185 protein-coding genes, 3 tRNA genes, 5 pseudogenes and 1 riboswitch are annotated in these 206512 nt (G+C 72.1%); of the genes and pseudogenes, 83 read left to right on the top strand and 110 right to left on the bottom strand.

Annotated features, from left to right (window positions below):
- A partial coding sequence (locus tag ACZ60X_RS31010; protein ID WP_469605461.1) for an adenosylhomocysteinase occupies positions 1-1016 on the bottom strand: 1016 nt, incomplete at its 3' end.
- A 468-nt stretch (positions 1017-1484) separates the two neighbouring features.
- Here ACZ60X_RS31010 and ACZ60X_RS31015 point away from each other — a divergent pair.
- Together ACZ60X_RS31015 and lepB are read left to right on the top strand one after the other, a co-directional pair.
- Positions 1485-3650 (top strand): fructose-specific PTS transporter subunit EIIC, encoded by a 2166-nt coding sequence (locus ACZ60X_RS31015; protein WP_469605463.1) that lies wholly within the window; start codon positions 1485-1487, stop codon positions 3648-3650.
- Positions 3651-3724: 74 nt separating this feature from the next.
- A complete protein-coding gene (gene lepB / locus ACZ60X_RS31020) occupies positions 3725-4435 on the top strand; it encodes a signal peptidase I (protein WP_469605466.1) in 711 nt (236 codons plus the stop codon).
- Between the two features lie 18 nt (positions 4436-4453).
- Here the strand turns inward: lepB and ACZ60X_RS31025 are convergent, their stop codons facing one another.
- The 6 genes from ACZ60X_RS31025 to ACZ60X_RS31050 all read right to left on the bottom strand — a co-directional run bounded on the left by ACZ60X_RS31025 (position 4454) and on the right by ACZ60X_RS31050 (position 10391).
- On the bottom strand, positions 4454-5434 hold the full coding sequence (locus tag ACZ60X_RS31025) for a cation diffusion facilitator family transporter (protein ID WP_469605469.1): 981 nt from the start codon (positions 5432-5434) through the stop codon (positions 4454-4456).
- A gap of 150 nt (positions 5435-5584) precedes the next feature.
- On the bottom strand, positions 5585-6736 hold the full coding sequence (gene manA / locus ACZ60X_RS31030; protein ID WP_469605471.1) for a mannose-6-phosphate isomerase, class I: 1152 nt from the start codon (positions 6734-6736) through the stop codon (positions 5585-5587).
- 94 nt (positions 6737-6830) lie between these two features.
- Positions 6831-7958 (bottom strand): SIS domain-containing protein, encoded by a 1128-nt coding sequence (locus tag ACZ60X_RS31035; protein ID WP_469605476.1) that lies wholly within the window; start codon positions 7956-7958, stop codon positions 6831-6833.
- A gap of 131 nt (positions 7959-8089) precedes the next feature.
- Positions 8090-8260, bottom strand: coding sequence for a Trm112 family protein (locus tag ACZ60X_RS31040; RefSeq protein WP_469605479.1), 171 nt, complete (start codon positions 8258-8260; stop codon positions 8090-8092).
- 228 nt (positions 8261-8488) lie between these two features.
- Complete coding sequence (locus tag ACZ60X_RS31045; RefSeq protein WP_469605481.1) at positions 8489-9853, bottom strand: phosphomannomutase/phosphoglucomutase; 1365 nt, start codon at positions 9851-9853, stop codon at positions 8489-8491.
- A 112-nt stretch (positions 9854-9965) separates the two neighbouring features.
- On the bottom strand, positions 9966-10391 hold the full coding sequence (locus ACZ60X_RS31050) for a DUF3499 domain-containing protein (protein ID WP_469605484.1): 426 nt from the start codon (positions 10389-10391) through the stop codon (positions 9966-9968).
- Between the two features lie 385 nt (positions 10392-10776).
- On the opposite strand from ACZ60X_RS31050, the gene ACZ60X_RS31055 reads away from it, so the two are divergent.
- Positions 10777-11160 (top strand): metallopeptidase family protein, encoded by a 384-nt coding sequence (locus ACZ60X_RS31055; protein ID WP_469605486.1) that lies wholly within the window; start codon positions 10777-10779, stop codon positions 11158-11160.
- A gap of 82 nt (positions 11161-11242) precedes the next feature.
- Here ACZ60X_RS31055 and ACZ60X_RS31060 read toward each other — a convergent pair whose 3' ends face one another.
- The 3 genes from ACZ60X_RS31060 to ACZ60X_RS31070 all read right to left on the bottom strand — a co-directional run bounded on the left by ACZ60X_RS31060 (position 11243) and on the right by ACZ60X_RS31070 (position 16939).
- Complete coding sequence (locus tag ACZ60X_RS31060; RefSeq protein WP_469605488.1) at positions 11243-12808, bottom strand: DUF5719 family protein; 1566 nt, start codon at positions 12806-12808, stop codon at positions 11243-11245.
- Positions 12805-16494 (bottom strand): glycosyltransferase, encoded by a 3690-nt coding sequence (locus ACZ60X_RS31065; RefSeq protein WP_469605904.1) that lies wholly within the window; start codon positions 16492-16494, stop codon positions 12805-12807. The genes ACZ60X_RS31060 and ACZ60X_RS31065 overlap by 4 nt, the downstream gene beginning before the upstream one ends.
- Positions 16495-16675: 181 nt before the next feature.
- The gene (locus ACZ60X_RS31070; protein WP_010986447.1) at positions 16676-16939 is read right to left on the bottom strand and encodes a WhiB family transcriptional regulator; all 264 of its coding nucleotides are present in this window, start codon (positions 16937-16939) and stop codon (positions 16676-16678) included.
- Between the two features lie 620 nt (positions 16940-17559).
- On the opposite strand from ACZ60X_RS31070, the gene ACZ60X_RS31075 reads away from it, so the two are divergent.
- From ACZ60X_RS31075 to ACZ60X_RS31090, 4 genes are all read left to right on the top strand, one after another.
- The gene (locus ACZ60X_RS31075) at positions 17560-18066 is read left to right on the top strand and encodes a cysteine dioxygenase (protein ID WP_469605491.1); all 507 of its coding nucleotides are present in this window, start codon (positions 17560-17562) and stop codon (positions 18064-18066) included.
- 150 nt (positions 18067-18216) lie between these two features.
- A complete protein-coding gene (gene cofD / locus ACZ60X_RS31080) occupies positions 18217-19197 on the top strand; it encodes a 2-phospho-L-lactate transferase (protein WP_469605493.1) in 981 nt (326 codons plus the stop codon).
- Positions 19194-20507 (top strand): coenzyme F420-0:L-glutamate ligase, encoded by a 1314-nt coding sequence (locus ACZ60X_RS31085; protein ID WP_469605496.1) that lies wholly within the window; start codon positions 19194-19196, stop codon positions 20505-20507. Before cofD ends, ACZ60X_RS31085 begins: the two co-directional genes overlap by 4 nt.
- A 136-nt stretch (positions 20508-20643) precedes the next feature.
- Positions 20644-21666, top strand: coding sequence for a DNA-3-methyladenine glycosylase family protein (locus tag ACZ60X_RS31090; protein ID WP_469605499.1), 1023 nt, complete (start codon positions 20644-20646; stop codon positions 21664-21666).
- Positions 21667-21846: 180 nt separating this feature from the next.
- Here the strand turns inward: ACZ60X_RS31090 and manB are convergent, their stop codons facing one another.
- Positions 21847-22929 (bottom strand): mannose-1-phosphate guanylyltransferase, encoded by a 1083-nt coding sequence (manB, locus tag ACZ60X_RS31095; protein ID WP_469605501.1) that lies wholly within the window; start codon positions 22927-22929, stop codon positions 21847-21849.
- 247 nt (positions 22930-23176) lie between these two features.
- Positions 23177-23360: pseudogene (locus ACZ60X_RS31100) on the bottom strand (hypothetical protein); the annotation flags it as partial.
- Between the two features lie 382 nt (positions 23361-23742).
- Between ACZ60X_RS31100 and ACZ60X_RS31105 the strand changes: the two are divergent.
- The 4 genes from ACZ60X_RS31105 to ACZ60X_RS31120 all read left to right on the top strand — a co-directional run bounded on the left by ACZ60X_RS31105 (position 23743) and on the right by ACZ60X_RS31120 (position 29577).
- On the top strand, positions 23743-24498 hold the full coding sequence (locus ACZ60X_RS31105; protein ID WP_469605503.1) for a TIGR03089 family protein: 756 nt from the start codon (positions 23743-23745) through the stop codon (positions 24496-24498).
- Positions 24499-24657: 159 nt separating this feature from the next.
- A complete protein-coding gene (locus ACZ60X_RS31110) occupies positions 24658-25842 on the top strand; it encodes an LCP family protein (RefSeq protein ID WP_469605506.1) in 1185 nt (394 codons plus the stop codon).
- 229 nt (positions 25843-26071) lie between these two features.
- On the top strand, positions 26072-27835 hold the full coding sequence (locus tag ACZ60X_RS31115) for an LCP family protein (protein WP_469605508.1): 1764 nt from the start codon (positions 26072-26074) through the stop codon (positions 27833-27835).
- A 143-nt stretch (positions 27836-27978) separates the two neighbouring features.
- Positions 27979-29577, top strand: a complete 1599-nt coding sequence (locus tag ACZ60X_RS31120; RefSeq protein WP_469605511.1) for an LCP family protein — start codon at positions 27979-27981, stop codon at positions 29575-29577.
- Between the two features lie 48 nt (positions 29578-29625).
- On the opposite strand, the gene ACZ60X_RS31125 is transcribed toward ACZ60X_RS31120, so the two are convergent.
- Entirely contained in the window at positions 29626-30651 is a 1026-nt protein-coding gene (locus tag ACZ60X_RS31125; RefSeq protein WP_469605515.1) for a glycosyltransferase family 2 protein, read from the bottom strand.
- 128 nt (positions 30652-30779) lie between these two features.
- Here ACZ60X_RS31125 and ACZ60X_RS31130 point away from each other — a divergent pair, with 128 nt between their 5' ends.
- Positions 30780-32288, top strand: a complete 1509-nt coding sequence (locus ACZ60X_RS31130; RefSeq protein ID WP_469605517.1) for an LCP family protein — start codon at positions 30780-30782, stop codon at positions 32286-32288.
- A 111-nt stretch (positions 32289-32399) separates the two neighbouring features.
- On the opposite strand, the gene ACZ60X_RS31135 is transcribed toward ACZ60X_RS31130, so the two are convergent.
- Positions 32400-32960 (bottom strand): acyl-CoA thioesterase, encoded by a 561-nt coding sequence (locus ACZ60X_RS31135; RefSeq protein WP_469605519.1) that lies wholly within the window; start codon positions 32958-32960, stop codon positions 32400-32402.
- Between the two features lie 119 nt (positions 32961-33079).
- Between ACZ60X_RS31135 and ACZ60X_RS31140 the strand changes: the two genes are divergently transcribed.
- A complete protein-coding gene (locus ACZ60X_RS31140) occupies positions 33080-34408 on the top strand; it encodes an LCP family protein (RefSeq protein WP_469605522.1) in 1329 nt (442 codons plus the stop codon).
- A 67-nt stretch (positions 34409-34475) separates the two neighbouring features.
- Here ACZ60X_RS31140 and ACZ60X_RS31145 read toward each other — a convergent pair whose 3' ends face one another.
- A complete protein-coding gene (locus ACZ60X_RS31145; protein ID WP_469605525.1) occupies positions 34476-34835 on the bottom strand; it encodes a four-helix bundle copper-binding protein in 360 nt (119 codons plus the stop codon).
- Between the two features lie 38 nt (positions 34836-34873).
- Here ACZ60X_RS31145 and ACZ60X_RS31150 point away from each other — a divergent pair.
- Positions 34874-35152, top strand: a pseudogene (locus ACZ60X_RS31150) (hypothetical protein); the annotation flags it as partial.
- Here the strand turns inward: ACZ60X_RS31150 and ACZ60X_RS31155 are convergent.
- From ACZ60X_RS31155 to ACZ60X_RS31165, 3 genes are all read right to left on the bottom strand, one after another.
- On the bottom strand, positions 35037-35690 hold the full coding sequence (locus tag ACZ60X_RS31155) for a hypothetical protein (protein ID WP_469605931.1): 654 nt from the start codon (positions 35688-35690) through the stop codon (positions 35037-35039). The pseudogene ACZ60X_RS31150 and the gene ACZ60X_RS31155 overlap by 116 nt on opposite strands.
- A gap of 20 nt (positions 35691-35710) precedes the next feature.
- Positions 35711-35887, bottom strand: a complete 177-nt coding sequence (locus ACZ60X_RS31160) for a helix-turn-helix domain-containing protein (RefSeq protein WP_469605527.1) — start codon at positions 35885-35887, stop codon at positions 35711-35713.
- Positions 35888-35957: 70 nt separating this feature from the next.
- Entirely contained in the window at positions 35958-36509 is a 552-nt protein-coding gene (locus tag ACZ60X_RS31165; protein WP_469605529.1) for a hypothetical protein, read from the bottom strand.
- A 319-nt stretch (positions 36510-36828) separates the two neighbouring features.
- Between ACZ60X_RS31165 and ACZ60X_RS31170 the strand changes: the two genes are divergently transcribed.
- Positions 36829-37830, top strand: coding sequence for a tyrosine-type recombinase/integrase (locus ACZ60X_RS31170; RefSeq protein WP_469605532.1), 1002 nt, complete (start codon positions 36829-36831; stop codon positions 37828-37830).
- Positions 37831-38029: 199 nt separating this feature from the next.
- Here ACZ60X_RS31170 and ACZ60X_RS31175 read toward each other — a convergent pair whose 3' ends face one another.
- Positions 38030-39187 (bottom strand): acyl-CoA dehydrogenase, encoded by a 1158-nt coding sequence (locus ACZ60X_RS31175; RefSeq protein ID WP_469605534.1) that lies wholly within the window; start codon positions 39185-39187, stop codon positions 38030-38032.
- A 188-nt stretch (positions 39188-39375) separates the two neighbouring features.
- Here ACZ60X_RS31175 and ACZ60X_RS31180 point away from each other — a divergent pair, with 188 nt between their 5' ends.
- On the top strand, positions 39376-40719 hold the full coding sequence (locus ACZ60X_RS31180) for a UDP-glucose dehydrogenase family protein (RefSeq protein ID WP_469605536.1): 1344 nt from the start codon (positions 39376-39378) through the stop codon (positions 40717-40719).
- A 91-nt stretch (positions 40720-40810) separates the two neighbouring features.
- Here ACZ60X_RS31180 and ACZ60X_RS31185 read toward each other — a convergent pair whose 3' ends face one another.
- The gene (locus ACZ60X_RS31185; protein ID WP_469605538.1) at positions 40811-41317 is read right to left on the bottom strand and encodes a CGNR zinc finger domain-containing protein; all 507 of its coding nucleotides are present in this window, start codon (positions 41315-41317) and stop codon (positions 40811-40813) included.
- Positions 41318-41400: 83 nt separating this feature from the next.
- On the opposite strand from ACZ60X_RS31185, the gene ACZ60X_RS31190 reads away from it, so the two are divergent.
- Both ACZ60X_RS31190 and ACZ60X_RS31195 read left to right on the top strand, forming a co-directional pair.
- A complete protein-coding gene (locus tag ACZ60X_RS31190; RefSeq protein ID WP_469605541.1) occupies positions 41401-41775 on the top strand; it encodes a VOC family protein in 375 nt (124 codons plus the stop codon).
- A gap of 30 nt (positions 41776-41805) precedes the next feature.
- Positions 41806-42198 carry a VOC family protein gene (locus ACZ60X_RS31195; protein ID WP_469605544.1) on the top strand — a complete coding sequence of 131 codons (393 nt, stop codon included), beginning with the start codon at positions 41806-41808 and terminating at the stop codon, positions 42196-42198.
- 35 nt (positions 42199-42233) lie between these two features.
- On the opposite strand, the gene ACZ60X_RS31200 is transcribed toward ACZ60X_RS31195, so the two are convergent.
- Positions 42234-43334: a dipeptidase gene (locus tag ACZ60X_RS31200; protein ID WP_469605547.1), complete on the bottom strand. Its 1101-nt coding sequence runs from the start codon at positions 43332-43334 to the stop codon at positions 42234-42236.
- 126 nt (positions 43335-43460) lie between these two features.
- On the bottom strand, positions 43461-43820 hold the full coding sequence (locus ACZ60X_RS31205) for a MerR family transcriptional regulator (RefSeq protein WP_469605549.1): 360 nt from the start codon (positions 43818-43820) through the stop codon (positions 43461-43463).
- 61 nt (positions 43821-43881) lie between these two features.
- On the opposite strand from ACZ60X_RS31205, the gene ACZ60X_RS31210 reads away from it, so the two are divergent.
- Positions 43882-45030, top strand: coding sequence for an alkene reductase (locus tag ACZ60X_RS31210; RefSeq protein ID WP_469605552.1), 1149 nt, complete (start codon positions 43882-43884; stop codon positions 45028-45030).
- Here the strand turns inward: ACZ60X_RS31210 and ACZ60X_RS31215 are convergent.
- Genes ACZ60X_RS31215 through ACZ60X_RS31225 form a run of 3 tightly spaced genes read right to left on the bottom strand, consistent with a single transcriptional unit; the run spans position 44952 to position 47821 of the window.
- Positions 44952-46157 (bottom strand): dipeptidase, encoded by a 1206-nt coding sequence (locus tag ACZ60X_RS31215; RefSeq protein ID WP_469605555.1) that lies wholly within the window; start codon positions 46155-46157, stop codon positions 44952-44954. The two genes, ACZ60X_RS31210 and ACZ60X_RS31215, sit on opposite strands and share 79 nt — an antisense overlap.
- A 6-nt stretch (positions 46158-46163) precedes the next feature.
- On the bottom strand, positions 46164-46685 hold the full coding sequence (purE, locus tag ACZ60X_RS31220) for a 5-(carboxyamino)imidazole ribonucleotide mutase (RefSeq protein ID WP_469605558.1): 522 nt from the start codon (positions 46683-46685) through the stop codon (positions 46164-46166).
- A complete protein-coding gene (locus ACZ60X_RS31225; RefSeq protein WP_469605560.1) occupies positions 46682-47821 on the bottom strand; it encodes a 5-(carboxyamino)imidazole ribonucleotide synthase in 1140 nt (379 codons plus the stop codon). Before ACZ60X_RS31225 ends, purE begins: the two co-directional genes overlap by 4 nt.
- A gap of 182 nt (positions 47822-48003) precedes the next feature.
- On the opposite strand from ACZ60X_RS31225, the gene ACZ60X_RS31230 reads away from it, so the two are divergent.
- Positions 48004-48513: a GtrA family protein gene (locus tag ACZ60X_RS31230; RefSeq protein WP_469605562.1), complete on the top strand. Its 510-nt coding sequence runs from the start codon at positions 48004-48006 to the stop codon at positions 48511-48513.
- A 64-nt stretch (positions 48514-48577) separates the two neighbouring features.
- Here ACZ60X_RS31230 and ACZ60X_RS31235 read toward each other — a convergent pair whose 3' ends face one another.
- Positions 48578-49852: an ATP-binding protein gene (locus ACZ60X_RS31235; RefSeq protein WP_469605565.1), complete on the bottom strand. Its 1275-nt coding sequence runs from the start codon at positions 49850-49852 to the stop codon at positions 48578-48580.
- Positions 49853-49894: 42 nt separating this feature from the next.
- Complete coding sequence (locus ACZ60X_RS31240) at positions 49895-50572, bottom strand: response regulator transcription factor (protein WP_020940464.1); 678 nt, start codon at positions 50570-50572, stop codon at positions 49895-49897.
- 531 nt (positions 50573-51103) lie between these two features.
- On the opposite strand from ACZ60X_RS31240, the gene ACZ60X_RS31245 reads away from it, so the two are divergent.
- Positions 51104-52609: a peptide MFS transporter gene (locus ACZ60X_RS31245; RefSeq protein ID WP_469605569.1), complete on the top strand. Its 1506-nt coding sequence runs from the start codon at positions 51104-51106 to the stop codon at positions 52607-52609.
- A 67-nt stretch (positions 52610-52676) separates the two neighbouring features.
- On the opposite strand, the gene ACZ60X_RS31250 is transcribed toward ACZ60X_RS31245, so the two are convergent.
- From ACZ60X_RS31250 to ACZ60X_RS31275, 6 genes are all read right to left on the bottom strand, one after another.
- On the bottom strand, positions 52677-53969 hold the full coding sequence (locus ACZ60X_RS31250; RefSeq protein ID WP_469605571.1) for a hypothetical protein: 1293 nt from the start codon (positions 53967-53969) through the stop codon (positions 52677-52679).
- Positions 53966-55063 carry a hypothetical protein gene (locus ACZ60X_RS31255; protein ID WP_469605574.1) on the bottom strand — a complete coding sequence of 366 codons (1098 nt, stop codon included), beginning with the start codon at positions 55061-55063 and terminating at the stop codon, positions 53966-53968. The genes ACZ60X_RS31250 and ACZ60X_RS31255 overlap by 4 nt, the downstream gene beginning before the upstream one ends.
- Entirely contained in the window at positions 55060-56034 is a 975-nt protein-coding gene (locus tag ACZ60X_RS31260; RefSeq protein WP_469605577.1) for a COG1470 family protein, read from the bottom strand. The genes ACZ60X_RS31255 and ACZ60X_RS31260 overlap by 4 nt, the downstream gene beginning before the upstream one ends.
- Positions 55998-56723: an LPXTG cell wall anchor domain-containing protein gene (locus tag ACZ60X_RS31265; RefSeq protein ID WP_469605579.1), complete on the bottom strand. Its 726-nt coding sequence runs from the start codon at positions 56721-56723 to the stop codon at positions 55998-56000. The genes ACZ60X_RS31260 and ACZ60X_RS31265 overlap by 37 nt, the downstream gene beginning before the upstream one ends.
- A gap of 145 nt (positions 56724-56868) precedes the next feature.
- The gene (locus tag ACZ60X_RS31270; protein ID WP_469605581.1) at positions 56869-57486 is read right to left on the bottom strand and encodes an ATP-binding protein; all 618 of its coding nucleotides are present in this window, start codon (positions 57484-57486) and stop codon (positions 56869-56871) included.
- 263 nt (positions 57487-57749) lie between these two features.
- Positions 57750-58127 (bottom strand): STAS domain-containing protein, encoded by a 378-nt coding sequence (locus tag ACZ60X_RS31275; protein WP_469605906.1) that lies wholly within the window; start codon positions 58125-58127, stop codon positions 57750-57752.
- Positions 58128-58389: 262 nt separating this feature from the next.
- Between ACZ60X_RS31275 and ACZ60X_RS31280 the strand changes: the two genes are divergently transcribed.
- Complete coding sequence (locus ACZ60X_RS31280) at positions 58390-59286, top strand: RNA polymerase sigma factor SigF (protein WP_469605910.1); 897 nt, start codon at positions 58390-58392, stop codon at positions 59284-59286.
- A gap of 97 nt (positions 59287-59383) precedes the next feature.
- Here the strand turns inward: ACZ60X_RS31280 and hutI are convergent, their stop codons facing one another.
- The 4 genes from hutI to hutU all read right to left on the bottom strand — a co-directional run bounded on the left by hutI (position 59384) and on the right by hutU (position 64867).
- Positions 59384-60556, bottom strand: a complete 1173-nt coding sequence (gene hutI / locus ACZ60X_RS31285; protein WP_469605582.1) for an imidazolonepropionase — start codon at positions 60554-60556, stop codon at positions 59384-59386.
- A 20-nt stretch (positions 60557-60576) separates the two neighbouring features.
- On the bottom strand, positions 60577-61914 hold the full coding sequence (locus ACZ60X_RS31290; protein ID WP_469605584.1) for a formimidoylglutamate deiminase: 1338 nt from the start codon (positions 61912-61914) through the stop codon (positions 60577-60579).
- On the bottom strand, positions 61911-63113 hold the full coding sequence (locus ACZ60X_RS31295) for an allantoate amidohydrolase (RefSeq protein WP_469605912.1): 1203 nt from the start codon (positions 63111-63113) through the stop codon (positions 61911-61913). The genes ACZ60X_RS31290 and ACZ60X_RS31295 overlap by 4 nt, the downstream gene beginning before the upstream one ends.
- A gap of 89 nt (positions 63114-63202) precedes the next feature.
- A complete protein-coding gene (gene hutU / locus ACZ60X_RS31300; protein ID WP_469605588.1) occupies positions 63203-64867 on the bottom strand; it encodes a urocanate hydratase in 1665 nt (554 codons plus the stop codon).
- Positions 64868-65006: 139 nt separating this feature from the next.
- On the opposite strand from hutU, the gene ACZ60X_RS31305 reads away from it, so the two are divergent.
- The 5 genes from ACZ60X_RS31305 to ACZ60X_RS31325 all read left to right on the top strand — a co-directional run bounded on the left by ACZ60X_RS31305 (position 65007) and on the right by ACZ60X_RS31325 (position 68750).
- A complete protein-coding gene (locus ACZ60X_RS31305) occupies positions 65007-66401 on the top strand; it encodes a type III PLP-dependent enzyme domain-containing protein (RefSeq protein WP_469605591.1) in 1395 nt (464 codons plus the stop codon).
- A 178-nt stretch (positions 66402-66579) separates the two neighbouring features.
- Positions 66580-66966, top strand: coding sequence for a hypothetical protein (locus tag ACZ60X_RS31310; RefSeq protein WP_469605594.1), 387 nt, complete (start codon positions 66580-66582; stop codon positions 66964-66966).
- Positions 66963-67772 carry a transcriptional regulator gene (locus ACZ60X_RS31315; RefSeq protein ID WP_469605595.1) on the top strand — a complete coding sequence of 270 codons (810 nt, stop codon included), beginning with the start codon at positions 66963-66965 and terminating at the stop codon, positions 67770-67772. The genes ACZ60X_RS31310 and ACZ60X_RS31315 overlap by 4 nt, the downstream gene beginning before the upstream one ends.
- Positions 67773-67848: 76 nt before the next feature.
- A complete protein-coding gene (locus tag ACZ60X_RS31320; protein WP_469605598.1) occupies positions 67849-68355 on the top strand; it encodes a roadblock/LC7 domain-containing protein in 507 nt (168 codons plus the stop codon).
- 20 nt (positions 68356-68375) lie between these two features.
- Positions 68376-68750, top strand: coding sequence for a roadblock/LC7 domain-containing protein (locus ACZ60X_RS31325; RefSeq protein ID WP_469605601.1), 375 nt, complete (start codon positions 68376-68378; stop codon positions 68748-68750).
- 4 nt (positions 68751-68754) lie between these two features.
- On the opposite strand, the gene ACZ60X_RS31330 is transcribed toward ACZ60X_RS31325, so the two are convergent.
- From ACZ60X_RS31330 to ACZ60X_RS31340, 3 genes are all read right to left on the bottom strand, one after another.
- Positions 68755-69339, bottom strand: coding sequence for a hypothetical protein (locus ACZ60X_RS31330; protein ID WP_469605604.1), 585 nt, complete (start codon positions 69337-69339; stop codon positions 68755-68757).
- A gap of 118 nt (positions 69340-69457) precedes the next feature.
- A complete protein-coding gene (locus ACZ60X_RS31335; RefSeq protein WP_469605607.1) occupies positions 69458-70342 on the bottom strand; it encodes a MurR/RpiR family transcriptional regulator in 885 nt (294 codons plus the stop codon).
- Positions 70339-71859 carry an aromatic amino acid ammonia-lyase gene (locus ACZ60X_RS31340; RefSeq protein WP_469605611.1) on the bottom strand — a complete coding sequence of 507 codons (1521 nt, stop codon included), beginning with the start codon at positions 71857-71859 and terminating at the stop codon, positions 70339-70341. Before ACZ60X_RS31340 ends, ACZ60X_RS31335 begins: the two co-directional genes overlap by 4 nt.
- A gap of 181 nt (positions 71860-72040) precedes the next feature.
- On the opposite strand from ACZ60X_RS31340, the gene ACZ60X_RS31345 reads away from it, so the two are divergent.
- On the top strand, positions 72041-72469 hold the full coding sequence (locus ACZ60X_RS31345; RefSeq protein WP_469605614.1) for a hypothetical protein: 429 nt from the start codon (positions 72041-72043) through the stop codon (positions 72467-72469).
- A gap of 14 nt (positions 72470-72483) precedes the next feature.
- Here ACZ60X_RS31345 and ACZ60X_RS31350 read toward each other — a convergent pair whose 3' ends face one another.
- On the bottom strand, positions 72484-73245 hold the full coding sequence (locus ACZ60X_RS31350; protein ID WP_469605616.1) for an SDR family oxidoreductase: 762 nt from the start codon (positions 73243-73245) through the stop codon (positions 72484-72486).
- A 144-nt stretch (positions 73246-73389) separates the two neighbouring features.
- Between ACZ60X_RS31350 and ACZ60X_RS31355 the strand changes: the two genes are divergently transcribed.
- Positions 73390-74247, top strand: a complete 858-nt coding sequence (locus tag ACZ60X_RS31355) for a helix-turn-helix transcriptional regulator (protein WP_469605618.1) — start codon at positions 73390-73392, stop codon at positions 74245-74247.
- Positions 74248-74610: 363 nt separating this feature from the next.
- Here the strand turns inward: ACZ60X_RS31355 and ACZ60X_RS31360 are convergent, their stop codons facing one another.
- Entirely contained in the window at positions 74611-76002 is a 1392-nt protein-coding gene (locus ACZ60X_RS31360) for a cystathionine beta-synthase (protein WP_469605621.1), read from the bottom strand.
- 160 nt (positions 76003-76162) lie between these two features.
- On the opposite strand from ACZ60X_RS31360, the gene ACZ60X_RS31365 reads away from it, so the two are divergent.
- The 3 genes from ACZ60X_RS31365 (at position 76163) to ACZ60X_RS31375 (ending at position 79607) form a co-directional block, all read left to right on the top strand.
- Positions 76163-77182 (top strand): SGNH/GDSL hydrolase family protein, encoded by a 1020-nt coding sequence (locus ACZ60X_RS31365; protein WP_469605624.1) that lies wholly within the window; start codon positions 76163-76165, stop codon positions 77180-77182.
- Between the two features lie 132 nt (positions 77183-77314).
- Positions 77315-78535 carry an acetyl-CoA C-acetyltransferase gene (locus ACZ60X_RS31370; protein WP_469605627.1) on the top strand — a complete coding sequence of 407 codons (1221 nt, stop codon included), beginning with the start codon at positions 77315-77317 and terminating at the stop codon, positions 78533-78535.
- A 292-nt stretch (positions 78536-78827) separates the two neighbouring features.
- Entirely contained in the window at positions 78828-79607 is a 780-nt protein-coding gene (locus ACZ60X_RS31375; protein WP_469605630.1) for a hypothetical protein, read from the top strand.
- Positions 79608-79613: 6 nt separating this feature from the next.
- Here ACZ60X_RS31375 and ACZ60X_RS31380 read toward each other — a convergent pair whose 3' ends face one another.
- Positions 79614-79925, bottom strand: coding sequence for a hypothetical protein (locus tag ACZ60X_RS31380; protein WP_469605633.1), 312 nt, complete (start codon positions 79923-79925; stop codon positions 79614-79616).
- 99 nt (positions 79926-80024) lie between these two features.
- Between ACZ60X_RS31380 and ACZ60X_RS31385 the strand changes: the two genes are divergently transcribed.
- Positions 80025-80255, top strand: coding sequence for a DUF4287 domain-containing protein (locus tag ACZ60X_RS31385; RefSeq protein ID WP_020940491.1), 231 nt, complete (start codon positions 80025-80027; stop codon positions 80253-80255).
- A 59-nt stretch (positions 80256-80314) separates the two neighbouring features.
- Here ACZ60X_RS31385 and ACZ60X_RS31390 read toward each other — a convergent pair whose 3' ends face one another.
- The 3 genes from ACZ60X_RS31390 to ACZ60X_RS31400 all read right to left on the bottom strand — a co-directional run bounded on the left by ACZ60X_RS31390 (position 80315) and on the right by ACZ60X_RS31400 (position 82739).
- Positions 80315-81175, bottom strand: a complete 861-nt coding sequence (locus ACZ60X_RS31390) for a Bax inhibitor-1/YccA family protein (protein ID WP_469605634.1) — start codon at positions 81173-81175, stop codon at positions 80315-80317.
- 170 nt (positions 81176-81345) lie between these two features.
- Complete coding sequence (locus ACZ60X_RS31395; protein WP_469605637.1) at positions 81346-82521, bottom strand: 4-hydroxybenzoate 3-monooxygenase; 1176 nt, start codon at positions 82519-82521, stop codon at positions 81346-81348.
- Between the two features lie 131 nt (positions 82522-82652).
- Positions 82653-82739 (bottom strand) — tRNA-Leu (locus ACZ60X_RS31400).
- A 426-nt stretch (positions 82740-83165) separates the two neighbouring features.
- Here ACZ60X_RS31400 and ACZ60X_RS31405 point away from each other — a divergent pair.
- Positions 83166-83936: an ABC transporter ATP-binding protein gene (locus ACZ60X_RS31405; RefSeq protein ID WP_469605639.1), complete on the top strand. Its 771-nt coding sequence runs from the start codon at positions 83166-83168 to the stop codon at positions 83934-83936.
- Positions 83936-86464 carry an ABC transporter permease gene (locus tag ACZ60X_RS31410; protein ID WP_469605641.1) on the top strand — a complete coding sequence of 843 codons (2529 nt, stop codon included), beginning with the start codon at positions 83936-83938 and terminating at the stop codon, positions 86462-86464. Before ACZ60X_RS31405 ends, ACZ60X_RS31410 begins: the two co-directional genes overlap by 1 nt.
- A gap of 67 nt (positions 86465-86531) precedes the next feature.
- Here ACZ60X_RS31410 and ACZ60X_RS31415 read toward each other — a convergent pair whose 3' ends face one another.
- From ACZ60X_RS31415 to ACZ60X_RS31485, 15 genes and pseudogenes are all read right to left on the bottom strand, one after another.
- Positions 86532-87827, bottom strand: a complete 1296-nt coding sequence (locus ACZ60X_RS31415; RefSeq protein WP_469605642.1) for a class I SAM-dependent methyltransferase — start codon at positions 87825-87827, stop codon at positions 86532-86534.
- 213 nt (positions 87828-88040) lie between these two features.
- The gene (locus ACZ60X_RS31420; protein ID WP_469605645.1) at positions 88041-89420 is read right to left on the bottom strand and encodes an NAD(P)/FAD-dependent oxidoreductase; all 1380 of its coding nucleotides are present in this window, start codon (positions 89418-89420) and stop codon (positions 88041-88043) included.
- A 444-nt stretch (positions 89421-89864) separates the two neighbouring features.
- A complete protein-coding gene (locus ACZ60X_RS31425) occupies positions 89865-90806 on the bottom strand; it encodes a Ppx/GppA phosphatase family protein (protein ID WP_469605647.1) in 942 nt (313 codons plus the stop codon).
- Positions 90803-91363, bottom strand: a complete 561-nt coding sequence (locus ACZ60X_RS31430; protein ID WP_469605649.1) for a DUF501 domain-containing protein — start codon at positions 91361-91363, stop codon at positions 90803-90805. Before ACZ60X_RS31430 ends, ACZ60X_RS31425 begins: the two co-directional genes overlap by 4 nt.
- 46 nt (positions 91364-91409) lie before the next feature.
- Complete coding sequence (locus ACZ60X_RS31435) at positions 91410-91886, bottom strand: FtsB family cell division protein (RefSeq protein WP_469605652.1); 477 nt, start codon at positions 91884-91886, stop codon at positions 91410-91412.
- Positions 91887-92008: 122 nt separating this feature from the next.
- Positions 92009-93316: a phosphopyruvate hydratase gene (eno, locus tag ACZ60X_RS31440; protein WP_469605654.1), complete on the bottom strand. Its 1308-nt coding sequence runs from the start codon at positions 93314-93316 to the stop codon at positions 92009-92011.
- A 520-nt stretch (positions 93317-93836) separates the two neighbouring features.
- A complete protein-coding gene (locus ACZ60X_RS31445; protein ID WP_469605657.1) occupies positions 93837-94547 on the bottom strand; it encodes a transglycosylase family protein in 711 nt (236 codons plus the stop codon).
- 4 nt (positions 94548-94551) lie between these two features.
- A riboswitch (cyclic di-AMP (ydaO/yuaA leader) is annotated at positions 94552-94726 on the bottom strand.
- A gap of 182 nt (positions 94727-94908) precedes the next feature.
- Positions 94909-96033, bottom strand: a complete 1125-nt coding sequence (locus ACZ60X_RS31450) for a transglycosylase family protein (RefSeq protein ID WP_469605660.1) — start codon at positions 96031-96033, stop codon at positions 94909-94911.
- 168 nt (positions 96034-96201) lie between these two features.
- Positions 96202-97458, bottom strand: a complete 1257-nt coding sequence (locus ACZ60X_RS31455) for a cytochrome P450 family protein (RefSeq protein WP_469605914.1) — start codon at positions 97456-97458, stop codon at positions 96202-96204.
- A gap of 173 nt (positions 97459-97631) precedes the next feature.
- A complete protein-coding gene (locus ACZ60X_RS31460; protein WP_469605662.1) occupies positions 97632-98690 on the bottom strand; it encodes a nucleoside triphosphate pyrophosphohydrolase in 1059 nt (352 codons plus the stop codon).
- 128 nt (positions 98691-98818) lie between these two features.
- Complete coding sequence (locus tag ACZ60X_RS31465) at positions 98819-99475, bottom strand: SurA N-terminal domain-containing protein (protein WP_469605917.1); 657 nt, start codon at positions 99473-99475, stop codon at positions 98819-98821.
- Positions 99476-99622: 147 nt separating this feature from the next.
- A complete protein-coding gene (locus tag ACZ60X_RS31470) occupies positions 99623-100450 on the bottom strand; it encodes a glycoside hydrolase domain-containing protein (RefSeq protein WP_469605665.1) in 828 nt (275 codons plus the stop codon).
- Positions 100451-100545: 95 nt separating this feature from the next.
- A complete protein-coding gene (locus ACZ60X_RS31475) occupies positions 100546-102039 on the bottom strand; it encodes a protein kinase domain-containing protein (RefSeq protein ID WP_469605920.1) in 1494 nt (497 codons plus the stop codon).
- A 38-nt stretch (positions 102040-102077) separates the two neighbouring features.
- Positions 102078-102722 carry a hypothetical protein gene (locus tag ACZ60X_RS31480; RefSeq protein ID WP_469605667.1) on the bottom strand — a complete coding sequence of 215 codons (645 nt, stop codon included), beginning with the start codon at positions 102720-102722 and terminating at the stop codon, positions 102078-102080.
- Positions 102723-102844: 122 nt separating this feature from the next.
- Positions 102845-104176, bottom strand: a pseudogene (locus ACZ60X_RS31485) (N-6 DNA methylase); the annotation flags it as partial.
- Between the two features lie 114 nt (positions 104177-104290).
- On the opposite strand from ACZ60X_RS31485, the gene ACZ60X_RS31490 reads away from it, so the two are divergent.
- On the top strand, positions 104291-105016 hold the full coding sequence (locus ACZ60X_RS31490) for a hypothetical protein (RefSeq protein WP_469605669.1): 726 nt from the start codon (positions 104291-104293) through the stop codon (positions 105014-105016).
- Positions 105017-105169: 153 nt separating this feature from the next.
- Here the strand turns inward: ACZ60X_RS31490 and ACZ60X_RS31495 are convergent, their stop codons facing one another.
- The 5 genes from ACZ60X_RS31495 to ACZ60X_RS31515 form a co-directional block, all read right to left on the bottom strand.
- Positions 105170-105913 (bottom strand): N-acetyltransferase, encoded by a 744-nt coding sequence (locus ACZ60X_RS31495; protein WP_469605672.1) that lies wholly within the window; start codon positions 105911-105913, stop codon positions 105170-105172.
- Between the two features lie 89 nt (positions 105914-106002).
- Positions 106003-106722: an HNH endonuclease family protein gene (locus ACZ60X_RS31500; protein WP_469605675.1), complete on the bottom strand. Its 720-nt coding sequence runs from the start codon at positions 106720-106722 to the stop codon at positions 106003-106005.
- A 313-nt stretch (positions 106723-107035) separates the two neighbouring features.
- Complete coding sequence (mfd, locus tag ACZ60X_RS31505) at positions 107036-110569, bottom strand: transcription-repair coupling factor (RefSeq protein ID WP_469605679.1); 3534 nt, start codon at positions 110567-110569, stop codon at positions 107036-107038.
- A gap of 267 nt (positions 110570-110836) precedes the next feature.
- On the bottom strand, positions 110837-113419 hold the full coding sequence (locus ACZ60X_RS31510; RefSeq protein ID WP_469605682.1) for an ABC transporter permease: 2583 nt from the start codon (positions 113417-113419) through the stop codon (positions 110837-110839).
- Positions 113416-114204 (bottom strand): ABC transporter ATP-binding protein, encoded by a 789-nt coding sequence (locus ACZ60X_RS31515; RefSeq protein ID WP_469605684.1) that lies wholly within the window; start codon positions 114202-114204, stop codon positions 113416-113418. The genes ACZ60X_RS31510 and ACZ60X_RS31515 overlap by 4 nt, the downstream gene beginning before the upstream one ends.
- A gap of 460 nt (positions 114205-114664) precedes the next feature.
- Between ACZ60X_RS31515 and ACZ60X_RS31520 the strand changes: the two genes are divergently transcribed.
- The 10 genes from ACZ60X_RS31520 to ACZ60X_RS31565 all read left to right on the top strand — a co-directional run bounded on the left by ACZ60X_RS31520 (position 114665) and on the right by ACZ60X_RS31565 (position 124926).
- A complete protein-coding gene (locus ACZ60X_RS31520; RefSeq protein ID WP_469605687.1) occupies positions 114665-116179 on the top strand; it encodes an MFS transporter in 1515 nt (504 codons plus the stop codon).
- A gap of 207 nt (positions 116180-116386) precedes the next feature.
- Positions 116387-116899, top strand: coding sequence for a DUF485 domain-containing protein (locus ACZ60X_RS31525; protein WP_469605690.1), 513 nt, complete (start codon positions 116387-116389; stop codon positions 116897-116899).
- Complete coding sequence (locus ACZ60X_RS31530) at positions 116896-118545, top strand: sodium/solute symporter (RefSeq protein ID WP_469605693.1); 1650 nt, start codon at positions 116896-116898, stop codon at positions 118543-118545. The genes ACZ60X_RS31525 and ACZ60X_RS31530 overlap by 4 nt, the downstream gene beginning before the upstream one ends.
- Positions 118546-118746: 201 nt before the next feature.
- On the top strand, positions 118747-119949 hold the full coding sequence (locus tag ACZ60X_RS31535) for an ATP-binding protein (protein WP_469605697.1): 1203 nt from the start codon (positions 118747-118749) through the stop codon (positions 119947-119949).
- The gene (locus ACZ60X_RS31540) at positions 119946-120347 is read left to right on the top strand and encodes a roadblock/LC7 domain-containing protein (RefSeq protein ID WP_469605700.1); all 402 of its coding nucleotides are present in this window, start codon (positions 119946-119948) and stop codon (positions 120345-120347) included. Before ACZ60X_RS31535 ends, ACZ60X_RS31540 begins: the two co-directional genes overlap by 4 nt.
- Positions 120344-120715, top strand: coding sequence for a DUF742 domain-containing protein (locus tag ACZ60X_RS31545; protein ID WP_469605703.1), 372 nt, complete (start codon positions 120344-120346; stop codon positions 120713-120715). Before ACZ60X_RS31540 ends, ACZ60X_RS31545 begins: the two co-directional genes overlap by 4 nt.
- On the top strand, positions 120690-121304 hold the full coding sequence (locus ACZ60X_RS31550; protein WP_469605706.1) for a GTP-binding protein: 615 nt from the start codon (positions 120690-120692) through the stop codon (positions 121302-121304). Before ACZ60X_RS31545 ends, ACZ60X_RS31550 begins: the two co-directional genes overlap by 26 nt.
- A 100-nt stretch (positions 121305-121404) precedes the next feature.
- Positions 121405-122715 (top strand): cytochrome P450 family protein, encoded by a 1311-nt coding sequence (locus ACZ60X_RS31555; RefSeq protein WP_469605922.1) that lies wholly within the window; start codon positions 121405-121407, stop codon positions 122713-122715.
- Between the two features lie 157 nt (positions 122716-122872).
- Positions 122873-124135, top strand: coding sequence for a cytochrome P450 (locus ACZ60X_RS31560; protein ID WP_469605708.1), 1263 nt, complete (start codon positions 122873-122875; stop codon positions 124133-124135).
- Positions 124132-124926, top strand: a complete 795-nt coding sequence (locus tag ACZ60X_RS31565; protein ID WP_469605711.1) for an enoyl-CoA hydratase/isomerase family protein — start codon at positions 124132-124134, stop codon at positions 124924-124926. The genes ACZ60X_RS31560 and ACZ60X_RS31565 overlap by 4 nt, the downstream gene beginning before the upstream one ends.
- A gap of 62 nt (positions 124927-124988) precedes the next feature.
- Here the strand turns inward: ACZ60X_RS31565 and ACZ60X_RS31570 are convergent, their stop codons facing one another.
- The 3 genes from ACZ60X_RS31570 to ACZ60X_RS31580 all read right to left on the bottom strand — a co-directional run bounded on the left by ACZ60X_RS31570 (position 124989) and on the right by ACZ60X_RS31580 (position 129966).
- Positions 124989-125873: a DivIVA domain-containing protein gene (locus tag ACZ60X_RS31570; RefSeq protein WP_469605713.1), complete on the bottom strand. Its 885-nt coding sequence runs from the start codon at positions 125871-125873 to the stop codon at positions 124989-124991.
- 210 nt (positions 125874-126083) lie between these two features.
- Positions 126084-128945, bottom strand: coding sequence for an SUKH-4 family immunity protein (locus ACZ60X_RS31575; RefSeq protein ID WP_469605715.1), 2862 nt, complete (start codon positions 128943-128945; stop codon positions 126084-126086).
- Positions 128946-128955: 10 nt separating this feature from the next.
- Positions 128956-129966, bottom strand: a complete 1011-nt coding sequence (locus ACZ60X_RS31580; RefSeq protein WP_469605717.1) for an SMI1/KNR4 family protein — start codon at positions 129964-129966, stop codon at positions 128956-128958.
- Positions 129967-130243: 277 nt separating this feature from the next.
- On the opposite strand from ACZ60X_RS31580, the gene ACZ60X_RS31585 reads away from it, so the two are divergent.
- The gene (locus ACZ60X_RS31585) at positions 130244-130759 is read left to right on the top strand and encodes a YwqJ-related putative deaminase (protein ID WP_469605720.1); all 516 of its coding nucleotides are present in this window, start codon (positions 130244-130246) and stop codon (positions 130757-130759) included.
- A 52-nt stretch (positions 130760-130811) separates the two neighbouring features.
- Positions 130812-131339 carry an SUKH-3 domain-containing protein gene (locus ACZ60X_RS31590; RefSeq protein WP_469605722.1) on the top strand — a complete coding sequence of 176 codons (528 nt, stop codon included), beginning with the start codon at positions 130812-130814 and terminating at the stop codon, positions 131337-131339.
- Positions 131340-131358: 19 nt separating this feature from the next.
- Here ACZ60X_RS31590 and ACZ60X_RS31595 read toward each other — a convergent pair whose 3' ends face one another.
- Complete coding sequence (locus ACZ60X_RS31595) at positions 131359-132672, bottom strand: sensor histidine kinase (protein ID WP_469605724.1); 1314 nt, start codon at positions 132670-132672, stop codon at positions 131359-131361.
- A 173-nt stretch (positions 132673-132845) separates the two neighbouring features.
- Here ACZ60X_RS31595 and ACZ60X_RS31600 point away from each other — a divergent pair.
- From ACZ60X_RS31600 to ACZ60X_RS31630, 7 genes and pseudogenes are all read left to right on the top strand, one after another.
- Positions 132846-133713 (top strand): annotated as a pseudogene (locus ACZ60X_RS31600) (hypothetical protein).
- Positions 133714-133784: transfer RNA gene (locus ACZ60X_RS31605), tRNA-Gln, on the top strand.
- Positions 133785-133909: 125 nt separating this feature from the next.
- Positions 133910-135358, top strand: coding sequence for a bifunctional UDP-N-acetylglucosamine diphosphorylase/glucosamine-1-phosphate N-acetyltransferase GlmU (gene glmU, locus ACZ60X_RS31610; protein WP_469605727.1), 1449 nt, complete (start codon positions 133910-133912; stop codon positions 135356-135358).
- A 153-nt stretch (positions 135359-135511) separates the two neighbouring features.
- Positions 135512-136492 carry a ribose-phosphate diphosphokinase gene (locus ACZ60X_RS31615; RefSeq protein WP_469605729.1) on the top strand — a complete coding sequence of 327 codons (981 nt, stop codon included), beginning with the start codon at positions 135512-135514 and terminating at the stop codon, positions 136490-136492.
- Between the two features lie 216 nt (positions 136493-136708).
- Positions 136709-137302: a 50S ribosomal protein L25/general stress protein Ctc gene (locus ACZ60X_RS31620; RefSeq protein ID WP_469605732.1), complete on the top strand. Its 594-nt coding sequence runs from the start codon at positions 136709-136711 to the stop codon at positions 137300-137302.
- Positions 137303-137381: 79 nt separating this feature from the next.
- The gene (gene pth, locus ACZ60X_RS31625) at positions 137382-137987 is read left to right on the top strand and encodes an aminoacyl-tRNA hydrolase (protein ID WP_469605735.1); all 606 of its coding nucleotides are present in this window, start codon (positions 137382-137384) and stop codon (positions 137985-137987) included.
- Positions 137988-138093: 106 nt separating this feature from the next.
- Positions 138094-138588: a hypothetical protein gene (locus ACZ60X_RS31630; RefSeq protein WP_469605738.1), complete on the top strand. Its 495-nt coding sequence runs from the start codon at positions 138094-138096 to the stop codon at positions 138586-138588.
- A 62-nt stretch (positions 138589-138650) separates the two neighbouring features.
- Here ACZ60X_RS31630 and ppc read toward each other — a convergent pair whose 3' ends face one another.
- Positions 138651-141383 carry a phosphoenolpyruvate carboxylase gene (gene ppc / locus ACZ60X_RS31635; RefSeq protein ID WP_469605740.1) on the bottom strand — a complete coding sequence of 911 codons (2733 nt, stop codon included), beginning with the start codon at positions 141381-141383 and terminating at the stop codon, positions 138651-138653.
- Positions 141384-141685: 302 nt separating this feature from the next.
- Here ppc and ACZ60X_RS31640 point away from each other — a divergent pair, with 302 nt between their 5' ends.
- Positions 141686-142693, top strand: a complete 1008-nt coding sequence (locus ACZ60X_RS31640) for an acyl-CoA desaturase (RefSeq protein WP_469605742.1) — start codon at positions 141686-141688, stop codon at positions 142691-142693.
- Entirely contained in the window at positions 142690-143367 is a 678-nt protein-coding gene (locus tag ACZ60X_RS31645; protein WP_469605746.1) for a TetR family transcriptional regulator, read from the top strand. The genes ACZ60X_RS31640 and ACZ60X_RS31645 overlap by 4 nt, the downstream gene beginning before the upstream one ends.
- A gap of 10 nt (positions 143368-143377) precedes the next feature.
- Here the strand turns inward: ACZ60X_RS31645 and ACZ60X_RS31650 are convergent, their stop codons facing one another.
- Both ACZ60X_RS31650 and ACZ60X_RS31655 read right to left on the bottom strand, forming a co-directional pair.
- Positions 143378-143737, bottom strand: a complete 360-nt coding sequence (locus ACZ60X_RS31650) for a VOC family protein (RefSeq protein ID WP_469605749.1) — start codon at positions 143735-143737, stop codon at positions 143378-143380.
- 1 nt (position 143738) lies between these two features.
- Positions 143739-144575 carry a trans-aconitate 2-methyltransferase gene (locus ACZ60X_RS31655; protein ID WP_469605751.1) on the bottom strand — a complete coding sequence of 279 codons (837 nt, stop codon included), beginning with the start codon at positions 144573-144575 and terminating at the stop codon, positions 143739-143741.
- A gap of 89 nt (positions 144576-144664) precedes the next feature.
- On the opposite strand from ACZ60X_RS31655, the gene tamR reads away from it, so the two are divergent.
- Positions 144665-145162, top strand: coding sequence for a MarR family transcriptional regulator TamR (tamR, locus tag ACZ60X_RS31660; protein WP_469605754.1), 498 nt, complete (start codon positions 144665-144667; stop codon positions 145160-145162).
- Here the strand turns inward: tamR and ACZ60X_RS31665 are convergent.
- Complete coding sequence (locus ACZ60X_RS31665) at positions 145121-145888, bottom strand: LuxR C-terminal-related transcriptional regulator (protein ID WP_469605757.1); 768 nt, start codon at positions 145886-145888, stop codon at positions 145121-145123. The two genes, tamR and ACZ60X_RS31665, sit on opposite strands and share 42 nt — an antisense overlap.
- Before the next feature lie 256 nt (positions 145889-146144).
- On the opposite strand from ACZ60X_RS31665, the gene ACZ60X_RS31670 reads away from it, so the two are divergent.
- Positions 146145-146600, top strand: a complete 456-nt coding sequence (locus ACZ60X_RS31670) for a GNAT family N-acetyltransferase (RefSeq protein ID WP_469605759.1) — start codon at positions 146145-146147, stop codon at positions 146598-146600.
- A 954-nt stretch (positions 146601-147554) separates the two neighbouring features.
- Here the strand turns inward: ACZ60X_RS31670 and galK are convergent.
- The 3 genes from galK to galT are packed head-to-tail and all read right to left on the bottom strand — an operon-like array spanning position 147555 to position 150738.
- Entirely contained in the window at positions 147555-148709 is a 1155-nt protein-coding gene (gene galK / locus ACZ60X_RS31675; RefSeq protein WP_469605761.1) for a galactokinase, read from the bottom strand.
- Positions 148709-149680 carry a UDP-glucose 4-epimerase GalE gene (galE, locus tag ACZ60X_RS31680; protein ID WP_469605763.1) on the bottom strand — a complete coding sequence of 324 codons (972 nt, stop codon included), beginning with the start codon at positions 149678-149680 and terminating at the stop codon, positions 148709-148711. Before galE ends, galK begins: the two co-directional genes overlap by 1 nt.
- Complete coding sequence (gene galT / locus ACZ60X_RS31685; protein WP_469605765.1) at positions 149677-150738, bottom strand: galactose-1-phosphate uridylyltransferase; 1062 nt, start codon at positions 150736-150738, stop codon at positions 149677-149679. The genes galE and galT overlap by 4 nt, the downstream gene beginning before the upstream one ends.
- Positions 150739-150926: 188 nt before the next feature.
- Between galT and ACZ60X_RS31690 the strand changes: the two genes are divergently transcribed.
- Together ACZ60X_RS31690 and ACZ60X_RS31695 are read left to right on the top strand one after the other, a co-directional pair.
- Positions 150927-152618, top strand: coding sequence for a sodium:solute symporter family protein (locus ACZ60X_RS31690; protein ID WP_469605767.1), 1692 nt, complete (start codon positions 150927-150929; stop codon positions 152616-152618).
- Between the two features lie 22 nt (positions 152619-152640).
- Complete coding sequence (locus ACZ60X_RS31695) at positions 152641-153003, top strand: hypothetical protein (RefSeq protein WP_469605769.1); 363 nt, start codon at positions 152641-152643, stop codon at positions 153001-153003.
- A gap of 81 nt (positions 153004-153084) precedes the next feature.
- Here ACZ60X_RS31695 and ACZ60X_RS31700 read toward each other — a convergent pair whose 3' ends face one another.
- From ACZ60X_RS31700 to ACZ60X_RS31715, 4 genes are all read right to left on the bottom strand, one after another.
- On the bottom strand, positions 153085-153768 hold the full coding sequence (locus ACZ60X_RS31700) for a helix-turn-helix transcriptional regulator (RefSeq protein ID WP_469605772.1): 684 nt from the start codon (positions 153766-153768) through the stop codon (positions 153085-153087).
- Between the two features lie 213 nt (positions 153769-153981).
- A complete protein-coding gene (locus ACZ60X_RS31705) occupies positions 153982-155859 on the bottom strand; it encodes an outer membrane protein assembly factor BamB family protein (RefSeq protein WP_469605773.1) in 1878 nt (625 codons plus the stop codon).
- Between the two features lie 84 nt (positions 155860-155943).
- Complete coding sequence (locus tag ACZ60X_RS31710) at positions 155944-157824, bottom strand: outer membrane protein assembly factor BamB family protein (RefSeq protein ID WP_469605774.1); 1881 nt, start codon at positions 157822-157824, stop codon at positions 155944-155946.
- 314 nt (positions 157825-158138) lie between these two features.
- Entirely contained in the window at positions 158139-159947 is a 1809-nt protein-coding gene (locus tag ACZ60X_RS31715; protein ID WP_469605776.1) for an ABC-F family ATP-binding cassette domain-containing protein, read from the bottom strand.
- Positions 159948-160103: 156 nt separating this feature from the next.
- On the opposite strand from ACZ60X_RS31715, the gene ACZ60X_RS31720 reads away from it, so the two are divergent.
- Positions 160104-160700: a Uma2 family endonuclease gene (locus tag ACZ60X_RS31720; protein ID WP_469605780.1), complete on the top strand. Its 597-nt coding sequence runs from the start codon at positions 160104-160106 to the stop codon at positions 160698-160700.
- Positions 160701-160705: 5 nt separating this feature from the next.
- Here the strand turns inward: ACZ60X_RS31720 and ACZ60X_RS31725 are convergent, their stop codons facing one another.
- The 6 genes from ACZ60X_RS31725 to rsmI all read right to left on the bottom strand — a co-directional run bounded on the left by ACZ60X_RS31725 (position 160706) and on the right by rsmI (position 166619).
- Positions 160706-161599 carry a 4-(cytidine 5'-diphospho)-2-C-methyl-D-erythritol kinase gene (locus tag ACZ60X_RS31725; protein WP_469605782.1) on the bottom strand — a complete coding sequence of 298 codons (894 nt, stop codon included), beginning with the start codon at positions 161597-161599 and terminating at the stop codon, positions 160706-160708.
- Positions 161596-162489: a 16S rRNA (adenine(1518)-N(6)/adenine(1519)-N(6))-dimethyltransferase RsmA gene (rsmA, locus tag ACZ60X_RS31730; RefSeq protein ID WP_469605785.1), complete on the bottom strand. Its 894-nt coding sequence runs from the start codon at positions 162487-162489 to the stop codon at positions 161596-161598. The genes ACZ60X_RS31725 and rsmA overlap by 4 nt, the downstream gene beginning before the upstream one ends.
- 50 nt (positions 162490-162539) lie before the next feature.
- Entirely contained in the window at positions 162540-164024 is a 1485-nt protein-coding gene (locus ACZ60X_RS31735; protein WP_469605788.1) for a ubiquitin-like domain-containing protein, read from the bottom strand.
- A 117-nt stretch (positions 164025-164141) separates the two neighbouring features.
- Entirely contained in the window at positions 164142-165047 is a 906-nt protein-coding gene (locus ACZ60X_RS31740) for a TatD family hydrolase (protein ID WP_469605791.1), read from the bottom strand.
- Positions 165048-165094: 47 nt separating this feature from the next.
- Positions 165095-165514, bottom strand: a complete 420-nt coding sequence (locus ACZ60X_RS31745) for a hypothetical protein (RefSeq protein ID WP_469605793.1) — start codon at positions 165512-165514, stop codon at positions 165095-165097.
- 256 nt (positions 165515-165770) lie between these two features.
- Complete coding sequence (rsmI, locus tag ACZ60X_RS31750) at positions 165771-166619, bottom strand: 16S rRNA (cytidine(1402)-2'-O)-methyltransferase (RefSeq protein ID WP_469605797.1); 849 nt, start codon at positions 166617-166619, stop codon at positions 165771-165773.
- A 101-nt stretch (positions 166620-166720) separates the two neighbouring features.
- Between rsmI and ACZ60X_RS31755 the strand changes: the two genes are divergently transcribed.
- Positions 166721-168469: a dolichyl-phosphate-mannose--protein mannosyltransferase gene (locus tag ACZ60X_RS31755; protein WP_469605799.1), complete on the top strand. Its 1749-nt coding sequence runs from the start codon at positions 166721-166723 to the stop codon at positions 168467-168469.
- A 912-nt stretch (positions 168470-169381) separates the two neighbouring features.
- On the opposite strand, the gene ACZ60X_RS31760 is transcribed toward ACZ60X_RS31755, so the two are convergent.
- Positions 169382-169828, bottom strand: coding sequence for a hypothetical protein (locus ACZ60X_RS31760; protein ID WP_469605802.1), 447 nt, complete (start codon positions 169826-169828; stop codon positions 169382-169384).
- 537 nt (positions 169829-170365) lie between these two features.
- Here ACZ60X_RS31760 and ACZ60X_RS31765 point away from each other — a divergent pair.
- Positions 170366-170950, top strand: coding sequence for a hypothetical protein (locus ACZ60X_RS31765; RefSeq protein WP_469605805.1), 585 nt, complete (start codon positions 170366-170368; stop codon positions 170948-170950).
- A 381-nt stretch (positions 170951-171331) separates the two neighbouring features.
- Complete coding sequence (locus ACZ60X_RS31770) at positions 171332-173002, top strand: penicillin-binding transpeptidase domain-containing protein (protein ID WP_469605808.1); 1671 nt, start codon at positions 171332-171334, stop codon at positions 173000-173002.
- Positions 173003-173023: 21 nt separating this feature from the next.
- On the opposite strand, the gene ACZ60X_RS31775 is transcribed toward ACZ60X_RS31770, so the two are convergent.
- Positions 173024-173362, bottom strand: a complete 339-nt coding sequence (locus ACZ60X_RS31775) for an SsgA family sporulation/cell division regulator (RefSeq protein WP_469605811.1) — start codon at positions 173360-173362, stop codon at positions 173024-173026.
- A gap of 193 nt (positions 173363-173555) precedes the next feature.
- Here ACZ60X_RS31775 and ACZ60X_RS31780 point away from each other — a divergent pair, with 193 nt between their 5' ends.
- The 3 genes from ACZ60X_RS31780 to ACZ60X_RS31790 all read left to right on the top strand — a co-directional run bounded on the left by ACZ60X_RS31780 (position 173556) and on the right by ACZ60X_RS31790 (position 175820).
- Complete coding sequence (locus tag ACZ60X_RS31780) at positions 173556-174032, top strand: MarR family winged helix-turn-helix transcriptional regulator (protein WP_469605813.1); 477 nt, start codon at positions 173556-173558, stop codon at positions 174030-174032.
- 107 nt (positions 174033-174139) lie between these two features.
- The gene (locus ACZ60X_RS31785; RefSeq protein ID WP_469605816.1) at positions 174140-174586 is read left to right on the top strand and encodes an organic hydroperoxide resistance protein; all 447 of its coding nucleotides are present in this window, start codon (positions 174140-174142) and stop codon (positions 174584-174586) included.
- A gap of 73 nt (positions 174587-174659) precedes the next feature.
- Positions 174660-175820 carry a serine hydrolase domain-containing protein gene (locus ACZ60X_RS31790; RefSeq protein WP_469605818.1) on the top strand — a complete coding sequence of 387 codons (1161 nt, stop codon included), beginning with the start codon at positions 174660-174662 and terminating at the stop codon, positions 175818-175820.
- Between the two features lie 36 nt (positions 175821-175856).
- Here the strand turns inward: ACZ60X_RS31790 and ACZ60X_RS31795 are convergent, their stop codons facing one another.
- From ACZ60X_RS31795 to ACZ60X_RS31820, 6 genes are all read right to left on the bottom strand, one after another.
- Positions 175857-176132: a DUF1876 domain-containing protein gene (locus ACZ60X_RS31795; protein WP_469605820.1), complete on the bottom strand. Its 276-nt coding sequence runs from the start codon at positions 176130-176132 to the stop codon at positions 175857-175859.
- A gap of 81 nt (positions 176133-176213) precedes the next feature.
- Entirely contained in the window at positions 176214-177107 is an 894-nt protein-coding gene (locus tag ACZ60X_RS31800) for an NAD(P)-dependent oxidoreductase (RefSeq protein ID WP_469605823.1), read from the bottom strand.
- Positions 177108-177206: 99 nt separating this feature from the next.
- Positions 177207-178067 carry an EamA family transporter gene (locus ACZ60X_RS31805; protein ID WP_469605826.1) on the bottom strand — a complete coding sequence of 287 codons (861 nt, stop codon included), beginning with the start codon at positions 178065-178067 and terminating at the stop codon, positions 177207-177209.
- Entirely contained in the window at positions 178064-178576 is a 513-nt protein-coding gene (locus ACZ60X_RS31810) for a YbaK/EbsC family protein (protein WP_469605829.1), read from the bottom strand. The genes ACZ60X_RS31805 and ACZ60X_RS31810 overlap by 4 nt, the downstream gene beginning before the upstream one ends.
- 127 nt (positions 178577-178703) lie before the next feature.
- A complete protein-coding gene (locus ACZ60X_RS31815; protein WP_469605832.1) occupies positions 178704-180929 on the bottom strand; it encodes an MMPL family transporter in 2226 nt (741 codons plus the stop codon).
- A gap of 103 nt (positions 180930-181032) precedes the next feature.
- The gene (locus ACZ60X_RS31820) at positions 181033-181641 is read right to left on the bottom strand and encodes a TetR/AcrR family transcriptional regulator (RefSeq protein WP_469605834.1); all 609 of its coding nucleotides are present in this window, start codon (positions 181639-181641) and stop codon (positions 181033-181035) included.
- A gap of 180 nt (positions 181642-181821) precedes the next feature.
- On the opposite strand from ACZ60X_RS31820, the gene ACZ60X_RS31825 reads away from it, so the two are divergent.
- Entirely contained in the window at positions 181822-185118 is a 3297-nt protein-coding gene (locus tag ACZ60X_RS31825) for a S41 family peptidase (RefSeq protein ID WP_469605837.1), read from the top strand.
- 92 nt (positions 185119-185210) lie between these two features.
- On the opposite strand, the gene ACZ60X_RS31830 is transcribed toward ACZ60X_RS31825, so the two are convergent.
- The 4 genes from ACZ60X_RS31830 to ACZ60X_RS31845 form a co-directional block, all read right to left on the bottom strand.
- Complete coding sequence (locus tag ACZ60X_RS31830; RefSeq protein WP_469605840.1) at positions 185211-185462, bottom strand: hypothetical protein; 252 nt, start codon at positions 185460-185462, stop codon at positions 185211-185213.
- Between the two features lie 103 nt (positions 185463-185565).
- On the bottom strand, positions 185566-186450 hold the full coding sequence (locus tag ACZ60X_RS31835; RefSeq protein WP_469605843.1) for an SDR family oxidoreductase: 885 nt from the start codon (positions 186448-186450) through the stop codon (positions 185566-185568).
- A complete protein-coding gene (locus ACZ60X_RS31840) occupies positions 186447-187436 on the bottom strand; it encodes an alpha/beta fold hydrolase (protein ID WP_469605847.1) in 990 nt (329 codons plus the stop codon). Before ACZ60X_RS31840 ends, ACZ60X_RS31835 begins: the two co-directional genes overlap by 4 nt.
- Positions 187433-188962, bottom strand: a complete 1530-nt coding sequence (locus ACZ60X_RS31845; RefSeq protein WP_469605850.1) for a flavin-containing monooxygenase — start codon at positions 188960-188962, stop codon at positions 187433-187435. Before ACZ60X_RS31845 ends, ACZ60X_RS31840 begins: the two co-directional genes overlap by 4 nt.
- A 278-nt stretch (positions 188963-189240) precedes the next feature.
- Here ACZ60X_RS31845 and ACZ60X_RS31850 point away from each other — a divergent pair, with 278 nt between their 5' ends.
- Positions 189241-189879: a MerR family transcriptional regulator gene (locus ACZ60X_RS31850; RefSeq protein WP_469605926.1), complete on the top strand. Its 639-nt coding sequence runs from the start codon at positions 189241-189243 to the stop codon at positions 189877-189879.
- Here the strand turns inward: ACZ60X_RS31850 and ACZ60X_RS31855 are convergent.
- On the bottom strand, positions 189858-190670 hold the full coding sequence (locus tag ACZ60X_RS31855) for an exodeoxyribonuclease III (RefSeq protein WP_469605853.1): 813 nt from the start codon (positions 190668-190670) through the stop codon (positions 189858-189860). The genes ACZ60X_RS31850 and ACZ60X_RS31855 overlap by 22 nt on opposite strands.
- A gap of 81 nt (positions 190671-190751) precedes the next feature.
- Here ACZ60X_RS31855 and ACZ60X_RS31860 point away from each other — a divergent pair, with 81 nt between their 5' ends.
- Positions 190752-191228 carry a GNAT family N-acetyltransferase gene (locus tag ACZ60X_RS31860; RefSeq protein ID WP_469605856.1) on the top strand — a complete coding sequence of 159 codons (477 nt, stop codon included), beginning with the start codon at positions 190752-190754 and terminating at the stop codon, positions 191226-191228.
- Between the two features lie 1197 nt (positions 191229-192425).
- Here ACZ60X_RS31860 and ACZ60X_RS31865 read toward each other — a convergent pair.
- The 3 genes from ACZ60X_RS31865 to ACZ60X_RS31875 all read right to left on the bottom strand — a co-directional run bounded on the left by ACZ60X_RS31865 (position 192426) and on the right by ACZ60X_RS31875 (position 194754).
- Positions 192426-192914: an NUDIX domain-containing protein gene (locus tag ACZ60X_RS31865; RefSeq protein WP_469605858.1), complete on the bottom strand. Its 489-nt coding sequence runs from the start codon at positions 192912-192914 to the stop codon at positions 192426-192428.
- 19 nt (positions 192915-192933) lie between these two features.
- A complete protein-coding gene (locus tag ACZ60X_RS31870) occupies positions 192934-194148 on the bottom strand; it encodes a helix-turn-helix domain-containing protein (RefSeq protein ID WP_469605860.1) in 1215 nt (404 codons plus the stop codon).
- Positions 194149-194382: 234 nt separating this feature from the next.
- On the bottom strand, positions 194383-194754 hold the full coding sequence (locus ACZ60X_RS31875) for a winged helix-turn-helix domain-containing protein (RefSeq protein WP_103838574.1): 372 nt from the start codon (positions 194752-194754) through the stop codon (positions 194383-194385).
- A 151-nt stretch (positions 194755-194905) separates the two neighbouring features.
- Between ACZ60X_RS31875 and ACZ60X_RS31880 the strand changes: the two genes are divergently transcribed.
- From ACZ60X_RS31880 to ACZ60X_RS31935, 12 genes are all read left to right on the top strand, one after another.
- Positions 194906-195262: an SCO3933 family regulatory protein gene (locus ACZ60X_RS31880; protein WP_467905043.1), complete on the top strand. Its 357-nt coding sequence runs from the start codon at positions 194906-194908 to the stop codon at positions 195260-195262.
- A 2-nt stretch (positions 195263-195264) separates the two neighbouring features.
- Positions 195265-196620: an FtsK/SpoIIIE domain-containing protein gene (locus ACZ60X_RS31885; protein WP_469605863.1), complete on the top strand. Its 1356-nt coding sequence runs from the start codon at positions 195265-195267 to the stop codon at positions 196618-196620.
- 84 nt (positions 196621-196704) lie between these two features.
- On the top strand, positions 196705-196911 hold the full coding sequence (locus tag ACZ60X_RS31890; protein WP_469605866.1) for a hypothetical protein: 207 nt from the start codon (positions 196705-196707) through the stop codon (positions 196909-196911).
- Positions 196912-196913: 2 nt separating this feature from the next.
- On the top strand, positions 196914-197099 hold the full coding sequence (locus ACZ60X_RS31895) for a hypothetical protein (RefSeq protein ID WP_469605929.1): 186 nt from the start codon (positions 196914-196916) through the stop codon (positions 197097-197099).
- Positions 197100-197175: 76 nt separating this feature from the next.
- On the top strand, positions 197176-197859 hold the full coding sequence (locus tag ACZ60X_RS31900) for a DUF2637 domain-containing protein (RefSeq protein WP_469605869.1): 684 nt from the start codon (positions 197176-197178) through the stop codon (positions 197857-197859).
- 18 nt (positions 197860-197877) lie between these two features.
- Complete coding sequence (locus tag ACZ60X_RS31905) at positions 197878-198069, top strand: mobile element transfer protein (RefSeq protein ID WP_469605872.1); 192 nt, start codon at positions 197878-197880, stop codon at positions 198067-198069.
- An 8-nt stretch (positions 198070-198077) separates the two neighbouring features.
- Positions 198078-198233 carry a hypothetical protein gene (locus ACZ60X_RS31910; RefSeq protein ID WP_469605874.1) on the top strand — a complete coding sequence of 52 codons (156 nt, stop codon included), beginning with the start codon at positions 198078-198080 and terminating at the stop codon, positions 198231-198233.
- Between the two features lie 24 nt (positions 198234-198257).
- Positions 198258-198575: a SpdD-like protein gene (locus ACZ60X_RS31915; RefSeq protein WP_469605877.1), complete on the top strand. Its 318-nt coding sequence runs from the start codon at positions 198258-198260 to the stop codon at positions 198573-198575.
- A 91-nt stretch (positions 198576-198666) separates the two neighbouring features.
- Positions 198667-198846, top strand: a complete 180-nt coding sequence (locus ACZ60X_RS31920) for a hypothetical protein (protein ID WP_469605879.1) — start codon at positions 198667-198669, stop codon at positions 198844-198846.
- Between the two features lie 5 nt (positions 198847-198851).
- On the top strand, positions 198852-200243 hold the full coding sequence (gene repSA / locus ACZ60X_RS31925; RefSeq protein WP_469605882.1) for a replication initiator protein RepSA: 1392 nt from the start codon (positions 198852-198854) through the stop codon (positions 200241-200243).
- Positions 200240-200446 (top strand): helix-turn-helix domain-containing protein, encoded by a 207-nt coding sequence (locus ACZ60X_RS31930; protein ID WP_469605884.1) that lies wholly within the window; start codon positions 200240-200242, stop codon positions 200444-200446. Before repSA ends, ACZ60X_RS31930 begins: the two co-directional genes overlap by 4 nt.
- Complete coding sequence (locus ACZ60X_RS31935; protein WP_469605888.1) at positions 200443-201666, top strand: site-specific integrase; 1224 nt, start codon at positions 200443-200445, stop codon at positions 201664-201666. Before ACZ60X_RS31930 ends, ACZ60X_RS31935 begins: the two co-directional genes overlap by 4 nt.
- 72 nt (positions 201667-201738) lie before the next feature.
- Here ACZ60X_RS31935 and ACZ60X_RS31940 read toward each other — a convergent pair.
- The 7 genes and pseudogenes from ACZ60X_RS31940 to ACZ60X_RS31970 form a co-directional block, all read right to left on the bottom strand.
- Positions 201739-201812 (bottom strand) — tRNA-Ala (locus tag ACZ60X_RS31940).
- Positions 201813-201905: 93 nt separating this feature from the next.
- Positions 201906-203102 (bottom strand): divisome protein SepX/GlpR, encoded by a 1197-nt coding sequence (gene sepX, locus ACZ60X_RS31945; protein ID WP_469605891.1) that lies wholly within the window; start codon positions 203100-203102, stop codon positions 201906-201908.
- 172 nt (positions 203103-203274) lie between these two features.
- Positions 203275-203892, bottom strand: a complete 618-nt coding sequence (locus ACZ60X_RS31950; RefSeq protein WP_469605893.1) for a GNAT family N-acetyltransferase — start codon at positions 203890-203892, stop codon at positions 203275-203277.
- 26 nt (positions 203893-203918) lie between these two features.
- Complete coding sequence (locus ACZ60X_RS31955) at positions 203919-204419, bottom strand: MogA/MoaB family molybdenum cofactor biosynthesis protein (RefSeq protein ID WP_469605896.1); 501 nt, start codon at positions 204417-204419, stop codon at positions 203919-203921.
- Positions 204416-204928: a cyclic pyranopterin monophosphate synthase MoaC gene (gene moaC, locus ACZ60X_RS31960; protein WP_469605899.1), complete on the bottom strand. Its 513-nt coding sequence runs from the start codon at positions 204926-204928 to the stop codon at positions 204416-204418. Before moaC ends, ACZ60X_RS31955 begins: the two co-directional genes overlap by 4 nt.
- A gap of 137 nt (positions 204929-205065) precedes the next feature.
- Positions 205066-206388, bottom strand: a complete 1323-nt coding sequence (glp, locus tag ACZ60X_RS31965) for a molybdotransferase-like divisome protein Glp (protein ID WP_469605901.1) — start codon at positions 206386-206388, stop codon at positions 205066-205068.
- Positions 206385-206512 (bottom strand): annotated as a pseudogene (locus ACZ60X_RS31970) (UTP--glucose-1-phosphate uridylyltransferase); the annotation flags it as partial. The pseudogene ACZ60X_RS31970 and the gene glp, both read right to left, overlap by 4 nt.

Here is a 206512-nt window from a genome sequence, read left to right on the forward strand (position 1 = left end):
ATGTCCGAGGCCATGATGATGTCCTTGTTGCCGGTCGTCGTGACGAAGATGTCGGCCGTCTCGACGACCTCGTCGAGCGTGGTGACCTGGTAGCCGTCCATCGCCGCCTGCAGGGCGCAGATCGGGTCGATCTCGGTCACGATCACCCGGGCGCCCTGACCGCGCAGGGACTCCGCGCAGCCCTTGCCGACGTCGCCGTAGCCGCACACGACGGCCGTCTTGCCACCGATCAGCACGTCCGTGGCCCGGTTGATGCCGTCGACCAGCGAGTGCCGGCAGCCGTACTTGTTGTCGAACTTCGACTTCGTCACCGCGTCGTTCACATTGATCGCGGGGAACAGCAGGACGCCGTCACGCTGCATCTCGTACAGCCGGTGGACACCCGTCGTGGTCTCCTCCGTCACGCCACGGATCTCCGAGGCCAGCTGCGTCCACTTCTGGGGGTTCTCGCCCAGGGTGCGGTGCAGCAGCTGGAGGATGACGCGGTGTTCGTCGGACTCGGCGGTCTCCAGGGCAGGGACCTGGCCGGCCTTCTCGTACTCGACGCCCTTGTGGACGAGGAGGGTGGCGTCACCGCCGTCGTCCAGGATCATGTTCGGGCCGCCGGTGGGGCTGTCCGGCCAGGTCAGCGCCTGCTCGGTGCACCACCAGTACTCCTGAAGGGTCTCGCCCTTCCAGGCGAAGACCGGGATGCCCTGGGGGTTGTCGGGCGTGCCGTTCGGGCCGACGGCGATGGCGGCGGCCGCGTGGTCCTGGGTGGAGAAGATGTTGCAGGAGGCCCAGCGGACCTCGGCGCCCAGGGCGACCAGCGTCTCGATGAGCACGGCGGTCTGGACGGTCATGTGCAGGGAGCCGGTGACGCGGGCGCCGGCCAGCGGCTGGGTCTCGGCGTACTCCTTGCGGATCGCCATCAGGCCGGGCATCTCGTGCTCGGCGAGGGTGATCTCCTTGCGGCCGAATTCGGCCAGCGAGAGGTCGGCGACCTTGAAGTCCTGTCGGTTCTCGACAGTCGTCATTGCGAGCTGCTCCTCGGGGTCGGGTCGAGGTGGGTACGGCTGGTCTGCGCGGCGGCGGACAGACGGGTGCCCGAGAAGAGGACACAGGCATGCCCCCGTACGCGCAGCGCAGTCCGTCGGAGGCCCTCTCTCCCTCGGTCGGCCCCTGAGGACCGCCCGACCGCCATCAGCAGCGACGTCTGGCTCCGTCCCAAGCTACACCGCCCAGGCGGGTCGCCCCCAGTCCGCCTCCGCAAGGATCGAGCCGACGGTAAGGCGGTTTCGGGTGGCCGGGCGAGGGCAGGAGGGGGGCCGGCAAGGGTGCGTAAGCCCGGGAACGGGAGCCCACAGACCGGCAGGAACAGGGATTTTCGCATCTGTGGGCGAGGTGACGGGTGCGGCAGGATGCAGGGGGCCGGAAAGTCCGGTCCACGCTCGCGGGGTGTCCGGGACGGCACCGCGCGCGACGAAGGTGTGAGGAGACACGACGTGGCCAGTCCGGCCGGACCCCCCTCGACGGGTGGCCGCGATGACGAGGGGCTGCGGGTGAAGCTGCTGGCGGTGACCGCCTGCCCGACCGGTATCGCGCACACGTACATGGCGGCGGAGAAGCTCGCGCAGGCCGCCGCCAGCCGGGGCATCGAGATGAAGGTGGAGACGCAGGGCTCCATCGGGGCCGAGAACATCCTCGATGACAACGATGTCAGCCACGCGGACGGCATCATTGTCGCCGCCGACAAGGACGTCGACCTGAGCCGGTTCACGGGCAAGCGCGTGCTGACGGTCGGGGTCGCCGAGGGCATCCACCATCCCGAGCTGCTGATCGAGCGGGTGCGGTCGGCGCCCGTCTACGCGCCCGGCGGGGCGACGGGGGGTTCGGCGAGCGCGGGCGGCGGCCGGGAACGGGGACCGGTGTACAAGGCGCTGATGAACGGCGTGTCGTACATGATCCCGTTCGTGGTCGTCGGCGGTCTGCTGATCGCGGTCTCGCTGGCGCTCGGCGGTCATGCGACGGCGAAGGGCTATGTGATTCCCGACGGCACCTTCTGGGCGCGCGTCAACGCGATCGGCGGGATCGGCTTCCAGCTGATGATCCCGGTCCTGTCCGGCTACATCGCGTACGCGATCGCCGACCGGCCCGCGCTCGTGCCCGGCATGATCGGTGGCTGGATCGCGAACACGGGTGCGTTGTACGACTCGAAGGCCGGCGCGGGGTTCATCGGCGCGATCGTGACCGGCTTTCTGGCCGGGTATCTGGTGCTGTGGATCAAGAAGGTCCGGGTGCCGAGGTTCGTTCAGCCGATCATGCCGATCATCGTGATCCCGATCGTGGCGACGACGGCGCTCGGGCTGTTCTTCCTCTACGTCATCGGCAGGCCGATCTCCTGGGTGTTCGAGCATCTGACGAGCTGGCTCGGCGGGATGACGGGGACGAGCGCGATCCTGCTCGGCGCGATCCTGGGGCTGATGATCGCGTTCGACATGGGCGGCCCGGTCAACAAGACGGCGTTCCTCTTCGGCGCCGGGCTCATCGCGAGCGGCAACCAGACGGTGATGGGCATGTGCGCGGCGGCGATTCCGGTGATGCCGCTGGGGCAGGGGCTGGCCACGCTGATCCGGCGGCGGCTGTACACCGAGCAGGAGCGGGAGACCGGCCTCGCGGCGCTGTTCATGGGGTGCTTCGGTATCTCGGAGGGCGCGATTCCGTTCGCCGCGGCGCGGCCCGCGCAGGTGATCCCGGCCAACATGCTGGGTGGTGCGGTGGCGGGTGCGGTCGCGGGACCGGCCGGGGTGAAGGACGCGGTGCCGCACGGCGGGCCGATCGTGGCGGTGCTCGGCGCGGTGAGCGGGGTGCCGATGTTCTTCGTCGCGGTGGTGATCGGGTCCGTGGTGACCGCGCTGGCGACGGTGGCGTTGGTCGATGTGAGCGGGCGACGGGGACGGCTGAGGAGCGCCTCCGGGCTTCCCGGGCAGCGTCCCGGGCTTTCGGGTGCGGATGCTGCGGGGGCGGCGGAGGCGCACAGGGGTGCCGATTCAGGCGCGGATCCGGGCGCGGGCGGTCCCAGCGGGGCGGGAGCGCCGTCGGCCGGTGCGAGTGATGTGGTCGCGGGTGCGGGACCGGCGGTGGAGGCCGAGGGGGCGGAGGGGGCGGTGCTCGTCTCCGGGGGTGTCCGTGCGGCCGGGGACGGTGGCGAGGCCGAGGTGCTTTCCGGGTATCTCAGCGGTCGGACCGTGAAGGTGGCGCTCGCCGCCCAGGAGAAGGGCGGGGCGATACGGGAGATGGCCGAGCTGCTGGGCCGCAGCGGCCGGGTCGCCGATGTGGACGAGTTGGTGGCGACCGCGCTGCGGCGGGAGGAGCAGGGAACCACCGGGCTCGGCGAGGAGATCGCGGTCCCGCACGCCAAGACGGACGTCGTGACCGCGCCGGTCGTCGGCTTCGCGCGGTCCGCGGAGGGGGTCGAGTGGGGGTCGCTGGATGGGACGAGGGCCCGGCTGGTGTTCATGATCGCCGTACCGGAGGCCGCCGCCGGTGACGAACATCTGCGGATCCTCGCCTTGTTGTCCCGCAAGCTCACGGACCCCGGCTTCCGGGAGCGGTTGCTGGCCGCACCGGACGAGCGGGCGGTCCTCGACGTCCTCGCAGAGGTCGGGTGAGCCGACACAACTGTCGGCGCCCGGTGTGCCGCCGCGCGGTCCGTGCGCGCGGGGCCGTATTCTCCGCGTCTCTGATGGGCCGGTCGGGGAGGACGGGACGTGGCGAGGACGGGACGGGGCGGGGGCGGGGGCTCGGGGTCTCGGCGCTGGTCGTGGGGGTGCTGGTGATCGGTGCCTTCGCCTGGCTCCGGACGGCGTACGGGATCTCCACCCTGGCGGGCGACAGCATGAGGCCGACGTACGCCCAGGGGACGCGGATCATCTGGGAGCGTGTGGACGGGAGTGCGGTGCGGCGCGGCGACGTCGTGGTGTTCACGCCGTCGGCGTCGTACGGCATCGACGCGGCGCTGGTGAAGCGGATCATCGGGGTGGGCGGGGACCGGGTGCGGTGCTGCACGGCGGTGGGTTCGCGGGAGCGGATGACCGTGAACGGCAAGCCCGTCGAGGAGCCCTACGTGTACGACGGTGACGCCGACGGTGTGCACAGGTCGTACGACGTGACGGTTCCTCGGGGGCGGCTGTTCCTCCTGGGCGACTATCGCGCGAACCCCATGGACTCGCGCTTCCACCTCGACGAGCAGGGCGGGACGGTGTCCGCGGGGGCGGTGCTGGGCCCGGTGACGCAGGACCGCTCGGTCCCGGCCCTGCTCCTCACGGCTCTGCTGCTCGGGGTCGTGCTGTTCCTCGTCGGCGTCGGGCTGGGCATCGGTTTTCTCGTCGTTCGGCGGCGGACGGCGCCGCCCGTGCCGGTGCTGCCCTGGCCGACGCGGCCCATGGGCCGCTGAGGGCCCGCTGACGGGCGGTCAGTGGCTGGTGGCGTGGGGGTTCGGGCCGCCGGGGGTCGCCTCCGGGTCCGGGCCCTTGGCGGCCTCGGCCTGGCTGTAGATGTCGGGTTCGAGGTAGATGACGCGGGCGATCGGGACGGCGGCGCGGATGCGGGCCTCGGCGGCGTTGATGGCGTCGGCGACCTCGGTTGCCGTGTCGTCGTGCTGGACGGCGATCTTGGCCGCGACCAGCAGTTCCTCGGGGCCGAGGTGCAGCGTGCGCATGTGGATGACGCCGGTGACGCCGGCACCGTCGACGGTCGCCTCCTCGATCTTCTTCACCACGTCCAGGCCGGCGGCCTCGCCGAGCAGCAGCGACTTGGTCTCGGCGGCCAGGACCAGGGCGATGCAGACCAGCAGGACACCGATGCAGACGGTGCCGACGCCGTCCCAGACGCCGTCGCCGGTGGCCACCGCGAGGCCGACGCCGAGCAGGGCGAGGACCAGACCGATGAGGGCGCCGAAGTCCTCCAGCAGGACGACGGGCAGCTCGGGCGCCTTGGCGCGGCGGATGAACTGCGCCCAGGACAGCTTGCCGCGCAGTTCGTTGGACTCCTTTATGGCCGTGCGGAACGAGAAGCCCTCGGCGACGACCGCGAAGACCAGGACGCCCGCGGGCCAGTACCAGTTGTCCAGTGCGTGCGGGTGGCTGATCTTCTCGTAGCCCTCGTAGATGGCGAACATGCCGCCGATGGAGAACAGGACGATGGAGACCAGGAAGGCGTAGATGAACCGTTCGCGGCCGTAGCCGAAGGGATGCTGCGGGGTCGCCTCGCGCTGGGCGCGCTTGCCGCCGATCAGCAGCAGGAACTGGTTGCCGGAGTCGGCGAGCGAGTGGACGCCCTCGGCGAGCATCGAGGAGGAGCCGCTGAACGCGAACGCCACGAACTTCGATGCCGCGATCGCGAGGTTGGCGCCGAGTGCCGCCACGATCGCCTTCGTACCGCCTGACGCGCTCATGTGTCCGCGTGTCCCTTCGCCTCTGTCACTCCGCGCCGCCCGCGGACGTCACTGACGCCCCGGCGGTTGCCCGGCTTTGCCCGGCCTTTGCCGGTGGGTCATTCTTGCAGCCCGGCCGGGGCTCGCCGCGTCAGTTGTCCACAGGCCTGGTCATACGATCACAGTGGCACGGAAGATCGTTCCCACACCGGAGGCCTCGGCCGTCTCGCCCGCCGGGACGAAGACGGACTGGCCGGGGCTCAGCTCGTGCTCGCCCGCGCGGACGGAGCCGGCCGTGCACAGCAGGATCTGCGGGGTGTCGAGGGTGAGGTCGTGGGCGCCGGCGCCTTCGGGGAGGACGAAGCGGGACAGGCGGAACTCGTCGATCGGTGTGTCGTAGACCTCCTCACCGTCCGGGGAGGCCTCGGGACGCAGTACGCCCGGGTCGCCCGCCTCGAAGCGGACGACGCGCAGCAGTTCGGGGACGTCGACGTGCTTGGGGGTCAGGCCGCAGCGCAGGACGTTGTCGGAGTTGGCCATGATCTCGACGCCGAGGCCGTTCAGGTAGGCGTGCGGGATGCCGGCACCGAGGAACAGGGCCTCGCCGGGCTGGAGGCGGACGTGGTTGAGCAGCATGGCCGCGATGACGCCGGGGTCGCCCGGGTAGTGGCGGGCGAGGTCGGTGTAGGGGGCGTAGTCGCCGCCGAGCCGGGTGGCGGCGGCGGTGGCCTCGTCGACCGTCCGCGCCATCTCCTCCGGGTCGGCGCTGAGGATCGCGGTGAGCACCTCGCGCAGGGCCGCGTCCTCGGGGTGGGCGTGCAGCAGGTCGACGTACGGCTTGAGGGAGTCGACGCCGAGCCCGGCGAGCAGGTCGGCGGCCCGGGCCGGGTCGCGGAAACCGCACAGGCCGTCGAACTCGGTGAGCGCGCAGATCAGTTCGGGCTTGTGGTTGGCGTCCTTGTAGTTGCGGTGCGGGGCGTCGACCGGGATGCCGCGGCGCTCCTCGTCCTCGTAACCCGCCTTCGCCTGTACCAGGTCGGGGTGGACCTGGAGGGAGAGGGGCGCGCCGGCGGCGAGGATCTTGAGCAGGAAGGGCAGGTGCGGGCCGAACCTGGCCACGGCCGCCTTGCCCAGCTCCGCCTCCGGGTCCGCGTCGATGACCTCGACGAGGCTCCCGCGCGCGGTGCGCGAGGGGGCGCCGGGGTGCGCGCCCATCCACATCTCCGCCTGCGGCTCGCCGGTCGGCTCGACGCCGAGGAGCTGCGGGATGGCGGTGGGGGAGCCCCAGGCGTAGGGGCGGATGGTGTTGTCGAGGCGGTCCATGTGTCTTCGTCTTCTCCGTCGGTCGTACGTACGCTGCCCGGCCGGCGCCGGCCGGGCAGCTGAGGGGGCGCGGCTGCTGCGGCCCGTGGTCAGATCAGGCCCTGGAAGCGAGCGCGAGGTAAACGGCGGCGAAATCCGTGACGGCGATCAGTTCCGCGAGGGTCTCCAGTTCGGCGCCCTCTTCCGGTTCGAGTTCGCTGATCGGCGTGTCGTGGCTGAGGGCCAGGTCGCGGGCGGCCGGGGCGGCGGTGAGACCGCTGATCGGGCGGTCGCGCAGCAGCACCACGCGCGCGTGGAGCGCGGGCGGCTCCTCCACGCGGTCGCGGAAGAAGTCGTCGGGGTCGGCGCTGGCGGCCAGCGGACCGGCCAGCAGGGCGCTGTGCGCGGTGAGCGCCTCGGGGAGTTCGGCGACGAGCGCGGGGCGGCCGGAGAGTTCGGCGAGGGCGGCGGCGAAGCGGCGGCCGGCGGGCCCGGCGGAGGTGCCTTCCGTCCACACCACCGGCAGCGCGTCGGCGAGTTCGGCGGCGAGGGTCTTCGCCGGGTTGCTGTACGTCGCGATGGCGGGCCCGCAGCGCTCGGCGATCTGGTCGAGCCGGTCGGCGACCTTCTCCAGCACCTCGGGCGGGGCGCTCAGCAGTCCGACGCGGTCCAGGAGGGCCAGCAGCGGGGTGAGCAGGGCCCAGAAGACACCCGGGGCGGAAGCGGCGAGCGGTTCTTCCTGGTCGTACGGCGCTGTCGCCATCGGCACGAACAGGCCGTGCGCGGCGCCGACCGACTCGGCGAGCGGGGTGCGCGGCGGTGCCACGGCGACGACCGAGCAGCCGCGGCGGTAGGCCTGGTCGGCGAGGAGGGAGAGGCTGGGTTCGGTGCCGTCCGGAGTGGCGATCAGGAGCAGGTCCACGGAGCCGGTCCAGCCCGGCAGTTCCCAGCGCAGGGCGCCGGCGGCCGGGGCGACGCCGGTGGGGGCCAGGCGGACCACGGGGCTGCCGACGCCGGCCAGGGCGCCGATGAGGTCGGCGGTGTGGGTGGCGGCGGCGCCGGGGCCCGCGATCAGGACGGCGCGCGGGCGGCCGTCCGGCTTGAGGTCGCCGACGCCTGCCTCGGCGGCGTGCCGGGCGGCGGTGCGGACGCGGGCGCCTGCCTCGGCGGCACCGCGCAGCAGGCCTCGGCGGTCGGCCTCGGCGAGGCCCTCCGGGGTGTCGAGCAGCGATTCGTCCAGCATGGGCGGCAGCCTCCGATCGCCGGGGTCCTGTGCGGAGCCCTCCAGGGATGGCGCCGGGTGGTGGTGCGGTGGGCGCCTGGTCCGGGGTGTGCGGGCCTGGGTGTACGAGGCCTACGGGGTGAAGCGCGTCGTCACTCGGGGCGGCGGGCCTCGTCCACGAGGAGGACCGGGATGCCGTCGCGGACGGGGTAGGCGAGGCCGCAGTCCTGGCTCGCGCAGATCAACTCGGTGTCCTGCTCCTTGAGGGGGGCGTGGCAGGCCGGGCAGGCGAGGATCTCCAGGAGGCCGGCTTCGAGCGGCATGGGGTGTGTCCCTTCGGGGCGAGGTTTCTTCGGCCGCTGGTCAGCGTACCGCTGCTGGGCAGGTTGGGCCGGGCTGCGAGCACCGTCCAGGGGCTGCGGCCCCTGGACTGCCGCTCCGCACGCGCCCGCCCGGCCGGAAGGCCCGGAGCCCCGCAGTGCTGTCCGCCGACCGGCCGGCGGGAGGGCGCGCGGCCCGGCTCGGGGCCGCCGACCGGGCGGCGCGGGGTGTCAGGCCCTGATGATGGCCAGGGCCTCGTCGCGGATCTTGGTCATCGTGGCCTCGTCCTTGGCCTCGGCGTTCAGGCGGAGGAGCGGCTCGGTGTTGGAGGGGCGGACGTTGAACCACCAGTCGGCGGCGGCGACCGTGAGGCCGTCGAGGTCGTCGAGGGTGACGTCGGCGCGGCCCTCGTACGCGGCGCGGATCGCGGCGAGGCGGTCCGACTGGTCGGCGACGGTGGAGTTGATCTCGCCGGAGCCGACGTAGCGGTCGTACTGGGCGACCAGGGAGGACAGGGGGCCGTCCTGACCGCCGAGGGCCGCGAGGACGTGCAGGGCGGCCAGCATGCCCGTGTCGGCGTTCCAGAAGTCCTTGAAGTAGTAGTGGGCGGAGTGCTCGCCGCCGAAGATGGCGCCGGAGCGGGCCATCTCGGCCTTGATGAAGGAGTGGCCGACGCGGGTGCGGACCGGGCTGCCGCCGTTCTCCTTCACGACCTCGGGGACCGTGCGGGAGGTGATCAGGTTGTGGATGATCGTGCCCGTGCCGCCGTTGCGGGCCAGCTCGCGCGCGGCGACCAGGGCGGTGATCGCGGAGGGCGAGACCGGGTCGCCGTGCTCGTCCACGACGAAGCAGCGGTCGGCGTCGCCGTCGAAGGCGATGCCGAGGTCGGCGCCCTCCTCGGGGACCCGCTTCTGCAGGTCCACGAGGTTGGCCGGGTCCAGCGGGTTGGCCTCGTGGTTCGGGAAGGTGCCGTCCAGCTCGAAGTACATCGGGACGAGGGTCAGGGGCAGGCCGGCGAAGACGGACGGGACCGTGTGGCCGCCCATGCCGTTGCCGGCGTCGACCACGACCTTCAGGGGGCGGATGGAGGTCAGGTCGACGAGGGAGCGCAGGTACGCCGCGTAGTCGTCCAACGTCTCGCGGGAGGACAGGGTTCCCGGTTCGGCCACCGGTTCCGGGGTGCCCGACTCCAGCCAGCCCTCGACCAGTTCGCGGATCTGCGCGAGGCCGGTGTCCTGGCCGACGGGGGCGGCGCCCGCGCGGCACAGCTTGATGCCGTTGTACTGGGCGGGGTTGTGGGAGGCCGTGAACATGGCGCCGGGCAGGTTCAGCGCGCCCGAGGCGTAGTACAGCTGGTCCGTGGAGCACAGGCCGATCTCGGTGACGTGCACGCCGCGGTCCGCCGCGCCGCGCGCGAACGCGCGGGACAGACCCGGCGAGGAGGGCCGCATGTCGTGGCCGACGACGATCGCCGCGGCGCCCGTCACCTCCGCGAAGGCGGCGCCGAAGAGCGCGGCAAGTGACTCGTCCCACTGGTCCGGGACCACCCCGCGCACGTCGTACGCCTTCACGATCTGCGACAGATCAGCTGCCACGGCCAACCCTCCTGAAAGTCCAAAGTCCTATGGGTGCCCACAAACTACCCGCCGGGGGTAAGGGCGAGGTGTGCGGACACCGGGTGGACGCTGTGCCGTGACCGTAGCGGGTTCAGTTGTCCGGGGAGCGCAGGACCCGGAGGTGACCGCGGCGGGCGACCTCCATGGGGTCCGCCGTGCGGGCTCCGCCGCCGCCCGCCTGGGCCGCGCGCTCCTGCGGACGGGCCGCCTCGCGCACGGCGTTGGCGAGGGCTTCGAGGTCGTCGCCGCTGGGGCGCGCGGGGGCCGAACCGTCCAGGAGGCGTACGACCTCCCAGCCGCGCGGGGCGGTGAGGCGCTCGGAGTGCTCGGCGCACAGGTCGTAGCAGTGGGGTTCGGCGTAGGTGGCGAGCGGGCCGAGGACCGCGGTGGAGTCGGCGTAGACGTACGTCAGCGTCGCCACGGCGGGTCGGCCGCAGGCGGTGCGCGAACAGCGACGTACAGGGCTCACGACGTTGGACGGTACCGCACTCTTGAGCGGGCCGCGACGACTCTCCACCAGGTCACTCCACCGTGTCGTGCTGTGAAACGCCCCACACACCCTTTCAGGCAGGCCCTGTTGACCTGCGTGGACGGGATCCCGGCGGGCCTCGGGCGGGATCCCATCCGGTCATGAGTCGGTACAAACACCGTCAATTGCCTTGAGTTCGGCGGTCTTGGAGGGTTATGGAAACGAGCCAGACGTTGGCCGGAATGGTCATCCCGGGACAGGGGCGGTGTGCGGTCCGGGTGGGCGGACGCGCCTGCGGTCCGGAGCCGGGCGTTGTGTGTGGAGCCGGGCGGGGAGCGCGGGCTGGGACTACGCTTCACCAGTGATGGACAACCGTGTACCGCCCCGTGCCAGCGGCCCCGGGCCCCGTCGCCGTGATCGTCACGGGCGGGGCATGCGGGGGCCGATCGCACCGCCGCAGGTGCCGCTCGCGGCCAGTCGCGCCGAGGTGTTCACCGACCTGGTGCAGGACTCCGTGGACCGTCTGGAGCGGCGGTGGCCGCAGCTCGCCGACATCGACTTCCTCGTACTGGAGGTGCCCCGGCTGGAGGGGCGGGGTGACCAGGTGTGGAGCGACGAGCCCGTGCCGCTGGGCGGTGTCGTGCCCGCGCGGGACGGGCGGCGGGCGCGGGTCGTCGTGTACCGGCGGCCGGTGGAGATCCGTACCAAGGGACGCGACGAGCGGGCCGCGCTGGTGCACGAGGTGGTCGTGGAGCAGGTGGCCGAGCTGCTGGGCCTGACTCCGGAGACCGTCGATCCCCGGTACGGGGAGGACTAGGGAGTGTCGTTGGGCTCCGGCCGGCCGGGACGAGCGCTGCGGCCCGGGGGGCCCGAGCGGGGCGTGCCCGCTCGGCCGGCGCCTACTTCTGCAGCACCGCCAGGTCCTGTGTCGTCTGCGGTACGGAGACCATCCCCCGGTCGTTCGCGAGGGTCTGGATGGTGAAGCCCGGCACTCCCCCCTCCGTGGCCGTCAGGGTGCGGGAGGCGTAGACCGGGCCGCCCGAGGTGGTCTCCACGGTGAGGGCGTAGGTGCCCTGGAGGCCCGAGGGGACCGGGGCGGCGATGTTCTGGGTCGTGCCGGACTTGATCGTGTACGTCTTCGTCGCCGCCGTGCCGCCGTCGCTGCCGGCCGAGGCGGTGATCTTGACGGTGGCCGTGGCGGTCGGCGCGGTCAGGGCCAGCGTCGAGCCCTTGGCGCTGTTGTCGGCCGCGGTCGCGCGCGTGCCGACCGGGGCCGTGGCCGGGATGAATGCCGTCTCCTGCTTGTCGCCCTTGCCGCGGACGACCTGGAGCGCCGCGACGACCGGGACCGACTGGTCGGTGGGGGTCAGCACCAGGGAGCCCGCCTGGCCGCGGGTGACGGCGCCGAGGTCGGCCGCGGTCGTCATGCCGGACTTCACGTGCACGCTCTCGTTGCCGGCCGGGGTGATCGTGCCGTCGGCCGTGGCCAGGCGGATCTTGAGGTCGGCATCGTCGCCGCCGGGGGTGAAGGCGATCAGCCGGACGTCGGTGGCGTCCGCGGGGATGCCGGGCAGGACGAGGCTGGGGGCCGGATCGGTGGCCGCGGCCAGCCAGTCACCGCCCGCCTTGTCGTCCAGGGCCTGCACGGCCGCGCCGACCCGGCCGCTGCGCACACTGACGTGCACGGTCAGGCCGGGCTGCTGCTGGTCGGTGAGCGTGGAGAGCAGTATCGGCTTGCTCGCGTGCGGCGGGACCGTGAGGTTCTCGCCGAGCGGGGACTTGATCGCGCCGTCCTTGCCGTACAGCTCGATGTCGACGACGGCGGCGGAGTCGTCGGGGTTGGTCAGGTGCACGTAGTCGGTGCGGCCGGTGGCCGTGCTGGCGCCCGGGAACCAGAACTCGGTGTCCGCGGGCGTGCAGTTGACGCCCTGCAGGCCGCGGCCGGTGCCGGCGGCGACCTCGGTGGTCTCCTGGACGGTCCAGCCGGGCGCGAACCTGCCGTCGGCGGTGCCGATGAGCGCGGGCGTGTCGGCGCCCGAAGTGTCGCCGGTGGCCGGGGTGCCGGGCGCCTTGGGGGTGAGCGCCGGCTGGCTCGCGGTCTGCGTCGCGCCCTTGGTGCCCTTCGATCCCTTGGTGCCCTTGCCCTTGGTGCCCTTGCCCTGCTGGGAACCGTCCGACGAGGAGCCGCCCGTGCCGTCCGCCGACTGCTCCGTGGCCGCCTGGAGTTGGGCCTTGCCGCTGCCCGGGGTGCCCTCGGTGACGGGCGTGAACGAGGTGTACGAGGTGCTGGCTATGTCCGAGATGCTCGGCGCCGGGCAGAGCAGGCTCGTGCGCTCCACCGGGAGGTCGGCGGCCGCCTTCGACGCGGAGGCGCCGGAGGCGGCGGGGCCGTCGAGCACGGCGAACGCGGTGACGGCGGCCAGGGCGGCTGTGCCGGCGAACAGGGACAGGGTCGTGCGGTTCACTGCTGGCTCCCGTCGGGGTGCTCGCTGCCGGTGCCGTGGTCATAGCCGTGCCGGGCGGGGTCGTACGCCGGGTCGTAGCCCTGCTGCTGGTAGGCCGAGGGGTCGTACGGCATCTGGTCGGCCGTACCGCTGTAGGCGTACGGGTCGTACTGGCCGTTCTGGTACGGGTCGTGGGCGTAGCCCTGCTGGTCGTAGGTGGGGGGCTGGTACTGGCCGGCCGTGTAGCCGCCGTATCCGGTGTTCGTGTAGCCGGACTGGTCCCAGTCCCCGTAGGGCTGCTGCTCGGGGACCGCGGCTGCCGGGGGCTCGTCCGGCAGGGGCGGTGCCATGGGCGGCTCTTCGGCGGAGGGCTCCGCGGCCTGTTCCTCGGCCTGGGCACGCAGGCGGCGGGCGCGGCGGCCCTCCCCCGGGCCGGCCTGGGCGGGCAGCGGTTCGGGCTCGGGCAGGTCGTCGTCGACGTCGCGGCGGCGGCCCGGCAGGGCGAGGACGACCAGGACGACGGCGAGCGCGCCCTGGGCCCACAGCCAGGCGGTGTGGGTGATCGGCGCGTCGTAGACGACATCGAGCCTGCCGCCGCTCGCGGGCAGTTGGAAGCCCTGGGCCCAACCGTCGACGGTGGTGCGGGTGAGCGGCTTGCCGTCCAGGGTGGCCGTCCAGCCGGCGGAGGCGGTGTCCGCGAGGCGCAGGACGCGGCCGTCGGCGCCGGACGGGACGGTCGTATGGATCTCCACCGGTCCCGCGCTGACCGGCTGCGCGGTGCCCGAGCCGCCGGCGGGGACGATGGCGGCGCGGGAGACCTCCTGGTCGACGCGCCACAGTGCGCTGCCGCTCTGCTGGCTGAGCCGGGACAGGCCGGGTGTGGCGTCGAGGACGCGGGTGAAGTCGCGGGGCGCGCCCTTGTGGACGAGGACGTAGCGCACGGCGAAGCCGCCGAGTTCGCCGGCCTGGTCGGCGCCGGAGCCGGCGACGAGGTTGGCGACGACCTTGTCCAGCTTGCTGTTGGCGCCGCCGACGGCGCTGAGTTCGGCGTCGCCCATGCGGGCGCCGGAGCCGCGCACCAGGGTGTAGCGCACGCGCGCGGTGGAGTCGCTGTCGAGGATGAGGGTGCGGGCCTGGTCGCCGGTGGTGGAGTCCTCGGCGACGAACGCGGGCACCTGGGTGGGGTCGCGGCGCTCCAGGGGTCCGTCGGCGCCGCCGATCATCCAGCCGGCGGCGACGAGCAGCGGGCCCGCGGCGGAGGCGAAGGCGATCAGGGCGGCGACGGGCTGGCGCCAGCCGAAGCTCTGCTCGGCCACGCGCCCGCGTGCGCCGTCGGCGCCGAGGGCTGCGGCGGCCAGCAGGGCGATGCCGTAGACGAGGGTGGCCGGTCCGGCCCAGGCGGACTTGTTGGACAGCACGGCGAAGACGAGCGCGACCAGGGCGACGGCCCAGGCGGTGCGGATGCCCAGCTGGCGTTCGGAACGCAGCAGGGCGGCGAGCGCGGCGAGGACGATGCCGATGAGCATCAGGCCGTGCACCGTGCCCGCGCCGCCGGGGCTGGCGCCGAGCAGGTCGAGCGCGGAGGCGGTCGACGGGCCGTAGTCCAGCCCGGCTTCCTTGAGGAAGCCGGTCGGCAGCAGCGTCAGCGACCAGGGCGCGAGGATCAGCAGCGGGGTGCCGAGCTGGGCGAGGAAGCGCAAGGCCTGGCCGACGAGGTCGGTGCGGCGCAGGGCCGGCACGCCGAGGCCGAGGAGCAGCGCGATGGGCCAGACGATCGGTGTGAAGGCGGTGGTGATGGTCAGCAGCAGCGCGTACGCCCAGGTGGCGCGCCAACTGCCACGCGCGCCGGAGCGGTTGGTGAGGCCGCTCGCGGCGATGCCCGCGCGGGCGATGAGCGGCAGCAGCACGGCGAGGACGGCGGTGCCGACGCGGCCGCCGGCCAGGGCGCCGGTGGTGGCGGGCAGGAAGGCGTAGGCGACGGCGGCCCACGCGCGCAGCAGCCGGGAGGTGACGAGCGGCCGGGAGGCGAAGTAGGCGGTGAGTCCGGCGAGCGGCACGGAGCCGATCAGCAGCACGGTGACCGCGAGTCCGGTGGAGCCGAACAGGAGCGTGGCGAGGGTCGCGACGACGGCGAGGTAGGGCGGTGCGGACGGGGAGCCGCCCGCACCCACCGGATGCCAGGAGTCGGCGAAGCGGGACCACAGGTCGCCGGCGCCGGCCGGGGCGGGCAGCAGGGCGCCGCCGGTGAGCGCGCCGCTGCCGAGCAGGGCGCGGCAGGCGACGAGGGAGATCACCAGCAGCGCCAGGAAGAGCACCGGTCCGGGGTTGCGGGCGATGCGCTTGAGCCGGGCGAACTGCTCGATCTCCAGGAAGTCGGCGTCGTCGCCGCCGGGGCCCGACTCCATGGCACCGCCGTGCCGGCCAGCCGAGGAGGTGTCGCTGTCCCTGCCGCCGGAGAAGTTGCCCGCGACCTGCTCGACGGTGGCGCGGATGGTGGCGCCGGGCGGCGGCAGGAGCTGGCGCAGTTCGCCCTTGTCGAGCTGCGGGGAGCCGCGGCGGCGGCGCGCGGCGATGATCCGCTCGGGCCGCAGCAGCACGCCGAGCAGGCCGCGGATCTCGTCCACGGCCTGGCCCGGGACCTTGCCGACGAGGTAGGCGACGGTCCGCAGGACGGTGCCGAGGATGAGCCGGAGCAGCACCCAGGGCAGCGTCGCGCCGCGCGTGTTGGCGAGCAGGGTGTAGACGGCGCCGGCCTTGTCGACCTTGTGCGGGGAGGCGCTGGTGCGGCCCGCGCAGTCGACGGTACGGCGCTCGCGGGAGGCGGCCTCGGCGTGCCGTACGACCGCGTCGGGGGCGACGAGGACGCGGTGGCCGGCGTTGTGGGCGCGCCAGCACAGGTCGACGTCGTCGCGCATCAGGGGCAGCCGGCGGTCGAAGCCGCCGAGCTGCTCGAAGACGTCGCGGCGGATGAGCATGCCGGCGGTGGACACGGACAGCACGGTGCGCACGTGGTCGTGCTGGCCCTGGTCCTGTTCGCGGCGGTCCAGGCCGGTCCAGCGGCGGCCGGAGTTGGCGATGGAGACGCCGACCTCCAGCAGCTGCCGGCGGTCGTACCAGCCGCGCAGCTTGGGGCCGACGACGGCCACGTCGTCGCGGCCCAGTTCGAGTTCGTTGTCGACGACCCGCAGCAGCTGGGCGAGGGCGTCGGGTTCGGGGGCGCAGTCGTCGTGCAGCAGCCAGAGCCACTGGACGGGTTCGCCGTACGGGAGTTCCGGCAGGTCGTAGGCGTCGTCGCGCCACGAGCGGGTGACCGGGTCCCAGCCGCTGGGGCGTTTGAGGTACGGCAGCTCTTCCGGGGTGAGGACCGGGGCGGTGCGGCTCGCCTCCTCCACGGCCTGGCCGAAGCCGGTGCGCCGGGCCAGATGCAGGACCTGGGCGTCGCCGAGGGCTTCGGTGAGCAGCCGGGCGGAGTCGTCCGCGCTGCCGGTGTCGGCCGCGACCGCGTGCTGGACGGGGCGCTCCTGGCCGAGCAGCCCGGCGAGGGCGTCGGGCAGCCAGCGGGCACCGTCGTGGGAGACGAGGACCGCGGTGACGACGTGGCGCGGGAACTCGGGCGGGCGGGCCGGGTCGAGCGCGGCCGCGCGGGCCGGGTCGAATGCGGCTGTGGCAGCCGCGTGGTGGGCTGCCGTATGACTGTGCACGGACATCGAGGTACGGGCCCCGGTTCGATGGACTGCGGTGGACACCCGTGCCTCCTCGTGCGTGGAGGGGACAGCGGGGCGTCTCGGACGAGCGACCACACTATCGGCTGCCCATGACGGCGGCCCGCCGCCTGTGGATAACCCACCGGCGACGGGCCGTTCGTGAGGTTTCGGTGTGGATGTACGGTCAGATGGCGGCCTTCTTCAGGCGGCGGCGCTCCCGCTCGGACAGGCCGCCCCAGATGCCGAAGCGCTCGTCGTTGGCAAGGGCGTACTCAAGGCATTCGGAGCGGACCTCGCAGGCGAGGCAGACCTTCTTGGCCTCTCTGGTGGAGCCGCCCTTCTCGGGGAAGAAGGACTCGGGGTCGGTCTGGGCGCACAGCGCGCGCTCCTGCCAGCCGAGTTCCTCGTCCGCGTCGTCGACCAGCAGTTGCTGCACCAGCTCGGTCATGTGCGCCCCTCGTCTGTCTTTCGCGTCCCCGTGCGTCAGCCGTTACCGATTTCGGCTGAACGACACGAGTGAAATTACAAGTGTGCTGCTCCGGGCGAGTCAAGCCGAGATCTGCTATTGGGCCCGTTATTCACTCTGCGGAACCAAGGCCGTGCGGAAAGTGTTCAAATCGCCATAAACCTTGACGCGCAGGCGAGAGCCCCGGGGCCGGTCGAACCCCGCACAGACCTATGACAGATCTCTGTACGGAGAAAGACGGCTCCGCGTTCGATCGAGTTGCACGAGGCGTGAGCGCCCGGTTGTGCCGCATGTGTCCGGGTACCCCGGTGAGCAAACCTTTCACCTGACAGAAGAACCGGATGGGATGAAGGGCGTCCCACATACCGGGCGCCGAGTTGACAGCACTGGTGTGAACCGCTGTCCTAGGGGGCATGCTCGCGTACTTGGCGCTCACCTCGACCCGCACCGCCGGGTCCCACGGTGCTGCCCGGGCGCGCTGTAGCTGTTGTCGCTGTCACAGCTGTTGAGCCACACCTCGCTCCGGCTGGAGCCGTGTCCCCGCGACACGGTGTCCGTTCCCGTTCCCTCTGACCTTCTTTCACCGAGGAACCAGCGCACCCATGAACAGCGACAGCGACCTCCAGATCGCCGGCGACATCCTCGAAGTCCCGCACCTGCTCCAGCCGCCGCGCGAGCACCCCGCCACCGTCGCGGAGTTCGTCGGCCTCGCGCGCGCGATCGCCGCCGACCGCTCGCAGTGGGCGCACCTGGTCCGCTACGACGCGACGAGCCGCTGGTACCACCGGCTGCGCACCGGCCCCGGCTACGAGGTGTGGCTGCTGAGCTGGGTGCCCGGACAGGGCAGCGGACCGCACGACCACGGCCGCTCCTCCGGCGTCCTCACCGTCCTGGAGGGCACCCTGACCGAGCGCACCGAGCGCGGCACGCGCGCGTTGGCCGCCGGGGCGCAGCGCGTCTTCGCGCCGGGGTACGTCCACGAGGTCGTCAACGACGCGCTGGAGCCGGCGGTCAGCCTGCACGTCTACCACCCCGGCCTCACCGAGATGCCGATGCACACGTCCGCCGGCTGCGAGGCGCGCACCGGGCCGCGCCCGGTGACCGCCTGAGCGCCGTACCCCGGCCGGCCGGCTGCGCCTCGCCCGGCCTCCTGGGCCCCCGCCGGCCTCCCGCGTTCCGGCCGACTGCCCGAAACCCGACCGTCCCGCGTCCGGCGGCTGCCTGACGCGTTGTCGTACCCGCCTGCAAGACTTGGTGCCATGCGCATTGTGGTTCTGGCAGGCGGCATCGGTGGTGCCCGTTTCCTGCGCGGTCTGAAGCAGGCCGTGCCGGACGCGGACGTCACGGTGATCGGCAACACCGGCGACGACATCCACCTCTTCGGGCTGAAGGTCTGCCCGGACCTCGACACGGTGATGTACACGCTGGGTGGCGGCATCAACGAGGAGCAGGGCTGGGGGCGGGCCGACGAGACGTTCCGGGTCAAGGAGGAACTCGCGGCCTACGGCGTCGGGCCCGGGTGGTTCGGCCTCGGCGACCGGGACTTCGCGACGCACATCGTGCGGACGCAGATGCTCGGCGCGGGCTATCCGCTCAGCGCGGTCACCGAGGCGCTGTGCGACCGGTGGCAGCCGGGCGTGAAGCTGATCCCGATGACCGACGACCGCGTGGAGACGCACGTGGTCGTGGCCCACGCCGGAGCCGCTGATGAACGTGACGGCGAGCGCAGGGTGGTCCATTTCCAGGAGTACTGGGTACGGCTGCGCGCCGAGGTCCCCGCGCAGGCGATCGTGCCCGTCGGCGCCGAGCAGGCCAAGCCGGCGCCCGGCGTGCTGGAGGCCATCGCGGCGGCGGACGTCATCCTCTTCCCGCCGTCCAATCCGATCGTGTCCATCGGCACCATCCTGGCCGTGCCCGGCATCCGCGAGGCCATCGCGGAGGCGGGCGTGCCCGTGGTGGGCCTGTCCCCCATCGTCGGGGACGCGCCCGTGCGCGGGATGGCCGACAAGGTGCTCGCCGCGGTCGGCGTGGAGTCCACGGCCGCCGCGGTCGCCGAGCACTACGGCTCCGGGCTGCTGGACGGCTGGCTGGTGGACACGGTGGACGCGGCCGCCGTGGCGCGGGTCGAGGCGGACGGCATCCGCTGCCGGGCCGTACCGCTGATGATGACCGACGTCGACGCGGCCGCGCAGATGGCGCGCGAGGCGCTCGCACTGGCCGAGGAGGTGCGCGGCGCATGAGCGAGGAGCGCCCGGAGTACCGGGTCTGGGCTCTGGCGGGCATCCCCGAGGTGCAGCAGGGCGACGATCTCGCCAAGCTGATCACCGCCGCCGAGCCGGGCCTGGCCGACGGTGACGTGGTGATCGTCACCTCCAAGATCGTCTCCAAGGCCGAGGGCCGGATCATGCGGGCGGACGACCGGGAGGCGGCCATCGACGCCGAGACGGTCCGCGTCGTCGCCCGCCGCGGCACGCTGCGCATCGTGGAGAACCGGCAGGGCCTGGTCATGGCCGCCGCCGGGGTCGACGCCTCCAACACCCCCGCGGGCACGGTGCTGTTGCTGCCCGAGGACCCGGACGCGTCCGCGCGCGCGATCCGCGACGGCCTGCGCGCCGCCCTCGGCGTCGAGGTGGGCGTGGTCGTCACCGACACCTTCGGGCGGCCCTGGCGCTCCGGGCTCACGGACGTGGCGATCGGCGCGGCCGGCGTGCGCGTGCTGCACGACCTGCGCGGCGGCACGGACGCGTACGGCAATCCGCTCAGCGCGACGATCGTCGCGACCGCGGACGAACTGGCCGCCGCGGGCGACCTGGTCAAGGGCAAGGCGGCGGGCCGGCCGGTGGCCGTGGTGCGCGGGCTGCCGCACGTCGTCGGCGAGGAGAGCGAACCGGGCCAGGGCGCACGGGCGTTGGTGCGCTCCGCGCGGGACGACATGTTCCGGCTCGGCACATCCGAGGCGATCCGGGAGGCGGTGACCCGGCGGCGCACGGTGCGGGCCTTCACCGACCGGCCCGTGGACCCCGGCGCGGTCCGCCGCGCGGTGGCCGCCGCGGTGACGGCGCCGGCCCCGCACCACACCACGCCGTGGCGGTTCGTGCTGCTGGAGTCGGCGACGTCGCGGGCCCGGCTGCTGGACGCGATGCGCGACGCCTGGATCGCGGACCTGCGCCGGGACGGCAGGAGCGAGGAGTCCATCGCCAAGCGCGTGCGCCGCGGTGACGTCCTGCGGGACGCGCCGTATCTGGTCGTGCCGTGCCTCGTCATGGACGGCTCGCACCACTACGGGGACGCGCGGCGGGACGGCGCCGAGCGGGAGATGTTCGTCGTCGCGGCCGGCGCGGGCGTGCAGAACCTCCTGGTGGCGCTGGCCGGGGAGGGGCTGGGCTCGGCGTGGGTGTCGTCCACGATGTTCTGCCGGGACGTGGTGCGCGAGGCGCTCGGGCTGCCGGCCGACTGGGACCCGATGGGCGCGGTGGCGGTCGGACACCCGGCCGAGGAGCCGAGACCGCGGCCGGAGCGGGACGCGGGGGCGTTCATCGAGGTCCGGTGAGGCGGGGGGACGGCGGGGCGGGCGAGGGGGAGCGGGCGAGCCGGGGAAGGTGAGCGGGGGATTCCCGTACGTCTCTTTCCCGCACCGCCTAGTCTCGTAGCACGGCACCCGCACCGGCTCCCCGAGGACCTCATTCGTGGCAGGACGTTTCGCTCAGCGGCCCACGCGCACGACCGTGCGCGGCGGCCATGCCGGTGTGCCCGCGCGCGGGGGCGCCGGGATACCGCGGCAGGCGGCGGCGCCCGCCCGGATGCGGCGGTGGGTGCCCGAGGGGCCGCTCGATCTCGGGCTGGTGCTCGGGCCGCTGCGGCGCGGGCCCGCCGATCCCACGTTCCGGGCGACACCGGACGGCTCCGTGTGGCGGGCCTGCCGTACGCCGGCCGGGCCGGGGACCCTGCGGGTGCGCGCGTACGGCGGTGAGGTGCTCGGCGAGGCGTGGGGGACGGGGGCCGAGTGGCTGCTGGACCGGCTGCCCGAGTTGCTGGGCGCCGCCGACGATCCCGAGGCGTTCGTGCCCCGGCACCGGGTGGTGGCGCTGGCGCGGCACCGGCGGCCGGGGCTCAGGCTGACGCGGACCGGGCTGGTGCTGGAGTCGTTGATCCCCTCGGTGCTGGAGCAGAAGGTCACGACGGACGAGGCGTACCGGGCGTGGCGGTTGCTGGTGCGGCGGTTCGGGGAGCCGGCGCCGGGGCCCGCCGGGGTGTTCGAGCGGCCGATGTGGGTGATGCCCGCCCCGCGGACCTGGGCGCTGGTTCCCTCCTGGGAGTGGCACCGGGCCGGGGTGGACGACAAGCGGGCGTCGACGATCCTGCGGGCCGTACGGGTCGCCGCGCGGCTGGAGCAGGCGGTGGGAATGCCGGCGGACGAGGCGCGGGCGCGCCTGGAGGTCCTGCCGGGGGTGGGGCCGTGGACGTCGGCGGAGGTCGTGCAGCGCAGTCACGGGGCGGCGGACGCGGTGACGGTCGGGGACCTTCATCTGCCCGGGATCGTCGGGTGGGCCCTCGCCGGAAATCGTGACGCGGACGACGCGGAGATGCTGCGCCTGCTCCAGCCGTATGCCGGGCAACGGCATCGGGCGGCCCGGTTGATCCTGCTCAGCGGCCATGCACCGGCCCGGCGCAAGCCGAAGATGCCCCGGGTGGACATCGGGCTGCTGTGAGGTGGCCTGTGCCGCGGCTGGGCGGGAGTGGGGCCAACGCTCGCCGGCGCCGGTGGGGTGCCGCCGGCGCCGCTGACACCGCCGGGCGGGCAGCGCCCGGCCACCGGGGCATCGCCCGGCCGGCGACGGGGGTCCGGGGCGCAGTCCCACGAGACGACGCCCGAGACCCCCGCGCGGTCGCTACTGGTCCGAGGAGAACCGCACCGCCCCGGCCGGGATGCGGGCGTCGCACCACACCCGGACGCCCTCGCGCAGTTCGTTGTCGGGGCCGACGACCGCGCCGTCGCCCACGACCGCGCCGGTGAGGACGGAGCGTTCGCCGACGCGCGCCCGGCTGCCGATCAGGGAGTCGGTGATGACCGCGCCCGGTTCGATCACGGCGCCCGGCAGGATCGTCGAGCCGAAGACGCGGGCGCCCTCGGCGACGAACGCGCCCTCGCCCACCACCGTGCCGCCCGCGAGCTTGGCGTCCGGTGCGACCGTGGCCGTGGGCAGGACGAGGCGGTCGCCGCAGCGGCCGGGGACGGCCGGGGACGGCGCGCGGCCGAGGACCAGGTCCGCCGAGCCGCGGACGAAGGCCGCCGGGGTGCCCAGGTCCAGCCAGTACGTCGAGTCGACCATGCCCTGCAGATGGGCACCGGCCGCCAGGAGGTCCGGGAAGGTCTCGCGCTCCACCGACACCGGGCGGCCCAGCGGGATCGTGTCGATGACCGAGCGGCGGAAGACGTACGCCCCCGCGTTGATCTGGTCGGTGACGATCTCCTCGGGCGTCTGCGGCTTCTCCAGGAAGGCCAGCACGCGGCCCGTCTCGTCGGTCGGGACCAGGCCGTATGCGCGCGGATCCGACACCTTCGTCAGGTGCAGGGACACGTCCGCGCCCGTCGACCGGTGGGTGTCGACCAGGGCCCTGATGTCCAGGCCGGTCAGGATGTCGCCGTTGAAGATCAGGACCGGCTCGTCCGGGCCGGACCGCAGACGCGAGGCGACGTTGCGGATGGCGCCGCCGGTGCCGAGAGGCTCCTCCTCCGTGACGTACTCGATGCTCAGGCCGAGGGACGAGCCGTCACCGAAGTACGGCTCGAAGACCTCGGCCAGATAGCTGGTGGCGAGGACGATGTGGTCCACGCCCGCCGCCTTGGCCCGCGCCAGCTGGTGCGTGAGGAACGGTACGCCGGCGGCCGGAACCATGGGCTTGGGCGTGTGCACCGTGAGGGGACGCAGCCGGGTGCCTTTGCCGCCGACCAGGAGGATCGCTTCTGTCACCTGTCGTCTCTGCTTTCTTCCTGCCGGGACCGGTCGAACTACTCGTTACTACTCGTTTCGGTTTCGGCCGGTCAGTGTATGCAGACGGTAGCGACGGCGCCCTTGACGACCGCGCGGTTTTCCACGAGATCGGTAATAGAACGGTGTGAGACCGGCGCGCCCCGCCGACAACGGTGAACGCGAGCCCCTGCCGGCGTGCCCGGGACGGACCCCCGACACCGCCCCTGGTAGCGGGCGGCGGCGGACCGAGCCGTACCTTCTTACCCTTCCGGTAGAGGTTGCCACCGCCCGACGTGAGATATGTCCTGCCGTGCGGATCGGTGCCGTACGAGTATTCCGCACTTGTCGACGAGGAAGTCGTAGCCGATGTCCCGCCGGTCCGTGCTCGTGACGTGGTAGCGGTGGGTACGGCGAATGACGGAGGGTGTCTTGCGGGCGGGGGCCGTACGTCCACCCCGCCGCAGGGCCGCCGGCCGGGCCGTCGCCCCGTGTGCCCCGTGTGCCCCGTGTGCCGACGCGAGGACCCTTCCGTCGTGGCCGGGTCGGCGCGGTGGTCCCCGCTGCGCGTGTCGGTGTCCTGCCGGCCGAAACGGGCACCGTTCGCGGCCGACCGGGGGCGCGCCTCTGCCGGCCGCGCGGCTTGGCGCGGGGGGCGGCCCACACCCCCGAGCAGCGAGAAGCGCTCCGGCTCGCCCGGTACGGCCCCTGCTTACGGGGCGCTGAACGATGGGCTGACGTGCCGTCGGGGCCTGCCGCCGGACCGGTGGCCCTGCCACGCGCCGCGCGCGGCCGCCCGCGCGTACCCTTTCCCGGGTGAACGCCACCGATCGCACCCCCGCCGACCTGCTGGCTTCCGCGCTCGCCGCGGACCCCGGCCGCCCGCTGGTGACCTTCTACGACGACGCCACGGGCGAACGGGTGGAACTGTCCGTGGCCACCTTCGCCAACTGGGTGGCCAAGACCGCGAACCTCCTCCAGAGCGATCTGTCCGCCGGGCCCGGCGACCGGGTCGCGCTGCTGCTGCCCGCGCACTGGCAGACGGCCGTGTGGCTGCTGGCCTGTTCGTCGGTGGGGGCCGTCGCCGACCTGGGCGGGGAGCCGTCCGCGGCCGACGTGGTGGTCAGCGGTCCGGACACGCTGGACGCGGCGCGGGCGTGCCGGGGAGAACGGGTCGCGCTCGCGCTACGGCCGCTGGGCGGTCGTTTCCCGCGCACCCCGGAGGGGTTCGTCGACTACGCCGTGGAAGTGCCGGGGCACGGTGACCGGTTCGTGCCGTTCGCTCCGGTGGACCCGCGGGAGCCCGCGCTGATCGTCGCCGGACGGGAGTTCAGCGCGGCCGAGGTGGTCGAGCGGGCGTCGGCGGAGGCGCCGGAGCTGGGGCTGACGGGGCCCGGTTCGCGGTTGCTGTCGGGGCTGCCGTACGACACGTGGGAAGGGGTCGGCGCCGGGTTGTTCGCGCCGCTGGCCGTCGGCGGGTCCGTGGTGCTCTGCCGGAACCTGGACCGGCTGGACCAGGAGGCGCTCGCCAAGCGGATCGAGAGCGAGAGGGTGACGGCGGTACACCGCTGAGGGCGGGCGCCCCGGACCGTTTTCCCGATCGGAGTAGCACAGGGCGCCTCCCGGCCCCTTCCCCGCCATCGTCGTAAGAGCAGCGAGAGCGCACAGTGGGAGCGGCGCGTGCCGCCCATACGCCGGATGCCCGTACGCCGATGAGGGGGTGCCCCGACCGTGGCCGACACCGCAGGCAAGGCCCTCGGTCCCGGTCTCGGGGCCTCGGCCGTCGGGGACGGCGTGGTGCGGCGCCGGCGGCGGTGGGTGAAGGGGACGGCGCTCGGACTGGCAGCGTGCGCCGCGGCGGCGGCCGGGTGCGGGTGGGTCCTGTACGCCACGCTCAACGCCAACATCACGTCGGACGACGCGGCCGCCCGGGAACTCGCCCGGTACGAGCGGGAGCGGCCCACCGCGCTGGTGAAGGACGCCCAGAACATCCTGCTGATCGGGTCCGACACCCGGGCCGGGGACGGCAACGCGCGCTACGGGCGGGATGCGGGCGAGCGGTCGGACACGACGATCCTGCTGCACCTGGCCGCGAACCGGCGCAGCGCCACCGCCGTTTCGCTGCCGAGGGACCTGATGGTGGCCGTCCCGCAGTGCCTGCGGGCGGACGGCAGACGCAGCGAGCCGGCACTCGCGATGCTCAACAGCGCGTACGCGGTGGGCGGTTCGGCCTGTTCGATCCGTACCGTCGAGAAGCTGACGGGCATCCGGATCGACCATCACGTGGTCGTGGACTTCAGCGGGTTCAAGGAGATGGTGGACGCCGTCGACGGGGTGCGGGTCTGCGTGCGGGAGCCCATCGACGACAAGGACGCAAGGCTGAGGCTGCCGGCGGGGAACGTCATGCTGGACGGGGAGCAGGCCCTCGGGTACGTACGCGTCCGCAAGTCGCTGGGGGACGGCAGCGACACCGAACGGATGGAGCGGCAGCAGCAGTTCCTCGGCGCGCTCGTCACCAAGGTGCAGAGCAGTGACGTCCTGCTGAATCCGGTGAAGCTGTACCCGGTGCTGGACGCGGCGACCTCCTCCCTCACCACCGACCCGGAACTGGCCAGTCTGCGTGGGTTGTACCAGTTGGTGCGCGGGCTGCGCGACATCCCCACGACAAAGGTGCAGTTCCTGACGGTGCCGAGGGAGTCGTACGGCTACGACCCCAACCGTGACCAACTCGTGGAGCCCGACGCCCGGAAGCTGTTCGCGCGGCTGCGCGCCGACGAGCCCGTGGCGGTGGCCCGGAACGCCCCGGGGGCAGCGCCTCACGCCCCCTCTCCGGCGCCCTCACCCGCCCCCGCGCGCACCCCCTCCCCCGCGCCGACCTACCGCGGCAGTACGGCCGCCGCGCACGGCTGCGGGTGAGGCGCACACCGGCGCGCCCGCATCTCCCTCGGAAAATGAGGGGGATTGCCCAGGTGTAGGGGGCGGAATTTGTCACCGGCGTCGCTTGACGCTGAACTGGGCGGATAGTGTGAGCGATCCGGTGCACCTGGCGCGAGGTCCGTCCTGGGGCCGGGCACTGATTCACCGAGACCCGAGCGCCTTTGAGGGGGAAGGCGCCGCGTGGCCCCGACGGAGGATTCGGACAACCGTGGACGCGCAAGGCCGTGGGCGGGCGGACAACATCGATCCCGCCGACCAGTGGGTGCTCAATCCGGACACCGGGGAATACGAACTGCGACTGGGCCCTTCCGCAGCGCAGTCACAGGTGCCCGCACCGCGCAGACCGGACGCTCAGGAGGGCGGCGACGGGCGGCGCCGGCGCGACGACATGGCCGCCGGAGAGACCCGGGAGACGAGCCAGGCGGGTGAGGCCGACGTGCCCGCCCCGCGCTCGTCCCGGCGGCGCGGCGGTGAGCCGGAGGCGGCGCAGGGACGGCGCGCGTCCCGGCGCCCGGTGAAGAAGAGGTCGAAGGCCAAGAAGGTCCTGGCGTGGACGGCGGGCGGCACCGCGTTCGTGCTGGTCGCCGCCGGTACCGCCGGCTACCTCTACCTGCGGCACCTGGAAGGCAACATCAGCTCCACCGACGTCGGCGACGCGGGCTCGAAGGGCTTCAGCAAGGACGAGGCCTTCAACCTCCTGGTCATCGGCACCGACAAGCGCACCGGCAAGGGCAACGAGGGCTACGGCGACAAGGGCAGCGTCGGGCACGCGGACACCGACATCCTGCTGCACGTGTCGAAGGACCGGACGAACGCCACCGCGCTCAGCATCCCGCGCGACCTGATCGTCAACGTCCCGGACTGTCCGACGAAGCAGCCGGACGGCAGCACCAAGGTGATCCCCGGCACCGAGAACGTGCGCTTCAACACGAGCCTCGGCCAGGACGGCCGCGACCCGGGCTGCACCATGCGCACCGTCGAGGAGGTCACCGGCATCCACGTGGACCACTTCATGATGGCCGACTTCAACGCGGTGAAGACGCTGTCGACCGCGGTGGGCGGTGTCGAGGTGTGCGTCGCGCACCCCGTGAACGACAAGGAGTCCCATCTGAAGCTGCCCGCGGGCAAGTCGGTCGTGGAGGGCGAGCAGGCGCTGGCCTTCGTCCGCACCCGGCACAGCTTCGGCAACCAGGGCGACCTCGACCGCATCAAGGTCCAGCAGCAGTTCCTGGGGTCGCTGATGCGCAAGATGTCCTCCAGCGACACCCTCACCAACCCCTCGAAGCTGCTGGACCTCGCGGAGGCGGCGACCAAGGCGCTGACCGTCGACACCGGCATCGACAGCATCGGCACGCTCAAGGACATGGCGCTGGAGCTGAAGAAGGTGCCGCCCAAGAACATCACCTTCACCACGGTGCCGGTGGTCGACAACCCGGCCGAGAAGGTCCACGCGACCGTCGTCGTCAACCAGTCGACGGCGCCCGCCGTCTTCGACGCCATCAGGAACGACGTCTCCTTCACCGAGGTGAAGAAGAAGCAGAAGGCGGCCAAGGACGCCCAGGCCGCCCGGCTCAAGGGCAGCAGGTCCGCGCCGTCGGACGTGCGGGTGCGGATCCTCAACGGCGGCGCCGACTCCGGCAGCGCGCAGGAGACGCTGTCCTGGCTGCAGACCGACAAGGGCGTGCTGAAGTCGGAGAACGCGGGCAACGCGGGCTCGGGGACACCCCTGAGGAACACCACGCTGGAGTACGCCCCCGACCAGGCCCCGCAGGCACGGGAACTGGCCGCGCTGATGGGGCTGCCCGGCTCCGCGCTCAAGCCCGGCAAGAGCGTGATCAACTCCCAGGGGCTGCCGGCGATGACGCTGACCCTGGGCAAGGACTTCAAGGGTGCGGGGGTGTCACTCACCGCGCCGGACAAGGCACCGAACGTCGACAAGTCAACGGCCGACGAGGCCAAGTGCGCCTCGTAGGTAACCCTGCGGGCCCGTCGTGCGTCTAACCCGGCGCGGGACGGGCCCGTCGTGTGACGTACGGGCGGGGCGCAAGGGTGGGGAGGGCAGGAAGTTTGGCGCAGAGTGATGTGCGGGGCGAGGCTCCCGCGGGGGACGGCACGATGGCGCTCACACCGCGGGCCTCGGAGTCGGCGGACGGCTCCGGCACGGCGAAGGGCTCCGGGCGGGGGGCGCAGGGCGACCGGCGGCGCCGCAGACGGCGCGCCCTGCGCTGGTCGGCGAGCGTGCTCACGGTGGTCATACTCGGTACGGCGGGCGCCGGCTACCTGTACTACGAGCACCTCAACGGCAACATCCGCAAGGGCGCGCGCAGCAGCGGCGACGGCAAGGCGCACAGGACCGCGCCCAACGCGGCCGGCCAGACCCCGCTGAACATCCTGCTGATCGGCTCGGACAGCCGTAACTCTGCCGAGAACCTGCAGCTCGGCGGCAGCAGGGACAGCGTCGGGGGACCGCCGAACGGGGACGTGCAGATGCTCATCCACCTGTCCGCGGACCGCAAGAGCGCCGCCATGGTGAGCATCCCCCGGGACACCCGCGTCGACATACCCAAGTGCACGGACCCGGACACCGGCAAGGTGTACCCGCCGACGAACGACATCATCAACACCACCCTCGGCCGGGGCGGGGCCGGCTGCACGCTGTCCACCTGGGAGAACCTCACCGGGGTCTACATCGACCACTGGATGACGATCGACTTCGCCGGTGTGGTGCGGATGGCGGACGCCATCGGCGGGGTCGACGTGTGCGTGAACCAGAACGTGTGGGACCACCCGACCGCCGCCCAGCGCGGCGGCTCCGGGCTGAAGATGACGGCCGGGACGCACAAGGTCCAGGGCGTGCAGGCGCTGCAGTGGCTGCGCACCCGGCACGCCTGGGGCAGCGACCCCTTGCGGGCCCGCGCCCAGCACATGTACCTGAACTCGATGATGCGCACGCTGCGCAAGCAGAACGTCTTCACCGACACCGGGCGCCTGATGAACCTGGCCGACGCGGCCACCAAGTCCCTGAAGGTGTCCGAGGAGATCGGCACGGTCAAGAAGCTGTACGACCTGGGCATGGAGATGAAGTCGGTGCCGTCCGACCGCATCACGTCGGTGACGATGCCCAACCTCCCGGACCCGCACGACCCCGAGAACCACGTGGTGCCCGACAGCGCCAACGCCGACAAGCTGTGGCAGATGCTCCGCGACGACGTGCCGCTCGACAAGAACGGCAAGGACGACAGCGCGGGGGCGAAGCAGGTGGCCGACAAGCCTGCGCCGACCAAGGCGCCGTCGACGGACCCGGGCCGGCTCGGGGTGCTGGTGCAGAACGCCACCGAGACCTCGACCGAGGCCGCGGTGCCGCAGCGGGCGGCGGCGATCGGCGACGTGCTGGCGCGCGCCGGCTACAGCAGGGCGGAGGCCGACACCTCGGGCACGCGGTCGGTGGACAAGACGGTGGTGCAGTACCCGAGCGCGGATCTGGCCGGGGACGCCCAGAACGTGGCCAAGGCCCTGGGGATTCCGGCGAGTTCGGTGAAGCAGTCGACCGACGTGTCGGGGGTGACGGTCGTCGTCGGCGCGGACTGGCGCACCGGCACGTCCTACCCCAAGGAGTCGAAGCCCAAGGCCGGCGACCTGCCCCAGGGCACCGACTCGGTCAACGGCGCGGACACCTCGACGTGCATGGACGTGTACAAGCCGTACCGGTGGTGACCGCGGGCCGGGCCCCCGCCGGAGGAAGGCCGGGGCCCCGACTGCCGGTCAGGCGCCGCGCACTGCGGGCCGCCGGGAGGCGATGACCCGCTTCGCCAGCGACTTCGGGCTGGTGAGGAAGCCCCAGCCCCACGACATGTGCATGGTGGCGAGGGCGACCGGGATCTGCAGGCGCGCCTTCAGGGGCAGGCCCTTGCCCGCCGGGACGGAGCCCGCGGCGATCGCGGCGAGATAGCCGCCGGGGACGACGAAGCCCCACGGGGTGAGGGCCGCGCCGACCACCACGCCGGCGGCCATCGCGCAGACCGCCGCCGGCGGGGCGAGATAGCGCAGGTTGATCGAGCCGGAGTGGTAGCGGGCGACGACGTGCCGCCAGCGGCCGTAGTCCTTGTACTGCTTGGCCAGCGCCCGCACGCTCGGCCGGGGCCGGTACGACACCCTCAGCTCGGGCGAGAACCAGATCAGCCCGCCCGCCTCACGGATGCGGAAGTTCAGCTCCCAGTCCTGGGCGCGGATGAACTCCTCGTTGTAGCCGCCCTGTTGTTCGAGGGCCTCGCGGCGGAAGACCCCGAGGTAGACGGTGTCGGCGGGCCCGGCTTCCCCACCTGTGTGGAAGGCCGCGTTGCCGACGCCGATCTTCGAGGTCATGGCGGCCGCGACCGCGTGCTCCCAGGCGTTCTCGCCCTCGGCGTGCATGATCCCGCCGACGTTCTGCGCGCCGGTCTCCTCAAGGAGCCGGACGGCGGTGGCGATGTAGTTCGGCGAGAGCATGCCGTGGCCGTCGACGCGGACCACGACCGGGTGCCGGGAGGCCTTGATCGCCGCGTTCAGCGCCGCGGGCGTACGCCCGGTCGGGTTCGGGACGGTGTGCACGCGCGGGTCTTCGCGGACCAGCTCGGCGGCGATCTCGTCCGTGCGGTCCGTGGACGGACCCAGGGCGATCACGACCTCCGTCTCGCCGGCGTACTCCTGCGCGAGGATCGCTTGGACGGCCCCGCGCAGATGCCGCTCCTCGTTGAGGACGGGCATGATCACGGACACAGCGGGGAGCCGCACGTCGGACTTGGCGTTCATAGGGGGCTCACGTTACCGCGAACGGGGGACGCCTTTGCGCGCCGTAGGGGCGTAGCACCGGGCTGGAGATCGTATCGGCCTACCGTGCTCACGGATCCCACGTACGGCCTCGTCCGGAGGTGTCCCCCTTGGCCAGCCCGCCCCGGTCCCCCGCGCGTCCGCAGCGCCGACCGCAGCCGCCCCGCCGTGTGCCGCGTCCGCCCGAGCGGCCGGTCAGACCGTTGCGCGTACCCCGCCGGCCGCGCTGGGCCATGCGGGCGCTGTCCACGCTGTCCGTCGTGGTGCTGGCCTCGGCCGGGATCGGGCACGCGGTGATCAGCAGCCTGGACGCGGGCATCGCCCGGGTCGACGCGTTCAAGGACATGAAGAACCGGCCCCGGGCGGGCCACGGCATGAACGTGCTGCTGGTCGGCACCGACGGCCGCGACAAGATCACCGAGCGGGAGCGGCGCCAGTTCCGGCTGGGCGGGGCGCCCTGCCACTGCACGGACACGATGATGCTCGTGCACATCTCGGAGAACCGGGACCGGGCCACCGTGGTGAGCCTGCCGCGCGACTCCTACGCCGAGGCGCCCGCGCGCACCGACCCGGTCACCGGGAAACAGCACCCCGCGCACGCCGTCAGGCTCAACGCCGCCTACTCCGAGGGCGGCCCCCAGCTGACCATCCGCACGGTGGAGAACATGACCCATGTGAAGATCGACCACTATCTGGAGGTCGACTTCACCAGCTTCATGAAGACCGTGGACGTCCTCGGCGGAGTGAAGATCTGTACGCCGGTGCCGCTGAAGGACTCCTACAGCGGGCTCGACCTCACGCCCGGCACGCACACCCTCATGGGCGGGCAGGCGCTGCAGTACGTACGGGCCCGGCACGTCGACGCGACCAGCGACCTCGGGCGGATGAAGCGGCAGCAGAAGTTCCTGGCCGCGCTGATCGAGAAGACCGCCTCCTCGGGGGTGCTGCTGAACCCGATGAAGTTCCGGGACGTGACGCGGGCGGTGCTCGGCTCGGTCCGCGCGGACGAGGGCCTCGGCGCCGACGACCTGCTCGACCTCGGCCGGGCCATGCGGGACTTCTCACCCTCCTCCTCCGAGTTCGTCACCGTGCCCATCAGCCAGATGAACTACCAGGTCAAGGGCATCGGCTCGACCCTGAAGTGGGACCTGGCGAAGGCGGAGACGCTGTTCGCGTCGCTGCGGGACGACAAGCCGCTCACCGCGGAACAGCCGCCCCGCAGCGGCCCTGCACCGGTCCCCGCGACCCCGGTGGACGTCGATCCCCGGCATGTCCGGGTCCAGGTGGAGAACGGCACGGCCACCTCCGGACTGGCCAAGCGGGTGGACGCGGCGCTGACGGCGACCGGTTTCGCCGCGAACCACCTGCCGGTGACGGCGGCCACGCACGACACCAGGCGCACGGTGATCTCGTACGACCCGCGCTGGGACCGCTCGGCCCATGTCCTGGCCGTCGCCCTGCCGGGGGCCGAGCTGCGGGCGGTGCCGGGACAGGGGCCGCTGCTGAGGGTGATCGCCGGGGCGGATTTCCGGGACGTGCGCCGGGTGCGGTTCGAGGACCCCGCCCAGCCGCAGCCGGTCGCGGTGCGCGGTAACGAGGTGGTGTGTTCGGGGACGTGAGCGCGCGTCGCCGAAGGGCGCTGCACGGGGGCGCTCACCGGGTTCGGCGAAGCCCGGTGCGGTTCCGCCGCGGCCGACCGGCGGCACGGCGCGGCACTCCCGGCGCGGCGCTCAGTCCTCGAACCCCTCGGCGGCGCGCTGCTCGCGCAGCTCCCTGATGGCCCGGCGCCGCGCCAGCCGGTGGGTACGGCGGATCTGGGCCTCCTGGTAGCGGCGCCGGTCGCGGTCGGTCTCCGGTACGACCGGCGGCACCCGTCGGGGCTTGCCGTCGGCGTCGACCGCCGCGAAGACCAGGTAGGCCGAGCCGACCTGGGTGGGCGGGGTCGACTCGTTCCAGCGTTCGGCGAGGACGCGGACGCCGACCTCCATGGAGGTGCGGCCGGTCCAGTTGACCTGGGCCTTGACATGGACGAGATCACCGACGCGGACGGGCTCCAGGAAGGCCATCTCGTCCATGGACGCGGTGACGGCGGGACCGCCCGAGTGCCGCCCGGCCACCGCCCCCGCCGCGTCGTCGACCAGTTTCATGATCACCCCGCCGTGCACCGTGCCCAGGAGGTTGGTGTCGTTGTGGGTCATGATGTGGCTGAGGGTGGTGCGCGAAGCGGACGTCGGCTTACCCGGAATATCCGGTTCGGTGTCCGGTTCCGCGCCCGTGGCCTGGTCTGTCATGCCCTCCACCTTATGCCGATGCGACTTTCGCGGAATTTGTGTCAGCTTCGCAACAGCGCCGCCCTGATTTCCCGACATCCCTTGTCGGGCACACATCGGCGCCGGGCACACTGGGGCGCATGAATGACTGGCCCGAGGGATGGTCCGACGACAACCGCGGACCCGGCTACGGACGCGGCAGTGCCGGCGCGCAGCCGGAGGGCGCCCAGGTGATGCGTCAGGTGCGGCGCGGCCCGGCGGTACCGCCTGGCCGGCGCTCGGCGTACGACGACCGCGGCCCGTCCGCCCCGCCGTACGGAGCCGGTGTCCCGCAGCAGCCGTCGTACACCGACGGCCGGGGACAGGACGGCGGCGCCGGCCACGGTGAGTACGACAGCGGCTACAACACGGGCCAGGTCTACGGCACGCCCGGCGGGCGCGGGCCCGGCGGGCCTGCGGGGGACCCGGGCCGGGGGCCGCGCCCGGCGCCGAACTGGCGGCGGCGGATCAAGTGGACGGCGATCACGCTGGCGACCGTGCTGGTCGTCACCTCGGTCGCGACCTACTTCTGGGCCGACTCCAAGCTGCGCCGCGAGGTCGACCTGTCCAAGGTCATCGACCGGCCGGCGGGCGGCAAGGGAACGAACTACCTGATCGTCGGTTCGGACAGCCGCGAGGGCATGTCCAAGGCGGACGAGCAGAAGCTGCACACCGGCTCCGCCCAGGGCAAGCGCACCGACTCGATGATGATCCTGCACGTCGGCGACAACGGCGACACGCTGATCTCGCTGCCGCGCGACTCGAACGTGACCGTCCCGTCGTACAAGGGCTCGACCTCCGGGAAGGTCTACCCGGCCACGGGCCGGCAGGAGAAGCTGAACGCGACCTACGCCGAGGACGGGCCGACGCTGCTGGTGCGCACGATCGAGGCCAGCACCGGGCTGCGCATCGACCACTACGTGGAGATCGGCTTCGAGGGCTTCGCGAACATCGTCGACGCGGTCGGCGGTGTGACGATGAACATCGACAAGGGCTTCAAGGACAAGTGGTCCGGCGCCGACTTCAAGGCGGGCGAGCAGACGCTGAACGGCGCGCAGGCCCTCGCCTTCGTCCGCACCCGGCACGCCTTCGCGGCCAGCGACCTGCAGCGCACCAAGAACCAGCAGAAGTTCCTTTCGGCGCTGGCCCACCAGGTCGCGACCCCGTCGACGGTCCTGAACCCCTTCAAGTTCTACCCCGTGATGGGCGCGGGCCTGGACTCGCTGATCGTCGACAAGGACATGGGCCTGTGGGACCTGGCCTCGATGTTCTGGGCGATGAAGGGCGTGCAGGGCGGTGCCGGCACGTCCATGAACATGCCGATCTCCGGCTCCACCGCCGGCGGCAACCTCATCTGGGACCAGGCGAAGGTGAAGACCCTGGTGACCGAGTTGAACAACGACCAGAAGGTCACCGTCTCCGGGAACTAGGACCCTTGCCGGACCGGGGTCGAGGGCGCCCGTGCGGGTGCCCTCGACCGTTTCCGGCCGCGAGGGCTCACATGCGGGTGCCCGCCATGGTCCGGCACATCTCGGCGCAGCGGCGACACGCGTCCGCGCACCGCGTCATCTGCGGGTCGTCCGGCATCTGCATACACGCCTCGACGCACATGTCGCACGCCTTGGCGCACATCGCGCACATCTCGGCGGACATCGGCGAGCGGCGCATCATCATGTCGGCGCACATGCGGGTCGTCTCGGAGCAGTCCATGAGCGCGCGCATGATCTGCATCTGGGCCTGACCGCCCATCTGCATGCACGAACTCATGGTCTCCTCGCACATGCTGTGCGCGGTCATGCAGGCGTCGACGCAGTCCTGCATCTGCTGGGTCATCGGCGTCATCGTGGGCTGGGCCATGGCTCCTCCAGGGAGGCGGGGGACCCCGGACGGGCCCCATGTGCTTCCGTCCTACGTCCCTGCGCCCGGCCCCGCATGTGACCGACCGGTCGGCAGGTAGTCCCGGACAGCGGACCGCCATCGGTGTCTCGGACGAGGTCAAAGCAGAGTACGCGGAAGCCGCACGCGCGTCTGCGACGGAGGCGACGGCGTGGCGCCTGCTCAAGCGGATCGGGGTCCACAAGGGCCAGCAGGCCGCCAAGGCTCTGGAAGCCCAGATGTCTGTACTGCGGCTGTTTCGACCCGCGCTCGTTCCGGGCCTGCTCCAGACTCCCGAGATACATCCCAGGGTGCCGTCTGGTTGTCCGCCTCCCACGGTGGAAGCTCGTTGAACGGATCTCCGTACAGCCCGCTACCCGATACAAAGGGGTCAGCCGGCCGTGACGCGCCGTTTTCCGGCGTTGGCTTCTTCCTGGGCTTGCTCGGTTTGGTGTCGGTGACGGTGATGACCTCGCCGGGTGCGGAGGCTGCCAACGTCTCATGATCATCTAGGACCGTCACCGGCGCGGACAGCAACAGGTTCGCGGCCCGACCTCGTTTGCCATGCTGGGTGAAGAATCCGAACCGCGTCAGCGTCTCGCGGCACCGTTTGCCGGGGTGGTCGTTCGTGTTGTAGCCCAGTCGCTGAGCCAGCTCGGTGTCTCCGGTGAACATCTCTCCAGTACGGCCGTTCACGCATCGGAGCTGGGCCAGCGCCCACAACAGATGTTCGCGCTTAAACTCGGGGGCCTCCCGAGCGAGCAGGCCGCCGGGGCCGAACGCTTCGAAGAGGGCACGGCTCCATTCCTCTTTCACGTCGTACGTCGCAGCCAGCATTCGGCGCGGGTAGACGTCCGTCACTCCGCCCCCTGAGCGTCCAGCCAGCGATCCAGGTCCGAAGGGCGGCACCGAAGCGACTTCCCTACCTTGCGGAACGGAATCTGTTCGGCCTTCCAGTTGCCGTACACCCAGGAACGGGTCTTGCTCCGGTAGTTGGCCACGTCGTCAACGGTCATCAATCTCAGTTGCGCCATTCATCCTCCAAGAAACAAGAAAGCCCCCGAAGACCCTCGGGGGCTCAATGCGTATGAAGTGCTAGGTGGTTCAGCCGTGTTGGGCCCCTGATTCAGCCATTTCCTCAAGTATGGCTTTGGCCTTGTCCGTCAACTCTCCACCCGCCTTACCGGCAACTGTGGTCAGGAAGCCGTCCCTTCTGGCCCGCTTCAGGTGATCCTTCACCGTCTCAGGTCGGCGGCCGATGAGCCGGGCCAGCCATGGAATGGGCGCAGGAGCACCAAAATCCGCCATGGCGGTGTACGTGGCTACAAGCAAGGTCAAGTACCGCTCTGAGACGCCTTCGCCCTCCAGGGCGAGCCCCGCCGCCTCTCCCATCTCGTCCAGCTTCCCTGCCACCTCCTCCAACGTCCGCTGGGCTTCGGGAGCCTGCTTGGCCAGCTCCAGGGCTGCGGCTACATCGAGCCTGCGCAGGACAGTGGTCGAGATACCCCGTGCCACCTCACGAGCAGGGGCACCGTCGGCCGGCTCGATGGTGATCCGCTGTGGTCCCCCGTTGACCGGCCCCACGGGCCACCACATGCGGACCACCCAGGCGCCCTGCTGCTGAGTGATCTCGAACCCGCTGTCATCCGCTTCCATATCACTCAAGTTAACACACCCAGGGGGTTCCACCCTGTGTTGACAACCCAGGGTGGTCAATGCGCAGACTTGGAAACGCCGGGGAGTGACCGGCGCGACGGCGGGGCGGGCCCGTACGTCGGCAGCAGCAGGAGGGGGCCGCTTCAGTGGCAAGGGCATGGGTCGCGCGGTCAAAGCACGACCCGAAGAAGTGGACGACGTTCTGGTACGACCCGGACGGCAAGCAGCGACAGAAGACGTTCGAGACCAAGAAGCGGGCTGATGACAGCGCAAGCGCAAGGAGCAGGAACTCGACGCCGGGACCTACCTGGACGACCGCTTGGGCAAGCAGCCCGTGACGGCCGTGTGGGAGCAGTGGACCAATCAAAGGAAGCTGGAGAACAGCACCAAGAAGCAGTACCGGTCCATCCTCAACACGACCATTGAGCCGTTCTTCAAGGCCCGTTCCATCGTGTCCCTGAAGGTCGCAGACGTTGAGCAGTGGCTCTTGTGGCTGGAGCAGGACCGGAAGCTCTCCGCCCGCACACGCCGTCAGCGGTTCTCGTTCTTCTCCGGGATGATGGACTGGGCTGTCGTCAACGAGATCATCGGCCGGAACCCGTGCAAGAAGGTCAAGGGCGCCGGAAGCCGCGCCAAAGAGATCCGGGAGCGGAAGAGCACCGCAAGGCGGCTCACGACGCGGGAAGTTCTGGCGATGCTGGATGCCGCTCCTCCGCGATACCGCGCGATGCTGTGGCTCATGGCCGGGTGCGGCCTGCGGCTGGGTGAGGCCATGGCGGTGTCCCGTGATCAGATCGACTTCAAGGCCGAGACGCTTCGGGTCGACTTCCAGATTGCGGAGGACGCAGACACCGAGTCGGGCAAGAACAGCGCCATCCAGCGTCGGCACATCGAGGCTCGTGACGAAGGCGAGCCAGGGCGTTCCGTCCCCCTCCCGCCGAACGTCGCCTTCGAGCTTCGGCGGCACATCAAGAACCACGGCGTATGGGGGCCGGAGCGGCTTCTCTTCCCCAACGTGACGCGGACCGGCTACCTCTACGCGTCGTACTTCTACCCGAAGACCTGGATGGAGGCTCTGGGCAAGGGACAGGTGAAGTACTGCAAGGCCCACTCACTCCGGCACTACTACGGATCGCGGCTGCTGTACGCCGGAGTCCCCGAGAACGATGTGGCCGACTGGATGGGCCACAGCAGTACGGACGTGCTCAGGGAGCACTACCACTACATCTTCGAAGGGGCCGAGCAGCGCGGCCGGGCCGCCATCGCGACGATGTTGACGCCCGGCGCCGACGACCCGACGGAGGCATCGGAGGTCGCCTGATGCGCGTACGACAACAGCCCCCGGCGCGACGCCGGGGGCTGTGTTGTTTGTGCAGGTCAGTGGCTGTTTTCAGCCCGGCATCTGCCCAGGATTCCCCCAGCATGACGCCCAGGAACGGCCCTGATCGGGCCGCAACGGGCAGAAAGCCGAGGGTGCCCCTCCGGACCTTCGAAACAGCTTCTGACCTGCAAGAACCCTGCTAGGGCAGGTTCCTCGCCATCACGATCCGCTGGACTTGGTTCGTGCCCTCATAAATCTGGGTGATCTTGGCGTCGCGCATCATGCGCTCCACCGGATAGTCCCGCGTGTACCCGTACCCGCCGAGCAGCTGGACGGCGTCCGTGGTGACCTCCATGGCCACGTCCGAGGCGAAGCACTTGGCGGCGGCGCCCAGGTAGGTGAGGTCGGCGTCGCCGCGCTCGGAGGCGGCGGCGGCCTGGTAGGTGAGGGCGCGGGCGGCCGAGATCTTCATCGACATGTCGGCGAGCATGAACTGGATGCCCTGGAAGTCGGCGATCGGCTTGCCGAACTGCTTGCGCTCCTGGACGTAGCCCTTGGCGTAGTCGAAGGCGCCCTGCGCGACACCGAGGGCCTGGGCGGCGATGGTGATGCGGGTGTGGTCGAGGGTCTTCATCGCCGTGGCGAAGCCGGTGCCCTCCTCGCCGATCATGCGGTCGGCGGGGATGCGGACGTTGTCGAAGTACACCTCGCGGGTCGGGGAGCCCTTGATGCCGAGCTTCTTCTCCGGGGCGCCGAAGGAGACGCCCTCGTCGGACTTCTCGACGACGAAGGCGGAGATGCCCTTGGTGCGCTTGCCGGGGTCCGTGACCGCCATGACCGTGTAGTACTCGGAGACGCCCGCGTTGGTGATCCAGCGCTTGACGCCGTTGAGCACCCAGTGGTCGCCGTCACGCACGGCCTTGGTCTTCATGCCGCCCGCGTCCGAGCCCGCGTCCGGCTCGGAGAGGCAGTAGGAGAACATCGCGTCGCCCTTGGCCAGCGGGCCCAGGTACTTCTTCTTCAGCTCCTCGGAGCCGGAGAGGATCACCGGGAGCGAGCCGAGCTTGTTCACCGCGGGGATCAGGGAGGAGGAGACGCAGGCACGGGCGACCTCCTCGATCACGATGACCGTGGCGAGCGCGTCGGCGCCGGAGCCGCCGTACTCCTCGGGGACGTGCACGGCGTGCAGGTCGTTGGCTACGAGGGCGTCGAGGGCCTCCTGCGGGAAGCGGGCCTCCTCGTCGACCGCCGCGGCGTACGGCGCGATCTTCGCCTCGACCAGCGAACGGACGGCGTCCCGGAGCATGTCGTGCTCCTCGGACGGGCGGTACAGGTCGAAGTCAGCCGATCCGGCCACGGTCTCTCACGCTCCAAAGACGCAGTGATACTGACGCTAATTACCGTTAAGTAACTCAAATTTTAGAGGGCCGCCCGCGCCGCGCCTACGTGAGCTACGCGACAGCGGGGAAAGTGCCCGGTGAGGGGCCCGACTATGCTCAGGGGCCGCATCAACGACGTACCCGAGTCCGAGCTGGAGCGACCCCCATGAGCCTGAAGATCACCGTGATCGGGACCGGCTACCTCGGCGCCACGCACGCCGCGGCCATGGCCGAACTCGGCTTCGAGGTGCTCGGTCTCGACGTCGTGCCCGAGAAGATCGCCCTGCTGGAGCGCGGCGAGACCCCGATGTACGAGCCGGGGCTTCAGGATCTGCTGAGGAAGCACGTGGCCGGGTTCCAGGGGGCGACCGGGCGGCTGCGCTTCACCACCGACTGGGCCGAGGTCGGGGACTTCGGCGACGTGCACTTCGTGTGTGTCAACACCCCCCAGCGGCACGGCGAGTACGCGGCCGACATGTCGTACGTCGACTCCGCGATCGCCTCCCTCGCTCCGCATCTGCGCCGGCCGGCGCTGGTCGTCGGCAAGTCGACCGTGCCCGTCGGCACCGCCGCGCGGCTCGCGGCCTACCTGGCCGCGAACGCCCCGGCGGGCGGCGAGGCGGAGCTGGCCTGGAACCCGGAGTTCCTGCGCGAGGGCTTCGCCGTGCAGGACACGCTGCACCCGGACCGGATCGTGGCGGGCGTGCGCGGCGAGCGGGCCGAGAAGCTGCTGCGCGAGGTGTACGCGACCCCGATCGGCGAGGGCACCCCGTTCGTCGTGACGGACTTCCCGACGGCCGAGCTGGTGAAGACGGCCGCGAACTCCTTCCTCGCCACCAAGATCTCCTTCATCAACGCGATGGCGGAGGTGTGCGAGGCCGCGGGCGGTGACGTGGCCAGGCTCGCGGAGGCCATCGGCCACGACGAGCGGATCGGGAAGAAGTTCCTGCGCGCCGGGATCGGCTTCGGCGGCGGGTGCCTGCCGAAGGACATCCGGGCGTTCATGGCGCGCGCGGGCGAGCTGGGCGCGGACCAGGCGCTGACGTTCCTGCGCGAGATCGACTCCATCAACATGCGCCGGCGTGGCCAGATGGTCGAGATGACCCGGGAGGCGCTCGGCGGCGGCTCCTTCCTCGGCAAGCGGATCGCGGTGCTCGGCGCCACCTTCAAGCCCGACTCGGACGACGTCCGCGACTCGCCCGCGCTGAACGTGGCCGGGCAGATCCACCTCCAGGGCGGCCAGGTCACGGTGTACGACCCGAAGGGCATGGACAACGCCCGCAAGGTCTTCCCGACGCTCGGCTACGCCGGCTCGGCGCTGGAGGCGGTGCGGGGCGCCGACGCGGTGCTGCACCTGACCGAGTGGCGCGAGTTCCGCGAGCTGGACCCGGCGGCGCTCGGGGAGGCCGCGGCGGTCCGGCTGATCCTGGACGGCCGCAACGCCCTCGACCCGGACCTGTGGCGCCGGGCGGGCTGGACGTACCGGGCGATGGGCCGCCCGACCGCCTGAGCGCGAACAGCCGGAGGAAGGACGCCGGTTCGGCCGAGGCTCAGTCGGCCGAACCGGCGTCTTTCCGCATTCTGCACCACGTCCCTGTGCGTCAGGGCGTCTTCGCCCGGTAGCGGCGCATCTTCTCGCGCGCCCCGCACACCTGCATCGAGCACCAGCGGCCCCGCCCGGCCGGGCTGCGGTCGTAGTACGCCCAGTGGCAGGTGCCGGCCTCGCAGGCCTTGAGGCGCATCCAGGTGCCCGCCGCGAGCCCCTCGGCGACGGCGGCGGCGACGCGGGCGAGCAGCGGGCCGTCCGGGGCGGGGGCGAGTGCGGCGGAGCCGTCCCGCTCGTCGACGACGACGTAGAGGGGCGCGCGGGAGAGCAGTTCGCCGAGCGGGGTCACCGCGCGGTGGGGCGGGTGTCCGGCGTGCGCGAGCAGCGCGGCCCGCAGCGACTCCCGCAGTTCCCGCGCCTCGTCCAGCCCGGCGCCGGTGATCCCGAGACGCGCGCGGCCCTCGTCGGTCTCCAGCGTGTCGTCGCCGGTCTCCATGTCCAGCGTGTTGACCAGCGACTCGATCAACGCGAGGGATCCGGGCGCGGCCGATCTCTCACTCATGCTTGCGACGTTACCCCTTGTGCGGGAGCATGCAGTAACCGTTACCGGTTACCCGTGCTTACGGGTAACAGCAGGAGGTAGTCATGGCTCTCGCCACGATCGGTGCCGTGGTGCTGGACTGTCCCGATCCGCACGCGCTGGCCGGCTTCTACGCCGCCCTGCTGGGCGGCACGGTGCGGGTGGAGGGGGATCCCGGGGAGGACGGGTGGATCGACCTGGCGGTGCCCGGCGGGCCGGCTCTGGCCTTCCAGCGGGCACCGGGGTTCGTGCCGCCGAAGTGGCCCGCCGCGGACGCCTCGCAGCAGTTCCACCTGGACCTGGTCGTGCCGGACCTGGACGCGGCGGAGAAGGGGGTGCTGGAGCTGGGGGCGCGGCCGCTGGACGCGGAGGACCGGGAGCGGACCTTCCGTGTGTACGCCGACCCCGCGGGGCACCCGTTCTGCCTCTGCGCCGGCTGAAGGCCGCTGCGCCTGCCGAAGGAGGACACCATGGGCTCCGTCGCCCGTCTGCGTTCCGTCGTGCTCGACTGCCCCGACCCGCACGCGCTGGCCGCCTTCTACGCGGCGGTGGCCGGGGGCACCCCGCAGGCCGAGGACGACGACTGGGTCGTCCTGCGGGTGCCGGACGGGCCGCGCCTGGCCTTCCAGCGGGCCGAGGGGCACGCACCGCCCGAGTGGCCGCGCGCGGACCGCAACGGCCAGCAGCTGCACCTCGACTTCGACGCCGGCCCCACCTGGGCGGAGGTCGACGCGGCCCACGAGCGGGTGCTCGCGCTGGGGGCCCGCCCGCTGGACCTGGAGGACCGCGAGACCAAGGACTTCCAGGTGTACGCCGATCCGGCCGGCCATCCCTTCTGCCTGTGCCGGATCGACCACGTCTGACCGGTCGGCGGCGCCCGGCCGGTCCGCCCCCTGCTCTACCGCGCGCCCGGCTCCGTGATCCTCGCGTGGGGTGGCTCGCGGCGGTGCTGGGCGGCGCGGGCCACGAAGTCCGCGCCGCGCAGGGCACGTTGGACGTTGCCCCAGGTCAGCAGGGACACTTCCGTCTCCGACCAGCCGCGGCGCAGGAGTTCGGCGATCAGGTGGGGGTAGCGGGAGGCGTCGGCGAGGTCGCGGGGGTGGACGGCGCCGGAGTCGTACGTGCCGGACAGGCCGACGCACTCCGGGCCCGCCACGTCGCGGACGTGGTCGAGGTGGTCGGCGACGTCCCGGATCGTCGGCCCGGTCTGCTCGGCGGTCAGCGGCACCATGCACAGCCCCTTCGCCCCGCCCAGCGCCGCGAGCAGCGCGTCGGGCAGGTTGGCCGGGTGCGGACGCAGCGCGCGGGCGGCGGAGCGGGTGCACAGCACCGGGGTCCTGGACAGCGCGAGGGCGCGTTCGACGGTGGCGGCGGACGCTCCGGAGACGTCGGCCAGTACGCCGAGGCGGTTCATCTCGCGGACCACCTCCTCGCCGAACCGGGTCAGCCCCCGCTCCCCCGCCCACGCCGTGCCCGCCAGCGTGAGGACGCGCAGGCCGAGGGTGGCGAGGACGCGCAGGATCCCGAGGGAGTCGTCGAGCGCGGCCGCGTGCGCGGGCCCCGGCACGACGGCCACCCGGCCGCGGTTGCGCGCGTCGATGATCTGCCCGGCGGTGCCCACCAGGCGCAGCCCCTCCGGATGGGACTCGATCACCGAGCGCACCTGGTCCAGCTGCTCCAGGGCCGCCGCCGTCGGCCGGTCGCCGGCGACGCCCTCGGGCTGGTGCAGCGACCAGAACAGCACGCCCACGTGCCCCTCGCGCATCCGGGGGACGTCGGTGTCGACGGCCGCCTCGCCCAGCTCCAGGTCGTACCGGGGCAGATGGCGCAGCGCCCAGGGCAGTCCGCTGTAGCCGTCGGCGACCGGGTGCTCGGCCAGCAGGGCGTGGGCCCGCACCAGGAGCGCCCCGAGCGCGTCCTCGCCGAAGGGGTCGTCCGGCAGGCCCTCGTCCGCGCCGACCTCGGAGGTCGGGGGGATGCCGTGCTGGAGGTCGGCCATGGCGGCTCCGTACGTCGTGGGCTACGTCGGTCGTGAGCTTCGTGATCGATGTGGCTGGCGTACCGACACGGTCGCACGGAGGGAACGGGGGCTTCCTGGTGAACGGGGCGTTCGGGGGTACGCCGGTCAGCTGTCGCGGGCTGTGCGGATCACCTCGTCCAGCGTCTCGCGGGAGCGCACCAGGTCGGCGATCAGACCGTCGATGCGCTCGCGCTCGGCGGTGAGGTCCGCCACGAGCCTCGGGGTCGCGATCGCCGAGGGGCCGCCGTCCTGGTCGCGCATGCAGGGCAGCAGCTGCCGGATCTTCTCGCTGTGCAGCCCGGCCGCGTACAGTTCCTGGATCCTGATGACCCGGTCGACGGCCGGCTCGGGGTAGTCGCGGTGGCCGCCGGGGGTGCGCTCGGCGGTGAGGAGCCCCTGGGTCTCGTAGTAGCGCAGCGACCGCTCGCTCACCCCGGTGCGCCGGGCCAGTTCACCGATCCGCATGGTTCGCCTCCCGGCAAGTGGGCTTGAATCTGACATCAGTGTCAGGTTCTACCGTGCCGGCATGACGCAGACAACGGACTCCACGGACTTCCTCGCCCCCGCCCGGCTCGGCCGGCTCGCCCTTCCCAACCACCTCGTGATGGCCCCCCTCACCCGCAACCGCGCGCAGGCGGACGGCACCCCGGGCGACCTGATGGTCACGCACTACGCCCAGCGGGCCTCCGCCGGGCTGATCATCGCCGAGGGGACGACGCCGAACCCGGTCGGGCAGACGTACCCGGACATCACCGCGCTCCACACCGACCGGCACCAGGAGGGCTGGCGGCGGGTCACCGACGCGGTGCGGACGGCCGGCGGGCGGATGTTCCTCCAGCTCCAGCACGGCGGCCGGGTGAGCCACCCGGTGACCACCGGACTGACCCCGGTGGCGCCCTCCGCCGTACCCCTGCCGGAGACGATCTTCACGCACGGCGGGCACCGGGAGGCCGCCGTGCCGAGGGAGATGACGGCGGACGACATCCGCGCCACGATCGCCGACTTCGCCGCCGCCGCGCGCCGGGCCGTCGCCGCCGGCTTCGAGGGCGTGGAGGTGCACTCGGCCAACGGGATGCTGCTGCACCAGTTCCTCGCCGGCAACACCAACCTCCGCACGGACGGCTACGGCGGCTCGATCGGGCGGCGGGTGCGGTTCGCGGCGGAGGTGACCGAGGCGGTGGCCGACGCGGTCGGCGCCGACCGGGTGGGCATCCGGATCTCTCCCGCCTCCACCGTCAACGGCGTCCGCGAGGACGACACCGACGGCCTCTACACGGCACTCCTGGACCGGCTGAAGGGCCTGGACCTCGCCTATCTGCACCTGGTCCGCTCGGACCCGCTGGACGAGCGGTACCGGCGGATCCGCGCCGCCTGGCCCGGCACCCTGATCGGCAACCCGGACCTGGCCGACCTGTCCGCCGACGCCGTCGCCCGGGCCTCCCGGGACATGCTGGCGGCCGGCGCCGACCTGGTCGCGCTCGGCCGGCCGTTCCTCGCCAACCCGGACCTGGTCGAGCGGCTGCGCCGCGGCGCGCCCCTCAACCCGGTCCGGGACCGGTACTTCATGTACGTCGGCGGGGCCGCCGGCTACAACGACTACCCGGCCCTGGACGCTCGGTCCCCGGTGCCGTCCAGCGACTCGATAGTGGCGTGGGAGGGCGCGCGCGTCGCCTGAAGGGACCGGGCCACGTCCTCCGCCGCACCCAGCACCCGCACCGCGTTCTTCCAGGTCAGCTTGGCCAGATCGGCCTTGGACCAGCCGCGGTCCAGCAGTTCGGCGAGGAGGTTCGGGTAGCCGGAGACGTCGTTCAGGCCGTCCGGGGTGAAGGCCGTGCCGTCGTAGTCGCCGCCGATGCCGAGGTGGTCGACGCCGGCCACCTCGCGCATGTGGTCCAGGTGGTCCGCGACCGTGGACACCGTGGCGACGGGGCGCGGGGTGCGCTCCTCGAAGGCCCGGTGGATCTCCATCGCCTTCGGGCTGGTGTCGAGGTGGTGCAGCCCGTGGGCGCGCATGTTCTCGTCGGCGGCCTGCGTCCAGTCGACGGCCGCCTGGAGGACGAACTTCGGCACGAAGGTCACCATCGCCATGCCGCCGTTGGCGGGCAGCCGCTCCAGGACGTCGTCGGGGATGTTGCGGGGGTGGTCGCACACGGCCCGCGCGGAGGAGTGCGAGAAGATCACCGGCGCGGACGTGGTGTCCAGCGCGGCCCGCATCGTCGTGGCCGCCACGTGGGAGAGGTCGACCAGCATGCCGAGGCGGTTCATCTCCCGGACGACCTCGCGGCCGAACGCCGACAGACCGCCGACCCTGGGCTCGTCGGTCGCCGAGTCCGCCCAGTCGTTGTTGTCGTTGTGGGTGAGCGTCATGTAGCGCACGCCCAGCTCGTACAGGCCGCGCAGGGTGCCGAGGGAGTTGTCGATCGAGTGACCGCCCTCGGCGCCCATCAGGGAGGCGATACGGCCCTCCGCGCGCGCCGCCTCCATGTCGGCGGCGGTCCGCGCGGCCCGCAGGTCGGCGGGGTGCCGGGCGATCAACTGCCGTACGCAGTCGATCTGTTCGAGCGTGGCCGGCACCGCCCCGGGCAGGTCCGAGCGCACGTACACCGACCAGTACTGCGCCCCGACCCCGCCCTCGCGCAGGCGCGGGATGTCGGTGTGCAGGTGCTCGTGCTGGTGGACGGCGATGTCGCGGGCGTCGAGGTCGTAGCGGACCTGTTCGCGCAGCGCCCACGGCAGGTCGTTGTGCCCGTCGACGACGGGGAACTCGGCGAGCAGGGACCGTACTTCGTCCAGTGAGGTCATCGGCCGTTACTTCCCGAAGCCGAAGCCGCTCGGCCCCTCGACCTTGGCGCGCAGCCGCTTGCCCTTCTCGGTGGCCTGGTCGTTCAGGTCCTGCTGGAAGTCGCGCATCCGGTGCAGCAGGTCCTCGTCGTGCGCGGCGAGGATGCGGGCCGCGAGGAGGCCGGCGTTGCGGGCACCGGCGACGGAGACGGTGGCGACGGGCACGCCGGCCGGCATCTGCACGATGGACAGCAGCGAGTCCATGCCGTCCAGGTACTTCAGCGGCACCGGCACCCCGATGACCGGCAGCGGGGTGACCGAGGCGAGCATGCCCGGCAGGTGGGCGGCGCCCCCGGCCCCGGCGATGATCACCTTCAGCCCGCGGTCGGCGGCCTGCTCGCCGTACGTGATCATCTCGCGGGGCATGCGGTGCGCGGAGACGACGTCGACCTCGTACGCGATCTCGAACTCGTCCAGCGCCTTGGCGGCGGCCTCCATGACGGGCCAGTCGCTGTCCGACCCCATGACGATGCCAACAACAGGGCTCATTCGGTGATGGTGCCTCTCAGGTAGCCGGCAGCGTGACGGGCGCGCTCCAGCACGTCGTCCAGGTCGTCGCCGTAGGTGTTGACGTGACCGACCTTGCGGCCGGGCTTCACGTCCTTGCCGTACATGTGGATCTTGAGCTTGGGGTCGCGGGCCATGCAGTGCAAGTAGGCGGAGTACATGTCCGGGTAGTCGCCGCCCAGGACGTTGACCATCACGGTCCACTTCGCGCGCGGGCGCGGGTCGCCGAGCGGGAGGTCGAGGACCGCGCGGACGTGGTTGGCGAACTGGCTGGTGATCGCGCCGTCCTGGGTCCAGTGGCCGGAGTTGTGCGGTCGCATCGCCAGCTCGTTGACCAGGATGCGGCCGTCGCGGGTCTGGAACAGCTCGACGGCGAGGTGTCCGACGACGCCGAGTTCCTTGGCGATGGTCAGCGCCATCTCCTCGGCCTTCAGCGCCAGGGCCTCGTCGAGGTCGGGGGCCGGGGCGATGACCGTGTCGCACACGCCGTTGACCTGCCGGGACTCGACCACCGGGTAGGCGACGGCCTGGCCGTGCGGGGAGCGGACGACGTTGGCGGCCAGCTCGCGGACGTAGTCGACCTTCTCCTCGGCGAGGACCGGCACCCCGGCGCGGAACGGCTCCGCGGCCTCCTCGGCGCCGTCCACGACCCACACGCCCTTGCCGTCGTAGCCGCCGCGGACGGTCTTCAGGACGACCGGGAAGCCCTCCCCCTCGGCCGCGAAGGCTGCGACGTCGGCCGGGTCGGAGACGATGCGGTGGCGCGGGCACGGGATGCCGATCGCGTCGAGCTTCGCGCGCATCACGCCCTTGTCCTGGGCGTGCACCAGCGCGTCGGGCCCCGGGCGCACGGGGATGCCGTCCGCCTCCAGAGCCCTGAGGTGCTCGGTGGGTACGTGTTCGTGATCGAAGGTGATCACATCGCACCCCCGCGCGAAGTCACGCAGTGTGTCCAGGTCGCGATAGTCGCCGATGACGACATCGTTCACGACCTGCGCCGCGGAATCCTGAGGGGTGTCACTGAGGAGCTTGAACCTGATGCCCAACGGGATGCCCGCCTCGTGCGTCATACGCGCGAGCTGCCCCCCGCCGACCATGCCGACTACCGGGAACGTCACACCCCTAGCGTATCGGCCGGGCGGCCGTGACCGGATCACGTCCCTCATACGGGCTCTTACCGCCGGCTTCCCGACCTCTTTCCGGACTGTTTCCAGGCTGTGGCCTGGAGCGCAGGCGTCGACCGGTCTGCCTGGATAGCATGGGCGGGCTGACGAAACCTACCGACGGGAGCTGCCCAGCCATGGAACCTCGTTCCTCGGGGCTGCAACGACTCGTGCGCGAGGTGGCCAAGTTCGGCACCGTCGGCGTCGCGGGCATCTTTGTCAATCTCGCCGTCTTCAACCTGGTGCGCAGCGCCTCCCACCTGCAGGTGGTACGCGCGAGCATCATCGCCACCGTGGTCGCCATCGCGTTCAACTACATCGGTTTCCGTTACTGGACGTACCGGGACCGTGAGAAGAGCGGGCGCACCAAGGAGCTGACGCTCTTCCTGTTCTTCAGCGCCATCGGCCTCGTGATCGAGAACGGCGTGCTCTACCTGGCGACCTACGGCTTCGGCTGGGACACCCCACTGCAGAGCAACGTCTTCAAGTTCGTGGGCATCGGCGTCGCGACGCTCTTCCGCTTCTGGTCGTACCGGACCTGGGTCTTCCGCGTGGAGCCGTCCCGGGAGGCGGAGTCGATCCTGGTGGCCGAGTCCAGCAGGCCGCGGACGGAGACCGAGCAGCCCAAGACGCAGCGCGTTCCGTAACGCACACGCACAGTCCGAGCAGCACAGGTGGGCCCCGGCGACGGGGCCCACTTCTCGTATCCGCTCAGCGGACCGTCGGCTGGCCCCCCTCCGCCGCCTTGCGGGCCGGCGGGGTGCGGGAGAGGAAGAGGCCGAAGACCGGGGGCTGGGCCTGGAGGAGTTCCAGCCGGCCGCCGTCGGCCTCCGCGAGGTCGCGGGCGACGGCCAGGCCGATCCCGGTGGAGTTGCGGCCGCTGATCGTGCGCTCGAAGATGCGCGCGCCCAGGTCGGCCGGGACACCGGGGCCCTCGTCGGTTACCTCGACCACGGCCTGGTTGCCGGTGACGCGGGTGCGCAGCGCGACCGTGCCGCCACCGTGCATCAGCGAGTTCTCGATCAGGGCGGCCAGCACCTGGGCGACCGCGCCCGGCGTGCCGACGGCCCTCAGGTGCCGCTTGCCGGAGCTGACGATGGCCCGGCCGGCGCTGCGGTAGGCGGGCCGCCACTCGGCGAGCTGCTGCTGGATGACCTCGTCCAGGTCGAAGGTGACGGCGGAGCCGGTGCGCGGGTCGCGCGAGTTCGTCAGCAGGCGTTCCACCACGTCCGTGAGCCGCTCGACCTGGGTGAGCGCGACGTTCGCCTCTTCCTTCACGGTGTCCGGGTCGTCCGTGAGGGTGATCTCCTCCAGCCGCATCGAGAGCGCGGTGAGCGGGGTGCGCAGTTGGTGGGAGGCGTCGGCGGCCAGGCGCCGCTCGGCGGTCAGCATCCGCCCGATCCGCTCGGCGGAGGAGTCCAGCACATCGGCGACCCGGTCCAGCTCGGGGACGCCGTACCTCTTGTGCCGCGGGCGCGGGTCGCCGGAGCCGAGGCGCTCGGCGGTCTCCGCCAGGTCGGTCAGCGGGGCCGAGAGCTTGTTGGCCTGGCGCACGGCCAGCAGGACGGCGGCGACGACGGCGAGCAGCGCGACCAGCCCGATGATCAGCAGCGTGCGGCCGACCTCCCGGGTCACCGCGGAGCGCGGCTCCTGCACGGTGACCGTCTCGCCCTCCTCGCCCTGCTGCGTGGCGTGGATCACGTCGCCCTGCGGCTTGGTGCCGATCTCGATCGGCGCCTGTCCGGGCATGCGGATGACCGCGTACTGGTCCTTGCTGACCGGGTTGCGCAGCACGTCGGCGTTGACGTTCTCCGCGGCGAGGATCCGGCTGTCCACGATGCTGGCCAGCCGCACCGCCTCGGACTCCACCCGCTCCTGCGCGCTGTTGCTGATCGTGCGGGACTCGACGATCACCAGGGAGAGGCCGAAGACGGCGATCACCACGAGGACGACGGCGAGGGTGGACTGGATGAGACGTCGGCGCATGTTCCGTTACCTGAGCTGATCGCTGGGCGCCCGCGAAGGGGCTCAGCTCTTCTCGAAGCGGAAGCCCACGCCTCGCACCGTCGCGATGTAGCGGGGGTTCGCCGCGTCGTCGCCGAGCTTCTTGCGCAGCCAGGAGATGTGCATGTCGAGGGTCTTGGTGGACGACCACCACGTGGTGTCCCAGACCTCGCGCATCAGCTGGTCGCGCGTGACGACCCGGCCGGCGTCGCGCACCAGCACCCGCAGCAGGTCGAACTCCTTCGCGGTGAGCTGGAGTTCCTCGTCACCCATCCACGCGCGGTGCGACTCGACGTCGATCCGCACGCCGTGGGTGGCCGGCGGCTGCTGGGGCTCGGCGGCGCCGCGGCGCAGCAGGGCCCGAACCCGGGCGAGCAGTTCGGCGAGCCGGAAGGGCTTGGTGACGTAGTCGTCGGCGCCCGCGTCCAGGCCGACGACGGTGTCCACCTCGTCGGCCCGCGCGGTCAGGATGAGGATCGGCACGGTGTGGCCGTCGGCCCGCAGCCGGCGGGCGACCTCCAGGCCGTCCATGCCGGGCAGCCCCAGGTCCAGTACGACCAGGTCGACGCCGCCCTGCATTCCGGCGTCGAGCGCGGTGGGTCCGTCCTCGCGCACCTCGACCTCGTAACCTTCCCGGCGCAGGGCGCGGGCCAGCGGCTCCGAGATGGACGCGTCGTCCTCGGCGAGCAGTACACGGGTCATAGAGGTGATGGTAGACCGCCCGCCCGCACTGCTGGGGTGTGATCGCCTCCACGGACTCTTACCTTGCTGAACTGCGGGTACGAACCATCGGTCCACAGATGCGATCGTTGGAGAGACCTTCGAAAGTGTTCCTGCGGTTCCCGCGACACCTGTGATCCGCGTCTCAAGTCCTTCCATATCCGGCAGTGTCCTGCCGTACAGTGACGTGAACGCCTGTAGTACATCCGGGGACCTTTGGCGGGCATCTGACGCTGAAGGTCTCTTTTGTGTACGGGTTGGCCCAAGGCCAGCCTCGAAAGGAATGACCTCTGGCCGGGCTCCGGACGCACCGTCGCGTCGGGAGCGTGGATCCCGGTGGTCGCCGTCCGCCGCTTCCGTGATCCGGAGGCGGACTCCCCCTGGGCGTGGGGGTGGACGAGCGACCCTGCCGGTGCCGGCCGCACCCCCACGGGCGCGCAGCTTCCCCGACTCTCGGCTTCGCCCGAGCCGGGGGGAACCCCCAACACGCGCCCCGACCAGCAAGGAACGACCATGGCGTCCAGCCTGACGAAGGACTCGGTCCGTCCGGGCACCCCCGGTTCCGAGAAGACCTTCTTCGGCCACCCCCGCGGCCTGGCCACTCTTTTCATGACCGAGATGTGGGAGCGTTTCTCCTACTACGGCATGAGGGCCCTGCTCCCGCTGTACCTGGTGGCCCCGGGTGGCCTCCACCTGAGCGCGGGCACGGCGACCGCCATCTACTCGGTGTACGTGTCGCTCGTGTACCTGCTCGCCCTGCCCGGCGGCTGGTTCGCCGACCGCGTGCTCGGCCCCCGTAAGACGGTCGCCGTCGCGGGTCTGATCATCATGCTCGGCCACCTGTGCCTGGCCCTGCCCGTCGCCGCCAGCTTCTTCGTCGGCCTGGCTCTGGTCGCCGTCGGTTCGGGTCTGCTGAAGGCCAACATCTCCACCATGGTCGGCCACCTCTACAAGGGCCCGGACGACCCGCGCCGTGACGGTGGCTTCACGCTCTTCTACATCGGCATCAACGTGGGTGCCTTCGTCGCCCCGCTGGTCATCGGCACCGTCGGTGAGAACGTCAACTGGCACCTGGGCTTCGCGCTGGCCGCGCTCGGCATGGCGCTGGGCCTGGCCCAGTACCTGCTGGGCGGCCGCCACCTGAGCGAGAAGAGCAGCGAGGTCCCCACCCCCCTGACGGGCCCGGAGAAGGCCGCGACCCTGCGCAAGGGCCTGATCTGGCTGGCCGTCGCGGCCGTCTTCTACGGCGTCGTCGGCGGCACCGGTCACTTCACGCTGAACTGGGCGCTGATCCCGCTCACGATCATCGGTCTGATCGTGCCGATCCTGGTCATCGCCCGCATCCGCCGGGACAAGGACCTGGCGGGGGACGAGAAGTCGAAGGTGTCGGCGTACATCTGGTTCTTCGTCGCCGCCGCCGTGTTCTGGATGATCTACGACCAGGGCGGTTCGACCCTGTCGCTGTTCGCGAGCGGCTCGGCCAACAACTCCATCCTCGGCTGGAACTTCCCGGTCTCCTGGTACCAGTCGGTCAACCCGGTCATGATCATGGCGCTGGCGCCGGTCTTCGCCTGGCTGTGGCTGTGGCTGAACCGGCGCGGCAAGGAGCCGAGCACGATCGTGAAGTTCGCCTCCGGTCTGGTGCTGATCGGTGTGTCCTTCTTCGTCTTCCTCGCCCCGCTGGCGATCGCCGACGGCGGTCACAAGGCGGCCGCGCTGTGGATCGTCGCGATCTACTTCGTGCAGACCATCGGTGAGCTGACGCTGTCGCCGGTGGGTCTGTCGGTGACGACGAAGATGGCGCCGAAGAAGTACGCCTCCCAGATGATGGGCGTCTGGTTCCTCGCGGTCACCGCGGGCGACTCGGTCACCGCGCTGGTGTCGAACCCGGCGATAGGCGGCGTCAACCTCGACAAGCAGGGCTTCGTCGCCCTGGAGGCCGTGCTCGCCGTGCTCGCCGGCGCGGCGGTGTGGATGTACCGCAAGAAGGTCAACAAGCTGATGGGCGACGTCCACTGACGTGACCCGCAGCACGAGGGCCACCCCGTCCGACGGACGCGGTGGCCCTCGTGTCGTCCGGCCGGGACTAACGCGCCCTGCGCCTCGGCATGAACGTGAACACCGCGCCGCCCAGCAGGATCGCCGTGCCGGCCACCAGGCCCAGGGCCTTCAGGGCGCCGTGGTCGCTCGCGCCGGTGTCGGCGAGGCCGCCGGAGCCGCTGCCGGCCGTGCCGGTGCCGCCGGCCGACGAGGTGCCGCCGGAGGTCGACGTGCCGCCCGAGGAGCCGCCCGGCTGCTGACTGGTGTCCAGGGTGAGCGAGACCTGGGTCCGCGTCGGCGTGCACGTCGTCGTCGTGCCGAGCGCCTTGACCGTCAGCACGCCCGGGGACAGCGTCGAGCTGCCGCTCGCGCCCGGCTTGTAGGTGCCGGTGAGATCGGGGATCTCGATCGGGTCGCCGGACTTGACGGGGCTCGCGTTCATCGGGCCCTCGACGTGCACGGTGCCCTTGTCGGCGCCGCCCAGCACCACCTCCATGGACGGCTTGACGGAGTTGGCGGGGATGTCGACGGGGCTGTCCATCACGGACTTCTTGAACCGCACGGTGAGGGCGAAGTCCCCGCCGTTCTTCCTGGCGTCGATCTGCACCGGCGAGGTCGCGCTCTTGTCGCCGATCGGGGTCTTGCAGGCGTACGGGATCTGCACCTCCTTGCCGGTGAAGTCGGTCTGCCCGCCGCCGCTGCCGCCGCCGGACGTGGGCGACGCCGTGGGGGTGGCCGATCCCGTCGGGGTCGCCGACCCGGTCGGCGTCGGTGTCGTGGTGGGCGTGCCGCCCCCGCCGTCGCCGCCCGTGACCTGGATCGTCGCCGCCTTCTGGACGCTCTCCTTCGGGGTGCACCTGGTGTCGGTGGACATGGCGTTGACCGTGTACGCGTCCGGCGTCAGCGTCACCTCGCCGGCCGTCGTGAGCTTCAGGCTGCCCTTCATGTCGGACAGCACCATGTCGCCGCCCTTGGGGATCGCGGGGTTCTGCCGCGGGCCCTGCATGGCGATGTCGGCGCTCTGCGCGCCGGCCGCCTTCAGCACCCCGGACGGCTGGACCGAGTTCGCGGGCAGGTCGATGATGTCCGGGTTCTTCGACGCGGCCCGGACGAACTTCCACACGATGTCCACCGTGTCGCCGACCTTCGCCGTGGCCGGCGCGGTGATCCGGACCTCGGTGGTGCCGTCGACGGGGCTGATGCCCGCGGGCGGCACGCAGTGGGTGGCGAACGACACCTGGGCCGCCTGTGCGGGGGCCGCGGCGAAGCCCAGCAGGACGCCCGCACCGCACAGCGCCAGCGCGGCGCCCGCGGCCGTACCTCTCCTTCGGATGCTCACGTGGGTCCCTTCCTGGTGGGAGTCGTCGGACTCGTCGGGCTGTCGGAGTGCGGTGCGGAGAGCCGGCCGGCCGGGCCGCCCGGGACGGAGTCCTGGGTGAACCACGGCAGGGTCGGGGTCGAGGGGGGCGGTTCGGCGGCGCGGCGGCGGCCGGGGCGGGGCAGCGCGGGCAGGCGCGGGAGGCGGGCGCGGTGCGCGCCGGCCGGGCCGCGGGGCCGCACCCGGTCCACGACGGCCATGCCGGCGCGGAACAGCGCGGCCGGGACGACCAGGCACAGCAGGAGCCAGAACAGGGTCACGCCCCAGGGCCGGCCCACGCCCCAGGGCTGCTCGGCGAGCACCCTGCCGTCGTACCTCAGGGACACCGTGTAGTCGCCGTGGGCCCCGGCCGACAGCTCGACGGGCAGCGTGACCTGCGCCTTCCTGCCGGGGTTCAGGGTGCCCTGCCACTGCCGGTCGTCCCACTGCGGGGCGAAGACGCCGTGCGCGGAGCCGACCTGGAACACCGGGTCCTTGATCGCGCCCGTGCCCGTGTTGCCGATCGTGAAGACCAGGCTGCGGCTCGGCGGCGCCCCGAACCAGGTCAGCAGGCCGCTGGAACCGGTCAGCCGGGTGTCGGACAGGACCGCCAGCCGGCCGCCGGACCGCTCGGCGGGCAGCGGGGCGACCGGATGCCCGGCGACCTCCAGGACGGCGTCCGCCGTCGCCTGCGGGCCGGTGACGGTGGCCACGTGCACGACACAGGGGCACGGCACGGGCGGCTCGGCGACCGGGAGGCTCTTGCCGAAGGCGCCCCGGGCGTCGGTGGTCACGGCCCGCCCGTCGCCGTTGGCGCAGGAGTTGGTGCCCCCGATGACTCCCTGGGCGGGCGTGGCGCGCCCGCACACCAGCAGCATCAGCAGCGTGCGCGGCCGCCAGCCGGTACCGCTGACGGTGACCGAGCCGCCGGTGCCGGCCTGGGTCGAGGACAGCTTCACGGCGGGGCCGTCCGCCGCGTGCGCCGGGGCGGCGAGGGGCAGCGCCAGGGCGAGCAGGAGCAGCGCGAGCGCCGCCGCGCCGGCCGGCCGCCGCGGCCGTGTCGGACGTCCGGTCACTTCGCCGCCCCTTCCGCCAACGCGGCGCCGGGGGATGGGAGTTCGAGGGCCTCCTCCGGTCCGCCCGTCCGCACCCGCTCCCGTCGCCGGCGTGCGGCGAGCAGCGCGCCCGCCCCGGCCAGGGCCGCCCCGCCCGCCGCCGCGAGCGGCGCCCACGGCACGAACCGCGCCGACGCGGTGGCCGTGTCGTGCGCGCCGCCCGGTGCCGTGACCGTCAGCCGTACGTCGACGGCGTCCAGCGCGGGCCGGTCCGGCCAGGGCTCGGTCAGCCGCACGCGCGCGCCGGGGCGCACCCGGAGCGCAAGGGCGCGCGGTGCCCGGTCCAGGACCCGGCCGAAGATGCCGTCCGCGCGCAGCGCGAGTGTCGGCACGAGGACGGTCGTACCCCGGTTGACCAGGTCGTACGTGATGCTGCGGGCGTGCACGGCGAGGTGCTCGACGGTCAGCGCGGCCAGCGCCGGACCACCGACCCGGAGCCGGACCGGCACGCTCGCCGTACGGCCCTTCGTGTCCCGTACGACGACGGCGCCGGAGCGGACACCGGGCGGGTCCCCGGCCGGCACGGTCACCGTGAAGGGCACCTCGGCGCGGGTGCGGGCGGGTACGCGCAGGGACCGCTCGGCGAAGACGGTGCGCAGGCCGGTGCCGGAGAGCCGTACGGCGAGGGGCGCGCGCCCGGAGTTGGTGACGGACAGCGCGTCCTGCAGGACGGTGCCGGGCGGGCCCTCGGCGTAGAAGGAGGGCCGGCCGCCGCCCACGGGTGCGACGGACCAGCCCGCGTCCGGGGCGGCGAGGGCCGGGGGCGCCGCGCCCAGCACGGCGAGCAGCAGGCAGCAGGCGGCCACGGGCGGGATGTGGGGCAGGGCGCGGGCGGCGGACGGCATGGGCGGCTCCAGCGGTGGCCAGGGGGCGGCGGCGTACGGCTCGGCCGGGGTCAGCGGCGTACGGAGTGCCCGCGGCGGGTCAGCCACAGCGCGCCGGCCGCTCCGGTGAGGAACACCGTGGCGCCGAGCGTGCCGAGGGCGACCGCCGAGTCCTCGGGGCCGGTCTGCGGGAGCTGTCCGGTCGCGGAGGTGCCGCCCGAGGACGCCCCGCCGGACGACGACCCGCCCGAGGAGGAGCCGCCGGAGGACGATCCGGTCGCTCCGCCGGCCGCCGTGACGTCCAGTGTCAGGCCCGGTCCGGGGTTGTTCGTCGGCGTGCAGGTCGTCGTCGTACCGAGCGCCTTGATGGTGAGCGTGCCCGGTGTGAAGGTGACCTTGCCGGTCTTCTTCGGGACGTAGGTCCCGCTCAAGTCACTGATCTTGATGGGAGTGTCGGCGGGGATCGCGGCCGCGTTCGGGGGGCCGCTGACCGGGAGCGTGCCGCTGTCGGCGCCGCCCAGCCGGATGGTGGCGCTCGGGGTCATCGCGCCCTTGCCCAGCTCCACCGGGCTGGAGGAGACGCCCTTCTGCCAGGACATCGTGATCTTGTAGCCGCCGCCGCTCCTGACGCCGGTCATGTCGATCGGCGAGACGGCGCTCTTGACTCCGATCGGCGTCTGGCAGCGGTAGTTGACGTCGACGACGTCGGCGCGGGCCGCCGGTGCCGCCAGCAGCAGCGCCGAGCCGGCCAGGGCCGCGGCGGACGCGAGCGCGGCGGTTCGCTTCGGGTACGACACGATCGGTCCACCCCATTCCTGACGGTTCATCAGATGGGCCGTCAAGGTACGCCGGGGCGCGTGAGGAAGGAAGAGAAGGTGCGGGGGAGGATTGGTGACCGTCAGCGCCTGTCGCGGCGGCGGCCCTGCGGCGCCCGGCCGGGCCTCACAGCGGGTTGCCCAGCTCCGCCCACACCGTCTTGCCCGTCCGGCCGGGACTGCGCAGGACCCCCCAGTCCAGACACAGCCGCTGCACGATGAACATCCCGTGGCCGCCCGGACGCCCGGACCGGTGCGGGGTGCGCGGAGCGGGCTGGCCGGTGCCGCGGTCGGAGACCTCCAGCCGGATCACCTTTCTGTCGCAGGCGAGGACGAGTTCGTCGGGGCCCTCGGCGTGCAGGCAGGCGTTGGTGACCAGTTCCGAGACGACGAGCAGCACGTCCTCGGCGGCGGCCCGCTGGTCGGCGGTGGCGGCGGGCAGCCAGCCCCAGGCGTACAGCGCCTGGCGCGTGAAGTCGCGGGCGAGCGGGACGACGCCGCTCTCCCCCTCCAGGGTCAGCCTGCGGACGCGCCGGCCCCCGGGGCCCTGCGCGGCGTCGGCGGGCACGGCGGCCCCCGCGCCCGCGGGCACGTCCGCGGCCGGCGAGGCCGCGGGTGCGTCCGCGGCCGACGAGGCCGCCGTCACGGGTGCGCCCGTGCTCGGCGCACCCTCCTCGGACGCCCCGGAAGCGCCGCTGGGCTCCGGGCCGCGGTCGCCCGGCGAGCAAGGCCGGGTGGTGCTCATCAGCGCTTCACCTCACCGATCCACCAGTTCATGTCTCAAGGCCGGCGCCGGTCGGCTCCCACCGGCCGTCACCTGCCCACTCCTGCTTACTTCTGCCCACTCCCGCCTCCTCCTGCCCTCTCCTGCCCGGCCGATCCGGCGGAACACCCCCCATTTCCTCCGGAAGGAGTGCCTGGGACGGCTCGCGTCACTCCGCCACGCAGGGCGCGGGGGCAGGGCGGAGAGGCGGGGCGGGCAGAGCGCTCGGCGGCGGAGGGGCGGACTCAGTCGGCGCCCGGCGCCAGCGCCGCCGCCACGGAGTCGTGCACGGTGAAGACCGCCTCGGCCCCCGTGATCTCGAACACGCGTGCCACGACCGGCTGCATCCCGGCCAGGTGGACCCCGCCACCGGCGGCCTCCGCCTTCAGCCGGGCGCCGAGCAGGACGTTCAGACCCGTGGAGTCGCAGAACTCCAGGCGCGTGCAGTCCACGACGAGGCGCGAGAAGCCCTTGTCCAGGAGGTCGTCGAGGGGCTCCCGCAGCAGATCGGCGGTGTGGTGGTCGAGCTCACCCGCCGGCTGTACGACGGCGCTGGTGCCCTCTTCCCGCACCTCCACCAGAAGCCGGCCAGACTGCGCGCTGCCGACCATCCCGTGGTCCATGCCGTTCTCTCTCCCGAGGTCGTGGCGGCTGATGCCCTCGAACATTACGCCTTCCACACGCACTCTGACACCTGAACAATCTCGCATAATCGGACATAACCGAACGGAACGCACTTGCGATCGGTTCGGGGAAGCCGGTAGGGCTAGTAAGGACACACACCCCACTGGGCCGCGACGGGCCCACGTCGGCTTCGGAGGCGCCGCACACCGCAGTGCACGCACTGGCATCGGCAGCCTTATGCCGAGAACGATGGAGGACACCATGTCACCCCGGCTCGACGCATCGCATACCCAGCCCGCGACGTCGACACCCCCACCGGAACAACTGGATCATCCCATCGACCCCCTCGACCCCATCGAGGGACTCCCGGAGATCCCCCCGTACGACGAGATCGGCCCGGTCGACGCACGGGCCCTGTCCAAGACCCTCTTCGAGCGCCTCGCGATGCTGGAGGAAGGGACGCACGAGTACGCGTACGTCCGCAACACGCTCGTCGAGCTGAACCTCGCGCTCGTCAAGTTCTCGGCCTCCCGCTTCCGCTCCCGCAGCGAGCCCATGGAGGACATCATCCAGGTCGGAACGATCGGCCTGATCAAGGCGATCGACCGCTTCGAGCTGTCGCGCGGCGTCGAGTTCCCCACCTTCGCGATGCCGACGATCATCGGCGAGATCAAGCGGTTCTTCCGCGACACGTCCTGGTCCGTCCGCGTCCCGCGCCGGCTGCAGGAGCTGCGCCTGGACCTGGCCAAGGCCGGGGACGAGCTGGCCCAGAAGCTGGACCGCTCCCCCACGGTCGCGGAACTGGCCGAGCGGCTCGGCCTGAGCGAGGACGAGGTCGTCGAGGGCATGGCCGCCTCGAACGCCTACACCGCCTCCTCGCTGGACGCCCAGCCCGAGGAGGACGAGACCGAGGGCGCGCTGGCGGACCGGATCGGGTACGAGGACCACGGCCTGGAGGGCATCGAGTACGTCGAGTCCCTCAAGCCGCTGATCGCCGAACTCCCGCCCCGGGACCGCAAGATCCTCTCACTGCGCTTCGTGGCGAACATGACCCAGTCGGAGATCGGTGAGGAGCTGGGCATCTCCCAGATGCACGTGTCCCGCTTGCTGTCCCGCACGCTGATGCGCCTGCGCAAGGGGCTGACCGTGGAGGAGTGACCCCGTCAGCCCGCTCCTGCCGGGTGCCGCGGACGTCCACGGCGTCCGCGGCACCCGCCTGTCGTGCGGTCACCCGGACAGTCCCGGACGTGGCCGTTCAGACGACCCGCACCCCGCCTCGCCATACCCCGCTCACCAGGGGCACACCCGGGCGGTAGGCGAGGTGGACGTGGCTCGGGGCCTCCAGGAGGGTCAGGTCGGCGCGGGCGCCCGGGGTGAGACGGCCGATGTCGGTGCGGCGCAGGGCCGCCGCACCGCCCGCCGTCGCCGCCCAGACCGCCTCGTCGGGGGTCATCCGCATGTCACGGACGGCCAGGGCGACGCAGAAGGGGACGGAGGAGGTGAAGGACGAGCCGGGGTTGCAGTCCGTGGAGAGGGCGACCGTCACGCCGGCGTCGAGGAGGCGGCGCGCGTCCGGCCACTGCGCGCGGGTGGAGAATTCCGCGCCGGGCAGGAGGGTGGCGACCGTGCCGCTGTTCGCCAGGGCGTCCACGTCCGTGTCCGTGAGGTGGGTGCAGTGGTCGGCGCTGGCCGCGTCCAGTTCGACCGCCAGCTGCACACCCGGACCGTGGGAGAGCTGGTTGGCGTGGACGCGCGGGTGCAGGCCCTTCGCCTTGCCGGCGGTGAGGATCGCGCGGGCCTGGTCGCCGTCGAAGGCGCCCTTCTCGCAGAACACGTCGATCCAGCGGGCGTGCGGCGCGCAGGCGTCCAGCATCTCGCCGGTGACCAGGGCGACGTAGGCCGCCGGGTCGTCGGCGTAGTCGGGGGGGACGATGTGCGCGCCGAGGTAGGTGACCTCGTCGGTGTGGCGCGCGGCGATGCGCAGTGCGCGGGCCTCGTCCTCGACGGTGAGGCCGTAGCCCGACTTGGTCTCGAAGGTGGTGGTGCCCTGGCGCAGGGCCTCCGCCAGGTAACGGGTCAGGTTCGCCTCCAGCTCCGCGTCGCTCGCGGCGCGGGTGGCGGCCACCGTGGTGCGGATGCCGCCGGCGGTGTAGGACCGGCCGGACATCCGGGCGTTGAACTCCTGGGTGCGGTCACCGGCGAAGACCAGGTGGGAGTGGGAGTCCACGAAGCCCGGCAGCACCGCCCGGCCGCCCGCGTCGACCCGGTTGTCAGTGGCGGGTGCTTTGCTGGATTCACCGGTCCACGCGATGCGGTCGCCGTCGATGACGACGGCCGCGTCCTGGATCAGCCCGAGGGGGGAGTCACCGAGGGAGGGGTCGTTGGTGACCAGCGTGGCGATGTTGGTGATGACGGTGCTGCTGCTCATGGTGTCCTCGTGGGTGGTCGTCAGGAGCGGAGGGCTTCGACTGCCCGCGCGAGGGCCCGCGGCACGTCGGGGACGAGGGTGTGCGCCCCGTCGCGCACGACGTGCCGGCCGCCCACGACGGTGTGCCGTACGTCGGCCGCGCCCGCCGCGAATACGGCCGTCTCGGCGCCCAGCCTGGGCAGCGGGCCCGCTGTCCTGACCGAGTCGAGGGCGATGGTCGTGAAGTCGGCGAGCGCGCCCGCCTCAAGGGTGCCGGCCTCCTCCCAGCCAAGGGCGGTGTGACCGTCGGCGGTGGCGGCCCTGAGCAGGGCGTTCGCGGTCCAGTGGCCCCGAGTGCGGGTGCGCAGCCGCTCGTTCAGCTCCATCGCCCGCGCCTCTTCGAGCAGGTCGATGACGGCGTGGCTGTCGGAGCCGAGGCAGAGCGGGGAGCCGGCCCGCTGGAGGGCGGCGGCCGGGCCGATGCCGTCGGCCAGGTCGCGCTCGGTCGTCGGGCACATGCAGGTGCCGGTCCCTGAGCCGCCGAGCAGCGCGATGTCCTCGTCCGTGAGGTGGGTGTTGTGCACCCCGGTGGTGCGCGGTCCGAGCACGCCGTGGTCGGCGAGCAGCCGGGTGGGCGTGCAGCCGTGCGCGGCCTGGCAGGCGTCGTTCTCGGCGGTCTGCTCCGACAGGTGGACGTGCAGCGGGGCCCGCCGCTCCTCGGCCCAGCGGGCGACCGTCGCCAACTGCCCGGCCGGCACGGCCCGTACGGAGTGGACGGCCGCTCCGATCCGTGCGTGATCCCGTTCCTTGAGAACTGCACAGCGTTCGGCCCAGGCCTCCGCGCTGCCGTCGGAGAAGCGGAGCTGGTGGGTGTTGGGGGCCTCGCCGAAGCCGGCGGAGAGGTAGCAGGTGTCGAGCAGGGTGATCCTGATACCGGCCTCGGCGGCGGCCGCGATCAGCGCCTCGCCCATGGCGTTAGGGTCGGCGTACGGCGTGCCGCCGGGCGCGTGGTGCACGTAGTGGAACTCGCCGACGGCGGTGATGCCGGCGAGGGCCATCTCGGCGTATGCCGCACGGGCGAGCGCGTGGTAGGTCTGCGGGGTCAGCCGGTCGGCGACGGAGTACATCACCTCGCGCCAGGTCCAGAAGGTCCCGGAGCCGACCTGGACGGTGCCGCGCAGCGCCCGGTGGAAGGCGTGGCTGTGCGCGTTCGCCAGCCCCGGCAGGGTGAGCCCGCGCAGCACCTCGGCGCCGGGCGGCGGCGTGGGGACGCCGGTGCGGACGGCGCGGATCCGGCCGTCGGTCACCTCCAGGACGACGCCCGGCTCGACGGCGGTGCCGAGCCAGGCGTGCTCCAGCCAGTAGGTCGCCTCGGTCACGTGCGGACCAGTCCTTCCAGTACGTCGGCGAGCGCCCGCACCCCGGCCAGGCAGTCGTCCTCGGCGGCGGACTCGGCCGGGGAGTGCGAGACACCGGTGGGGTTGCGCACGAACAGCATGGCGGTCGGAATGCTCCCGGACAGGATGCCGGCGTCGTGTCCGGCACCGGTTCCGAGGACGGGCACGGTCAGGCCGGTGTCCTTGCCGAGGATGCGGCCGAGTTCGTCGCGCAGGGCGTGGTCGAACTCGACGACAGGCGTGAAGGACTCCCGTACGACGTCGAGATCGACGCCGTGGGCGTCCGCGTACTCGCGTGCCGCCTTCTCGATGCCGCCGACCACCGTGTCCAGGGTGTCCTGGTCGGCGGCGCGGGAGTCCAGCCAGCCGCGTACGAGGGAGGGGATGGCGTTGACCCCGTTGGGCTCCACGGCGATCTTGCCGAAGGTGGCGACGGCACCGGCGAGCCGTGCCTCGCGGCGGGCGGCGAGCACGGTCTCGGCATACGACAGCATCGGGTCGCGCCGGTCCACCAGCCGGGTGGTGCCGGCATGGTTGGCCTCGCCCCGGAAGTCGAACCGCCAGCGGCCGTGCGGCCAGATGGCACTGGCGATGCCGACCCGGTCGCCGGACAGGTCCAGCGCCCGGCCCTGTTCGACGTGCAGCTCCACGAAGGCGCCGATCCGGGCCAGCCGTTCGGGATCGGCCCCGATGGCGTCGGGGTCGTACCCGGCCGCCTCCATGGCCCGCGGGAGCGTGATCCCGTCCGCGTCGGTGAGCCGGTGCGCCTGCTCGGCGGTCAGCTGTCCGGCGGTGAGCCGCGACCCGACGCAGGCGAGTCCGAACCGGGCGCCCTCCTCGTCACCGAAGTTGACGACGGCCAGCGGCTTGCCGAACGGCACGCCCCGGCCGCGCAGTTCGTCGAGGGCGGCGAAGGAGGACACGACCCCGAGGGGCCCGTCGAAGGCCCCGCCGTCCGGCACGGAGTCGAGGTGCGACCCGGTGACGACGGCGTCCCCGGCCGCCGGGTCCCCGAGCCACGCCCACTGGTTCCCGTTCCGGTCGACCTCGTACGTCAGCCCACGGGCCTCTGCCTGCTCCTTGAACCAGGCCCGGCACTCGGCATCGGCGCCGGTCCAGGCGTAGCGCCGGTAGCCGCCGGAGTCGGCGTGCCGGCCGATGGGGAGCAGGTCGCGCCACATCTGCTGGAAGGAGGGCGTGTCGTGGCCGGCGGGGCCGACGGGCCGTGCGCCGTCGGCCCGTACCGGCTGCGGCTCGGCGGAGCGCTGGGTCACGCGCCGTCACCCTCACGCATCGGCACCCGGACCCCCCGCTCCTGCGCGACGGACTCGGCGATGTCGTACCCCGCGTCCACGTGCCGGATGACGCCCATCCCGGGGTCGTTGGTCAGCACGCGGCGGATCTTCTCGCCGCCCAGCTTCGTGCCGTCGGCCACCGTCACCTGCCCGGCGTGGATGGACCGCCCCATGCCGACGCCGCCGCCGTGGTGGATGGACACCCAGGAGGCGCCCGAGGCCACGTTCACCATGGCGTTCAGCAGCGGCCAGTCGGCGATCGCGTCGGAGCCGTCGAGCATGGCCTCGGTCTCGCGGTACGGGGAGGCCACGGAGCCGCAGTCCAGGTGGTCGCGGCCGATCGCCAGCGGGGCCGCCAGCTCACCGGAGGCGACCATGTCGTTGAACCGCTCGCCGGCCTTGTCGCGCTCGCCGTAGCCGAGCCAGCAGATGCGCGCGGGCAGGCCCTGGAAGTGGACGCGCTCGCCGGCCATCTTGATCCAGCGGGCCAGGGACTCGTTCTCGGGGAACAGCTCCAGGATCGCCTTGTCGGTCTTGGCGATGTCGGCGGGGTCGCCGGACAGCGCGGCCCAGCGGAAGGGGCCCTTGCCCTCGCAGAACAGCGGGCGGATGTAGGCGGGGACGAAGCCGGGGAAGGCGAACGCCCGGCTGTAACCGGCCAGTTGGGCCTCGCCGCGGATGGAGTTGCCGTAGTCGAAGACCTCGGCGCCGGCGTCCATGAAGCCGACCATGGCCTCGACGTGCTGCGCCATCGACTCGCGCGCACGCGTGGTGAAGCCGGCCGGGTCCTTGGCGGCGGCGTCGGCCATGTCCTCGAAGGCCACGCCCACCGGCAGGTAGGACAGCGGGTCGTGGGCGGAGGTCTGGTCGGTGACGATGTCGATGGGGGCGTTCATGGCGAGGAACTGCGGTACCAGTTCGGCCGCGTTGCCGAGGACGCCGATCGACAGGGGGCGGCGGGCGTCGCGGGCCTCGACGGCCAGCTGGAGCGCGTGGTCCAGCGAGTCGGCCTTCACGTCGAGGTAGCGGTGCTCGATGCGGCGCTCGATGGCGCGCGGGTCGCAGTCGACACAGATGGCGACGCCGTCGTTCATGGTCACGGCGAGCGGCTGGGCGCCGCCCATGCCGCCGAGGCCGGCGGTGAGGGTGATCGTGCCGGCGAGGGTGCCGCCGAACTTCTTCGCGGCGACGGCGGCGAAGGTCTCGTAGGTGCCCTGGAGGATGCCCTGGGTGCCGATGTAGATCCAGGAACCGGCGGTCATCTGGCCGTACATGGTCAGACCGAGGGCCTCCAGGCGGCGGAACTCCTCCCAGTTGGCCCAGTCGCCGACGAGGTTGGAGTTGGCGATGAGGACGCGCGGGGCCCACTCGTGGGTCTGCATGACGCCGACCGGGCGGCCGGACTGGACCAGCATGGTCTCGTCCTGCTTGAGGGTCCTCAGGGTGCGGACCATGGCGTCGAAGGAGCGCCAGTCGCGGGCGGCCTTGCCGGTGCCGCCGTAGACGACGAGCTTGTCGGGGTGCTCGGCCACCTCGGGGTCGAGGTTGTTCTGGAGCATGCGCAGGGCGGCTTCCTGCTGCCATCCCAGGGCGCTCAGTTCCGTGCCGCGCGGTGCTCGTACGGGGCGGGGTCCCGACATCGTCTGCCTCCTCCTGTTACTACGTCTATTCACATCTTGTCGATCTGAATAGAACTAGTCAATACATGGGGGTGCCCCCTTTCGCGCACGGCCGGTGTTTGGCTGGATACATCTGCGTGCGGACACGAGGGGAGACGCTGTGGAGCGGGACATCGACAGCCGGGCGGCCGGCGAGGGGTCCGAGGCGCGCGAGCGCGCGGTGCGGCGGGACGCGGCGGTGCGCGCGGCCGTGCAGCAGGGGCTGCTCGGTCCGGACGCGGCCGTGGTGGGACTGCTGGACGTGACCGGCATCCGGGAGTCGGCGGCTGCGCTGCGGGCGGCGTTCGACGCGGTCGTACCGCCCGGCACGCCGGTGCTGCACGCCTTCGCGGTGAAGGCCACCCCGCTGGTGCCGGTGCTGCGGCTGCTGCGCGAGGCCGGGCTCGGCGCGGAGGTGGCGAGCCCGGGCGAGCTGGCCCTGGCGCGGGCGGCCGGGATGCCGGCGGAGCGGACGGTGCTGGACGCGCCCGCGAAGACCCCGGGCGAGCTGCGCGAGGCACTGGCCCTCGGCATCGCCGTGAACGCCGACAACCCGCAGGAGCTGGCGCGGCTGGACGCCCTGGTCGCCGGGCAGGCCACCCGGTCCCCGCTGGGCCTGCGGGTCAATCCGCAGCTGGGCGGCGGCTCGATCCTGGCCACCTCCACGGCGACGGCGACCTCCAAGTTCGGGGTGCCCCTGCGCGACGAGGGGGCGCGGGAGTGGGTCGTAGGAGCCTTCCTGGAGCGTCCGTGGCTGACCCGGCTGCACGCGCACACCGGCTCGCAGGGCATCCCGCTGACGCTGCTGGCACGGGGCGTGGCGGAGGCGTACGCGCTCGCGGAGGAGATCAACGCGCGCGCCGGGCGGCGGCAGGTCGACACGCTCGACATCGGCGGCGGGCTGTCGGTGGACTTCACGTCGGAGGTGACGGCGCCGACGTACGCGCGGTACGCGCGCGTGCTGGCCGAGGAGGTGCCGGGGCTGTTCGAGGGGCGGTACGGGCTGGTGACCGAGTTCGGGCGCTCACTGATGGCCCGGCACGGGACGGTGGTGGCGCGGGTGGAGTACGCCAAGAGCGCCGGCGGGCGGCGGATCGCGGTGACGCACGCGGGCGTGCAGGTGGCGACGCGGACGGTGTACGTACCCGAGGCGTGGCCGCTCAGGATCGCCGCGTACGACGCCGAAGGGCGCCTCAAGCGGGGGCCGGAGGTGGTGCAGGACGTGGCGGGGCCGGCGTGTTTCTCGGGCGACCTGCTCGCCGAGGGGCGCGCGCTGCCCGCGCTGGAGCAGGGCGACTACGCGGCGGCGCTGGACACCGGCGCGTACTACTTCGCCCACCACTACGCCTACAACTCCCTGGCCCGGCCGGGCGTCTACGGGTTCGTGCCGGACGGTCCCGGTGGCGTCGCCTTCGCCGTCGTACGGGAGCCGCAGAGCGTCGCGGAGGTGGTGGCGGAATCCGGCGGGGCGCACGTGGACGCGCTCACCACCCTGCGGACGCCCGCGAGCCGTTGACGCGCGCTGCCGCGCCGGGCGCAACTGGATCAACTCCGGCGTCACAGAGGTCAGTTGACCCACACTAGTACGCCGGACGCATGTTCCACTGGAAAATGCCAAAGGCCTCACCCGCGGCGCCCACGGTGCGTAGTGTCGGCGTCACTCAGCCGGAGTCCCAGGCGGGAGGGGAGCCACGGTGCCCGGAATCGACGAGTGCCTGCTGGAAGCGATGCGGTTGCCCGGCGCGCGGGGCGCCGCGCTCGTGGACTGGACGAGCGGACTGGCGCTCGGCACGGTCGGGGAGGCGCCCGGCGGCGATCACGAGACGACCGCCGCCGAGGCCGCCGAACTGGCCCGGATGGCCGCCGAGCACGGCGCGTTCGCGGCGCACACGGACGACGGGCGACCACCCGTCGAGGACGTGATCGTCAGCAACCGTGACAGCTACCACCTGCTGCGGTTCGTGGACACGTCCTTCGACAGCAGCGTGTTCCTGCACCTGTGGCTCGGCCGTGAGGACGGCAACCTCGCGCTCGCCCGGATCCGGCTCGGCGAGATGGCCACCCGGCTGGTGCTGGGATGACCGTGACGCACACACCTCCGCTGCCGGTGCGCGACAAGGCGGCCGGCCGGGCGCTGTCGCCGATGCTGACCCGGCTGGCCGACGAGCGGGCCACCGGCGTCCTGGTGCGCGAGCACGGCACCCTGTACCTCGCCGAGGGCCGGGTGGTGCACGCCGAGAGCCCCTGCTCCCCGGGCCTCGACGTGCTCCTCACGGCCCACGGCACGCTCGCGACCGCCGCGTGGCAGCAGGCCGCCGCACGCACCACGGGCCCGCCGCAGGCCGCCGAACTCCTCTTGGAGTCGGGCGTGTTACCCATGGGCGCGCTGGAGCTGTGCCATCTGGACGCGCTGTACGACGCCGGGTACTTCGCGCTGGCGCCGAGCAGCACCCCGGGCCGCTTCCGCTACGACGGCGCACCCCGGCTCGGCCCGCTGCCCTCGGTCCCGGTGGTCGCGCTGGAACGCGAGACGCTGCGCCGCCGGCTGCTGCTGCACCGGCTGTGGCCCGACCCGGCCGCCGACAGCGCCCCGCTGATCCGGGCCGACCCGGCGGCGCCCGCACCCCTGACACCCCGGCAGCGGGCGGTCCTGGACCGCGTGGACGGCGTCCGCACGGCCGCGCAGATCGCCCGGAACCTGGGCCGGCAGGCCTTCCACACGCTGGTCGACGTGCGCCGGCTCGCGGCGGCCGGCCATCTCGCGCCGCTGCCGCCCGCCGCCGCGCACCCGGCCCCGCCGTACCCGTCCGCCCCGTACCCACCCCCGGTCACCGACCCCGACATCGCGCTGCTGAAGAGGCTCAGGGATGCGCTGGAGGCGCTTTGAGCGGCACCGCCCCGCCGAACCCCGCACCACCGGACCCCACCCCGCCGAACCCCGCACCGCCGAGAGGAGAGAGCTGATGGTGCCCGAGGAGGACCTGCAGGCCGTCCTGGAGGAGCTGCGCCGGCTGCGGACCCGGGTGCCGCAGCTCACCGGCGCCCTGGCGGCCGGCGTCGACGGGCTCGTCGTCGCCCACGACACCCCCGGCGTCGACCCGGACGGCCTGGCCGCGCTGACCGCCGCCGCGCTCGGCGTGGCCGTACGGGTCAGCGACGCCACCGGGCACGGGGCCTTGCGCGAACTGCTGGTGCGCGGCGAGGGCGGCTACGTCGCCACCTACGCCGCGGGCCGCACCGCCGTACTGACCCTGCTGGCCGAAGGCAGGGTCAACGTCGGGCGGCTGCACCTGGAGGGGCGCCGCGCCGGCGCCCGGATCGGGGAGCTGCTCGACGCCGCCGAGAACGCCGCCCGGGCCACCGTCCCGCCCCCACGAGCGCTGGGCGCCGTCAGCCCCGCACCGCCACCGACCCGTACCCGCAGGACCCGCACCACGAGCGCCGACGTGGGCGCCGTGACCGACAGGTGAACGATTCGAGAGGACCGACCATGGCCAACACCGAGACCGCACTGAAGGAAGCCCTCACCTCCATCGAGGGCGCCACCGGCGTCGCGCTCGTCGACTACACCAGCGGCATGGCGCTGGGCACGATGGGCGGCAGCAAGACCTTCGACCTGAACGTGGCCGCCGCCGGCAACACCGACGTGATCCGCGCCAAGATGCGCACGATGGAGATGCTGGGCCTCAAGGGCGAGATCGAGGACATCCTGATCACGCTGTCCGACCAGTACCACCTGATCCGCCTGCTCAAGAGCCGTGGCGGCAACGGCCTGTTCCTCTACCTGGTCCTCGACGCCGGGCGGGCCAACCTCGCGATGGCCCGGCACCAGCTGCGGCGGATCGAGGAGGACCTGGAGGTGTAGCGGGTCACACGGGCGCCGCGGTACGGCGGCGGGACCCGCCCGGGGCCGCGTCGCCGGCCGCGACGCCCGTACCGCGCAGGCCCTTCACGGCCTTGCCCACCGGGCGTCCGCCGCGCGGGCCGAGCCAGTCGACGCGCACCCACAGCAGCGTCTGCCCGGCCCGCTCCCGCCGCCCGATCCAGGCCGCCTTCAGCCGCAGCCCGGTGCCGAGTCCGGCCAGCAGCATGCCGCCGGCGGCGGGCACGGCGAAGGCGGAGCCGAGGGCCGCGGCGAAGCCCAGCAGCAGCCACCAGCGGTGCCCGCGGCGCCAGTTGCGCACGGTCACCGCCCGGTCCTGGAGCACGTCGTACTTGCCGGCGCGGACGGCCGCGCGCGCGAGTTCGGCGTACCGCCGGCGCCGCACCAGCGGTACGACGGCCGCCGCGACGAGGAAGAGCGCGGCGCCGGCCAGCACCCCGATGCGGCGCCCGGTCAGCCCCGGCGGCAGCACCCCGGTCCCGGCCGCGACCACCCCGCACCACCACAGCGGTGCGGCCCCGGCCCGTACGACGACGGCCACCCTGGCCAGTCCCTGTCCTCCGCGCGCCACGTCAGCCTCCCGTGTCACGTCTTCCCGCGGCTGTGTCTCCCCAGGAAACTAAGGGCAGAACGTGAGACGAAGCTGAGAGGGGCCCTCCTTGGGCCTCGGGGTCCTCGACGTCTCGGGGTCACTCCACGAACAGGCCCCGGGCCGCCGCCTTCGCGTCGAACTCCTCCAGCCGGGCCTGGGCGTCGGGCAGGTCGTCGCAGACCGCCTCCAGCAGCACCCGGCCGAGCATCATCGGCGCGCACGCGGTGTCGAAGGCGAGCGCGGTGCCGACGGCGGCGGGCAGCAGCAGGTCGGAGTGCTTGGCGACCGGCGCGAACGCGGAGTCGGCGACCGTGACCGTGGTCAGCCCCTTGTCCTTGGCGTACGCGAGGGTGTCGACGACCTCGCGCGGATGCCGGGGCAGCGCGAAGCACAGCAGCGCCGAGGCGCCCGCGCGGACGGCGGCGTCGATGCGGTCCTGGATCATCGTGCCGCCCTCGTTGAGCAGCCGGACGTCCGGGTGGACCTTCGCGGCGAAGTACGCGAAGCCGTACGCCTGGGAGGCGGCCGCGCGCAGCCCGAGGACCGGCAGCGGCCGGGACGCGGCGAGGATCCGGCCGGCCCGCTGCACCGGGCGCGGGTCGGCGAGCAGGTCGGCGAGGTGCCTGAGGTTCTCGATCTCGGCCTCGACGGCCTGCTGGTACTCGTTGAACGCGCCCGCCTCTGCGGCCGGTTCGGCGGGGACGACCTCGCGCAGGTGCTTGCGCAGGGCCGGGTAGCCGTCGAAGCCGAGGGCGACGGCGAACCGGGTGACCGACGGCTGGCTGACCCCGGCCAGTTCGGCCAGCTCCACGCTGGACAGGAAGGGCACGTCGGCGGCCCGCCGGACCATGCTGTGCGCGATCCGGCGCTGGGTCGGCGTGAGCCGGTGGCCTTCGAACAGGGCCTGCAACCGGCCCGCGGGACTTTCCGCGCCGCCGGGTGCCCCGCCGGGTTCCCTCTCGGTGCTCCTGTCCACGCTCATGACGCGCTCCCCCTCCAGATGTCCGTGAACCGGTCGAGCAGTGCGGCCGCCGCCGTCACGTCCTCCGTGAGCGGCCGGTCGGCCGGGTCGCCGTCGAGGACCGGCTCGGCGAGCGCGAAGGCCCGGCCGACCGGCAGCCCGGGGTCGGGCCGAAGGTCGCGCTGGCGCAGTGCGCGGACGGCGGCGACGAGTTCGCAGCCGACCACCAGACGGTACGCACCGCACGCGCGCAGGGTCTGCCGCGCGGCGAGCGAGGCGAAGCTCGCCTGTTCCTCGACGCCCCGGGAGAGTACAGCGTGGCCGAGCGAGGCGGGGGCGGAGCAGGCCCGCAGGTCGCCGAGGGCGGCGGCGGCCGCGTACTCCAGGATCATTACCCCGGAGGCGGCCGGCTCGTGGTCGGCGAGGAAGGGCCGCAGCCGGGTGTAGGCGGGCTCGTTGAGGGTGGACAGCCGGGACGTGGACAGCCGGGCCACCTGGGTCAGGGCGAGCCGGAAGTGGTCGAGGGCGAGGGCGAGTTGGGCCGCGTAGAAGCCGCCGTGGTGGTAGGCGGCGAGATCCTCGGGGGCGATGAGCGGGTTCTCGGCGGCCGCGTTGATCTCCACGGCGAGGACCTGGTCGAGGGCGTCGGCCGCGTCGTGCGCGGGGCCGTGGATCTGGGGCAGGCAACGGAAGCCGTAGGGGTCCTGGATCCGGCCGAGCGGCGGGGTGGGCCGGTCGGCGGCGCCGGTCAGCTCGCGCATCCGCCGGGCCGCCTCGGCGCTGCCCCGGTGCGGCCGGGCGGCGTGCACGGGGGCGGCGTACGCCTCGTGGGAGCCGTCGACGGCGAGCAGGGACAGGGCCGCGACGACCTGGGTGGCGCCGATGAGCCCGCGCAGTTCGTGCAGGGCGAGCGCGGACTGGCCGAGGGTGAGTGCGTTGCTGCTGATCAGGGCGAGGGCGTCGTTGTTGTCGAGCGGCTGCGGCGCGGGGGCGGGGCCGCCCTGCCACGGGTGCTCCCCGGCGAGCGCGAGGCCGACCTGGGCGAGGGCCGCGATGTCGCCGGTGCCGACCGAGCCGAACTCGTTGAGGACCGGGTACGCGCCCGACTCCAGTGCCTCGCACAGCGCGGTGACCACGGTGGGCCGCAGGCCCGCGCCGCCGGCCAGCAGCTGGTTGGCGCGCACGGCGAGCGCCGCGCGCACCTGCCGGGCGGGCAGGTGCTCCCCGATGGCGCCGGCGTGGCTGCGCAGCAGGCGCAGGCCGTGACCGGCCGCGGCCTCGGTCGGCACGTCGGCGTCCCGGTTGGCGCCGACGCCGGTGGAGCGGCCGTAGACGCGCCCGGTGGCGGCGATGTGCCGGGCGGCGGTCCAGGACGCGGCCACCCGCCGCATCGCCTCGGGCGCGGGCACCGGCCGCGCGGCACCGTCGGCGAGGCGTACGACGTCCTCGACACCGAGCCCCGAGCCGTCGAGGACCACGGTCGCGGCCCGCGCGGCCGGCACGACCCCCGACGCGCCCGCGATACGAGACGACGTCACGCCCTACTCCCTGCACCCCGGCAACCTATTCAGACATCAAGAACTCTGCATGAGCCTATACAGCGAGGCAAGGGGCCCCCGGGCCCTCAAGACCCGCGGGTGCCGCCTGTGGCCGTCCCCGCCCCGGACAGGGGGGCTATCCCCAGTGCGGCGCGGACGGCCGCTTCCTAACCTGAACCGCATGAGCACTCTGGACGATCCGCGGGACGTGGACCTGCGCAAGGACCTCGACGCCACCGTGCGGGCGCGCCGTGAACTGGGCGAGGACTACGACACCGCGCTGCTGGACTCCTTCCTGGAGAAGGTGGAGCAGCGGATCGACGACACGGTGGACCGCCGGGTGCGGCGGCACCTGGCCGAGCAGCAGATGGCGAGCGCGCGCGGGTCCCGGCGGCCGAAGGACGCCGACAGCTGGCCCGAGCGCTTCGGGCTCGCGATCATCTCGCTGGTCCTGGCGATCCCGCTGACCGCCGTCGCCGGCGGCGTGGCCGGGTCGGCCGGGACGATCGCCACCTGGATCGGCATCGTCGGCGTCAACGCCGCCCAGGCGGTCCGGCTCAACCCCGAGCTGCTCTCCGGCCGCCGCGACCGCTCCCGCGCGGACGGCTGAGCGGCCCTGACCGCTCACGCCTGACGGGTGGGCAGCACCACGATCTGGCGCAGGTTGACGTGCCGGGGGCGGCTCGCGGCGTAGGCGACGACGTCGGCGACCTCCGCCGCCGCCAGAGCGCCGATCGCCTCGAACATCCCGTCCAGCTCGCTCGACAGCGCCGGGCTGTCCAGGTGCGTCTTCAGCTCGGTCTCCGTCAGCCCCGGCTCGATGTTCGTCACCCGCACGTCCCGCGGCCCGAACTCGGTGCGCAGGGACTGCGAGAGATAGGTGACCGCGGCCTTCGTGGCGCCGTACACCGCGTAGTCGGGGAAGGGGATGTGGGCGCCGATGGAGGAGACGTTCACCAGGTCGGCGGTGCGGCCCTCGCCGGCGGCGGCCACCAGGTCGGCGCCGAAGGCGCGGATGACCCGCAGGACACCGGTGACGTTGGTGTCGAGCATCCGCTGCCACTCGTCGAGCCGGCCGTCGGCGACGGGGTTCGGGAGCATGACGCCGGCGTTGTTGACGACGAGGTCGACGGGCCCGAACGTGTCGTGCACGAGGTCCCGGGCGGCGGCCACGGAAGCGTCGTCGGTGACGTCTGCGGCCACGGCCAGCGCCTCGCCCCCGTCGGCCCGGATCTTCTCCACCAGCGCCCGCAGCCGCTCGGCCCGCCGGGCGAGCGGCACCACCCGGGCCCCCTCGGCGGCGAGCTGGAGGGCGAGCGCCTCGCCGATCCCGCTGGCGGCTCCGGTGACGACGGCGGTGCGGCCGGCCAGGTTCGCGTAGGACATGGTGTCTCCCCGGGGACGGTGCCGGGGCGGCTCCCCGGCGGCTGGCACCACCCTCGCCCGCTCCGGCGAACCTACCCAGGGATGCGGTTTTCCTGGGTCTGCCAGTACCAGGAAGGCGACCGCCCCCTCCCCTACGATCGACCCATGGACGGGGACTGGCTGGAGGGGGAAGTCGGCGACTTCCTGCGCTCGCGACGTGCACGCATCCGGCCGGAGGAGGTGGGTCTGCCCGCGCACGGGCGGCGCCGCGTCCCGGGCCTGCGCCGCGAGGAGGTGGCCCAGCTCGCGGGGGTGAGCGTCGACTACTACATCCGCCTGGAACAGGGGCGGGGGGCGAGCGTCAGCGACGCCGTGCTGGACGCGGTGGCCCGGGTGCTGCGGCTGGACGACACCGAGCGGGCGTACCTGCGGACGGTGGCCCGCCCGCAGCACCGGCACCCGTGCGGACGAAAGCGGCGGCAGCCCGCGCCCCGGGTCCGCCCCGGCGTGCAGGGCCTGCTGGACGGCATGGAGCGCAGCCCGGCGTTCGTCCTGGGCCGCCGCATGGACGTGCTCGCGTGGAACGCGCTCGGCGACGCGGTGATCGGCTTCAGCCGCCTCGCCCCGGCCGAGCGGAACATGCCCCGGCAGGTCTTCCTGAACCCGGCCGCCCATGACCTGTACCCGGAGTGGCCGGCGGTGGCCGCCACGACGGTGGCCAACCTGCGGATCGCCGCCGGCCGGTACGCCGACGACCGCGAGCTGTGCGCCCTGGTCGGCGAACTCTCCCTGAAGAGCGAGGACTTCCGCCGGCTGTGGGCGGACCACGAGGTCAGGGAGTGCGCGTACGGCGTGAAGCGGATCCGGCACCCGGTCGCGGGCCTGCTGACGCTGCCGTACGAGACGCTGACGGTCGCCCAGGACCCGGAGCAGACGCTCGTGGTGTACACCCCGGAGCCGGGCTCGGAGACGGCGGAGCGGCTTGCCCTGCTGGGCAGTTGGGAATCCAGCACCGCGCGCTGAGGTGCCGGGCGAGGCACTCGCCGAGCCCTGTGGAAGGGAGTTGCGCGGGGACCGCCGCACCCCCGTTGCCGGGGGGCGGGACGACGGCGGTCCCCGCGAGGGACGCGGGCCGGGTCAGGGCCGGGCTGCGCGTCCGTGGCGTCCATGGAGGTCCGGGAGCCGCTCCGGAGGTCCGTGACGCCGTTCGGCGCCGGCCGGGGCGGGGAGCCGCTCCCGCCCTGCCGACACCCACTAATCTGCCGGACCCGTGTTAAGCGTGTGCTGCGCGGACGTGACACGCTCGTACCACTTCCGCGAAGTCCGCCCGACCGGCAGACCACCCGCAAGTGGCGTGCGGAAACCGGCGGTTCACCGCGCGTTCGGCTACTGCTTGCCGCCCTTGGCGAGGAAGGCCAGGAGGTCCTGCCGGCTCACCACACCGGTCGGCTTGCCCTCGACGAGGACGATCGCCGCGTCGGCCGAGCCGAGCACCTGCATCAGGTCGCCGACCGGCTCGCCGGAGCCGACCTGCGGCAGCGGCGGGCACATGTGCTTCTCCAGCGGGTCCTCCAGGGAGGCGCGCTTGGAGAACAGGGCGTCCAGCAGCTCCCGTTCCACGACCGAGCCGACGACCTCGGCGGCCATCACGTCCGGGTGACCGGCGCCGGGCTTGACGACCGGCATCTGCGAGACGCCGTACTCGCGCAGCACCTCGATGGCCTGGCCGACGGTCTCCTCCGGGTGCATGTGCACCAGGGACGGGATGCGGCCGCCCGCCTTGTCGCTCAGCACGTCGCCGACGCGGGCGCTCGGGCCCTCGTCCTCCAGGAAGCCGTAGTCGGCCATCCACTCGTCGTTGAAGATCTTCGACAGGTACCCGCGCCCGCTGTCCGGCAGCAGGACGACGACCACGTCGTCCGGGCCGAGCCGCTCGGCGACCCGCAGCGCGGCCACGACGGCCATGCCGCAGGAGCCGCCCACGAGCAGACCCTCCTCCTTGGCCAGGCGGCGGGTCATCTGGAAGGCGTCCTTGTCGGACACGGCGACGATCTCGTCGGCGACCGTGCGGTCGTAGGCGGTCGGCCAGAAGTCCTCGCCGACGCCCTCGATCAGGTACGGCCGGCCCGAGCCGCCGGAGTAGACGGAGCCCTCCGGGTCGGCGCCGACGACCTTGACCCTGCCGTCGCTGGCGTCCTTCAGATAGCGGCCGGTGCCGGAGATGGTGCCGCCGGTGCCCACGCCCGCCACGAAGTGGGTGATCTTCCCCTCCGTCTGCTCCCACAGCTCGGGGCCGGTCGAGTGATAGTGCGAGAGCGGGTTGTTGGGGTTGGAGTACTGGTCCGGCTTCCAGGCGCCCGGGGTCTCACGGACGAGCCGGTCGGAGACGTTGTAGTACGAGTCCGGGTGCTCGGGGTCCACGGCGGTCGGGCAGACCACGACCTCCGCGCCGTACGCGCGCAGCACGTTGATCTTGTCGGTGCTCACCTTGTCGGGGCACACGAAGATGCACTTGTACCCCTTCTGCTGGGCGACGATCGCGAGCCCGACGCCGGTGTTGCCGCTGGTCGGCTCCACGATCGTGCCGCCCGGCTTCAACTCCCCGCTCTGCTCGGCGGCCTCGATCATGCGCAGGGCGATGCGGTCCTTCACGGAGCCGCCGGGGTTGAAGTACTCGACCTTGGCGAGGACAGTCGCCTGGATGCCCTTGGTCACGTTGTTGAGCCGCACCAGCGGGGTGTTGCCGACGAGGCTGATCATCGAGTCGTGGAATTGCACCGTTGTCTCCGGTTGCCGCAAAAACAGTGGTCGTAGTGGTTCCGCCAGCCTACGGCCCAGGGGTGGGGCGTGGTGGCCGTTCACTGCCCGTCGAGATTGGCCTACGGGCTGTACGGGGCAAGGAGTGGGGGTACGGCTATGTGGGAGGTGGCGGCGACGCATGACGAAGATGTCGAGGGCACGCGTGGCCCGGCGCATCGCGGCCGGCGCGGCGTACGGCGGTGGCGGGGCCGGTCTGGTCGGCGCGGCCGCCGTCGGTCTGCTGCTGGCGGAGGTCCGGCTGGCCCGGCGCCATGTGGGCAACGGCTCGGGCGGCCGGGTGCCGGCGGCCGACGGGACGTACGGCCACACCTACCACGTCCCCGGTGAACCGCCCCTGACGCTGACCATGCTCGGCGACTCGACGGCGGCCGGGCAGGGCGTGCACCGGGCGGGTCAGACGCCGGGGGCGCTGCTGGCGTCGGGCCTCGCGGCGGTGGCGGAGCGCCCGGTGGAGCTGCGCAACGTCGCCCAGCCGGGCGCGCAGTCGGACGACCTGGACCGCCAGGTCGCCCTGGTGCTGGGCGCCCCCGCCCCGGTCCCCGACATCTGCGTGATCATGATCGGCGCGAACGACGTGACCCACCGGATGCCGCCGACCCGTTCGGTACGGCACCTGTCGGCGGCGGTACGGCGGCTGCGCACGGCCGGCGCCGAGGTGGTGGTCGGCACCTGTCCCGACCTCGGCACGATCGAGCCGGTGCAGCAGCCGCTGCGCTGGCTGGCCCGGCGGGCCTCGCGGCAGCTGGCGGCGGCCCAGACGATCGGCGTGGTGGAGCAGGGGGGCCGCACGGTGTCGCTGGGCGACCTGCTGGGCCCGGAGTTCGAGGCGAACCCCCGGGAGCTGTTCGGCCCGGACAACTACCACCCCTCAGCCGAGGGCTACGCGACCGCGGCGATGGCCGTCCTGCCCACGGTGTGCGCCGCCCTCGGCCTGTGGCCGGCGGAGGAGGAGCGCCCGGACGTACTGCGCCGCGAGGGCTTCCTGCCCGTGGCCCGCGCCGCGGCCGAGGCCGCTTCCGAAGCGGGCACGGAGGTCACGGCTGCCATGCCGACGGGACCGCGAGGACCCTGGGCACTGCTCAAGCGCAGGCGCCGCCGCCACGTCCCGGAGGCCGAACCCGCGACGCCTTCGCCATGACCTCCCGGCCAGCAAAGCAAGCGCTTAGTAAATTGCGGTCAGTGTCACATCACCACACGCGTGACCTGGACCATACGGAGCGGTAACTTCCCAAGCGGCCCTGCCCGAACATCTCCCTCCACTGGAGCCGTGATGCCCGAAGCCGTCATCGTCTCGACCGCCCGCTCCCCCATCGGCCGCGCCGTCAAGGGCTCCCTGAAGGACCTGCGCCCCGACGACCTGACCGCCACGATCATCCAGGCCGCGCTCGCCAAGGTCCCCGAGCTGGACCCGAAGGACATCGACGACCTGATGCTCGGCTGCGGTCTGCCCGGCGGCGAGCAGGGCCACAACCTCGGCCGGATCGTCGCCGTACAGATGGGCATGGACCACCTGCCCGGCTGCACGGTCACCCGCTACTGCTCCTCCTCCCTGCAGACCTCCCGCATGGCCCTGCACGCCATCAAGGCGGGCGAGGGCGACGTCTTCATCTCGGCCGGTGTCGAGATGGTCTCCCGGTACGCCAAGGGCAGCTCCGACGGCATGCCGGACACGCACAACCCGCTCTTCGCCGAGGCCGAGGCCCGCACCGAGGCGGTCGCCCAGCAGGAGGGCACGACCTGGCACGACCCGCGCGAGGACGGCCTGCTGCCCGACCCCTACATCGCGATGGGCCAGACCGCCGAGAACCTGGCCCGCGCCAAGGGCGTCACCCGCCAGGACATGGACGAGTTCGGCGTCCGCTCGCAGAACCTCGCCGAGGAGGCCATCAAGAACGGCTTCTGGGAGCGCGAGATCACCCCGGTCACGCTCCCGGACGGCACGGTGGTCAGCAAGGACGACGGCCCGCGCGCCGGCGTCACCCTGGAGGGCGTGGCCGGGCTCAAGCCGGTCTTCCGTCCGGACGGGCTCGTCACGGCCGGCAACTGCTGCCCGCTCAACGACGGCGCCGCCGCCGTCGTCATCATGTCCGACACCAAGGCCCGCGAGCTGGGCCTGACCCCGCTCGCCCGCATCGTGTCCACCGGCGTCTCCGGCCTGTCCCCCGAGATCATGGGCCTCGGCCCGGTGGAGGCCAGCAAGCAGGCCCTCGCCCGCGCCGGCCTGTCCATCGGCGACATCGACCTGGTCGAGATCAACGAGGCCTTCGCCGCCCAGGTGATCCCCTCCTACCGGGACCTCGGCATCGACCTCGACAGGCTGAACGTCAACGGCGGCGCCATCGCCGTCGGCCACCCCTTCGGCATGACCGGCGCCCGCATCACCGGCACGCTCGTCAACTCGCTGCAGTGGCACGACAAGCAGTTCGGCCTGGAGACGATGTGCGTCGGCGGCGGCCAGGGCATGGCGATGGTCATCGAGCGCCTCAGCTGACCCGTCTGACACACCGTTCGTAGCGGTGCGGGCACGTCCCGTCATGAACCGGCCCGGAACCGAGGAAACACCACGGTTCCGGGCCTTTTCGTGATCCAATCTCCCCCAGGATGTGACCTATCTCGCTCGCTGCCGAGATTTATGCAGGTCAGCGGGGGTCGGCCGGGTGCGCGACCGGCCCCCGAGGCCAAAGTCCTGTCCGTTTCGTGACGTTACGCACTGACAGTTGGATAGTCCACCCTTCAAGCTGATGTAGGAAGTCGGGGGTCGACTTTGAACCGGGAGTACGTCAGTGAGCGCCATGCCCATCGCCCTGCTGCTCACCACGGCCGCCACCGGCGCCGTGGGCGTCGCCGTCCTGCGCACCGTCCTGAAGCTGCGCCGCCAGCTCACCGAGCTGCAGCGGCAGCTCGCCGAGGACCAGGCGGCCGCGACGCGCGCCCTGCTGCCGAGCGCCCGCTCGCACGCCGACACCGAGCAGATACGTGCCGCCGTGGCCGAGGCGCTCGCCGAGGAACGGGAGCGCGAGCTGGCCGAGGCGCGCGCCTTCTGGGCCGCCCAGGAGGCCCGTGACGCCTCCGACGCCCCCTCCCTGCTGGGCCTGCCCGACACGGAGCTGTTCCTCCCCCGGCAGAGCGACTTCGCCGGTCTGGAGCCGGTCTCCGAACCGACCGCCGAGCCCGACGAGTTCTCCGGGGAGTCCCCGGAGCTGGCCGCCGCCCGCCGCCGGCACCCCTCGCACCCCGACTTCGTCCCGGTGCAGTCGCCCGTCAACGACCACGAGCGCACGGTGACCACCCTGGAGCAGCTGGCCGCCGACCGCGTCGAACTGGCCGACGTCCGCCCGGGTCCGCTCGGCACCCTCGACGTCTACGTCTTCGCCGACGGCACCACCCTGTGCATGACCCCGGGCCACCGCGAGACCGCCGAGCGCCTGGCGAAGGCCGTGGACACCGGCGACACCCCCTACCTCCTCGGCGGCTCGGGCATCTCCGGCGCCTACACCCTCACCTTCGCGTGCGGCGAGGAGATGGTCTACATCCTGGCGGACCGGGTCATCGCGTCCCTGTGACGCTCCTCAGACTCCCGCCCGCTGCCGCGCCGCCTCGACCAACCCCACCGCTTCGGTGACTTCGCTGTCACTGCGCAGCACCAGCGCCAAGTCGTGCGCGGCCACGAGAATCTGGTCAGCCGCCGCGAACATCCCCGCGTCCGGCATCTCGCGGGGCTCGCGGCCCGGCTCCTCCACGCGCTGCGCCCACCCGGCCAACTCCCGGGCCAGTGCCAGCGCCTCTGCCGCGGCCCCTCTCTGCAGACGGCTCTGCGGCGCCGCGCGCAACCGGTCGGCGAAGTGATCCACTGCTTGGGTCAAGGGCGTCGTATCAACCACCCGCCGAGCGTAACCCCCCGCACTGTTGCCAACACGCGAACGCTCAGGCACGGTGACGTGAAGGACCGGCTTACATCCCCTTTGCGTTCGGAGGCGCCGATGTCCCAGCTCTTCTCCGAGGAGACCCACCGCAATCTGCTCGCCCGCATCCCCCACTGCACCGGTCGTGAAGTCTCCGACTGGCTGCGCACCGTAGAAGAAGGCCCCGCCCTGTTCCGCTTCGAGGAGAAGGTCAGCTGGCTCAGGCACGAGTACGACCTCGCGTACGGCCACGCGAAGGCGATCGTGCACGAGTACGACCTGAGGAGGGCGGCCCGCAAGCTGCTCTAGACGCGGCAGGGCCCCGGACCGTGGCGCGGTCCGGGGCCCTCTCAGCCGGTGTCGGGCGGTTAGTCGTTGTTGGTGAAGATCGCCACCAGCCGCAGCATCTCGACGTAGATCCACACCAGCGTCATCGTGAGACCGAACGCGGCGAGCCAGGACTCGTTGCGCGGGGCGCCGTAGGCGATGCCGTCCTCGATCTGCTTGAAGTCCAGCGTGAGGAAGAACGCGCCGAGCAGGATGGCGAAGATGCCGACGAGCGCGCCGAGCGGGCCGAAGCTGCGCAGGCCGCCGTTCCCGGCGACGCCGAACACGACCAGCAGCAGGTTGACCGCCATGACGACCATGAAGGCCATCGCGATGGCGAGGCCCATACGGGCGTAGCGCGCGGTGACACGGATCCAGCCCGCCTTGTAGACGAGCAGGGTCGCGCCGGCGACCGCCATCGTGCCGAGCACCGCCTGGAACGGGGCGCCGCTCCAGCGGCTGTTGTACATCTCGCTGATGACGCCGAGGAAGACGCCCTCGAACGCGGCGTACCCGAGGATCAGGGCGGGCGACGGGGTGCGCTTGAAGCTCTGGACCATGGCCAGGACGAACGCGATGAGCGCCGAGCCGACGGCCAGGCCGTAGCTCGTCGCCGACACCGGCAGCAGCGCCCAGGCGAGGACGGCGCCGAGGGCGACCGTGCCGAGCGTCATGGCCGAGCGGACGACGACGTCGTCCATGGTCATCCGGTCGGTGGTGACCGGGGCCTGTGGCGGCGCGCCGTACTGCACGCCCTGCTGGGCGTAGGGGTTCTGCGCGTAGGGGTTCTGCGCGTACGGGTTGCCCTGTGCGTACCCGGCCTGCGGTGCGGTGTTGAAGCCGGCGTAGCCGTTGTCGCGGCTGAACCCCCGTCGCGAGAAGACCGGGTTGCTGCTCCTCATTTCACTCCTCCATGGCCACCCTGCGTGACCTTGGCTCAAGAGTAATGGATAGGCAAAGGATCGTCTGTCATACCTGCGGAGGATCTTTCCCCCGCCGTGCTCGCCAACACGCTACGCGGAAGGGTGATTCCCGGCCAACAGCAGTCGGCACTCCATGACGGATCCGCTACTCAGTCGAGACGAAACCCGGTGTACGCCTCGGCCAGGTCGGTCTCCGCCGCGCGCGAGGAGGCGATGCGCTCCAGCCGGGCCCGCTGGAGCGCCGCGTCGAAGGGCGTGGCGTCCGGGGCCGGATGGAGCAGGGTCGTCATGTCGTACGAGAAGCGCTCGGCCTGCCAGACGCGGCGCAGGCAGGTGGCGGAGTAGGCGTCGAGCAGGTCCGGGGAGCCGGTGTCCCGCTCGCGGACCAGCGCCCGGGCGAGGGTGACGACGTCGCCGACGGCGAGGTTCAGGCCCTTGGCGCCGGTCGGCGGGACGATGTGGGCGGCGTCACCCGCGAGGAAGAGCCGGCCGTGGCGCATCGGTTCGTGGACGAAGGAGCGCATGGGCGTGACCGACTTCTGGGTGAGGGGCCCGCGCCCAAGCCGCCAGCCGTCGTCGGTCTCCAGGCGCCTGTCCAGCTCCGCCCAGATCGCCTCGTCCGTCCAGTCGTCGGCGTTCGTGCCGGCCGGCACCTGGAGGTAGAGGCGGGAGACCGCCGGGGACCGCATCGAGAGCAGGGCGAAGCCGCGGTCGTGGCGGGCGTAGACGAGTTCGTCGTGCGAGGGCGCCACGTCGGCGAGGACGCCGAGCCAGGCGTAGGGGTACGTCCGCTCGAAGACGCGGGAGACGGCGGCCGGTACGGCGGCGCGGGAGACGCCCCGAAAGCCGTCGCACCCGACGACGTAGTCGCACTCCAGCACGTCCTCGCGCCCCTCGTGCCGGAACCGCACGCGCGGACTGTCGCCCTCGGCCCCCTCGACCGCGAGCGCCTCCGCCCCGAACAGCAGCGGGCCGCCCTCCTTCAGCTGGAGGGTGATGAGGTCCTTGCAGACCTCGGTCTGTGCGTACACCATCACCGACCGGCCGCCGGTGCGGGCGGGGAAGTCCACGCGGTGGCGGCGCCGGTCGAAGCGCAGCTCGATGCCGTCGTGCCGCAGGCCCTCGCGGTCCATCCGCTCCCCGGCGCCCGCCGCGCGCAGCACGTCCACCGTCCCCTGCTCCAGGATCCCGGCGCGCTGGCGGTGTTCGACGTAGGCGCGGTCCCGGCTCTCCAGGACGGTCGCGTCGATGCCCGCGCGGTGCAGCAGCCGCGCGAGCAGCAGCCCGGCCGGCCCCGCTCCGATGATCCCGACGGTGGTGCGCATGGGCCCTGCCCCTTCCGCGACGACGAGTCTGTTCGTCTGGTGAAATTTCCTTCACCAGCTGCCGGGCGTCGAGTCTCCGCCGGGGTGAATCCGATGTCAATGGGTGGACCCGCGAGGGAGAAGAGGCGCGGTGGTGCCCGGAGCCGGACTTGAACCGGCACGCCCGCGAAGGGGCAGCGAGGTTTAAGCTCGCCGTGTCTGCATTCCACCATCCGGGCAGGCCATGGGCTCCGCGTTGAGGATCCGAGCCTATCGGGACCCATCCCCCGATCAGCGGAAGGGCGGACCGATGTTGTCTTATTTTATTGACGTCTGAGGGTGCATCAGCCCGCGGAACGCGCCATCCGCACTTGCCAAACAGCGTGGCGGGAGGTGGACACGCGTGTACGTGAAATGACGGAATTTCACCGTCCGAACGAGGGCGTTCCACCTGTTCTCGACATCGTTCGACATCGTTCGACATTGCTTTTACAGCCCGGCCCGTCTCAGGGTCCGCCGTCCTCCCCAGGTATGACACGGCAGCTTCCCGTCCGACCCGAGTCGCCCCCCGGAACCGGAACAGCGACTGACTCCACGCGCCCTGTGCGCCGGGACGATGGAGCGGTCCCCAGGAACACACGTCACCCCCCGAGGAGCACTGTCCCGTGACCACCACACCCACCGCCGGCCGGACCACCACCGTGGCCGCACGCGCCACGGAGCTGTCGAAGATCTACGGGCAGGGTGAGACCCGGGTGGTCGCCCTGGACCGGGTCTCGGTCGAGTTCCGGCAGGCCGAGTTCACCGCGATCATGGGCCCGTCCGGGTCCGGCAAGTCCACGCTGATGCACTGCGTGGCGGGCCTGGACACCTTCTCCTCGGGGTCCGTCAGGATCGGCGACACCGAGCTGGGCTCCCTGAAGGACAAGCAGCTCACCAAGCTCCGCCGGGACAAGATCGGCTTCATCTTCCAGGCGTTCAACCTGCTGCCGACGCTGACCGCGCTGGAGAACATCACCCTGCCGATGGACATCGCGGGCCGCAAGGCCGACAAGGCGTGGCTGGATCAGGTCATCCAGATGGTGGGGCTCTCCGGGCGGCTCAGCCACCGGCCCTCGCAGCTCTCCGGCGGCCAGCAGCAACGCGTGGCGGTCGCCCGCGCCCTCGCCTCCAAGCCCGACATCATCTTCGGTGACGAGCCGACCGGAAACCTCGACTCGCGCTCCGGCGCCGAGGTCCTCGGCTTCCTGCGCAACTCGGTGCGGGAGCTGGGCCAGACCGTCGTCATGGTGACCCACGACCCCGTCGCCGCCGCCTACGCCGACCGCGTCGTCTTCCTCGCGGACGGCCGGATCGTGGACGAGATCCACGGCCCCACCGCCGACTCCGTCCTCGACCTCATGAAGCAGTTCGACGCGAAGGGCCGTACCTCCTGATGTTCCGCACCGCCCTGCGCAACGTCCTCGCGCACAAGGCCCGGCTCCTGATGACCGTGCTCGCCGTCATGCTCGGCGTGGCGTTCGTGTCCGGGACGCTGGTCTTCACCAACACCATCTCCGACGCCTACCAGAAGAGCAGTGCCAAGGGCTTCGACCAGGTCGACGTCGCCGTACGGCCCAAGTACCAGCAGTCCGAGGGCGACAAGGTCGGCCGGACGCCGGACCTGACCCGGGCCACGCTGGACAAGGCCGCCAAGGTCCCCGGCGCCGCCTCCGCGACCGGTGTCGTCACCGGCTTCACCGCCCTCGCCGGCAAGGACGGCAAGCTCGTCGGCGGCGACTGGCAGTCCAACGGCGGCAACTACTGGGGCACCCAGGACGCCCGCTACCCGCTGGTCAGCGGCCACGCCCCGCACGGCAGGGGCGAGGTGCTGATCGACTCCAAGACCGCCGAGCGCACCGGCTACAAGGTCGGCGACACCGTGCGGCTCTCCGTCGACGGCCCCGTCCTCACGCCGACCGTCGTGGGCGTCTTCACCACCGACGACGGCAACGTCGCCGCGGGCGGCAGCCTCACGCTCTTCGACACCGCGACCGCGCAGGCGCTGTTCGGCAAGAAGGGCGCGTACGACGAGATCGACGTCAAGGCCGCGCCCGGCACCAGCCAGTCCGCGCTCAAGGCCGGGCTGGACAAGGCCCTGCCCACGCGTCTGGTGGAGACCACCACCGGCAAGCAGCTCGCCGACGACCAGGCCAAGCAGATCGCCGACTCGATGAGCGGGCTGAAGCAGGCGCTGCTGGTGTTCGCCGGTATCGCCCTGTTCGTCGGCACGTTCATCATCGCCAACACCTTCACCATGCTGGTCGCCCAGCGCACCCGGGAACTGGCCCTGCTGCGCGCGGTCGGCGCCTCCCGCCGCCAGGTCACCCGCTCGGTGCTCATCGAGGCGTTCGCGGTCGGCGCGGTCGCCGGTGTGGCGGGGCTCGCCGCCGGTATCGGCATCGGCGCCGGACTGCGCTCGCTGCTCGGCTCCTTCGGCGCGAGCGTGCCCGACGGACCGCTGGTGATCAGCCCCGGCACGGTGGCGGCCGCCCTCGCGGTCGGCGTCCTCGTCACCATGCTGGCCGCCTGGCTGCCCGGCCGCCGGGCCGCGAAGATCCCGCCGGTGGCGGCGATGAGCAGCGTGCACGCCAAGGCCACCACCAAGTCGCTGGTGCTGCGCAACACCTTCGGCGCGCTGTTCGCCGGGGCGGGCGTCGCCGTGGTCCTCGCGGCCACGACGATGAACGCCGACTCCGCCCAGGGCCCGATGGGCATCGGCGCGGTCCTGCTCATCATCGGCGTCTTCATCCTGACCCCGCTGCTGTCCCGCCCGCTGATCGCGGCGGCGTCCCCGGTACTGCGTGTCTTCGGTGTCTCGGGCAAGCTGGCCCGGCAGAACTCGGTGCGCAACCCGCGCCGCACGGCGGCCACCGCCTCCGCGCTGATGATCGGCCTGACCCTGATCACCGGCATGACGGTGATGGCGGGCAGCCTGCAGACGGCCATCGACAAGATGGCGTCCTCGGCGATCCGCGCGGACTACGTCGTGTCGATGGCCAACCGCTCCCCGCTCTCCCCGGAGGTGGCGACCAAGCTCGCCGCGGCCGACGGCGTCACCGCCAGCAGCCCGCTGCGCAACGCCGTGTCCCGCATCGACGGCAAGACGGAGTTCCTGACCGGCGTCGACGGCGCCTCCATCGGGAAGCTGACCGACCTGACGGTGGACGACGGCTCCTTCACGGTGAGCGGCACGCGGGTCGTCGTCGACAAGGACCGGGCCAAGGAGTACGGCTGGACGCCCGGCTCGCACTTCACCGCGCACTTCGAGGACGGCAAGGCCCGGCAGCTGACCGTCGCCGGCGTCTACGAGGGCAACGACATGATCCGCGGGATCATGGTCGACGACAAGGTCCTCACCCCGCATCTGAAGGACCCGGCCGACATGCAGGTCATGGTCAGGACGGCCGACGGCGCCTCCGGGGCGACGAAGGACCGGCTGGCGAAGGTCCTCGGCACCAACCCGGCCATCAAGATCCAGGACAAGAAGGACATCTCCAACGAGATCGCCCAGATGTTCACGACGATGCTGAACATGCTCTACGGCCTGCTCGGCATGGCGGTGATCGTCGCCGTCCTCGGTGTCATCAACACCCTGGCCATGTCCGTCTTCGAGCGCTCCCAGGAGATCGGCATGCTCCGCGCGATCGGCCTGGACCGCAAGGCGGTCAAGCGGATGGTCCGCCTGGAGTCCCTGGTGATCTCCCTGTTCGGTGGCGTGCTCGGCATCGGCCTGGGCGTGTTCTTCGGCTGGGCGGCCGGTCAGCTGCTGGGCACGAAGATGCCGACGTACGAACTGGTCCTGCCCTGGGGCCGGATGGCGGTCTTCCTGCTGCTGGCGGGCGCGGTCGGCGTGCTGGCCGCCCTGTGGCCGGCGCGGCGCGCGGCGAAGCTGAACATGCTGGCGGCGATCAAGGCCGAGTAGCCGCAGGGCACCGGAAAAAAGGGGGGGCCTCGCGGCTGCGAGGCCCCCCCTTTTGCCGTACGGGTCGTCAGACCGTGTTCCAGGTACGCGTGCGCAGCGGCAGCCCGGACGCGCCCGATTCCGGGGTGCGCACGGCCAGGACCTGGTTGACGCCGATGCGGTTGTGCTCGAAGGAGAGCGCGGAGGCGGCCATGTACAGCCGCCAGACGCGGGCGCGCCCCGGGCTGGTGAGCCGGACCGCGCGGCCGAAGTCCGCCTCCAGGTTGGCGACCCAGCGGCGCAGGGTGCGGGCGTAGTGCTCGCGGATCGACTCCACGTCCCGCACCTCGAAGCCGGCGCGCTCCAGCTGGGTGACGGTGGTGCCGATGGGGGCCAGTTCGCCGTCGGGGAAGACGTAGGCGTCGATGAAGTCGTCCACCTCGTACGCCGACTCGTCGCGCTGCGGGCGGCGCGCGATCTGGTGGTTGAGCAGCCGTCCGCCGGGTTTGAGCAGGCCATGCAGCCGGCTCGCGTACTCCAGGTAGCGTTCGGCGCCGACGTGTTCGGCCATGCCGATGGAGGAGATGGCGTCGAAGGGGCCGTCCGTCACGTCCCGGTAGTCCTGGACGCGGACCTCCACCCGGTCGGCCAGGCCCTCGTCGGCGACCCGCTTGCGGGCGTACACCGCCTGCTCCTGCGACAGCGTGACCCCGACGGCGCTCACGCCGTGCTCGCGGGCCGCGTGGATCGCCATGGAGCCCCAGCCGCAACCCACGTCCAGCAGCCGCTGACCCTCCCTCAGGCCGAGCTTGGCGCAGACGAGTCCGAGCTTGTCGCGCTGGGCGGTCTCCAGGGTCGCGCCGTCCTCCCAGTAGGCGCACGAGTAGACCATGGACGGCCCGAGCACCAGCTCGTAGAAGTCGTTGCCGACGTCGTAGTGGTGGCTGATGGCCCGCTTGTCGGTGCGCCGGGTGTGCAGGCGCCGGCGGGGCCGGCGGACCTCCTCGCGCGGCGGGGCGGGCGGAATCGGGGGCCCGGCGAGCCTGAGCAGGTCGCGGGCGGCCGCGCGCACCTGCGGGTCGCGCACGGCCTGGCGGAGGGTGCGGGCGTCCTCGCCGCGCTCCCACACCAGGGCCGCCATCGCGTCCAGCACGCTGTACAGGTCGCCCTCGACGTCCAGGTCGCCGGCGACCCAGGCGCGGACGAGGCCCAGCTCGCCCGGTTTGAACAGGATGCGGCGCAGGGCGCGGCGGTTGCGCACGACCAGCGCCGGCGCGTCCGGCGGCCCGTCCTGCGAGCCGTCCCAGGCCCGGATCCGCACGGGGAGCGGGGCTCCCAGCAGTTGCTCGGCAAGACTCCTCAGCCGCGACGCGGCGTCGGCCATGGCGCACACCTCCAAGGCGAGATCCCGGATGCCGGTTACCACGTAAACACCACAAAGCCTTCGGCGCAGTCCCGCAAAGGAGTTACGACTGGGCAAAACCGGTGTAGTGGCCACGCAGTTGGCGGGGTGCGCGGCGCCGTCCGGGAACGCCGAAGGACCTCCCGCACCACGGATGGCAGGAGGCCCTTCGGGGGTGTCTCGCGTGACGGGAGGTCAGGAGGCCTTGGCCTTCTCCTCGGTCTTGGCGGCGGCGACCGGGGCCGGCTTGGCGGCCTCGTAGAACTCCTCGCGCGGGTTCTCCATGGCGCCCAGGGAGACGACCTCGCGCTTGAGGAACATGCCGAGGGTCCAGTCGGCGAAGACGCGGATCTTGCGGTTCCAGGTCGGCATCGCCATGCCGTGGTAGCCACGGTGCATGTACCAGGCGAGGCGGCCCTTGAGCTTGATCTTCATCTTGCCCATGACGATCATCGCCACGCCCTTGTGCAGGCCGAGACCGGCGACCGCACCCTTGTTGGCGTGCTCGTACTCCTTCTGCGGGAAGCCCCGCATGCCGGAGACCACGTTGTCGCCGAGGACCCGGGCCTGGCGCAGCGCGTGCTGGGCGTTCGGCGGGCACCAGGCGTTCTCGTTGCCCGCCTTGCGGCCGACGAGGTCCGGGACCTGGGCGTTGTCGCCGGCGGCCCAGATGTAGTCCGTGCCCTTGACCTGGAGGGTCGGCTCGCAGTCGACGTGACCGCGCGGGCCGAGGGGCAGACCGAAGCGGGCGAGGGCCGGGTTCGGCTTGACGCCGGCGGTCCAGACGATGGTGTTGGAGTCGACCTCGAGGCCGTTCTTCAGCACCACGTGGCCGTCGACGCAGGAGTCCATGGAGGTGGAGAGGTAGATCTCCACGCCCCGGCTCTCCAGGTGCTCCTTGCCGTACTGGCCGAGCTTGGGGCCGACCTCCGGCAGGATCTTGTCGGCGGCGTCGACGAGGACGAAACGCATGTCCTCACGGGACACGTTCTTGTAGTACTTGGCCGCGTCCCGGGCCATGTCCTCGACCTCGCCGATGGTCTCCGCGCCCGCGAAGCCACCGCCGATGAAGACGAAGGTGAGCGCCTTGCGGCGGATCTCCTCGTCGGTCGTGGAGTCGGCCTTGTCCAGCTGCTCCAGCACGTGGTTGCGCAGGCCGATGGACTCCTCGATGCCCTTCATGCCGATGCCCTGCTCGGCGAGGCCGGGGATCGGGAAGGTGCGGGAGACCGCGCCCATCGCGATGACCAGGTAGTCGAACGGCAGCTCGTACGCCTCGCCCACCAGCGGGGCGATCGTGGCGACCTTGCGGTCCTGGTCGATGGTGGTGACCCGACCGGTGAGGACCTCCGCCTTCGGCAGCACGCGTCGCAGCGGGACGACGACGTGGCGAGGGGAGATGCTGCCGGCGGCGGCTTCGGGGAGGAAGGGCTGGTAGGTCATGTACGACCGGGGGTCGACGACCGTGACGGTCGCCTCTCCGAAGCGCATCTTCTTGAGGATGCGCCGAGCTGCGTACAGGCCTACGTACCCACCGCCTACTACGAGGATCCTGGGACGCTCCGTGGTGCTCATGGCATCGAGTATCCACCCGCTCCAGGAGGGGTGCTCGTGCGCCCCTTCACAAGGATCGGCAGGGCCTGTGCTACACTCCGCGACTCGCGTGACGCAGGTCATGGCCGCCGCCGGGAACCCGGACCCCCCGATGTCCGTTGTCAAGGCCGCGTGAGCTGCCTCTCTCGGCGTCGGGCGGGTGTGTGAGCCGCCCGAGACACCCTCGTCGGTGCGCGACCCGAAGGGGACGTACACCCCTCATCTGAACGCGTTCAAGGGGCCATTCGACCCCCGAAAGGACCAACAGGGGCCCTTGCGTACGCCACCCCGGCCGAATTCCTTGTGAAGAACTTCACGAAGTTTTCCGACGACGTGTCACCGAGGAGCCCCGAAGGGCCCCCGGAAGCCGCTCAAACGTTATCCGACCTGCTCAGCAGAAGGCTACTGACAGGTAACCGAAGTGGGCTACGCCACCGACCACGCGATGCCGTCGAGGATGTCGTGCTCGCTCACCACGACCTCCCCGGCGCCGATCCGCTCCATGATCGCGAGCAGGACGAGGGCGCCCGCGCCGATGACGTCGACCCGGCCGGGATGCAGGGACGGGATCGCGGCGCGCTCGGCGTGCGTGGAGCGCAGCAGCGACTCGGTGATCTCGCGGACCCGGTCGTAGGAGACGCGGGAGTGGTGGATGCGCGCGGAGTCGTACTCCGGCAGGTCCTGGGCGATGGCCGAGACGCTGGTGACGGACCCGGCGAGGCCCACCAGGGTGTGCGCCGCCCGCAGCGGGACGGTCTGCTCCGCGAGGTCCAGGGCGGCCTCGATGTCGGCCCTCATCGCGGCGATCCGCTCCTCGGTGGGCGGGTCGCAGACCTCGCCGCCGCGCACCAGGTGCCGTTCGGTCATCCGCACACAGCCGACGTCGACCGAGCGCGCGGCCCGCACGTGCTCCTCGCCGACGACGAACTCGGTGGAGCCGCCGCCGATGTCCACCACCAGGTACGGCCTGGCGAGGTCGGTGCGGCCGGTCAGCTCCTTGGTGGCGCCGGTGAAGGAGTACTCGGCCTCCTGGTCGCCGGTGATCACCTCCGGCTCGACCCCGAGGATGTCCAGCACCCCGCGCACGAACTCGTCGCGGTTCTCGGCGTCCCGGGAGGCGGAGGTGGCGACGAAGCGGAGCTTCTCGGCGCCGTGCTCCTTGATGATCCCGGCGTACTCCCGGCACGCGGCGAACGTGCGCTCCAGCGCCTCCGGCGCGAGCCGCCCGGTGCGGTCGACGCCCTGGCCGAGCCGCACGATCGTCATCCGGCGGTCCAGGTCGACCAGTTCGCCGGTCGCGGGGTCCGCGTCGGCGACGAGCAGACGGATGGAGTTGGTACCGCAGTCGATGGCGGCGACACGGGTCACTTCTCGTCTCCCTCGGGGCGTTCGCCGGTGCCTTCGGCGTTCTCGGTGAGCGTCACGCAGGCGCCCTTGCGCCACCACTCCGGCAGCATCGCCAGGGCCTCGTCGCCGAGCGGGTTCACGCCCGGGCCGGCGGCCAGCGAGTGGGCGACCAGGACGTGCAGGCACTTCACCCGGTCCGGCATGCCGCCCGCGCTCGGGAAGCCCTTCAGCTCCTCGATCTCGTCCCGGCGCCGGATGTAGTCCTCGTGCGCGGCGCGGTACGCGGCGGCCAGCTCCGGGTCGGTCGCGAGCCGCTCGGTCATCTCCTTCATCACGCCGTTCGCCTCCAGCGTGCCGATGGCGGAGGACGCCTTCGGGCACGTCAGGTAGTACAACGTCGGGAAGGGCGTGCCGTCGGGCAGCCGCGGCGCCGTCTCCACGACGTCCGGCTGGCCGCACGGGCAGCGGTGCGCGATGGCCCGCAGGCCCCGCGGCGGGCGGCCGAGCTGCTGCTTGAAGGCCTCGACGTCCGCGTCGGTGGGCTCGGTGCGCGAAGTGGGCGGCGGAGGGGTTTCCATGACTGCTTTCGGATGGCTTTCTGTCGGTCACCGGCCGGCGGCCGGCTCACTGGTCGGAGGCGTCGGACTTGTCGACCCCGTCCCAGACGTTGGCGTACCAGGGCCGCTGGGCGGCCTTCAGGTCGGCGCGGGACTGCCGGGCCGCATGGGGGTCGACGACCACGTACCCGGTCTCCCCCGGCATCACATAATGCAGCCGGCGCCGGATCTGCTGCTCGGCGTAGGCGTCGTCCTGCCAGCGTGCCTTGAGGTCGCGCAGCTGCTCGACGCGCTTGCCGGCCTGTCGCTGCTGCCGCTGGAGGTCGGAGATCTGCGCGCGCTGGGAGACGTACTGACGCATCGGGTAGGCGAGCGCGACGATCATCGAGCACAGCACCAGGACGAGCAGCGCGGCGCGCCCGGTGAGCCGGGAGCGGCGGGCCTGCCGCTTGCTCTGGGAACGGTAGACCCGGGCCGCGGTCTGCTCGCCGAGCAGCCGCAGCCTGGTCGCGGTGGAGAAACGGTCCCGGTCCCGTGCGGCCATCGTGGCTCTCCGCCTCCCCTTGCCTTCTGCCTCGCGCTTCACACGTGCGTACGTCCCCGGACACGGTACGGGACCGGTACGGGGACGTACGTACGACTGGCTAAGACTTAGCCCGGACTGGCTCAGCCCTTGGAGATCTGGGCGGTGCCCTTGAAGCGCGGGAAGGCGCTGCGGCCGGCGTACACCGCGGCGTCGTCGAGGATCTCCTCGATGCGCAGCAGCTGGTTGTACTTGGCGACGCGCTCGGAGCGGGCCGGGGCGCCGGTCTTGATCTGGCCGCAGTTGGTGGCGACGGCGAGGTCGGCGATGGTGACGTCCTCGGTCTCGCCGGAGCGGTGGGACATCATGCACTTGAAGCCGTTGCGCTGGGCCAGCTCGACGGCGTCCAGGGTCTCGGTCAGCGAGCCGATCTGGTTCACCTTCACGAGCAGGGCGTTGGCGGTGCCCTCCTCGATGCCGCGGGCGAGGCGCTCGGGGTTGGTGACGAACAGGTCGTCGCCGACGAGCTGGACCTTGTCACCGAGGCGGTCGGTGATGACCTTCCAGCCGGCCCAGTCGTCCTCGAACAGCGGGTCCTCGATGGAGACCAGCGGGTAGGCCGCCACCAGCTCCTCGTAGTACTCCGTCATCTCGGCGGCGGAGCGCTCCTTGCCCTCGAAGAGGTACTTGCCGTCCTTGTAGAACTCGGAGGCGGCGACGTCGAGCGCGAGGGCGATCTGCTCGCCGGGGACGTAACCGGCCTCCTTGACGGCCTCCAGGATGAGGTCCAGGGCGGCGCGGTTGGACTCCAGGTTGGGGGCGAAGCCGCCCTCGTCGCCGAGGCCGGTGGACAGGCCCTTGCTCTTCAGGACCTTCTTCAGCGTGTGGTAGACCTCGGCGCCCCAGCGCAGGGCCTCGGAGAAGGACTCCGCACCTACGGGGGCGATCATGAACTCCTGGATGTCCACGTTGGAGTCGGCGTGCGAGCCGCCGTTCAGGATGTTCATCATCGGGACGGGCAGCAGGTGCGCGTTCGGGCCACCGAGGTAGCGGAACAGCGGCAGGTCGGAGGCCTCGGAGGCGGCGTGGGCCACGGCCAGCGAGACGCCGAGGATGGCGTTGGCGCCGAGGGAGCCCTTGTTGTCCGTGGCGTCCAGGTCGAACATGGCCTGGTCGATCAGGCGCTGCTCGGTGGCGTCGTAGCCGACCAGCTCCGGGCCGATCTGCTCGATGACGGCGAGGACGGCCTTCTCGACGCCCTTGCCCTGGTAGCGGTTCGGGTCACCGTCGCGCAGCTCGATGGCCTCGAAGGCACCGGTGGAGGCGCCGGACGGGACGGCGGCACGACCCGTGCTGCCGTCGTCGAGGCCGACCTCGACCTCGACCGTGGGGTTGCCTCGGGAGTCCAGGATTTCCCGGGCTACGACGACGTCGATGGACGGCACGAGCATCTCCTTCTTGGATGTGACGCTGGAACTGCGAAGTGGTGTGCCTTACGGCTGTGCCTTGCGACTAGAGCCTAACCGTCTCCGGGGGATCAGCCACCGACCGACCGCCCCGTGGACGGGGAGGGACACGCAGACGGTACCCATTGTTCACCAGCGGAACAAAGGGGGGCGCGGGTGAAGAGCGGGCAAACGAGTGGGGCGGGGGCGGACGCCGGGGGCGGGGCCTGGCCGGCCGGAGCGTTCGAGTGCCGGAGCGAGCGGTGGGGGCGAGAGCCGGGACCGACCTGGCGGGGCGGGGAAGGCTCGGGCGTGCGGCGGGCGCGGAGGGCGGCGTCGGGGTTGGCCCGGCGGAACGCCGGGGGCCGGGGGGAGCGGTGTGGGGGTGAAAAGACCCCGCCCCGGCGCGTACGGGGGAACACGCGCCGGGGCGGGGAGCCCGTGGGGACGGGGGGTGGCCCTCACGGGGTCCTCAGTGTGGGGGGTGGGGATGTGAGGGCCCTGCGGGTCCGGCCGGAGCCGGATGTCACTTCAGGTGCAGCTGCTGACCCGGGTAGATGAGGTCGGCGTTGTCGATGATGTCCTTGTTCAGCTCGAACAGCTTCTGCCAGCCGCCCCGCACCTGGTGCTTCTCGGCGATGGAGCTGAGGGTGTCACCCTTGACGACCTTGTACTCGCCGTCGCCCTTCTTGACCTTCTTGCCGGTCGGGGTGGTGACGGTCTTGCTCGCGGACGGGGCCGTGCGCTCGGCGGAGCGGGAGGCGGCCTGCCCGTCGGTGGAGCGGGTGGTGGTGCCGGCGCCGCTGCCGGCGGAGCTGCTGCTCGACGAGCTGGAGCCGGCGCTCGGGGCGGAGCCGTTGTACGCGGCGGAGGACAGCCCCGTGCCGCAGACCGGCCAGGCGCCCTTGCCCTGCGCGGCGAGGACCTTCTCGGCGACCGCGATCTGCTGCGCCTTGCCGGCCTGGTTGGCCTGCGGGGCGTACGCGGTGCCGCCGTACGCGGCCCAGGTGGAGGCGGAGAACTGCAGGCCACCGTAGTAGCCGTTGCCGGTGTTGATGGACCAGTTCCCGCCGGACTCGCACTGGGCGACCGCGTCCCATTCGGAGGCGGTGGCGGCGGAGGCGTTGCCGGCCGCCATCAGCGGGGCGGCGACGGCGGCACCGGTGACACCGGCGAGCGCGATGACGCGGGTGGCCTTGGACGGGCGACGGTGCTTGCCCTTGCCGGAGAACAGCATGGATCGATCCCCTCACCGACGCCTGCGAGGTGAGCTGTCGGGTTCGGGCCGGTTGAGTTGCCCGGCCGCACGCCCGCTGTCGCGGGCCTGCGGCTTCACCCCAAGCCGGTTCCGGCGTCAACTGCCGGTTCCGGCGCCTACCTTGGGTCCCCCGCTCCTGCCTACGGCGCTTGACGCGACGACTGTTCCCGGGCGACCGCTGGCAGGATTCGGCGTTGCGGCTGCCGGGGCTCGTGGTGACGAGCGGTCCTGACCGTAGACACGCGATCGACGGAATTTCAAAGACGATCAGGGCTTCTGAGACTCATCCCACACTTTCGCCAAACCGGACATTAGCGATCAACTGGGGCGTCAACTCCCGCTATCGCGCGCCCGTTTCGCGACCCACTTCCAGCGTCTGACCGGCGGCGATGAGGTTCGGGTCGGCGCCTATCACCTTGATGTTGCCGTCGTAGAGCGCATGCCATCCGCCGTCGACGCCAAGGGAGTCGGCGATGGAGGCGAGCGTGTCGCCCTCGCGGACGGTGTAGGTGGCCGGCCCGCTGCCCGCATGGCGGCCGGCGGACGTGGCGTTCTGACCGTTTGCCGCGCTTTCGTCCGCACTGTCCCCGCGGTGACGTCCGCCACTGCTGAGCGCTCCGGTGTCGACGAGGCTCCAAGAGCCGGGACTCTGGCGGGAATTGTCCGACTCGTCGGTTCCGGGGACGGCCGTCGGGGAACTGTCGCTCGCCGGCGCGTTCCCGGTGCCCGACGAACCGGTGGAACCTCCGGCTCCCGCAGAACCGGACGCACCCGCCTTGTCGGTCTTGTCGGACTTGGGGGTGTCGGTCCCGCCGGAGTCACGCTTCCCGCCCGACGCCGTGCCGGAACCCTCGCTCGCGCCCGGCGTGGCCGTGCTGCCGGAGCCCACGGAAGAACCCGCGCCGGAGCCGGACTTCGCGCCCGACTGGGAGCCCGAACCGGAGCCGCTCCCGGAACCCGAGCCGGACCCCGACCCGGAGCCGTCCGGCAGGCCGGAGGAGTCGGAGGTGTCGGCCGAGGCGGAGTCGTCGCCCGACCCCTTGCCGTTGCCGGAGCCGCCGACGCCCGTGTCGACCTTGACCGAACCAGAGTTGGAGGTCAGCCCGGCGGTCAGCGCGCACATGGTCCACGGCTTGGTGCCCTGGTCGGCGAGGATCTTCTCGGCGACGGCGATCTGCTGGTTGCGGCTGGCCTGGTCGGGGCTGTCGGCGTACTGCGTGCCGCCGTACTTGTCCCAGTCGTCCTGCGAGATCTGCAGACCGCCGTAGTACCCGTTGCCGCTGTTCGCGCTCCAGGAACCCCCGCTCTCGCACTCGGCGACCTTGTCCCACGTGGTGCCGTCGGCCGCGTGGGCGCTCGCGGCGCCGAGCAGCGGGATGGCGATGGCGGAGCCGGTCACTCCCGCCGCGACGATGAGGGCCGGAGCCTGACGGGGGCGACGGTGACGACCGTTCCCGGAGAGCATGCGGAAACCTTTCGTGCGACAGCAGGGACGGCGTGGCGGATGGTGCCGGTCGCCACGCTGATGGGTGAACGTATCGGCAGACGATCACTTGTCACAAGTTAATGCCGCACAGATCACGTGAAGATCACAGAGTTGAGCCGCTGTCATGTTTGTGGCGGACCCGTGACGTCAGCGGACCGGAGTGAACTCCACCGGCAGCGTGCGCAGGCCCCGCATGATGAGTCCGCCGCGCCAGCGCAGATCGGCCGGATCGGCCGCGAGCCGCAGGTCGGGCAGCCGGGTGAGCAGGGTGGCGAGCGCGCTCTGGCCCTCCAGGCGGGCGAGCGGCGCGCCCAGGCAGTAGTGGATGCCGTGGCCGTAGCCGAGGTGCTGGTTGTCCCGGCGCGAGAGGTCCAGCACGTCCGGCTCGGCGAACCGCTCCGGGTCCCGGTCGGCCGCCGCGAGCACCACGAGCACCGGGTCGCCGGGCGCGATGTCCTGGCCGCCGATGCTGAGCGGCTCGGTGGCGAACCGCCAGGTGGCCAGCTCCACCGGGCCGTCGTAGCGCAGCAGTTCCTCGATGCCGGTCTCCAGCAGATCCCGTTCGCCCCGCGCCAGCGAGTCCTGCAGCCGCCCGCGCTGTCCGGGGTGGGTGAGCAGCGCGTAGGTGCCGTTGCCGATCAGGTTCACGGTCGTCTCGAAACCGGCGAACAGCAGGATGAAGGCCATCGCCGCGGCCTCGTTCTCGGTGAGGTGCTCGCCGTGGTCGGAGGCGCGGATGAGGCCGGAGATCAGGTCCTCGCCGGGCGCGGGTTCGGCGGGCAGTGCCTCGCGCTTCTTGTGGATCAGCTCGGCGAGATAGCCGCGCATCTTCTTGACGGACCGCGCGACCCCGCCCCGCGGCCCTCCTCCGTGCCGGATCATCATCCCCGCCCAGTCCCGGAAGTCGTCCTGGTCCTCGCGCGGGACGCCGAGCATGTCGCAGATGGCGTAGATGGGGAGCGGGAAGGCGAACTCGTGGATGAGGTCGGCGGACCCCCTTTCGGCGAACCGGTCGATGAGCCGGTCGGTCAGCTCCTGCACCCGGGGCGCGAACTCGGCGACGCGCCGGGGCGTGAACGCCTTGCTGACCAGCCGGCGCAGCCGGGTGTGGTCCGGCGGGTCGATGTTGAGCAGATGCGTCATCAGCTCGGCCTTGCGCTCGCCCGGGATGCCGGTCTTGCCCTTGGCGTGCGCGGGCTCGTCGTGATGCGCCGGGTTCTTGCTCAGCCGCTGGTCGGCGAGGGCCTGCCGGGCATCGGCGTACCGCGTGACCAGCCAGGCCTCCACCCCGCTGGGCAGCCGCGTCCGCCGTACCGGCGCGTCCTCCCGCAGCCACGCGTAGGCGGGGTAGGGATCGGCGGCGAACTCCCAGGTGAACAGGGCCGGGGCGGCGTCCGTGTCCAGGCCCTCGCCTCCTGCGCAGGCACCGGCGGTGCCGGACCGCTCGGCGGGAGGCGCGGCGGGGCCGGCGCCCGGTGCCCCGGCGGACTCGGCGGGCTCGGCGGCTGGGTCCCCGGCGGAGATCACGGCGGGGTCGGCCGGTGGTCCGGGGGTGGTCGAGGGGTGGTGCTGGTCGCTCACTCCTCGACGTTATCCGGATCCCGGTGGGCCTCCGCGTCCCGGTGGCCGCCCGGAGCCGCAGCACCCTGCGGCGCGACGCCCTCCGCCCGGCGTATCGCGTCCCGGTACACCCGCGCCGCCGCGCGCAGCGCGGCCTCGGGGTCGACGCCGGACGCCTCGGCGCGGACCGCCAGGGCGAGCAGGTCGTAGCCGACGCCCTCGCCGCGCGGGAGGGGGACGTCCAGGCCCGCCGTACGGGCGCGGGAGGCGAGCTTGGCGGTGAGGGCCAGCCCGGGCTGGCCGAGCGGGACGCCCTCCGTGACCGAGGTGCGTCGCTTCTCCTCGGCCTTGGTACGCAGCCAGTGCTCCTTGACGTCCTCCGGGGTCTCGGCCTTCTCGTCCCCGAAGACGTGCGGATGCCGGTGGACGAGCTTGGCGACGATGCCGCCGGCCACGTCGTCCACGGAGAACGGCGCGTCCGGGTGCTCCTCGGCGATCCGGGAGTGGAAGACGACCTGGAGGAGGACGTCGCCCAGCTCCTCGCGCAGTTCCTCGCGCTCGCCGGCCTCGATCGCCTCGACCAGTTCGTACGCCTCCTCGATGCCGTACTTGGCGAGGCCCTCGTGGGTCTGCCGGGAGGACCACGGGCACTCGGCGCGGATCCGGTCCATGACCTGCACGAGGTCCAGCAGGCGGGCGCCGGGCAGGTCGTAGGAGGCGGGCAGCAGCTCCAGCTCCGGCATGGCGACGCGGCCGGAGCCGGCCAGCCGGGCCAGACCGTCGGTGAGGGCGGGCTCCCCCTCGCCGGTGGCCACGACCACCACCGTCCGGCCGCCGCAGCACGCGTCGACCAGCTCCTGGGCGGTGGGGGACGCCTCCGCGACCGCTATCCCGGCCTCGCGCAGATACGGCAGCTGCGGGTGCGCGCCGTCCGCGCACAGCACCGCGTCGGCCGCGCGCAGGGCCTGCCAGGCGGGCCAGGACAGCAGGCCGGGCGCGACGCGGTGGCTGGTGGTGAGCAGGACGATACGGCCGGGGCCGGCCGCGGGGGCGAGGTCGGAGCTGGATGCGTTCACGATCCGAACGTAACCCACGGCGGGAACGAGCGGATTCGGTTGTCCACAGGCCGGGGGGAGTCGTGTGATCGTAGGACCGCCACCTGTGGACAAGGGCTACGACGGCACCCGGCCGGGCCGCCACCGCGCTACGCGGTGACCGGCTCTCCGCCCCCGGCGCTCGTCGTGACCTCCCGCACCCACGGTGTCCTGGCGTCCACCCGGCTGCTCTTCTGCACGTCCCAGGCGCCGTAGCGCGGGTTGAGGTCGATGTGCAGCTCCTGGGACGCCTTGGACAGCGCCTTCCAGAAGGCGGGCCGGCTGGTGTCGGTGCCGAGCTTCCTGGCCAGCTTCTGCGCCTCCAGCTGGAGCTGGAGGTTGTCGTCGAGGCGGGCCGGGGCGATGCCGTACTTCTGCAGCCAGGCAGTCTGGAGCGCCTTGGCGCCGCCCGCCTGCTGTTCCATGCCCGCGCGCATCTGCTCGACCTCGTTGCGGCTCACCGAGATGCCCGCGTCCTGCGCGGCGCGGTGCAGCACCTGGTCGAGGACCATGTTGTGCAGGGTGTCGCGGGTGAGGCTGCTGGTGGAGGCGAGGACCTGCTGGTACTGGGCCTCGTCCGACACCGCGGCCCGCTGTGCCCTGCGGACCTCGTCGACCCGGCTCTGCAGCTGGGCGACGGTGATCCGCTGCCCGCCGACGACGGCCGCGGCGCCCGGGTGCGCGTCGCTTCCGCAGGCGGTCAGCAGGGGTGCCGCGGCGGCGATCGCGGCGGTGAGGACGAACGCGGTGCGACGGCGGCGGTGCAAGGGAACCTCCAAGGGGAGATTGTGCGACGGTGCACAAGGTCTTGCGGTGATCGATGGTAGGCAGTGGGACGGCCGGGGCCAACCCGTTGGACCAACGATTCACGCGCGCTTCGGGCACCGCCGCAGGCGTCCCTTACGCCACGGGGCTCAGCCGACGACGGCCACGGGCGCGTCCCACGCGTCCCGGTCGACGGTGAGCGTGACGCCGCCGTGCGTCTCCTTGCTGTCGACCATGTACTGATGACCGCGGCTGTGGTCCGTGAACCGGCTCGTCCCCCACGGCCAGTCCGCGCTCGTCGTGTTCTGCTTGTCCCACAGCGCGTACCAGAGGTTGCCCGGCAGGTCCGTCTTGTCCTTGGCGGTCGCGATCGCCTTGGCGCTGGAGCTGCTGAAGCCGTAGTAGCCGCTGCGGTACGTCTTCGCGCGCAGGCCCTTGTCGAAGGCGCGCACGTAGGTCAGCACGGCGGCGGCGCACGCCGTGTTCGTGATGTCGTACGGCTCCATGTCGAGGTAGACCGGGCTGCCCGCCTTCATGCCGAGCGCGGAGGCCTTGGCCACGGCGTCGGCGGCGTCCTTCGTGCCCAGGGAGGCGGCCGTGGACGCGGTCAGCTTCTCCGGGTCGGAGCCGGACTGGCAGGGTGGCTGGGCGCCGACGTAGATCGGGATGAGCTTCCAGCCGAGGGAGTTGACCGACTTCACCCAGGAGGCGGTGAGGCTGGGCTGGGTGCAGCCGCGGTTCTTGCCGCCCACATAGACGGCGGCGGCGCCGTAGAAGCCGGTGTGCCAGGCCTTCATCGCGGACAGCGAGGGCGCGGTGCAGGTGTCGAACGCCCGCCCGGTGAACGTCTTCTGCGCCGGCCACGCGGTCGCGGCCATGGAGGTCTGGGCGGCGATCCCGGCCCCGGCCACCACGGCGGCACCGGCGACCGCCCACGTGATGTGTCTGCGTCTCTTCGACTGCCGATGACCGGTCATGAGCCCCACCCCTTGTGTGCGTCACCCTTTGTGCTTCGCCCGGCAAAGTTGTTCAGCCACCGGCAAAGCGAAGCGCAAGGTATCAACCGACGGCGTCAGCCGCGCACCTGGCCCAGCCACTGGAGCGTGCGCCGGATCTCCAGGGCCATCGGGTGACCGGGGCCGTGCAGCCGTTCCACGTCCATCAGCAGCCGGGCGAGCGTGTCGTGCGCGGCGGGGCGGTCGCCCAGGGCGAGCAGGAGGTGTCCGACGCGCCGGCGCACCTCGTGCGCGAGCTGGGGGTCGCCGAAGACGTACCGGTTCTCGTAGTACGGCAGCAGCGCGCGGTACTCGGCGAGCGCCGCCGCCGGTTCGCCGAGCTGCTCCAGGCACTGCGCGGCCTCGTAGCGGTAGCGCAGGGACTGCGGGTCGGCCTGGCCGGCCTCGGCGGCGCGTTCGTCGGCGAGGCGTCGCAGTTCGGGCAGCGCGCGCCGGTACTGGCCGTCGTCCATGAGCGTGGCCGCGTACTGCTTGCGCAGGGAGCGCACGACCGGGGAGTGCGCGCCGTGCTGTTCGGCGGCGGCGGGCAGGATCGCGCCCAGGATGTCCACGGCCTGGGTGATGCGCCCCTCCCCCAGCAGCCGCTTGACCTCGTCCACGGCCGCGGCGACGTCCGGCTTCTCGACGACCGGCGGCGCGGGCGCGACGGGGGCGGGCTGGGGCGCGGGGGTCCGAGCCCGGTCCGGCCAGGGGGCGTGCGGGCGCAGGAAGGGGCGCGTGGGGTCCAGAGGTGCCCCGGTGGGCGTTCCGCGCGCGGGCAGGAGCGGCGCCAGGTCCTCGTACACCTCCTGCGCGGAGGCGGGCCGGTGCTGCGGGTCCTTGGCGAGCAGCCGCAGCACGAGCGTCTCCAGCGTCTCGGGGACCTCCAGGCGGAGCCGGCGCACGGGCTGCGGGGACTCGTACAGGTGCCGGTGCAGCACGCCCAGCGCCGTGGAGCCCGCGAACGGCACGTCGCCGCTGAGCAGTTCGTGCAGCAGCACACCGAGCGCGTACAGGTCGGTGTACGGGCCGACCGCGCCGCCCATCGCCTGCTCAGGGGCCATGTAGGCGGGGGAGCCGATCGGGGAGCCGGTGTGGGTCAGGCGCGTGGTGTCGGTGTCCATGACCGAGGCCACTCCCAGGTCGAGCACGGTGACCGTGCCGTCCTGCTTCACCATCACGTTGCGCGGCTTGAGGTCGCGGTGGACGATCGGCACGGCGTGCACGGCGCTCAGCACGGCGCACAGTTGCGCGGCCACCGCGACCGCCCACGGCCAGGGGTACGGGTCGTGCTCGGCGAGGTGGTCGGACAGGTCGGCGCCGTCGACGTACTGCATGACGAGGAACAGCTCCTCGCCCTCGCTGCCCGCGTCGTGCACGGTGACCAGGCCGGGGTGGTCGACCTGCGCGGTCACCCGGCACTCGCGCAGGAACCGGCGGCGCAGCTCGTCCGCCTCCTGGCCCGCCACCTTGTCGGGGCGCAGCAGCTTCACCGCCACGCGCCGGTCCAGCCGCTGGTCGTACGCCGTCCACACCTGGCCCATGCCGCCCTGCCCGAGGAGCGTGGACAGTTCGTACCGGCCGGCGACGACACGTCCTGCCGTCACGCTCACCTTCCGCCCTCGTGACCGTCCTGCCGGCCGTCGTGCTTGCGCAGGTAGTCGCTCAGCTCGTCCAGTTCGGCGCGGACCTGCTCGATGTGCGTGGGCGCCGGGCGCCGGGGCGGCGCGGGGACGTGCGGCTGGGGCGCGGGCGTGCGGGGCATCGGGGCCGGGGCGTACGGAGGCTGCGGCGTGCTCGGCGCGTTCGGCGTGCTCGGCCTGATCGGCGCGGTCGTCATGGTGAACGGCGACGCGGCCTGCGGGTACGGGTAGCCCGGCGCGAACGGCACGCCCACGGTGTAGGCCTGACGGAGCCGCTGGAAGTGGCGTATGTCCGCGTAGAGGTAGTAGCCGACGCAGGCAACGGCGTTCAGCAGCAGCATGCTCATGCCCAGCGTGCCGTTCGGCGAGCTGAAGTCGTCGGTGTGGTCGGTGCTGAAGAGGGCGAAGCAGATGCCGAGGACCACCACGGATCCGCCGAAGAACCACCACTCGGCGGGCCTGCGGGTGACGATCGCCGCGCGGAGCGTCGCCACCCACGCCAGGAACCCGATGCTCAGCAGCGCCACCGCCACGAAGATCACGCGCAACACGACCAGCACCCAGGTCGAGGGTGGCTGCGGCGGAGGCGGCGCGTAGCCGTGGCCGTGCATGGCTGCTCCTGGAGGCCTGGTGCGTGCGGACGTGTGTGCTGGGTCCGAGCGTATAGGCCGACGCCGACAGCCGGTCCCGGGTGTACCGAACCGTTGCCGCGCCCCGGCATCCGGGCCGCGCCTCAGTCGGGTGCCACCGTCCCGTCCGTCAGCCCGTCGTACATCCCGCGCACCAACTGCTCCCCCAGCCGGCTCGCGCGGCGCAATGCCCGCTCGAACTCGTCGAGGGCGCGGAAACGCGCGCCGTAGCGCCGCTGTTCGTCGAGCGGGAGCCGGGGCAGCTGGAGCCGGCGCACGTCCAGCCGGGTCGCGGTGGAGGCGTAGCTGCTGGCCTGCCGGTTGTTCGCGGTACCGCGCAGGAAGCCGGCGAGGAACCAGGGGTCGAGCGCCGTGCGATCGGGGCGCAGGAGCACGAGGTTGCGCCCCAGGGCGGCACCCTCCGTCGCGTCGTCGATCACGCGCGCCACCGAGCCACCGCCGAGCACCGGTACGACGACGTCGCCCGACTCGGTCAGCACGGACTCCTCCTCGCTCTCCGGCAGCGTTCCGGAGGGTGCCGTCCCGGCGAGGACGTCGTGGTCGGTCAGCACGGGCACGCGCGCGTGGCCGCCGTTTCCACCGGTGCGCATCACCAGCGCGCCCCCGCGCGCGAGTTCACCGACGGTGGTCAGCGGCCAGCGCGCGCCCGGCGCGGGCGCCGCGGGCGGCGGTGTGAGACCGGCGGTCAGGCGCAGCGTGGCGCCGAGGCGCTCGCGCACCGCCGTCAGCTGCTCCGCGCCGTCGGCCACCGCGGCGGGCGGCAGATGGCGGGCGGGCGCGAGATCGACGTCCTCGTCGAGGAGTTCGATGACCGGCACGGACCGCGCGAGCCCCGCGCGCTCCGCCAGCCGGCCGTCACGCGCGAAGCTCCGCCAGGCGTCCAGGACGGCGTCACGCACCGCCGCCCAGTCCGGCCCGCCGCGCGCCTCCCCGGCGACCCCCCCCGTGTCCACCAGCAGCACCTCGGGCGCCGCCGGTGTCCGGTCGGGCCGGCGCAGCACCCACACGTGCAGCGGGATGTTGTACGGCGGCGCCGCCCCGACCGGCAGCGCGACCACGGCCCGCAGCGCCCCCCGGCGCAGCAGATCGGCACGGATCCGGCGCCCGGAGCGGCGGGAGGCCGCGGCCGGCGGCATCAGCAGCACGGCGGCGCCGCCGTCGTCCAGCCGGGCCAACGCGTGCTGCACCCAGGCCAGTTCGGACTCGGTGCGGGCCGGGAAGCCGTACTCCCAGCGCGGGTCGTAGGCGAGTTCGTCATGCCCCCAGTTGCGCTCGTTGAACGGCGGGTGGCACAGCACCGCGTCGGCGCGCAGCCCCGGGAAGGCGTCGGCGCGCAGGGTGTCGCCCACAGCGCCGCGCACACCGGCGCGGGAGTGCAGCGCGAGCCGCAGCGCGGTGAGCGCGGCCAGGTCGGGTCACCAACACAGCACCAGCACCAGCACCAGCACCAGGCGCTCCTGCAACACCCCGCGCCGCCCGCACGCTCCATTCACTGTTCTCCCTGCTCAACCCACCCCTGAAGGACTGTCATGCGCCACTCGTCCCGCGTCGCCGCCCTGCTTGCCGTCGCGGCACTCCCGCTGGCCCTCACCGCCTGCTCCTCCGGCTCGTCCGGCGCCTCGGCCGGCACCCATGCGAGCACCGCGCCGGCCAAGGCGAAGGACGCGAACGCCGAACTGGCCACCGGCACGCAGCTGAAGAAGGCGCTGGCGCCCGCGTCGGCCTTCCCGGCCGGGTTCGTCGCCGAGGCCGACGGTGCCGCGGACAGCGGCGACCAGTTCCTCTCCCCGTCCGCCAAGAAGGCGGGGAAGCCGGACTGCACCCGGCTGGAGGGCACCTCCTGGATCCAGGTGTCCGGCCTCAAGGGAGGCGTGTCGTTCGCCCAGGACGACTACACCAACAAGGACAAGACCGAGGAAGTGGCCGAGGAGGTCGACGAGTTCCAGGGGAGCGCGGCGGCCACGGTGATGAAGGACCTGCGGTCGGTCGCGGCCGAGTGCGCCTCCTTCACGGACACCGACGCGCACGCCAAGGTGAAGCTCACCGGCCGGTCCGTGTCCGGGCTCGGTGACGACGCCTACACGATGACCCTGACCAGCGGCGCCTGGCAGAACGGCACCACGCTCCTCGCCGTGCGCAGCGGCACCTCGGTGGTCACCGTGCTGTCCACGGCGGGCAGCGACAACGGCACCGCGACCGCGCAGAAGGTCACGGACCGGATCCTCGATTCCCTGAAGGGGATCAAGGCCGCCTGATCCGGAAGGCGGGTCCCCGCCCGCGTACGACGGGAACACGAGCCGCGGCCCCCGGGCCGCGGCTCACCCGTCCGCGCGCCCACCAGCCGACGGCCTCGTTCGTCCGCGCCCCCACCAGTCACCGGTCTCCTCGGCCCCACCGGCCCGCGCCACTCACACCGCGTGCCGCATCCACACATTGGGCTCGACGTAGACGCCGTACCCCCGCTCCGCCTCGCAGCGCACCGGGACCAGCGCGCCGGGCACCTCGACGTCGCCGGTGGTGTCGAACGGCAGCCCGGTCCAGCGGCGCCACTCCTCCAGTGAGGCGCCGACCGTCATGGAGGCCGGGGCGATGGAGTCGATGGTGCCGCCCGCGCGCGCGTGGACCCGCAGCCACGGGTCCTCGGGCAGCCCGTCGGGGCGCACCCGGTGCGCGTACTCGGTCATGGGGGTGTACGGCTCGCGGTGCTTGGCGCTGGGGCGGACGGGGGCGACGACCTCACGGAAACCGTGGGCGCGGGCGTTGTCCCGCATCGCGGAGAGCATGACGGCGGACAGGCCGCGCCCCTGGGCGTGCGGGGCGATGGTGACGGAGATGGCGCTCACGGTGTCCGGGCGGGTGCCGCGGCGCAGGTCGGCGAAGGCCCACAGCAGAACCTCGTCCCAGCCCCGCGCGGGCAGCACGCCCCGGCCCTCGGCGCCGAGGGCGAAGGGCACGCTGAAGGCGTGGGCGACGATCTCGCCGTGCCGGTCCTCCGCGAACAGCGCGTACCGCGGCAGTTCGGCGGCGATGCGGGCGTAGTGCCCGATGCCCACGGGGTCGTTGGCCACGAACTCCGGCCAGGTGTCGGCCATGTCGAGCATCGCGCGCAGCCGGTCGGGCCGCTCGGCGACGCTGCTCACTTTCACGTCCATGGCGGCCACGGTAGGCGGCGGCCCGCCCGGCCAGGTACCGGATCACCCGCCGCCCGTGCTGCGGCGGCTCCGGCCGCGGCGTTCCGTGCTCACCTCGCCGTGAAGCGCTGTGGTGCCTCGGTCGGGTTGCCGCCCGAGGGGAGCTGCTGGTTCGGGCAGCCGGCGAGGACCTTCTTCATGGCGGCCTTCTCGGCGTCGGTGACCCACAGGCCGTACTTTTTCTTGACGGCGACCTGAGTGGCGACATACGTGCAGCGGTAGGCCCCGTTGGGCGGCAGCCAGGTGGCCGCGTCGCCGTCGCCCTTGCCGCGGTTGGTGCCCGCGTCGACGGCGATGAGGTTGAGAGGGTCGTTGGCCAGCGCTATCCGCTTGCGGGCGTCCCAGTACTCGGCGCCCTTCTGCCAGGCGTCGGAGAGCGGGACGATGTGGTCGATGTCGACCTGGCTGGCGCCGCGCCGGTAGGTGATCTCCTTGCCGGAGTACGGGTCGGGCTCCAGCAGGCCGTACGAGACGCGGCACGTCCCGCCGGTGAACTTCACGTCCTTCAGGTCGCGCTTGAGGATGTCGTCGCGGGTGTCGCAGGAGTTGGAGTCGGTATCGGCCCACGCGGTGCCGAACCGGGCGCGGGAGTAACCGGTCTTCGGCGCACGCCCCTTGACGGTCAGTGCGTCGGCGGCGGCCATGACCGCGCCGTTGCCGCCGGACCGCTCGGGTCCGGCGGCCCCCTTGGTGTTGTCGGTGTTGCAACCGGCCACGGCGGTCAGCACCACCACCGCGGCCGCGGCCGCCCCGCCCCTCAGACGCGTCACGGTACGTCCCCCTCGCTCGCCCCGACCCGCCCCCGGTCACAGGCGGAATCGTTCCTTCCCTCACGTTAACCGCCCGGCACCCACCAGCAGATCGGCACCAAAGGGGCGTTCGGGGGCAATCCTCGGCCGAGTTGGAGCATGCGACGCCCCTCGGGGGGAGCGCGGCCGCCCGCCCTGTACGTCGACTGACCCCACGCTCCCGGGGACTTGACCTTGACGCCGGTGTCAGGGTCGGAGGATCCCGGCATGGACAGCCTGAACGCCGCCGCCAGCTCACCGATCCTCATGCCCCCCTCTTCCGGCTCCGGCGGCTCTACGACCCCAGGACCGAGGCGAGGAACTCGCCGACCCAGCCGAGCAGTTCGCGGCCGACCAGCGGCTTGCCGCCGACCTTCGCGGTCTTCGGGCGCGGGACCAGCACCTGGCGCACGGCCGGCTTGATGACCGTGCCGGGGTACAGGCGCCTCAGCCGCAGCTCCTGGGACTCGCGCAACTCCACCGGCGCGAAGCGGATGTTGGTGCCCTGGAGCACGATCTCGCCGACGCCGCACGCCCGCGCGAGCATCCTGAGGCCGGCCACCAGCAGCAGGTTCTCCACCGGCTCGGGCAGCTTGCCGTAACGGTCGGTGAGTTCCTCGCGGACGGCCTTGATGTCCTCCTCGCTGTTGGCGGAGGCGATGGCGCGGTAGGCCTGCAGGCGCAGCCGCTCGCCGGGCGCGTAGTCGTGCGGGACGTGCGCGTCGACCGGCAGCTCGATCTTGACCTCCAGCGGCGCCTCCTCCTCGATCTCGCCCGTCTCCAGCTGGCGCCGGTAGTCGGCGACGGCCTCGCCGACCATGCGGACGTACAGGTCGAAGCCGACACCCGCGATGTGCCCGGACTGCTCGCCGCCGAGGAGGTTTCCGGCGCCGCGGATCTCCAGGTCCTTCATCGCGACGTACATGCCCGCGCCCATCTCGGTGTGCTGGGCGATGGTCGCCAGGCGCTCGTGCGCGGTCTCGGTCAGCGGCTTCTCCGGCGGGTACAGGAAGTACGCGTACCCGCGCTCGCGGCCGCGGCCGACGCGGCCGCGCAGCTGGTGCAGCTGGGAGAGGCCGAAGGTGTCGCCGCGCTCCACGATGAGGGTGTTGGCGTTGGAGATGTCGATGCCGGACTCGACGATCGTGGTCGAGACGAGCACGTCGAACTTCTTCTCCCAGAAGTCGACGACGACCTGCTCCAGCGCCTGCTCCGACATCTGGCCGTGCGCGGTGGCGATGCGGGCCTCGGGCACGATCTCGCGGAGGCGGGCCGCGGCCCGGTCGATGGACTCGACGCGGTTGTGGATGTAGAAGACCTGGCCCTCGCGCAGCAGTTCGCGGCGGATGGCGGCGCCGATCTGCCTCTCCTCGTAGGGGCCGACGAAGGTGAGCACCGGGTGGCGCTCCTCGGGCGGGGTGGTGATCGTGGACATCTCGCGGATGCCGGTGACCGCCATCTCCAGGGTGCGCGGGATGGGCGTGGCCGACATGGTCAGCACGTCGACGTTGGCGCGCAGCTTCTTCAGCTGCTCCTTGTGCTCCACGCCGAAGCGCTGCTCCTCGTCCACGATGACCAGGCCGAGGTCCTTGAACCTCGTCTCGGAGGAGAACAGGCGGTGGGTGCCGATGACGACGTCCACCGCGCCGTCCTTCAGGCCTTCCAGGACGGCCTTGGCCTCGGTGTCGGTCTGGAAGCGGGACAGCGCCCGCACGTTGACCGGGAACTGGCCGTACCGCTCGGAGAAGGTGCCGAAGTGCTGCTGCACCAGCAGGGTCGTCGGCACGAGGACGGCGACCTGCTTGCCGTCCTGTACGGCCTTGAAGGCGGCCCGGACCGCGATCTCGGTCTTGCCGTAGCCGACGTCGCCGCAGATCAGGCGGTCCATGGGGACGGTCTTCTCCATGTCCTCCTTGACCTCGGCGATGGTGGTGAGCTGGTCCGGGGTCTCGGCGTAGGGGAAGGCGTCCTCCAGCTCGCGCTGCCAGGGCGTGTCGGCGCCGAAGGCGTGGCCGGGGGCGGCCATGCGCGCGCTGTAGAGCTTGATCAGGTCGGCGGCGATCTCCTTGACGGCCTTCTTCGCGCGGGCCTTGGTCTTCGTCCAGTCCGCGCCGCCGAGGCGGTGCAGGGTGGGGGCCTCGCCGCCGACGTACTTGGTGATCTGTTCCAGCTGGTCGGTCGGGATGTACAGCCGGTCGCCGGGCTGGCCGCGCTTGGCGGGGGCGTACTCCACGACCAGGTACTCGCGGGTGGCGCCCTGGACGGTGCGCTGCACCATCTCGATGTACCGGCCGACGCCGTGCTGTTCGTGGACGATGTAGTCGCCCGTCTCCAGGGTGAGCGGGTCGATGCTCTTGCGGCGGCGGGCCGGCATCCGGGCGCCGTCCCGGGTGGCGGTGCGCTGTCCGGACAGGTCGGTCTCGGTGAGCACGGCGAGCTTGAGGACCGGGTCGACGAAGCCGTACTCGATCGAGCCGCAGGAGACATGGACGACGGAGGGGCTCAGCTCGCCGAGGTCGGCGTCCATGCGGGCCGCGATGCCCTCGTTGCCGAGCACCTCCACCGTGCGGGAGGCCGGTCCGTGGCCCTCGGTGACGAACACCGCGCGCCAGCCGTCGGCGAGCCAGCCCTTGGTGTCGGCGAGCGCCCGCGCGGTGTCGCCGCGGTAGGTCTCGGGCGCGTGCATGCCGAGCTTGAGGGTGTCCGCGTCGAGCTCCTCGTCGGCGGCGAACGGGGACACGGACCACCACATCATGTCCAGCTCGCGCGCGCGGTCGCGTACGTCGGCGATGGACCACAGGGAGGCCGCGCCGACGTCGATGGGGGCCTCGCCCCCGCCGGCGGTGGCGGCCCAGGAGGCCTGGAGGAACTCCTGGCTGGTCGCCACGAGGTCGGCGGCGCGCGTGCGCACCCGCTCCGGGTCGCAGACGACGGCCATGGCACCCTTGGGCAGGACGTCGAGCAGCAGCTCCATGTCGTCCACGAGGACCGGGGCGAGGGACTCCATGCCCTCCACGGCGATACCCTCGGCGATCTTGCCGAGCAGTTCGCCCAGCTCGGGGTGCTCCTCGGCGAGGGCACGCGCGCGGGCGCGGACGTCGTCGGTGAGCAGCAGCTCGCGGCACGGCGGGGCCCACAGGCCGTGCTCGGCTACTTCCAGGGAGCGCTGGTCGGCGACCTTGAAGTAGCGGATCTCCTCGACGTCGTCGCCCCAGAACTCCACGCGCAGGGGGTGTTCCTCGGTGGGCGGGAAGACGTCCAGGATGCCGCCGCGCACGGCGAACTCGCCGCGCTTCTCGACCAGCTCCACGCGCGCGTACGCGGCGGCGGCGAGGGCTTCCACGATGTCGTTCAGGTCGGCGTTCTGCCCGGTCCGCAGGGACACCGGCTCCAGGTCGCCCAGGCCCTTGACCTGAGGCTGGAGCACGGATCGCACGGGGGCGACGACGACGGAGACCGGGCCGGTCTCGGGGTCGTCGGGGCGGGGGTGGGCCAGGCGGCGCAGGACGGCGAGGCGGCGGCCGACGGTGTCGCTGCGCGGGCTGAGCCGCTCGTGCGGGAGCGTCTCCCAGGAGGGGTACTCCACGACGCCCTCGGCGGGCAGCAGGGAGCGCAGCGCGGCGGCCAGGTCCTCGGCCTCGCGGCCCGTCGCCGTGACGGCGAGCACCGGGCGGCCGGTCTCGCGGGCGAGGGCGGCGACCGCGAAGGGGCGGGCCGCCGGGGGGCCGACCAGGTCGACGTGCATGCGGTTGCCGTCCGCGGCCGCCCGGGTCGCTTCCGCGAGGGCGGGGTCCTTGACGACGGCGTCGAGCAGACCGTGCAGGCTCATGTGGGCTTTTTCCGTCCGGGGGGTGGGCAACGCAAGGCGCCCGGCGCGGGGAGCGGCCGGGGCTGTCCAGCGTACGACTTGGTCGGCGGTGCCGTCGGGGGCCTGTGGACAACTCGCGGCCTGTGGACGACCTGCCGCCCGCCCGCGCCCCCGGAACGGCGGACGACCCGGTGCCGGGAAGTCCCCGCGGACTTCCCGGCACCGGGTCTTTCCCCCGCAACCCCCGTGTGCGGTGGTCTTGGGCCGGCCGTGGCGGCCGGCTTGCGGCTAGTCCGTCGCGATGGCGTTCAGGACGTTCATCCGGCCCGCCCGGAACGCCGGGATGAGGGCGGCGAACAGGCCCACGAAGGCCGAGGCGACGAAGACGGTGATGATCGTCGGCCAGGGGATGTCCAGGATCTTCAGGCCCTGCAGGGCCAGGAGCTTCTGGGCGGTCGCGCCCCAGCCCATGCCGAGGCCGAGGCCGAGCAGGGCGCCGAAGACGGCGATCACCACCGACTCCAGGCGGATCATGCGGCGCAGCTGGCGGCGGGAGAGGCCGATGGCGCGCATGAGGCCGATCTCCCGGGTCCGCTCGACCACCGACAGCGCGAGGGTGTTCACGACGCCGAGGACGGCGACGATGATCGCGAGGGCGAGGAGGCCGTAGATCATGTTCAGCAGCTGGCCGATCTGGTCCTTCAGGGCCTTCTTGTAGTCGGTCTGGTCGCGCACGGTCAGCTGCGGGTAGTCGTCGTGCAGGGCCGACTTCAGCGCCTTGTAGGCGGCCGCCTGCTGCCCGTCCCTGGCGGTGGCGAAGACCATCTGGTCCAGGGGCATCCGGTCGGCGGGGACGTACCGGGCGAGCGTGGCGATCGAGGTGTACATGGCGCCCTGGTCGATCACGTCGTCGCTGCTGGTGATCGCGCGGACCGTCAGGCGGGCGGCGGAGCCGTCCTTGAAGGCGACGGTGATCGTGGAGCCGAGGCGGATGCCGTGGGCCTGGGCGAACTTCTCGTGGACGGACATCGAGTCGGGCAGGTAGGCGTCCTTGAGGTTCCCGCCGACGGTCTTCTTGCGCAGGTCGGTCGCGTAGGTCGGGTCCGCCGCCGTGATCTCCGTGTCCTTCAGGGTCCGCCCGTCGGGGGTGGTGAGGTCGGCCTGGGCGGGCCTGTACTCGGTGACCCGCGCGAGCTGCGGGGTGCTCTTGATGAGCCTGACCGCCTGGGGCGTGACGAGCTGGGCGTTGTCGGGCTGCACGATGAAGTCCGTGCCGACGGTCTTGTCGAGCTGGTCGGTGGCGGAGGCGACCATGGAGGAGCCGACCACCGACAGGCAGGCCACCAGGGCCAGGCCGATCATCAGGGCCGCGCCGGTGGCGCCGGTGCGGCGCGGGTTGCGCAGCGCGTTGCGCTCGGCCATGCGCCCCACCGGGCCGAAGACGCGCAGGATGATCGCGCCGAGGACGCGGACCACGCCGGCGGCCAGCAGCGGGCCGATGACGACGAAGCCGACCAGCGTGGCGAGCACGCCGAGGCCCAGCCAGCCGGAGCCCGCCTTGGCCTTGTCGGCGGTGGCGGCGACGTAGAGGCTGTAGCCGCCGGCGGCGGTCAGGAGCAGGCCGATCACGGCCCGGACGGCGCCGGCCTTGGCGTCGGCCGGGGTGCCCGCGTCGCGCAGGGCGGCCATGGGGGAGATCCGGCCGGCGCGCCGGGCGGGCAGGTAGGCGGCGAGGACGGTGACCACGACGCCGAGGAACAGGCCGATCGCGGGGGTCGTCCAGGCGACGGTCAGGTCGTCCGTGGACAGGTGCATGCCCATCTGGCCCATGAGCTTCATCAGGCCGACCGCGATGCCGATGCCCGCGCCGACGCCGAGGACGGAGCCGAGCACGCCGAGCAGCAGGGCCTCGATGAGCACGGAGCGGTTGACCTGCCTGCGGGAGGAGCCGATGGCGCGCATCAGACCGATCTCCCGGGTGCGCTGGGCGACCAGCATCGAGAAGGTGTTGATGATCAGGAATATGCCGACGAGGAAGGCGATCCCGGCGAAGCCGAGCATCGCGTACTTCATGACGTTCAGGAAGCTCTTGACGCTCTTCTGGTTGGCGTCGGCGACCTCCTTGGCGGTCTGCACCTTGTAGCCGTGGCCGAGGGCCGCCGTGACGTTCCGCTTCAGCTGGTCGTCGGTCACGCCCTTGGCGGCGGTGACGTTGACGTCGGTGTAGACGCCGGTGCGGCCGAGGAGGGTCTGCTGGGCGGTCTTGGTGTCCAGGTAGAAGATGGCCGCGCCGGGGTTGGTGACCTTGAAGGCGGCGATGCCGGACACGCGCGCGTGGTGCGTGCCGACGACCGAGATCACGCCGATGTCGGAGCCGAGCGTCAGGTGGTGCTTGGCGGCGGTGTCCTCGTCGACCATGACCTGGTCCGGGCCCTGGGGCGCCGCACCCTTGGTGATCTTCATGGTGCGGGCGTCGTTGCCGTTCCAGCTGCCCACGATGGTCGGGGCGCCGCTGCTCGGCGAGAGCTTGTCCTTGTGGGCGTCGATCACGGTGACCGAGGTGGAGAACACCGTGCCCTCGGCCTTCGCCACGCCCCGGGCCCGGCCGATGTCACCGACCACGGAGGCCGGCAGGACCGGGGGCCTGCCGGTGCGGGAGGTCGTCTCGCCGCTGTCGGAGGAGCCCTTCGCGCTGACCGTCACGTCCGAGGACGTGGCCTGGAACAGCTTGTCGAAGGTGGTGTTCATGGTGTCGGTGAAGACGAGGGTGCCGCTGACGAACGCCACCGACAGCAGGACCGCGATCGCCGAGAGCGCCATGCGGCCCTTGTGCGCGAAGAAGTTGCGCAGCGAGGTCTTCAGGACGGTCATGACGTACGCCCCCGGGCGTCGAAGTCCTTCATGCGGTCCAGGACCTGATCGGCCGTCGGCTGGTACATCTCGTCGACGATCCGGCCGTCGGCGAGGTACAGCACGCGGTCCGCGTAGGAGGCGGCCACCGGGTCGTGCGTGACCATCACGATGGTCTGGCCGAGTTCGTCCACCGAGCGGCGCAGGAAGCCGAGGACCTCGGCGCCCGCGCGCGAGTCGAGGTTTCCGGTCGGCTCGTCACCGAAGATGATCTCCGGGCGGGCGGCGAGCGCGCGGGCCACGGCGACGCGCTGCTGCTGGCCGCCGGAGAGCTGGGTCGGCCGGTGCTTGAGGCGCCCGGCGAGGCCGACGGTCTCCACCACGCGCTCCAGCCAGGCCCGGTCCGGCTTGCGGCCGGCTATGTCCATCGGCAGCGTGATGTTCTCGATGGCGTTCAGCGTCGGCAGCAGGTTGAACGCCTGGAAGATGAAGCCGATCCGGTCCCGGCGCAGCTGCGTGAGCTTCTTGTCCTTCAGGCCGGTGATCTCGGTCTCGTCCAGGTGGATCTGCCCGGACGTGACGGTGTCGAGGCCGGCCAGGCAGTGCATCAGGGTGGACTTGCCGGACCCCGAGGGGCCCATGATCGCGGTGAACTGACCGCGGGCGATGTCCACGTCGACGTGGTCGAGGGCGACGACGCGGGTCTCGCCGGACCCGTACGCCTTCACGACCTGCCGCGCCCGCGCGGCAACGGCCGTACGCCCTCCAGTACCCCCGTGCCTGGGAATGGTCACAGCCGATGTCACGGTATGTCTCCTATGTCGGTTGACAGGTCGTTCGCATGCCTGGTGCGCCGTGCCGGCGCCCTGGTCTGACGTCGATGAGTCTCGTGGCCGGCCGGGGCGTCCCGCGCTGGTGCGAAGCCCCGTCTTTCCGGGGGGTAAACCCCACCCCGCCGATCCGGTCAGCCGCCCCCCAGCGGCGTAAAGCCAGGTTAAGGACCGGACACCGCCCGGCTCGTCCTCCGCCGGGACGAACCCTCCCCGAGCCGTAGTACGGAGACACCCCTAGGGGTCCTCCACCTCCGGGCGGAGTGCTTCTCAGGGGCGCCTCCACCCTTCGGCGCGGCCAGTCTCCACCCTGACGTCGCGTCAGGGGCAAGGCCCGCACGCCCCGGGGCCGGGCAGAGCGTGCGTGGCAAGCTGTCGTACCGGACATGGATGCAGGGGGCAGGTTTCGGCGGAAGCTCCCGGGGAGGGGTCAGCGGTGGGGGGAACGACACCCGCGATACGCGGCGGCACCGACGAGCGGCAGAACACCCGGCGGCGCGGAGCGGTCGTCGCCGCGCTGATGCTGGCGATGGCGCTGGCGGCCCTGGACGCCACCATCGTCTCCACGGCCGTACCGCAGATCGTCGGCGACCTCGGCGGGTTCTCCGTCTTCTCCTGGCTGTTCTCCGGCTACCTGCTCGCCGTGACCGTCTCGCTGCCCGTGTACGGCAAGCTGTCCGACACCTTCGGCCGCAAGCCGGTGCTGGTGGCGGGCGCGGCCGTGTTCCTGCTGGGCTCGCTGCTGTGCGCGGCCGCCTGGAACATGGGGGCGCTGATCGCGTTCCGGGTCGTGCAGGGCCTGGGCGGCGGGGCGCTGCAGGGCACCGTGCAGACCCTGGCCGCCGATCTGTATCCGCTCGCCGAACGCCCGAAGATCCAGTCGAAGCTGTCCACGGTGTGGGCGGTGTCGGCGGTCGCCGGGCCGGGGCTCGGCGGGCTGCTGGCCGCGTACGCCGACTGGCGCTGGATCTTCCTGGTCAACCTGCCGATCGGCGCGGCCGCGCTGTGGCTGGTCGTCCGTCATCTGCACGAGCCCGCGCGGGAGGTGCCGGAGGGTGCCGGGCCCGCGGCACGCGCGCGCGTGGACTGGGCCGGGGCGCTCGCGGTGTTCGCGGCCGGCGGGGTGCTGCTGACCGCGCTGGTGCAGGGCGGGGTGGCCTGGCCGTGGCTGTCGGCGCCGTCGCTCGCGCTGTTCGGGGCGGGCCTGGCGCTGACCGGGGTCGTGGTGTGGGTGGAGCGGCGGGCGGCGCAGCCGATCATCCCGGGGTGGGTGTGGCGGCGCCGGACGATCGCGGCGGTCAATCTGGCGCTCGGCGCGCTGGGGCTGCTGATGGTGGCGCCGAGCGTGTTCCTGCCGACGTACGCGCAGTCGGTGCTCGGGCTCGCGCCCGTGGCCGCCGGGTTCGTACTGTCGGTGTGGACGCTGAGCTGGCCGGTGTCGGCCGCGCTGAGCCAGCACGTCTACCGGCGCATCGGCTTCCGCGACACCGCGTTGCTCGGCATCGGCCTCGCGACGCTGATCCTGCTGGCGTTCCCGTTCCTGCCGTACCCCGGCTCGTGGTGGCAGCCGACGCTGCTGATGCTGGTGCTGGGCGGCGCGCTGGGCCTGTTCCAGCTGCCGCTGATCGTGGGGGTGCAGTCGACGGTGGGCTGGTCGGAGCGGGGCACCACGACCGCGTCCGTGCTGTTCTGCCGGCAGACCGGACAGACGCTGGGCGCCTCGCTGTTCGGCGCCGTCGCCAACGGGGTGCTGGCCGCGCGGCTGGGCGGCGCGGGGGACCTGGACTCCGTCACGCGCGCGTTGAACGCCGGTACGGCACCGGAGGCGACGCGGCGCGCGATCGCGGACGCGGTGCACGCGGTCTACCTCGGCGCGGGCTGCGCGGCGGCCCTGGCCTTCCTGGTCCTGCTGTTCCTCGCGCCGCGGCGGTTCCCGGTCCGCGCCGAGTGAGCCGGGCGCGCCCGGTGGACGCCGGGCGCGCGGTCAACGCGGGTACACCCCTGATCGGAAACGTTTTTGCGAAGTAAGCGCATACCGACCGGCCAGTTCGCTGAAAACCCCGCGCGGCCCGGGACCCGCGAGTAGCGTGCGGGGCTCCGCACGCCCCCCACCTCCCTGCGGTCCGCCGCCGCGGACCGCCCCGCAAGGAGCCCCGGGATGTCCTACGACCCGCCGCAGTCCCCGTACGACCCGACTCGTTCCCCCTCCACCCCGCCGCACGCGCCGTACGGCCCGCCGCACCCCTCGTACGCCTCACCGCACCCCCCGTACGGTCCGCCCCTCGCCTCACCCGACGGGCTCACCTACCCCTGGCGGCCCACGCCACCGGAGCCGGCGCGCGATCGCCGGCCGCACCGCGAGCCCGTCGGGCACCACCGTGACCTGCGCGTCCTGCGCGGCGCCTACCGGTGGCAGCGGCGCACCGCCACGCTCACCGCGCTCGGCTACTTCACGCTGTTCCTGGTGCTGTCGGCGTGCGCGCCGGGCGTCATGGCGCGCACGGTCGCCGACGGCATCCCGGCCGGGCTGCTGCTCGCACTGCTCCAACTGCCCGTCACCTGGCTGGCGATCGCCCTGTACGAGCACACCGCGCGCGTGCGCGTCGATCCACTGGCGGAGCGCATCCGCGCGGAGGCCGCGCTCAACGCCCGGCGCGGAGCGGTGCGATGAGCGCGGCCGCCGCCTCCCCCGCCGTGTGGGACCTGACCGGGTTCAGCGGCCGGACCCAGACCATGTCCCTGGTCGCCTTCTCCACCGTCGCCACGGTGACCCTGCTGCTGTGCGTGATGACCGGCCCCGACCACGACGACCTCGACGAGTTCTACACCGGCTACGGCTCGCTGTCGCCGCTGCGCAACGGGCTCGCGATCGCCGGCGACTACATCTCGGCGGCCACCGTCCTCGGCACCGGCGGCGTGATCGCCCTGTGCGGCTACGACGGGCTCGTGCTCGCCCTCAGTACGGCGCTGTCGCTGATGCTGCTGATGTTCCTGCTGGCCGAACCGCTGCGCAACGCGGGCCGGTTCACCATGGGCGACGCGCTCGCCCGCCGGCTGCCCGGCCGCTGCGTGCGCGTCACGGCCTGCGTCGTGACCATCGCCGCGCTGCTGCCGCTGATGCTGGTCCAGCTCGCCGGGACCGGGCAGTTGATGGCGTTCATCCTGGGGTTCTCCGACGCGTCGCTGAAGACCGCGTGCGTCGTGGGCCTGGGCACGCTGATGATCGCCTACGCGGCGATCGGCGGCATGAAGGGCACCGCCCTGATCCAGATCCTGAAGATCGTGATGCTGGTCGGTTCGGGCGCCGTGGTCGCCGTACTGATCCTGCACCGCTTCCACTGGGATCCGGGCGCCCTGTTCTCCGCCGCCGCCCGGCAGAGCGGGGCCGGGCCCGCCTTCCTGCGCTCGGGGCTGGAGTTCGGCACCTCGGGCCGCTCCCGGCTGGACATGATCGCCTCCGAGCTGACCGTCGTGCTCGGCGGCGGCTGCCTGCCGCACGTGACCATGCGCATGTACACCGCCTCCGGCGCCCGCCAGGTGCGCCGCTCGATGTCCTGGGCGGTGTCGATCGTCGCGCTGTTCGTGCTGGTGATCACGGTGGTCGGGGCCGGCGCCACCGCGCTGCTCGGCCGCGGCGTGATCGCCGCCGCCGACCCGCAGGGCAACACGGCGTACCTGCTGGGCTCCCGGGCGGCGTTCGGCACGCAGGTGTCGACGGCGGGCACCTTCGTGTTCACCCTGGTCACCACCGCGCTCTTCCTGACCCTGCTCGCCTCGGTGGCCGGGATGATCCTCGCCTGCGCCAACTCCCTGGCCCACGACGTCTTCGCCGCGGGCGTGCGCGAGATGCCGCCCCGGCGCGAGATGGCCCTCGCCCGCCTGTCGGCGCTCGCGATCGGCGCGCCGACGATCCTGCTCGCCACGCTGGTGCAGCACCACAGCCTGCAGCCGCTGGTGACGCTCTCCTTCTGCCTGGGCGCCTCGGCCATCGCGCCCGCCCTGGTCTACGGCCTGTTCTGGCGCCGCTACACCCGCGGCGGGCTGCTGGCCACACTGATCGGCGGCACGCTGAGCGTGCTGGTGCTCATGCCCGGCACCAACCTGGTCTCCGGCTCGCCCCTCGCGGCGTTCCCGCACGCCGACTTCAACTGGTTCCCGTTCACCACGACCGGCATCGTCTCCATCCCGGCCGGCTTCCTCTTCGGCTGGCTCGGCACACTGGCCTCCGGGCGCGCGAAGGCGGACGAGCAGCGGCGTCGCTACGAGGCGGTGGAGGGGCGGATCCTGGCGGGAGCGCGCCATGTGCACATTCGGTGATGGGCAGTTAAACAGCAAGCGCCGCACGCTTGTTGGCGTCATACGACTGATACGATCATGCCACTTTTCGGTAGGCTGACGGCGCGTCGTGATGACGCGCGCGGGGGAAGTCTGCAAGGCCCCGTCGCGAAGGAGTGGATGTTGGTCCGCCTTGAGGACTGAGGCCTGTTCCCCCGCGCGACGCGACTTGAAGAGAGTCTCATGACGTCATTCATCCAAGATCCACTGCTGTGGATCTTGATTGTTGTGCTCGTCGCTGCGGTGATCGCAGTGCTGCGGGCCCGGAGAACCAATCTGGCTCTCCGAAGAAAGAAGAACGACCTGGAGGCGGGTCTCACCGCCGCCCGCGGGGAGGTCGGGCAGTTGCACGCGCACATCGCGGCGCTGAGCGCGCAGCACGACCACGACCTCGCCGACGTCCGCGCGGACGCGGAGTCGGCGACCAAGGCCGTGCTGAAGTCCGCGATGGGCACCCTGCAGTCCCTCGCCGAGGAGCAGCAGGTCCTCCTGGACGGCCTGCTGAAGAAGTACGGCGACGACACGGGCGTACTGGCCGACCTGATGACGATCGACCACACCGGCAGCCAGTTCAGCCGCCGCGCCAAGGGCATCTCGGTGCTGTGCGGCGGCTGGCTGGGCCGCCGGGACAGCGCCGCCAGCGTCTACGACGTCGCCCGCAGCGCCCAGGGCCGGATCAAGGACTTCAGCCGCGTCGGCGTCCACTCCCAGGTGAACGTGTCGATCGCGAACAAGGCCGTGGAGCCGGTGGCCGTCGTCCTCGCCGAGCTGCTGGACAACGCCACCAACTACAGCGCGCCCGGCACGCCGGTCGAGGTCAACATCCAGGCCGTCCCGACCGGCGTGTGCCTCATCGTCGACGACGCGGGCCTCGGCATGGACCAGGAGACCAAGGACCGTGCCGCCGCCCTGCTGTCCCCCGACCGCCCCGTGGACATCACCGCGCTCGGCGACCCGCCCCGGTTCGGCTTCGCCGTCTGCGGCATGCTCGCCGCCCGCTACGGCTTCGCCGTGTCCGTCGGCTCGGTCTCGCCCTACGGCGGTGTGCGCGCAGTGATCCGTGTCCCGGAGGACCTCCTGACCCACGACGTCCCGCAGCCCGAGCCCGTCCGGGAGACCGGCGCCGAGGAGGCCCCCGCCCCGCAGCGGCTGGCGCCCGTCCCGGTGGTGGGCCCCTCGCACGTGGTGGGGACCACCCAGGGCGGTCTGCCCAAGCGCCGGCGGCGCAAGGGCCCCGTGGCGGCCGTACCCGACACCGCGGGCACCGCGGCCGAAGGCGCGTACGAACCGGCCAGCGAGGTGACGGCGTCGCGGATCGGAGCCTTCGCGCGCGGAACGCTGCTCGGCCGGGACACGAACACCACGGAAGGACCTCAGATCCAGTGAACACCGACCTGTCGTGGGTGCTGAACGACGTGCTCGAGGTGCGCGGGGCCCGCCACGCCATCCTCGTCTCGGGCGACGGTCTGCTCCTGCAACGCTCCGACGACATCAGCCGGGACGACGCGGAGACCAACGCGGCCGCCATGAGCTCGATGCAGTCGCTCAGCCGTGCCGTCGCCGGGTTCGTCGGGGCGGGTCACGGGATCTGGAAGCAGACGCTGCTGGAGTACGACGGCGGCTGGATCTTCCTCAGCGCCGCCGGCCAGGGCTCCTACCTGGCGGTCTCGGCCGCGCTGGACGTCGACATGGAGGCGGTGTCGTTCCGGATGCAGAAGACGGTGAACGCCCTCAGCAAGGCGATGAGCGTGGCGCCCCGCTCGGACAGCGGTGCCCGCTCATGAGGACACCCGGAGAGGAAGCAGTCACCAGCGACTTCGTCCGCTCCTACGTCATCACCGGCGGCCGGAGCCTGCCCACCTCCGAGGACCTGGCCCTGCACACCCTCGTCACCCTGGCTCCCGAGCGGACCCTTCCGCTGGGGGCCGGCCCCGAGGTCAGGGCGATCTGGGAACTGTGCTCCGGGGGGTATCTGTCCGTCGCCGAGGTGGCCGGCCACCTCGAACTGCCCGTCGGCGTGGTCCGGCTGCTGCTCACCGATTTATCAGCCCAGGGGCACCTGCTGCTGCGTGCCGCACCGCCCCGACACCAGAACGTAGACAGAGCGACCCTCGAAAAGGTTCTGAATGGACTCCAATCCCTCATCGGCTGAGACGGCGGGCGGAACCCACGGCGGATCCATCTACGTCTCCAGCGCGGTGACCAGCGCGGCGAAGATCCTCGTGGTCGGGCACTTCGCCGTCGGCAAGACGACCTTCATCGGCTCGCTGTCGGAGATCACCCCGCTGCGCACCGAGGAGAAGATGACGCAGGCGTCGCTGCACGTGGACGACCTTCGGGGCGTGACGGACAAGACCACGACCACCGTCGCCCTGGACTTCGGCCGGCTGACGCTGAGCGACGAACTCGTGCTGTACCTGTTCGGCACCCCGGGGCAGCAGCGGTTCATGCAGCTGTGGGAGGACATGGCCCGCGGCGCGCTCGGCGCCCTGCTGCTGGTCGACCCCGCGCGGCTGGAGGAGACGTTCCCCGTCATCGACCTCATCGAGAGCTACGGCCTGGAGTACGCCATCGCGGTCAACACCTTCGAGGCCGACCGGGTCTACGCCGAGGCGGAGGTCCGCGAGGCGCTCGACCTGCTCCCGGACACCCCGGTGGTCTACTGCGACGCCCGCGACCGCCAGTCCTCCGGCCACGCGCTGATCGCGCTGGTCCGTCATCTGCTCGACCGCGCGGCCTGACCAGCCCGCCGGCTCATCCCCGGCCGCGGGGCCGGGAACTGGAGGAAGAAGCTTCATGGACAGCCCCGTAGCATCCGCCGCCGTCGGCGGCAGATGCCCCATGCACGACGCCGCGTTCGCCGCCGACCCGCAGCAGGTCTACGACCGGCTGCGCGCGCACGCCCCGGCCGGACCCGTCGAGCTCGCGCCCGGCGTCGACGCCACCCTGGTCGTCGGGTACGAGACGGCGCTGCGCGTCCTGCAGAACCCCACCCTCTTCGCCCGCGACGCCCGCCGCTGGAAGGCCCTGAACGAGGGCCGCATCGGCCTGGACAACCCGGTCCTGCCGATGATGGCGTACCGGCCCAACTGCCTGTTCACGGACGGCGCGGTCCACCTGCGGCTGCGCAAGGCCGTCACCGACAGCCTCTCCCGGCTCAACATCAGCCGCATCCGCCGCGACGTCGAGCCGATCGCCGACTACCTGATCGACCAGTTCAGCGAGCGCGGCCGGGCCGACCTGCTCAACGACTACGCCAAGCTGCTGCCGCTGCTGCTGTTCAACAAGCTCTTCGGCTGCCCGGCGGACATCGGCGACACCCTCACCAGCGCCATGTCGGCGATCTTCGACGGCAAGGACGCGGTGCGCGCCAACGAGGAACTCACCGCCTGTCTCATGGCGCTGATCGCCCTCAAGCGCCGCCAGCCCGGCGACGACGTCACCTCCTGGCTCATCCAGCACCCCGCGGGCCTGACCGACGAGGAGCTGAAGGACCAGCTGGTGATGCTGATGGGCGCCGGCGTCGAGCCCGAGCGCAACCTCATCGGCAACGCCCTGCTCCTGCTGCTCGCGCCCGACGACGAGGGCCCGGGCGGCGGCGGCATGCTGGTCGAGGAGGCGATCGACCAGGTGCTGTGGCACCAGACGCCGATCGCCAACTACGCCACGCACTACCCGCTCCAGGACGTCGACCTCGGGGGCGTGGTGGCCGAGACGGGCACCCCGGTCGTCATCAGTTTCGCCGCCGCCAACAGCGACCCGGCGCTGACCGAGGCCCGCCGGGCCCACGGCAAGGGCGCCCACCTGGCCTGGGGCGCGGGCCCGCACGCCTGCCCGGCCAAGGACCCGGCCCAGGTCATCGCCGTCACGGCCGTCGAGCGGCTGCTCAACGCGCTGCCCGACCTGACGCTGGCCGTGGCCGAGAAGGACCTGCAGTGGCGGCCGGGCCCCTTCCACCGGGCGCTGGTCGCCATGCCGGTGGCGTTCAGTCCGGCTCCGGCCACCCGGATGGCGGCGCGGCTCCAGGGCCGCGCGGCCCATGTCCCGGCGGAGCAGCCGCACTCGGTGCCCCCGGCCACCGGGTCCGCGCGCCAGGAGCCGGCCCGGAAGAAGGGCTTCTGGAGTTCGTTCCTGGACATCTTCCGCGTCTGACGCGGAATCGGACGCCGCGCTTGTGGCGGACATGTGACGGGGATGAAATTCCGCCACCGCATGTGACAGGAGCAACACACACAGGCGCATGACGCTACGGAGAGGAAGGGTAGGTTCCGGCGGTACACGGTAGCGCCCAGCCGCAAAGGAGCTTCGCGTGACCGCCGTTGGCGACATACGCGGTACCACCTGCGACCGCCGAGCCGTCATCTCCCTTCTCCGTCGCCTGCGTTCGGCCGAGGGGCAGGCCGACCCCCGTCCCGTCTGGGCCGGTCTGCGCGCCCTGGGCGATGTGGTGCCCGCTCCGTGGGGCGGATTCTTCGTCACCGGATTCGAGGTCTGCAGCCAGGTCCTGCGCGGCAGGAACTGGCTGACCCCCGACTTCGCCTGGCAGGAGCGCCGGCCCGACGCCGAACGTTGGCATGCGCCTGCCACGCAGGAGATGACACGGACCCTGTCCCGGCTCAACGCGCCCCTTCACACCACTCAGCGGCGCGCCCTCGGCAACCTCTTCGACCGCGGCACCCTCCAGGCCATGGAGCCCCAGGTCACCGCCCACGTCACCCGGCTCCTGGACCACCTCGGCGAGGAACTGCGCGCCCGGGGCGAGGCCGACTTCGTCACCGTCGTCAGCGAGAAGCTCCCCATCCACACCGTCGGCCGCTGGCTCGCCATCCCCGAGGAGCACTATCCGCGCATCCTGAGCTTCACCCACCGCCAGGTGCACGCCCAGGAACTGCTGCCGACCAGGAGCGAACTCGACGTCTCCGCCCGGGCCACCCTGGAGATGCGGGCCTTCTTCACCCGCCTGATCGGCGACCGCCGCGCCCACCCGGGCTCCGACGTCCTGTCCGGCTGGATCCGCCACTGGGACGCCGTGCACGCCGACGACCCCGCGGCGGCCGACCAGATCCTCTACGACCTGACGATGTTCATCACCATCGCCTCCCTGGAGACCACGGCGACGCTGCTGACCAACGCCGTCTGGTACCTGACCGGCGACCCCGCGCGCGCACAGCTGCTGCGCCGCCAACCCGAGCACCTCGACGACGCCATCGACGAGGTCCTGCGCTACGACCCGCCGATCCACCTCAACTCCCGTGTCGCCGCCGACGACACCGTCCTCGCCGGCGTCCCCGTCCCCAAGGACACCACCGTCCACGTCCTGTACGGCGCCGCGAACCACGACCCCCGCCGCAACCCCGAGCCCCACGTCTTCGACATCCGGCGCCGTGGCGGCCACCTCACCTTCGGCGGCGGCGCGCACTACTGCCTCGGCGCCGGTCTCGCCCGGCTGGAGGCCCGCGTCCTGCTCACCGAACTGCTGCGCCGCTTCCCCGCGTTGCGGCCCATCGAGCCACCCGCCTACGCCCCCCGTATGGTCTTCCGACGCGCCGCCTCCCTGAAAGTGACGACATGACGACCGCCTCGCCCCTCACCGCGCTCCCGGCCGACCGGATACTCAAGACCCTGCGCACCGAGTGGCGGGGTACCGTGCTGACCATCGAGCTGAACGTCCCCGAACACGGCAACGCCGTCACCGACGCCATGCTGGACGACCTCCTGGCCGTCCTCGGCGACCAGGACCCCACCGTCCGGGTCCTGGTGCTGCGCGCCGCCGGCGACGACTTCTGCCTCGGCGGCGACCGCGGCGAGTTCGCCGAGCACCTCGCCGCCGATCCGACGGCCGGCGGCATCCGGCTGTCCGGCACCAAGGCGCGCCGCGTCTGCGACGCGCTCACCGCCAACCCCGCCGTCACCATCGCCCGCGTCCAGGGCAAGGCCATCGGCGCGGGCCTCGCCCTGGCCCTCGCCTGCGACCTGCGCGTCGGCGCCGACGACGCCACCTTCCGCCTGCCCGAACTCGCCCTCGGCCTGCCCACCGCCTGGGGCGGCCTGCTCCCCCGCCTGATCAGCGAGGTCGGCGCCGCCCGGGTACGCGAACTCATCCTCACCGGGCGGGCGTTCGACGCCGCCGAGGCCGCGTCCCTGTCCATCCTCCAGCGCACCGTCCCCGCCCACGACCTCGACACCGCCGTCACCGCCTGGGCCAAACCCCTCGTCCGCCGCCCCCCGGCCGGCCTGCGCGTGACGAAGACCCTCCTCAACTCCCTGACCGCCTCCGCCCGTCTCGCCGACGCCTCCGCCTTCGACGCGGAACTGATGGCGGCGGTGGTGGCGGAACAGCACCGGGCACGCGAACACGGCTGACCGCGAGGGGCGGTGGCGGGCGCCGGGGCCTGCCGGACCGCACCGGCCTTCGCCCGGCCCGCTCAGTCCACCGCCCGCCCCGTCAGCATCATCAGGCTGTGCCGTACGGAGTCCATCTGCTCCTGTACGACGTCCCAGGTCTCGCCGTGCTCACGCAGCACCTGTTCCGTCTCACGGGCGACGCGCTCCGCACGCACGCGCGCGTCGGCGACGATCTCGGCCGCACGCGCGCGTGCCTCCTCCTGGCCGCGGCGCGCCGCCTCCTCGGCCGCCCCGAGGGCCCGCTCGGCCTCGGCCAGCGCGGCCTCGGCCCGGCGCATCCGCTCCGCGTGGCGCGCGTCCAGCGCGGCGGTCCGCTCGGCTGCCTCGCGCTCGGCCCCGGCCCAGCGCTCGGCCTGCTCCCGGGACTGCTCGCCGAGCATGCCGGCGGTGCGCTGCCGTACCTCGCGCAACGCCGAGAGCGCCTCCGCGCGCCCCGCCTTCACCTCCCGCCGCGTGCCGACGCGGATGCCGTCGGCCTCGGCGCGCGCGGCGAGCAGGCACTGCCGGGCGCGTTCGTCGGCCTCCGCTCGCAGCGCGTCCGCGGTCTGTCGCGCCTCTCGGCGTACGGACTCGGCGTGCTCCTGCGCCCGCGCGACCTGCTCGCGCGCTTCACGCCGCGTGCGCTCCCGCAGGTCCGCCGCCTCCTCCACCGCGAGCCGGAACACGCGCTGCGCACCCTCCCCGAGCGCCTCGTACTCCTGCGGCGCCAGCTGGGCCACGGCCTCGCGCCACCGGGCGAGTTCCTCCCCCATCTCCCGGGCGAGCACGGTCAGCCGCGCGGCGCGCTCCCACGCGGCGTCCCGGTCGTCCGAGAGCGCCCGTAGGAAGGCGTCCACCTGATCGGGGCGGTAGCCGCGCCCCCGGACGGTCGTGAAACCGTGCGGCGGCATCGATGCACTGCTCACCGTCGGAACCCCTCTCCACCAGACATTCCCGACATGCATGACAGGTTGATGTCGCGCACATCTTGATGGATCGGGCGTAAGTGTTCATAACGCGACACTCCGCAGCCACGTCACGCTGACGCGCGCCCCCGCGGGGCGCCGCATGACGCGGGGCGCCCCTTCACTCGTAAGTGAAGGGGCGCCCCGCGCCTCGTCTCCGGACGGCCCGCGCTACAGCAGGCCGTCCCACATCTGCTCCAGCAACACCGACCACCAGCTCTCCGGCGACCCCAGCGCCGCCGGGTCCAGCGCGGCCAGCTGCGCCTGGAAGTCGACGGTCCAGCGGCCCGCCTGCTCCTGGTTCAGGCCGTACCGCAGCCGCCACATCCGGCCCAGCAGCGCCAGACAGCGCGCGAACTCCGGCAGCCCGGTGTTCACGAACTGCGGCGGCACCGGAGCACCGCCCGGCCCCGCCTCCACGGGCACCGCCACGATGTTCGCCGTGCCGTACTGCACGCAGACCGCCTTGCCGAAGTCGGTGCCCATCACCAGGTACGAACCCGCGTCCGGCGCCGGCTGCACCCCGCGCTCGGCCGCCAGCTCCGCCAGCGTCGGCACCGGCCGGCCCGGCTGGGCCTGCGCCCAGAAGAACGGGCCCATGTCCACCGGCAGACCCGCCACGACCAGCGTGTGCGCCACCACCGGCGGCACCCCCTGCCGCGACACCGCCTGCTGCTCGAACCGGAACACCCCCGACCCGAACACCGTCGCCAGCTCCTGCGCGATCGCCTCCGGCGGGACCGGCGGCACCGCCTGCACCGGCGGCAGCGGCGCCCGCACCGGCGCGGGCCGCGCGGGCCCGTCCGCCACCTGGTGCAACTCACCCTGGTGCGCCAGCAACTGGTGCATGCCCTGCTGCCGGCTCGCGTGGTCCGTGCCGTACGGCGCGATGCTCGCGATCCGCGCCTGCGGCCACTGCTCGCGGATCATCCGCGCGCAGTAGGCGCCCGGCAGCTCGCACGACTCCAGCTCCGTGTGCAGCTCCAGCACCTGGTCCGGCGGCACGTTCATCGCGCGCAGCTCATGGAAGATCTGCCACTCCGGATGCGGCATACCCGGCGCGGACCGCCGGATCAGCTGCTGCTCCGAACCGTCCTGCGCGCGGTAGCGCAGCACGGCCTGATAGCCGGGGCCGACCGTCGGCTGCCCCTGCGGCGGATACCCGTACGCCGGCTGCTGTCCCGGCACGGGGCCGCCCGGCGGCATCGGCTGTGCGGCGCCCGGCGGCACGCCGGGGGCGGCCGGTGCGGGCGGTGGCACAGGCGCTGCCGGACCGCCCACGGGCGGCGCGGCCAGCATGGTCTCCGCCTGGTGCACCGCCCCCCGGCCGGCCCCCGGCACACCAGGAGCGGCGGGAGCGGCGGGAGCACCCTGCGGCGGCATGCCAGGCGCGCCCGGAGCACCCGGAACGCGCGGGGCACCCGGCGGCTGCGGCGCGCCCCCGCCCAGCAGGCTGGGATCGGCCAGCACCGTGGCCGCGTGGTGCACCTGGCCCGGCAGCGCGGCAGGCGGCTGCGGCGCGTTCGGCGCACCCGGGGCACCCGGCGCCTGAAGCGCGTCCGGCCCGAGCGCCGGCGCCAGCTGCGTCGGCACATACGCCCCCGCGGACGCGCTCGGCGCGGGCGGCGGCGTCGCACTCCCCGGACGCGCACCCGGCGCACCCGGGGCACCCGGCGGCGGAGGCGGCGCGCCGACCCCGCCGCGCGCCTTCCTCGGCGGCGGGGCGGCCTTGCTCGTCGCGGCCTCCGCTATGTCCCCGGCGTTCGGCGCGAGCGGCCGGCCGGACGTAACCGAGTCCCCCGACGCCGACGACGCACCCCCCGGCGCCTGCGGATAGCCGTACGACGAGGCACCCGGAGGCAGCGGAGACGTACCGGCCTGCCCGGCACCCTGCGCGCCAGGCGCGACCTGCTGCGGCAGCGGAACCCCCGGCCCCGACGACGGAACCGGCGCACCCTGCGCAGGCGTACCCGGTGCGCCCGGTGCGCCAGGTGCGCCCGGCGGAGGGGTACCTGGCATGCCCGGCGCAGGCGTACCCGGCACACCCGCCGCAGGCATACCCGGTGCGCCCGGCGCCTGCGGATAGCCGTACGGCGGCGTACCGGCCGGCGGGGGCGGCGGCGTGCCGCCCTGCGCAGGCGTACCCGGCATGCCCGGCGCAGGCGTACCCGGCACACCCGCCGGGTACCCGCTGCCGGGCGCCCCCGAGGCACCACCAGGGCCGCCCGAACCGCCCTGCGTACCCGGCAGTCGGGACGCGTCGAGCGCCGGCGCCACCGCCGTGGGCGGCAACTGGCTGCCCCCCGACATCAGCGCCGTCTTCGCCTCCGGCGTGGACACCGGCGGCCGGGGAAACCCGTCGGACTCGCTCAGCGGCGGCGCGAACACCGTCTGCGGCAGCGGCACGGAACGGTCGTCCTCGCCGGAGCCCGCGTTCGTGTCGGTCCCCGCCCACGGCGTCGCCCCCACCGGCACCTCAGCCGACGGCGCGCCTGCGGAAGGCCCCACCGACGACGGCGCGCCCGGCGCAGGCGGGTTCCCCGGCGCGGGCACTCCAGCCTGCGTCTGCGCGAGCCCGGCACCGCCCCCGGCCTCACCCGGCGACGGCCGCGCCCCCTGCCCCGCCCCGCCCGGACCCCCCGGACGCCGCTCCCCGATGCCCAGCTTGTCCGCCGCCTCCTGCAGCCACTCCGGCGGAGTCAGCAGGAACGACGTCTGGTTCAGGTCGACACGCGCCGGAGCCGGTGCCGGAGCCGCACCCTGCGGACCGTCCGGACCGCCGTACTCCTCCTCGAACCGGCGGATCACCTCGCCCACCGGCAGGGCCGGCCACAACGTCGCCTCCCCGCTGTCCCGCGCGATGACGAGCCGCTGCGCACCCGCATCCGACCGCGGCCCCTCCGCCCGGTCCTCACCCCACACCACGAAACCCAGCTCGAACTCCCGCACCCGCACCTCCCGATGCTGGTACGCGGGCACGTCGCCGTTGATCCACTCCTCGGCGCGCTCCTGCGCCTGCGCGTAGGTCACCATCGCCTGAAGCTCACTCCCCCACCGGACCGGACGACACCGAACCGGACGACACCGGCACGACATGGGCGAAACCACCGTCAACCATCAGATTCGCCACCGTCTCCAACTCCGGCGGACTGCCCGCCAACCGGGCCAGAAACGCGTCGAAATCCTCACCCGCCGGCAACAGCAGACGCTCCACCCGCTCCGCCGGCGACCACGACGGATCCACGTCCCGCACATCGTCGTACGCACAGAACCACACCGAACCCGGCCGCTCGCCCTTCACCTTCACCGCGAGCAGACCACCCTGCACGAACGCGACCCCCAGGTAATCCTTCGTCAGATGGTCACGCAGACACTTGTTCACATACACCAGGTCATTGACCGCGGCCTCGTCCCGCACCGTGAAGAACGGCTGGTCCACCAGCAGCCCCAACGCCGCGTCCAGCGCCGTCCCCACCGGCGCACACCCACCCGCCGCCTTCAGGAACGAGCGGTACGCACCCGGCAACCGGTAGCCGAGATCCTCCTCGACCCCCTGCACCTGCGCCTCCGTCACCGCCACACCCGACTTCGGCAGCCCGAAATGCGCCGGCCGCGTCTCCTGCAACGGCCGCGTCCCCCGCTTGCCGTGGTCCACCGGCGCCGTCGCGATCCCACCGTGATGCCGCAGCAACGCCTTCACCTCGACCGGAATCAGCTCCAGCCGCCGCGTACCCGCCACGTGATGCCACGTCCAGCCGTGCGGCGTCGCCACATCCGGCACCGTGTCCCACCACTCGTGCTCGGCCGCGGCCAACGCCGCGTTCGCCGTCACGAAGTCCGTCAGCCGCAGCTCGTCCACCCCGAACCCGTCCGGCGGCTCGGCGATCTCCACCGCCACGCGCGCGTACGGCGAGAAATCCGGGTAACCCCGCTCATCGATCCGTACCCCTCTCGGGTGACGCGCCGCACGGACCGGATCCGGGAAGTGCACGACCTGCCCGGCGTAGGCCGCGTTCGGCGGCGCGGCGTGCTGCCCGAGCCGACCTGTCGTCATGGCGGTTGCCCCCTGCGGCTTCTCTCTGGCCCTTAAGCGCTGGCCCTTAAGCGGCGGTGTCGATCGCGGATGGCGACAGCCTATGCGGTACGGCCACCCCGGTCACCGGCCCACCACAACCCTGCGGAAAACCCTCCTCCACTTCCGTGACCAGCCGTCACCCCACCGTCACGACCAGCTCCCGACCTGGCGTGTCGCACCGCCCCAGCTTCCGCACCAGCCACGGCATTTGGCACCCTGTGTCCTTCGGGGGACGCCCGGGGAGGGAAAGACGATCATGAATACCTTGCACCACGGAGGTAGCGACGTGCGCTCCGGCGACCCCCGCATCGGCTGGAGCGGCACCGACACACCCCCCGCCCCCACCCTCCGCCACCGCCGCGACGGCATCCTGCCCGCCGTCGCCGCCGCCCTCTCCGTCCGCGGCGCCACCCTCACCGGCACCGCCGCCCGCGGCGACACACCCCCCGCCCTGCACCACCTCGTCCAGGACTTCCTCGACGCCCTCACCAGCGGCCAGCGCGACCGCTTCACCGGCCGCTGCGCCGAAACCATCCTCATCTCCCGGCACCTCACCGCCGCCGACACCGCCCGCAGCAAACGCGCCGCCCGCAGACCCATGACCAACGGCGAAGCCCGCAAAGCCCTCAAGCACGCCAAACTCACCGCCCGCCGCATACGCGAGGACGGCGACCCCCTCCACGGCAGCTTCGCCACCCCCTGCCGCGCCTGCACCGCCCTCAGCGCCCACTTCGGCGTCCGCATCGTCGACCCCACGGCAACCGACGACTGACCGCCCCCACCCCCACCGGCGACACCGGCCACGATCGACGAACGAAGGGCAGATGCACCCCGACCGCGCCACCGCCCCCAAGCCCACCGAGCACGGGGCAACTACCGCACCACGCTTCCCCGTCCCCGTCGACGCCGCCCTGCGCGCCGCCGGCTGGCAACCCGGACGCTGGGACATAAAGCAAGCCGAGATCTGGGCCGACACCCTGCGCGAACACACCTCACCCGCCGGACACCGGCACACCGTCTTCCCCGCCGCCGTCGAAGCCTGGGCCGAATTCGGCGGACTCCACATCAGCCCCGCAGGCCCCGGCCGCCAGATCGCCCCCGCCACCCTCCACCTCGACCCCCTCCACGGCCGCCACCTCGCCCGCACCCTCGGCGACCTCGGCCGCGCCCTCGGCACCGAACTCTGCCCCCTCGGCACCGAGACCGACACCACCGCCGCCCTCGCCATCGACACCGAAGGCCGCGTCTACGCCCTCGACCACACCGGCGACTGGTACGTCGGCCCCGACATCGACCACGCCCTCACCACCCTCATCACCGGCATCCAGCCCGTACGCCTCACCGCCGGCTGACCCACCCCACCAAGGCCGGCTACGCCGCCGGAATCACCGCCGACACCCGGAAACCCCCCGCGTCCGTCGGCCCCGACACGAACACCCCGCCCAACGCCACGACCCGCTCCCGCATCCCCACCAGACCATTGCCCCCCGACGGCAATCCCGCCGACGCGGCCCCCGGCTCCGGCGGCGCCTCGTTCTCCACCTGCATCGCGATCTCCGACACCCGATGCGCCAGCCGCACGAACGTCTTCGCCCCCGCCGCATGCTTGTGCACGTTCGTCAACGCCTCCTGCACCACCCGGTACGCCGTCTGCTCCACCTGCGCCGCGTACGACCGCGCCTCCCCCACCACCGACAGCTCCACCACCATCCCCGCCGCCGCCGACTGCCCGATCAACTCGTCCAGCTCCGACAGACACGGCCCCTCCCCGGGCCCCGCCTCGTCCACCGCCCGCGAAGCCGCCGCGGCCGCCGCCTCCCCCACCGCCGCCAGCGGCACCGCCGACACCCGTCGGCCACCCCCCTCCTCACCGGCCCTCAGCACCCCCAGCATCTCCCGCAACTCGGTCAGCGCCTGCCGCCCCATGTCCCCCACCAGCGCCGCATTGCGCACCGCCTTCTCCGGATCCTTCCGCGCCACCGCCTGCAACGCGGCCGCGTGCACCACCATCAGACTCACCCGGTGCGCCACGACGTCGTGCATCTCCCGCGCGATCCGCGTCCGCTCCTCGCTACGCGCCCACTCGGCCCGCTCCTCCGCCCGCTCCGCGAGCAACTGAAGCTCCCGCTCCAGCGAGTCCGCCCGCTCCCGCAAGCTCTCCATCAACCGCCGCCGCGCCCCCACGTACAACCCGAGCAGCAACGGCGGAGCCGTCAGCCCCAACGACGTCGTCACCGCCGCGAACGGCTCGAACCAGTCACCCAGCGTCAGATCACCGCGCGCCATGCTCTGCCGCACCCGCACGAACGTCACGATCATCGTGCCCAGCAACGACATACCCGCCAGCGCACCGATGACCCGCCGCGGCAGCTCGCACGACGCCAGCGTGTACAGCCCGACGACGCCCATCAGGAAGCCCATCTCGGCCGGCGTGATCGCGATCGCCACCAGCACCACCGCGATCGGCCACTTGCGCCGCACCAGCAGCACCGAACCGGCGACCACCCCGAACAGCAGCCCCAGGAACACCGGAATCCCCGCGTCCCGGGCGAACGGCACCCCCTCCGCACCGCACTCCACGGCCGACACCAGCGCGAGACTCCCGTCCAGCACCGCACCGCGCCATCTGGCCCACCACCAGGGACCGGTCACGCCCCCGTCGGTCTCTTCCCCCGTCACGGTCATGCATCCAGCCTACGGGCGACCGCTCCCCCATTTCCGGCGACTTCCACCACCCCGCCCGGACCACAGTCCGTAACCGAACGACGTCGAAACACACCGATATCCCTCGAACTGTTGAACCGTTCCCGTTCGACCCCGGAACACCCCATTCCGCCCGGACGGTATGCCTATGCCATATGCGTCTGCCAAATGCCGATCTCGAGGGGTTGCGGGAGCGGGCCGTCGCCCTGCGCCGGGCGGGCCACAGCCTCCGGCAGATCCGGGACGAGCTGAAGATCTTCAACAACGACATCCTCAACCAACTGGTGAAGGGCGAACCGCCCCGGAGTGGACGAAGCGCCCGAGGGCCAAGGACGACCTGCGGGAGAGGGCGCGGGAGCCGCGCAGGCAAGGGTGGACGTACAACCAGATCCGGGCGGAGCTGGGCTGCTCGAAGAGTTCGGTGTCGCCCTGGGTGCGCGATCTGCCCCACCCCGAGCCCAAGCTCACACCGGAGGAACAGCGTGCGCGCATGAACGCGGGGCTGGCGAAACTGCGGGCATCACAGGACCGCGAGAGAGCCGCGACCAAGCATGCGGCGGCAGCGACCATCGGGGCACTCACCGATCGGGAGCCGTTCCCCATCGGAGTGGCTCTGTACTGGGCCGAGGGGACGAAGGACAAGCCGCACGCCCGCCGGGAGAGCGTGGAGTTCGTCAACAGCGACCCGGGGATGATCTCCGTCTTCCTGGCCTGGCTGGACCTGATGGAGGTGGAGCGCGATCGCTTGCACTGCCGGGTCATGATCCACGAGTCCGCAGACGTCGAAGACGCGGAGCACTACTGGGCCGACCTCGTCGGCATCGACAGGGCATTCCTCGGCCAGACGATTCTGAAGAGGCACAACCCTACGACCGTGCACAAGAACACCGGCGCGACCTATGGGGGTGCCTCGGAATCAAAGTGCGACAAGGAGCCGATCTGTACCGTCGCATCGAAGGCGCCTGGTACGGCATAGTAGGGGCTGTCGCTGCAGCCGATCTAGCAAATCGGACAGAGCGGTAATCCCGGGTCGTCTAAGGGCAAGACGTCAGATTTTGGTTCTGATCATGGGGGTTCGAGTCCTCCCCCGGGAGCACATGCCCAGTTCGGGTCCTGACCGGCACCGCCGCCGTCAGGGCCCGCTCTCATATCCGCCACACATCCCCCCGGTATCCTGCGGCTGTCATCCCCACTCACCCACAGCCGAAGGGCAACACCCGTGAGCGCCATTCGCCCGGCAGCCGTCGTCGTTCTCGCAGCGGGTGAGGGCACCCGTATGAAGTCGGCCACGCCGAAGGTCCTGCACCAGATCTGCGGCCGCTCCCTCGTGGGCCATGTGCTGGCCGCCGCCCGCGAGTTGGATCCGCAGAACCTCGTCGTGGTCGTGGGGCACGCCCGCGAGCAGGTCGGGGCGCACCTCGCCGAGATCGACCCGGCCACCAGGACCGCCGTGCAGGCCGAGCAGAACGGCACCGGGCACGCCGTGCGGATGGGGCTGGAGGAGCTGGGCGGGGCCGTGGAGGGGACCGTCGTGGTCGTGTGCGGGGACACGCCCCTGCTCACCGGTGCCACGCTGAAGCGGCTCGCCCAGACCCACGCCGCCGACGGCAACGCCGTGACCGTGCTGACCGCAGAGGTGCCGGACGCGACCGGGTACGGGCGGATCGTGCGGGACGAGGCGACCGGTGCCGTCAGCGCGATCGTGGAGCACAAGGACGCCACCGACGCCCAGCGGGCGATCCGGGAGATCAACAGCGGGGTGTTCGCGTTCGACGGGCAGCTGCTGGCGGACGCGCTGAAGAAGGTGCGGACGGACAACAGCCAGGGTGAGGAGTACCTCACCGACGTGCTGGGGATCCTGCGTGAGGCCGGGCACCGGGTCGGGGCGTCCGTCGCCGCCGATCACCGGGAGATCGCCGGGATCAACAACCGGGTGCAGCTCGCCGAGGCGCGGCGCATCCTCAACGACCGGCTGCTGACCGCCGCGATGCTCGACGGCGTGACCGTCGTCGATCCCGCCACGACGTGGGTGGACGTGACGGTCACGTTCGAGCGGGACGCCGTCGTGCATCCGGGGACGCAGCTCACCGGCGGCACGCACATCGGTGAGGGCGCGGAGGTCGGGCCGAACAGCCGGCTGAAGGACACCCGGGTGGGCGCGGGGGCGCGGGTGGACAACACGGTGTCGGACTCCGCGCAGGTCGGTCCGGGCGCGTCGGTGGGGCCGTACGCGTATCTGCGGCCCGGTACCCGGCTGGGTGCCAAGGGCAAGATCGGTACGTACGTCGAGACGAAGAACGCGACGATCGGTGAGGGCACGAAGGTGCCGCACCTGTCGTACGTCGGTGACGCGACGATCGGTGAGTACACCAACATCGGTGCTGCCAGCGTCTTCGTGAACTACGACGGTCAGGACAAGCACCACACCACCGTCGGGTCGCATTGCCGGACGGGTTCGGACAACATGTTTGTGGCTCCTGTCACGGTCGGGGACGGTGCTTACACCGCCGCGGGCTCCGTGATCACGAAGGACGTGCCGCCCGGTTCGCTGGCCGTGGCCCGTGGTCAGCAGCGGAATATCGAGGGCTGGGTGGCGCGGAAGCGTCCGGGGAGCGCGGCGGCGAAGGCGGCCGAGGCGGCGTCCCGGAGCGGCGAGGGCGAGGACTGACCGGAATCGTGTGCGCCAAACACGGCGTACCGTGATAAGTGCACATCCGCACGCGTGCACCCGCACCCCTACCAGCTGGTTCGGCCTGTCATGCCCAGACGGGAGGCCGTACGAGCAGCCGGCTGGCGAGACAACCTCTGAGGAGACTGTGCTGTGACCGGGATCAAGACGACCGGCGAGAAGAAGTTGATGTTCTTCTCCGGCCGCGCCCACCCCGAGCTTGCCGAGGAGGTCGCCCAGCAGCTGGGTGTCGGGGTCGTCCCGACGAAGGCCTTCGACTTCGCCAATGGCGAGATCTACGTCCGGTACCAGGAGTCGGCGCGTGGTGCGGACTGCTTCCTGATCCAGAGCCACACGGCTCCGATCAACAAGTGGATCATGGAGCAGCTGATCATGATCGACGCGCTGAAGCGTGCGTCGGCCCGCTCCATCACGGTGATCGTGCCGTTCTACGGTTACGCGCGGCAGGACAAGAAGCACCGGGGTCGTGAACCTATTTCGGCGCGTCTGATCGCTGATCTGATGAAGACGGCGGGGGCCGACCGGATTCTGACCGTGGATCTGCACACGGACCAGATCCAGGGCTTCTTCGACGGTCCGGTGGACCACCTGTTCGCGTTGCCGCTGCTGGCGGACTACGTGGGCGGCAAGGTGGACCGGGACAAGCTGACGGTGGTGTCGCCGGACGCGGGCCGGGTGCGGGTCGCGGACCGGTGGTGCGACCGGCTGGGTGCGCCGCTGGCGATCGTGCACAAGCGGCGTGACAAGGACGTGGCGAACCAGGTGACGGTCCACGAGGTCGTGGGTGAGGTCGAGGGCCGGGTGTGTGTCCTGGTCGACGACATGATCGACACCGGTGGCACGATCTGTGCGGCGGCGGACGCGCTGTTCGCGCACGGTGCGGAGGACGTCATCGTGACGGCCACGCACGGTGTGCTGTCGGGTCCGGCGGCGGACCGGCTGAAGAATTCGCGGGTGAGTGAGTTCGTGTTCACGAACACGGTGCCGACGCCGGGTGAGCTGGCGGCGGATCTGGACAAGATCAAGGTGTTGTCGATCGCTCCGACGATCGCGAGCGCGGTGCGTGAGGTGTTCGAGGACGGTTCGGTGACGAGCCTCTTCGACGAGCAGTGAGGTTTCTGCAGGGCCTTCGCGGGCGTGGTCACCGGCGTTAGCCGTTGATCCTTTTGGGTGCGGCCTCCCCTCCGGGTAAACTGCTGGAGTTGCTCGGCGAGGGAGGCCGTAGTCGTGTTCGCGACTGCGGCGGTCCGTTATCGACGCGCTCTTCGTAGCAGGCCGTTCGTGGCCGGGTGACCCCGTCCGTTCCTACCTCTACGAGGAGTGATCCGCATGTCCGAGGTGAAGCTCGCCGCCGAGACCCGCACCGAGTTCGGCAAGGGTGCCGCCCGTCGCATCCGCCGTGACAACAAGGTTCCGGGTGTTCTGTACGGTCACGGCTCCGAGCCGCTGCACCTGACCCTGCCGGGCCACGACCTGCTGCTGGCGCTGCGCACGCCGAACGTCCTGATCTCCCTGGAGATCGACGGCAAGACCAACGAGCTGGCGATCCCGAAGGCCGTGCAGCGTGACCCGCTGAAGGGCTTCCTGGAGCACGTCGACCTGCTGCTGGTCAAGCGGGGCGAGAAGGTCACGGTCGAGATCCCGGTGCACACCGAGGGCGAGCTGGCCCCCGGTGGCAACCTGCTGGAGCACGTTCTGAACGCGCTGCCGGTCGAGGCCGAGGCCACGCACATCCCCGAGGCCGTGACGGTCTCCGTCGAGGGCCTTCAGGCCGGTGCCTCCGTCCACGCCAAGGACATCAAGCTCCCGAGCGGCGTGTCCCTGGCCGTCGAGGAGGACGCTGTCGTGCTGCAGGTCCTGGCCGCGCAGGCCGAGGAGACCCAGGGCGAGGCCGCCGAGGGTGAGGAGGCGGCCGAGGCCTGATCCTCGCCGCTTTCGTCAGCAATCCGGTCAGCCGCTGTCTCCCTCGCGGGAGGCGGCGGCTGGCGCGTATCAAGGAGACATGGACGTGACCACCCCCGCCAGTACTGACCCCTGGCTGATCGTCGGGCTCGGCAATCCCGGGCCGGAGTACGCCATGAACCGGCACAACGTCGGGTTCATGGTGGTGGACCTGCTCGCGGAGCGGATCGGGGGGAAGTTCAAGCGGGCGGGCAAGGCGCAGGCGCAGGTGCTGGAGGGGCGGATCGGTCCGGCGGGTCCGGCGAGCCGGCGGGTGGTGCTGGTGAAGCCGGCGTCGTACATGAATCTGTCGGGCGGTCCGGTGAACGCGCTGAAGGACTTCTACAAGGTGCCGGTGGCGAACGTCGTGGCGGTCCATGACGAGCTGGACATCGACTACGGGGTGCTGCGGCTGAAGCGGGGCGGCGGGGACAACGGGCACAACGGTCTGAAGTCGATGACGAAGGCGATGGGTGCGGACTATCACCGGGTGCGGTTCGGGATCGGGCGGCCGCCGGGGCGGATGCAGGTCGCGGACTTCGTGCTGAAGGACTTCTCGTCGGCGGAGCGCAAGGAGCTGGACTACTTCGTGGACCGGGCGGCGGACGCGGTGGAGTGTCTGCTGGCGGAGGGGCTGGAGCGGGCGCAGAGCGCGTACAACGCGTGAGCCGGCGGGCATCTCGTGGACCGGGCGCCGTACAACTGCTGACTTGTACTCCTTTGCCGCCCACCGGAGTTGACCTGTTGTAGGGGTATGGCCAATGATCCCGGCCATGCCTGCCACCGCCAGCTCCGCTCGCCAGGTGTCCGTGTCCGCGTTGCGCTTCGGGCGGGTCGCGGTGATGGGCGCGGTCGCCGCGCTGATCCTGTTCGCCGGGGTGTGGGGTTCCTGGGGGACCGCGCAGCACGTGATGCTGGCCAAGGGGCGGGAGCAGGGCACGGTGCGGGTGACCGGCTGCTCGGGGAGCACGTGTGCGGGTCCGTTCACGCCGACGTCGGCGGGGGCGCGGGCACGGGCGCGCGTGGAGCTGGGGGAGTCGGTCGCGGTGCGCGCGGGGCAGACGTACGACGTGGTGCTGAAGCCGGGTACGGCGGACGCGGTGCGGTCGGGGCCGGCGGGGATGCTGTACGCCTGGGTGCCGTTCGGCGGGGCGCTGCTGCTGGCCTCGGTGGTGGTGGCGGGCGGGATGCGGCTGACGCGGGTGGCGTGGGTACTGGGGCTGTCCGGCGCGGGGCTGCTGACGGCGGCGTTCGTGGCGCTCCAGTGACCCACGAAAAGAGGGTGCCCCCGGGGTCGTACGACCTCGGGGGCACCCTCTTTTCGTGTGGGTCAGCCGGTGTTGCGCAGGCCGGCCGCCACGCCGTTGACGGTGAGGAGCAGGGCGCGGGAGAGCAGCGGGTCGGGTTCGGCGCCGGCGGCGGCCGCGTCGCGCTGGCGCTTGAGCAGGGTGACCTGGAGGTAGGAGATCGGGTCCAGGTAGGCGTCGCGGATGGCGAAGGTCTGCTTCAGCACGGGCTGCGCGTCCAGTAGTTCCTTCTCGCCGGTGATGCGCAGGACCTCGCGGACGGTCAGCTCGTGCTCGGCCTTGATGGTGTCGAAGACGTGCTTGAGGTCGTCGGGGACGAGGGTGTCGACGTAGTGCTGGGCGATGCGCAGGTCGGTCTTCGCGAGGGTCATCTCGACGTTGGAGACGAAGTTCTGGAAGAAGTGCCACTGCCCGTGCATCTCGTCGAGCACGGTGTCGAGGCCGGCCTCGCGCAGGGCCTTGAGGCCGGAGCCGACGCCGAACCAGCCGGGGACGATCTGCCGGGACTGGGTCCAGCCGAACACCCAGGGGATGGCGCGCAGGCCGTCGAGCGAGACGCCGGAGCCGGGGCGGCGGGAGGGCCGGGAGCCCAGGTGGAGGTCGGCGAGCTGGTCCACCGGCGTCGACGCGAGGAAGTACGTCGGCAGGTCCGGGTCCTCCACCAGGCGGCGGTAGGCGGCGTGGGCGGCGTCGGAGACGACGTCCATGGCGGCGTCCCAGCGGGCGAGGGCCTCGTCGGACTGGCGCGGGGCGGTGTGCAGGGCGGAGGCCTGCAGGGTGGCCGCGACGGTCAGTTCCAGGTTCTCCCGGGCGAGGGAGGGGATGAGGTACTTGTCGGAGATGACCTCGCCCTGTTCGGTGACCTTGATCTCGCCTTCCAGGGTGCCCCAGGGCTGGGCGAGGATGGCGTCGTGGGAGGGGCCGCCGCCGCGGCCGACGGTGCCGCCGCGGCCGTGGAAGAGGCGCAGGCGGACGCCGTAGCGGTGGGCGACGTCGCGCAGCCGGCGCTGGGCGCGGTGGATCTCCCACTGGCTGGTGGTGATGCCGCCGAACTTGGAGGAGTCGGAGTAGCCGAGCATGACCTCCTGGACGTCGCCGCGCAGCGCGACCAGGCGCCGGTAGGACGGGTCGGAGAGCATGTCCTCCAGGATCGTGTCGGCCGCCTTCAGTTCGTCGGTGGTCTCCAGCAGCGGCACGATGCCGATCTTGGCCCAGCCGGCGTGGAGGTCGACGAGGCCGGCCTCGCGGGCGAGGACGGCGGCGGCGAAGACGTCGTCGGCGCCCTGGCACATGGAGATGATGTAGGACTCGACGACCTCGGGGCCGAAGACCTCCAGGGCCTTCCTGACGGTCTGGAAGACGCCGAGGGTCTTCTGTCCGGCCGCGTCGACGGGTGCCGGGGTGGGGGCCAGCGGCCTCCTGGAGCGCAGCTCCTTGGCGAGGAGCTTGGCGCGGTAGTCGCGGGGCATGTCGGCGTAGCGCCAGGACTCCTCGCCGAGGCGGTCGAAGAGCTGGCCGAGGGCGTGGTGGTGGGCGTCGGCGTGTTCGCGGACGTCCATGGTGGCGAGCTGGAGGCCGAAGGCGGCGAGGGTGCGGATGACGCGGCCGAGGCGGCCGTCGGCGAACAGGCCGCCGCGGTGCTCGCGCAGGGAGGTCTGGACGAGGCGGAGGTCGGCGAGCAGTTCGCCGGTGCCGAGGTAGTCGCGGCCGGGCTCGTGGGGGGTGCCCTTGGCGAGGCGCTGCTTGGTGTTCTCCAGCTTCTGCCGGATGCAGGTGGCCTTGAGCCGGTAGGGCTCCTCGGCGTTGAGGCGCTTGTAGCGGGGGCTGATCTCGGGGAGGACGTCGAGGTCCCTGTTCAGGGACTGCAGCAGCTCTTCGGTGGCGCCGGTGTAGCGGATGGAGTTGGAGAGCAGGCCGCGCAGTTCGTCGATCATCTCCAGGGCGTCGTTGATGCCGTGTTCGTGCTGGAGGATGAGGACGTCCCAGGTGACCTGGGGGGTGACGTTGGGGTTGCCGTCGCGGTCGCCGCCGATCCAGGTGCCGAAGGTGAGCGGGCGGGTGTCGTCGGGCAGCTTGACGCCGACGCGCTCCAGTTCGGCGGTGAGGTCCTCCAGGACGTCGCCGACGGCGTCGGCGTGCAGCTCGTCCAGGTAGTAGATGGCGTTGCGGGCCTCGTCGGCGGGCTCGGGCCGGACGACGCGCAGTTCGTCGGTCTGCCAGACGAGGTCGATGTTCTCGGCGAGGCGGACGTCGTGGCGGCGGCGGTCGGATTCCAGGACGGGGGTGTCGAGGAGGGCGGCGATGCGCCGGAGCTTGTTGAGGACCGAGCGGCGGGCGGCCTCGGTGGGGTGGGCGGTGAAGACCGGGCGGACGTTGAGGTTCTGGACCGTCTCCCGCAGGTGCTGGGGGTCGGCGTCCTTGAGCCGGTCGGCGGTGCGGGCGAGCAGGCCGCCCTCGGCGGCGCGGCGGGCGCGCAGTTCCCGGCCGCGGTGCACCTGCTCGGTGATGTTGGCGAGGTGGAAGTACGTGGAGAAGGCGCGGACCAGCTTGGCGGCGGTCTGCAGTTCGGTGCCGCGCAGCAGCTCGGCGGCAGCCTCGCCGTCCTCGCGGGTGAGGCGGCGGACCTTCTCGACCAGGTCGAGCAGCTCCGGGCCCTCCTGTCGTACGAGGGTCTCGCCCAGGAGATCACCCAGGCGGCGGATGTCGGCGCGCAGCTCGCTGCCGGTCGTGGTGGTCTGGTCGTCGGCACTGCTCACAGGTGCGGCTCCTTGCAGTGTTGAAGCTCGTCTGGGAGGGAACCCGGCGGTCTGCCACGCGGCGGGAGCCGCATACGGGCCGGAGCGTCCGGGAAGGAAACTTCAGCGGACCGCGCTGTCCGACCAAGTCCAAGGATAGGTGTCCTGGCGGACGCGCAGGCTCTGGGGCTCTTGCCGCGACGCGACATGCTGCCATACTTACGACACCGTAGGTTACGGGACCGTAGGGAAGTACCGTCCACTTCCGCCGGTGCCCGCGGCCCGGCTACCTGCCCCGACCCTCGACCCCACAGGGGACGCGCATGACTTCGAGTTCCGATGTGATCGAAGAAGCCCGTAAGGCCACCGACACCTCCACCCCCTCCGCCACGCTGGGCGGCGAGCAGAAGCGTTCGATCGAGCAGATCACGCTGCTCCTGTTCATCATCGTGCCGTTCCTGGCACTGGTGGCGGCCGTGCCGCTGGCCTGGGGCTGGGGGGTGAGCTGGCTCGATCTGGGCCTGCTGGTCTTCTTCTACTTCCTGGGGTGCCACGGCATCACGATCGGTTTCCACCGGTACTTCACGCATGGCTCGTTCAAGGCCAAGCGGCCGCTCAGGATCGCGCTGGCGATCATGGGGTCGCTGGCCGTCGAGGGGCCCCTGGTGCGCTGGGTGGCCGATCACCGCAGGCACCACAAGTTCTCCGACGCCGAGGGGGACCCGCATTCCCCGTGGCGGTTCGGCGAGACGGTCCCGGCGCTGATGAAGGGCCTGTGGTGGGCCCACATCGGATGGATGTTCGACGAGGAGCAGACGCCGCAGGACAAGTACGCGCCGGATCTGATCAAGGACCCGGCGATCCGGGCCGTCTCCCGCCAGTTCGTGATGTGGACCGTCGTCTCGCTGGCGCTGCCCGCGCTGATCGGTGGTCTGGTGACGATGTCCTGGTGGGGCGCGGGCACCGCGTTCTTCTGGGGTTCACTCGTACGGGTGGCGTTGTTGCACCATGTGACCTGGTCGATCAACTCGATCTGCCACGCGGTCGGCAAGCGTCCGTTCAAGTCGCGGGACCGCTCGGGCAACGTGTGGTGGCTGGCGGTGCTGTCCTGCGGGGAGTCCTGGCACAACCTGCACCACGCCGACCCGACCTCGGCGCGGCACGGGGTGATGCGCGGCCAGATCGACTCCTCGGCCCGGTTCATCCGGATCTTCGAGCTGCTCGGCTGGGCGTACGACGTGCGCTGGCCGTCACGCTCGCGTATCGATTCGCGCCGCAACAGCGGTGATGACGGCTCCCGGCGCCGGAAGGTGAGTGCCGAGGCGGCATGATTGACGCCGTGGCGACCGACTCCAGCAGCACCTCCAGCACTGACAAACCGCGGCGGACCCGCCGCACGCGCATGACCGGTGCCGAGCGCCGCCAGCAGCTGCTGGAGATCGGTCGCACCCTCTTCGCGGCGAAGGGCTTCGAGGGCACGTCGGTGGAGGAGATCGCGGCGAAGGCCGGGGTGTCCAAGCCGGTGGTGTACGAGCACTTCGGCGGCAAGGAGGGCCTGTACGCGGTGGTGGTGGACCGGGAGATGCGCCGCCTGCTGGACATGGTGACGAGTTCTCTGACGGCCGGACATCCGCGGGAGCTGTGCGAGCAGGCGGCGTTCGCGTTGCTGGACTACATCGAGGAGTACACGGACGGCTTCCGCATCCTGGTCCGCGACTCCCCCATCCCGCAGTCCACGGGTTCCTTCGCCTCACTGATCTCGGACATCGCCACCCAGGTGGAGGACATCCTGGGCCGCGAGTTCAAGTCCCGCGGCTTCGACCCGAAGCTCGCCCCGCTGTACGCCCAGGCGCTGGTCGGCATGGTCGCGCTGACCGGTCAGTGGTGGCTGGACGTGCGCCGCCCGAAGAAGGCGGAGGTGGCGGCCCATCTGGTGAACCTGGCGTGGCACGGGCTGGACGGGCTGGAGCAGAAGCCGCGGCTGATAGGACACCGCAAGGCCTGAGGCCGGCCGGTCACCGGGGCTGGAGGAACTCCAGCCGGTTGCCGAACGGGTCCTGCGAGTAGAAGCGCAGGTGGCCGGGGAGGTTGTCGTCCCAGGTCACCGGGGCGCCCTTGGCGCCGAGCCGGGCCGCGTACGCCTCGATGCCGGTGACCCGGAGCCCGGGGTGTGCCTTCTTCGCCGGCCGGAAGTCCTCTTCGATGCCGACGTGGAGCTGGACGTGGCCCGCCTCGAACCAGCAGCCGCCGCGCGCGGCGAGCACCGGCGGCTTGGGGATCTCGGTCATGCCGAGGACGCCGACGTAGTACGCCCGCAGCGCGTCCTCCGACCCGGGCGGGGCGGCCAGCTGCACGTGATCGACCGCGACGAGCATGTCAGGCCTCCTTCACGGCGACGGCGAACAGCCGGCGGAACGGCAGGACCGTGCCGTACGGCGCGCTCGGGTAGGCCTCGCGCAGCAGGTCCCGGTACTCGGCGAGGAAGGCGTCCCGCGCCTCGGGGTCGTCGGCGAGCGCGGTGAGGGCGGGCCGCAGACCGGTGCCCTTCACCCAGTCCAGGACGGGGTCCTCGCCTTCCAGCACGTGGTGGTACGTCGTCTGCCACACGTCGGTCGCGCAGCCGAGGCGGGCGAGGCGGTCCAGGTAGGCGCCGGGGGTCTGCACGGAGTCGGTGCGGCGCAGGACGTCGGCGAGGCGGGCCTTCCAGCGGGGCGTGCCGGCGAGGTCGCGCATCAGGGCGTGCAGCGGGGCGTCGATGTTGTCGGGGACCTGGAAGGCGAAGGTGCCGCCGGGCTCGAGGGCGGCGATCCAGTCGGCGAACCGGTCGGCGTGGCCCGGCACCCACTGCAGGGTCGCGTTGGAGACGATCAGGTCGTACGGCTCCCCGGGCGTCCAGGTGCGGGCGTCGGCGGCGGCGAAGTCCAGCCGGCCTCCCCCGGCGGTGGGGGCCTCGTGGTCGGTGCGGGCCCTGTCGAGCATCTCGGGGGAGTTGTCGTAGCCGGTGACGTGCGCGGCCGGCCAGCGTTCGGTGAGCTGGACGGTGACGTTGCCGGGGCCGCAGCCGAGGTCGGCGATGCGGGGACGCGGGGTCGGCAGGGCGGGGACGCGGGCGAGGAGGTCGGCGAAGGGGCGCGCCCGGTGTCCGGCGTGCCGCAGGTACTGCCCGGGGTCCCAGACGGGCGGGTGCGAGGGGTCGGTCACGGAGTTCGTCATGCCTCTCACTCTCCTCCCCTGGTTATCTCGATGTCAAGACACTTGAGATCAAGAGACTTCACGTCGACACAACCACTACACTGATCGCCATGGAGGACGAGGTCGATCGGCTGGTCGCAGCGTGGCGCCGGGAGCGCCCGGACCTCGACGTGGAGCCGCTGGAAGTGCTCAGCCGGGTGAGCAGACTGGCCCGGCACCTGGACCGCGCACGCCGGATCGCGTTTTCCGAGCACCAGCTGGAGCCCTGGGAGTTCGACGTGCTGACCGCGCTGCGGCGCGCGGGCACGCCGTACCAGCTCTCCCCCGGCCAACTGCTGACACAGACCCTGGTCACGTCGGGCACGATGACCAACCGCATCGACCGGCTGGCCAAGAAGGGCCTGGTGGAGCGGCTGCCCGATCCGAGTGACCGGCGGGGCGTCCTGGTGCGGCTGACCGACACCGGCCGGGACCGCGCCGACCAGGCGCTCGCGGGGCTGCTGGAGCAGGAGCGGGCCATCCTCGCCGAACTGTCCCGCGCCCAGCGGGCCGAGCTGGCCGGGCTGCTACGCCAGCTGACCGCCCCGTTCGACAACATCCCCGGCTAGGTCGGCCGGCCCGACCCCCGCGCGCCGGGCGAGCGCGACGGCGGCCAGCGTGGAGTGCACGCCGAGCTTGCCGAGGACGTTCTGCATGTGGGTGCGCACGGTGTGCGGGGAGAGGAACAGCCGCTCGGCGACGGCCTTGCGGCCCAGTCCGGCGACCATGCAGCGCAGCACCTCCCGCTCGCGCGGGGTGAGGGCCTCCACCAGCCGCTCGCTCTCGGTGCGGTGCCGGCGGGCGGCGGTCAGCTCGCGCAGCACGCCGGTGAGCAGGGCGGGCGGCAGATGCGTCTCGTCGCGCAGCACCCCCCGGATCACCGTGAGCAGCCGGGACAGCGAGCAGTCCTTGGCGACCCAGCCCGAGGCACCGGCCTGGAGCGCGAGCGCCGCGCGCCGGGGGTCGTCCTTCTCGGCGAGCACGACGATCCGCACGGCGGGGTGGGCGGTCCGGACGCCGCCCACGAGCGAGATCCCGTCGACGAGCCCCTCGGCGTTGCCCTCCTGCACGGGCACGGCCGGGCGGCTGCCGGGCACGGTGCCGCCGAGGTCCGCGTCGACCAGCAGGACGTCGAAACGGCGGCCGTCACCGGTGGCCCGCTCCAGGCAGCGCAGCGCGGCGGGGCCGCTGCCGGCGGCGGAGACCTCGACGTCCGGCTCGGCGGCCAGGGCGGCGGCGAGCGACTCGGCGAAGATGCGGTGGTCGTCCACGACCAGGACTCGGATACGAACCACGAAACCCCCTTCCCCGGGCTCCGCACGGAGCAGGGGATACCAAAAGGTTGGGAAACGCCCACGGGTACGACACCCACGGGGAGGACGCGCGCCGCACGGCCGCCGCCGTCGCGGAGACTGCTACCCCCACCGCGGGCGCCGTACCCGCATGTCTCGCCCCCTGAGCAGCACCGGCCCCCACCGGTACTGCTCCTCAGAGTACGGATGCGAGCACGCAGCGGAAGGAGATTTACAGAACTGGCCGTCCGGCGCGTTTATGGTGTGCCGCATGTTTCGTATTGAGGCGGAAGTCGACAAAGGCCGACGTGATCTGCTCCGCTCGCGGCTGCGGGACACCAACACGGCGGCGTCCCCGGTGCTGGCGGCCCTGCGGGGCACCCCCGGCGCGCGCGAAGTCCCCCTCCACGTCTGGGCGCTGGACGGCTCCGGCGATCTGGCGGGCGGCCTCGTGGGCCACACCTGGGCGACCTGGCTGCACGTCACCTACCTGTGGGTCGACGCGGCCCACCGCGGCGCGGGCCTCGGTTCCCACCTGCTGGCGAGGGCGGAACGCATCGCCCGCACCGGCCGCGCCTGCACCGCCGCCCGCCTGGAGACCTGGGACTTCCAGGCCCCGCGCTTCTACGAGAAGCAGGGCTACGAGGTGGTGTGCGTGATCCCGGACTATCCGCCGGGGGTCACGGAGTACACGCTGACGAAGCGGCTGCGCTGACGCGGCCCACCGCGACGCGGTCCCCGGCGGGTATGACGGCGGCGCCGGCAGACCGGCGGGCCACGGCGGAACACGCGAGCCGGGCGGACCCGTCCGCGCGAGTGCCGGCGGCTGTGGTTCGAGCGAGCGCCGGGAGCGGGGGCGCGGGGCGGGGCCGGAGACGACGGCGCGAGCACGGCGCGGCGCGGCGCGGCGGCGCGAGGGCCGGTGACGGCGGCGCAAGGGCCGGTAACGACGGCGCAAGGGTCAGTGTCGGCGGCGCAAGGGCCGGTGACGGCGCCACGAGGGCCAGTGACAGCGGCGCAAGGGCCGGTAACGACGGCGCAAGGGTCAGTGTCGGCGGCGCAAGGGCCGGTGACGGCGCCACGAGAGGGCCAGTGACAGCGGCGCAAGTGCCAGTGACAGCGCCACGAGAGCCGGTGATGGCGGCACGAGGGCCGGTGGCGGCGGCACGAGAGCCGGTAACGGCGGCGCAAGCAGACACGGACGGCAGCACGAGGGCAAGCGGGCGCGGCACGGCGGCACGAGAGCCGGAGACGACGGCGCGAGCGAACCCGGCGCGGCTAGCACGAGAGCCGCTCGCGACGGCGCAAGCAGACACGCACGGCGGCAGCACGAGGGCCGGTGGCGATGCCGCGAGCGGACACGCACGGCAGCACGAGAGCCGGAGGCCACGGCACATGCGGGCGCGGGGCGGCGGCGGCCGGCGGTGGCGGGCCGCCTGCCCGCAGCCGCTCGATGGTCAGTGCCGCGCGGCGGCGGGCCCGGAGGGCGCCGCCGCGCCGGACGCTGACGGAGGCGCGTTGCCGGACACCGGTACCCCCGACGGAGGCGCCCCCCCGGCGTTCGGCGGAAGGCAACGCGTACCCGACCCGCTCCGCCAGGTTTCCGGCCTCGACCCCCAGCGGCAGCGCCCCGCACCGGTCGGGCGGGGCTGGCGAGGTCGGGGCAGACTCAGACCAGCCGCCGCGCCCCCGCCGACGGGACCGCCTCGAAGATCCGCGGGGTCGTGAAGCCGGCCTCGGTGAAGGCGTCCTCGATGGTCTTCGTCAGGGTGTCCACCTCGGCGGCCTCCGTCAGGACGATGGCCGAGCCGCCGAAGCCGCCGCCCGTCATGCGGGCGCCCAGGGCGCCGGCCGCGAGGGCCGTGTCGACGACCAGGTCCAGCTCCGGGCAGGAGATGCGGAAGTCGTCGCGCAGGGAGGCGTGCCCCTCGGAGAGGACCGGGCCGATGGCGCGGGTGTCGCCGGCGCGCAGCAGGCGCACGGTGCGCTCGACCCGCTCGTCCTCCGTCACCACGTGCCGGACGAGGCGGCGCACCTCCTCCTCGTCGCCGAGCCGCTCCAGCGCCGCGTCCAGGTCGGCATAGGGGATGTCCCGCAGGGCGTCGACGCCGAGCAGGGCCGCGCCCTTCTCGCAGCCGGCCCGGCGTTTGCCGTACTCGCCGCCGCTGTGCGCGTGCTTGACCTGGGTGTCGACCACCAGCAGGCGCAGCCCCTCGGCCGCGAGGTCGAAGGGGATCTGCTGCTGGGACAGGTCGCGGGTGTCGAGGAAGAGCGCGTGGCCCCCCTCGCAGCAGGCCGACGCCGTCTGGTCCATGATCCCGGTCGGCGCGCCGACGTAGACGTTCTCGGCGCGCTGGCACAGCCGGGCCAGCTTCCAGCGCTGCAGCCCGAGCTCGTAGAGGTCGTTGAGCGCCAGGGCGATCACGACCTCCAGCGCCGCCGACGAGGACAGGCCCGCGCCCGTCGGGACCGTCGAGGACAGGTGGACGTCCGCGCCCGTGATCGCGTGGCCCACCTCGCGCAGGGCCCAGACCACGCCCGCCGGGTACGCCGTCCACTCGCTGTCGCCGCCGGGCTCCAGGGCGTCCATGCGCAGCTGCGCCACGCCGCCCTCGACGTCCGCCGAGTGCAGGCGCAGGATGCCGTCGTCCCGGCGGGAGACCGCCGCGACCGCCTGGTGCGGCAGCGCGAACGGCATCACGAAGCCGTCGTTGTAGTCGGTGTGCTCGCCGATCAGGTTGACCCGGCCCGGCGCCGCCCACACGCCCTGCGGCTGCGCCCCGTACAGCTCGGCGAAGCGCTGCGCGACCTGCTGTGCCCCCACTAGTGCTCCCTTGCAGACTTCTCGATGTGCCGCGCGAACTCCCAGGCGTCCGCGACGATTCCCGCGAGGTCCGCGCGGGACGGGTTCCAGCCCAGTTTCTCGCGGGCCGTGTCCGCCGAGGCGACCAGGACCGCCGGGTCGCCGGCCCGGCGCGGGGCGGCCACCTCGGGGATCGGGTGGCCGGTGACCTCGCGGACCGTTTCGATGACCTCGCGGACGGAGAAGCCGTTGCCGTTGCCGAGGTTGCAGATCAGGTGCTCGCCCGGCCGGGCGGCCGTCAGGGCCAGCAGGTGGGCCTCGGCCAGGTCCGCCACGTGGATGTAGTCGCGCACGCAGGTGCCGTCGGGGGTGGCGTAGTCGTCGCCGTAGACCGAGATGGCGTCGCGGCGGCCCTGGGCGACCTGGAGGACCAGCGGGATCAGGTGCGACTCGGGATCGTGCCGCTCGCCGTAGGCGCCGTACGCGCCGGCCACGTTGAAGTAGCGCAGCGACACCGCGGCCAGGCCGTGGGCGTTCGCCTCGCTGGTGATCATGTGGTCGACGGCGAGCTTGGAGGCCCCGTAGGGGTTGGTCGGCCTGGTCGGCGCGCTCTCCGTGATCGGGACCTGCTCCGGCTCGCCGTAGGTCGCCGCCGTGGAGGAGAAGACCAGCGTGCGCACGCCCGTCTCGCGCATCGCGCCGAGCAGGGCGAGGGAGCCGGCGACGTTGTTGTCCCAGTACTTCTCGGGCTTCACCACCGACTCGCCGACCTGCGAGGACGCGGCGAAGTGCAGCACGCCGTCGTAGGAGGGGTCGAGCCACTTGGCGGCGTCGCGGAGGTCGCCCTCGACGAAGGCGGCGCCGGCCGGGACGCCCTCGCGGAAGCCGGTGGAGAGGTTGTCGAGGACCGTGACCTCGTGGCCGGCCTCCAGCAGGTGCTGGGCGACCACGCTGCCGACGTAGCCCGCCCCGCCCGTCACCAGGTACTTCATGAACTCGCTACCTCTCGCAGTCGCTCGGCCGCGCGCTCCGGCGGCACGTCGTTGATGAACACGCTCATGCCGGACTCGGAACCCGCGAGAAACTTCAGCTTGCCGGAAGTGCGGCGGATGGTGAAAAGCTCGAGGTGGAGCGCGAAGTCGTCGCGCGTCACGCCGTCGAACTCCTCCAGCGTGCCGAACGGGGCCTGGTGCCAGGCCGCGATGTACGGCGTGCGGGGCTCACCCTCGCCGAAGATCCGGTCGAAGCGCCTCAACAGTTCCAGATACACCTGGGGAAACTCTGTGCGTGCCGCCTCGTCGAGCGCGAGCAGGTCGGGTACGCGACGCTTGGGGTACAGGTGGACCTCGTACGGCCAGTGCGCCGCGTACGGCACGAAGGCCGCCCAGTGTTCGCCCTCCAGGACCACCCGCTCGCCGGCCAGCTCCCGCTCCAGGACCGCGTCGAAGAGGTTCTCCCCGCCGGTCGCCTCCTTGTGCGCGGCGAGCGAGCGGAGCATCAGGGCGGTGCGCGGGGTGGTGAAGGGGTAGGCGTAGATCTGCCCGTGCGGGTGGCCCAGGGTCACGCCGATCTCCTCGCCACGGTTCTCGAAACAGAAGACCTGCTCGACGGAGGGCAGATGCGACAGCTCCGAGGTGCGGTCGGTCCAGGCGTCCAGCACCAGCCGCGCCTGCTCCTCGGTGAGATCGGCGAAGGAGGCGTCGTGCTCGGAGGTGAAGCAGACGACCTCGCAGCGGCCGGAGTCGCCGGCGAGCGAGGGGAAGCGGTTCTCGAAGACGACGACGTCGTACGACGCGTCCGGGATCTCGCTGAGCCGGTCGCCGTGCGTCGGGCACAGCGGGCACTCGTCGGCCGGCGGGTGGTAGGTGCGGCCCTGGCGGTGCGAGGCGATCGCCACCGCGTCACCGAGCAGCATGTCCCGGCGGACCTCGGACGTGGTGACCGTGCGGTCCAGGGGACGGCGGTCGACGGCGTCCCGGACGGTGTCGTCCCGAAGGTCGTAGTAGATCAGCTCACGGCCGTCGGCCAGCCGTGTCGAGGTCTTCTTCAACGCCGGACTCCTCTACGTCCTTCTACGTCCGCACCCAATCACTCAACACAATTAAACATAACAGACCACAACCGACCACACCCAGGATCATCACAATCAAACAAAGAACACCAACAGAAGTGTTCATTTCCTAAACGCGGAGGCGTAGGTTCCGCCCAGGACCAGTTCGCGCAACGAAGCGAGTTCTCATGCAAACCCCCACATACGGCCACGTCACCCTGGCGGCGGGGCTACGGCTCCCCACCAACTGGCTGGACTACACGATCCTGGCGATCTACTTCGTCGTCGTGCTCGGCATCGGCTTCGCCGCCCGCCGCTCGGTGAAGACCAGCCTCGACTTCTTCCTCTCGGGACGCTCGCTGCCCGCCTGGATCACCGGCCTCGCCTTCATCTCGGCGAACCTGGCGGCCACCGAGATCCTGGGCATGGCCGCGAACAGCGCCCAGTACGGCGCCTACACCGTGCACTGGTACTGGATCGGCGCCATCCCGGCCATGGTCTTCCTGGGCCTGGTGATGATGCCGTTCTACTACGGCAGCAAGGTCCGCTCGGTCCCCGAGTTCCTGCTGCTGCGCTTCGACCGGGCCGCCCACCTGCTCAGTTCGATCCTGTTCGCCTTCGCCGCCATCCTGATCGCGGGCGTCAACCTCTACGCGCTCGCGATCGTCGTCGAGGCGCTGCTGGGCTGGCCGCAGTGGGTCGCCATCGTCGTCGCCGGGGCGTTCGTGCTCGCGTACATCACCCTCGGTGGTCTGTCCTCGGCGATCTACAACGAGGTGCTGCAGTTCTTCGTGATCCTCGCGGCCCTGATCCCGATCGTCGTGCTCGGCCTGAAGAAGGTCGGCGGCTGGGGCGGCCTGACCCACAAGCTCACCGAGACCCACGGCGCGAACTTCACCACCGCGTGGGGCGGCACGGGCATCGGCAGCGTCAACCCGCTCGGCGCGAACTGGCTGACCATCGTCCTCGGCCTCGGCTTCGTGCTGTCCTTCGGCTACTGGACGACCAACTTCGCCGAGGTGCAGCGCGCCCTGTCCGCGAAGAACCTCTCCGCCGGCCAGCGCACCCCGCTGATCGCCGCCTACCCGAAGATCTTCATCGTCTTCCTGGTGATGATCCCCGGCCTGGTCGCCGCCGCGCTGATCCCGCACTTCGGCACCGCGTCCTCCGGCTACCAGTACAACGACGCCATCCCGTTCCTGATGCAGGAGCTGCTGCCCAACGGCGTGCTCGGCATCGCGGTCACCGGTCTGCTCGCCGCCTTCATGGCGGGCATGGCGGCCAACGTGTCGTCGTTCAACACCGTGTTCACGAACGACATCTGGGCCAAGTACGTGGTGCGCGGCCGCGAGGACGCCTACTACGTCCGCTTCGGCCGCCTGATCACCGCGATCGGCGTGGCCGCCTCGGTCGGCACGGCGTTCCTGGCGTCCTCGTTCTCGAACATCATGAGCTACCTGCAGACGCTGTTCTCCTTCTTCAACGTGCCGATGTTCGTGGTCTTCATCGTCGGCATGTTCTGGAAGCGCGCGTCCGCCAAGTCCGGCTTCTGGGGCCTGCTCGCGGGCACCGTGACCGCGATGGTCAACTACTTCGTGCTCTACAAGAAGGGCATCATCTCGATCCCCTCCGACCAGGGCGCCAACTTCGTCTCCGCGATCGCGGGCTTCGTCGCCGGCGCCGTCGTGATGATCGCCGTGTCCTTCTTCACCAAGCCCAAGCCGGCCGAGGAACTCCAGGGCCTGGTCTACGGCACCCGGTCCCCCGGCATGTCCGAACCGCCCGCCGCCGGCGACGACGCCTGGTACCGCAAGCCCGCCCTGCTGGGCTGGGGCGCGGTCGTCCTGGCCGCCGCCTGCTACATCCCGTTCTCGTTCTGACGCGGAAGGACCGGAGGAAACCATGAGCGACAACGCGCGCGCCGACCGCGAACACGAGGGCCACGAGGGCCCCGGGCGCTTCCACTACAGCGAGGACGACGTCCAGCGGGAGGTCACCGAGCTGGAGGGCAAGTCCGCGACCGCGGCCCGCATCTTCGACCTGCGCCGCATCATCGGCGGCCTGTTCGTGGTGTACGGCGTCATCGTCACGATCACCGGCATCACCGACTCCCGGGCGGCCATCGACAAGGCCCAGGGCGTCAACATCAACCTGTGGACCGGGATCGGCATGCTCCTGCTGGGCATCTTCTTCCTGGCCTGGCTGCGCCTCAGGCCGACGCCCCCGCCGCCGCCTCAGGCGGAGCAGCAGGGGGAGGGGCGGTAGCACCGTTCCCGACCGCGGGCGCGGGGAGGGCCGGTCGCGCGGTCCCCCGCGCCCGTTCGGGGCGGCAGCACCGCGGGGTGCCTACCCGGGGCCGGGGTCCAGCGGCCCGGCCCGGTCCAGCAGCCCCGTGCGCGCGGCCAGTGCCGCCGCCTCCAGGCGCGAGCCGACGCCCAGTTTCATCAGCACCCGCTGCACATGCGTCCGCGCGGTGCTCGGGGCGATGCCCATGCCGGCCGCGATCAGCCGGGTGTCCTCGCCGTCGGCCACCCGGACCAGGACCTCCACCTCCCGCGGGGTGAGCATCTCCAGCAGCCGCTGCGCCTCGTCGTCGGGCTGGGCCGCCGGGTTGAGCAGCTCCCCGAAGGCGCCCTGGAGCAGCTGCGGGGCCACCGCGGCCTCCCCCGCCCGGGCCTTCATGATGGCCCGCTCGACGCCCTCGATCCGCTCGTCGTGCCGGACGTACCCCACCGCTCCCGCCGCGAACGCGGCCGCGATGCCGCGCGGCGACGGCACCGGGCCGAGCACGACCACCGCCACCTGCGGCCGCTCCCGCTTGATCTTCACCACCGGGTCGAACGCCCCGGGCTCGGCCGGTGCCGCCGTGCCCAGCAGGCACACCTCCGGCGCCCGCGCGATGACCAGGTCCGCGGCGCCCGCGGCCGGCGCCGCGGCGGCCAGCACCCGGTGCCCGCGCAGCTTGAGCGCCGACGCCAGCGCCTCCGCGAGCAGGCGATGGTCGTCGACGACCATGAGCCGTACTCCCATAGAGCCACCCCCCAGTCCCCCATGGATGCCCCACTATGGACGTCCACCGGTCCGCAAGGACAGAGGGCCCCCCGGCGCCTCGCCCTTCATGCCCCCGGAAGCTACACGCTTGTTCGACGTCTTGCCGCCCCTGTTGATGAGAAGTGCCCCGGATCGATGAAATCCGGGGCACTTCTTGGCATTCACCCGTTCGGGCGAGAGTCTCGGCCGGTCTCAGCCGTTGGTGGCGAAGGCGAGCACCAGATACTCCTTCTGGGACGCCACGTACGACTTGTGCGCGTACACCGCCGACATGAACAGCCTGCCGTCGCCGAAGAGGATCTCCGCAGCCTCCGGCAGCATGGTGGTCTCAGCCTCGTGCACGTCGGTCGCGGCCGGGTTCTCCATCAGCTTGGTCGACTTGAAGCTGTTGCCGTCGATGCTGACGATCTGCCCGCCCTTGTCGTACGGCGGCCGGTCGTACGCGATCAGGTTGCCGCCGTCCATGCGCAGCGGGGAGAGCGTGTAGCCGTCGCCGGCCTCGGCACGCTGCCCGGTCGGCTTGCCGGTCGTCAGGTCGAAGGAGACGATCTCGTTGGTCTGGCCGAACTGGCCGGAACCGTCGTGCTGCGCGGTCGGCAGATACAGCTTGCCGCCGCCGACGACGATCTCCTTGCAGCCCTCGACCCGGGTGATGCCGTCGCACTCGCCCCCGTAGGTGTCGCTGGGCGCGGCGATGTGGGCGAGCAGCCTGCCGGTCTTGCCGTCGATGGAGAAGTAGTCCAGGGCCTTGCTGTCGCTGCCGGCCTTGGCCGCCACCACCAGCGGGTCGGTGGAGACGACCGAGGCGTAGTCGATACCGGCGTCCATCTTGTACTCCGAGATCACCTTCCCGGACTGCGGGTCGATGTTCTGGATGTGGAGCTGCTGGTTGTCGTAGTCGCCGCACTTGCGCACCGCGACCAGCTTGGCGCCGCCGCCGTACCCCGCGTCGTAGCAGGTGTCGCCCGGCTTGGGCTGCCACAGCAGCTTGCCGGAGTCCAGGTCGAGCGCGGCGCCGCCGTTGGTGCTGCCGACCGCGACCGTGTGCTGAGCGACCGTGATGTTCTCGAAACTGATCGGCGTGTCACCGGTGTTGACCGACTTCGTCCACAGTTTCTTGCCCGCGTCGAGGTCGATCGCGGAGATCTGGGTGCAGCCCGCGAAGGAGTTCTTCCCGGGCGTCCTCGGCTGGTAGGCGATCGCCGTCCGGTCGTCCGAAGTGACGTGGTCGCTGGCCGCGCAGACCGGGCCGGGCAGCTTGATCGTCCACAGCTTGGTGCCCTTGGCCGGGTCGTAGCCGACGACCTCGGCGACGCCGCTCTTGGCGTACACCTTGCCGGTCAGCCATGAACCCGAGGTGACGACGGTGTCGGCCGTCTGCGGCAGCGGGACCTGGAAGAGCGCGTGGGAGGCCGGATCGGCGGGCACCTTCTCCTTGCCGCCGGTGGCCGTGCCCCCGCCACCGCCGCCGCTCCCGCCGCCCGAGCCGCCGCCGGCGGTGGAGGCGGTGTCCTGCTTCTTGCCGTCACCGCCGGAGGAAGAGGCGTACCAGACGCCCCCGCCGACGAGCAGCGCGATGGCGACGACCGCCGCCACGACGATGAGCAGGGTGGTGTTGTTCCGCCCGCCTGCGCCCTGCCCCGACGACTGCATCGGCACGGTCGCCGGCTGGCCCGGGTAGCCGTAGGCGGGCTGCGCGCCCTGCATCGGCTGCGTCGGCTGGGCGTACGGGTTCTGCGGACCCGCGGCGCCGTAGGGGGCGGCCGACTGCTGCCCGTACGGGCTCTGCTGCCCGCCGGGGTAGCCGTATCCGGGCGGCGGCGGCTGCGGAGCCGGCGCCGGCTGAGGATAGCCGTATCCCGGCTGCGGGGCCGGCTGCGGGTAGCCGTAACCCGGCTGCTGCTGGGGGGCCGGGAGCGCGGGGGGCGCCGGCGGGGCGGCGGGCGGCTGGTCCTGAGGGGCGCTCGGGGGCGGGCCCGCGGGCGCGTTCGGGGGCGGGGTCGGGCTCGGAGGGCCGAAACCGCCCTGCTGCGGGGGCTGGTTCGGCGGCGGAGGAGGCGGCTGGGTCATGACGCGGGTACCTCGGTGAGGCTCGGACGGCCGGCGGGCCGGTACGGGGGCGGGCGGACGGGAAGCGTCGGGCAGGGCCGCGGCTCAGTTGCCGAAGGCCATGATCAGCTTCTCCTTCGACTGGTCACTGCCGGACAGCCGGCCGGCCGAGATGTAGAACCGCCCGCCGGACCAGTCGATGACGCCGTTGAAGAAGGTGGCCTCGACCTGGGCCGTGCCCGAGGGGTTCTGGAGCAGCTTGGTGGTCGCGTGCGAGGAACCGGTCACCGGCAGCGAGACCACCTGGCCACCCGTGTCGTACGACGGCTGCACGTACGCGACGAGCTTGCCGCCCTCCTCCTTCATCGGGTACATCGGCGTGTCCGCCGGGGACTTGGCCCGCCAGGCGGCCTTGCCGTCGGCGAGGCCGATCGCCACGATCTCGTTGGCGCTGCCGGTGGTGTCCGTCGGCAGGTAGAGCGTGTCGGCGTCCGCGACGACGCCCTGGCAGCCCTGGAGATCGCGTTCGAGGATCTGCCAGCCGCAGCGCGGGGCGAACTTCTCGTCGACCTTGACCTCGGAGCGGAACTTGCCGTCCTTGGTGAAGGTGGAGATGTTCCACTCCTTCTTGTCCTGGTTGGTCAGGTAGACCACCAGGGGGTCGAGGGAGTAGACCCGGCTGACCTGCCAGCCCTTCTTGACCGGCTGGGTCCACTCGACCCTGCCGGTGGCCGGGTCCAGCTCCTGGATCTCGTCGTGCTCGGTGTCCGTGCCGGCGGCGCAGGAGGCCACCTGGACCAGCCGGGTGTCACTGCCCGCGTAGGCGGCCGGGAAGCAGGCCGTGCCGTACTTCTGCTTGTCGTACAGCTTCTTGCCGCTGTCGATGTCGTACGCCGTGCCCGACTCCGAACGCGACACCATCAGCGTCTTGCCGCTGACGGTCAGCTCGATGGTGATCGCGGAGTCGAACAGGCCGCCGTCGGCGACCTGGCCGCTCCAGCCCTTCTGGCCGGTGGCGAGGTCGATCTGCTGGAGCTGGTTGCACTTGGCGTTGTCGCTGACACCGCTCATGTAGGCCACGACGACCTTGTCGTCGGCGGACTTCTGCCGGGTGACCGCGCAGATCTTCTGCGGGAGGCTGATCGGCGCCCAGGCGGGCTTGCCGTCGGCGACGTCGTAGGCGAAGACCTGCTTGTAGGCCGCCTTCACCGCCACCTTGTCGGTGACCCACATGCCGGGCGCGTCGGCGCCGGAACCGGGCACGTCCGGCGCCGACTTGTACCAGAGCACCTTCGCCTCGCCCGCCTTGCGGCCCGCGTTGAGGTTCTCCGGGTCGTCGCCGCCGCCGGACGCGCTGGGCGACGCGGAGTTCCCGGGGCCGCCGCTCTGCTGCGCGACGGGCTTCTTCTTGCCGTCCGCGCCGCCGGTGACCGCGTAGACGGTGCCGCCTATGACGGCCAGCGCGGCGACCACGGCAGCGACGATCAGCGCCGTCTTCTTCTTCCCGGCGCCGTCCCCGGCTCCCGGACCGGCACCGGGCGCGCCCGGGTAGGGGGTCTGCTGCGGGTAGCCGTACCCGGGCTGCGGGGCGGCCCCGTAGGGGCCCGGCTGCTGCGGCTGGCCGTAGGGGCCCGAAGTGCCCGGCGCGGTCGGGGCGTTGTACGGGTTCTGCACGGCCGGGGCGCCGTACGGGCCCGGCTGCTGCGGGTAGCCGTAGCCGGGCTGCAGGGCAGCCAGCGGCTGCGGCGGGGCCGCGGGCGGCTGGGCCGGCGGCGCGGGGGCGCCCTGCGGGGCGGCCGGAGGGGTCTGCGGAGCGCCGGGGGCGCTCGGGGCGGGCGGGGTGCTCGGGGCGGGCGGGGTGCTCGGGGGGCCGAAACCGCCCTGGGCCGGCGGCGTCTGCGGGGCGCCGAATCCACCGCCCTGCGGCGGCTGGTCCTGCGGCGCTCCGAATCCGCCCTGCGGCGGCTGGTTGGGCGGCTGGGTCATCAGCGCTCTTCCCCCTCGTTCACTGATTTTTAGCCACGCCCTGAGGGTCTTGACGGACCCTGGGTCGTTACTCAGACAGTTCTCAGACGGCCCTTTCTATCACCCGCCCCTGACAGCGCACGGGCTCGGTTCCGCCCCTGTTCCCAAGGGAGAACCGGCCCGTGATGCCGCCGTTACGCGCCTTCACGCCCCCTTCACGCGGCGCACGCACCGGCCCCGCGCGCCGCCGGGAAGGCCGCCGCGCCCCTGGTCACGGAGTGCTCCGGCGAGGGCCCGCGTTGGCCGGTTCACGCCGCAGGGACGCGCTCCCCGCGCTACGCGTCCTCCGCCAACTCCAGCCAGCGCGACTCCAGTTCCTCGCGCTCCCCGGCGAGGTCCCGCAGCCGGGCGTCCAGTTCGGCGACCTTCGCGAAGTCGGTGGCGTTCTCGGCGATCTGGGCGTGCAGCGCGGTCTCCTTCTCGGAGATCCGGTCCAACTGGCGCTCGATCTTCTGCAGTTCCTTCTTGGCGGTGCGCTGGTCGGCGGCGCTCTTCTCGGTGGTGGCCGGCTTGGGTGCCGCGGCGGCGGCCTGCGCGGCGACCGCCTCCTCCATCCGCTGCCGCCGCTCCAGGTACTCGTCGATACCGCGCGGCAGCATCCGCAGGGTGCCGTCGCCGAGGAGCGCGAAGACGCGGTCGGTGGTGCGCTCGACGAAGAAGCGGTCGTGGGAGATGACGATCATCGAGCCGGGCCAGCCGTCGAGGACGTCCTCCAGCTGGGTCAGGGTCTCGATGTCGAGGTCGTTGGTGGGCTCGTCCAGGAAGAGGACGTTGGGCTCGTCCATGAGGAGCCGCAGGAGCTGCAACCGGCGGCGCTCACCGCCGGACAGGTCGCCGACCGGCGTCCACTGCTTCTCCTTGTTGAAGCCGAACGTCTCGCACAGCTGCCCGGCGGTCATCTCCCGCCCCTTGCCGAGGTCGACGCGCTCGCGCACGTCCTGGACGGCCTCCAGTACCCGCCAGGTCGGGTCGAGTTCGGCGACCTCCTGGGAGAGGTAGGCGAGCTTGACCGTCCTGCCGACGGCGATCCGGCCGCCGGCCGGCTGCTCCTCGCCCTCGCTGCGCGCGGCGGCGGCCATGGCCCGCAGCAGCGAGGTCTTGCCGGCGCCGTTCACGCCGACGAGACCGATCCGGTCGCCCGGGCCGAGCTGCCAGGTGACGTGCTTGAGCAGTACCTTGGGCCCGGCCTGGACGGTGATGTCCTCCAGGTCGAAGACGGTCTTGCCGAGCCGCGAGGAGGCGAACTTCATCAGCTCCGAGCTGTCCCGGGGCGGCGGCACGTCGGCGATCAGCTCGTTGGCCGCCTCGATCCGAAAGCGCGGCTTGGACGTACGCGCGGGCGCGCCGCGCCGCAGCCAGGCCAGCTCCTTCCTGATCAGGTTCTGCCGCTTGACCTCCTCCGTGGCGGCGATCCGCTCACGCTCCGCACGCGCGAAGACGTAGTCGGAGTAGCCGCCCTCGTACTCGTAGACGTCGCCGCGCTGCACGTCCCACATGCGCGTGCAGACCTGGTCGAGGAACCACCGGTCGTGCGTCACGCACACCAGTGCCGAGCGGCGGCTGCGCAGATGGCGGGCGAGCCAGGAGATGCCCTCGACGTCGAGGTGGTTGGTGGGCTCGTCGAGGACGATCAGGTCCTGTTCCTCGATGAGCAGCTTGGCGAGCGCGATCCGGCGCCGCTCGCCACCGGAGAGCGGTCCGATGACGGTGTCGAGCCCCTTGGGGAAGCCCGGGAGGTCGAGCCCTCCGAACAGCCCGGTCAGCACGTCCCTGACCTTGGCGTTGCCGGCCCACTCGTGGTCTGCCATGTCGCCGATGACCTCGTGCCGGACAGTGGCGGCCGGGTCGAGGGAGTCGTGCTGGGTGAGCACGCCGAGCCGCAGCCCGCCGGAGTGGGTGACCCGCCCGGTGTCGGCCTCCTCCAGCTTGGCGAGCATCCGGATGAGGGTGGTCTTGCCGTCGCCGTTGCGTCCGACGACCCCGATCCGGTCCCCTTCGGACACACCGAGCGAGACGCCGTCGAGCAGGGCACGGGTGCCGTACACCTTGCTGACGTTCTCGACATTGACCAGGTTGACGGCCATTTCACTCCTGTGCGCGGGGACGGTCAGCCTTCTAGCGTAGGGCCTCCGGGGGCGGGGGCGGAGCGCGAGGGAGTAGTCACTCTTTGTGATGACGTGATCGGGAACGGACCGCTACCGTGGAGGGCAGGCAGCAGGATCTTGCCCATGGGAGGAACCATGACCGCCGAGTCCGTAGAGCACCACGTTCAATGGCCGGTGCCGCCACTGGACGGATACACCGTGGACGACCTGTTCACTCTGCCGGATCTCCCGCCGCACACCGAGCTGATCGACGGGAGCCTGGTTTTCGTGAGTCCGCAGCGCCGATTCCATGGGAACGTGGTTGACCTGCTTGTCTTCGGCCTGCGCAGCAGTGGCCTGCCTGCCGAATTCAGGGTCAGCCGGGAGATGACCGTGGTCCTCGACAGGCGCAACGGCCCCGAACCCGATGTGAGCGTGATCCGGGCCGACGCGATCACCGGGCCGGAGCAGACGAGTTACCAGGCCGGCGACGTACTTTTGGCCGTCGAAGTGGTCTCGCCCGAGTCCGAGTCCCGCGATCGCACAACCAAGCCGCAGAAATACGCTGCCGCCGGCATCCCCAACTTCTGGCGCGTCGAAGCGAGCGGGACAGATGGCAGGCCCGTCATCCACGTCTACGAGCTCGACCCGCTCACCAGGGCGTACATCCACACCGGCATGCACCGCGACCGGATCAAGGTCGACAAGCCCTACCCCATCGACATCGACCTGAGCGCCATCGACAACCTCTGACCCCGTCAGAGAACCGTCGCCCCCGCCACCGGCCCCACCGCAGTCCGCACCGCCCTGCATGTCCCCGACGCCCGCAGGGCCTGGGCCACCTTCTCCGCCGCCTCCGCATCCCGCGCGAGGAAGGCCGTCGTAGGCCCGGAACCTGACACCAGCGCGGCCGGCGCACCCGCCCCCCGCCCGGCCTCCAGCGTGTCGGCCAGTTCCGGGAACAGGGACAGGGCGGCAGGCTGGAGATCATTGGACACAGCCGCGGCCAGCGCGTCCGCGTCCCCCTTCGCCAGCGCCTGAAGCAGCTCAGCAGAGGCCACCGGCTCCGGGATCTCCCGTCCCTCCGCCAGCCGGTCGAACTCCCGGAAGACCGCGGGCGTCGACAGCCCCCGCGCGGCCATCGCGAACACCCAGTGGAACGTGCCGCCCACGTCCAGGGTGGTCAGCCGCTCCCCGCGTCCGACTCCGAGCGCCGCCCCGCCCACCAGGCTGAACGGCACATCGCTGCCCAACTCCGCACAGATGGCGAGGAGTTCGGCCCGCGAGGCGCCCGTGCCCCACAGCCTGTCGCAGGCGAGCAGCGCGCCCGCGCCGTCCGCGCTGCCGCCCGCCATGCCGCCCGCGACCGGGATGTCCTTGGCGATGTGGATGTGGACGTCCGGTTCGATGCCCCGGCGCGCGGCGAGGGCGATCGCGGCGCGCGCGGCGAGGTTGGTGCGGTCGAGGGGGACCTGGTCGGCGTCCGGTCCCGCGCAGGTGACCCGCAGTTCGTCGGCCGGGGCCACGGTGACCTCGTCGTACAGGCCGACGGCGAGGAAGACGTTGGCGAGGTCGTGGAACCCGTCGGGGCGGGCGGCGCCGACCGCGAGCTGGACGTTGACCTTGGCCGGGACGCGTACGGTGACGCTCACTCGCCGCTCTCCCCGTGCTCGGTGGTCCCCGCGCCCCTGTGCTCGGCGATGCGCGCGAACTCCTCCACGGTCAGCGACTCCCCGCGCGCCTGCGGCGAGACCCCGGCCGCGACCAGGGCGGCCTCGGCGGCGGCGGCCGACCCGGCCCAGCCGGCCAGTGCCGCCCGCAGGGTCTTGCGGCGCTGCGCGAAGGCCGCGTCGACGACCGCGAAGACCTCCTTCCTGCCGGCCGTCGTCTTGATCGGCTCGGCCCGCCGGACCAGCGAGACCAGCCCGCTGTCGACGTTCGGCGCGGGCCAGAAGACATTGCGGCCGATCGCCCCGGCCCGCTTCACCTCGGCGTACCAGTTGGCCTTCACGGACGGCACGCCGTACACCTTGTTGCCGGGCGCCGCGGCCAGCCGGTCGGCGACCTCGGACTGCACCATGACGAGGGTCCGCTCGATGCTGGGGAAGGTGTCCAGCATGTGCAGCAGCACCGGGACGGCCACGTTGTAGGGCAGGTTCGCGACGAGGGCCGTCGGGGCCGGGCCGGGCAGGTCGGTGACGTGCATCGCGTCGGAGTGGACCAGGGCGAACCGGTCCGCGCGCGCCGGCATGCGCGCCCCCACGGTGGCGGGGAGGGCCGCGGCGAGCACGTCGTCGATCTCGACGGCGGTGACCCGGTCGGCGACCTCCAGCAGCGCGAGCGTGAGGGACCCGAGCCCCGGGCCGACCTCGACGACCACGTCGTCGGGGCGGACCTCGGCGGTGCGGACGATACGGCGGACCGTGTTCGCGTCGATCACGAAGTTCTGGCCGCGCTGCTTGGTGGGACGGACACCGAGCGCGGCCGCCAGCTCACGGATGTCGGCGGGGCCGAGGAGGGCTTCGGGGGTGGGGCTGCTCACGGGACAAGGGTACGGGGCCGCGGGGAACCCCCCGCACCGCTGTCCGGCGCTCACCCGTGCAGTCGCGCCCCGCAGTGCGGCCACGGCGTCGCCCCGCGCCGCACGTACAGCTTCTTCGCGCGGGAGGTCTGTTCCTCGGCCGACGCGTCCTGGGGGCGGCCGCTGCCGCCGAGGCTGTGCCAGGTGCGGGTGTCGAACTGGTAGAGCCCGCCGTAGGTGCCCGAGGGGTCGACCGCGTCCGGGCGGCCGCCGGACTCGCAGGCGGCGAGGGCGCGCCAGTTCAGCCCGTCGGCGCCGGACACGGAGGGCGGCGGCTTCCTGGTCCCCACCTTCACGATCTGCGGGCGCGGCGTACGCACGACCTCGGAGGTCTCCCGGCGCGGCCTCTCGCGGACCCCGTTGACGGTGCGCAGCAGGTAGGTGTCGCGCCGCAGGCCGGGCCGGCCGGGCTGGGCGACGACCTCGGTGCCCTGGAAGAGGGAGGGGTCCTCGGCGCGCCGGACCGGGAACGGGATCTGCTCCTCGCGGATCTCCCGGGTGCCCCTGATCCGCAGCACGGTGACCGTCTGGCCGTCGCGCGGGAAGCTGTCCGGCGGCACGGAGGTGGCGTCCTCGCCGTGCAGGGTGATCCCGGCCTCCTGGACCGCCTGGCCGACGGTGGCGGCGTTGGTGCGGATGGTGCGGGCGCGCCCGTCGGCCATGACCGTGACGGCGCGCTCGGTGCGCACGTCGAGCGCGAGCCCGGCGCGCCCGATGGGCTGGGAGCGCGAGGCGGACAGGTACGCGCCCTCGGCGCGCACGCCCAGTTCCGCCAGCGCTCCTGCCACGGTGTGCGCCGTCGTCCACACCTCGCGCCGTTCGCCGTCCAGGGTGAGCCGGACCGGGCGCCCGTAGCGCACGGCGACGGCGTCACCGCCGGCGAGCGCCGCGCCGGGGGCGGGCGCGATCATGTCGTGCGGCCCCACCCGCACGCCCTCGTCCGCGAGCAGCTCCCGCACGTCGTCGGCGAAGGTGTGCAGGGTGCGCTGCTTGCCGTCGACGGTCAGCTCGACCGCCTTGTCCTTCGCGATGAACGCGGTGGTACCACCGGCCAGGAAGGCCACGACCAGCGCCTGCGGCAGCAGACGGCGCGCGGCGGACTCCGGGCGCGGGGCAGAGCGCGCCCTGCGCCGGTGCGCGACCCGCCCGCTCACCGCGGCGGGCTCCGAGGGGCCGTACGCGCCCTCGCCCTCCCCGTCGCTCCCCCCGTCGTCGTCCTCGTCGTACCCGCTGCCGTACTCCGCCTCGTACACCTCCGGCTCCGGCGCCGCGGCCTGCCGGGGCAGTGCCGGCTCGGTGACGTAGTACGCCTGCGCCTCGTAAGCGGGCCGGTAGGTGTCCTCGCACGGGCCGTACGACGGGCTCTGCGGGCCGTGCACGGACGCGCCGCGGCCGTACACCAGGGCCGAGACCCGCTCGGGGCCGTACGGCTCGTAGGTCTCGTAGGCCTCGTAGGCCTCGTACGTCTCGAACGTCTCGTACTGCGACTTGCTCACGCCGACACGCTCCAGGGGTGCCAGAGGGGTCCGGATTGGCCCCCAGAACCTAGCGGAGCGGGCGTCACTCTCCAAAGCGACGCGACTACGCACAGTTGCGCGCACGCGCGCTTGTGCTCAGTAGCCGAAGGCCCGCGCGGTGTTGGCGGCCAGGGCCGTCGCCAGCGTGTCCTCGTCGGTGCCGCGCACGGCGGCCATGGCACGGACCGTGACGGGGATCAGATACGGCGCGTTGGGCCGGCCCCGGTAGGGCGCCGGGGTCAGGAAGGGCGCGTCGGTCTCGACCAGCACCAGTTCCAGCGGGGCGACCTCCAGGGCGTCGCGCAGGTTCTGGGCGTTCTTGAAGGTGACGTTGCCGGCGAAGGACATGAAGTAGCCCTCGCGGGCGCAGATCCGCGCCATCTCCGCGTCGCCGGAGTAGCAGTGGAAGACGGTGCGCTCGGGGGCGCCCTCCTCCTTCAGGACGCGCAGGACGTCGGCGTGCGCCTCGCGGTCGTGGATGACCAGCGCCTTGCCGTGCCGCTTGGCGATCTCGATGTGGGCGCGGAAGGACCGTTCCTGGGCCGCCTTGCCCTCGGGACCGGTGCGGAAGTGGTCCAGGCCCGTCTCGCCGACGCCCTTGACCTGGGGCAGCCCGGCCAGCCGGTCGATCTCGGCGAGGGCCTCGTCGAGCGCCGCGTCTCCGCCCGGTTCCCGGGCGCCCTGACGGGACCAGCCGTCGGGGTCGCCGTGGACGATGCGCGGGGCCTCGTTGGGGTGCAGGGCGACGGTGGCGTGGACGCTGTCGTACGCGGCGGCGGTCTCGGCGGCCCAGCGCGAGCCCTTGATGTCGCAGCCGACCTGGACGACGGTGGTGACGCCCACGGAGGCGGCCTTCGCGAGCCCTTCCCCGACGGTGCCCGACTGCATGTCGAGGTGGGTGTGGGAGTCGGCGACGGGCACCTGGAGCGGTGCGGGCAGCGGCGGCGCGCTGTTCTTGTCGCTCTTGTCGTCCCTGGTGCTCTGGCCGGCGTTCGAAGGCATGCCCCGATCCTACGAAAGGGGCATGCCGTCGGCCGCCGGCGATCCGCTCAGCCCGCCTTGCGCTGGAAGGGGTGCAGGAGATCCGACAGATGCCAGTGGTGCGGCTCGCGGGGCGCCGCGGGCGCCACGGCCACGGCGGGCACCTGCGGCGACTCGACCGGACCCGCCTGCGGCACGCTGTGCTGCCGCTCCCCGGCGCCGCGCACCGACGAGACCTGTCCGGCGCGCATGATCCGCACGACGTGACCGTCGCAGTTCTGGCAGTTGGGCCGGCTCAGCGGCGACGGCACGACCCGGCCTTCGGCCACGTACATCACGAACTCCTGCCCCTCGGCGTCCGTGTGGTGCTCTATCTCGTACGACTGCTCCCAGCCGTGCCCGCATCGCATGCAGGCGAACGAATACGACTCGTGAACGACGGCTGTGGCCGTACCCCGGAGGCCGGTCTGCCCTGCGATCTCGCCCATGCCAGCTCCTCTTGTCCGCTGGACGAGGGACCTGTGTGCGTCCCTTCGACCAGTGGACGCTTCCGCGGAGCCGAACGCATCCGGCCTGTCGAGTGTTGGAGGCGATTTGGCGCTTCCTTGCCGAATACGCCCCGTCCGGTCCGTTTCCGCTTTGCCATCGGCGACAGCCTTTTGCCTTCCCGTGGCCCTCCCGCTCAACCGTGAACGCCCCTGCTCAGAGGGGGTTTTCAGGGTCGGGGAAGAGCAGGGGGACGGCTCATCCGGCGGAGCGCTTGGCCGCGACCACCGCGTCGAACACGACTCTCTTCGGCACCCCGGCCTCCACCGCCACCGCCGCGATCGCCTCCTTGCGCCGCTCGCCGGCCTCCTCCCGCACCCGCACCCGGCGCACCAGCTCCTCCGCGTCGAGTTCCTCGGGCGCGGTCTCGGGCGCCCCCTCGACCACGACGGTGATCTCCCCGCGCACCCCCTGCGCCGCCCACTCGGCCAGCTCGCCGAGCGGACCGCGCCGTACCTCCTCGTAGGTCTTGGTCAGCTCGCGGCAGACGGCGGCCCGGCGCTCGGCGCCGAAGGCCTCGGCCATGGCCGCGAGGGTGTCGTCGAGCCGGTGCGGGGCCTCGAAGTAGACGAGCGTGCGCCGCTCGCCGGCGACCTCCCGCAGCCGGGACAGCCGCTCTCCCGCCTTGCGCGGCAGGAACCCCTCGAAGCAGAACCGGTCGACCGGCAGCCCGGACAGGGCGAGCGCGGTGAGCACGGCGGACGGGCCGGGCACGGCGGTGACCCGGATGTCCTTCTCGACGGCGGCCGCGACCAGCCGGTAGCCCGGGTCCGAGACGGACGGCATCCCGGCGTCGGTCACGAGCAGCACGCGCGCGCCGCCGAGCAGGTCCTCGACCAGCTCCGGGGTGCGGGCGGACTCGTTGCCCTCGAAGTACGACACGACGCGCCCCTTGGGCGTGACGCCGAGGGCCTGGGTGAGCCGGCGCAGCCGCCGGGTGTCCTCGGCCGCGACCACGTCGGCGCCGGCCAGCTCCTCGGCGAGCCGGGGCGGCGCGTCCGCGATGGCGCCGATGGGGGTACCTGCGAGGACAAGGGTTCCAGTCACACCCCCATCCTCGCAGCAACCACTGAGAGCCCCGCCTGCGACGACGACCCGGTACGGCGCATGCACGGGACGCGCACAGAACGGTTCCCTACGATGGCGCGGTGACCAGTACCGCGTCCTCCATGGACCTCCGGCAGGGCCGGACGCCGAACGACCGGCGGCCGGCGTGGCAGCAGCGGCTGCGCCGATTCGGGTACGTACCGGCCGAGGATGCGCCGTCGGGCGACGTGCGCGACCGGCTGGTGCCGCCGTACGCCGAACCGGGCCCGCGGCTGTGGCAGGTGCTCGGTGTGCCGCCGGTCCTCGCCGACCGGATCACCCGCGTCTCGGCCTGGGCCGGACCGCTGCTGGTGACGCTGGTGGCGGGCCTGATGCGGTTCTGGGACCTGGGCAGCCCGCGCGCGGTGATATTCGACGAGACGTACTACGCCAAGGACGCGTGGGCGCTCGTCCACCGCGGCTTCGAGGTCAACTGGGACAAGAACGCCAACGACCTCGTGCTGCAGACGCACGGCCATCTCGCGATCCCGACGGACGCGTCGTACGTCGTGCACCCGCCGGTCGGCAAGTACGTCATCGGGCTGGGCGAGCTGGTCTTCGGGTTCAACCCGTTCGGCTGGCGGTTCATGACGGCGCTGCTGGGCACGCTGAGCGTGCTGCTGCTGTGCCGGATCGGGCGCCGGATCTTCCGCTCGACGTTCCTCGGCTGCCTGGCGGGCACGCTGATGGCGGTGGACGGCCTGCACTTCGTGATGAGCCGGACCTCGCTGCTGGACGGCGTGCTGATGTTCTTCGTGGTGGCCGCGTTCGGCTGCCTCGTCCTCGACCGGGACCGGGCGCGGGCGAAACTGGCCGCCGCGCTGCCGGCCGACCCCGACGGCCGGGTCCGCCCGGACGCGCGCGTGGCCGACACCTTCCGCTTCGGCCTGCGCCCCTGGCGCTGGGCGGCCGGGCTGATGCTGGGCCTGGCCATCGGCACCAAGTGGAACGGCCTGTACATCCTGGCCGCGTTCTGCGTGATGGCGGTCCTGTGGGACGTCGGCGCCCGGCGGACAGCGGGTGCCTCTCACCCGTATGCCGCAGCTCTGAAGTACGACACCGGCCTCGCCTTCGTCGCGACCGTTCCGGTGGCGGTCGCCGTCTACCTGCTGTCCTGGCTCGGCTGGATCCTCTCCCCCACCGACGGCACGGGCGGCTACTTCCGCAACTGGGCGGCCACCGACGGCAGGGGCGGCAGCTGGACGTTCCTGCCGGACTGGCTGCGCAGCCTGTGGCACTACGAGCACGAGGTGTACGAGTTCCACGTCGGGCTGACCTCCCCGCACACCTACCAGTCCAACCCGTGGAGCTGGATCGTGCTGGGCCGCCCGGTGTCGTACTTCTACGAGTCCCCCAACCCCGGTGCGGACGGCTGCCCGTCGGACGCGGGCCAGAAGTGCGCGCGCGAGGTGCTGGCGATCGGTACGCCGCTGCTGTGGTGGGCGGCCTGTTTCGCGATCCTGTACGTGCTGTGGCGCTGGGCGCTGCGCCGCGACTGGCGGGCCGGGGCGATCGCCTGCGGCATCGCGGCCGGCTATCTGCCGTGGTTCATGTACCAGCAGCGGACGATCTTCCTCTTCTACGCGGTCGTCTTCCTGCCGTTCCTGTGCCTGGCGGTGGCGATGCTGATCGGCGCGATCATCGGCCCGCCGGGCTCCTCCGACACCCGCCGCGTCGTCGGCGCGTCGGCGGCGGGCGTGCTGGTGCTGCTGATCGCCTGGAACTTCATCTACTTCTGGCCCCTGTACACGGGCACCGCGATCCCGATCGACCAGTGGAGGTCGCGGATGTGGCTGGACACGTGGGTCTAGCTGGGCCTGCACGCCATGGGGGCGCGGCCGACCGCCCCGCCTCCATGGTCGTCGCACGATCACCGTCCGCCGCGGCTGAGCCCGGCCGCCGGTCGCGGCTCACGACAGGGCGGCCCGGGAACGGCCCTGACAGGGACGAGGTGCAGCGCCACCAGCGGGCGCCGAATCGCTGAGGCTCGGCTCGAACGCCGTGTACCGGCTCGACGACGCTTGCCCGGTGTCCAGCAACCGCCGGCGGTCGCCGGCCGGGTGGTCACCCGCTGGGAGAGCCCGGGATCGCGAGGAGTACGGCACCGCAACCGAGCCGGCAGACCTCCGACGACGCCCGCACCGGCTCGAAGAACCCCAGTCTCTCGGACCGACCGATTGGATTTCACGCTTCCCTTCGGGATGATCCACGGAGAGGCGAACCTCGGGAGCGCCCTACGCCACGGGAACGGCCAAGCGGTCCTGAGCGACCTCGACGGCTTCACCCTCGCGCCGCGTGAGTGGGACCTCATCGGCCGGGCTACAAGGTGCTGGGTGACCCCGTCAGCGAGAAAGGCCGCGGAGGAGTCCGCGTGCCATGTGGCCGACATCAGGTGCGGCGACGGCCGGCACGACTGGCGACCTTTTCAGCCCCGCCCTTTCACTGGGGCTGCGCCTCCGGCTCCCTGCTTTCGCACAGCTTTCCGTCCCCGAACCTCGCGGGAAGGGAGTACCGAGGCCGGCGTGAATTCGAAGGCCGGACAGTGAAGGCTCGTCCCTCCAGGAACGTGCCCCTGCACAGCAGACCAGCAGCCACCGGGAAACCGGAGGAGGGCCGCCCGGTGGACTGCGGCGGCAACATCAGGGGTCAGGCCAGAATCGGTACCCATTCAAGCTACTGGGCGACCGGGCCATCTGGCCCAGCGGATCTGCCCTGACCGCGTGCTACTCGTCTTCGATGGGGCGGACGAATTCCAGGGTCCACGTATCGAAGATCTCCGCCGTCGGCTGCGCGAGTCCGATCTGCGCCCCGCGGTGCTCCGAACGCCAGACGAGACCCTTGTCCGACAGGATCTTGAACCCGCCGATGACCTTTTCGAACGTGAACTTCGCCCATTCCTCGCGCGGGACGTTATTTACCCAGAGCTTGTCTTCGGCGACGACCGCGCCCGCCAGTTCCTGGTAGGCGAGGTGGATCACATACGGTGATCCGGGCACGGGCTCAGCGGGAGTGATGGCCCACTCCTGCTCGAATGGGACGGGGTACGGACGGTCCACGATGACGGGTGCGCCGTATTTCACGGCGTGCTCCGTAGCCGTCACCAGCAGACCCGGCCCGAAGAGATGGGCGTGGATCTTGTAGATGCCAGGCTTTACCGGGATGGGAGGCACGTGCTGACTTCCTCTCTCTCGGTTCACCGACGACGGTCAGCCGCCGGTCAACGTGTTCCACTGTCGCGAGTCGAACCATCGAGGAAAAGAGCCGGATAGCGCCAAGTGGAATACGGCGCAGACTGCTCGATCATGGTTGCGACAGAATGAACAGGCGTGCGCATTGCGGGCTCCGGACTACGGGTGCCGCCGAGGCGTGAAACGACCCCTAAGGCTGCTGGGCCCCTACGGCAGCACAACTCAACTCCTGCACCAGAGAATCCAATCCAGCCCCATATGTTCTGCCAAAGCTTCAGTTCTGGCGCCACCTTGAGGACTGAAATGGCACACACCTAGTGCCGAGCCGTTCTCCTCGGGCAGGCCAGCGCCTGGTTCCCCAGCGCCGACGGCAAGCAACTGTGGGCCGTCACCGAAGAATCGGCAGAAAACGCGTGCGCTGACCAAGAACTGCCGCAGTCCGTCTCGGCCCGCTTCACCGTCACGAGGTACGAGACCTCCGGGCGCCCGTCCCGCACGAAACTGACGCTGCCCTGCGGCATGAAGCCGGTCGCCGAGACGCCCAGGGGCCTGCTCGCCGAGCGCACCACTGGCGACACAGGCAGCACTGGCTCAGGAGGCGCGGTGACTGACATTGCCGTCCTCAACACCCGGGCCAGCGCGGCCACAACAACCATCGCCGCCAACGCCAGTGCGGTCGCCGCCGCAGGCACCCGTGTGATCTGGCGCGACGACGCATGCAACACGGGAAACCGCACACACGTCTTCGATGCGGACAAACGCAAGAGCGACCGTATCCCCTCGTGCAAGGCCGGCGACCCCGTGGGCGTGGGCACGCTCGATCCGATCGGACGCTGGTATGCGAGCACCCTCCGATCCAACAAGCTGGCAGTCCTCGACCTGGACGAGGGCACCTGCCGCGAACTCGACACGCTGACCGCCACCAGCTCCAGCGACGTGACCGAAACGTTCGCAGCGGCCTGGTCAGGGCAACACCTGATGCTGCTGGATGAACGGTCCGGGACACTCGTCTCCGTGGACGCAGCATCCAACAAGATCGACAAGCGGTCCGAACCGCTCCCTGCCGCCGATCAAGCCCAGATCCGGGGCGCAGACGCTGCCTGAACGCGCGCCGCGATCAGGGCGGCAGCGCGGTGGTTGCTCTGCACCGACAGCGGGGTGACGGACAGGGGGTGAGCAATGCCCATGGCCTGTGGATCGCGGCACGCGCAGGATCACCGGCAAGGCGCACAGAGGCAGGGGCTCGCGCGCGAGCCCAGGGCGCGAGCAGCGACGAAGTCCTGGCGACCGCCCACCTCGATCGCGGGGCAGAGACGCCCAGGACGGCGGCCACGGCATCGACGCGGCCGACCCTATTGTCGCAACCGTGCTACGGAATGCGGGCCGACGTCACCCTCGAAGACGGGGACTTTAAGGTGATTGCCGTCGTTGGGGAGTGTGAAGGGGCGCCGGGGACCCTGGGGAAGGCACGGAGGAACTGAGGCTGTGGGCAAGAGAAGGCGCGTCGCCGAGCGACGGAAGACGACCAGGCCTGCCGTGCTGGGCGGGATGATCGCCGTGGTTGCCGTCGGCGCCGGGTTCGGCGTCTACGCACTGGCCGACGGCGGTGCGGCGGCCGACGAGCGCGCGTCGGCCGCGGCCGACCACAAGGCCGTCAAGACCGGCCCGCTCAGCGCCGCCGAGGTCCGCGCGGCCTCCAGCCGTTTCCTGACGGCCTGGCAGCAGGGCAGGCTCTCCGAGGCGGCCGCCGCGACGACCGACGCCTCGGCCGCCGCCCAACTGCTCACCGGCGTCGCCAAGGACGCCCACCTGAAGGACGTCACGCTCACGCCGGGCGCGGCCACGGGTGCGAAGGTGCCGTTCTCCGTCAAGGCGACGGTGTCGTACGACAAGCTCGGCAAGCCGCTGACGTACGGCAGTTCGCTCACCGTGGTGCGCCGGGCGAGCGACGGCAAGCCGCTGGTCGACTGGCACTCCTCGGTCGTCCAGCCGGACCTGCAGGACGGCGACACCCTCGTCACCGGGGCGTCCGGCACCCCGCCCATCAAGGCCCTGGACCGCGACGGCGGTGAGCTGACGGCCGCCAAGTACCCCTCTCTCGGCCCGGTGCTGGACGGGCTGCGCGCGAAGTACGGCAAGACGGCGGGCGGCAAGGCGGGCATCGAGCTGCGCGTGGTGCGCGGCAAGGCCGCGCAGAAGGCCGAGCTGTCCGACAAGACGCTCGTGACACTGAGCGAGGGCACGCCGGGCACGGTGAGGACGACGCTGAACCCGGCGCTCCAGGCGGCGGCCGAGCAGCAGGTGGACAAGCAGGCGCAGGCGTCGGTGGTGGTCGTGCGGCCGTCCACGGGTGAGATCCTCGCCGTCGCCAACAGCGGGCACGGCTTCAACGTCGGCTTCCAGGGCTCCCTCGCGCCCGGCTCCACGATGAAGATCGTGACGTCGACGATGCTGTTCGAGAAGAACCTCGTCACCCCGGACGCCTCCCACCCCTGCCCGAAGACGTACAAGCTCGCCGGCTGGACGTTCCACAACGACGCCGACTCGGAGATCAAGAAGGGCACGTTCCGGCAGAGCTTCGGGGCCTCCTGCAACAACGCCTTCATCGACTTCGCGCCGAAGCTGTCGAACGACGACCTGACGAAGGAGGCCCAGCAGGTCTACGGCCTCGGCATGGACAACTGGTCCATCGGCGTCCCCTCGTTCGACGGCTCCGTCCCGGTGCAGAGCGGCGCGCAGATGGGCGCCTCGCTGATCGGGCAGGGCGCGGTGCGGATGAACCCGCTGAACATGGCGTCCGTGGCGGCCACGGTCGAGTCGGGCACCTTCCACCAGCCGTACCTGGTGTCCCCGTCGGTGGACCACCGCACGCTGGCGAAGGCCGGGCGCACGATGTCGGCGAAGACCCAGTCCCAGCTGAAGGACGTCATGCGGTTCACGGCGGACTACGGCACGGCCGCCAAGGCGATGGCGGGCATGAGCGGGGACTACGGCGCCAAGACCGGCTCCGCCGAGGTCGACGGGCAGAAGAAGCCCAACGGCTGGTTCACCGCGTACCAGGGGGACCTCGCCGCGGCGGGCGTGGTCCAGGCCGGCGGCCACGGCGGCGACACGGCCGGGCCGATGGTGGCGGCCCTGTTGAAGGCGGGCGGCTGAGCGGAGCCGCAGGCGGCTCGATCAGGCCCCTACGGGTTCGGCGGTGTAGGTGCGGCGCAGGAAGCTGAGCAGCGCCTTCGACTCGAACTGCACCACCTCGACACCGTTGTCGGAGTGGAACTCGACGACGGCCTGGACGCGCCCGCAGGGCCACACCCGCACCGCGCCGCTCTCGGCCGGTGCCCGCAGCCCCCGTTCCAGCAGCGCGCGCGAGAAGGTCCATGCCTGGGTGCCGGGCAGGTCGACCCGCACCGAGCGTGGATCACGGTCGGGGTCGTACCGCAGCAGCACCGGTACGGCCCCCAGGTCCTCCTCGTCCGTGACGATGTGGGCGCGCGCGTACTGCTCGATCACAGACATCGGACTGCCCTTTCACGCTGGGTGACCTATACGGAAGATGGCCATCCGCTTCCTCTTCAATGTCCCATATTTTCGGCTTCACGCCTCGACGAGGTGCGAGACTTCGTCTCTCCTGCACGGCATGCGCAGCTGCGGCCCCGATGCGCGGGGGTACGCGCGGACCGGTGTGACGGGCGTCCGTGAGAATGGGCGCGTGACGCCTCAAAACGAGCGAGACGACAAAGAGGCCGCCGGGTCGCTGTTGCTGGACGACCAGCTGTGCTTCGCGCTGTACGCCGCGCAGCGTGCCGTGACCGCCGCATATCGTCCACTTCTGGACGACCTCGGGCTCACCTACCCGCAGTACCTCGTGCTGCTGGTCCTGTGGGAGCACGGCGAGACCAGCGTGAAGGACCTGGCGCGCGCCCTGCGCCTGGACTACGGGACGGTCTCGCCCCTGCTGAAGCGGCTGGAGGCGGCGGGCCTGGTGCGCCGGGAGCGCGCGGCGGACGACGAGCGCTCGGTGCTCGTGGCGTGCACGGGGCGCGGCGAGGCACTCAGAGAGCGCGCGGCACGGGTGCCCGGCACCCTGCTCACCACGACCGGGCTCGGCACCGAGGACATCGCACGGTTGCGCGCGGAGTTGTGGCAACTCACCGAACGCGCCGACGCGGCGGCCCGGCACCGCTGATCTCGCCTTACCCGCGGTTGCCACCCCCTGCTGCCGCCCACTGACCTACCGGCCAGTACCTTGTGCACGATGTACTTGTGCGCCACTTGTTCCGGGGGAGGCCGGCCATGACCGAGGACACCGCTGTCGACACGCGTCCGACGAAGATCATGTACGTCGCCGAGGCCACCGCCCACGGCGGCCGCGACGGCTATGTCACCAGCCAGGACGGCCGGCTCGACCTGATGGTCGCGATGCCCCCGGAGCTGGGCGGCGACGGCAACGGCACCAACCCCGAGCAGCTGTTCGCCGCCGGCTACAGCTCCTGCTTCCACAACGCGCTGATCCTGGTCGGCAACCGCGCGGGCTACGATCTGACCGGCTCCACCGTGGCCGCGAAGGTCGGCATCGGCCCCAACAGGCAGCGCGGCTACGGCCTCGCCGTCGCCCTCAGCGTCTCCCTGCCGGTCCTGGACGCCGAGCTGGCCGCACAGCTGGTGGACGCGGCGCACGAGGTCTGCCCGTACTCCAACGCGACGCGCGGCAACATCGACGTAACGATTCTGCTGGGCTGATCCCACCGAGGAATCCCAGGCGCGCGGCCACGGTTGCACCCACTGTCGCAGGCGACTGGAAGGGACGGCGGACGTGGACGTGAACGGCACTGTGGCCGACGGCTTCGAGCCGGTCAGGGAGGCGTTCGCCGCGAACTTCGCGCTGCTCGGCGAGCGCGGCGCGGCCGTCGCCGTGTACCGCGACGGGCACCGGGTCGTCGACCTGTGGGCCGGCACCCGGGACGTGGACGGCACGGCTCCCTGGCAGCGGGGCACCGCGCAGATCGTGCGCTCCGCGACCAAGGGCGTCGCCGCCGCCGCGCTGCTGCTCCTGCACCAGCGCGGCGAACTGGACCTGGACGCCCCGGTCGGCTCGTACTGGCCGGAGTACAAGGCCGCCGGCAAGGAGAACACGCGCGTCCGGCACCTGCTCGCCCACCGCGCGGGCGTGCCCGTGCTGGACCGCCCGCTGACCCCCGCCGAGGCCGCCGACCCCGAGCTCGGCGCCGCCGCGGTCGCCGCGCAGGCGCCGGTGTGGGAGCCGGGCACCGACCACGGCTACCACGCCCAGACCTACAGCTGGCTGACCGGCGAGCTGATCCGGCGGATCACCGGCCGCCCGGTCGGCGCGTGGATCGCGGAGGAGATCGCCGGACCGGTCGGCGCCGATCTGTGGCTCGGCCTGCCGGAGTCGGAGCACGCGCGCGTGGGCCGCGTCGGGCCGGTCGAGGCGCCCCAGGCCGCGGGCATCCTGAGGACCCGCCCCAAGCGCGCGGTGGCCGAGGCCTACGCCGATCCCGAATCCCTGACCCGGCGCGCCTTCGCCGCGATCACCCCGCTCCCCGACGAGAACGACCCCGCCTACCGCGTGGCCGCCCTGCCCGCCTCCAACGGCATCGCCACCGCCGACGGGCTGGCCCGCTTCTACGGCTCGCTCATCGGCACCGTGGACGGCGGCACCCGCCTGTTCAGCCCGGAGACGACGCGGCTGGCCCGCGCCGAGCACTCCGCCGGGCCGGACCGGGTCCTGGTGGTGGGCACCCGGTTCGGCCTCGGCTACATGCTGCACGGCAGCGCGTCCCCGCTGCTGTCCCCCGGCTCCTTCGGCCACCCGGGCCGGGGCGGCGCCCTGGCGTTCGCCGACCCGGAGGCCGGCCTCTCCTTCGGCTACGTCACCAACGGCTTCCGTACGAGCGTGACGGCGGACCCGCGGGCACAGGCCCTGGTCCGGGCGCTGCGCACGGCGATCGCGTAGGGCCGTACGCACGGCGTCCCGGATGCGGGGCGCTGCTCACACGTTGATCGTGTGCGAGGTCCGTCCGGACGCCGCGTCGATCTCGTCGTGCGCCTTGGTCAGCAGTTGCATGGCCAGTTCGTTGAGGGCACGCGCGCCGGCTATCTCCTCACCGACCCTCGGCTGGTTGGAGTCGACGCGGTGCCGGGTGGCGTGGCCGTGCGCCCGCACCTCGGTGCCGTCGGGCAAGCGCACCAGCGCCGCCGCCTTGGTGTGCTCATCGTCCTCCATGAACTCCATCTCGACATGCCATCCGACAGCGGTGTGCATCATGACGATCACCTCCGGGAACACCTGATTCCGGCTGTTTCCAGGGTGCTCCCCCGTGCCGGGAACGTCACCTCGGCGCCGCGCTCAACCCTGCCGGCCGGGCTCGTCGAAGCTGGCGAAGTAGGCGGCGGCCATGTCCTCGTCCGCGTGGCCCTGCGCGGCGGCGCGCGCGAACCGGTCGGCGGTCGCGGCGGCCACGTCGAGCCGTACGCCGCCTCGCTCGCCCGCCTGCACGATCAGCCGGGCGTCCTTCTCGGCGGTGGCCACCGCGAACGACGGCGGGGTCAGCTTGCCGTCGAGCACGAGCGCGGCCTTGGCGCGCAGATAGCCCATGTCGAGCGGGCCGCCCTCGATGAGGTCGAAGAAGCCCTGCGGATCCACGTCGAGGGCCCGGGCGAGGGCGAGGACCTCACCGGTCGCGGCGGTGGCGGCGAGCACCCAGCTGTTGGCGACCAGCTTCAGCCGGCTGGCGCTGCCCGCCGCGCCGTCGTCCCCGGTCCACATGGTCTTCGCGCCGACCGCGTCGAAGACCGGCGCCACCGTCGCCCGCCCCTCCTCGGGCCCGGCGGCCAGCACGGTCAGCCGGCCGGCCTCGGCGGGCTGGCGGGTGCCGAGGACGGGGGCGTCGTAGAAGACGAGTCCGTGCTCGCGGGCGAACGCGGCCAGGTCGGCGACCAGCTCGATCCCGGCGGTGGTGCACTGCGCCCACACGGTGCCGGGCCGCAGCGCCGGGGCGGCCTCGCGCAGCGTGTCCAGGACGGTGGCGCCGTCGTAGAGCATCGTCAGGACGACGTCGGCGCCCTCGACGGCCTCGGCGGGCGTGTCCGCGATCCTGGCGCCGTCGGCGGCGAGCGGCTCGGCCTTGGCGCGCGTCCGGTTCCAGACGCGCACCTCCAGCCCGGCCCGGCACAGGTTGCGGGCCATGGCGGCCCCCATGATGCCGGTGCCCAGCACGCTCACGGTCGGCTTGTCGGTCATGGACGGCTCCCTGTCGTCGTACGGCTGCTGCCTCGGTGTCTGCGGCCATCTTCGCGGCGCGGACGGGCGTATGCACGCGCGTACCACGGTTGACGCCTCTCACGCGCGCGTGCGGCCACCGGCGTGCAGCATCAGCCCGATACCGACCACCAGCAGCCCCGCCGCAGCGATCCTCGGCGTGCCGAACCGTTCCTTGAAGAACACCGCGCCGATGGCCGCGCCGACGATGATCGAGGACTCGCGCAGCGCGGCGACGGGGGCGAGTTCGGCGCGGGTCTGGGCCCACAGCACCAGGGCGTACGCGCAGACGGACAGGGCCGCGCCGAGCAGGCCGAGGGCGGCGTGGGGGCGCAGGCGCCGGACGGTGTCGGCACGCGCGCGTGTGTACATGTACGCCGGGACGACGACGCCCTGCACGGCCATGAGCCAGGCGATGTATCCGAGCGGGGAGTGCGCGGCGCGTACGCCGAGGCCGTCGATCACCGTGTACGCGGCGATCGTCAGCCCGGTCGCGAGGGCCGCGCCGATCGCCGCCCAGTGCGGCCGGTTGCCGCGCAGTCCCCACAGGCCGACGCCGCTGAGGCCCAGGCAGGACACGGCGATCCCGGCCAGCACCCAGCGGCCGGGCACCTCGTGCGCGAACACGGCCGCGAACACGGTGACCGCTAGCGGGGCGGTGCCGCGCGCGAGGGGGTAGGCCTGCCCGAAGTCGCCCAGCCGGAAGGAGGTCATGAGCAGCGCGTAGTACACGACGTGCACGACCGCCGAGATGAGCAGGTACGGCCACGCGGGCCCGGCCGGGGCCGCGACGAACGGCGCCACGGCGAGCCCGATCAGGACCCCGCCCCCGGAGATCAGGGTGAACCCGACGAGCTTGTCGGTGATCCGGTGCGCGATGGCGTTCCAGCTCGCGTGGGTCACGGCGGCGCACAGGACCGCGGCCGTGACGAGCGGCGTCACGCGGTCCGCTCGCGCACGTCCACCACATCGGCGCCGGCCTGGGCCACGAGCGCCTTCGGCTCGATCGGGAACACGGTGTACGGCGTGCCGGCCGCCGCCCACACCACGGCGTGCGCGAGCAGCGAGCGGTCGGCGAGGACGCGCGTGCGCGTGCGGTGCCCGAAGGGCGGGACGCCGCCGATGGCGGACCCCGTGGTCTCGCGTACGACACCGGCGTCGGCCCGGGTGACCTTCGCCGCGCCCAGTTCCCGGCGCACCCGCTCCACGTCCACGCGCGAGGCGCCGTCCATGAGGACGAGCACCGGGACACCGTCGGCGGCGAAGACCAGTGACTTGCAGATCTGGCTCAGCTCGCAGCCGATCGCGGCGGCGGCCTCGGCGGCGGTCCGGGTCGCCTCCGGGAACCGCCGGGTCCGCGCGAGCACGTCCTCCAGCCCGAGCGCGCGCAGCGCCTCGGCGAACCGGGGGTGTGCTCCGGAGTCTTTGGTGTTGGTCGCGGTCGTCGGCATGCGGGCACGCTACGGCATCGTTCGCGCCGCACCCACGGTGTTTTCCCGGGCAGAGCAAAGCCGGTGAGGGTGCGGCCCCGTCCCCACGGGCACCCTCACCGGCAGCTGTGCCGTCAGAAGCGGTACGTCAGGCCCGTACCAGCTCCCGCTCCCCGTCCGGGTCGGCGTCCTTGCCGTCCGCCGGGGACCGCGTGCGCAGGCCCTCGCCCTCGACGTCGACGTTCGGCAGGACGCGGTCCAGCCACCTGGGCAGCCACCAGGCCCGCTTGCCGAGCAGGGCGAGCACGGCCGGGACGATGGCCATGCGGACGATGAACGCGTCGAAGAAGACGGCGATCGCGAGCCCGAAGCCGATCATCTTGATCATCGACTCGCTCGAACCGATGAAGCCGGAGAAGACGGCCATCATGATGACGGCCGCGGCGGTCACGACCCGCGCCCCGTGCCGGAACCCGGTCACCACGGCCTGGTTCGGCTTCTCGCCGTGGACGTACGCCTCCCGCATCCGGGTCACGAGGAAGACCTCGTAGTCCATCGCGAGGCCGAAGACGACGCCCACCATGAAGATCGGCATCATCGACATGACCGGGCCGGTCTCGTCGACGTTGAACAGGCCGGACAGCCAGCCCCACTGGAAGACCGCGACCACGGCGCCGAGGGCCGCCGTCACGCTGAGCAGGAAGCCGAGGGCCGCCTTCAGCGGGACGAGGATCGAGCGGAAGACCACGATCAGCAGGAGGAAGGCCAGGCCGACGACGAGGGCGAGGTACGGCAGCAGCGCGTCGTTCAGCTTCTGCGAGACGTCGATGTTCATCGCCGTCGAGCCGGTGACCAGGACCTTGGAGTCGGTCTGCCGGGCGACGTCCGCGCCCTTGTCCCGGATGGCGTGCACCAGGTCCTCGGTCGTCTTCGAGGACGGCTTGGATCCGGGGACGACCGTGATGGTCGCGGTGTCACCGGCCTTGTTGGCCACGGCCGGGGTCACCGTGACGACGTCCTTCAGCCCCTTGATCTCGTCGCCGGCCATGGTGAAGGCCGCCTTCGGGTCCTGGCTGCCCTTGGCGTCGACGACGACCATCAGCGGGCCGTTGAAGCCGGGCCCGAAGCCCTCGGAGAGCAGGTCGTAGGCGCGGCGCTGGGTGGTGGAGGTCGGCTGGGAGCCGTCGTCGGGCAGGCCGAGTTGCAGGGAGGCGGCCGGGACCGCCGCGGCGCCGAGGCCGATCACGCCGAGCAGCAGGACCGCCACCGGGCGCCGTACGACGAAGCTCGCCCAGCGGGTGCCCATGTTGGGCTTGCCCGGGTTCTTCGGCGCGCGGCCGCCGCCGAGCAGCTTGCTCTTCTGGCCCGCGGGCTTGATCCTGCGGCCGGCGTAGCCGAGCAGCGCCGGGATCATGGTGAGCGCGATCAGGACGGCGATGGCGACCGTGCCCGCCGCCGCGATGCCCATCTTGGTCAGCATCGGGATGTTGACGACCGACAGGCCGACCAGCGCGATGACGACGGTCAGGCCCGCGAAGACCACCGCCGAGCCCGCCGTGCCGACGGCGCGTCCGGCCGCCTCCTCGCGCTCGCGGCCCTCGGCCAGTTCGGCCCGGTAGCGGGAGACGATGAAGAGGGCGTAGTCGATGCCGACGGCCAGGCCGATCATCGACGCCAGGGTGGAGGTCGTGGAGCCGAGGTCCAGGGCGCTGGCGAGCGCGGTGATCGTGGAGACGCCGATGCCGACGCCGACGATCGCGGTCAGCAGCGGGAATCCGGCCGCGAGCAGCGAGCCGAAGGTGATGACGAGGACGACGGCGGCGATCACGATGCCGATGACCTCGCTGGAGCCGGTCGACGGGGTCGCGGTCAGCGCGTCACCGCCGATCTCGACGGTGAGCCCGGCGTCTCGCGCGTGCTGTGCGGCCTCCTTCAGGTCGTTCTTGGAGGCGTCCTTCAGCTCCATGCCGGAGACCTTGTACTTCACCGAGGCGTAGGCGACCTGGCCGTTCTTGCTGACGGCGTGCCCGGCGTAGGGGTCGGCGACGGAGACGACCCCGGGTCCGGCGCCCAGTTCCTCGACGGTCTTCTCGACGGCCGCCTTGTTGAGCTTGTCGGTCATCTTCTCGCCGGCCGGCGCCTTGAAGACGACCCGCGCGGTGGCGCCGTTGGCGCTCATCCCGGGGAAGCGCTGTTCGAGCAGGTCGAAGGCCTTCTGCGCCTCGGTGCCGGGGATGGAGAAGGAGGTGCTGCCGGCGGGCGGCGCGGAGGCGGCGCCCACCCCGGCGAGGGTCAGCAGTGCCACCCATATGAGGGCGACGAAGTGCCGTCGCCGGAAGGCGAGACGGCCGAGTTTGTACAGGAACGTGGCCACGGGGGCGTACTCCCGGTCAGGTCGTGGGGTTGATCAGGGCAGGGGTGGTCAGCCCGACGACGTGAGCGGTGACGTCAGAAGGTGGGCTTGCTGGGGAGGGAGGTCAGTCTCGGGGAACGCCGAGGGCGGGGAGGACCACGGCGTCGATGTACGACATGAGGAAGGCCTGCGTCGGCGGCAGCTCGTCGATCAGGGTGCGGGCGGCGAACCCGCCGAGCATCATGTGCATCATGAACTCGATCGCCGGGTTGTCGGCCGGGATCTCACCCCGGTCGACGGCCCGCTGCACCACGCGGCGGAACGACGCCATCTCCGGTTCGATGAGATGGTCCCTGAACGCCCGCAGGAGATCGGGGTTGCTGTGCACCGCCATGGCCAGACCCCGCATCAAGGCGGAGTTCTGCTCCATCTCGCAGTCGTCCGAGCGCAGGGTGAGAGCGTGCAGATCGCCCCTGAGCGACCCGGTGTCGATCTCGTCGAGGCCGATGCCGCCCGGCTTGCTGTGCCGCACGGCCTTCGCGACCAGTTCGGCCTTGCCGCCCCACTGGCGGTAGAGCGTGGCCTTGCTGGACCTGGTGCGGGCGGCCACGGCGTCCATGGTGAGGGCGTCGTAGCCGACCTCGCGGAGCAGGTGGAGCACGGCCTCGTACAACTCGGCCTCGCGCTCGGGCGTGATCCGACTGCGACGCACCGTTGCGACACCCTCGGTCATGCCACCCACCTTCCCGCTTCGGAGCCTGCTGCTCTCGTACACCATGAAGATACCCCGGGAGCGAGCGAAACGAAACCGTTTCGTACGTGGGGTGGGTCACGGTTGTCGGCTTTCCATAAACCGCCGGCAGCCGCCCGCGCACGAGTTGCTCCTGCCGTTTGACCGGAAAAGCATGGGTAGGTGAGCTATCTGCGCTTTCCGCATCTCAGCGGCGACCTGCTGTGCTTCGTGGCCGAGGACGACCTCTGGCTGGCCCCCCTCGACGCGCCGGGCCGCGCCTGGCGCCTCACGGCGGACCGCACCAAGACGGGCCACCCGCGCTTCTCGCCCGACGGCCGGCACATCGCGTACACGACCTGGCGCAGCCTCGACCCGGAGATCCACCTCGTCGGCGTCGACGGCGGCCCCGCGCGGCAGCTGACGTACTGGGGCAGCTCCGACACCCGGGTCTGCGGCTGGGACCCGGACGCGCACATCCTGGCCGTGGCCTCCCACGACCAGCCCTTCTCCTACTTCACCTGGGCCTACAAGGTGGCCACCGACGGCGACCCGGGCGCCCGGCTGCCCTGGGGCCCGGTCACCGACATCCAGGTCGCCGACGTCGAGGGCGAGCACCGGACCCTGCTGCTCACCGGCACCCCGCCGCACGAACCGGCCTCCTGGAAGCGCTACCGCGGCGGCGCCACGGGCCGCCTCTGGCTGCACGGGCGCCAGCTCGTGCCCGACATCGGCGGCCATCTGGCCTGCCCCGTGTTCGTCGCCGGCCGCGTCGCCTTCCTCTCCGACCACGAGGGCGTCGGCAACCTCTACTCCTGCGCCTACGACGGCACCGACCTGCGCCGGCACACCGACCACGACGCCTTCTACGCCCGGCACGCGTCCAGCGACGGCACCCGCGTGGTCTACCAGTGCGCGGGCGACCTGTGGCTGGTGGACGACTTCTCGCCGGACGGCGTGCCGCGCAGGCTCGACGTCCAGCCGGCCGGGCCGGCCCCCGGGCGCCGCCGCCACCAGGTGCCGGCCGCGCAGAACGTCGACGGTGTCTCCGTGGACGAGACCGGCCGGGCCAGCGCCGTCGTCGTCCGCGGCAGCCTGTACTGGCTCACCCACCGCGACGGCCCGGCCCGTACGATCGCCGACACGCCCGGCGTACGGGTCCGGCTTCCGGAGATGCTGGGCACGACCGGCAAGGTCGCGTACGTCACCGACGCCGAGGGCGAGGACGCCGTCGAGATCGCCCAGCTGCCCCGCGCCACCGGCGACCGGGCGCCGCGCCGACTCGCCTCCGGCGCGCTGGGCCGGGCCCTGGAGATGGTCTCCGACCCGCTCGGCGAGCGCCTGGCCATCGCCTCGCACGACGGGCGGCTGCTGCTGATCGACACGGGCGAGGGCGAGGGCGGGGAGGCCGCGGAGCCGGCCGCCGAAGCGGCCGAGGGGACGCAGGCCACGGCGGCCGAGCAGGTCACCGAGCTGATCCGCTCCGTCAACGGCCCCGTCCGCGACCTCGCCTTCTCCCCCGACGGCTCCTGGCTCACCTGGTCCCACCCGGGCATCGGCCGCTCCCTGCGCCAGATCAAGCTGGCCCGGATCAAGGACCGGCTGATCGTGGACGTGACCAACGGCCGCTTCGAGGACGAGAACCCGGTCTTCACCCGCGACGGCCGCTACCTCGCCTTCCTCTCCTGGCGCGGCTTCGACCCGGTGTACGACGTCCACACCGGGGACCTGTCCTTCCCGCTCGGCTGCCGCCCGTACCTCGTTCCGCTGAACTCGGCCACCCCCTCCCCCTTCGCCCTGAACCCCGAGGGCCGCCCGGCGGCCGGCGGGCTGGACCCGGCCGAGGACGAGGAGACGGGCGAGGCCGGCACGGTGACCGTGGAGGTGGAGGGCCTGGAGAACCGGGTCACGCCGTTCCCGGTGATCGCCTCCAAGTACTCCGCGCTGTCCCCGGTCGCGGGCGGCGGACTGGTCTGGCTGCGCTGGCCGATCTCCGGCGCGCTCGGCGAGACGTTCGCCAACCCGGCCGACGTCAGCGGCCGCCCGACGCTGGAGTACTTCAACCTCGCCAAGGCGAAGAAGTCCGAACTGGTCGACCATCTCGACTGGTTCGCGGTGAGCGGCGACGGCACCCGGCTGGTCGTCGTGGACGAGGGCGACCTGCGGGCCGTTCCCGCCACGGAGGCGGGCGACGGTGACACGACCGTCTGGATCGACGCCCGCCGCATCCTGCACGAGGTCGACCCGCCCGCCGAGTGGCGCCAGGCCTTCGCGGAGGCCGGGCGCCTGATCCGCGGCTACTTCTGGGACCCAGGCATGTGCGGGATCGGCTGGGACGCGGTGCTCGACCAGTACCGTCCGCTGGTCGAACGGGTGGCCTCGCCGGACGAGTTCGCGGACCTGCTGCGCGAGGTCCTCGGCGAACTGGGCACCTCGCACGCGTACGTCACCGCCGCCCGCCGCAACGAGGGGCCCCCGCACTACCAGCGCGCGCAGGGCCTGCTCGGCGCCAACTTCGTGCGCCGGGAGCGGGGCTGGACCGTCAAGCGCATCCTGCCCGGCGACTCCTCCGACTCCCGGGCCCGCTCACCGCTGGCCGGCACGGGCATCCGCGAGGGTGCCGTGCTGACCCATGTCGACGGCCGCCCGGTCGACCCGGTGACCGGGCCGTACCCGCTCCTCGCCGGCTCCGGGGGTACGACGGTGGAGCTGACGTTCCTCCCGGCGGAGGGGGCGGCGGGGCGGGCCCGGCGGGTGGCGGTGGTCCCGCTCGTCGACGACCGTCCGCTGCGCTACCAGGACTGGGTCGCCAAACGCCGCGGGGTCGTGCGGGAGTTGAGCGGCGGCAAGTGCGGCTATCTGCACATCCCCGACATGGGCGGCTCCGGCTGGGCCCAGTTCAACCGCGACCTGCGCATGGAGGTGTCCCGGCCCGCGCTGATCGTGGACGTGCGCGGCAACGCGGGCGGGCACATCAGCGAGCTGGTCATCGAGAAGCTGACCCGGACCATCCTGGGCTGGGACCTGACGCGGGACGCCCAGCCGGTGTCGTACACCTCCAACGCGCCGCGGGGCCCGGTGGTGGCCCTGGCCGACGAGGCGACCTCCTCGGACGGCGACATGATCACGGCCGCCTTCAAACTGCTGAAGCTGGGCCCGGTCGTCGGCACCCGCACCTGGGGCGGCGTGGTCGGCATGACCGGCCGCCACCGGCTGGGTGACGGCACGGTCATCACGGTGCCGATGAACGCGGCCTGGTTCGACGCCTACGGCTGGTCCGTGGAGAACCACGGCGTCGCCCCCGACCTGGAGATCATGCGCACCCCCCTGGACTGGGCCGAGGGCCGCCACGCCCAGATGGACGACGCGATCCAGCTGGCCCTGGACCTGCTGTCCACCTTCCCCGCGGCCATCCCCCCGGACTACAGCGACACCCCCAACCGCTCCCGCCCGAAACTGCCGCCGCGGAACGGGAGATAGGGAGAAGTGGGGGGCCGCGGAAAGCCGGACGCGGGGCGCCCTCCGTGGAGGGCGCCCCGCGCCGGACCGACGGCCGAAGCCGAGCGCGGCGGCTACGCGTCGTAGTCGCGGTCGAGCCTGTCCCGCATCTCCTGCTCCGTGTCCTCGATGTCCCGCATGTTCTCGTGCGGGACACCGCGCTGGGACTGCGCCTGCTGCTTGCCGCGCTGCCCGGGCTGCTGCCCGGCCTGCCGGCGGCCCTGCCCGGCCTGCTGATCGGCCTGCTGACGCGCCTGCTCGCCCTTGCCCTTGGCCCGCTGCTTCATCTCGCCGGCCTTGTCCTGGAACTGGTCCTTCGTACCCATGAGGGTTCACTCCTGTGGTGAGTGAGAGGGGAAATCCGGGGGAAACGGCCCCTCAGCGGGGCCTCGACCAGACTCACACGGGCGACGACGGACCGCATGTGGATCAGTTACGGTGCGTAGCGCGGGCCGCCTCGTCGGCCGCCCCACCCGCGCCCACCAACCCTGAACTCATCCCCTGCAAGCGGGGCGCGAACCGCTTCATCTCGCGCTGTCCGACGGTCCCGATGAGCGCCGGCAGATATCCGCGCACGCCCTGCATGCCGCGCAGCCACCACTGTCCGTACACGTGCGCCGAGCGACGCTCGATCCCGGCCACGATCCGGTCCACGGCGGGACCGAGCGGGTACGTCTTGTTCGACGGCCACGGCAGCCGCTGACGCAGCTCCCGCATGACGTCGTCCTGGTCGGCGCCGCGCACCATGTCGGTGTCGGTCCACGACAGGTAGCCGACGCCGACGCGCACGCCCTGGTAGCCGACCTCGGCGCGCAGACTGTGCGCGTACGCCTCCACGCCCGCCTTGGAGGCGCAGTACGCCGTCATCATCGGCGCGGGCGTGATCGCGGCGAGCGAGGCGATCTGGAGCAGGTAGCCCCGGCTCTCGACCAGAACCGGCAGGAACGCGCGGGCGGTCACCGCCGAACCGATCAGGTTCACCTCGATCACCCGCCGCCAGGCCCGCGGATCGGAGTCGACGAAGGGGCCGCCCGTGGCCACACCGGCGTTGGCGACCACGATGTCGACCTTGCCGAACCGCTCCTTCACCTCCCGCGCGACCCGGCTCATCGTCTCGTGGTCGGTGACGTCGGCGTACCAGTACGCGCTGTCGCTGTGCAGGCGCCCGCAGACCTCCTTGAGCGCCTCCCCCTCCAGCCCGACCAGCGCGACCTTCGCGCCGCGCGCCGAGAGCTTGCGCGCCAGCAGTTCACCGACGCCGCGCGCCGCCCCGGTGACGACCGCGACCTGTCCTTCGAGGCTGACCCTGCTCATGTGCCCTCCGTGATCCGCACCGGGGTGGAATGGGGTGGGGTGCCGCCGGGGGTTGCGGAGGTGCCGGCGGCGTCGTGGGTGACGTACCTGGTGACGAGTTCCCGGATTTTCCCGGTCACCAGCTCGGGGGCCTCGATCGGGGTCATGTGCCCGACGCCGGCCAGCTCGGTGAGACCCACGCAGTCCGGCAGCGCGGCGGCCAGCGCGCGGGCGTGCACGACAGGCGTGAGCCGGTCGGACGCGCCGTGCACGATCGCGGTGGGCGCGCGCAACTCCCGTACGCCGTGGTCGAGATCGAGCGCGGCGAGCACACCGGACCAGGCGTGGCGTACGGCGCGCGGGCAGGCGTGCACGATCCGTGCGCACACCTCCACCCTGTGCGGTGCCGAACCGGCGCCCATCGTGGCGTACTTGAGGACGCTCCTCGCGACCGGCGTGACCGGACCGAGCGGGGCGCGCGAACCCAGGAGGCGCCCGGTGATCCAGGTGCGCACGCGCCCGGCGCGCATCGGCACCACCCGGGACTGCGCGACCAGCCGCGAGCTGCCGGTGCTGCACAGCAGGACGGCGGCGGCGTGTTCCCGGAAGCGGGGGCGCGTGGCCGCGGCCATGACGGTCATGCCGCCCATGGAGTGTCCGGCGATCAGGGCCCGCTCACCGCGCGCGAGGGTCCGTGCGAGCACCGCTTCGAGATCGTCCGCCAGTGCGTGGGTGGTGCACGCGGGGCTCGCGGGACTGCGCCCGTGCCCCCTCTGGTCGTACGCGATCACCCGGTGGTCGGCGGCCAGCTCCCGTATCTGCGCCGCCCAGAAGGCGGTCGAACAGGTCCAGCCATGGGAGAGGACCACGGGGGGCGCGCTCTCGGGCCCGTGCACCTCGACGTGCAGCCGCGCGCCGTCGGCGGAGACGACGGTGAGTTCCTGGGCGGGGAGGGGCGGCGCGTACGGTCCCGACGCGACGGGGGCCGCGGAGGCGGACCGGCTCATGCGGCGCCCCCGCTCCGCGCGACGCTGTGCGCGCCGGCCGCCGCGGGATCGCCGCCGGTGTTCCGGAGCACCTCGTACTCCGCCAGGTCCACCCGCCGGGTCGCACCGCGGAACTCGGCGGTCGTGCCGGGCCAGATGGTGGTGTTGCGGCCGCTCGCGTCCAGGTACCAGCTGGTGCAGCCGCCGGTGTTCCACACGGTCCGCCTCATGCGCTCCTGCACCTTGCCGTTCCAGGACTCGACGGCGGCGGGCCGGGGGTCCAGGGCGGTGCGCCCGCCGAGCACGTCCAGTTGCCGCAGGTAGTCGGCCATGTAGTTCAGCTGGGACTCGATCATGAGGATCATGGAGGAGTTCCCGAGGCCGGTGTTGGGGCCGATGATCGTCATGAAGTTCGGGAACCCGGCGGCGGTGGCGCCGCGCAGCGCCCGCATGCCGTCCTTCCAGGACTCGGCCAGCGTGACGCCCTGCGCGCCGACCACCCGCTCGGCGATCGGCATGTCCGTGACGTGGAAGCCCGTACCGAAGACGATCACGTCGGCCTCGGCCTCGGTGCCGTCGGCCGCGACGAGCGTCGACCCGCGCACCTCGCTCAGCCCGCTGGCGACGACGTCCACGTTGGGCCTGGTCAGCGCCGGATAGTAGGTGTTGGACAGCAGGATCCGCTTGCAGCCGATGCGGTAGTCGGGGGTGAGCTTGGCGCGCAGCGCCGGGTCCTTGACGGCGCGGGCGATGTTGCGCTTGGCGAGCCGCTCGACCAGGCCCAGTTCGTCGGGGTGCTTGGTGAACGCCTGGACCTGCAGCTCCCGGATGCCCCACAGCAGCCCGCGCCGCACCTGGGTCGTGAAGGGGAGCCACCGGTGCAGCCGGCGCTCGGCGCCGCTGATGGCGCGGTCCACCCTGGGCATCACCCACGGCGGGGTGCGCTGGAAGAGGGTGAGCCGGCCGGCCAGCGGCTGGATCGCGGGCACGATCTGGATGGCGGAGGCGCCGGTGCCGACCATGGCGACGCGCTTGCCGCGCAGGTCGTGGTCGTGGTCCCAGCGGGCGGAGTGGAACACCTTGCCGGGGAAGGACGCGAGGCCCGGGACCTCGGGGATCTTCGGGTCGGACAGCGGACCGGTGGCGGACACGACGACGTCGGCGGTCAGCGTGCCGCGCGTGGTCTCGACGGTCCACCGCAGGTTCGCGGTGTCCCACGTCATCAGCTTCACCTCGGAGTCGAAGCGGATGTGCGGGCGCAGGCCGAACACGTCGGTGACGTGCTCCAGGTAGGCGCGGATGTGCCGCTGCCCGGAGAAGGTGCGCGGCCAGTCGGGGTTCGGGGCGAAGGAGAAGGAGTACAGGTGCGACGGCACGTCGCAGGCGCACCCGGGGTAACTGTTGTCCCGCCACGTGCCGCCCACGCCGTCGGCCCGCTCCAGGACGACGAAATCGGTGATCCCCTCGCGGCGCAGCCGCACGGCGGCCCCCAGCCCGCCGAACCCGGACCCGATCACCGCCACCCGTACATGCTCGTGCTCGGCCATCCCGAAGCCTCCACGCATCGCCTTCGACTCTGCCAGTGAACACTGGCGCAATGGGACTGTAGAGCAGCTCCGTACCGAGCGGTAGGGGGCGGGAGCGGGACGTTGACATCAGCGGCCCCGCCGTGGGTACCGGCGGTACGACATAGGCTTCGGACGTGGCAGACGACGGTGGACGCACGAAAGGCCGGAGCGACGCGCGGGAGGCACGGGACATGCGGGAGGCGCCCGGCGGGGAGGGCGCGCACGGCGCTCCCGGCGGCCGCCCGCGCGAGTACCGCATGGAGGAGCTGGCCCGGCTCGCCGGCATCACCGTCCGCACGCTGCGCTTCTACCGGGAGCGCAAGCTGATCCCGCCGCCCCGGCGCGAGGGCCGTATCGCCTGGTACGACGACCATCACCTGGCCCGCCTGCGCACGATCGCCGCGCTGCTGGAGCGCGGCCACACGCTGAACGGCATCGCGGAACTGGCGGAAGCCCTCGATCAGGGCCGTGACGTCGCCGACCTGCTCGGCGTCGGCGCCCCCACCGAGGAGGAGCCGGTCCGCCTCACCCCCGAGGAACTCGCCGCCCGCTTCGAGGGCGAGGTCACCCCCGAGAACCTCGCCGCCGCTCTGGAGCTGGGTTACCTCGGCACCGACGGCGACGAGATCGTCCACATCAGCCGCCGCCTGCTGGACGTCTCCTCGGCCCTGGTCCGCGAGGGCATCCCGCTCGGCGAGGTCCTCGCCGCCGGCGCCCGCGTCCGCCGACACGCCGACGCCCTGGCCGAACTCTTCGCCGACCTGATCCTGCGCCACGCCGCCGAGGAGGACCTCCACCGGCTGCGCCCGCTGGCCCGCAGCGTGGTGGAGGCGGAACTGTCCCTGGCGCTGGACCGGCGGATCGGCAAGCGGGATCAGAAGGACTGGAGGTCGTAGACGACCGTCACCGGCGCGTGGTCCGACCAGCGCTCGGCGTGCGTGGCCGCGCGCTCCACGAGACCCTTGACGGCCTTGCCGGCGAGTCCGGGCGTGGCGACGTGGTAGTCGATGCGCCACCCCGAGTCGTTGTCGAAGGCCCGCCCGCGGTACGACCACCAGCTGTACGGCCCCTCGACGCCGGGATGCAGGGCGCGCATGACGTCGACGTAACCGCCCTCCTCGGCGGCGAACACCCGGCCGAGCCACTCGCGCTCCTCGGGCAGGAACCCGGAGTTCTTGGTGTTGCCGCGCCAGTTCCTCAGGTCGGCCTGCTGGTGGGCGATGTTCCAGTCGCCGCAGACCACGACCTCGCGCCCGTCGGCGGCGGCCCGCGCACGCAGTTCCCCGAGGTAGCCGAGGAACTCGCCCATGAAGCGCGTCTTCTCGTCCTGCCGCTCGGTGCCGACCTCGCCGGAGGGCAGGTACAGGGAGGCGACGGTGACGCCGGGCAGGTCGGCCTCGACGTAGCGTCCGCTGCCGTCGAACTCGGCCGAACCGAAGCCCACGCGGACGTCGTCCGGCTCGCGCCGCGTGTAGAGGGAGACGCCCGCGCGGCCCTTGGCGGCGGCCGGGGCGTGCGTGACGTGCCAGCCGTCGGGCTCCCGGACCCCGTCCGGCAGCTGGTGCGGCTCCGCGCGCACCTCCTGCAGGCAGACGACGTCCGCCTCCGTCCGGGCGAGCCACTCCACGAAGCCCTTCTTGGCGGCGGCCCGCAGCCCGTTCACGTTCACCGAGGTCACAGTCAGCACCCCGGCACGATACCGGCACACTGGTCGGGGCCCGTGCCCACCGTCCGAGAACATCAATCGCATAGAAGTACGATGCCCAGCATGAATATACGCCGCGTCCGTTTCGATCACCCCGACGCCGTCAAGCTCAGCGACGAGGTCCAGGCCGAGTACCACGTGCGCTACGGCGACGGCGGCGACGCCACGGCCCTCGACACCGCCGACTTCGACCCGCCGCGCGGGGTGTACCTGATCGCGTACGACGAGCAGGACCGCCCCGTCGCGACGGGCGGCTGGCGCAGCCAGGACCGCAACCCCGAGGGCAACGAGGACGGCGACGCCGAGCTGAAGCGCATGTACGTGGTCGAGCAGATGCGCGGCCGGGGCCTGGCCCGCCGCATGCTCGCGGCCCTGGAGGAGGACGCCCGCACCGCGGGCCGGATCCGCATGGTCCTGGAGACGGGCACCAAGCAGCCGGAGGCGGTCGCCCTGTACACCTCCAGCGGCTACGAGCCGTGCGCGAAGTTCGGCTACTACCGCTTCCACGAGGAGAGCCTCTGCTTCGCGAAGAAGCTGTAGAGACGATGAAGCCCCAGTCGGCTTTCGCCGACTGGGGCTTCATGCTGCGTGGACCTGAGGGGATTTGAACCCCTGGCCCCCTCGATGCGAACTACGGGCGGCGAAGTCGCTGAGGTCTGCTGGGCACGTCAGCAGGCTTGCAGGGGTTAGCGACGGTCAACGCCGGTCGGCGCGGTTGCTGTACGCCGCTGCTGTACAGCTCGCCCCGCATAAAGCGTGGCCAGGAGCGCCACGACGTCGAGGTACGCGCTGACAACATGCGCAGCCGCGTTCCACCTGACCACGATCACAACCAAGATCGTGATCACCCACGGCTTCAAGCTGGGGTTTGACAGGCCCCACCGGGTACGGGTCACACTCATTCTCGGACCTCCAAAGGGTTCGTGGCCCACTTCGTCGCCTCGCCGGGAAGCCTGCGCGACGGGGTGGGCTTTCTCGTGCGCCCATGATGGATACGGAGCCCGACTACTGCCAAGCCGGGAACCTTCCCGAACAAGGCGGGCCAGCAACCACGTCATTGAGGTTTCGTCAGCCCGGAAAACGCGTAATAGCAAACGGAGGGAAATACCTCTGACCTGGGCAAGCAATCGCTTAGCAGCTCTCCATAGCACACCCGTGATCAATGGGTCCGCCATTTGGAGATCTACACAGATACTGGCGGGTGCAAATATCGCCTCGTATACCCATAAAGGAGGGTGACCCAAATCACACATGCGCCGTACCACGTGAGGTCGGTGGAGCGGCTTTGGGCTGGAGCTGCCTTGGCGCGAGTGATCATGGCCCCGTAAGCTTCCGGCGCGTCGGGCAGTCTGTGGACCTGCCCGGTAAAGCACGACGTTGGGGCCATGATCTTCGAGGCTCGCGCCAAGGTGGCTGCCTAAAGCCGTGGAGCCGACCGCCCCAGCCACGACGGTGTTCTGACCTCGGCGGGGCCGTCTCACCCTTACCCCGGCCTGGTCTTCGCCCCCTTGTGGGCGCGGACGGGCGCCGGCGCGCGGCCCCGGTGACGAAGGCAAGGAGGGGCGGCGCGCCGGCGACCGGCCGGCGCCGCCGCGCTGTGCGCGGCACCTCCGATCTGTGATCGGACTGCTTGCAGTTCAGGAGGCCGGGAGCAACGGCGAGCGAAGCGAGCCCTTGATGATGTAGGGAAACTTCCACCGCGTTCCGCGTCGGGGGCGCCGGAAAGCTCCCGTGCTGCTATGCGGCGACACTGTCGGGCTGCTGCCCGTGTTCGAGATAGATCGGCGCCGTCCCTGATGATCGGGCCTCGATGGCGGCAAGGATCCGCCTGGCCAAGCGCGGAATCGTACGCTCGGCGACTTCGTCGGGGCCCAGGAACGCGATGCTCTTCAGCTCGTCCGCCTGCAAGGTCGCTTCGGCCAGAGCCTCCGGGGTGAGCTGACCGCCGTCGAAGAGGTACAGCACCTTGTCGCCCTCGGCATCGTTGGGAGCCCAGTCGACTGCCAGCAAGCGCCCCAGGGGAGGAGTGATCCCCAACTCTTCCTCCACCTCACGGGCGGCTGCCTGGAGCGGGGATTCCCCCACCTCGACGTAGCCGCCTGGGATGTCCCAGTAGTCCTTGTAGGTGGGCTCCACCATGAGGACACGCCCGTCGGCATCAAAGAAGAGCGCACCCGCGGCCATGCGCGGATGCGCCATCTTCGCTTCGTGCTCGGTCGCTGCCATGGCCCCGAGCGTACCCACCTCAGACGACATGCAGCCGATCGGCAAGCTCCGCCAGGGTCCGGCTCGGCCGGCCGCGCTGGTTGCGCACCCACGTAAGTACAAGCTCACGAGCGAGGTAGTGGCTGCGCACCTGTTCCGGCGCCCACTGCTCGGCTTCGAGGATCATGGACAGGGCATCGTCCATCCGGTTGTGCGCGCTGAGCGCACGGGCCACCTCTAGGTTGTGCCGCGTCCGCCGTTCGATCGGCAGACCGCTGGTGTCGACCTGGGGGCCGAGGTCCACGGCAACCTGCATGTCTCCCAGCTCCGCCGCCGTGGCCACTCGGTGGATCGTGACGTTCGTCGGCCCGAATGCGGTCCACATGTGGTTGGCGTCTCGCCCAAGCCGCTGCGCTGCCTGGTCCGCCTCGGCGAGGAAGTCACGGGTGGTAGAGCGATCATCGGCACGCGCGGCTGCCATCGACCCCGCGAGGAAGAGCGTCCCGTAGATCGAGAGGAACTCGGGGCTGGCTTCCCGGAGTCCTGGGCGGAGGTAGTCCGCGGCGTCGCTGACGAGCTGTACGGCGGCGTCGAACCTGCCGTTCGAGAGTAGGCAGTGCGCCACCGACCGGAAGAGCGACCCGGTGACGGCAGCGTTGTCCGACTGCTGAGCCGCAGCCAACCCGCGATCCGCCGCGATCCACGCGAGATCCGTTTCACCGACCTTGGTCAGCACCATGGCGGCGCCCTGGTATGTCATCGCCATCAGCTCGTGTGCCCGCTCGCGCTCTCGCCCCTGGTACGCCTGGGCTGCAATGAGTGCGTCGGCAAGTACCAAGGGAAGGCGTCGGGTGGCGAAGCCGTACCGCGAATCCTGGTAGGCGTCCCAGACTTCGGCCACGCTGTCCTTCAGCTCATCGAGGGGCGTCGGTTCTCCCTCGGTGGTCACGCCCAGAAGCGGCGTGAGCTGCCGGTAGTTCATGAGCGCTGACCGCAGCGCCGGTACGGTCCGGGTGCCGCTGTCCGCCGTCCAGTCCATCAGCGTGGGCTCGGCGAGTAGATCGCCAAGGGTCACGTCCAGCGCATCGGCTAGGGACTTGATGACCGAGAGCCTGTCCAGCTCCAGCCGGTTGTTCTCGGCCTTGCTCAGCCAGTCGACCGTCCGGCCGACGAGTCCGGCTAGGACTTCCTGGGACATGCCGCGCCGCCGGCGGTACCAAGCGACTCGCTCACCGATCGTCAGGTTCGTCGTCATTCCTCGCATGGGAAGAGCGTCCCCCTGTCTCTTCGTGCGACCCCGGAGAGATTTTCCGGGGTGGTGAGCCGGACCGGTCCTAGCGTTGCTGACAACCCAAGGAGCTGTCAGACCGAGAGTGCAACGAGGGGGCCGTCATGGCGCTGACCCCGGTAGAGCGGCTGGAACTACTCAATCAGATAAGGGAGCTTGGCGAAGAGATGACGCAACTCGCCCGACGGGCGGACAGGTTGGTCACCGAGCTTGGCCTTGCTGCCGCACAAGATCCTCAAGTTGGTCCATCCGCTCGGCGAGACGACGCACGTCCCGACGGACCTCCGACAGGTACTCGGTGATCTGCTCGAACTCGGTGCTCCGCTTCGCCGACGCACCCTCGCCGGGCAGTGCTGCAAAGCTGCCCTTGCCCTGGTGAGAGATCGCGTAGCCGTCCTCACGGAGCCGAGAGATCGCCTGCCGGGCCACGGTGCGCGACACGCCGTGCTTGGTCATCAGCTCCGCCTCTGAGGGCAGCTTGTCGCCCGGTGCGAGTTCCCCGTCTCGGATCTTGCGCTTGAACTCGTCGGCGATCTGCAAGTACGCGGCCCGCCCGGCGGTGAAGTCGGCCATAGCCCCTCTCAGTGGTTGTCGTACCTAGTGCAGCACATCCCGCGCACGGGAGTCGAGACCAACCACTTGACACACCAAGTAGTACAGGTTCATGCTCTATCCAGAGACGACGTACTAAGTACGTCAAGTAGTCGATTCTAGGAGCGCACTCATGCGTCAGATCCCCGTCGACACCTCCGCCGCCACCGTGATGGTCGCCCAGCCCCCGCAGAAGAAGATCCGTGACCGCCGCTCCGGTGAGATCGCCACCGACGCCGAGACCGGCGCCGACCTGATGACCGTGGACGTGATGTTCGCGCTCAACGGTGAGGTCGAGATCCTGACCGTGACCGTCCCTGAGCCGGGCATCACCGGTGAGCTGATGATGGGTACCCCCGTCGCGCTGACCGGCCTGATCGCCCGGCCGTGGGAGAACGAGTTCAACGGCCAGAAGCGGCACGGCATCGCCTTCCGCGCGGTCGCCGTCACCTCCCTGGCCGCCGGCGCCTCGAAGCCGAAGGCGGCCTGATCATGACCTGGTCCTTGGTCGCCCTGGTGCTGGTCGTCGCCGCTGCGGGTCTCCTGCGGTGGCGGCGTCCCGCCTGGTACTGGCTTACCTTCGGCGTCTCCCTCGCCGTGGTGCGGGTCCTCGTCCGGTACGCGTCCGTCATGGACGCCTGCGGGCTGACGGTCCCGCCCTCGCGCTGGCGCCTCACTCTGGCTCGGGCCACGAACCGACCGATCCCCGGTCCCCGCGCCCCGCGCATCCTGCGTCTGCGGCCGACCCGAACCGGGCTGGTGCTGCGGCTCAAGCTCCGTCCTGGTCAGGACGCCTTCGACGTGGCGGCCTCGTGTGACAGGCTGCGGCACTCGTTCGCCATGTACGGCGTGACCTCGCGGGAGCTGCGTTCGGGCGTGGTGGAAGTGCGGATGACCGGCTACGACGTGCTCAAGCGGGTGCAGATGCCGACCAAGGTCGACACCCGTCCGATGCGGGTCCCGGTCGCTCTCCGGGAAGACGGTGCGGTCCACTACCGCGACTACCGCGCGGTCCCTCACGCGCTGACGCTCGGTGCCACGGAGTCCGGCAAGTCCGTCTATCAGCGCAACCTCGTGGCAGCGCTCGCCCCGCAGCGGGTCGCCCTGGTCGGGATCGACTGCAAGCAGGGTGTGGAGCTGTTCCCGCTGGCTCGCCGGTTTTCCGCGCTCGCCGACAACCAGGACACCGCCGCCGAACTCCTCGACGCCCTGGTGTCCCACATGGAGGACGTCTACCAGCTCATCCGTGCCGAACAGCGGATCACCGCTGACGTGCCGGACGCCGAGATAGCCGCAGACATCTGGGACCTGCCAGAAGACCTCCGCCCGGTGCCCATCGTGGTCCTGGTCGATGAGGTCGCCGAACTCGCCCTGTTCGCCACCAAGGAGGAAGAGAAGCGCCGGGACCGGATCATCACCGCGCTCGCCCGGCTCGCCCAGCTCGGCCGCGCCGCCGGCATCTACCTGGAGATCTGCGGGCAGCGCTTCGGCTCCGAACTCGGCAAGGGCATCACCATGCTCCGCGCTCAGCTCACCGGCCGGACCGCCCACCGCGTCAACGACGAGTCCTCGGCGAACATGGCCTTCGGCGACATCGCCCCGGACGCAGTCCTCGCCGCGATCCAGATCCCCACCGACATGCCCGGCGTCGCCATCACCGGCGACTCGACCGGCGGCTGGGCTCGCATCCGTGCCCCGCACACCTCCCTGCGTCAGGCCGTGAATACCTGCAACCGGTACGCCGACATCAGGCCGGATCTGCCCGCCCTGGCCCCGTTCCGGCCGGCGCTCGCCATCCCGACACCGGGTGAAGCCCCGGCCGTCGAGTCCATCCCGGCCACTGCCTGATCCCTCCCGCTCCACGGTTGGCGCGACCGCCTTCGCGTCAGGTCCCTACCCCAGCCATGCCCGAAGAAAGGGAGATCGCCCGCCATGTGCCCCGACTGCGAGGACTTCACCCGCACCGTGGTGATGCTCGGCGACCTGGCCTTGTACGCCGACAGGACCGGCGCTGACCAGGACTTCATCGACACCGTCGGCCCGTGCCTGGCCGCGTCGCTGCCCGAGCCGCCGCCCGGCACCTTCCCGCCCGGCTACGACCCGACCGAGGGCCCCGAGTACCCCGGCGAGGGGTGGTGACCGTGCCGACCGCGAAGAAGCCCACCACCCGCCGCAAGCCCCGGCAGAAGCCGTGCCCCGACTGCAACGGCACCGGCGAGATCACCGAAACCGTCCGGGTCGGCGCCCGTAAGGGCCGTGCCACCGACGACCGGCAGACCGGCCTGTGCCTGACCTGCTGGGGATCCGGCGAAGCCACCACCGACTGAACCCCTGCCGGGGTGGGGCGGTCGGACCTCGATCCCCGCCCTGCCCCTGGCCCAACCCGCAAAGGGAGGTGACGACATGACCCGCTCGATCCGCCCGGACGCCGTCCTCGTACAGGCCGTTATCGCCGGCGCCCTGTCCTTCGCCCACCTTCACGACCTGGCCGCCGCCGCCGGACAGTCCGGCTGGAAGGCATGGGCCTACCCGATCTCGGTTGACCTGCTGCTGGTCGCCGCCTGGCGTCGGCTGCGCAACAGCGGCCCGTCCCGGCTCGCCTGGTGCTGGTTCCTGATCGCGCTGTTCGCCTCGCTCGGCGCCAACGTCGCCACCGCCGGCTTCCTCGACCTGGCCAACCCGCCCGCATTGCTCCGCCTCGGCATCGCCGGATGGCCCGCGCTCGCCTTCCTCGGCGGCACCCTGCTCGCCCACTCGGCCGGCGACCCGGCCCCCGTCACGGCGGCTCCTGCCCCGGCCACCGACCCGGCTCCCGAGTCAGCCCCTGAACCGGAACCCGCTCCGGAGCCAGTCACCGCCGCCGACGACACCCCGGCGCTACCCGCTCCCGCTCCCGCTTCGGCTCCCGCGCCCGCGCCCGCGCCCGCGCCCGAGGTGGCGGTTCCGGCTCCGCTGGTCGCTCACGCGCGCAAGGTCGCCGCCGACCACAAGGCCCGTACCGGCTCCCCGATCGACACCGACACCCTACGCGCCCGCCTCGGCGTCCCCGCGCCCATGGCCGCCGCCATCGCCGCTCAACTCGCCTGACAGACAAGGAGTTCAGCCATGCCCATGCGCGACTTCTTCCACTCCGTGATGCAGATCGGCCCGGTGCAGATCGGCACCCACCGCGACCGCCACGGCCAGACCAAGCACGCCGCCGTGTGCACCGCCGACGACTGCGGCTGGTCCGCCGACTACTCCAGCCAGTCCGCCGCCCAGCTCGCCGCCCGCACCCACCGCTGCAAGGTCCGCTAGGAGACGCCATGCAGGTCCCGCTCTGGTTCGCGCTGCTCGTCGTCGGCTACCTCGGCGTCAAGCTCATCCGCCCGCCCGCCTGGCTCATCGCCGTCCTCCTGCTCGGCGGCTTCCTCCTCGCCCACAGCGTCCTCGCCCCCGCCATCAACGGCCTGATCAAGTAACCCCGCTCGGAAGGGAGAACAACCATGCTCCGCCCGAAGATCCCGACCATGCCCACCCCGACCGGGCACGTCACCCCGCCCGCCGTTGTCGAGCCGACCGCCATCGTCCCCAGCGCCCAGACTCCGCCGGTCGCCGCGACGAATCCGGCGCCGTCCCGCCCGGTGGTGCAGCTCACCCCGGGCACCGTGCTCGCCCTCATCGGCGGCGGCACCGCCGTCGTCCTGGTCGTCGGCGCCGTCCTCGTCTCCATGCTCCTGGCGGTCGCCATCACCGGCGCCTCGGTCGCCGTCGTCGCCCTCGTCGTGCGCTCGCTGCTCGCCTCCGAGACCAAGCGGCGCTGACCGGCCCCCGGAGCGGCCTCGGTCGCCAAACTTCCGCCGCTCCGGGCGCCTCCCCTTCCCGATCCAAACGGACCCGAAAGGCACGGCCATCATGCCCCAGAGCAACCCGAACATGCCGATCTGCCGCGACTGCGACGGCTTCGCCACCGCCGCCATCGACACCGGCACCCGCCACCCCGACGGCACCCGCGCCACGCTCCGCGTCGACTGCCCCACCTGCAAGGGCACCGGCCACACCCGCCCCGCCGCCCTCGTCCGCGCAGGGAGGTGACCTGCGTGACCGACACCGCGACCTTCGCGGGCCTGGACCCGGTTACCCTGGGGGATCTCCTCCGGGTAGCCGGGCTCCCGGGCTTCGACCGCTGGCAAGACCAGATCAAGCGCACCGGCGGCTGCGCCGACCCGATCCACCTGCGCGGCTGGGTGGTCCACAAGGACAAGGTCACCGGGGAGACCCTGCACCGCTACAGCACTGAGAACGAGCCGGGCGGACGGCTCCGTGTCGCCTGCGGCAACCGCCGGGCCTCCCGCTGCCCCGCCTGCGCCTGGACCTACGCCGGTGACACCTACCACCTGATCCGGGCCGGGCTCGCCGGCGACCCGGACAAGGACATCCCCGATACCGTCCGGGATCACCCGCGGGTGTTCGCCACCTTCACCGCGCCCTCGTTCGGCCCGGTCCACAACCGGCCCGACCGTGGCGCCTGCCGCTGCGGCGCCCGCCACCCCGCCGACGACCCCGCCCTGGGCACGGCGCTCAACCCGACCACCTACGACTACTCCGGCGCCGTGCTCTTCAACAACCACGCCGGTGAGCTGTGGATGCGCACCATCAACCGGCTCCGCCGTGAGATCGCCAAGCGGGCCGGGCTGACGCAGCGCGAACTCGCCGAGACCTGCCGACTGTCCTACGGCAAGGTCGCCGAGTTCCAGAAGCGCGGAGCCGTCCACTTTCATGCCGTGATCCGCCTCGACGGTCCCGACGGAGCCGACTCCGCGCCGCCGTCCTGGGCCACCACCGACCTGCTCACCGACGCCATCCGCGCCGCCGCCGCGCACCCCTACAGCCGCGTCAGTGTTCCCGCCGCCGGCGACCAACCCGCCCGCACCTTCCAGTGGGGCCGACAGCTCGACGTACGGCCGGTCAAGGCGTTCGGTGACGGCTCCGACCTCACGGAACAGGCCGTCGCCTCCTACGTGGCCAAGTACGCCACCAAGGCGGCCGAGAACACCGGCACCCTCGACCGGCGCATCGGCGAACTCTCCGAACTCGACCGCCACGGCGTCCCCGACCACGCCCGGCGCCTGATCACCGCGTGCCGAGACCTCGATGAGCTGTACCCGGACCGGCGTCTGTGGGCCTGGGCCCACATGCTCGGCTTCCGCGGGCACTTCTCGTCCAAGTCCCGCCGCTACTCGACCACACTCGGCGCCCTCCGCCAGACACGCGCCGACTACCGCGCCGCGCAGGAACGCGCCGCCCTCGGCCTGGACGAAGGCGAGCCGGACACCGTTCTCGTCCTCGCTGACTGGCAGTACGCCGGCCACGGCCACACGCCCGGTGAATCCGCCCTCGCCGCCTCGATCCGCCGGGACATCGAACTCAACCGCGAAACCGCCCGCGAAGCGCTGCTAGATCAACTCGAACGGGAGGGTACCGCAGCATGACGACGGCTGTGATCACGCGCAAGTGGTACACCACGGCGGAGGTAGCGGAGATGCTCGGCTTCGGCCTGTCGAAGACCAAGATGCTCGTCCTCACGGGCGAGATCCGTTCCGTCAAGATCGGCCGTAACCGTCGCATCCTGCCGGAATGGGTGGATGAGTACGTGCAACATGTCGCGTCCCAGGCTGAGGCGGTGTCGGCATGACCGGGAAGCGCGGCAACGGAGAGGGCTCGATCTACCCGTACAAGAACGGCTTCGCCGCGTACGTCTGGGTCGACACCCCGGAAGGCAAGCGCAAGCGCAAGTACGTCTACGGCAAGACTCGTGAGGAGGTCCACGACAAGTGGATCAAACTCCACGCTGAGGCTAAGCAAGGGCCGGTAGCTACCTCGACGCCGACACTGGCCCAGTACCTGACTCGGTGGCTCAAGGAGGTGGTAGAGCCTGACCTCAAGCCCAAGACAGCCGAGACCTACGCGATGCACGTCCGGCTCTACATCATTCCGGGCCTGGGCTCGAAGCGGCTCGACAAGCTCACCGTCCGGGACGTGCGGAACTGGGTCAACGGCCTCCTGGAACAGTGCCAGTGCTGCGCTCAGGGCCTCGACGCGAAGCGGGACACTCCGCGCTGCTGCGCCGCTGGCGACTGCTGCGAGCGGTTTCCGTCCCGCCGCACTGTGCAAGACGCGCGCGCCGTTCTGCGGTCCGCCCTGACGAACGCGATGACCGAGGAACTGATCTCGAAGAACGTCGCGGCCCTGGTCAAGGTACGGTCGGCTCGGAAGACGAAGCGGCACCCTTGGTCGGTGGAAGAGGCTCGGCAGTTCCTCGAAGCGGCGAGCGCCGCTCATGACCCGCTGTACGCGGCCTACGTGCTGATCCTGGTTCTGGGTTTCCGGCGTGGTGAGGTGCTGGGGCTCACCTGGGAGAACGTCAACCTGGACGCCGGTGAGGTCACCGTGCAGATGCAGCTGCAGCGGATCAACCGCCGCCTGGTCCATGACGAGACCAAGACCGAAGCGTCGACGGCCACGCTCCCGCTCCCTGAGATCTGCATCGCGGCCCTGCAACTGCGGCGGAAGGAACAGGAGCTTGCCCGGCAGGCAGCGGGTGAGCTGTGGACGGCCAACGACTTCGTGTTCACCACGCGCTACGGCACGCCGTTCGAACCGCGCAACTTCAACCGCCGGTTCATGGACCGCATCGCGCGCGCCAGCGTCCGCCGAATCCGGCTCCACGACACCCGGCACACCTGCGGCTCACTGCTCGCTGCCCTGGACGTGCATCCCCGCGTCGCCATGCAGATCCTTCGACACAGCAAGATCGCAGTGACCATGGAGGTGTACACGCACGTCCCGTCCGAAGCGACCCGGCGGGCGCTGCGCAAGCTGGGCAAGCACCTCGGGAAGCAAGATCCGAAGTAGTTGCTGTACTTCGCTGCTGTACGACACGTCAAAGCCCCGGTCGGGAGATCCCTACCGGGGCTTTGAGCTGCGTGGACCTGAGGGGATTTGAACCCCTGGCCCCCTCGATGCGAACGAGGTGCGCTACCGGACTGCGCCACAGGCCCTTGCAACGAGTGAAACTCTAGCATCCCCGTCGGGGTGCTTGGAAATCCGCTCCGTGACTGGTCAGAGGCGGGCTTCCAGCGGTGTGACGGCCGTCACTCATTGGCCGCGCGCGGGCGGTCGCCGTCCTCGTACTGATCGAACAGCGGCGTGCGTCCTCGCTCGCGCGCCCGGCGCGCGGACACCGCCCGGCGCCGGTCGCTGCGACCGCCCGCCGGCTTGTCCTCGGCGGCGGGCACCTGCGCGTCCGTGTCGGCCTCCGGCGCGGCGGCCGACTCCTGCTCCGGCGCGACCGAGCTGGACCGCGCCGAACTCCAGGTGTCCGGCGCTCCCAGGTCCACGTCCGAGGTGGCACGCGGCGCCACCGGAGCGGTCACATACGTCGGCAGGGGCACCGGCACCGGCTCCCAGCTGTCCCCGCCGGGCCGCCGCTGCCGCTCCCGCTGCTGGTCGACCCACTCGGCGTGGTCGGTCTGCTCGACCAGGGCGCGCCGGTCCGCAGCGAGCGCGGAGAGGCCGGGGTCCGTCTCGGCCTCCGGGACACCCTCCGGTTCGTCGGCACCGACGCTCGGGGCGTCGAGGGCCGCGCGCCGACGCGGCTGGCGCTCCCGCAGCCGCTGCGCCGCGACCTCCGCCCGCCTGCGGTCCATCTGGTAGGCGAAACGACGGCGCTCCTGGGCGCGCAGGTACGCGATGTACGCGCTCAGCAGCACGGCCGGTGCGGCCGGGGCCCACAGGAAGGCGAGGCCGCCGACGGCGGCGACGATCGCGCCGAGCGTGAAGGCGAGGAAGAGCACCACGGTGGTACGCCGACGGCGCGCGAGAACCTTCGAGCGCCGGGCGCGCGCCGCGGCCGCCTGCTCCGACGTTCCGTGCCGCGCGGACGGCACCCGCCGCTGCGCGGGCGCGGACGCCGACGCGGGGGCAGGCGCCGCGTGCCGTTCGGGTGCCGGTTCCGCTCGCCCGGACAGCTCCGCCCCGGCGTCCGGGTGGGCTTCCGGGTGCGCCTGACGACGAGTCGGAGGCATGGCGAAGGCCCGGACGTCCACCGAGTCGGTGACGGCGTCCGGGTCACCGGCGTCCGGCTCCCCCTCCTGGGCGGAGCGCGCCCGCAGGTCCCTGGCGTATCGGCGCTCCATGCCCGCCCGTCCGGACAGCAGCCGGATGGCGGTACTGAAGCGTTCCGTCGGACGGGCCTCGTTCAGCTCGTCCTGCCTACGGAGCCACATCGGCACCAAGTAGGCGGCCCAGGCCCCGACAATGACTGCGTAGATGAGGCCGCTGCTGCTCACGCTCACACCGTAGAGGGGTTTGCGTGAGGCCATCCGCCAATTGGGCCGGTGTGTCGCACGATCTGGCTGATATTTCCAGCTTTTTTTGCGACGGATGCGATCAGTGGACCGCCGCCACGACGGAATTCAATGCCCCGAGACGGTCAGCAGCCGATCAATTTCGAACACGTATTCAATTTCCCGTGTTCTGGGGTTTCTGCCGCGCCTGCTGGGAGCGGGCCCGCCGCCAGCGCGCGAGCAACCCGTCGGGCACCTCTTCAGCGGTGAGCGCAAAGACCAGATGGTCGCGCCAGGCGCCGTCGATGTGCAGATAGCGCGGCCGGAGCCCCTCCTCGCGGAATCCGAGTTTCTCCACCACCCGGCGGCTGGGCCGGTTCTCGGGACGAATGCAGACCTCGATGCGGTGCAGCCCGACGGTGTGGAAACAGTGGTCCACCACGAGGGCCACGGCCGTCGGCATCACGCCGCGGCCCGCCACCGCCTCGTCCACCCAGTACCCGACATGCCCCGAGCACATCGACCCCCAGGTGATACCGGCCACCGTCAACTGCCCGACGAGCTGCCCCTGGTACTCGATGACGAAGGGCAGCATCCGGCCCGCGTTGGCCTCCGACCGCAGATGGCGGACCATCTGGCGAAACGTCGGCCGGTGGGTGACCGGGCCGGTCGGCGTGGGCGGCGGAATCGTCGCCTCCCAGGGGCGCAGCCAGTCCCGGTTGCGCCGGTTCACCTCGCGCCACGCCCGCTGGTCGCGCAGCTTTATCGGCCGCAGGACGACATCGCCGTCCACCAGCACGACGGGCCAGGAAGGGCTGTTCAGCTCGCACCCCCGGTACTGGGTCCGGGGTGGTCGCCGCCACGGATCTGGTCGACGGCGTGGACCAGCAGGGCCTCCAGCACGGCCAGGCCGTCCTTCACCCCGCCCGTGGACCCCGGCAGATTGACGATCAGGGTGCGCCCCGCCACTCCGGCCAGGCCCCGGGACAGCGCGGCGGTCGGCACCTTCTCCCGCCCGAACGCCCGGATGGCCTCGGCGATGCCCGGTACCTCGTAGTCGATCACCGCGCGGGTCGCTTCGGGCGTGCGGTCGGTGGGCGAGACGCCGGTGCCGCCGGTGGTGACGATGGCGTCGTACCCGGCGTCCACGCCCGCGCGCAGGGCCTCCCGCACGGGGTCGCCGTCGGGCACGACCCGGGGGCCGTCCACCTCGAACCCGAAGCCCTCAAGGCCGTCCGCGACCAGCGGGCCGCCCTTGTCCTCGTAGACCCCGGCCGCGGCCCGGTTGGAGGCGGTGACCACCAGCGCGCGGTAGGTCATGCCCGGCTCCAGTCGCCCGACTTGCCGCCCGTCTTCTCCTCCACGCGTACGTCCGTGATGACCGCTCCCTTGTCAACCGCCTTGACCATGTCGATCACGGTGAGCGCGGCGACCGTGACGGCGGTGAGGGCCTCCATCTCGACGCCCGTACGGTCCGTCGTCTTCACGACCGCCTGGATCTCCACGGCGTCGTCCGCGACCGACAGGTCCAGTCTCACACCCGACACCGACAACGGGTGGCACAGCGGGATCAGGTCCGGGGTGCGCTTGGCGCCCATGATGCCGGCGATCCGCGCGGTGGCGAGGGCGTCCCCCTTGGGTACCCCCTCGCCGCGCAGCAGCTCCACCACGCGGGGTGAGACGAGGACCCGGCCGCTGGCGCGGGCGGTGCGCGCGGTGACGTCCTTGCCCGACACGTCGACCATCCGGGCCGCGCCCGCCTCGTCGATGTGCGTCAGTCCGTCCTGCGCAGGGGCTCCGGGGGTGTCCCCCCGGAAAGACTCAGTCATGCTGTGTGCCGCTCCCGGTCCGGGCCCGTCGCGGTGCGGTGCGCGGGCCTGCTGTGCGCGCCACGGTACCGCCAAGTCGGGGCACGCACCGGGCCAGGACCCCCGTTGGGCCGCTCTGCCGTCCACGCGCGCGTGCCTCAGCCGAGCAGCACGACCTCCACCTCGTCGCCGGGCTCCACGGACTCCGTGTCCTCGGGGACGACGATCAGCGCGTCGGCCTGCGCCAGCGCCGCGATCAGGTGGGATCCGGCACCGCCCACCGGGGTGACCTCGCCGTCGGCGTACGCGCCCCGCAGGAACTGCCGACGCCCCTGGGGCGAGCGCAGCGCCCGCTCGGCCTTCAGCGTCGCCCGGGTACGGGGCCGGTGCAGGTCCGTGAGGCCCATCAGGGCGCGGATGGCGGGGCGGACGAACAGCTCGAAGGAGACGTACGAGGACACGGGGTTGCCGGGCAGGGCCAGCAGGGGCGTGTGGTCGGGGCCGATGGAACCGAAGCCCTGGGGCTTGCCGGGCTGCATGGCGAGCTTGCGGAACTCCACGCCGCTGCCCGGCTCGTCCTCGTCACCGGCGTACGACAGCGCCTCCTTGACCACGTCGTACGCCCCGACGCTCACCCCGCCCGTGGTCACCAGCAGGTCGGCGCGGACGAGCTGGTCCTCGATGGTCGAGCGGAGGGTGTCGGCCTCGTCGGCGACGGCGCCCACGCGGTAGGCGATGGCGCCGGCGTCCCGCGCGGCGGCGGTGAGGGCGAAGCTGTTGGAGTCGTAGATCTGGCCGGCGGCCAGCTCCTCGCCGGGCTGGACCAGTTCGCTGCCGGTGGACAGGACGACCACGCGCGGGCGCGGGCGCACGCGGACCGAGCCGCGGCCGATCGCGGCGAGCAGCGCGATCTGCGGCGGGCCGAGGATCGTGCCGGCCTCCAGGACGCGCTCGCCCGCCTTCACGTCGCTGCCCTTGGCGCGCACGTGCGCGCGTGCCTCGACGGGGCGGTGCACGCGGACCTGCCCCTCGGCTCCCTCCGGGGCCAGGCTGCGCGCGCGCATGCCGCTGACCGGTCCCTCGCCGAGCCCGCCGTCGGTCCACTCGACCGGCACGACGGCCTCGGCGCCGGGCGGCAGCGGGGCGCCGGTCATGATGCGGGCCGCCTGCCCGGGACCGATCCGGACCGGGTCGGCCGCGCCCGCCGCCACGTCCCCGACGACGTCCAGAACGGCCGGGAACTGCGCACTGGCGCCCGCCACGTCCGTGACCCGGACCGCGTACCCGTCCATGGAGCTGTTGTCGAACGGCGGCAGGGAGACCGGCACCGTGACGTCGTCGACCAGGACACAGCCCTGGGCGTCGAGCAGGTGCAGCTCGATGGGCTCCAGGGGGCGGACGGTGGAGAGGACGTCCTCCAGGTGCTCGTCCACCGACCACAGGCGGTCCGGGCCGGTGGGGCGGGTCGCGGCGCTGCTCAAGATTGCTGCATCTCCTCGGCTACGTAACTGCGAAGCCAGGCCCGGAAGTCCGGGCCCAGGTCCTCACGTTCGCACGCGAGTCTGACAATGGCACGCAGATAGTCGCCGCGGTCGCCGGTGTCGT

The sequence above is a fragment of the Streptomyces sp. NPDC104106 genome (assembly GCF_055584345.1).

Bases quoted from the DNA above. Each gene is read 5' to 3' on its own strand.
- lepB (WP_469605466.1), top strand. From the start codon at position 3,725: ATGGGCCGGTCGGGGAGGACGGGACGTGGCGAGGACGGGACGGGGCGG.
- ACZ60X_RS31025 (WP_469605469.1), bottom strand. From the start codon at position 5,434: ATGAGCGCGTCAGGCGGTACGAAGGCGATCGTGGCGGCACTCGGCGCC.
- manA (WP_469605471.1), bottom strand. From the start codon at position 6,736: ATGGACCGCCTCGACAACACCATCCGCCCCTACGCCTGGGGCTCCCCC.
- ACZ60X_RS31035 (WP_469605476.1), bottom strand. From the start codon at position 7,958: ATGCTGGACGAATCGCTGCTCGACACCCCGGAGGGCCTCGCCGAGGCC.
- ACZ60X_RS31040 (WP_469605479.1), bottom strand. From the start codon at position 8,260: ATGCCGCTCGAAGCCGGCCTCCTGGAGATCCTCGCCTGCCCGGCCTGC.
- ACZ60X_RS31055 (WP_469605486.1), top strand. From the start codon at position 10,777: ATGCGGGGGCCGATCGCACCGCCGCAGGTGCCGCTCGCGGCCAGTCGC.
- ACZ60X_RS31065 (WP_469605904.1), bottom strand. From the start codon at position 16,494: ATGTCCGTGCACAGTCATACGGCAGCCCACCACGCGGCTGCCACAGCC.
- ACZ60X_RS31070 (WP_010986447.1), bottom strand. From the start codon at position 16,939: ATGACCGAGCTGGTGCAGCAACTGCTGGTCGACGACGCGGACGAGGAA.
- ACZ60X_RS31075 (WP_469605491.1), top strand. From the start codon at position 17,560: ATGAACAGCGACAGCGACCTCCAGATCGCCGGCGACATCCTCGAAGTC.
- cofD (WP_469605493.1), top strand. From the start codon at position 18,217: ATGCGCATTGTGGTTCTGGCAGGCGGCATCGGTGGTGCCCGTTTCCTG.
- ACZ60X_RS31085 (WP_469605496.1), top strand. From the start codon at position 19,194: ATGAGCGAGGAGCGCCCGGAGTACCGGGTCTGGGCTCTGGCGGGCATC.
- ACZ60X_RS31120 (WP_469605511.1), top strand. From the start codon at position 27,979: ATGGCGCTCACACCGCGGGCCTCGGAGTCGGCGGACGGCTCCGGCACG.
- ACZ60X_RS31125 (WP_469605515.1), bottom strand. From the start codon at position 30,651: ATGAACGCCAAGTCCGACGTGCGGCTCCCCGCTGTGTCCGTGATCATG.
- ACZ60X_RS31135 (WP_469605519.1), bottom strand. From the start codon at position 32,960: ATGACAGACCAGGCCACGGGCGCGGAACCGGACACCGAACCGGATATT.
- ACZ60X_RS31140 (WP_469605522.1), top strand. From the start codon at position 33,080: ATGAATGACTGGCCCGAGGGATGGTCCGACGACAACCGCGGACCCGGC.
- ACZ60X_RS31145 (WP_469605525.1), bottom strand. From the start codon at position 34,835: ATGGCCCAGCCCACGATGACGCCGATGACCCAGCAGATGCAGGACTGC.
- ACZ60X_RS31155 (WP_469605931.1), bottom strand. From the start codon at position 35,690: ATGCTGGCTGCGACGTACGACGTGAAAGAGGAATGGAGCCGTGCCCTC.
- ACZ60X_RS31160 (WP_469605527.1), bottom strand. From the start codon at position 35,887: ATGGCGCAACTGAGATTGATGACCGTTGACGACGTGGCCAACTACCGG.
- ACZ60X_RS31165 (WP_469605529.1), bottom strand. From the start codon at position 36,509: ATGGAAGCGGATGACAGCGGGTTCGAGATCACTCAGCAGCAGGGCGCC.
- ACZ60X_RS31180 (WP_469605536.1), top strand. From the start codon at position 39,376: ATGAGCCTGAAGATCACCGTGATCGGGACCGGCTACCTCGGCGCCACG.
- ACZ60X_RS31185 (WP_469605538.1), bottom strand. From the start codon at position 41,317: ATGAGTGAGAGATCGGCCGCGCCCGGATCCCTCGCGTTGATCGAGTCG.
- ACZ60X_RS31190 (WP_469605541.1), top strand. From the start codon at position 41,401: ATGGCTCTCGCCACGATCGGTGCCGTGGTGCTGGACTGTCCCGATCCG.
- ACZ60X_RS31195 (WP_469605544.1), top strand. From the start codon at position 41,806: ATGGGCTCCGTCGCCCGTCTGCGTTCCGTCGTGCTCGACTGCCCCGAC.
- ACZ60X_RS31200 (WP_469605547.1), bottom strand. From the start codon at position 43,334: ATGGCCGACCTCCAGCACGGCATCCCCCCGACCTCCGAGGTCGGCGCG.
- ACZ60X_RS31205 (WP_469605549.1), bottom strand. From the start codon at position 43,820: ATGCGGATCGGTGAACTGGCCCGGCGCACCGGGGTGAGCGAGCGGTCG.
- ACZ60X_RS31210 (WP_469605552.1), top strand. From the start codon at position 43,882: ATGACGCAGACAACGGACTCCACGGACTTCCTCGCCCCCGCCCGGCTC.
- ACZ60X_RS31215 (WP_469605555.1), bottom strand. From the start codon at position 46,157: ATGACCTCACTGGACGAAGTACGGTCCCTGCTCGCCGAGTTCCCCGTC.
- purE (WP_469605558.1), bottom strand. From the start codon at position 46,685: ATGAGCCCTGTTGTTGGCATCGTCATGGGGTCGGACAGCGACTGGCCC.
- ACZ60X_RS31230 (WP_469605562.1), top strand. From the start codon at position 48,004: ATGGAACCTCGTTCCTCGGGGCTGCAACGACTCGTGCGCGAGGTGGCC.
- ACZ60X_RS31235 (WP_469605565.1), bottom strand. From the start codon at position 49,852: ATGCGCCGACGTCTCATCCAGTCCACCCTCGCCGTCGTCCTCGTGGTG.
- ACZ60X_RS31240 (WP_020940464.1), bottom strand. From the start codon at position 50,572: ATGACCCGTGTACTGCTCGCCGAGGACGACGCGTCCATCTCGGAGCCG.
- ACZ60X_RS31245 (WP_469605569.1), top strand. From the start codon at position 51,104: ATGGCGTCCAGCCTGACGAAGGACTCGGTCCGTCCGGGCACCCCCGGT.
- ACZ60X_RS31270 (WP_469605581.1), bottom strand. From the start codon at position 57,486: ATGAGCACCACCCGGCCTTGCTCGCCGGGCGACCGCGGCCCGGAGCCC.
- ACZ60X_RS31275 (WP_469605906.1), bottom strand. From the start codon at position 58,127: ATGGACCACGGGATGGTCGGCAGCGCGCAGTCTGGCCGGCTTCTGGTG.
- ACZ60X_RS31280 (WP_469605910.1), top strand. From the start codon at position 58,390: ATGTCACCCCGGCTCGACGCATCGCATACCCAGCCCGCGACGTCGACA.
- hutI (WP_469605582.1), bottom strand. From the start codon at position 60,556: ATGAGCAGCAGCACCGTCATCACCAACATCGCCACGCTGGTCACCAAC.
- ACZ60X_RS31295 (WP_469605912.1), bottom strand. From the start codon at position 63,113: ATGTGGCGCGACCTGCTCCCCATCGGCCGGCACGCCGACTCCGGCGGC.
- hutU (WP_469605588.1), bottom strand. From the start codon at position 64,867: ATGTCGGGACCCCGCCCCGTACGAGCACCGCGCGGCACGGAACTGAGC.
- ACZ60X_RS31315 (WP_469605595.1), top strand. From the start codon at position 66,963: ATGACCGTGACGCACACACCTCCGCTGCCGGTGCGCGACAAGGCGGCC.
- ACZ60X_RS31320 (WP_469605598.1), top strand. From the start codon at position 67,849: ATGGTGCCCGAGGAGGACCTGCAGGCCGTCCTGGAGGAGCTGCGCCGG.
- ACZ60X_RS31325 (WP_469605601.1), top strand. From the start codon at position 68,376: ATGGCCAACACCGAGACCGCACTGAAGGAAGCCCTCACCTCCATCGAG.
- ACZ60X_RS31335 (WP_469605607.1), bottom strand. From the start codon at position 70,342: ATGAGCGTGGACAGGAGCACCGAGAGGGAACCCGGCGGGGCACCCGGC.
- ACZ60X_RS31345 (WP_469605614.1), top strand. From the start codon at position 72,041: ATGAGCACTCTGGACGATCCGCGGGACGTGGACCTGCGCAAGGACCTC.
- ACZ60X_RS31350 (WP_469605616.1), bottom strand. From the start codon at position 73,245: ATGTCCTACGCGAACCTGGCCGGCCGCACCGCCGTCGTCACCGGAGCC.
- ACZ60X_RS31355 (WP_469605618.1), top strand. From the start codon at position 73,390: ATGGACGGGGACTGGCTGGAGGGGGAAGTCGGCGACTTCCTGCGCTCG.
- ACZ60X_RS31365 (WP_469605624.1), top strand. From the start codon at position 76,163: ATGACGAAGATGTCGAGGGCACGCGTGGCCCGGCGCATCGCGGCCGGC.
- ACZ60X_RS31370 (WP_469605627.1), top strand. From the start codon at position 77,315: ATGCCCGAAGCCGTCATCGTCTCGACCGCCCGCTCCCCCATCGGCCGC.
- ACZ60X_RS31385 (WP_020940491.1), top strand. From the start codon at position 80,025: ATGTCCCAGCTCTTCTCCGAGGAGACCCACCGCAATCTGCTCGCCCGC.
- ACZ60X_RS31390 (WP_469605634.1), bottom strand. From the start codon at position 81,175: ATGAGGAGCAGCAACCCGGTCTTCTCGCGACGGGGGTTCAGCCGCGAC.
- ACZ60X_RS31395 (WP_469605637.1), bottom strand. From the start codon at position 82,521: ATGCGCACCACCGTCGGGATCATCGGAGCGGGGCCGGCCGGGCTGCTG.
- ACZ60X_RS31410 (WP_469605641.1), top strand. From the start codon at position 83,936: ATGTTCCGCACCGCCCTGCGCAACGTCCTCGCGCACAAGGCCCGGCTC.
- ACZ60X_RS31415 (WP_469605642.1), bottom strand. From the start codon at position 87,827: ATGGCCGACGCCGCGTCGCGGCTGAGGAGTCTTGCCGAGCAACTGCTG.
- ACZ60X_RS31420 (WP_469605645.1), bottom strand. From the start codon at position 89,420: ATGAGCACCACGGAGCGTCCCAGGATCCTCGTAGTAGGCGGTGGGTAC.
- ACZ60X_RS31430 (WP_469605649.1), bottom strand. From the start codon at position 91,363: ATGGAAACCCCTCCGCCGCCCACTTCGCGCACCGAGCCCACCGACGCG.
- ACZ60X_RS31435 (WP_469605652.1), bottom strand. From the start codon at position 91,886: ATGGCCGCACGGGACCGGGACCGTTTCTCCACCGCGACCAGGCTGCGG.
- eno (WP_469605654.1), bottom strand. From the start codon at position 93,316: ATGCTCGTGCCGTCCATCGACGTCGTCGTAGCCCGGGAAATCCTGGAC.
- ACZ60X_RS31445 (WP_469605657.1), bottom strand. From the start codon at position 94,547: ATGCTGTTCTCCGGCAAGGGCAAGCACCGTCGCCCGTCCAAGGCCACC.
- ACZ60X_RS31450 (WP_469605660.1), bottom strand. From the start codon at position 96,033: ATGCTCTCCGGGAACGGTCGTCACCGTCGCCCCCGTCAGGCTCCGGCC.
- ACZ60X_RS31470 (WP_469605665.1), bottom strand. From the start codon at position 100,450: ATGACCGGTCATCGGCAGTCGAAGAGACGCAGACACATCACGTGGGCG.
- ACZ60X_RS31480 (WP_469605667.1), bottom strand. From the start codon at position 102,722: ATGCACGGCCACGGCTACGCGCCGCCTCCGCCGCAGCCACCCTCGACC.
- ACZ60X_RS31490 (WP_469605669.1), top strand. From the start codon at position 104,291: ATGCGCCACTCGTCCCGCGTCGCCGCCCTGCTTGCCGTCGCGGCACTC.
- ACZ60X_RS31495 (WP_469605672.1), bottom strand. From the start codon at position 105,913: ATGGACGTGAAAGTGAGCAGCGTCGCCGAGCGGCCCGACCGGCTGCGC.
- mfd (WP_469605679.1), bottom strand. From the start codon at position 110,569: ATGAGCCTGCACGGTCTGCTCGACGCCGTCGTCAAGGACCCCGCCCTC.
- ACZ60X_RS31510 (WP_469605682.1), bottom strand. From the start codon at position 113,419: ATGACCGTCCTGAAGACCTCGCTGCGCAACTTCTTCGCGCACAAGGGC.
- ACZ60X_RS31525 (WP_469605690.1), top strand. From the start codon at position 116,387: ATGTCCTACGACCCGCCGCAGTCCCCGTACGACCCGACTCGTTCCCCC.
- ACZ60X_RS31530 (WP_469605693.1), top strand. From the start codon at position 116,896: ATGAGCGCGGCCGCCGCCTCCCCCGCCGTGTGGGACCTGACCGGGTTC.
- ACZ60X_RS31535 (WP_469605697.1), top strand. From the start codon at position 118,747: ATGACGTCATTCATCCAAGATCCACTGCTGTGGATCTTGATTGTTGTG.
- ACZ60X_RS31545 (WP_469605703.1), top strand. From the start codon at position 120,344: ATGAGGACACCCGGAGAGGAAGCAGTCACCAGCGACTTCGTCCGCTCC.
- ACZ60X_RS31550 (WP_469605706.1), top strand. From the start codon at position 120,690: ATGGACTCCAATCCCTCATCGGCTGAGACGGCGGGCGGAACCCACGGC.
- ACZ60X_RS31555 (WP_469605922.1), top strand. From the start codon at position 121,405: ATGCACGACGCCGCGTTCGCCGCCGACCCGCAGCAGGTCTACGACCGG.
- ACZ60X_RS31565 (WP_469605711.1), top strand. From the start codon at position 124,132: ATGACGACCGCCTCGCCCCTCACCGCGCTCCCGGCCGACCGGATACTC.
- ACZ60X_RS31575 (WP_469605715.1), bottom strand. From the start codon at position 128,945: ATGGTGACCTACGCGCAGGCGCAGGAGCGCGCCGAGGAGTGGATCAAC.
- ACZ60X_RS31580 (WP_469605717.1), bottom strand. From the start codon at position 129,966: ATGACGACAGGTCGGCTCGGGCAGCACGCCGCGCCGCCGAACGCGGCC.
- ACZ60X_RS31585 (WP_469605720.1), top strand. From the start codon at position 130,244: ATGAATACCTTGCACCACGGAGGTAGCGACGTGCGCTCCGGCGACCCC.
- ACZ60X_RS31590 (WP_469605722.1), top strand. From the start codon at position 130,812: ATGCACCCCGACCGCGCCACCGCCCCCAAGCCCACCGAGCACGGGGCA.
- ACZ60X_RS31595 (WP_469605724.1), bottom strand. From the start codon at position 132,672: ATGACCGTGACGGGGGAAGAGACCGACGGGGGCGTGACCGGTCCCTGG.
- ACZ60X_RS31620 (WP_469605732.1), top strand. From the start codon at position 136,709: ATGTCCGAGGTGAAGCTCGCCGCCGAGACCCGCACCGAGTTCGGCAAG.
- pth (WP_469605735.1), top strand. From the start codon at position 137,382: ATGGACGTGACCACCCCCGCCAGTACTGACCCCTGGCTGATCGTCGGG.
- ACZ60X_RS31630 (WP_469605738.1), top strand. From the start codon at position 138,094: ATGCCTGCCACCGCCAGCTCCGCTCGCCAGGTGTCCGTGTCCGCGTTG.
- ACZ60X_RS31640 (WP_469605742.1), top strand. From the start codon at position 141,686: ATGACTTCGAGTTCCGATGTGATCGAAGAAGCCCGTAAGGCCACCGAC.
- ACZ60X_RS31645 (WP_469605746.1), top strand. From the start codon at position 142,690: ATGATTGACGCCGTGGCGACCGACTCCAGCAGCACCTCCAGCACTGAC.
- ACZ60X_RS31650 (WP_469605749.1), bottom strand. From the start codon at position 143,737: ATGCTCGTCGCGGTCGATCACGTGCAGCTGGCCGCCCCGCCCGGGTCG.
- ACZ60X_RS31655 (WP_469605751.1), bottom strand. From the start codon at position 144,575: ATGACGAACTCCGTGACCGACCCCTCGCACCCGCCCGTCTGGGACCCC.
- tamR (WP_469605754.1), top strand. From the start codon at position 144,665: ATGGAGGACGAGGTCGATCGGCTGGTCGCAGCGTGGCGCCGGGAGCGC.
- ACZ60X_RS31670 (WP_469605759.1), top strand. From the start codon at position 146,145: ATGGTGTGCCGCATGTTTCGTATTGAGGCGGAAGTCGACAAAGGCCGA.
- galE (WP_469605763.1), bottom strand. From the start codon at position 149,680: ATGAAGTACCTGGTGACGGGCGGGGCGGGCTACGTCGGCAGCGTGGTC.
- ACZ60X_RS31690 (WP_469605767.1), top strand. From the start codon at position 150,927: ATGCAAACCCCCACATACGGCCACGTCACCCTGGCGGCGGGGCTACGG.
- ACZ60X_RS31695 (WP_469605769.1), top strand. From the start codon at position 152,641: ATGAGCGACAACGCGCGCGCCGACCGCGAACACGAGGGCCACGAGGGC.
- ACZ60X_RS31700 (WP_469605772.1), bottom strand. From the start codon at position 153,768: ATGGGAGTACGGCTCATGGTCGTCGACGACCATCGCCTGCTCGCGGAG.
- ACZ60X_RS31705 (WP_469605773.1), bottom strand. From the start codon at position 155,859: ATGACCCAGCCGCCTCCTCCGCCGCCGAACCAGCCCCCGCAGCAGGGC.
- ACZ60X_RS31710 (WP_469605774.1), bottom strand. From the start codon at position 157,824: ATGACCCAGCCGCCCAACCAGCCGCCGCAGGGCGGATTCGGAGCGCCG.
- ACZ60X_RS31715 (WP_469605776.1), bottom strand. From the start codon at position 159,947: ATGGCCGTCAACCTGGTCAATGTCGAGAACGTCAGCAAGGTGTACGGC.
- ACZ60X_RS31720 (WP_469605780.1), top strand. From the start codon at position 160,104: ATGACCGCCGAGTCCGTAGAGCACCACGTTCAATGGCCGGTGCCGCCA.
- ACZ60X_RS31740 (WP_469605791.1), bottom strand. From the start codon at position 165,047: ATGCCTTCGAACGCCGGCCAGAGCACCAGGGACGACAAGAGCGACAAG.
- ACZ60X_RS31745 (WP_469605793.1), bottom strand. From the start codon at position 165,514: ATGGGCGAGATCGCAGGGCAGACCGGCCTCCGGGGTACGGCCACAGCC.
- ACZ60X_RS31765 (WP_469605805.1), top strand. From the start codon at position 170,366: ATGAAGCCGGTCGCCGAGACGCCCAGGGGCCTGCTCGCCGAGCGCACC.
- ACZ60X_RS31775 (WP_469605811.1), bottom strand. From the start codon at position 173,362: ATGTCTGTGATCGAGCAGTACGCGCGCGCCCACATCGTCACGGACGAG.
- ACZ60X_RS31785 (WP_469605816.1), top strand. From the start codon at position 174,140: ATGACCGAGGACACCGCTGTCGACACGCGTCCGACGAAGATCATGTAC.
- ACZ60X_RS31795 (WP_469605820.1), bottom strand. From the start codon at position 176,132: ATGATGCACACCGCTGTCGGATGGCATGTCGAGATGGAGTTCATGGAG.
- ACZ60X_RS31800 (WP_469605823.1), bottom strand. From the start codon at position 177,107: ATGACCGACAAGCCGACCGTGAGCGTGCTGGGCACCGGCATCATGGGG.
- ACZ60X_RS31810 (WP_469605829.1), bottom strand. From the start codon at position 178,576: ATGCCGACGACCGCGACCAACACCAAAGACTCCGGAGCACACCCCCGG.
- ACZ60X_RS31820 (WP_469605834.1), bottom strand. From the start codon at position 181,641: ATGACCGAGGGTGTCGCAACGGTGCGTCGCAGTCGGATCACGCCCGAG.
- ACZ60X_RS31830 (WP_469605840.1), bottom strand. From the start codon at position 185,462: ATGGGTACGAAGGACCAGTTCCAGGACAAGGCCGGCGAGATGAAGCAG.
- ACZ60X_RS31835 (WP_469605843.1), bottom strand. From the start codon at position 186,450: ATGAGCAGGGTCAGCCTCGAAGGACAGGTCGCGGTCGTCACCGGGGCG.
- ACZ60X_RS31840 (WP_469605847.1), bottom strand. From the start codon at position 187,436: ATGAGCCGGTCCGCCTCCGCGGCCCCCGTCGCGTCGGGACCGTACGCG.
- ACZ60X_RS31845 (WP_469605850.1), bottom strand. From the start codon at position 188,962: ATGGCCGAGCACGAGCATGTACGGGTGGCGGTGATCGGGTCCGGGTTC.
- ACZ60X_RS31850 (WP_469605926.1), top strand. From the start codon at position 189,241: ATGGAGGAGCTGGCCCGGCTCGCCGGCATCACCGTCCGCACGCTGCGC.
- ACZ60X_RS31860 (WP_469605856.1), top strand. From the start codon at position 190,752: ATGAATATACGCCGCGTCCGTTTCGATCACCCCGACGCCGTCAAGCTC.
- ACZ60X_RS31865 (WP_469605858.1), bottom strand. From the start codon at position 192,914: ATGGCAGCGACCGAGCACGAAGCGAAGATGGCGCATCCGCGCATGGCC.
- ACZ60X_RS31870 (WP_469605860.1), bottom strand. From the start codon at position 194,148: ATGACGACGAACCTGACGATCGGTGAGCGAGTCGCTTGGTACCGCCGG.
- ACZ60X_RS31875 (WP_103838574.1), bottom strand. From the start codon at position 194,754: ATGGCCGACTTCACCGCCGGGCGGGCCGCGTACTTGCAGATCGCCGAC.
- ACZ60X_RS31880 (WP_467905043.1), top strand. From the start codon at position 194,906: ATGCGTCAGATCCCCGTCGACACCTCCGCCGCCACCGTGATGGTCGCC.
- ACZ60X_RS31885 (WP_469605863.1), top strand. From the start codon at position 195,265: ATGACCTGGTCCTTGGTCGCCCTGGTGCTGGTCGTCGCCGCTGCGGGT.
- ACZ60X_RS31890 (WP_469605866.1), top strand. From the start codon at position 196,705: ATGTGCCCCGACTGCGAGGACTTCACCCGCACCGTGGTGATGCTCGGC.
- ACZ60X_RS31900 (WP_469605869.1), top strand. From the start codon at position 197,176: ATGACCCGCTCGATCCGCCCGGACGCCGTCCTCGTACAGGCCGTTATC.
- ACZ60X_RS31905 (WP_469605872.1), top strand. From the start codon at position 197,878: ATGCCCATGCGCGACTTCTTCCACTCCGTGATGCAGATCGGCCCGGTG.
- ACZ60X_RS31910 (WP_469605874.1), top strand. From the start codon at position 198,078: ATGCAGGTCCCGCTCTGGTTCGCGCTGCTCGTCGTCGGCTACCTCGGC.
- ACZ60X_RS31915 (WP_469605877.1), top strand. From the start codon at position 198,258: ATGCTCCGCCCGAAGATCCCGACCATGCCCACCCCGACCGGGCACGTC.
- ACZ60X_RS31920 (WP_469605879.1), top strand. From the start codon at position 198,667: ATGCCCCAGAGCAACCCGAACATGCCGATCTGCCGCGACTGCGACGGC.
- ACZ60X_RS31930 (WP_469605884.1), top strand. From the start codon at position 200,240: ATGACGACGGCTGTGATCACGCGCAAGTGGTACACCACGGCGGAGGTA.
- ACZ60X_RS31935 (WP_469605888.1), top strand. From the start codon at position 200,443: ATGACCGGGAAGCGCGGCAACGGAGAGGGCTCGATCTACCCGTACAAG.
- ACZ60X_RS31955 (WP_469605896.1), bottom strand. From the start codon at position 204,419: ATGACCTACCGCGCGCTGGTGGTCACCGCCTCCAACCGGGCCGCGGCC.
- moaC (WP_469605899.1), bottom strand. From the start codon at position 204,928: ATGACTGAGTCTTTCCGGGGGGACACCCCCGGAGCCCCTGCGCAGGAC.